Here is a 230,686-nt window from a genome sequence, read left to right as displayed (position 1 = left end):
CATCAAATAACTCGATTACATCTAAAGGCCGAAAACTGTCGTTTCAACTTTTAAATGAAGCAGATGTGGTCTAGCTTAACAAGTCAACTTTAAAGTAAATAAATAAAAATGAAAATTGTGAGACCATTATATATTATTATATTAACAGCAATATTATTGATTAATTGTAAATATGAACATAAAATAGAAATCAATAGGCATTTGCAACCACCAATAAAAGCTTCAATTCAATTAAATAAAGGAGGATATTTGGTTGGTGAAACTATAAAATGTAGGGTTTCCCTTGAAAACCAAAGTAATGCAAATATTTCTATTGAAGATCTAGAACTTGAAATAAAAAACATATCGAATGGTTCAGGTTTAGTAACCAACAGATTGCAAGGAATTAAAACCCAGTGGAAAAGTCACGAAATAAAAGATGTTAATCTTACTATTGCTATTCCTAAAGAATTTCCAGAAGGGGTTTACGGTATTTACTTTACCCAAAAAGAAAAAGGCTATGTGTTAGATAAAACCTATGAGACTTTTTTTAGAATCATAAATAAAAATGAGCTTACCGTTTTTGATATTGAAACGGATACGGTTCAGGGCGTTCCGGTTTTTAAACTCGATGGAGGCATGAGTGCCGAATACGTGGTTGAGAAATCAGCAGAAAACCTTACTTCCGGAATTTCCCACTCTTGGAAAGTCAACGCCCCAGGTTCAGGGCCTAATCATGTGTTGGCAACCCCGGATTTTTTAGAAAAATCGGTTAACAAAACTGTTGGTTTTTACAATAAGGCTTTTGGAGAATATGTGAAAATTGAGACTGTAATTATCTCTCCCGGTTTTCCCTCCATCCCCTATATTTCAAATGCGTTAAAAGCACCAGTCTTGCCCTTGCACTTTTTGGTAAGTGTGAATACAGTCAAAGAAATACAAACTATTTTAAAAACGGCTAATGATAAAGGCATTGCCTCCTATGCTACCTTAAGTCATGATCCATCGGTGCCTTATGCCGTTTCATGGATTAAATTATTGGACCTACCGGAAGCTTATAAAAAGTTTATAGTACAGCATCAAGTAAAACAAGTAGTTGTTCTGGGGGCAACAGGTACGAGCGGTGGGGAAACTAAGGCCAAACAACTGTTTTACGACAATACTATAAACGGTGAGTATGCCAACAGGAGTATCTATATTATGTATCCAGGAACGTCGGAGGACGATGTAAAAACCTTGAACAATAAAATCGTCGATTTAAGAGATTTTAAACAGCAGAATAATTTTATTCAAATTGCCGATTGGGAAAGTGGCATTAATCAAAAACAATTAAGTAACTTTTCAAAAAGTGTCAAATCCATTAATGGTTCTATTGCCTCAAGTTCTATTACTGCTGAAGATTTGGGAAGGCTTTATTATTTAGGCACCTATAGCACATTGGCCTTGATGTATAAGAACAAAGATGCATTTAAAGGGGTAAATGGTGTAGTATTCAATCCGTATTTAATTTCACATCCAGCTATAGAACTTAAAAAAGGATTTGTGCCATTGTTGTATTGGCAATTGGTTGGTGCCAATTATACGGTTTATAATCTGGAGCAAGATGTGTTTAAAGCCATAAAACATTTTTACCCGGTAACCAACGTAAAAAGTTTAAAATTATGGTTAAACTCTACACGTAATTTCGGAGCAAAATGGTCAGCCAATAATTTAAAGGAAGAACTTAACAAAAAGGGCTATTCAAACTTTATTGTAAATAATTATGATATTGATGAAGTTTGGGATGCATCAGATAATGTAGATTCTGTAAGCGAATTACTGTTTAGGGATGTAAATAGTACCTATGGTTTTGAAAACTTAAAAAAATGGAATGATTCCTTAAAGCCATTAACAATAGAAGATATAAAAGTGTTGTCTGAAGTATTTGGAGGCTTTCAAGTTGAAACGAGATAGAAATAAATATTAATAATCAAACTTTAAATATAAATTAATATAAACTCTAAAGCCGTAAAATAGAAATTAAAAAACACTAGTATGGACAACAGCATTGAATCAAAAAATAATTTAGTTCCAATAATCATTATAGCCAGTCTATTTTTCATTTTCGGTTTTGTAACCTGGATTAATGGTGCACTTATTCCGTTTATGAAAACCATAAACGAATTAACCGATGCGCAATCGTATTTCGTGGCATCGGCATCCTACATTTCCTTTGTGGTGATGGCATTGCCGGCCTCTTATATTTTGAATAAAATAGGTTATAGAAAAGGAATGTCTTTGGGACTAATAATAATGTCTGTAGGGGCTTTGGTATTTATTCCCGCAGCCGAAGCAAGAACCTATTGGGTGTTTTTAACCGGTATTTTTATCCAGGGAATAGGAATGACGCTGTTGCAAACGGCAGCCAACCCTTACATCACTATTTTGGGACCTATCGAAAGTGGCGCAAAACGCATCGCCATTATGGGAATCGCCAATAAGACTGCAGGAGCTTTGGGCTCTTTGATTTTCGGAGCATTATTATTGTCGGGAATAGATGCCGTGAAGGAGAAATTGGGAACTGCATCGGTAGCAGAAAAAACAGTGTTATTGGACAACATGGCAGACAGCGTTTTCATGCCTTATCTGATTATGGCTGCGGTATTATTACTCTTGGGATTATTAATCAGGAAAGCACCGCTTCCTCATGTGGAAGCTACCGAAGTTGCAGCAATAAAAGATGGATCTGTAACCAAAACAAGCATCTTTCAATTTCCGCATTTGTGGTTGGGCGTACTTACTTTATTTGTATATGTGGGAGCAGAAGTAATTGCGGGGGACACCATTATCGCCTACGGTATTTCGTTAGGTTTTCCGGCGGCATCGGCCAAATTTTTTACCACTTTAACCTTACTGGCAATGGTTTGTACCTATGCTTTGGGCGTTTTTTTAATACCCAAATATTTAAAACAAGGAACAGCTCTTAGAATAAGTGCAGTGCTGGGAATCATTTTTAGTACATGTATATTGTTAAGCACCGGATTTACATCTATTTTATTTGTGGCCTCATTAGGAATTGCCAATGCCTTGGTTTGGCCTGCAATCTGGCCTTTAACATTGGAAGGCCTAGGGAAATTCACCAAAACAGCTTCTGCTTTATTGATTATGGCAATCTCGGGAGGAGCTATTATTCCACCATTATATGGTAGAATGGTCGATGGTAATAAACATGAACTCATTGCTGGTGGAATAAATAAAACAGAAGCCTTGGCAAGCGCAGCAACAAGCAGTTATTGGATTTTAATTCCATGTTATGCCCTTATTTTGTTTTTTGCTATTTGGGGACATAATTACAAAAGCTGGTTCAGAAAGAGTTAGTCGAAAAAAGAGCATTTATATAATTTGAAGTAATAAAAAATAAAATCATGTTAAAAAGTAGTATTGACAAATCCACAGGATTTGAGAAACGATTTGAGAACATTAATACCGTAGTTTTTGAAAATTCAGTAACGGCTTCAAAAGCTGTTGCACAAGAAATAGCTAGTCTTATTAGATCTAAACAAGAGAACAACGAACCTTGTATTTTGGGATTAGCAACAGGTTCATCGCCAAAAGGATTGTATGTCGAATTGGTTCGCCTGCACAAAGAAGAAGGATTGAGTTTCAAAAACGTGATTTCTTTCAATTTGGACGAATATTACCCGATGGAACCCGATTCCATCAACAGTTACGTGCGATTCATGAAAGAATTGCTGTTTGACCAAGTGGATATCTTGCCTGAAAATACTCATATTCCAGACGGAACTTTATCAAAAGAAGAAATAGCAAAATATTGTGCCAATTACGAAACCAAAATCGAAGCTTTGGGAGGAATCGATTTACAGATTCTTGGAATTGGAGGAAACGGACATATCGGATTCAACGAGTCGGGGTCTTTGCAGAATTCCAAAACCCGTTTGGTGGCTTTGGATCATATCACCAGAGTGGCTGCCAGTGGTGATTTTTCGGGATTGAGCAATACGCCAAGAACGGCCATCACCTTGGGAGTTAAAAAAATCATGGAAGCCAAACAAGTTATCTTGATGGCTTGGGGAGTTGGAAAATCTAATATTATTAAGGCTTCCGCCGAAGGAGAGGTAACCAACTTGGTACCAGCTTCGTTTTTGCAGGAACACAAAAGTGCGGTTTTTGTTTTAGACCAAGAGGCTTCTTCAAAACTAACCAGAATCAACACACCTTGGTTGGTAGAGAAAGTAGTTTGGACAGACAAATTAATCCGCAAAGCGGTTTTAGGTCTTGCACTTCATTTGAAAAAACCAATATTGATGCTTACCGATGCCGATTATATCGAAAACGGAATGAGCGATTTATTGGCCGATTCAGGACCTGCATACAACATCAACATCAAAATATTCAATAAATTACAAAATACCATTACCGGATGGCCGGGAGGAAAATCAAATTCCGATGATGCCAACAGACCCGAAAGAGCGGAACCGGCTAGAAAAAGAGTTCTGTTATTCAGTCCGCACCCCGATGACGACATCATCAGTATGGGAGGAACTTTCATGAGACTGCAGGAACAAGGACATGAAGTGCATGTGGCCTATCAAACCTCCGGAAACATTGCCGTTGCGGATGATGAGGCACTTCGTTTCGCGAATTTTGTTACCGATTACAATGAAAAATTCGGCATTAAAAGTGCCGAGGCGGATGATATTTACAAAAAGGCGAAAACCTTCCTTAAAAACAAAAAAGCCAGCGAAATTGACATTACGGAAGTGAGATATATCAAAGGATTAATCCGTAAAGGAGAAGCCCGCGCCACAAGCCATTTCGTAGGTTTACCGGACAGCCAGATTCACTTTATGGAACTTCCTTTTTACGAAACGGGAGCAATTGAAAAAAATCCTATCGGTGAGGCAGACATACAAATTACGATGAATTTAATTGAAAAAATTAAACCGCACCAGATTTATGCCGCGGGAGATTTGGCCGATCCACACGGAACTCACAAAGTGTGTCTGGATGCTATTTTTGAGGCTGCCAAACGACTCAAACCAAAAGATTATATGAAAGATTGTTGGTTGTGGTTGTACCGCGGTGCTTGGCAAGAATGGGGAATCGACGAGATTGAAATGGCTGTTCCTATGAGTCCGGATCAGGTATTGGCAAAACGACACGGAATTTTCAAACACCAATCCCAAAAAGACGGTGTGGTGTTTCAAGGAACTGACGCAAGAGAGTTCTGGCAAAGAGCCGAAGACAGAAACAAAGAAACTGCAGATTTGTATGTTGAATTAGGATTGTCCCATTATGCCGCTATGGAGGCTTTTGTGAGATGGGATTATTAGAGGGAGGATTGGGGCTGCTTCATAGTGTCTTATTTCATGATTATTTACACGATTGGCAGCATCCAGAATTAGAAAAAGATATTTGGGTCGTCATTTTTGGGCAATTGGTTTTGGATGTTGGAGTACAGGGAATATAACAGATGAAATGGGAAATGAATATTTGGACTATTAAAGAAATCCAAACGATAATAGTAAAGGAAACTTCAGCATTGAAGTTTAAGTCTGCCAACGCTAAGGATTTCCAATCCATAATGGTTAAGTTACTAAGAAGAGTATTTAGTTATGTCGATAAGCTAGACTAACCGATGAAATTTTCTAAATTGTCTGGCAAAAGTTATCCGGTAAATATAGCTCAGGTGCCAACAGAAAAGCTCGAAGGTCTTTGTCGTACCTTGTTTATTGCGGTGCCTTTGTTAAAAGAAGATCCAAATCTGCTTTGAATAATATTAAAGTAATCGATTATTACCGTTACCAAATTAGTAAACTTTTTGATCCTGCCAGTGGAACTTTGCTTAAGCACTTCTATATCTAATATGTTAGAGATACAGGACAGATTTTTGCAAAATATGAAAGGTATTGCGACATTATCTGAAATAGGGTATAAATACAATTCAATTTTAAATTCTAGAGTTCTTAATCAGATCTCGAAATCATTAGCATATCAGTCTCAATTTGAAATTCCACAAGCAGCTATTGATGCAATTGGTTTAATCCAAAGACAAAATGACTATATGGTAGGGAATGTCAAGACTATTGCGGAAGCACTGAAATTCCACTTACCAAACATTCCTGAAATAAACAGTCTCCATTCTGCCTTTACTGGAATTTCAAAACAAATCACGCAACTAGCTCTACAAGCACAAGATTGGGAAATAATAAGTGATTTTGAAGAAATTACCGAGCAAACTCTAGAGTTCACAGAAAATATAGATGAAGAGTTAGATGAAGAACAAAGAATAAAATTTCAGATTTTACTATCTGCAGTTCTTTCTTTTTTTCATAAGAATAAAAAGCATGGAGTGTCAGCTCTGTTGATTGTAGATATTTTTTTGAGATTGGCGGGCATTCATCAATATTGTGATTTTTTGAAAGACAAACCTTTGTTAGCAGAGAAGTCAGAAGTTAAGAAAGTGAATGTTAAACAAGATTCTATCTTATATTTTATAAGGGAAATAAATAAGCAAGTAAAGGAGAAAAATGAGCATAGAAGTATAGCTAGAGTTTGTGAGGTGAAATTAAAGCCGACTAATAAAAACAATCACATTAAGAAAGTTACCTATAAATTTTAAAGTATTAGTTTTACAGATCGATCATAAATGGGTTTTAATAAGTTATCTGGATCCTAAGGATAATCTTCCTGAAACTGAGTGGGTAATGAAAAAATATTTAAATACAACTAAATAGTTTGTTGTAATTTGTAAAAGTTAAAAAAAATGATGGTGGTTTAATAACCCCATCATTTTTTTTTAACTTACACAGTTAGTGAAATACTACCTTTTTTTATTGATGGTAATATATTAGGTGTGGTAAAATTTTCTTTTTTCAATTATGAATTTCGAGACATTCCACAAAATCCTGAAATTCTCAATACCTATTTTCGTTTTCTCGTTTCAATTTTGATAATATTTCAGACCTTAATGCTTCAACCTGTTCTTTACGTTTTTTTGCTTGCTGTTCATATTCTCTCATTCTGCGATCGTGAATAACCTGCTTAAAGTGAAGTTCATGATCTATTCTGTCAAGTTCTTTTTCTAAGGCCAAAGTATGAAGGTGATTATTAATAAATAAAACACATGATCCTGCAGTAATTCCCCAAAGCATAACAATGAGAAATCTGGTGCTTTTCGGATTATCTAATGTTCGAAATTGCATTGTCAGGTCTTTATATATTAAATTATTTGTGTAAAGTGAATTTAGTAAAAACAATGTAAAAAAATGTGTATTGGTACGCAATTACTGATTTTGATGGTATAATAATTTCAGAGCATCAATAATATATAAATCTCATTTTTCTTTGATCATATTAGAAATCCGAATAATTTTTACAGTAATTAATTGGTTAAAAAACCTTATTTTTTCATCAAATAACCAAAAATCTTAATTTCAAACTAAAAAAATCAATATTTTTAATACTGGTGAGAAAAAAAAATTAGATGAATGCCTTTTAAAAAATGCAGGTAAATCTATGCCGATTTTAAAAAATGACAGTATTCCTAAGACGGAAGATATTAGCCCTATTTTCTCTAAGATGTTCATAAAACTAATTTAATAAAAAAAAGAATAGGAATAAGGAAATAACCTAAGAAAAGAAATATAGGTATGGGATATAGTCAGACTGGTGCTAAATACATCAATTTTTGCTTAATTTTTTTTTCTCAAAAATCAAATACATTCTACAAATAAAAAAGAGACTCATGAGTCTCTTTTTTGAATTAATATACCTTATAAAAAGCTTATTTTTCTTTCAGCAATTTTTCCAGATAATCAACTTTGTCTTTTTCGGCTTGAACCAGACGCTCGTAGAGCTTAATCTGCTGTTCGTGGGATTCGATTAACTTATCTAATGGATTAAAAGTACAGTGATAATTCCCAACAGTTCCCTGGCTATTATCATAGAAATTATTAAAATAATTAAACACACCTTCTTCAGAAAAATTCTTGATTGCTTCAACGCTTACTCCTAAGGCTTTCGCCACTTCTTTTAGTTTTTCTTCTTCTATAGTTTCACTGTTTTCCATAATCGAAACAGCCTGCTGGTTTGTTCCCATAGCCTGTGCCAGTGCTTCCTGTTTCATGTCTTTCAGTTCACGGATACGGCTGATTTTGCGCCCCATGTGATTTGGTTTTGTTAATGTACTCATAGCTCAAAGATAATAATTAAGAATAAAAAAGTAAGGTCTGTGTATGATATAGAAATTGTACTGTACGGTACACGATAAATTGATACGGTACTGTACGGACAATCACTTACTTGCCTGCGTGTTTAACAAAAATACAACATTTCATTTTATGTACAACTTCAAATTATCAAATTATGCATTATCAGTTAAAAATCCCAGAGAACCATCCAATGCGGGAGCAGTTGGAGGGAGCTATTACCAGCCTGCTGACCTTTGTGCATGCAGGAACTATCTACATTTCCAATAACGGCCAGAGCGGTCTGCCGATTATAGTAACCTTTATCCTCAAAAAGAACTGCGGACAATGCGGGGATGCAGTTGAGAAAATGGCGAAAAAAATAACGGACTGCTATCCTGATTTTATTTTCAAGTTTATCAATGCATTCAGGGCTTCACAGGGATTTAAAGAGGGATTCCCCTATCTTATCCGCCACTGTACTATCGCTGAGCTTGTTTATTATCAGCCGGACAACAAGGTGTTTTATCCTTTAGATGACGATGCAAAAGAACTTCTGCAATGGACAAAATTGGACTTTAAAGATAAGTTGGGAGATACAGTGTCCCGTTTTCAGAAAGCATCAGCTGATATGAAAGACAATAGCCTTAAAGAAGCAGGCAATTCTATGTGTGTTGCTTTATGGGATCTCTACTGCTGTTACTCATGGCTTCTTATCGGAGAGATTGGCGAGGATATGGGCAGACCGAGCCTGCTGTACGAATACAAAATGGTCGTGAGGTTTGTTCCATACCTGAAAGAAATACTCAATTATGACATTCCTGAAGACAAGGAAATTATTGACCATCTCAGCAGTGCGCATACTTATTACCGCGACAATACTATTAATATTGAGATCAATCCATCAGTGTTAGAGAGGGCAAAGGTAAAGTTTGAGCTTCTGGAAAAGGAATTCCGCAGTCTTTTTTCGGATTATCAAAAAGAGTTCAAATCAAAAATGAAGGGATTCCGCAATCAGTCGTTTTCCGGACAGTCAATCCTGACTGAAATGCCCAGCTCAAATTATTTTATAGGCCATGCGCTGTCAGAGATTAGCAGAGCCATAAACGGTTTTATGAAAACCCGCGCGGTATTCTGCTTCGGGTATAATACCTTCAACATTAATGAAGGAGTAAAAACTAAGAAAGCATTCAATAAACAGTTTCCCTGCTATCATTTTTACCTGCTGATACTGAGCACTGAATACAGGGAAAATGCCCTGCCGTTATTACAGTCTCTGATAAAGGAAAAGTTTGAAAATAGATATACGGCTACCCTTTTAATCCATCGAACACAGAACCTTCGCAGGCAGAGCCATTACCAAAAGTATTTCCTTAATAAGGTTATGGCTAATGGCATTTTGGCTCAGTTTGAAAGCCCGTATAGTATCTATCCGATAAATGCAGATGAAAATAGGGATATCGAATTTACACGAAACTACTGGAAAAACCGCATGCTTGCGTGTGAACAATTTCTGATGACAGCCGAGCAGTGCACCGAACCGGACGAAGCACTGGTAAAAAATGCTTTGGTTCAGCAGGCCGTACAGCAGGTGGCCGTTGCCCAGCTAGACCTTTTCCTCAGCTATCATCCAGCCGTATATTCAATCCCCTACATGTTCAGGCTTTTGGAATGCATCCCTGCAATCAAACTGCCTTTCTCGGATTCTCAGCAGGATAGAAAACTGATAGAACTTCTCTCAGCCAATATAGATATGATAAAGCATAAGGATCTTAACAGGGAAAGCATTGACCAGAGCAATCTGCTCTATACCAAGTGTGAAGCCTTCTATAATGAAATGTACACGCTTGGATACACTGAACTGCAGAGGCTGGATGATTTGAAACAGCAGGACGAAATCCAATAACTATAAATTTTTTAATATGAAAAATAAAAAAAACTTTGAAACCAAGTTCTGGGCTGGGTTTGAGGCAGGCAATCCATTTGAGGCTTCTGATGCCCTTTTTGATTTTGCGCATCTTGACTACTATAAGCGAAATTTGACGCAGGCAGTAATCTACAGCAATAAAAAAGAGATCTGCAGTGATGATAAGCTGAGCGAGATTTTTATATTCTATAAGGCTATATCCTCCTTTCTTAAAATATACTACAGCCTTCAGAAAAAAAGCAGAAAATGGAAAGTGAAAGAGTCAGCCCGCACTGAAAATGTATTCCATCTCACTTCGCTTACAAAGCAGGAATATGACAACCCTTTCACAGTATTTCAAAAAGCATTTGCTGAGCAAACCCTAAGGCAGTTTGATTTTTTTCTTTCTGAAATAGTGAGCCTTTCATTGTCTCCATACGAAAAAGACAGCGACATTGATCTGGCGACTCCCTATATCCATCTGATAAAAATGCTCGATGCGGGAGAGCTTATCCGTGAAAGAGGCCTTGAAAGAATCAAAAAAGATAAGCAGTCTTAAAAGGCAATATTTTCATTGGTGAAATAATGCCCTTTTGAAAATGCTTAAGTGAACTAATCCTAAATTTTTTAAGATGAAAAATTATAAAAGCCATAAGAAAGAAAAAAAGCTTATAAAATCAGCAGAACAGGCAGAGAAAGCACTCAATATGCTACTGCAGAATCCAAAGAAGAATCTCGAAGACGGAATTTCAGAACTTCTGGGCAGATTAAAAAATCCCAAGCTCGATTTAATGCTTGAGAGATATCCCGACCTTCTGCAGGAATACGATCTGAAAGAACTGCTTTCAGGGAATCTTGAAGCCACTGATGACATAGAGGACATTAAAACAGCAGGACTGCTGTCATGCCTGCATCTGCTGATACATTTCTGCTATGAATTAAAGGAGAATCCAAATCCGCATGATAAACATTTTGACAGCCTTAGGTACATTTTAGATTCGATTTCCTGCTCACGTTTCGTGCACGAACTGCTCTCTGCTGTCATATCGGCTGTCGGATCAGAATATTACCAGAAGTTCCAGCAGAGAATCCAAACTTTAGATTTTGATTTAGAAAATGCATTAGAACTGCCGAACGATCCCGAACTGGAACAGCACATTGAACTGCTGGCATGGTTTGCGCTGGCGAGGCTGTTTTTAGAATCGGTTTACGCCTATTGCAAGAGTCCTGATCAGAATCCCAATAACACTACATGATAAAAACGTCAAATTATTCCACTGGATAAATGATAAAAACAATCTAAAATAAAGATTATGGAAAAAGAAACAATCACATTAAACGATTTTATTGATAACCCTGAGCATTTTTTTATTATGCTCAGACCTGCATCAAAAAGAAGAAATGACATACACAGCATCGAGATAAATGTGCAGGGATATTCAGATCTGTTCTGTCTGATAATGGATCTGCTCAAAGCCGGGATGCTTGCTTTAGACGGGATTGAAGGAAGCGGGGAAAACATCAGAGACCCTGAAAGATATGTTAGAAGTCTTTTAAGGATAACAGAAATGCTGATTCCCATGGAAGAAGGAGATCTTCTGGATATGCTTTACCAGAAGTATTTAAATGAAAAAAACATAACTGAATCCCAATAATTTTTTTAATAAACGCCGACTTCGGAGGCGTTTTCCAGCCCCGCAGGGCAAGTTGTTTTGAGATGCTGAATTCATTTCAAGCATCTCAAAACACAACTTGCAGGTTTCCTGCGAAACCAATTTTAGAAATAGATTTAATGAAAGGGCTTGATGCCCTTTTTTTATTGTGATGGTTATAAGGTAATTTACTTTAAAGATATATCTGAATAAAGCGGATCCTTATCGTACAGCAGTGTTATTGGTTATGCCTGCAGACTGCAGGGGAGATATATGATGCAATACTTGAGTTGTATCTTAAAATATTTTCTTAGAAGAAAAGACTCAAGTATGCAGGAGTGTAAGTAAGCAAGCATGAGGAAATGCAGGGATTCAAGTATACAAATATGCAAGTTTGGAGCAATGCAAGCAGACAGGTATGTTGGTCTGCAGGTCTGCAAGCCTACAGGGATTTACCTATTTGTATAAGTGTTTTTAAAACCATAAAACCATAAAAATGCTTTTATGGTTTTTCCGGAAACTTTGCGATTTTATTTCAGGCAAACCTTGAATAGATAATTTAATCTCACAATACCAATAAAAATATCTTTTCCAAAGAAAACAGAAAAACGGAAAAAAGAAAAAGAAAGCAATTTCATAAGACGGGATGCAGACAGGCCAAAAGGAATCGGAATAAGTCCCAAAGGGTGGCTTGTGAGGAACGAGCAAGACATTATGCCGAAGTCTTTTTGCCAGACTGGAACAGCCCGTCATATCTTCGTTTTCTTTTTTATTGTTTCTTAAAAAAAAGAATAAAAATCAGTGCTTATGAAAATAGAACATATTGCTGGAATTTTATAATTACAATCCCAGCAAATATTATAACATTGCAAACTGATCTTAAATTAACATTTTAAGCTCGTAATATCTTATTAAGATAATCGTTTAAAAGCATACGCCATAGTGCGGATAGTAAACATAAAATGGAAGATTATGTTTATGGACATGCCCTCCAGACTGCAGTGAAATGATTAATCATTATGGTCGGAGGGCTTTTATTAAAGGCAGGACTAAATCCAATGGTAGGGTTTGTCTTTGCGGTTGAGGTAGCAGTACATCTCTTCCTTCTTGAGTTCTGGAAAGAATTTAAGGGCATCTTCAATGGCATAGTTAGGCAGAAAGGAAATCTCGTCACGGACAGCCTTAATTACTTTTTCACGACCATAAAAACGCACGATTTCGTTAATTTGATCCTGACCACCACGCTCCACAATACGGGCAATAACCATTTTATATCCCCCGTCCCAATCAATACTGTCGAATCTAAAATCCCAGAAGAATTTAGGGTGAAGATTGGGTATGTCTCTAGTTAATTTATCCATTGTTTTTTTAATAATGGTTAGTATCAAATATAAGCAATTTCTGCTGAATTACCTGCGAAAACCTCTCTTTTTATTGGGGTTAATTGGTAAATCCTGGCTTTCTGATTTAAATTTATATAAAGGATTTTTTACTGCCAGTTCCAGACGTTTTTTAATATTTTTCCAGCTTTGCTCTTTTTCTTTTAATACATCTACGCCATCAAAGGTGGTAATCTTGTCATATGTTTGAAGACCTATTGATGCCCAATATGGGTCTTTATCATATTTTCTCTGATAGGCTTGAAGGTAGAACTTTAAAGGTTCTTGTTCAAGCATAAAGTACATATCGACAAAATCCTTGTATCTGTTACCGCTCTGATGGATTGCGTGGAGTTTCATTGCTCCAATGTCTTCATTGGAAATCATGCGGACTCCTTCCGTTGTTTCTACAGAATTTAGAAGAGGGTAATTGTGTGTAAGAATGTCTACTTTTATATTATCAATGTAGGTAAGAACTGTATTCTCCAAGAGTCTGCTTTCTTCTTTATCTGCACCGTAAGTATCATGCAGATATTTGAGCATCATCTGCGAATGAAAATCTTTTGTTGTGAAAAGATCTATATCTACCGATAAGCGGTGTCCTAATCGTAAGGCTAATGCCGTACCGCCGACCAGTACATGTTCCTTCAGTTTTTCATCTTTCATAAGCCTTTGGAGAAGTTCCCACATCTGCTCAGTAACCGTTTCTTTGTAAAGCATAGTTTTATATTTTCAGAAAATTAATCCTGAAAAAGACCTGCTTTTTAAAAGGGTCTTTTGATGGCTTTACTTGGCATCGGATGTCCGATTTTAAAGGTTTAAGATTGCTTTAGGAGCAAATAAGCCAAATGCTTCAAAACACTGCCATGATCTTCCAAGTTGGAGTGAAATTGCCGATTATAAAATATATTGGGCTTTAAGTAATACCAATTATTAAAGTCATGGAAAATGAAGAAAGAAAGAATCCGCATAAAGGAGGCAGGCCTCCGAAAATAGATCCCGCCCTGCATCGCTATTCCATCAGCCTTACCGCAGAAGAAAATGCACGTTTCCTGTCTCTTTTTGAAGCATCTGGAATGCGTGTAATGGCGCACTTTATTACAGCCTGTGTTTTTCAAAAGGGAGTCAAAATAGTCAAGATCGATAAAGCGACAATGGATTATTATATGCGCCTGACCGCATTTTATAGCCAGTTTAGGGCAATCGGGGTTAATTACAATCAGGTTGTGAAGATTTTATATCAAAAATTTTCCGAAAAGAAAGCCTCGGCATATCTGTATAAACTGGAAAGGCAGACTGCAGAATTTGCCGTTTTGTCCCAAAAGATCATATCACTCACAGAGGAATTTGAAGAAAAGCACATGAAAAAAGAGTCTTGATCTGATAGCGAAAATTCCAAAAGAAGTAAGTCTATAAAAGTGTTTAATTTATTCCCAATGTATGAAACATGATTTTCAGTGTACCATATATAAAGAATTGATAAGATACATCTTATATATTTATTTAATTGCTCTTTATCGAAAAAATCCACCTTTCGGTTATGTTCTGCCAAAGCTTTAATTAATTGCATTGGGTGTCGGTTGGCAATTTTTGTTTTGAATATTATGACTTTAAAAGACAAAGAGTACCAGCGGTTGCTAATATTGTAATGACTTCAAAATGCATTTTTATATTTATTAAAATAAGTGTAATGATGTGTAATCAGTAAAGATCGTGAAAGCGGTCTTTTAAAGTTTAGAGCAGGAGGTGCGAGATGGCAAATGAAGAAAAAGATAAAAGAAATATCAGTGTAGACAGAGCCTTAATAAAGCCAAATACTAAGGGGTTAAATATAACTCTTGAGCAAAGAGAAAATGTATTTAATGATCAGAAAGAAAAAGCGAAAAACAATCAGGTAAAATTAACTATTGAAGAATTACGAAGCTGTAAAGGTTTTGAAACAGTTTCAGAATCGGAGGGGCAGGAGATAATCGATAGCCTGTTTCAATTAGCAGTAATAGTTTATAATTTTTAAAACTAAAAAGATGAGTATAGAAAATTTCAAAAAATTCCAAAAAGAAAAACTAGCTCAAAAGAACGAGGTAAAAGAAATTTGGGGCTACACTAGGGTAAGCTCTAAACTACAGTTAGTAAATAATAGTCTGGAAGAGCAGAGGAGTGAAATAGTTCAGTTTGCATCTAAGAATGGCTACACACTTAAAAATATACTTGGAGGTACTTATGAAAGCGCCTCGGGAGATTTCACAAGAAAAGAGTTTACAAAACTACTGGAAGAAGTTAAAAGCTCAAAACAGAAACCCTTTGCAATTGCCATCAAATTTATCAGCAGGTTCTCCAGAACAGGAGGTAATGCTATTACTATTGTACATGAACTAGTGGATAAACTGGGTGTTCATTTGATTGAGACATCATCAGGACTCTGCACCAATGATGAATACAGTAAACTGGATATTTACAGCAAGCTGTTGGATGCCAGAAGGGAAAACATGGACAGGTTAGAGAAAACAATTCCGGGCATGAAAGCACTGCTTAGATCAGGCAACTGGCTGGGCAAAGCTCCCAGAGGTTATACAATGAGAGGGAGAAAAGTAGGAGACTATGCCTTAATGCAGGACACGCAGTCTATTACAATCAATCAGGAAGGAGAGGTTTTAAAAAAGGCATGGAAATGGAAACTTGCAGGGGAAAGAGATTATGTGATCAGACAGAAACTTGAAAAACTGAATTTGATTATTTCAAAACAAGGGATTAGTTCCATGTGGCGAAACCCATTTTACTGCGGGATCTTAGTTAATGCATTAATTGAAGAACCAGTGAAAGGAAACTGGGCGGGTCTGGTTAGTGAGGAAGATTTCCTGAAAGTTGATAACATGCTTTCGGAAAACAGCGTAATTCCAGTTAAAGAATATTGTAAAACTAAAGTCAATGAGTTTAGACCACTTACAGGATTTTTAAGATGCGAGTGTGGTTGCCTGCTTACAAGTTATGAAGTTCGAAAAAAGAAAGCACACTATTACAAATGTCAGAAGTGTAAAAATGCCAGTTTTAATGCTCTGACTACTCAAAAATCAAAAACGGAGGGGTTGAATGATTCTTTCGAAAGGTTATTGTCAAAATATACATTAGACTCACGATTTGTACAGCCTTTTAAAATGCAGTTGAATAAATTTTTTGAAGATGTAAACACAGAAGCTAAAGAAGAAATGAAAAGCTTACTTGAAAAGAAAAAAGATGTTGAAACTAAAATTGAGAATTTGGATAAACGCTATTTTGAGAACTCAAATTTTGGAGATGAAAAATACAATAGATATGCGCTTCAGTTTGAGACCGAACTGAAGATGATTGAAACCCATATACACTTGAATGCAAAAAAAATATCTAACCACAGCAGGCATATCGATAAGGTAGTAGAAAAAGTCTCGAACATCAGTAAATACTGGAAAGAAGGAAATATCGAAAGTAAAATCAGAATTCAAAACTTGGTATTTCCTGAAGGATTGTTAATTAGGGCTGAAAACAGGCAATATCTAACCGATAAAGTGAACTTAGTTTTTGCGTTAGTCTCAACGTTTTCAAGGGTTGAAGGAGATAATAAAAAACAAAAAACCCATCAAAATTTTGATGGGTTGTTCTCTGTAGCGGGAACAGGACTCGAACCTGTGACCTTCGGGTTATGAGCCCGACGAGCTGCCTACTGCTCTATCCCGCGATGTTTCGGGTGCAAAGATACACACTAAATACGGTTATGCAAATAATTTTAGTACTTTATTTTTTATAATTTTTACAAAAGACGACTTTTCTTAGATTTTATAATCTAATAATTCTTGGTAAACGTTTCCTTTTAAGCCTAATAGCGTGCCAAATGCAGGTTCGGTTTTTATACCGCTTTCTTTTAGTTTTATGATGGCTAATCTAAAGTTTTCGTCTCTAGAACGAAGAATTTGGTCTTCAATAAGCATATGTCTGTAGCCATTTTGAAGTTCGGTCGGAGTATTTTGTCCGAAGATTTCTATTTCGAAGGCCTCAATAAAGAAGTTTGCAACAACCGATTCCTTATTGTCAATCACAATTTCTCGAATCGAAAAACGGTTTTCTTTTTCGAATAAATGTTTAATTCTTTCAATAAAAGCAGATTTGTTTTGCCAATAACAGACAATATCCAAATCACTGTCTTCAATATCAATATTTATAGGAATCGTACCAACCAAAATAGGATCAAACTCAGCAAGTTTTTCTAAAACGTCATGTTTGGTTAAAACATGAAATGCAGCTTGCTGTTTTGAATTTCCAGTTTTTAAATAAGATAAGTCTCTGAAATTAATCATTTATGATCTTGTTTTTTTCTTCGTTGATTTCTTGTTCTAATCTCTTGTTGATATCGATTTTAGCTTTTGTGAAAACAAAAATAGTAGTTCCGTATTCTCTGGCGTATTGATTTTTTATCTGACCGCCAATAACAGCCGTTTCAAAATACGGACTTGTTTCTTTCAGTTCTTCATTGTTTTTGTCATATTCCTTAACACGAATGAGGTTTTTGTACTGAATGCTAAGATCAAACCAATTGAGATAATCGGCATTGAAAGAAACCGCTTTGATTCCTTTTTTAGAATAAAAATTAATAGCGCCCGCTTGTCCGTAATTATCGCAAAGCACAATAGTTTCTTTTTGGTTAGGCAATAATGCGTAAAGCGAATCTGATTTTCTCGCCAATTCTTTCCAACCTAGCATATCGGCAAAATCCTGAGGCAAATGATGGTCTTTTCCGTCTTCCCAGCGCAGCATTCCCATTTTTTTGTATTTCTCGGGATGCGCCACTATATATTCAGGACTTTTGTTTGGAAAAGCAATGTTGTACATCGGAATAAAAAACAATAACGGAATCAGGATAAAAACAGGTTTTAGAAAACGTTTCCATCCATTGTTTAGAATTTCAGATAAAAATACAGCTCCAAAAGCAATATAAATCGGGTATAATCCTATAGCGTAATAGGCCTTTGCTTTGAAATAAATAAAAATCAAAAGCGTGAAAATAAACGCTGCAAAAAACAATTGGTACTTTTTGAAAGGTTGGTAAAACAAAACCGCATAAAGTCCAGCTAAAATCACCAATAATCCTCCAATAAAAAAGAGAATCTGTTCTTTTATAAAGTCGACTCTATCTACATTGACTAATTGTGTTTCAGCTAATTCTTTCATATGATGTACAATCGGAAAATGATTGCTGTACTGCCAGTAAAGATTTGGCAGAATTAGTATTAACCCTAAAATAAGGGCAAAATAAAACTCTTTTTTTGCGAGTATCTTTCGTTGTTTAGAAAGTAAAATAGCGGGAATTAATCCGAGAAATAAAAACACGATATTGTACTTGTTCAGGAAACCAAAGGCGAAAGTTATTCCGGCGAAATAAATCCATTTTGTGTTTTCTGAAGTAATGTATTGTATGAGAAAATAATAAAATGCAGTCCAGCATAAAACGTCGAAAGAATTGGGCTGATATAATGTGTTGAGACGAAGCAAACACGAAAACAAAACGCATAAAGCACCAAGGATTAAAGCATAAAGATTTCCTTTTAAAAGTTCTATAGTTTTCCAGACAATTAAAAGCGTCAATGCGCCAAATAGGGCAGGGAAGAACTTGATCCAGAAAACCGAATTCCCTAGCAGATAAATAATATACGAAAACCAAGAAGTAACAGGCGGAACAGATAAATAGCCCCAAGCCAAATGATGTGCCTGATCAAGATGTAGATATTCGTCACGCTGTAAATCGTATTCTGGACTAATTAAAATATATTGGAGAATGAATTTTAAAACAATAAATCCGAATAAAATTAGGTTTCTTTTGGACATATAGATTTTGGTTTCTTAGGTTTCTTTGGCTTTTGTGTTATAAGTGGTTTCAAATCAACATTTAATTCTGTAGCTAAGATAGGACTTATTTTGATTTTAGAATATTCGGAATGTTTCTGAGTAAAATGGTGTAAAGTGCAGTTGTTTAGATATTTATGGTTTTAAGATGTCAGTTGAATTAACATTTTTATTACCTTTAGTATCAAGCAAATAACTTTAAAAGAAAATACCATGAAAAAGAAATTATTGATTTTAGTTGTCTTTTTAGGGACAATTTCATTTACAAATGCACAAAGTATAGGAGACGTTACAAAAGCGGCGAGTAAGGCGTCGACGGCAGCGGTACCAGGTTTTGATGTTGCTAGTTTAGCGAATCAGGTTATGGGTGTGCTATCTCCAAAATTAAAATTAACAGATGCTCAAAAACCGGTGGTAAATTCATTGGTAAATGAAACTCTAAACAAAAAGAAGAATATTTTACCTACAATGGCTACTGACAAAGCGGGCTATACTTCTAAAATGACTACCACTAGAGAGTCTTTTATATCCAAAATGAAAAAGAATGTAAGTCCAACGCAATTTGATGCACTTACGGCTTTATTGCCAAAATCGGCTTCGGCGGTAACGCCATTGGCAAAAATGCTCTATTAAAATAGCATGAAATAAAAAAAGCAAAATAGAAATCTATTTTGCTTTTTTTATTTTGAGTCTTTTAGAAAAAGTCTTGAATTTAAAGGTCTTATTCTTCGACAGTTTCAAATTCCATGTGATCAATTACTTCTGCTTCTGGCTTTTCTGGTTTAGAAGCTTTCAAAGTATTGAATCTTTCCAACATTTCTGTTTCGCCTTCTTCACCGCTGAAATATGGGAAAACGTCCATAATTGGTGTTTCTGTAATAGCAGGAATAGAATATTCGCCCATTGTATTTTTCATTATGTGAAGTGTGTTGTCATAAGCTTCACGAACGTCATTTGCCTGAACCAGCATGTACATGCTCGTTTTTCTTTCCTTACCGCTTTCTTCATCATAAGCGATTAAAGTGATTTTAGACTTAAACCATCTGTCTGCATTTTCAAAAGGATGAATTTCAGCATAATTTGCCACTTTGATCGCCGTGATTTTAAATTCTTCACTCGTATAAGCGGCCATTTCTTCGGTCATTCTTTTTTCAGCTTCTGTATAAGACAAAGCATCAACCAAATAGGGCTCGGTTAAAACTTTTTGTCCTCCAGTTTCATCTGTCTTTCTATATTTTACTTTGCATTCGTACCAAATTGCGCTCATCTCTTTTTTAATTTTAAGGATGCCAAAGATAAATCTTACTGCAAAATAAATAGTTAAATCTTCAAATAGATATTCACAATTTTAAATGATTTTTGCTAATGTTTTGAGATTCTGAAAGTTGTGTTTTTTAATGGTGAAAATGATTTGTAATCACATTCATTCTTTTCTATTTTTGCTTAAAATTAAAAATATTTTCTTCCTGTTTTTAATTTAAATATTTGTAATTCAATTGTTTATTTTCTTGTTTTAAAAATTAGCAAAAAAATAGGAAAATTTCTAAATCCAAAAAATCAATTTGTTCGTAAGTACCAATAACAATGGCTGGGGATGAGGTTGAATTCAAATGGTATTGGTTTTTGGAGCATATTGAATTCTTGCATTTCCAGCAATTGTTTTTATAAATATTAAAAATAAAGGTTTGGGAAAATTAAACGTTCAAAAGTTAAAAGAGACTTTAAAATATCTGGAAAGCAAACAGCGTGAATTAAAGAGACAAAATCAAGATGATACGCGAAGCCTGGAATCGATGATTAAATATTTAAAAAAAGATATGATGGAGCAGCACGATTTGTCTGATCATCATCAATTGATAAAACAAGAAATAAAAGACACCGAAACTTTTATTGAGAACGTCAAAAATATCATCAAAATCAATTCTTAAAACAGTTTAGTATTGTAGAATTTTACTTTTATTCCAATTTAAATTTTTCGGTTTTGCAATCCAGAATCAGTTTGTGGTTTAGGAATAGTTTGTTGCCAATCATTCCTTGCATTCCCGAACGTTTCATTAAGAATTTTTGCAGGTCTGAAGTACCTTCGATATAAGTAACTTCAGAAAGGTGTATAATGGTTTTTTGAAATTGTATTTTCTTTTTCGCGGAAGCGGAATAAACAATTAACGTATTTCCCCACGAATTTCCTTTTTCGGTTTTTACAACGCTATTTTTATTGCGGTATTCCTGCCAGATTTCTTTTGTAGTAATCAATTCATAACCACTAGTTCCAGAATCGTAAAGCAGTTTTAATTTTTTATTTTCGATGGTAGAAGGAATAAGAATTTTACGTTTTTTAAATTCAAAATCAACAAAATCATCTTCTTGAATTTTTTCGATGAAAGAGCATTGATTGTTTTTAAAATCTAAAACAGTAATTCGTTTTTCTAATAAATCGGTTCCAATTGTACCAATTATATTTACGGCTTTTAAATCGTCAAAATTTATTTTTTCGCCATAATTCAAAACTTTAAACGTATCTGAAATTACATTCATATTTTCGATTGTGAAAGCAGTAGAAATCGACAAGTTTTCATTGTCAATTTTCGGCTGATTTTGAAATTTTTCAGCGATAGATTCTAATGATTTTTTGTAGAAAACAGTAATAGGCGAACCCGAATCAAATTGCATGTAAAATGTCCGACTAATTCCTTTTATTTTAACAGGTAAAAGCAAAGCAGAATGTGAGTTGTCATTGCTTGAAATCCATTTTATTGGAATTTTTTCTGCAATTCCCGAAACCTTCAAATAGTTCTCTGGCGGAGTGAATTTCTTTTGGAAATATAAATATCCTCCCAACAAGAATAAAACGATAATAATTAAAAATACGGATGCAATTTTCTTAAATAATTTCATGGTCTGTTTTTTCTGCAAGATTCGGATTTCGATTCGGATTTTCGCGAAAAAACAATACGACAGTTTTACGTCATTTTTATGACTTGCCTTATAAGAAGTTGTTCTTCAGTTTTATGGCCAATTCTTGTTTTTGGTTTAAACTGATTCCGTTTAGAACAACAATCAGCAGTTTTAAGCTAAGAATAGCAATTAATGGAATAATAAAAAGCGGAAATTTTAAAGTAAACGAATTTTGGATAAACGGACTTGCAATCATTAAAACTGAAAGAATAAGACTTAAAACAATTTGGAGACTTACAATTTGTTTGCCTATTTCTTTGTTTGTTGAATCTTGGGTTTTATACGTTAAAATTAAAGGAAAAATAACGCTTCCAAACGGAATAATAAGTCCAGATAAAACAGAAAGATTGATCAGTTTGGCTCTTTCGATCTGTGTGTTTTCTTTTTTAAAAGCAAGATTTTCTGGATTGGTTTCAAGAGCTTCGGCAAGTGTTTTTAAAGTAAAACCTTTGAGTATATTTCCAGCTTCAATTCTTTGTATAGTTCGCAACGAAAGACCCGATTTTTCGGCAAGTTCATTTTGAGTCATGTTTTTTTCTTCTCTCAAAAATTTAACTTTATTCTTCATTGCTTTAAGTTGCTGGTATAAAAACGAAATTAAGAAAAAACTTTTGAGAAAATCGGTTAAAAGGATCTTAGGATTATAGACCAATTCGAAGTTTTAATAAAAAATTAAGTTTTTTACTTTAACAAAAATCACTAACTTGTTGTGTAATAAAATATTCCTTTAATGTTGCAGTCTTAAAATTTCCCAATTATGCGAGTATCCGTTGTCCGAAAAAATGTAAAGTTTTTGCCCGATTCAAGAAGAGTTGTTGCCCGATATTTTATGAACGGGCAGGAAAGGACCCAGCAAATGATAGTTCGGATAATGATGCTGGATGAGAAACAGGTGCTGCAGACTTTGGAACAGACGCTTCGCGAATTTGCGAGAAGACATCGAAATATTTCGGCTGTATTCTTTAGACACTGCGAAAGAATAAGACCAATTATAGAAGGAATGCAGATTGACTATGAAGCCATGTCTCTAGACCGAAAAATGCTCATTGGGTCTTATTGCACGATGGAATATGCCATAGAATCGGCTGCGATTTTTAATCCTTCTATTGTAGAAGATTTTGATCAGACGGGGTTAGAAATGGGAGAAAAAAGGGTTATAATTTCTTTTCGTGCAACGGGAGAAGGCCATATCTCATCGATTGTTTTTAGAAGAGCCATTTTAGATCGCGACAATAATCTGCATATCATGAAAATAGGAAGTCATATTGATCAGGCAGAAATTGAGCATAAAACATTATTTAATAAAGAGCGATTTTTGACTAAGCTGTATGAAATGCATACAACCGATAAATATATTGCTCAGATTATGCAGGATCTTCCTGATGAATTTGAATTTGCTGTTCTTAAAAATATGCTGATTGAGGCTTTAAAAGATCCTTTGATTCGCGAAGAAAGAAAGGTAGCGTTGGAAGAGATTTTGTGGCTGGCAAATTCTTTTTATGATTTGCAGTTCAAACATGATTCGGATATAACAGAACGTGTTATTTTTCCGATTTCTGATTCTGAAAGCCGCGGAATAGAAGATGCTCGTTTTGTACGTTTTTTTGATGATAACGGCTCAGATCGTGTTATGGCAACTTATACTGCATATAACGGACACACAATCCTTCCCAAATTAATTTCTACTGAAGATTTTTATAGTTTTAGAGTTATGCCACTTCATGGAGAAGGAGCACAGAACAAAAATCTGGCGTTGTTTCCGAGAAAAATAAAAGGCAAATATGCCATGCTGGCGAGAATTGACGGCGTGAACAATTATATTATGTATTCTGATCGTGTCACGCAGTGGAATACGCCAATTCTTTTGCAAAAGCCTAAATTTACTTGGGAATTGACTCAGATAGGAAATTGCGGTTCTCCATTATGGACAGAAGAAGGCTGGCTTGTTATTACGCATGGAGTTGGTACAATGAGACGTTATTGTATTGGTGCTTCGCTATTTGATCTTGATGATCCTTCAAAAGAAATAGGGAGACTTACAGAACCTTTGCTTTCTCCTTTGGAAGATGAGCGAGAAGGATATGTGCCAAACGTAGTGTATTCCTGTGGAGCTATTATTCATAACAATAGTTTAATTCTGCCTTATGCTGTATCAGATTATTGTTCAACTTATGCAGTGGTAGATATGGCAGAATTATTAGAGGCGCTTAAGAAAAGTAAGTGAGACTTGTTTTTATTTAGCATTTATTGAAGATTATATTTGTTTTAGCAAGTTTATAATCTTTAAAAATTAAGGCAGTCTTAAGATGAAAACAGGTATAAATACGCGGTGATAAATTCCCGAAACTTTATACATTCGCCGAAATTGAAAAACTGATTAACCCCTTAATATTGGTTTTTTATATTTAGAAGTATTAGCAGCGATTAAAAACAAACGGCTAAAACAATGAAATTTGTAAAAGGACAAGAGGTATCCTACACTGCAATAAGTGGGAGATCTTACAAGGGAACCATAATCGAAAGAAAAATGGATTTAAAGAAGGGATTTATCATAAAATCGACTTCAAAGGAGAGGGATTTTCATTATCTCATCGAAATACAAAAGTACGGCACGACCGAGAAAATTCTATGTGCCGAAAATCATCTTAAATTATTGGAAAAGAAAAAACGTGCAGTAAAGAAGGTGGCTTAATCTTAGAACATAGTTTTTGATTAAATCTCTCAGAGATCAGATGCCATCTTTTAATCCAATTCTTTTTAAACTGTTGATGATTTTAAAAACAATTTCATCAGAAAACATAAAACTGAAAAGCGTTTCTTTTATTTCTGTCGCAGTTTGTGGCTGTAGTTCTAGAAGGTTGTTTAGATATATTTTTGCTTTTGCGTCTTCACTAAGCAGCGATAAAGAAACGGCTTTTAGTAAAGGATCCCAAATGGTCTCTTCAAAGTCCATTTTTTCTGCCCAGTATAAAGACTTTTGATATTCTTTTTTATGGATGTAATAGTACCAATATCCAACATTAATCCACCACGGATGCGCAGGATTTGCATGTACAGCATTTTCTAATAAATTAAATCCTTTTTCAAAATAGCCTGCAAAAATCAATACACAGCCAATTCCTGCTGTTATACCAGAAGAATTTGGATTTATTTTCAGGCATTGTTCTGCGGTAGAAAGACAGTCGTCCTGATCTTTTTTAAAGCAGTTTATAATAGTCAGCGCATACCAAGCCTGTTGGCAATTAGGGTCAATATTTAAGGCTTTTGTAATGCAGTGGCTACTTTTTTCAATTGTTTTTTTGCAATTGTCTAATCCTAGGGCAATAGAAGCCAAATGCATTTCACCCAGCATTGCCCAAGCAATTGCATGGTTTGGATCCAACTCTACAGCTTCGGTTAAATTGGATAGAGCATTAGCAAAATTTTCAATAGAATAAGAACGCTGATATTCATGATAACTGCAAATTGCCCGTAAAATACCAGAGTTGTTAGATATTTTAGATGGCGCGGTTTTTACCATTTCATTAAAAATAACACCATAATAACCGCCCATAGTAGAAACAATATCCTTTACTATTTCATTTTGAATTCTAATACCATCATCTAGGGTTGCAGGTGTGAACAATTTGGTCATTACAAACTTTCCAGAAGAAGGGTTTATTAGATTAATTCTTATTTGCAGTTTGTTATTAATAATTTGAATATGCCCTGTAATAATAAAATCGGCTCCAATTAAATTGGCGGCTTCTAGAACATTTTCATTAATTTTTGAAATGATATCAGACGGGAAATGACCTATTACAGAGATGTCCTGAAAACGGGAAAGTTCTGCACTGATTTCTTCGGAAAGAATTTGAGAAAAAGCCTCTAAATCTGGTCGTTGATCGATGGTTTTAAAAGGGAAGACTGTAATAACAGGATTGCTTTTATTGGTACTGATAGGAAGCTCGGCAGGTCTCAGTTTATTATTATGAATAAATTCAGGAACGTAACCGCCCTTTGGGACATGAATAATAAGGGGATTATCTTTTCCGTCAGAAGAATAATATTCAGTTAGTAATTTTCTTAATCTTCCTGCATGAATGCGAACCATGGCATCATCATGGGGATTAAAATGGGAAGGTCTACTTAACGCATTTACCGCTATAGAATATTCTTTAATAAACTGCTGCCTTTGATCTATAGTTTCTGTGACAATATAGCGTAGAAAATTACTTAAAAGCGTTGAGTTCTTAAAAGAATAGAATTTTAATACATTTTCCAGCTCATTATAAATTTTATCCGAGGGGATTTTTTTTGTAGACTCCATAATAAATTATTTGAAAATTATTAATGTCAAAAAAAAGTCACTGGGGCGTATAAAATGTTAAAGACCAAATGCTTATGATGTTATAAATTTATGAAAATATTTAACATGTTAGTATTATTTATCTGATATTTTAACGGTTAAATGTAACGGTTAATAACTCTAATAGTGCAATTGTATTAATTATATTTGTTTGATAATCAGGTGAAAACTGGGTTTTGTTTCTTTTTTTAACCAAAAAAGACTGTAATGTATAGGTGTTGAAATTTTTGCATTCCCGTACTAAAAGCTTTTAGGATCAGATGAAAGCTTTTAAGGTGAATAAAAATTCGTACTGAGAAATATCAATTTTTTAAAATAAAAATGACTTTTATTTTAAGCCAGGACTGCAAAAATCAGATTAAAAGTTTATCCCATAATAAACAAACTATAATCATTATGAAAAAAAGATTTTTGCAAATGACAGCTATGAGGCATTATGTCCTCATAATTTGTTTTCTCATTTCTGCTTTTGTTCAGGCTCAAGATGAAGGGAATAAAAGCATGGAAATCTACGGATTTATTATGACTGATATTGGTTATAATTTTAATCAGATACAGTCAGATTGGTATGATGTTGTAAGACCGACAAAACTTCCTGCCTATAAAGACCAATACGGACCAGACGGCAGTTACTACGCTTCTGTGCGCCAAACCAGATTAGGGTTTAAAAATTACTTTGATACAGGAATTGGCGAATTAAAAACTCATTTTGAATTCGAGTTGTTCGGTACAGGTGTCGATGCCGGACAAACTACTTTTCGTTTGCGTCATGCTTATGCTGAATTAGGAAAATTTGGAGCTGGACAAACGTGGAGCCCTTTTATGGATATTGGCGTATTCCCGAATTCGCTCGAATATTGGGGACCTACGGGAATGGTATTTTTTAGAAATATTCAAATACGTTATATGCCAATTCAAGGCGATACTCGATTAACGATTGCATTAGAAAGACCAGGAGCAAGTGCCGATCAGGGAGATTATGCGAATCGTGTGGAACTCCAAGGAGTAAAGGCAAGATTTCCGCTGCCCGATCTTTCGGCAGAGTACCATTATGGTACAAGATGGGGTTATATTGAATTAGCAGGTATTTTGAGAAAAATCGAATGGAAAGATATGAATAACGATCAGTACGATTTGTCTGGAGATGCTATAGGCTGGGGACTTAATTTAAGCACCAATATCAATTTTAGCGAAAATGATGTTTTTAGAGGACAGGTTGTATATGGAGAAGGTATACAAAACTACATGAATGATGCTCCTGTTGACATCGGTATTAAAAACAATTTTGGCAACCCTGTAACTCCCGTAAAAGGTGTTGCGCTTCCTCTGGTTGGTGTTGTCGCTTTTTTAGATCATACTTGGAGTGACAAGTTTAGCACCGCATTAGGATATTCTATGATTGATATTGACAATTCAGACGGACAAACAGATGATGCCTTTAAAAAGGGACAATACGTTCTGGGAAACCTTTTGTTTACTCCTGTAAAGAATTGCATGGTCGGAGTTGAATTTCAGTGGGGTAACCGCGAAAATTTTAATGACGGATGGAGTACTTCAATAAATAAAATTCAGTTTTCTTTTAAATATAATTTTTCACAATCATTTTATAAAAGAATTCAGTAAAAGCCTTTTGTTTTTTAATTAATAAAAAAAAGAAAATATGTGTAAAACTGTACAATACCTGCTATTGTTCGGATTGTCTTTAGGCATTCTTAATGCTCAAACCCGAACTGAAAAAGATCTTCTAGGAGAAAAACAAATCCCTGCAAATGCTTATTACGGTGTGCAGACAGCACGTGCGTTAGAAAATTTTCAGATAAGTAGCTTGACTACGCAATCTTATCCTGATTATGTAAAAGCCTTTGCAATGGTTAAATTAGCAGCGGCACGCGCCAATGCTGATGTCGGTCGACTTAAAAAAGATAGACTTGCTGCGATAGAAAAAGCTTGCCAAGCTGTAATTGACGGCAAATATCATGATCAATTTTTGGTCGATTTGTATCAAGGTGGTGCTGGTACTTCTGCCAATATGAATGTAAACGAAGTTTTAGCCAATATTGCATTAGAACTGAGCGGACATAAAAAAGGAGAATATCAATACATTGAGCCTCACGATGATCTTAATATGGGACAATCAACAAATGATGTGTACCCAACAGCGATAAAAGTGGCGTTGCTGCTTCATAATGACAAATTGCTTAAAGAGGCAGATCTTTTGGCTAAAGCTTTCCATAAAAAAGGTGATGAATTTAAAGACATCCTAAAAATGGGAAGAACCGAAGGGCAAGATGCTGTACCAATGACAGTAGGCCAGGAATTTCATGCCTTCGGGAATCAGCTTGACGCAGAAATTAGTGCTTTAAAAAAGGCAGAAGTTTATTTATGCGAACAAAATATGGGAGCTACAGCAATCGGGACAGGAATTACAGCTTCTCCAGGTTATGCTGAAAAAGTAGCTGAGCATTTGGCAAAAATTACAGGAAAACCAATTGTAATGAGCAAAGATCTTATTGCCGCCACAACTAGCCAACAAGGTTTTGTAATGTATTCTTCTACACTAAAAAGCATGGCAGTTGCTTTGGCAAAAATAAGCAGCGATTTGATCATTTTGGCTTCTGGTCCTCGTACTGGTTTTTTCGAAATCAATTTGCCAGCACTTCAGCCTGGATCTTCAATTATGCCAGGAAAAGTAAATCCGGTTATGCCAGAATTGATGAATCAATTGTGTTTTAAAGTAATGGGGAATGATTTGACCGTAACGGTTGCCGCACAATCTGGTTTATTGCAGTTAAATGCTTTTGAACCTGTTCAGGCCATTGCCATGATGGAATCTCAAGGATTATTTTTTAAAGCAATGCCATTGTTTAGAAAAAACTGTATTGATGGCATTACAGTAAACAAAGACGTTTTGGCGCATTATATGGATAGAAGTGTTGGTGTTGTAACAGCTCTAAATCCTATTCTAGGTTACGAAAAAACAACAGAATTGGCCAAAGAAGCACTAGCAACCAATAAAGGAATCTTAGAACTTATACGTGAAAAGAAATTGCTGACAGAAGATCAAATTAAAAAACTGCTTGATCCAGCAACTTTAACAGGCCAAAAATAATCTTCAATCAAAAACGACAAAATGATGAAATTAAATATCAACTTTTACAAAAAAATACTTTTACTGCTGATATTGTCATTGAATATGAGCATGTTCGCACAGGTTAAACCTAAAGTGCTAATATTGGCAACTGGCGGAACAATTGCCGGTTCTGCTAAAACTGGAGTACAGTCAGGATATACTTCGGGTCAGGTTACTATTGATGCGATGGTAAATGCAATTCCCGATGCTTTAAAAGTGGCAGATATAAAAGGCGAACAAATAGCAAATGTTGGATCTCAGGATATGTCATTTGAAATTATGCTGAAAGTAGCTAATCGAATTAATGAATTGGCTAATAGCAACGATGTAGACGGTTTTGTAATCACGCACGGAACCGATACGATGGAAGAAACGGCCTTTTTTTTAAATCTAACTACAAAAACAGATAAACCAGTTGTGCTTGTAGGATCAATGCGTCCGTCAACAGCGATTAGTGCAGACGGACCTTTAAATCTTTATAATGCGATTGCTGTAGCTGGCGATCCTAAAGCAAAAGGACGCGGAGTGCTTTTGGTGATGAATGATTGGATTCATTCAGCACAATCTTTAACAAAAGTGAGTACAACGGCTGTTCAGACTTTTATGTCTCCGCTTCGTGGACTTATCGGTATTACTTCTTACGGAACAAACGATTTCTTTAATTACCCTAGTCAAAAATTTGGGAAAAACTCAGAATTTGATGTAAAAGGTGTTAGCTCTTTTCCTCGCGTAGATATTATTTATGCCGATGCCGATATGAAGTCAGATTTAATTGATGCTTCGATAGAACGTGGTGCTAAAGGAATTGTAATTGCTGGGGTTGGAAACGGAAATATGAACAAAGCTTCGCTAGATGCTTGTGCAAGAGCCAGTAAAAAAGGAATTATCGTAGTTAGAAGCACACGTGTTGCAACTGGACTTGTAAGCCGTAATGTAGAATGCAATGATGATGAACTTGGACTTATCGCTTCATACGCTTTGAATCCGCAGAAATCTAGAATCTTATTGTCGGTAGCATTATTGAAACAAAGAAGTTTAGCAGAACTCCAAAAGATATTTGAAGAATATTAAAAAGACCTGTGTTTACGAACAAATTTTTGAACCTGTTTGTAAAAGGAAATAATCTTATATCAACTTGAAAATTAAATGTATATGAAAAGTAAAATAATTACAAGAGGGGTTCTTGCAGGATTCTGTGTTTTATTGATTTCCTGCAATACAAAAAAGGACGAAAATACTGTAATTGACTTAAAAGAAGTTAAGAAGCAAATTCAGGCAAAAGAAAATGAATATGCAGCAACATACAATGCTGGCCAGCTGAAAGAGATTGGATATTATGCAGACGATGCAATCACTTTTTATCAGAACAGGCCACCAATTATTGGTAAAGAGGCGAGATATGAATTTTTAAAATCAGATTTAACTAATAATACCAATACAATATCATTTGAAACCAAAGAAGTTTTTGTTTCTAAGGATGGCAATATGGTTGTAGAAATAGGATATTATAAAGTGACTGATTCAACTAAAACGCCAATTAATACCGGAAACTACATGAGCTTTTTCGAAAAAAGAGATGGCAAATATGTGTGCGTAAGAGATATGAGCGCTTCTGATGGATTGGTAGAGTAAATAGCCTTTTTGCACAATAAACTTATAAAATAAAGATATGAAAAAAATACTATTTGTACTGTCGTTAGCTTTTGGATTGAATGCCGTAGCGCAGACTTCTGTTGACGAGATTAATTTAATCCAAGACCTTTATGGGAAATCGAAAGCCGATGTAGTCGAAGAATACTTAAACTTATCTGATACGCAAGCTGCAGCATTTAAACCTATTTATGATAAATATGAAACGGAACGCAAAGCCTTAAGTCAGCAAAAGATTCTGATTTTAGAAGATTACGGAAAGAATTATGCCACCTTGAGTGATGCGAAAGCAACAGAATTAACTTCAAAGAATTTGAAATACAATCAAGAATCTGAAAAACTCCTTGCCAAAACACATTCTAAATTGGTAAAAGTTATTGGTGGAATCAATGCGGCAAAATTTGTACAGCTCGAGCAGTATTTGCAAGTGACTATACGAGCAGAGATTCAAGATGTTATTCCTTTCATTGGAGAATTGGATAAAACCAAAAAACACTAGCCGATTTCTGGGTACAGAGTAGAAAGTATAGAAAGAATCATTTTCTACTCCTCTTATTAATATTTTATACTCTTACTATGATAAAGATATTTACAAAATATTTGACAGTCGCATTAATCATGTCTGCCCAGCTGATTTTTTGTCAAGCTGAAAACGATGGTCCAGAACTTGGACTTCCGGGCGACAATCTTGATTTGTATGCAGTGATGTCCCTGTTTCAGAAATCAAAAACCATTGAGGAATTTGAAAAAAATCTGAATCTGGAGAAAACAGGAATCAATAATCTAGACTTGAATCTGGATAAAAAAGTAGACTTTATAAAAGTAATCACAAAGAAAAACGGTAACTCGTTTACTTTTGTTCTTCAGGTTGCTGTAAATAAAAATGAAAATCAAGACGTTGCCGTTATTTTGGTCGATAAAGACAAAAATGGCAAAGTAAAAATGCAAATTGTAGGCGATGAGCTACTGTACGGAAAAGATTATGTCATTGAGCCAGTTGCTAAATCTTCACCAGCAAAAACAGCAAATCCTGCCTATACAGGAGATGAACCCGTACAAAGCGCACCAGCTGTAACAGCGGTTGTAGTAGAAACGGTGCCCATTGTACAATATGTATATTCGCCTGCTTACGTTCCGTATTACCCACCATATTATTACGGATTTTACCCGCCTTACTTTGCTGCTTTTACCGTAATGGCAGTAGGGATTTATCGTCACAACCATTATTACCACCATCACGGTTATCATGGTGGACATTATCATGGCGGAAACAACGTATATATTAATAATAGAAACAATTTTAATAATTACAATAATAATCGATCAAGATCTAATACAGTACGAGACAATTCGACCAATAATAGATACAATACAAATCGAGGTAATTCACGTCCGTCGGCAAGTACACGTCCATCGGCAGGAAATTCTAATCGTGCAGGAAATACTAGTGCATCTGGAAGAACGAGACAAAGTGCATCGCCAAGTGCAGGGACTTCAAATCTTAATAGAGGAAGTTCTTCAGGATCCAATTTTAATAGAGGCGGAGGTGCTTCGTCAAGACCAAGCGCTGGCCAAATGGGAGGCGGTTCTCGTAGTATGGGAGGCGGTGGCTTCGGAGGCGGAGGCGGCGGAAGAAGAAGATAAACGGCGTTTTTTATAATGTTTCATCAGAAAAAATGCGTAAGCCCTTTTTGGGTTTGCGCATTTTTGGTTTTTATATCTAATGAAGTCATGTTTAAAAATACACACAAGATTTTTGAAGCAACTCATTCCGTAGGAATGTTTCATCGGTAGAAACGAGATTTGAATCAGGAATATACGTTCCGTAGGAACGTCTCATCGGTAGAAACGAAATTTAAATCACGATTACACGTTCCGTAGGAACGTTTGATTGGTAAAATTTTCGCAAATCAGGTGTCCCTACAGGACACAAAGCAAAACGATATTTTTTTTTCTACCGACGAGATATTCCTAACGGAATATTAAGCATTGTTATCATATAAGATAACCGATTAGTGAAAATATATTATGACATTTGAATTATTGAAAATGATATAAAATTGAAAGAATGGAAGTGGCAGAAATAGAGTACCTCAAAAAACAATCAGCTCAATATTTAAATATTTTAAAAACGGCTGATAAAGGTTACAACGCAGAAATCAAGGTTTTAAATTACTCCGAATTAGGCTGTGTAATAACAAATATGCTAAAACTGTGTATTTTGGCATTAGAACAAGATAATGGACAAAAGTTGTCTATAGATGTAGGATTGGTTTTAGAACAAGCGCTCCAATTATTTCCAATCGATGAAATGGAATTGTTGGATATAATTAATGAAATGCAGATTAAACAATCTTATGCTGAGGTTAAATAAAAAAGCTCCAAAAGAAATCTGGAGCAATTCATTCCGTAGGAATGTTTCATCGGTAGAAACGAAATTTAAATCACGATTACACGTTCCGTAGGAACGTCTCGTTGGTAAAAATTAGCATGAACCATGATTATACGTTCCGTAGGAACGTTTGATCGGTAATTGTTTCACAAATCAGGTGTCCTTACAGGACACAATGTAAAACGATATTATTTTTTTTCTACCGATGAGATATTCCTAACGGAATATTAAATAATGTTAATTTAGATTTTCTGTAGCAAAATTTCTGCAATACTCTTTTATCTGTTCTCTCACGGCTCTAAATTGCGCCATGATTTCAGAATCTGTTCCTGTTGCTTTTGCAGGATCAGGAAAGTTGTAATGATATTTAACAGCGTTGGTTGGAAAAAACGGACATCGCTCTTTAGCATTATCACAGACTGTAATCACAAAATCAAAATCGATATGAACATATTCATCAATATTATTTGATGTATGATTTGAAATATCTATTCCATCTTCTTTCATTATCGAAATAGCTTTTGGATTAACGCCATGAGTTTCTACACCCGCACTGTAAACCTCAGCATTATTTCCAGTAAAAAACTTCATGTAACCTTCGGCAATCTGGCTTCTGCAGCTATTGCCGGTGCAAAGTATTAATATTTTCTTTTTCATAATTAAACAAATAACCAGATGATATTTATAATACAGAATTTGGGTTCAAAACCAAAAATAAGCTGTAGTAAAATAACAGATGAGGTTATTACAATTGGTTTTTTGTATTTAAAGATTTGCGATCTCATTTTTAACAGCATCCTGAATTTGGAGTACAGCAAGAAGCAGAGTCATTAGTTAATTGAGTAAGATTGATTTTTTGTTTTTCTGCTGGAATTCCGCAAGCATCTTGTGCTAAACAAGCCGTTGTTTTATTTTTTAGAATAAACGTTTTTCCATTAAATTCTAAATCATATTTGCCAATTGTATTGCTTTGGTATTCTACTTCAATTTCTAAATCTTCGATATTTAATTTATCTTCAGACAGCTGAATGATATTCAATAGTTTATTAGGTTTTAAACGATGTTCAAAATCGTTAGCATCCCAAAGCTGAAAGTTTACTGCTTTTTCATTTCTGATTACGCCGCCACAATCAATAAAATTTTTGGTAACTACTCCAACTTCTGTTACATGAAAATGTTCTGGTACAAAAGTTCCGTTTTCTAATTGAAATTCCACATTATCTAATGTTGGCAAAATCTGTTTTACTTCTGATAATTTCATCTTGTTTTATTTATTTGTTAATTGCAATATTGCGATATACTTGGTCGAAAAAAATGTTTTAGCAACATTTTGATTTTGAAATAGTTTGTGTGATGTTTAAAAAATAGGAGTTTAAAATGTCAATTGTTTTTTCGTCAATACAATAGCAAATGGCATTTCCTGAGATATTTCCTTTTATAATGCCAGCGTTTTTTAACTCTTTTAAATGCTGAGAAACCGTAGGTTGGGCAAGAGGCAATTCGTTTACAATATCACCGCAAATACATTCATTCACTTTTAGTAAATATTCGATTATGGCAATTCTTGCAGGATGCCCTAATGCTTTAGCAATTGTAGCAATTTGATTTTGTGCGTCTGTAAAATGTTCCGTCTTAGTTGCTCCCATAATAATTATTATTAATATTGCAATATTACGATATAGTTTTTAGATGATAAAATTTTTAACAAATTAATTTAAATAAAAAAGCTCCAGATTTCTCTGAAGCCTTAATTTTATTGGTAATACTATTTATTTAACTTCAATCGCTTCAGGAAATTTCCATGAGCCATTAAGTATTTCTTTGTGCGGACGATAAAGTCTAACCCAGTAATTCCAGCCTGCAGCAACAGGAATGCAATTTTGTGTTTTTCCGTCACAACCTCCAAACTGAATAGTGATCGATCCGTCAGCATCTTTTTTTGCTGTAATGTTATTTAAGGTATACATATTGAGGTCGTTTTTCTCAAAATAACCTTCTTTATTGTATACGCTTATAGACCAAAATCCATCAACAGGAACATTTTTAACTTTAAGTTTATAGACCGTTTTTCCGTCATTTTTTTTAGGATAAACAGAAAGATAAAGTGCATCTTTTTCTGGATTTCCGCCCCATCCTGTTGCGCTTCCTAATAAATGGCGTGTTTCATCGACTTTACCTTTTACTCCAAACATTCCTTTTGTATCAGATAATTTTTTAGAAACGTCAATTAAAGAATCTCTAACTTTCTTTTGGCTCACTAGATCCCAATTTGGAACCGAAAAAGTTCCTTTATCTTTTTGGCTAATTTTAATTGCATCTTGCAATGCTGTAACTTTCGGTAAATCATTAGGATCATTAGGATCAATAAAAGTTCTTATTCCTAACATCAGATAGCGTGTTCCGATTTTTTCCTTTGTAAAAGTAAAAGTTCCGGGAGCGTAATACGTTTCAGAATAGTGATCTTCGTCGATAGTCTGCATAGACATAAAACGTTTTCCGGGATCTGGCAGTGTAACGGTTATTGGTCCAGCATCGAGATCATAAACTCCAGAAGAATACAATACATCTCGGTTGGCACGAATTACAGCTTGTTTGTCAATTGGCATTAAAGTTCTATAATGATGTATATTACCAATACTACCAGCATCTTTAACCGAAGTCGTAAAGTAAAGATCTGTTTCTGCGCGGTTAAAATTTGCAGCAGTAACTGGAACACTATTTTTTTGTGCGACTGAATCAGAAGTTACAGCAGTAGAATCTTTTAATGTAGAAGAATCCATTTCTGATTTGCCGTTATTCTGTTTGCAGGAAGAAGTTAGTAACGATATAGCAACTAAAAATAGACCTGATAATAATTTGTAATTTTTCATATTATTTGAAATTAAAATTAGAAAAATGGTTATGATTTTATTTCTGTAGCAATGGTTTTTATTTTACAATTTCTGGAAGAGGCATTTTCCAAATGTTATTAATAACTTTTGGCTGCGGACCGTAAATTCTCATCACAAACATGAATTTTTCATCTTTAGGAGTTGGAAGCCAGTTGCTTTCTTTATCTTTTCCAGGAGAAGTGCTTTGCAGATAAATAACTAAATCTCCGTTTGGCTCATATTTTAAACCTTTGGTTTTATTGCCAATAGAATATCTGTTAATTGGGTTTGGAATCAGAAAACGTTTAGGAAGATTGTACATCGTGATGCTCCAAAAGTATTTGGCTTCAGGCAACTGATCCTTAGTAAATTTTAATACATATTTACTGTTTCCTAAAAGCTGCTGATTGTTTTTATCAACGTTGCTTCCGGTATAAACAGCTTCCTCTTTGGTGTTTCCGTATATTCCGGCAGCTGCAGCAATTGCACGGTTTAGAAAGTTATTTTTAAGTTCTGCACGTGTACCAAAAAGACTTCCAGCATCTTTGACATTGTCTATTTTAGACTCCAGTTCTTGTTTGGCTTCGGCAATTCCTTTTTCAATTGCTTTTATCGTTTCTGGCGAATATTTTGAACTGTCAAAAGGTTGCCCTGGCACAATTCCAATTTTAGCAAAACGCTTTCTCAGTTCTTTTTCGCTACTGTCTTCGTTTGCATATTGTAATAAAGCATTTAACGCACTGATAAATTGAAGCGAACCATAATCGCTTTCTTTCCAGACTGGCAAAGGTAAATTGTATTTTTTTACAGGAGGAGCAGGCTGTTTTGTATATTCATGCAACGGAATTAATTTATATTGAGCCTGTATTTTTTTAAGATTTGATACATCGGCAGGATCGTGTAATTGAGTACGGCCTACAAGATATATTAAATTGGTTTCAGAATGTAAAACCTTATCAATGCCTTTAGGAGTTTCTCCTTTCCAATCTGGTCCTGCAATGAGATATTTACCTGCATTATTGCCAGTTGCTCGCGATCCTACATATTCAAAATTGAAGGTGTAGAGATCTACCAACTGCATTACATAATATCGATCGTTTTCTATTTTTGGCACTTCAAGAATAACAGGCTCGTCTGAAACATTAATTGGTGCCATTGAGTACGGAGTATCGTTATTTATGGTTATTATTAAAGTATCTGCGGGAGTTGCGCTTGCAGCTACACTTTTGAATTTGTTAAATCCTGAATATTCTTTAGCTTCTTTGTTGATTGCACCGGAGTAAATGGCTTTGTAATTATAAAATATTGGATAGCCGTATATCCAGGCTTCTTTTGCAATAGCAGTTATAGAGTCAGTAGACAGTGCATTTGCTGTTTCTTGATTTTCTTTTGCTGTTTCTTTTTTGCAGGCAGTTACTACTAAAAGTGTGACGATAAAAAAAGCGGTTAAATTTTTCATAATCGGGAGGTTTTATTTCATATATGATTTTTTCCTGATTTTTAAAATTAGAGTTTAAAAGAAAAACTATGCTTTTTTGAATGGTAAATATGGTTTCAAATTATAAGTTGCAACCATTTTGAGAAGATCGCATAAAAAAGCCCCAGATTTCTCTGAGGCTTTATAATATTGAAAAATACTTTTTTAGAAATTAGTATTTATTTTTTTCGAACGATCTGCAATGTAAGAGATCAACCAGATTACCTGTCCTTCTTTTACAAAGTAGATTTTCTTTGTAGCATAATCTGGAATACTTTCAAGACAAGTTACAAGAATGTTGTTAGCAGAAATTAAGTATTTTTGATCGTAAGTGCTTAAAACTCTTGCAGCCTCTTTGTTTGTTTTGGCAAGGTTTGTAAACTTACCGAAGTTGTTTTTAAGAACAGCATCATAATCGATAACATCTTGAAGAGTTAAAGAAACATAATGATCTTTATTCACATTTTCATCATAGAAAAGAGTTGAAAACGCCCAAACAGCACCACCAGATAAATATAGTTTATCTTTTTTTGCTAAAGGAGGATTGGCATCAAATAACTCTTTGGTCTTTTTACGTAGAATTACATTATAGTCAAAAGATTTTTCTTGATAAGTCGACATATCGTTCACCTGACTTTTATTTACCACTGTTTTTTCTACAGCATCAGTAAGCGTCATGGTTCCAAAACTAAGTTCTAATGGAACAAATTCTAATTTACCGTCTTTAAGTTCGTCAATATAACCTCCTTTTGTAGTTTGAGCACCAATATCAAGAAGGAAAGCATTAGCAAAATCAACAGGCGGTATAGCCCCTTTTACAAGTGTTTTTGCTTCCTCGTTAACGTCTAATATTTCTAGCTGTTTGCTAGTTAAAAGAGCGATTTTGTTTTTTAATACATCGATGTTACGGGCAGATGCAAAAACAGGAGCAGCTACAACAAAAATGTTTTCTTCAAGAATTTTGTTTTCCGCTTTAATTTTTTGCAATTGGTTGGTAACAATAACACTAGTTTTAGTGATGTCTTCTGCAGTAAGTTCTCCATTAGCAGTAATATGGTCAGCAAATGGAATTCTTTCAGTCCAAAAAGAAAGGATTTTATAATCGGCTTTTCTGATGTTATTTACGTCAATAACCGAGACTTTTATAGCTCTACGACCAATTTCGATTCCTGCATAAATACTTTTTTGTGAAAATGCAGTAACAGAGAAAAATAAAGTTAAAAGAGTAAAAAATAAAAATTTGGGGTTGTGTTTTTTAAGCATTGTGTTGAATTGTAGTTATAATATATTTGTTTTTAAGAGATTATAAAGCTTCTTTTTTGTGGTATTGATGTGAAAATCACAATTTTAGAATGAAAACAAATGGTTTCATTACGGAATTGCGAATTTAAGAAAACATTTAATAATATAAAATCAGTTATTAAGAAAACCTGACATTAAATTATTGTAAAGGAATAACGGGGTTTATATTGATAAAGTATATTTAAAAGAAAAATATCAGGCAAATCTGAAACTTTTTAAGGATATGAATCTTTATGGCTCCTAACAGTTTTATAGGAAATTTTATAAAGGCACTAAAAAATTGAATTCTTTTCTAGGATTGAAAAATCTATATTGATGTACGGAATGCCGTAAAAAACTTACATGCAATTAGGTTATATTGCACATAATAATTTTTTAGCATCATTTTTAAATGAAAATAATACAAAGTTTTTGGTCTGGAAATTTAACTGATTTAACCCGCAATTATGGCTGGATTTCTTATAAATATAATTGGCTCAGCTGGATTTTAAGCTGTCATCAATTAGTGAAATTTCATGAAGAAGTTGAACTTTACACAGATCGTTTTGGATATGAAATTTTAATAGAAAAATTGAATTTGCCTTATACTAAAGTTCATGTAGTTTTAGATGATTTGAATGATTACCCTAAAGATTTATGGGCTGTTTCTAAAATTAAGGTATATCAGATGCAGAACGAACCTTTTTTGCACGTTGACGGAGATGTTTTTGTATGGGAATCTTTAGAAGCTAAATTTAGAAATGCCGCTGTACTTACACAAAATTTAGAAATTACAGGCGATAATTATATTAAGATGTGGGACAAAATTTCGCCAGAACTCTTGTATATGCCGGATGAAATGGAGAAGTATCATATGTCGCCTAACAATTTTGCTTGCAATATGGGAGTTGTAGGAGGAAATGATATTGATTTTTTTAAGCAGTACTCTAAAATTAGCATTGATTTTTTAGATAAAAATATAGCAGTATCATCAAAGATTAACTGTCTTAATTTTAATTTATTTTTTGAGCAGATTTTGTTTTATCAATACGCTCAAAATATCGGAGTAAAACTGGACTTTTTGTTTGATGAAGTATATAATGATGGTTACTATGATGGTTTTGCAGAATTTCAGGACGTGCCCGAAAAGAAGTATTTGCATTTACTAGGAGAATATAAAAGAAACCCTGCCGTATGCAAAGCGATGGAAATTTATGTTATGAGAAACTATCCCGAATGTTATTCAAAAATAACAACTTTAATTAATGAGGCAGAAGGAAATCAAAATGAAATCGAATTTCTTAATAAAGAGAAGGTTGAAGAATTGATTTCAGATTTTGATGATGAGCTAAGAAGTAAAAAGTTTCTTGCTGATAATTATCTCCTGAAAAGAGATCTGTATACTGAAGCTTTACCAAACTATTTTAAAAGTTTAAGAGACAACGAAGATTTTAATATCGTGCTTCTTAACGGTTTTGATATCACGATTGGACAGGATGAGGAAGAAACGTCTTTTTTGGAAATAAAAGAACTTAATGAAATGTCTAAAAAATATGAATTGGATGATTTAGATGAAATCGCTTTATCTGAAATTGAACCGGGAATTCGCTATTCAGATTTTATTTCTGAAATGTTACCTCATTTCGATTATGAGTCAGAAAAGGCAAAAAAAGATATTCTAATTCTTTTAAACAGTAAGCTAACTAATTATATTGTTTTGAAGATAATTGCGATTTATAGGTGATTTTATGATAAAAATAAAAAATAATATTTGTTAAATATTTTAACTATGCCTTGATTTTATTGATGTTTTTAAAGTTTTAATGTGTTATAAAACTATATAAAATGTTAAATTTTTATATAAATGTGGTTTTCCGTAAGAAAATGTCGTTATAAAAAGTAATATTTGTGAATAGAGTTGTGGTTTTATAATTACAAATAGAAATAGGTGATCTATGGCAGATTTAACTCCACGATTTTTTAAAAAATATTTAAGTTCAGCAATATCATAGTCGCTGCTGTAGAGTAGCGAATATTTGAGTAAAGTGATTTTGGTTTCATTCTAAAATAAAAAAAGTCCTGCGCAGGAAGTGACAGAGATTCCAAATGTCTTTAAATTATTGGAAAATTATTAATCAATTTAAATTACTAAGTTATGTTTAAAAAAACCGCAAAAAACACAGAAATTAAAAAATTTACTCCAAGCGATGTGCAAAAATTAACTGAAAAAGAGTTAAAACAAACTATGGGAGGATATCAATACCCTAATCTATGCTTTGATTATGAATCTGGTAAATATTACAAATGCTAATTAACTAGATTGTAATACCATAATAATTAATTAAACTGCTGACATAATTGTCAGCAGTTTTTTTAATTGGAAAGTGTTGTTTCATATTGATGTTCTGCCTTAGGTTTATTTGTTATGAAGGCTATAATGTTATATGGTAAAAGGAAAAAAAATATTAAAAAGTTGGAATCACCAAAATTGTTAAAAGTAATAAGGATTGTATTATTAGTATCCTGTTTACTTTAATGTTTTATTTTTTTTGGAAAAGTTTTTGGTGAAGCACTGTATTTTGCAACTCATTAGAAATAAATAATTAAAGATTCACTATATTAAATGATTTTAAGAATAAAAAATATTGTATTTGGACTTAAGCAGTGGGAACTAATATTGCTTATAATTCTTCTAAATTTTACAAATAATTACCTCTTTTCAGTTATTTCAAATTTTTTTGATATTTCTTTAAATAAAGGTTTTAATGATCATTATACAATTAAAGAAAAAATTGTTTTATTTGTTTTAGTTGCTCCTCTCATCGAAACTTTACTATTTCAGTATGCTGTTATTGAAATTTTAAAAAGTATAAAAATGAAATTAATATATCGCTGCTTTTTATCAGCATTTGTCTTTGCATCATTCCATTTATATAATATTTTTTATTTTTTATATGCCTTTGTAGGAGGGCTTTTGTTTGCTTTTTTATATGTAAGGGGCAAGAATCAAAAAAATGCAATATTATTGCCATTAGTGACGCACATAATCTATAATGGATTAGTTTTTATTAGCAAATATTATTTAGCTTAATTTAATTGTCAAAAGAGTTTTTATTTGAAAAATATTTTGGTAACACTTAAAGAATGCCATAAAGGGGCAAAGAGCATTTAGTTTTATTATTTCTCTGAATTTAAGAAAAAAAAGACACCACTCGAAAGTGGTATCTTTTTTAAGATTATTAATGGTTTAGAAAAAGAAGTAACCAACAGATGCTTGAAATACTCCATTTCTATTATCAGTATCAACCTTAGTTATTCCTAAGTTGTATCTGACACCAAAATTAAGTCCGTTTTCTAGTTTATAGCCTACGCCAAAATTAGCGCCAAAATCAAAAGTAGTAAATGAGTTTGTTACTTTCACTCCTTCATTTTTGGCAGAAAGTAAAAAGCCAATTTGTGGTCCAGCTTCAAGACTCAATCCTTTTGTTACGTAATATTTTCCCATTAATGGAATGTTCAAATAATTCATAGCAATGACATCATTATTGAAGCTATATCCCTGGCGAGAATACATTATTTCAGGTTGGAAAGAAAATTTATCACATATTGGAATTTCTGATACAACGCCAACATGATAAGATGTTACATAGTCAATGTTATTGGTGTTACTTCCATTAACAGTTGAAAAGTTTAAACCTGCTTTAGCTCCAAATTTAATTTCTTGGGCATTAACATTCGCAAATCCTAAAACTGTAAAAACAGCTAGCAATAAAATTTTTTTCATAAAAATTGATTTGAATTATTTGAAGCCAAAATTGATGTAAAAAAAAGTATGAAAGGTTTCAAAAGCTTAAAAGTGGATAAATTGGTACTTATTTACTGATGTTTTTATATCCATTAATGTAATTAAGAAAGTTGTCTTTGGCTAATGTGGTTATAATTTGCAAAATATAGCCTGAGTATATTTCCTGCTATTTCTTAACTTTTTCTTAGCAGCGCGAAACATTGAAATAAAGCTGGTTTATTACAGATTTTACGGAATAATCGAAGAATGTTTTGTAATTCAGGTCGTATTAATTGTCTTTTTATTTGGTTTTAATTGTCTTTCCTTTAACAGTAAATAAAATGATTTAAGTATAGTTTCGTCCTGTAAAATATAGGTAATTACCTAAAAAAAAACAGAAACAGCATCGTAACTAAATAACCACTATATAGATTGATCTTTACTATTTTTTTTAACACGGCAATTTTTCAAGGAATAGTTCTTGGAGCAATTATTCTAAAATCACCATTATTTAAGAGCAATGCCAGTAGATATCTGGCTTACGCAATATTTGCGCTTTCAGTGCTTATTGCTAATCTCATCTTCGAAATAATTGATCTTTACAGCAGTATGCCTGTTCTGCGTTTTCTTGATAATGTCGAATGGGCATTTCTCTTTCCGGTTTTTATTTTCATGTTTGTTATACATCAGGTAAACCATCCTATTCGAAATTCCAAAAAAATTCTATGGCTGTATGCTCCGTTTATATATTCGGCCGTTACAAATGTTTTTTATGATTGTGATGCTGTTGCGCATATTTTTATAATTCCGCACTTTCTTAAAAGCATTTTAGAAACTATAGGGAATTTTGATTTTTATCTTATTCTGATATTTATGCCTTTTATGGCTGTTTATACTTTTGGATTTATTAAATTTTCAAAAGATAAACAGGAAAAGAAATGGATCACTTTTTTATGGTTTTTGGTTTATATATTAATGCTTTCATGGATGGTCGCTATTCTGACAGGAATATTTTTTGAATACGATCTCTCGTACATTATGCAGATTCTAGCTTTGTTTGCCACATTTTTAATTCATTGTACAGCTTATTATGGTGTTTTTAGATACAGACTGGCCGACAATAAAATAGGAATAGAAGAACTGCTAAATAAAAAAACTGTATTAGACGATGAAACGCTTGTTGAAGAAGTGACTCTTAAAAAAGGGAATGATGCAAATGGTTTAGAAATCTTTACAAAAGAAAATCCTTATTTTAAGAGACTGGAAATACTTTGCGAAGAGCATCAGATTTATAGAGACAGCAATCTAAACAGAGAAAAAGTAGCAGAGCAGTTAGGAATAAGTGCGGGATATGTCTCACAGCTCATTAATGTGATTACGGGAGATAACTTTGCCAATTACATAAATAACTATCGGGTTGAAGCCGTGAAAGAAATGATTCTTGACTCGGACTATGAGAACTACAGTCTGCTGTCAATCGGATTAGAATCCGGATTTACTTCAAAGACGACATTTCATAATGCCTTCAAAAAATCTACAGGTATGACACCAAATAGTTTTCGGAATACCAATAAATAAGTTCGGATTTCTCTGAAGCTTTTGTTCTAATTTCGGATGTTTTGAATTAATATATTTTATAAATGATTTATTTGTTGATTAACTTTTTAAGCCTTGCCATCATTTTATCTTTTTATTTGTCAATAGCGTAAGTAATTCCCCCAAGCAAATGCTGTACAAAAAGAGGATCGCTGTAACTTTCAGAGCTGTGTCCTAAAGCAGTGTAAAATGCTCTTCCGCCATCATATTCATGATACCATGCCAAAGGATGATTATCGCCATGTTTACCGCCTGTATATGAAGACTCATCAATTTTTATAAGCACGTTTACGTTTGGATTTAGATATTTAAAATTATACCATTCGTCTTTTCGTTCCCAAATTGTAGGAAGATGTTTTGTAGAAGGATGTTCGTGATCTACAATTATAAGTTTAGCTTTCTGTGGCTCAGGATGACCTTCAAAGATTCCGCCGATCATTTGTGTGTACCAAGACCAATCTGGCTCACAGTTTGTAGCCGAATGAATGCCAACAAAACCATTTCCATTTTCTATGAATTTTTGTAAAGCCAATTTTTGATTTTTGTCTAAAACATGACCTGAGGCACTTAAAAATATAACAGCTTGGTATTGCTCTAAGTTTTTTGAATTAATTGCCAGAGAATCTTCGGTAGCGTCTACAATAAAATGATTTTCCTGTCCCAGTTTTTTTATCGCCGCAATTCCAGCAGGAATGCTTTCATGTCTGAAGCCATTAGTTTTAGAAAAAATCAGTACTTTTTTTGTTTTATATGAAGTAGTCTGTTCTGTGTTTTTTATATGGAAAGAAACTAGAAAATAGCTTGTCAGTACAATGAAGCTGAATAAAAATGATTTTTTTATTGAAAATAGGTGGTTCATTTTGGAAAGTTTTATTTTGGGAAGATAAAAAAAAATATTTTCTGCTGGTTGTATTTTTCATGTTGAAAACTTTTGATTTTAGTGGATTGCCGGTTCGTTCGCACAAGCGGGAAAATATGAGTTCAAATCTTCAAAACCTTTAAGAGAGTTTTTAAAATACTTAAGAATTGTATTATATTTTTTGTTTATTTGTGTTTCTTTAGTAGTTTTTTGTTTTAAATGATATAAGATCTTTTTTGTTAAAAAATTAAAATAAAGAATTAAAGAGTTTTATAGAAAAAATAAATTCAATCTTTTCAATTAAAAAAATAACAATAATAAAATATATTATGAAGGCAAATATCTTATTATACATAGTTTTTACAACTACATTCTGTTTTTCACAGAATACTTTTCCAACAAATGGAAACGTGGGCGTTGGTACTTTAAACCCATCAAAGAATTTAGACATATATGGTGGTAATGCATCAACAATATTAAAGATCTCTAATAGTGCCCCAGCGTTGTACTCTACGGAAATTCATTTAGGAGGAGATACTGATTTTAATAAATCTGCTATAATATCAGCGCCAAATGCTGCAGGATGGTATCGACAAGATTTATATTTTTGTTTAGCAAATGGAAACGATCTTTTATCGACTGGACTTTCAGAGGCAGCAATGGTTATTAAAAGTTATACTCCTACTGGATTTGGTTATGTTGGTATTGGTACCACAACCCCTGACGAAAGATTAACCGTAAAAGGGAGAATCCATACTCAAGAAGTTCGTGTCGACATGGCTGGCCCGCTAGTTCCAGATTACGTTTTTGCAGAAGACTACAAACTTAAATCTTTGAAAGAGGTTGAAGATTATATTAAAGAAAATAAACATTTGCCTGAAATACCATCTAGTCAGGAAATTGAAAAAAACGGTTTAAAATTAGCTGAAATGAATATGAATTTGTTGAAGAAAGTGGAGGAACTGACACTTTATATTATTGAACAACAAAAGAGAATCAATGAACAAACTAGTGAAATTAAGGACTTAAGGAAAGAAAATCAAGAGATAAAAGGGATGTTAGAAAGAATATCAAAATTAGATAGTCAGTTAAAAAAATAATTCCCCGATTTCCAAAGAATTCAACATAAAAGTTGCGTAAATATCTCTGATTTTACGCATTTTTTTTGCTTATTAAAACGTAAATATTTAGGAGTATCCGAATTTTGAAATTCAAAGAAAGTAAAACAAAAAAAGCTCCAGATTTCTCTGAAGCTTTTACTTAGTAGCGGGAAGCATTCAAATATCTAACCAGATTATTTTGGATTATTACAATATTTTATCATGCGCTTCTTAATATTTTTTCTTCTTTTTACTTTTATAACGAATCTTTAAACTGCTAAAAAGCTCAATCAAATTAAAAGTTCATTTTATAGTTTGTTGTGAAATAATTGTGTGAAATTTATCATACATATGTACCCAAATTTTGGTGACTTTGTGTAGTTTTGTTACATTAATTTGGTTGTAATTATAAAAATCTGTAATGAAAAGAAACATTATTTTAATAATTCTAGTCTTCAGTTTTATTTCGTGCAGAAATATTGAAGAAAATAATTTATTGAGATATTCTGAAGAAAATAAATCTTACCAAATAATTAAAAGTGTAAAATATCTAAACGAAAAAGATTCATTAATAAGTGGCGAGCGCAAATTAGTTTGTGTATATGATTCAAAAGACCGATTAATAAATACTAATAATAACAGTTTTAATTTCTATAATTCAAAAAACAAATTATCTGAAACAAAATCGGTTTATAAACGAAAGGGAAATTGCATTATTCTAAATATGAGGGAGAATAAATACTTTTATAATGAAAAAGGCAACTTAATAAAAATTGTTAATCCAGCAGATAATGAAAACGTTATTAAAACCTTTGAATATGACGAATTTGGAAATCTTATTTCAGAAGTTGGTTTTCGTGAAACTATAAAGTATGAATATTCAAATGGAAAAGTTTCAAAAAAAACAATATTTGAAAATAGCCAAATTTCAAAAAAGTCACAATTTAAATGACAAATTGAATAGAATAAAGACAGAGGATTGGGTTTTTAGTGAAACAAACCAAATGAGAAGTTATTATAAATATTATCCAAACAATAAACTATTTAGCAAAAGAGACAGTAGTTATTCAAAAATTACAAATCCAAATCAATATGTAGAGTTTTTAACTGAATATTATTACGACAACAAAGATTCAATTAAAGAGATTAGGAATTTAGGTAGAGTATCTTGCGAAAAAGATTTTAAGTTACGTGGAAAAGCAAAGTTTGAGTATCTAAAGAAATAACAACCGTCAACAGCTACTACAACGGATGTGGGCAATTGGTTTAATGAAAATCTGGTTTTGTATTTGAATGATTTGAAAAATCCGAAGAATAGGCTTAATTTAATCACAAACCCGCTGTAATATCCTAACGTTGGCTTGATTTTATATTTGAAAAAAGATGAAAACGAATTTAAGAATAATATTTACGATAAAATTGATGTAAAAATACCTTGATGGGATTTGAAACAAAATTACTTGTAAATATTGAGATTTTGTAAAAAAAAATAAGAAATCAAACGGATTTTCGAACCATAAAATAGCCTGCAAGATATGCACTTTGCAGGCCTTCTTTTTTGTAGTAAGCCTGCGAGGCATTCAAATATCTGACCAATTTTTTGAAGATTTACTTTTGGTTTTGAGCAATAAAACACTAGGTTTATTTTATTTTCAGTTTTTGCTTGGTTGGCCACAGTGAATTAGCTGGCGTGGTTAGTGTTTTTATTTTTTATTAGATTGTTTTTATTTTTGGATTGGACCATTGAAAGAGAAGCTGGCTGGAGCGGTCTGTAGATTTAATCGAAACGTTATGTAATGGTTATTTCTCCCTAATGATTTAACATGAGGCCATTCATCCAAAGCAGTTTGATTTGATGTATGGTTTTTCTGCTTAGACTTAAAAACTTCTATGATTTTCTATTTAGTAAACTTGCGTATAAAAATTATGTGATTTTAGACTTTAAAAAAAAAAAGCAGTTAATACTTCTGCAATTTCATCAGAAATGATAGTGGTAAAAGGTTCTTAAAATATCAGACCCATTATGAAAAGCTGGATATGAAGCCTTTTTTCTTCGAATCAGGCTTGATTTTACTTTTTTCAGCAAGTATTGCAAAGAGCCGCTATCTATTTAGAGATTACTCCGTTACATTGCTGATTATGTAAAAAAAAAAACAGCCCTTCTCCTTAGTTTTATTAGTACTGTTAAAATTTTTAACCTCAAATGTGGAATCCCGTAATTATTTGATGTGAAATATTTTTACATTGGCTCTTGTAATTTTTTTTAACACTTTTAGTGTGATTATGTATGTTTATTTGTTAATAAACATATGTTTTATTGGTTTAAATTTTAAAAAAACAAACGATTTTATAGTCCAGATCAATTCTAACCTATGCCTAGTATGAACAGAAATTTAATCTTTATCTTTTATTTTTTAATTGCACTATTCACAAGATTTTCTTTAAATGCACAAAGTGCGCCTCAGTTAACACCGCCTGCTCCAAATGCAGCTGCGCTGGCAAAGTACGCAGATATTCCCATCTCAAAATATTCCGGTGTACCCAGCATTTCCGTGCCGATTTATACCATAAATATAGCGGAATTTCAATTGCCAATTAGCATAAGTTATCATGCTTCAGGTATAAAAGCTGCCCAGGAGTCTAGTTCTGTGGGATTGGGCTGGGCATTAAATGCCGGTGGCGTTATTACCAGACAAGTTAAGGGGTTAGATGATTTTAGTGTACGTCCTGAAAAGGCCGGATTTTTAAGATCCCCTAATTTGCCTGCATTTGGTGATGTTTCAGGAATTATGATTGCGGATCCTTATGCTACACTAGGAAATCCAACTGTACTAGATCCTTTTTTGTTTGTAACGAATATGCAAAATCCTCCTTATGGGAGCAAAAACATCTATGAGCTAAAAGCAGATACGGAGTCAGATTTGTATTCCTTTAATTTTGGACAGTATTCCGGGAAATTTGTTATAAATAAAGATGGCAGCACAACATTATACACACCTGAATGTGGCTTAAAAATAAAGGTGATCGATTCATTTTCGTGGGAGGCAGTAGCCAACGACGGTACAGTTTATAAATTTGCTCAAAAAGAATACACAACTCCATATTCTTTTACTGCTGACCATTATAATCCAAATACCCCCTTTATAGAGGGTGGTTCAGCAAGTGAACAATATATTTCGAGTTGGTTTCTTAGTCAGATTGTACTGCCAAATGGAAAAAGCATAAATTTTAATTATTTGAGTCTCAATTCTGGATCTTGGAGCCATGGGGCAATTTCGGTTAGACGAGAAGAAGATTTTATCAATTCCTCGGGAAATGGAGTGCAAGAAATGATGGAGCGTAATAAGCAATATTCAATTAGTTCATCACTAAATAATGTAGAATCTTATTTAAATGCTATTACCTGGAATGGCGGCTCAATAAATTTTTCTTATTTGAATAGAGAGGATATTAAAACTGATATTGCTAAATCTTTAAAAATTGATATGATAACAGTAAAGGATGATAAAAATAGAATCATCAATAATGTAAAGTTTTATCAATCTTATTTTAATGCTCAAGATATTAATAATCTGAATAAACACTACAGCCTTAGATTAAAGCTTGATAAAGTTGTAATAGATGATAAAGAATACAATTTCAACTATAATAACCCTAATGGCCTGCCATGGAAAAACTCAAACAGCGTTGACCATTGGGGATATTACAATGCACAAACGAATTTGTCAAATATTATTGAAGGCACACAGGGAAATACTTATAGGCTGCCCTATTTTATTCCAAGGTTGGTCCAGCAGGACCTTTCAAAATATTATGCCCCTAAATATTATGAAGGCGCAAATAGAGATTGTAATCCAGCGGTACTGGAAACTGGAATGCTAACTTCTATTCAATATCCAACAAAAGGATTAGTGACTTTTCAATATGAACCAAATCGTTTTGATTTGACTTTATCCAGTAATGCAGGATTTATAGCTTATGAAGATGTATTTGATGATATCGAGTACTCAGTAGTAGATTATGCAGATGCCCAAAATTGTACAGGCTGTCCCACTAATCATCCATTTGAATATATTCAAATCGATAAAACGACAAAAATAAGTTTTATGTTTGAATACCATCCGTGGGGCAGTAATCCAACAGGTTATACAGTTCCAGTGGATGGAAGCGGAAATCCACTTGTTTTTGGTAATATTTCAAGGGTAGATGGAGGAGGGAATTTTAGTCAGCAATATAGATTTATTTTAGGCGATTATGCTCATAGCTATAATGAAGAAATTGAGCTCCAGCCAGGGAGATATCGAATAAGCGTTTCCTCTAATGCGCAAAATTTTGAAGTCAGCGCAAAGGCGAAATTTACTGGCATTAAAAATATGCCAATAAAAAAAGAAATTAATGGAGCTGGAGTTCGAATTAAAAAAGTAATATCTGAGAGTACCACCAGAGTTTTTGAATACTTTAAAGATTTTAATAGTTTAGAATCAAGCGGCAAATTACTCGTGCCTCCAACTTATACATACTATTCAACTGCCTTTAAACCTTTTTCTACTGAATTTATTCTTGAATCATCAAGCATTTATCCGCTCGAAGAATCTAATAGCGGTGCGGTCGTTGGATACTCTTGCGTAAAGGAATCAGTTTCAGATACTCTTGGCAATACTTCCTCAATCATAAGTAAGTTCAGAAATATGGATTCGACAAAAAAAACGAATCCCAGAACACCGCTTGAGCCTTTTTTTGGAAATGGTTTGTTAGAAGAAGAGCAAAACTATAATAATGATAAAATCGTTTCTAAAAAGATCAATAGCTATGAAAAAGTTCAGACCTCTGATATTTATTTCCTTAATATATCAACAATAATCCCTTCAATTTTAGAATTGAACTACTATAAAATCAAACCCGAATGGTGGAGGCTTCAATATGACACTAGTTTTGATTATTTCTATGATACAAATAACAGTTCTTCTTCAATTTCAAAAATAACGAATTACGGATATAACTCCAGCAATTTTAAGATCAATAGTATTAGTAGCCAAAACAGTAAAGGAAATGTTGTTCAGCAAAAGATTACTTATCCTGTAGATTATAATACTGCAGTTTACTCTGAAATGAAGTCATTAAACATAATCGATAAACCAGTTGAAACCATTACATTAGAAGGAAATATTGTTACAAGCGCAAATCTAACCACTTACGGATCAATCCAATTGATTGATTTTACAACAGGAACAAGTAAGATAGGTTATTATCCAAAGAGTTCTTATTCTCTAGCATTGAATAATTTTCCAACTGAATCTACTTTTGACAAATTTGGGGGCTCAGCTGTAAGCGGATCTCATTATAAGAAAAATATAAATTTTGATTCTTATGACCTTAATGGGAATTTAACCCAATATTCTACAGAATCAGGTGCTCCCTGTGTTTTTTTGTGGGACTATAAATCGCAGTATCCTGTAGCAAAGATTGAGAATGCTGCTTTAGCACAAGCAGGAGCTCTAATTTCCCAATCTATTTTAGATAATGCTGCTGACGATAATTCTTTGCGAAATGAGCTGCAAAAATTGCGTGATGGCTTACCTAATGCATTGGTGACAACTTATACCTACAAACCTCTTGTTGGAGTAAGCAGTATTACAGATCCTAAAGGCTTGATAACCTATTATGAATATGATAATTTCAATAGGCTTCAGTATATAAAAGACACAGATTACAATGTGCTTCAGCGATTCTGCTATAACTATTTAGGGCAGCAGACGGACTGCAGCATTGGTTCAGGCGAAGTGATATTGTATAAAAATGTTTCTAAAAGTGCTGTTTTTACAAGACAGACATGCGGAGCAGGATCTGTCGGAGGCTCCTGCACCTATTCCGTTCCGGCAGGCATCTATTCTTCAAAGATATCGCAGGCTGATGCAGATGCGCAGGCAGATAGCGAGATAGCCGCTAACGGCCAGATTTTTGCTGATGCCAATGGGATCTGCACAGAGCCTCCAGCTGCTCCTGCAGGATTATCTTTAACAGGGGCTTCAGCCAGTTCAGTGAATTTTTCATGGAACGCTGTCGCAGGTGCCTCAGAATATAAAATTTACAGAAACGGCGGATATGCCACCTCAGTGTATGCTCCCATAACTGCTGGTTCTTTATCTGATCTGGCAGCATCAACATCATATAGTATCCAGATCCGCGCATTTAATGCAGCTGGGGACGGACCATTGAGCGCTCCTGTATCAATGAGCACGCTTCCGGCAGCACCTGGCGCTCCATTTCTTGTAAGTGCCTCGGATGCTTCACTGGATTTTTCATGGGGATCAGTCGGCGATGCTCTGGAATATAGAATTTACCGAAATGGGGCTTATGTGGGCTCTGTAACAGCACCATCAACTTCCGGCTCTTTATCGGGTCTTGCCTCTGGAACTGCCTACACTGTTCAGATACAGGCTGTCAATGCTTCCGGTTACGGGGCATTAAGCGCTTCTGCCATTATGAGCACGCGCCCGGCAGCTCTTGGAGGGCTTTCGTTTTTAAATGCGACGGCTTCAACTGTTAATTTTTCATGGGCACCGGTTACAGGAGCTTCTGAATATTACATCTATAAAGACGGTTTACATGTAAGCTCAGTAGCTGCACCTGCAGTGTCAGGCTTCATAAGCGGACTAACAGCTGCCTCCGCTTTCAGCGTGCAGGTGTGTGCCGCTAATGTTTCAGGCAGCGGAGTGCTGTCGGTTCCTGTGCCTATGGGAACAGTTCCAGATACAGCAGCGGCGCCGGCATTAAGCAGCGTTTCTGATTCTTCATTAAATTTCACTTGGAACGCAGCACCTGGCGCCACGGGCTACAGAATAATCAAAAACGGCGTAGCGGATAATTCTGTGGCGGCTGCGAGCGGTTCTTTATCAGGCCTCTCTCCTGGAACTAGCTATGAGGTGAAAATCCAAGCTTACAATAGCTGGGGTGCTGGGGTTGAATCTGTCCCAGTTTTAATGCTTACCAGACCAGCTGCTCCAGCAGCGCTTGCTTTTTTGAATGCAGATGAATCGAGCATAAATTTTTCTTGGACAGCGGCAGCGGGAGCCGCAGGATATAAAATATATAAAAATGATCAGGAAGCCGCTACGGTTTACAGTACAAACGGTACTTTAACAGGTTTAGGGATTAATACCGGCTACAGCATTAAAATAAGCGCTTTTAATTCATCGGGAGAAAGTTTCGGCCCGAGCACTATAATGTCTACAGTGCTTCCCGCTCCTTCAGGAGTGGTCTTTTCAACTGCAGACACATCTACTATTACTTTGTCCTGGGATGCGGTTCCCGGTGCGTCAGGATACAGGATTTTGAGAGACGGCGCTGTATTAGGCGGCTCAGGGGGACCAGGCATCACTTCAGGCAAACTCTACGGTCTTGTCCCAGGAACATCGTACAATATTCAGGTTCGGGCTTATAATGTATGGGGTGACGGTGTTTTGTCTCCTATAGTTCCAATGTCAACGATATTGCCTGCACCCTCAGGACTTAGTTTTACTGGATCAACTTCCTCGTCGGTAAGTTTTTCATGGACTGCAGTTTCAGGTGCAGTATCTTATAAGATCTACAATAACGGTTCGCATGCTGGCACTGTAGATGCAGCCGCTACTTCAGGTTCTGTTTCAGGCCTGTCTGCGGGGACATCCTATAACATTCAGGTATCAGCTTTTAACGGAGTTATGGATGGAGTACCGTCCGCTTCTGTGAGCATGGCTACTAAAACCCGCCCCAGCGGAGTTTATAAGACATCAGGAACCTATCCTGTAGCTTTAGGATCATCAATTGCAGGAACATTAGAGAATAACCTCGGGGTTCCGATTTATGTGTATGTTGTGATTAATTCGGCAGGGTCGTCTTCTGGCGGTGGCGGTGGCGGTGTAAATATAAATGGCACCACTGTGTCAGTAGGTGCCAGTTTTACACAATATGCTCAGAATGTAATATCGTCCACTTATTATATTATGAGCCCGGGAAGTGTGCCTATTTCGGGAAGTTACGGGGGTAGCGCTGCCACTTCCCGTATGACTTTAGCCTACTCCCTAACCCCTGGGGGTCCATTAACGTACTGGTCCAATTCTAATTAATATGGTTGGGATCGGATATTCGGACGGGTATAGGATTTATAAAACAGATTTAATTTCAAACATAAAATACCAATGCATGAAAAAGCATCTATCGATACTGTTATTATTGGCCGTTTCATTTATGAAGGCCCAGACTTTCAGCAATGAGAATTTCATCTACACTGAGGCTCCTCAGCAGCCTGTGCAGAGCGGCAGCTACAATACGCTTTCCAAAAGCGATATTCAGAAGAGCATAAGCTATTTTGACGGCCTAGGCCGTCTGAAGCAGACCATCGGCATCGGCCAGGGAGCGAAAGCCAATCTTTTGGACTGGCGAAGCAGCTGGACTCTAGGCAGTGGAGGGGCGCCTTTTTTTAATGCAAACGGACAGGCTTCGGAGAATGTCAGGATCAATGGGCTAAATCCTTTCGGGGCCACCGACATATTGTGGCGCTGCGTGAATGATGCGGCCAGCGATGCCGACGGAGGCTGGAATACGGACCTTATCTCCATTGACAGGACTAAGGCCTACCAGTATGCGGTGTGGGTAAAGCGCACCGGCGGCCAGAACGGGACTGCCTACCACGGGACTCAGAATGTTGTCAATTTGGACGGATCGCCCAACGACAACCCCTATTTCTGGTACGGCAGCCTGCCGGCTCTGGACACCTGGTATCTGATGGTTGGCCTGATCCAGCCTTCCTCCTACACAGGCGGTTATTCCGGAGTAAGCGGGGTTTATGACACGACAGGGAATAAAGTATTAGACGGCACGGACTTTAAATGGAGCGGCAGCAGTGTTAATTCTTATTTCAGGAGCTATCTGTACTATTCAACCGATGCAAATGTGAGCCAGTATTTTTACAGTCCGATAGTGCAGAAGGCAGATGGCACCCAGACCAGCATCATGGGGCTGGCTAAAGGATATGAGTTCAATGATGTTGTAACCCATGTGGCATATGATGATTATGGGAGACAGGAGCAGGAGTATCTGCCTTATGCTGCAGCCGGCACTGCAGGGCTTCTTCAGACCGATCCCCTGGCAGCGGTGAAGAGCTATTACAATACGCCAAAATATGAGAACACGCTTAACCCCTTCAGCAAAAAAACATTCGAGGCCTCACCCCTGAACCGTGTGCTGAAACAGGCCGCTCCAGGCAACAGCTGGAAAACGCAGCCAGCTTTGGGGCATGAGATAAAACTGGATTACAAGACCAATGCAGACTCAGAAGTGAAGCAGCTTATAGCGGTAAGCAGCGACCGGCTGTCAGATTTAGGATTCTATGAGCCTTCCATAGCCCAAAACGGCACTTATGGAGCGGGGCAGCTTTACAGGAATGTGACAAAAGATGAAAACTGGACAGCCGCACAGCCTAATCTCTCAGATCATACCGTCGAGGAGTTTAAGGACAAAGAAGGGCGTGCGGTGCTGAAGAGAACCTATAATGAAGGCCTTCCGCATGACACTTATTATGTATATGACCAGTACGGAAATCTGAGCTATGTCATTCCTCCTATGGCAAACGGCGCTTTTGACGAGAGCACTCTCAATGATCTGTGCTACCGTTATAAATATGACCATCGCAACAGGCTGGTGGAGAAGAAGCTTCCGGGCAAAGAATGGGAGCATATTGTCTATGACAAGCTGGACAGGCCGATCCTTACCCAGGATGGCAACCTAAAGGCTGTGAATAAATGGCTGTTCACCAAATACGACGCATTCAGCAGGCCGGTTTATACGGGAGAATATGCCAATGCAGGCTCGCGCAAGACATTGCAGGGTCTGGCAGACGGGAGCCCTGCGGTATCGGAACAGGCTCAGGGGGCTGCGGCAATCGGAGATGTTACAGCCTATTACAGCAACCTGTCTTTTCCCAGCACAAATATTGCCTTAAACACCATCAGCTATTATGACGGCTATAATTTTGACCTCATAGGGCCTGCGCCTTCCGCTGTTCTATCTTATGGCATAACTCCGGTGAGCAGTGCAAAGGGACTGGCAACAGGAACCAAAGTAAGGGTCTTAGGCACCAATAATTGGATCACCAGCGTAATCTACTATGATGCTAAAGGCAGGCCTATCTATAATTACAGCTACAATGACTATCTGCAGATTACAGAGATCTTAAAGAGCCGCCTTGATTTTGTGGGCAGGGCGAAAGAAACTGCCAGCACCCATACAAGAGCGGGAGTAGCTACGGCAGTTGCGGATGCCTTTACATACGATCAGATGGGCAGGCTTCTGGTGCATAAGCAGAAAATAAATTCCCAGCCGGAAGAAATCATTGCATCCAACACCTACGACGATTTAGGGCAGCTTGCCAGCAAAGGGGTAGGGGGCAAAACCAGCCAAAACCGACTGCAGAATGTAGATTATACTTATAACGTAAGAGGCTGGCTCAAAGGGATTAATGACGCTTCGGCAATGGGCAGTGATCTTTTTGCTTTTCAGGTAAGCTATGATAGCCCCACAGCAGGCACGCCACTGTATAACGGCAATATCAGCCAGACTTTTTGGAGGACAGCCAATAATGACGATTCGAGCCTGAAAAACTACAATTACAGCTATGATGCCTTAAACCGATTGACATTTGCGGCAGACAACCTGGGACACTATAATGAGAACCCAACTTATGATAAAAACGGAAATATAAAAACCCTATTCAGAAACGGGAATACGGTTCTGGGGTCTCCGATTTTTGGGGCCATCGACAATCTAAGCTATAATTATGATGCAGGCAACAGGCTTCTGAGCGTGGAAGACGCATCAGGGAACGTGGAAGGCTTTAAAAACGGCAGCAGCACTGCCACCGAATACGGCTATGATGATAATGGCAACATGACAGCCGATGCCAACAAGGGCATCACGGGCATCAGCTACAACTACCTGAACCTGCCGACTCAGGTGATTCTGGCGGGAGGCACTATCAGTTATGTCTATGATGCAGCCGGGGTAAAACAGCGCAAGACTGTAGGGACTAAGGTGACAGACTATTCCAATGGCTACCAGTATGAGAATAATGTGCTGCAGTTTTTTCCGCAGCCGGAAGGCTATGTGGCCCATAATGACGGAATTTTTAGCTATATTTACCAGTACAAAGACCATTTGGGCAATGTGCGCGTGAGCTATGGCGATGCCAATGATGATGGCATTGCAGACAGCTCGGAGATTATAGAGGAGAATAACTATTATCCGTTCGGCTTGAAGCATTTTGGCTACAATGGGGCCTCAGTTTTAGGGAAAGGAAACAGCAGGGCGCAGAAATATAAGTTTAATGGGATGGAAGAATCTCAAGAACTAGGACTTAATTTATTACATCCCACTAAGTTTAGGACATATGATCCAGCAATAGCCAGATTTAATGGAATAGATCCTTTAGCAGATAAATCAAATAATATAACCCCTTATTCTTTTGTTATGAATAATCCTATATTGTACAGTGATTTAACAGGTGCCGATACAACAAAATTACGTGAGATAGTGGTTTATACAAAAAAACAAGTTAATAAAGCCTATAATTGGTTTACAGGTGCAAATGTTGGCTATACTGGATCAGGTTGGGGGCATGGCTTAAGAAGATCTCTGGCTAATCAAATTGGCATAGGTAATAGGGCAAATAATATCTTTGAACTGGGTCTACAATCTCAACTTCAAGCAAAACAAGTGAATTTAGGTGGATCACTACTAGATAAAATTAAAGAAGATGAAGGAATGATAAAGTTCCAGAATGACATTATTAAAACTTTAAAGACAGATCCAAGATTTAAAAATCTGCAATTTGTCATGAAAGGAAAGGGTGTAGTTGAATTTGGAGGTAAAAGATGGAGTAGCTCTAATGAAGATTGGGGGGCTTTAGGCAACAATAATCCGATATTTCATGGGGAAACATGGGCAGTAGGAGGAAACCAACTGACATGGGTAACAAGACATGCTTCCATGAGTTATAGTGCTACCGTAAAATCGGATGGTACTATTGTTATAGATTTTCAGCTTAAAGACACTTTTGATTTAAGCGGACAAAAAGGAAGGTCAGAGGCTTATAATAATATTAGTAATACAGCAGGTTTTATGTATCATGATGTAGTAGGAGGAAATAGTGAAATGCAAATAAATGCAAACTGGCAGATTGAGAATAAAAATTAATTTAGTTATAAAATTATGAAAAAATATTTAATTATTATTTTGACAATACTCTTGTTAATTTCTTGTAACAAGATTGAAACTAACCAAACTCTTGATAAAGAAGATTTAAAATATATTAAAAGTTTAAATCTTCTATCAGACGGGGAGAATATTTATAAATTTTATAGTGAGTATAAAAAAAATGTAGCAGGTAATTTTTTTACAGACAAAAGAATTGCAACATATTGGATAGATGAGAGAAACTCAAAAAAAAATGAAATAAACTATGCTTATTATAACGAGATAGAGAAAATTGATACAATATCTTATGCTGGTGCAAGTTATACTCCTTATATTCTTGTAACCAAAACTAATGGAAAAACTTTTAAAGTTAGTGTTGATGGAGATAAGAAAGATATTAAAGCTTTTTTTGAAGGTGTTATAAAGGAGTGGAAAATAAAAAGATAAAATTTTAGATTATAAGCTTAACTAAGGTTAGTAAGTTTTTTAAAATGTACAGACTATTGAATTAATAATAATTAAGGGTGCAATTTTGCACCCTTAATTATTTTAAATCCCCTTATAAAGCCTCTTTTTCTTTTTTTGTTTAAACTGTTTAGAAACATAATCATTTAGATTTTCTCCTCGAAGCAATATTTCTGCGAGATTTTCTTTCACATACTCTCTTAATTCTGTATCTTGAAAGTTCTCAGAATTTGTTGGAAAAGAATTTTGATGCTTCCTTTCAAGTGCAAGAATATTCATTGCACAGCTTTCCAGAATGCCTTTTACGCTGAATTCTTTTCCAAGACTGCTTCCATTGACAACGGTCTGTGTTTTAAAGTCGATAAAAGTAATTCCATAAAGCTTTCCCTCACTGCTTTTTCTTAAAACAGTATGAATGGCTTGATCTTTGAGTCTTTGAGATAATCTCTCCACAGAAGTCATTCTCTCATCAAAAAAAGCCTGTCTCAAAGCATTTTTAACGTGGCTTTTGCCGTATTGTTTCTTTGTTTCATTGACCCTGAATTTTTCCTCCAGAAATTTTAAAGTGGGTCTGCTGTAGAATTCACAGGCTTTTATCGGCACCCCTATCGGTTTTGAATTCTGGTCAAGTATCTTATAAAGCAGTCCGTTGTTTTTAAAAACTCTCGATTCCTCGCTTCCTCTGTCAGCATGAACATTATAAAGGTTCAAAACGGCATTGAGTTCAGGCAGGCTTGAATACTTGTAATCAAATAAAACCTTGCTTAAAACTGAATTGATCGCCTTTCTGGACTCTACTTTGCCGTATTGGATTTTGCCGACATCTATCGGATTTAGCGAAAACTGTTCTTGCTGTTTTCTTCCTTCAGCTTTTACAAGCCCGAACATTTCTTCAATTTCTTTTCGTGCAGGTTCTGATTTTCTGACTCCCAGTAAATGCAGATCGATTCTCTTTCCGTCCCTCTGGATGTTGTTTGTCACTATATGGCAATGCGGATGCCCCGCATCATAATGCTGATATACCAGATAAGGCTGTCTGCCAAATCCCAGTTTTTCCATATAGGTGTCTGCAATTTCAGCCAGTTTTTCTTTCGAATGATTCTCCGAAGGATCAAAGTTTAGTGAGATATGCACCGTATTCCGCTTCGCATTGGTGTTGAGTTCTGCCAGTTTTAGAAAGCGGTTTAATTTTGAAGTGAAACTCAGTTTTTCCAGTTCCAGCGGATAATTCACAGCACTGATACATTCAGCTATTCCAATCTCAACTTTATTTTCGTTGTAATTCAGAATTCCTCTTATGGACGAGCTTGTTTTTATCACTGCAACCATTTTTCTGCTATTTTCTGGGTGTGGCCTGAGACCTCTTCCATTTTATCAAAAAGCCTTTTTCTCTGGATCTCGAACAGATAAAGATGTCCTTTGAAATCGGGAACTGTTTTGAGCGTGTTTATTTTTCTGGCAATCTGATTGATATTATTGCCGATTGCCCGTAATTCGGAAGTAAGCACGGCTGTCTCTTCCATCAGTTCGTCTAAAGACTGGTTTCTGTAAGTGGCTATAATTGGTTTGTTGAATAAGTGGCTCCTGATGTGGTCGCTTAATTTTCGGCAGGTGCTTGCTCTGAATCTTTTTTCCAGTTCGGCATACTCCAAAGGAGTGAATCGCAGTCCCACGATTCGTGTTCTGTTTGAATTTTCTCTTTTCATCATCTTTCATTTTCATTATTATCAAACTCTTATTTTTTAAGTTCCTCCACCGCCGAGTTCCGAGGCAATGGGTGGCAAGATAGGCGGTTGTTAAACAACCGTTCATCTTGCTGATTGCAGGAACGTGGCAATCTTTGGAGATTTTTAAAAGCAGGCTTCTAATTTAGGAAAAATATTTGAATGTATCATGCGCAAAATATGGTTATGATGGCCGTAGACTGTTATAATAAATAAATGCTAAAAAAAGAAAAAGGGAAAAAAGAAAGCAGTCTGAAATTGGACAGGCAGACAGCTGAAGTGCCATAAGTCCCGGAGGGCGGATTTTTTGAGGGACGAGAAAAATACGTTATGGGCACTTCTCTGGCTGTGTCCAATACCTTGCTTTTCTTTTTTCTTTTGGCTTATTTATAATATGAGACAGTTAAATTATTCGTATTAAGGATAGACACTGCTTAAAAGTTTTATGGACATATTATGTCCATGAGATTGACGCAAAAGCGATTTATCTTTGTGAAAACATGAAAATGGATTGAGTGATGATAGGTAAATTTTACTTATGAATCTCAATGAATTACGTTTTATATTTGTAGTTATTCCCACCAAATTTTGATCAGGGTAAAATGAAAAAAGTGTTTTAACTTTATAGCGGATAGTGATTGTGGAATAAAAAAGACTGAGGTTCGGTCTTTTTTTAATGAAGAGGAATTGTATAATGAAAAACAGAGCAACGGATGAGAGAAGAAGAATCACCCGAGGGAAAACTTTTGTAAATTTACAAATTGAAAAACAAGGGGTTAGATTCTGTGAAGGAGAAAGTGGTATTTGTGATGCAGAAGAAAAAACTAAAACAAATGAAGGAAAATTAACAATTGAAGAATTAAGAAGATGCAGAGGTTTTGAAGGAATTTCAGAATCAGAGGGGAATGAGATAATCGAAAGCTTATTTCAATTGGCAGTGATTGTATATAATTTTAAAATGTAGATTATGGGGATTGAAAGTTTTAAGAAATTTCAGAAAGAAAAATTAGCGCAAAAGGCTGAGGTAAAACAAATCTGGGGATACACAAGGGTAAGCTCCAAATTACAGTTAGTAAACAACAGTCTTGAAGAACAGCGAATAGAAATAATACAGTTTGCTTCTAAGAACGGCTATACTCTCAAAAATATGCTTGGAGGTACTTATGAAAGTGCTTCTGGCGATTTTACCAGAAAAGAGTTTACAAGATTGCTGGAAGAGGTCAAAAACGCAAAACAGAAACCTTTTGCAATCGCCATAAAATTTATCAGCAGGTTTTCCAGAACAGGAGGAAATGCCATTACCATCGTCCATGAGCTTGTGGATAAGCTCGGTGTGCATTTAATTGAAACTTCTTCTGGTCTCTGCACGAATGATGAGTACAGCAAACTTGATATTTACAGCAAGCTTTTAGATGCCAGAAGGGAAAACATGGACAGGCTTGAAAAAACAATTCCTGGAATGAAAGCACTGCTGAGAGCGGGAAACTGGCTAGGCAAAGCTCCCAGAGGCTACACAATGAGAGGAAAGAAGGTAGGGGATTATGCTCTAATGCAGGAGAAGCAGTCTATTACAATAAACTTAGAAGGAGAAATTTTAAAGAAAGCATGGAAGTGGAAGCTTGCGGGTGAGAGGGATTATGTAATCAGGGAGAAACTGGCAAAACTCAATTTAAATATTACAAAACAGTCACTAGGTTCTATGTGGCGCAATCCTTTCTACTGCGGAATATCGGTAAATGCACTGCTTGAAGAGCCAGTGAAAGGAAACTGGACAGGTTTGGTCAGTGAAGAAGATTTTCTGAAGGTTGACAGAATGCTCTCTGAAAGGAAAGTGCCAGTCAAAGAATATTCCAAAAGCAGGATCAATGAGTTCAGACCATTGACAGGTTTTTTAAGATGCGAATGCGGAAGCCTTCTGACAAGCTATGTGGTGAGAAAAAAGAATGTGCATTACTACAAGTGCCAGAAATGCAGAAATGCCAGTTTCAACGCATTGACCACACCATATTCAAAAGCGGAAGGCTTGAACGATTCTTTTGAAAAGCTATTATCAAGATATACTCTAAGTTCCCAATTTGTAGAGCCTTTCAAACTTCAGCTGAATAAGCTTTTTGATATCATGGAAAATGAGGGTAGGGAAGAATTGAATGGTCTTCTTGCGAAGAAAAAAGATTTGGAAACCAAAATTGAAAATCTGGATAAACGCTATTTTGACAATCCGAATTTCGGAGATGAAAAATACAATAGATACTCGCTTCAGTTTGATATGGAATTAAAAGAAGTTGAGCTTCAGATTACGGCAAACAGCAAAAAAATATCTAACCACGGCAGACATATCGATAAAGTAATAGAGAAAGTTACGAACATCAATAAATACTGGAAAGAAGGAGATATTGACAGTAAGATAAGAATCCAGAATCTGGTATTTCCAGAGGGATTGTCAATTAGGTCTGAAAACAGGGAATATCTAACTGGACGAGTAAACTCGATTTTTGGATTAGTCCAAACGTTTACAGGCATTGACAGAGGCAGTAAAAAACAAAAAACCCATCAAAAATTTGATGGGTCATTCTCTGTAGCGGGAACAGGACTCGAACCTGTGACCTTCGGGTTATGAGCCCGACGAGCTGCCTACTGCTCTATCCCGCGATGTTTCGGGTGCAAAGATACGCCGATTTTTGAGAAATCCAACGAAAACTTTAAAAAATGTTTTATTTTCTGTATTGAGTTGATATGACTACCTTTGCAAAATAAATAAAGCAAAAAATGTCACATAAAGCAGGTTTCGTAAATATTATCGGAAATCCAAATGTTGGAAAATCAACATTGATGAACGCTTTCGTTGGAGAACGATTGTCGATCATTACATCAAAAGCACAAACTACACGTCATAGAATTCTTGGAATTGTAAACGGAGAAGACTTTCAATTGGTTTTGTCTGATACTCCTGGAATCATCAAACCAGCGTACGAAATGCAGGAATCGATGATGAACTTCGTAAAATCGGCTTTTGAAGATGCTGACATTTTAATCTACATGGTCGAAATAGGCGAGCAGGACTTGAAAGACGAAGACTTCTTCAAGAAAATCATTCATGCTAAGATTCCGGTTTTATTGCTTTTAAATAAAATTGATAATTCAAACCAAGAACAATTAGAACAGCAGGTTACTTTTTGGAAAGAGAAAGTGCCAAATGCAGAAATTTTTCCAATTTCAGCATTGCAGAACTTCAACGTTCCTGAAGTCTTCGGAAGAATTATCGAATTATTGCCAGAATCACCACCATATTATCCAAAAGACCAATTAACAGACAAACCAGAACGTTTCTTTGTTAACGAAACAATCCGTGAGAAAATCTTATTGAATTACGCTAAAGAAATTCCATACGCAGTAGAAATCGTAACAGAAGAATTTCATGAAACCGATTCTATTATCCGAATCCGTTCAGTAATTATGGTCGAGCGTGATACACAAAAAGGAATCATTATCGGACATAAAGGTGCAGCACTGAAAAAAGTAGGAACAGATGCCCGAGCTGATTTAGAGAAATTCTTTGGAAAACAAATTCACATTGAGCTTTACGTAAAAGTGAACAAAAACTGGAGAAGCAATGCCAATATGCTGAAACGATTTGGTTACAATCAATAGTTTATAATTGTTTCAAGTTTCAGGTTTCAAGTTAAACGTCAGTATAAAACTTGGCACTTGAAACCTGAAACTTGAAGCAAAAAATAATAAAATCTTAGGTACTTAGTCCCGATAGTTATCGGGATAGCAATTAGCAACTTTTTTTAACTACCTTTGCAAAAAATTTAAATAAAGCATTTTTGACTTATAATTTATTGTTATTTAGTCAAAAAGTGAAATCTTAAATCTAATCCCGATAGCTATTGGGACTAAAATTCAATAAAATGAGTAATAACATTGTTGCGATAGTAGGAAGACCTAATGTAGGGAAATCGACCCTTTTTAATAGGCTGATACAAAGAAGAGAAGCTATTGTAGATTCAGTATCTGGGGTTACCCGTGATAGAAACTATGGTAAAAGCGAGTGGAACGGAAAAGAGTTTTCTGTCATTGATACAGGTGGATACGTTCGAGGGTCTGATGACGTTTTCGAAGGTGAAATCCGTAAACAGGTAGAACTTGCTATCGATGAAGCCGATGTTATTATTTTTGTGGTTGATGTTGAAGAAGGAATTACGCCAATGGATGAAACCGTTGCAAAATTACTTCGTAAAGTAACAAAACCAGTTTTATTGGCTGTAAATAAAGTAGATAACGCAATGCGTGAGAAAGATGCAATTGAGTTTTATAATCTTGGTTTAGGAGATTATTTCACATTTGCAAGTATTTCAGGAAGCGGAACAGGAGATTTATTGGATGCTTTAATCGATGCTTTTCCAGAAAAACCAGAAGTTGAAGTTAAAGAAGATTTGCCACGTTTTGCAGTTGTAGGACGTCCGAATGCGGGAAAATCTAGTTTTATCAACGCCTTGATTGGTAAAGACCGTTATATTGTAACAGATATTGCAGGAACGACTCGTGATGCAATTGATACAAAATTTGACCGTTTTGGTTTCGAATTTAATTTGGTTGATACTGCGGGAATTCGTCGTAAAGCAAAAGTAAAAGAAGATTTAGAGTTTTACTCTGTAATGCGTTCTGTTCGTGCAATCGAACATGCTGATATCTGTATCTTGGTTATCGATGCAACACGTGGATTTGAAGGTCAGGATCAAAGTATTTTTTGGTTGGCAGAGAAAAACCGTAAAGGTGTTGTGATTTTGGTAAACAAATGGGACTTAGTAGAAAAAGACACCATGTCTACGCGTGATTACGAAGAGAAAATCAAAAAAGAATTGATGCCTTTTACAGATGTGCCAATTTTATTCGTCTCTGCTTTAACGAAACAGCGTTTATTAAAAGCGCTTGAAGCAACAGTTCAAGTTTATGAAAACAGAAAACAAAGAATTGCAACTTCAAAATTCAACGAGTATATGTTGAAAGTAATTGAAGCGTATCCGCCACCAGCAACAAAAGGAAAATATGTAAAGATTAAATATTGTATGCAATTGCCAACGCAAACACCTCAGTTTGTATTTTTTGCTAATTTGCCTCAATATGTAAAAGAACCTTATAAAAGATATTTAGAAAATAAAATTCGAGAGAAATGGGATTTTGCAGGAGTTCCAATCGATATTTATATAAGAGAAAAATAAAAAAAAATCCCCTCGAATAGGGGATTTTTTTATGTTTGGTGTCTAAATAATTAAAGGATCAATTTTTTATTGGCATTATATTTGAATAAATGTAAAAAATACAATTAAACCTTTTGCGTTTTTTTTAGTCTTACTGATCTAACTAACCTAATTTTATGACCAGAATTTATTCAGTTTTGTTGTTTTTAGCTTTTGTATATTCGGCAAATGCCCAAAACAATATCGTTATTAAAGGAACTGTGGTTGATATCAACTCGCAGCTTCCGTTAGAACTCGCCACCGTTTATTTTACAGCCGTAAAAGATTCAACTATTATTGAATATGCTACAACAGATAAAAACGGAAATTTTATTATCAATACTAAAAAGTATGATAAGCCAGTTTTCTTAAAAGTAAATTATACAGGATACCAAGCTTATTTTGAAGAACAAAAAGGGCTTACAGAAAGTAAAGACTTTGGTAAATTGTACATGCTTGAAAATGCCAATGTTTTAAATGAAGTGGTGATTAAAAGTGAAGCGCCGCCAATTACCATTAAAAAAGATACTTTAGAATTTAATGCCGGCTCATATAAAGTTCGCCCAGATGCAAATGTGGAGACTTTATTGAAGCAATTGCCTGGTTTTGATGTCGATAATACCGGAAAAATTACGGTAAATGGGCGAGAAGTCAATCAGGTTTTAGTCAACGGAAAAGCATTTTTTGATAAAGATGGCGCTATTGCCATTAAAAACCTTCCGGCTGATATTATTAAAAAAGTTCAAGTTTCTGATTTTAAAACCAAAAAAGAAGAGCTGGCTAAGCAAGAATCAACTTCAGATTATTCGAGTATAAATATCACCATTGACGAAAAGAAAAATAAAGGTTATTTCGGTAAAGTTCTTGGCGGATATGGTTCAGATGAGCGTTACGAAAGCAGTTTAATGATGAACTTTTTTAAGAACAAGCAAAAAATAAGTGTATTGGCTTCAGCCAATAATATCAACTCAACTGGATTTGCTATGGATGAGGTTTTTGATAATATGGGTGGCGGACGTAATACCAAAGGTAGCAGCCAAGGTGCTAGCAGTGGAGGAAAAGGAATTACGCAATCGACTCTTGCCGGAATTAACTATTCTGATGATTGGACAAAGGATTTGGAGTTTATGAGCAGCTACAATTTTACAAATGCTGTGACTAAAAACGAAAGTAAATCGAACCAACTTAGCTTCTTACCAACAGGAAATATCTTAACTGAAGCTGATTCTAAAACCAGAAATGAAAACACAGGAAATAAAGCCAATTTTGAATTAGAATACAAAATCAATCCTTCTATGCAGATTGTTTTTGCACCAAAACTGAATGTATCTCAATCCAACAGCAATTCATCTTCTTCGACTTCCTCTGAAAATGAAAATGGTGATGCATTGAACGAAAGTACAGCGACATCGCATACCGAAAGTTCGAATACGAATTTTGCCAACAGTATTAATTTCAACAAAACGTTTGAAAAGAAGTCGAGAAATTTAAGTGTGGTTTTTAATAACAATAACACTAAAAGTGATTCGAACGGAATCAACATTTCTGAGACTATTTTTTATCAGGATAACAAACCAAATGATGAAAGAAATCAGAACGCAAAAAATACTTCTAAAAGCGATGCTTATTCGCTTGATTTAGAATATACAGAGCCTGTTACAGATTCGCTAAGATTACGTTTTGGAACCGATTTTGACTGGCAGAGCTCTATGAACGATCAAAAGACATTTAATTTTGATGATGCTTCACAAGAATATTCAGATTTAAATTTATCGTTGACCAATTATACCACATCTAAGCAAAATTCTATTACACCAAAAGTGGGTATTACTTGGCAGAAAAGTAAATTTACGCTGAATGTGAATTCAAGAACATCAATTGTAGAGTTTGATAATCATTCTTTTTACTTAAATCAAGCTACAGATTTGAATAAGAGATATATGCTGCCTTATGGAACGGCACAGCTTCGATACAAATTCAACCGTTCTAAAAACTTAACGTTCAAATACGATTATTCTAATGCTCTTCCGTCGGCAACACAATTAATGCCGGTTGCAGATTTGAATAATCCATTGAATAGTGTAATAGGAAATCCGAATCTAAATCCGATTGAAAAAAATACTGCAGGCATCGATTTTAAGAATTTTGATTTTAGAACGCGTTCAGGATATAGTTTATTTCTTAAAGGAGATTATTATAATAATGATATTGTTTCTACTTCGATTTATGATGATAGCGGAAAAAGAAATACGACTTATGTAAATATTTCAGGAACTTATTCGGCTTCGCTTGGAGGAAACTGGAATCAACAGATTAAAAAAGATGCACATACTTTAAGATACGGTTTGCGTTTAAGTGGTAATTATAATTTTGATAAAGGGTTTACAAATGCTGTTATGTATTATGCCAAATCGGTTGTAGTAACGCCAAGTGTTTACGCTTCTTATGATTATGGAGAAGTGCTTTCGATTGCGCCGTCTTATAGTTTATCATATAACGAAACTCGATATGAAAATTATTCAAGAGATGCGACTTCAAACGTGATTCATAGAATTAATTTACAGACTACTTCTTATTGGCCAGCTAATTTAATCTTCGGAAATGATTTCGGATACACTTATAATTCGAACATTTCAGACGATTTCAAAAAGGATTTCTTCCTTTGGAATACAAGTCTTTCTTATGGATTTTTAGATAAAAAATTATATGCAAAAGTAAAAGTGTATGATGTTTTAAATCAGAACCAGAGTGCCACAAGAACCATTTCCCCAACTTCGATCCGAGATGAAGAAAATACTGTTTTAAAACGTTATGTAATGTTTTCTTTAGCTTATAAAATTGGAAATTTCGCCGAAAGCAAAAAAGGAGGAAGGAGACAGAGAGGGTCTTAATTTTTAGGTTCTGAGGTGCTAAGAAGCTAAGGTTCAAAGTGGCAAAGGCTCAAAGGGACAAAGATTAAAAAAACCGAAAATCAAATTTTTGATTTTCGGTTTTTTTATTAGAAAATCTAAAATTTCCGATTAATTCTATGATAAACCGTAAATCGGATAATATCACGATCGTAAAAATCTACACCACTGGCGCGTCTTTGAAAGTTCTTTAGATACCCCAATTCTAAACCAATATTTGGATTGAAATGATAACGTAAAGCAACATAGAAACGATTTTGATCGAAAGTATTTCTGCGATTGTCTTTTCCAAAATTGAATAAGACCTCATCAGAAATAGTTCCTTTTATGCTTCTTCCTTCTTTTTCCCAAAGGGTAAACATAGATTGTAATCGGTATCTGAATCTGTAAGCAAATGAGAATTCATCTAAAAGTCCGTTTTTATCTGCTTTTTGAATGAAGCGTTCTTCGAGCTGAAAGCGATTATGAAAAGTTATTTTGGCAATATCATTTATTAAAGTAAGATCTTGCTGTGCACGATATTCGGGAATAGAAAAATCAGGATCAATGTTTGGATTCTGAGTATTTACGCTAAAAAAAGCAAATCCAGCACCCAAATCCATCATCTTAGTTGCTCTATAACGAGCTTGAGATCTTATAACAAAAAGATTTTCGTGAACAGGATTTACAAAGCTTCGATTATCAAATTCAGAATGAAGAGCCCATTTTTCGGATAAGGGAAAAATATTATAGTATCGAATCCAGGTCAAAGTCTGCTGGTCGATATTTCTTTGGCTTTGCCCTGTAATGAATTGGCAAACAAAGAGTATGATGAAAAGTAATTTAAAAGATCTGTTCAAAAACGATAAATTCAGGCTGCGAATTTATACAAATGATCTTATTTCTTTCTATTTTAAAATTTGTTTTGAAGTTTTTTTTTTGATTTTCAAGAAATAAAAAACGAAATGCAAGTATAACAGCATTTCGTTTTTAGTATATCGGCTAATTTTTAGTATTACCAAATTAGAGGCTGACAATCCGCAAGGAAGAAATACCTTTTTTTATCAATTAAAGGTAAGTTACTTATTAAATAAGGATCAGTACATGTGTTGCTATCTTTGTTTAGGTTTTCTGAATCATATTGCAATAGAAATATTTGACCACATTCGTTGCTAACTACAATATGCTTTTTGTCTTGAGATATATCTATTGACATTATGGTACCTCCAATATATGCGTATTTTATCTTCTCATTGTTTAATTTATGCCATAAATAACCATCATTTGCTCCTAAGAAAAAACCATGTTCAGATGGATACATACTAAAAATCCATCTTCTGTCTTCAATTACTGATATAGAATCATCCTCTATGTCATCCGCAGCTGTATTCATACCTTCAATATTCTTTAATGGAACACCAATAGTACCGCTTTCAGAAAAATGGCAAGATCCTAAAGCAAGAAGCGGTTCTTTTATTTTACTATTGAAACAAGCAACATTAGGATAGTATGATATAGGGTCTATATTAGCTGTTTCTTCCCATTTACCATTTTGTTTTTTTAAAACTATATGCTCTGACATTTGTGAACCAACAGCAATATATTGATTATCTGCTGAGAGAACGGCATGTGGATAGTGTATGAATGTATATTCTGAATCTTCATCTTCATCTTCGTTCTTTTCACCGTGTATTAAATCAAAACCATTTTCATTAATTACAAAAATTCCACTATATGTAATTAATAAAGCCTCTCTGCCATTATTAAAAACTTCAATGTTTTCATAGCAAAGCTCATCAATAGAAATATTGTTTGGAAGCTCAAGACTACATATGATATCACCATTCCAGTCTTTATGTATGTCGATTTTGTTATTATAAACTTTGGCAAAATACTTTTTGTCAGAACTGAAGCCAAAACCAATTACATCATCTATAAATGTTATTTCATTGTCCTTGATTTTATAAACCCCTTGCCATTCATGGTAATCACCTAATTTAGCCAATATAATACTGTTTTCTAATATGGCGACTTTTTTAATTGTGTAGGATCTTAGGTTTGGAATAATATCTGAAAGTGGATCATTGTCTGGAGGAAATAATTCCCGAAATTCTTCATATTTCCCAAGATTGTTGTACTCAATTAAATTTTCCAATACATATTCACCCAAATCTTTACGGGTTTCTTTTGGACATTCTGTAGTTGGATTTTGTTTTTCGATGTAGATTTTATCTAACCATTTGTTTATTGATGTCTTAAACTCTTTTCCTTCCTTCTTCCAACGCTCAGAAGCCTGCTTTAATTGTGCATCCATAAATTATCTTGTTTAAAGTTATTCTTGCTAACTTCATCATTAAAAAAATATAAAAGTTCCTCTGAAAGTTTTTATTATATTATTTTAAGCTATATTTTTATGAAATAAAAAAAAAGAGGCACATTTTTGAATGTGCCTCTTTTAATACTAAAACTAACTAACCACCTTACAGCGAATACTTAAATGTAACTCCGTAAGTTCTTTGATCACCAAGGACTCCAGCATATTGACCTGAGTTACCACCTGCAGGCAATAATTGCTCGTAGTAATCTTTATTTAAAAGGTTTCTTCCCCAAAACTGAATAGATAAACCTTGCGAAGCACGGAAACCTAAACGAGCATTAAAGATAGCGTAACCTTGTACGACTAAATATTTTGAAGCCGAAGGGCTTGAAGAAAATTCAGAACGGGCATATCCGTCAGCAGCAAAGAAGATTTTTCCAGCATTACCAAAGAATCTTGCATTGTCTGAAAGTTCACCTCCAAGAGAACCAGCCCATCTTGAAGCACCTGGCAACTCAGTTCCAGAAACATCTTTGAAGGCAACTGGTGCTCCAGTTTCTTCTAATGGAAGTGGTGCATTGGTAAATTTCACATATTTACCATCTGTATAAGTTGCGGCACCATTAATAGTTAAGTGTGAGCTAATCACAAAACTTGCATCCAATTCTGCACCTCTTACGCGCACTTTATCTGCATTAGCAAGATAACCGCGATTTACACCCAATTCAGCTGCCTGAACGTTAGTTTGAAAATCTTTGATATCAGTATTAAAGAACGTTAAGTTGAAAATTGAGTTTTTAAACGGAGAGGTTTTAACTCCAACTTCATAATGATTTACTTTTTCTGGTTTAACTACCGCAAGTTCTGTCATTGGCTGACCAGCTGCATTTGTTGGAAGTCCAGCTACGTTAACCCCAACAGGTTTGTAACTTTTGGCATAAGTTGCATAAACATTGATTTTATCTGAAGCTTTGTACGTAAGCGTTAAGTTTCCAGAAAAATCTGTATTATCTGTATTAGAATCAAATGCTTGATCTGAGTAAACTGATTTTTTTAAAGCCAATAAGGCAGGATCTGTAGTCTGAAGACCTCCATACGTTTTACGAGAATAACTTGCATCTTTTTTGTCAAAATTATATCTCAAACCAGGTAAAACATGGAAACGTTCTGTAATTGCCCAGTCAATTTGACCAAATACTGCAGCACTTGAAGATCTGATTCTTGCATCGGTTTTAATTCCGTAACCTTCAAAAAGACCTGGAGTTTTCCATAACGGGCTAGTTGTACTTTGAGAGAATCTCCATTGTGCATTTCCAGATTCTTCTGTACCATCTGTTTGAGAAGTTTGATCGATAAAGAATACTCCACCAACTCCACTAATTTTTGAAGTTAATTGTCCAGCATAACGAACCTCTTGTGTAATCTGAGTTTGTCTTGTTGGATTCTGAGATTTAGCTAAAACTTGTAATCCTGTAAAATCCCTGTCGTTTGACGGATCCCAGTTCCAAAAACGCCATGCAGTTGTAGACGTAAGTGTTCCGCCTCCAATTTTAGTATCAATATTTAACGAAACTCCTCCTAAATCTTGTCCAGAGCGCCATGGAGTATCATGATCTATTTTACGGTCAAAAGCATTTAAGCTTGGCAATTGATAATTTAAATCTTTAATAATAGCATCAAACTGACGGTATGCAGCTCTCTGAGTAGGAGCAACACCAGCAACAACCTGAGCATATCCGTCAGGACGCTGTGTTGTAAGATCTCCTGCAAAAGTAATATTTGTATTTTCAGTAGGAGTCCATAATAATTGTCCTCTAAAACCTTGATTATTCAAAGTGTTTGTTGGTCTTCCCGTAACAATGTTATCGATTAACCCATCACGTTGTGTTCCTGAGAAAGATAAACGACCAGCAACTTTTTTTCCTAATGCTCCCGTGACAGAGGCTTTAGCTTGTAAAAAAGCATAATTACCATAACTCAATTCAAAATCGGCACCCGTTGTAAAACTTGGTTTACGAGATGTAATATTGAAAGCTCCAGAAGTTGTGTTTTTTCCAAATAAAGAACCTTGCGGACCACGTAATACCTCGATTTGTTCTACATCGATAAAATCTAAAGTAGTTGCTGCGGGGCGAGCATAATAAACACCATCTACATAGAAACCAACTCCAGGATCGATTCCATCATTGGTAAGTCCAAATGGAGAACCTAAACTTCTAATGTTGATTCCGGTATTTCTAGGGTTAGAAGAATACAATTGTACAGAAGGAACCAATTCTTTAATACGGTTTACGTTAAATGCTCCTGCGGCTTCAGCTTGTTTTCCTGTAACAACAGAAACGGCAATGGGCACATCTTGTACTTTTTCGATTCTTCTTCTAGAAGAAACTACTACTTCGACAAGTTTATTTTCTTCACGTAAAGTAACCAATATTGGCGAAGCTGGAATAGCTGTAATTTCAAGTTCGGCAGTATTGTAGCCAATATATTGAACTAAAAGTGTAATAGGTAATTTTCCTTGTGATTCTATTGAAAAGCGCCCTTCAGAATCTGTAATAGCGCTAAAAGTTGTTCCTTTAATTACCACATTGGCTGCTTCTAAAGGAATATTTTGATCTGTAGTTACAACCCCTTCAATTTTTTGGGCAAATGAGATTGAGAACGTTAAAACTGCAAGTATTGTAAGGATATTTTTTATAGATGTTTTCATTTTTATATTAAGTATATGTGATTAGTAGAATTTAAAATTAAATTTTTTTTACCAACACATACACATCATAGATGAAACAGCATTCACAGTTGTGAAATTATAATTATGTTTTTTTTGCAAAAGATTTTGTCCACCTGATTTACTAGAATGTACTTTCATGAGTTAAAATTTTGTAAATGATTAGTTAATTATTTTTGGCAAATATATATAATTAATTCTATCGATTTACTAGACTTTAGAAAATATTTTTTTATTTTTTTACCAATGAAGCGATTGTGATGCCTTCCATAGCCTTCAAAGTTTTGTCTCTAATAAGCATCAAGCCGTGACGCAGACTGCATTCAGACTCGGTTTTGCAATCAGAGCAAGGCTCGTAAAAATTTAAAGAAGCGCATGGTAAAAGTGCAATTGCGCCGTCAAATAATCGGTGGATTTCTGCTAGAGTAATGTCATTTTTAGATTTTATCAGATAATAACCGCCAAATTTTCCTTGCTTACTGCTCACAAAACGGCCACGTTTTAGATCTAAAAGAATCTGTTCTAAAAACTTTTTAGGAATGTTAGCGCCATCAGCAATTTCTACCGTTCTAGAAATGTGATTTTCGTCTTGTTCTGCTAAATAAAGTAAGGCCTTAAGGGCGTATTTTGCTTTATGTGATAACATCTATTAATAAATTGTAAAATGTAAATGTATGATTTTTTAAGATTGAAACCTAAACTTGAAACTTGAAACAAAGAAAATTAGAACCAGAATAAATTACCAGCCTCCGCTAGATCCTCCGCCAGAGAAACCTCCACCGCCAAATCCGCCACCGAAACCTCCGCCTCCGCCGAAACCACCACCAGATGATCCTCCGCCGAAGCCTCCAAATCCACCTCCGCCACTTCTTCCAAGGTTGCTTAGAATAATAGCGTCAAGAAGGCTAGGGCCTCCGCCGCCATTGTTGCCAGAATTTCCTCCACCGCCTCTTTTATTTCGAGAAAGTAAAATTAAAACAATTACAACAATTACGATAAAAGGTAGAATAGGAAAGTCTTGCCCTTTAGCTTGTTTGCGTTCGCCTTTAAATTTTCCTTTAAAAACATCAATAATAGCATCAGTTCCTTTATCAAGACCGTTGTAAAAACTTCCAGCTTTAAATTCAGGTATGATAATATTTCTAATGATTGTTCCTCCAATTCCTGCCGTCAAACGATCTTCAAGTCCGTATCCAGGATTAATTGCAATCTTTTTTTCGTTTTTTGCCAAAAGGATTACCACTCCATTATCATCTTCTTTGGTTCCTCCAATTCCCCAAGTTTGTCCCCATTTAGTTGCTAACTGACTTACATCTTCTCCTTTTAAACTTTCAATTGTAATAATAACAATCTGAGTTGTAGTCGAATCAGAGTAGCGAACCAGTTTTTCTTCTAGTTGCGCTTTTTCTGTAGAGCTTAAAATGTTGGCATAATCGTAAACAGAAGTCTGAAAACTAGGTTTTGGCGGAATCTCAAACTGTGCAAAAATAGCATTGCTAATAAATAATGCGATAAACAAAAAAGTAATCTGAAAAATTCTATTAGAATTTGAGAATTTAATTTGGGAATTTTTCATTGTTTATCCTTTTGAGATTTCGTTAGATAATTCGTTGACATCATCTTCCTGAGAAGGAAAATATTTTTTGAGTTGTTCTCCGGCATTTAAGATACCGTCAACAATTCCTTGTTTAAAATTGCCGGCTTTAAAATGATTGACCATGATGTCTTTAGTGCAGTCCCAAAAATCGTTGGATACTACATCGTTAATTCCTTTATCTCCGCAAATCACGAAGTTTTTGTCTTCAACTGCAAAATAAAGTAATACCCCATTTTTCAATTTAGTTTCATTCATTCGTAATTGATGAAAAACTTCTAAAGCCCTATCAAAATGGACTTTAGAAGTTGTTTTTTCTATATGTACTCTAATTTCGCCAGAAGTGTTATTTTCAGCCATGCGAATAGCTTCAACAATTTCGTGTTCTTCTTCTTTGGTTAAAAAATCTTCTACTTTTGACATGAAAATGATTTTAGAGTTTAGATTGTAGATTTTAGATTATGGTCTAAAACTTCTTAGAATTTTACATCAACTGGTTTATCAGCTCCAGTAGATGCTTCAAAGTATGGTTTTTCTTTGTATTCGCTCAAGAACCATTTGTTAGGAATAGACAAGACATAACCGTTGTAAACTTGTACCGCTTCGTTAAAACGAGTTCTAGCCGTTAAAATCTGGTTTTCAGTACTTGCCAATTCGTCTTGTAATTTCAAGAAGTTTTCATTTGCTTTTAAAGTAGGATATTGCTCAACAGAAACCAATAATCTTGATAATGATGAACTTACTCCGCTTTGAGCTTGATTGAATGCTGCTAATTGTTCTGGAGTTACGTTGCTAGGATCAATTGTTACCGAAGTAGCTTTTGCACGAGCTTCGATTACTGCTGTTAAAGTTCCTTTTTCAAAGTCAGCAGCACCTTTTACAGTGTTTACTAAATTCCCGATAAGATCATTACGTCTTTGGTAAGCCGTTTGAACATTTCCCCATTCTTTATTTACAGCTTGACTGTGTTGTAAAGCAGTATTTTTAATACCAATCGACCAAAATGCGATAATAGCAATAAGTGCTACAATAATTCCTACAGGGATTAACCACTTTTTCATATTTGTTTTGATTTAAGTTTATTTCTATTTTTAATTACAATTCGTTTTTAATGTCGTTCAGTTGCGTTTTTATCGACTCTAATTTACGTATTATTTCGAATTTATCTAACGTTTTCTTCTGACCCTCTTTTAAGTGTATTTTCGCGCCTTCGAGCGTAAAACCTCTTTCTTTTACTAAATGATAGATTAATTGAAGGTTGGTAATATCTTCTGGAGTGAACATCCTGTTTCCCTTTGCATTTTTTTTAGGTTTTAGAATGTCAAATTCGCTGTCCCAAAATCGTATCAAAGAGGCATTGACATTAAAAGCTTTGGCTACTTCGCCAATACTGTAATATCTTTTGTCTTTAGAAAGTTCAATATGCATGGTTCGTTTTTTCTATTTTATTTCAAAAATACTATTTTTTGGAATATTAATCTAATGATTGATTTTCTTGATTTGCCATTTGTGAAATTGCGACGTATTCTACAGCCGAAATATTTCCGTAATAAAAATTAAGCGGATTCACTACTTTCCCGTCTTTATGCACTTCATAATGACAATGTGGACCTTCAGATCTTCCTGTGCTTCCAACATATCCAATCACATCACCACGTTTTACTCTTTGCCCCGGACGACAGTTGTATTTGCTTAAATGTGCATACAGACTTTCGTATCCAAAACCATGCCTGATCACAATATGGTTTCCGTATCCCGAAGCCGTGTTGTCAGCCCTTTCTACAACGCCATCTCCTGTTGCGTAAATTGGAGCTCCTGTATTGGCTGTGAAATCCATTCCGTTATGCATTTTTCTCACTTTCGTGAAAGGATCAATGCGGTATCCAAAACCTGACGCGACACGTTTTAAATTTTCATTTCGAACTGGCTGAATGGCAGGAATAGCTAACAATAAATTTTCTTTAGCCCCAGCTAATTTTAAAATATCATCTAAAGATTTAGACTGAATAGCCAGCTGCTTCGATAGTTTGTCAACTCTTTTTGTGGTATTTAAAACCAATTGAGAATTGTTATACCCTTCTAAGGCTTTGTATTTGTCAGAACTTCTAAAACCAGCTTTTCGAATCGAGTCTGGAATTTCAGCTTTGTTAAAATATACACGATAAATATTATTGTCACGTTCTTCTAATGCGTCTGCAGCATCATCTATTTCATCCAATTTTTTATTTAAAATAGAATACTGAAGTTTTAAATTTTCAATTTCGCGTGCCTGTAAACGATCTTTTGGAGTTTCGAAATAAGGGGTGTTAATTAAAAGAACAAAAACTAAAAAACCAAACAGTGCCGATGCCAGTAAAAACAGTAATGCGTAACCTATTTTTATTCTTTTTCTGGTTTTTATTTTCGTATAAGCCAGATTTTCTGGATCGTAATAATATTTTACTTTCGCCATATTTTAAAATACGCTATTTTTGCACCTTGTAAAATAGGTTAGTCGAATAGAACTGCTAAATGTTTCAGTTATTCGATACTTTTTTTACCAGGATTAATGATTAGATATTGGGGCTATTTTATCATTAGATAATGCGCAAAATAGGCAATTTATTGTTTAAAATATAAGTTTTTTAATTTCATTATAAAAAACTTAACGTATCATCAAATGAATAAATTAGCTAATCATCTAGTTATCAAATTGACACATTAAAACAGACACATTTTTCTAATTTAAATATGAAATCACAAGACGTACGTAAACAATTTTTAGATTTTTTTGAGAGTAAAGGGCATACTATTGTTCCTTCAGCTCCTATTGTTCTTAAAGACGACCCAACCCTAATGTTCAATAACTCGGGGATGGCCCAGTTTAAAGAATTTTTCTTAGGAAACGGAACTCCAAAAAGTCCAAGAATAGCCGATACGCAAAAATGTCTTCGTGTTTCAGGAAAACACAACGATCTTGAAGAAGTAGGTATTGACACGTACCACCACACAATGTTCGAAATGTTAGGAAACTGGTCTTTTGGAGATTACTTTAAAAAAGAAGCGATCAACTGGGCTTGGGAACTATTGACAGAGGTGTACAAAATTCCAAAAGAGAATCTTTATGTTTCTGTTTTTGAAGGAAGTAAAGAAGATAACGTTCCGTTTGATCAAGAAGCTTGGGATATCTGGAAAACATTAATCGATGAGGATAGAATTATTCTTGGAAATAAAAAAGATAATTTCTGGGAAATGGGAGATCAAGGACCATGCGGACCTTGTTCTGAGATTCATGTTGATTTACGTTCTGCAGAAGAAAAAGCTTTAGTTTCAGGGAAAAGTTTAGTGAATAATGATCATCCGCAAGTTGTTGAAATCTGGAATAACGTATTTATGGAATTCAACCGTAAAGCAGATGGTTCTCTAGAAAAACTTCCAGCACAGCACGTAGATACCGGAATGGGATTTGAGCGTTTGTGTATGGCATTGCAAGGAAAAACATCAAACTATGATACTGATGTTTTCATGCCTTTAATTCGAGAAATCGAAACGATTACAGGTGCAAAATATACAACTAATGATGTAACAGGCATTAGTGAAGAACAAAATAAAATGAATATTGCTATTCGTGTAGTGGCAGATCACGTTCGTGCGGTAGCTTTTGCTATTGCTGACGGTCAGTTGCCATCTAACACGGGTGCAGGATATGTAATTCGTAGAATTTTACGTCGTGCTATCCGTTACGGTTTTACTTTCTTAGGAACAAAAGAGCCGTTTATCTATAAATTGGTTGAAACTTTAAGTGAGCAGATGGGAGATTCTTTCCCAGAAATTAGAACACAGAAAGCACTTTGTTCAAATGTAATTCGTGAAGAGGAAAATTCTTTCCTTAAAACATTAGATCAAGGATTAGTTCTTCTAGATGCTGTAATTTCAAATAACAATACAGATACTGTTGATGGTAAAAAAGCATTTGAATTGTATGATACTTACGGATTCCCAATTGATTTAACCGCTTTGATTCTTTCTGAAAGAGGATTGAAATTGGACGAAGAAGGATTTCAAGAACAATTGCAATTGCAAAAAGAAAGATCTCGCGCGGCGTCTAAAGTAACTGCTGGTGACTGGAATGTCCTTGTAGAAGATGATATTCAGGAGTTTGTTGGATATGACAGATTATCTCAGCAAGTAAAAATTACAAAATATCGTAGAGTTGAAAGCGCCAAAGATGGTGAAATTTTCCAATTGGTTTTCAATGCAACTCCATTTTACGGAGAAAGCGGAGGACAAACGGGAGATAAAGGATATTTGGAAGCTCAAAACGGAGATATCGTTTATATTATTGACACTAAAAAAGAGAATAATCAAACAATTCATTTAGCAAAATCGTTACCAGAAAACCTTACGGGAACTTTTAACGCGGTTGTTGATGCAAACCAGAGAGCTAAAACTTCGTCAAACCACTCGGCTACGCATTTGCTGCACCAAGCTTTGCGTAAGATTTTAGGAACTCATATTGAGCAAAAAGGTTCGATGGTAAGAAATGCTTCATTGCGTTTTGACTTTTCTCATTTCGCTAAAGTAACTGATGAAGAATTGGTTGAAGTAGAAAATTTCGTAAACGCAAGGATTCGTGAGAGTTTACCATTAATTGAAAAAAGAGCAATTCCGAAAGAGCAAGCATTAGAAGATGGCGCAATTGCATTATTTGGAGAGAAATATGGAGATTTAGTTCGTACTATTAAATTCGGAGATTCTGTCGAATTATGTGGAGGAACTCACGTTGCCAATACATCTGATATTTGGCACTTTAAAATTGTTTCTGAAGGTGCAGTTGCAGCTGGAATTAGAAGGATTGAGGCAATTACTAGTGAAGCAGCAAAAGAATATTTTGAATCGCAAGCGGTTTCTTTAAGTGAAATTAAAGAAGCGCTTAAAAATGCTCAGGATCCGGTAAAATCGATTTTGGCATTACAAGATGAAAATGCTCAGTTGAAAAAACAATTGGAAGCTTTATTAAAAGATAAAGCAAAAAATATGAAAGCTGATTTGGCAAAAGAATTGCAAGAAATCAATGGCGTTCAATTTTTAGCAAAACAAGTAGATTTAAATCCAGAAGGAGCTAAAGACTTGGCTTACGAATTGGGTGGTTCTTATAACAACTTATTTGTAGTTTTCGCTACAGCTCACGAAGGAAAACCAATGTTAACTTGTTACATTTCTAAAGAAATTGTAGCAGATAAAAACCTAAACGCAGGACAAGTTGTTCGCGAATTAGGTAAATACATCCAAGGTGGAGGAGGAGGTCAGCCTTTCTTCGCAACTGCAGGAGGTAAAAATGTTAATGGAATTGAGGAAGCTTTAGCTAAGGCGGTTGATTTTGTTAAATAAGATGCTAAGGTTCTAAGATACTAAGGGACTAAGTTTTTATAATTCACAACAAACGCGACAGATTTTTAAAACCTGTCGCGTTTTTAAGTATTTTATTATGGAAATTAAAGATGTTTGTTACACTGTCGGTATTTTATTGACATTTGTTATTGGTTTTTTAAATTATCTTGTCTCTTTGAAAAACAGAAGAAATTTTCTTAGAGAATTAATTTATAAAGAACAGCTCAATGTACTGGGAAAGATAAATTCAGAATTTCATATTTTAAATACATTTTTGATTAAATCCTTAAAGGCTAGAAAAAGGATTAGTTATAACGAAGTGGAAATGAAAATACTAGAAATTGATAATTTGCTTTATTCTAATACTCATTTACTGCCAACAAAATTATTTGTTATTTGGAAAGAAATTTTAGTTGTTCTAGATGAATTTTCAGATTGCTTTGATAGTTCCGAGAGTAAACAATTAAGGGAATGTTATGATAAATTCGCCGAAAAATATTATAGTATTATAAAACTAATAGTTAAAGATTTTGGAGTAGATAAATTATATTTAGAAAACAAATCAATATTGATGAATGATTGATTAAAAAAGTTTTCTGAATAAGTTATGAAATAGAAAAGGGCTCTAGCCAAACGTAGTAGTTTGGTTAAAGCCCTTCACTTTAATTTATCATTCATCCAGCTAAAGCTAGACGCTATTCAAAAAAAACTTAGAACCTTAGCATCTCAGAACCTCAGAGCCTAAAAAAACTATTTACGCTCGCCAATTTGCTGGCGCCACATAGCATAATAAAGTCCTTTTTCAACAATCAAATCATCATGTTTACCTTGCTCGATAATTTTACCCTGCTCCAAAACAAAGATTCTGTCAGCGTGCATCACGGTAGATAAACGGTGAGCGATTAAAACTGTAATTCTGTTTTTGTCAGATATATTTCGGATTGTTGCATTAATTTCTTCTTCAGTAATAGAATCTAAAGCAGAAGTAGCTTCATCAAAAATCAATAAATTCGGATTTCTAAGAATAGCTCTCGCAATAGATAAGCGCTGTTTTTCTCCACCTGAAACTTTAATTCCACCTTCACCAATTGTGGTGTTTAAGCCATCTTCTGCTCGTCGGAGTAATTTATCGCAACTTGCGCGTTTTAATGCGTCGTATAAATCTTCATCGGTTGCGTTTGGCTTAACGAATAATAAATTTTCGCGAATTGTTCCGGAGAATAGCTGCGCATCTTGCGTTACAAAACCAAGCTGTTTTCTTAGATCTAATAAATCAATTTCGGTTGAATCGATATCATTATATAAAACCTGACCTTCTGCGGGAGTATATAATCCGACTAATAATTTTACTAAAGTCGTTTTTCCTGAACCAGAAGGGCCTACAAAAGCTACTGTCTGGCCTTGCTTGATTTCGAAATTGATGTTCTCAACCGCCTTAAATTTGGCTGTTTTATGCTGAAAACTTACATTTTCGAAAAGCAGTTTTTGAATTGCACCAATATGTTTTGGAGTTTTCGGACGAAATTCTTTTGGAGCATTCAATAAGGTTTTGAAATTTTCCATTGAAACTTTTGTCTCATTTAAAGCAATAATAAAGTTTCCTAATTCCTGTAAAGGTCCAAAAATAAAGAAAGTGAAAAAGACCATTGTTAATAAATCTCCAACAATAATTTTTCCTCCAAATAAGAAATAATACAAGGCAAAAACCACGCAAGTTCTCAGGAAATGAACTGTTGTCCCTTGAATGAAACTTAAGCTTCTAATGAATCGGATTTTCTGTAGTTCTAATTGAAGAATTTTAAACGTATTTAAGTTTAAACGTTTTTCTTCCTGATACGTCAAACCAAGACTTTTTACCAATTCGATGTTTCGTAAACTTTCCGTTGTAGAACCTGCCAATGCATTGGTTTGATTCACAATTTTTCGAGAAACAATTTTAATTTTCTTTCCTAAATACAAACTCACCAAAGCAATAATTGGAGCCGTGATTAAGAAGATAATCGAAATCCTGAAATCGATTCGGGCAACATAAACGATTACGAATATAAACCCGATAATAGTCTGAAAAATTAAAGAGATAGAAAGCGTAATCAGTTTTTCTGAATCGATTCTAACTTTTGTCAGTTTGCTTAAAGTTTCACCGCTTCGCTGATCTTCAAATTCTGCATAAGGAAGATCTAAAGATTTTTTGATACCATCAGTATACATTTGCGCACCAGTACGCTGAATGACCACATTGGTAAAATAATCTTGGAAGTTTTTGGTAATTCTAGAAATCATAGCTGCCCCAAGAGAAAGACCGAGCCAGAAAGCTAAAGATTTTATAAACCCGATTTCGTTTCCTTTGTATTTTGCCAGACCGACACCACAGTCTTGCATTAGTTTACCTGTAATTACAGAGTCTGACAAACTGAAACAAATGTTGATAGTAGCCATTATCAAAGCAAAAAACAAGAGCATTTTATGTTTGATAATATAAGTATATAATAATTTCATATAAGATTTTAAAAAAATGGAAGATGCAAAAGTAAGGAATTGTTTTAGTTTGTGAAGTTCATTTCTGTTATTAAAAATGTAATTTTTTTACAGGTGAAACTGTCTATGTAATTTTTAAAGTTTTTTGCGTGTTTCAATTTTTTTTTACTGAAAACTAAATAAGTGACAAGAGCGTAATTGTTTTTTGAAATACATGGTTTAAAAAAAATCTCGTTAAATTGGTTTTTTTTATGTTGCTTAATACTAGTGTTTTAAGAGTTGTGTTAATTTGAAAATTTGCTTTGTTGTGGAATCCCGTAAGGTTTTAATGTTTGGTTATACTACGTTTGCGCCATTAAGAATTTTAACCAAATCAAAATGAAAAAAATTTTATGCTTTTTTGGTGCTTTAGCACTAGTTTTAACATCTTGTTCAAGTGATGATAATCAAGAAGGAAATGTTATTTTACCAAAAACAATTAAATATTCTAGTGTAGGATATCCTTCAGAGAATTCTACTCGTATAGCAACTTATAATGGTACTAAAATTGTAAGCATGAAAGATGAAACAGGAAGAACTGACTATACTTACGATGGTAGCCTTGTGGTAAAAGAAACTAATTATGATACGGAAAGCGGTAAAGATATTATTAGCGACGTAACAACGTATAAATATACAAATGGAAAACTTACAGAGTATGTATATGCAGAAGGTTTTTCGACTGCATTTCCTAATGGTGAATATAATAGCAGAATAGTATTTACGCATAACGCAGATGGAACAGTAAAAAGAGAGCGCTACAATATAAATGGTACTATAGAGAAAAAAAGTGTTTATTCTGAAGTGTTAACTTTTGCAAACGGAAATCTAATTAAAAGTGTACAAACAGATTCAGAAACAGGTACTGTATTTACAGCTCAATATGAATATGACAATAAAAACAGTCCATACAAAAACATTGCAGGATTCAATTTGCTAATAGATCATAGTGAAGGTGAAGGTTCTGTGTATAGCTCTGTGAACAATATTGTTAAGTATACAGCGTCTTATTCAAATGAAACACCAAATGTATACAAAAGCGAAATCGTATATGATGCAAATAATTTCCTTTCAAAAGTTACTAATTTCAAAAGAGACGGAATCACACCTGCTGAATCTTTTGAGTTTACTTATTAATTAAAAGCATACTTTAATTATAGAAACCAAATACTTTTTGTATTTGGTTTTTTTATTGGTAAAAATTGATGAAATTCGTGTTTAAATTAGAAATCATGCAATTTAGAACTCAAATACCCATTTCAAAAAGTAAAAATCCGATCAATTACGATTCGAAAATACTTTCTATAGGTTCTTGTTTTGCTGAGAACATATCTGAGAAATTTGACTATTTTAAATTTCAGAATGAGACCAATCCGTTTGGAATTATCTTTAACCCAGTTTCAATTGAAAGTTTATTTAGAAGAGTTTGCCAGCAGAAATTGTTTGAGGAAAAAGATGTTTTCTTTTATAATGAGCGTTGGCATAGTTTTGAAGTTCATTCAGATTTAAGCAACTCTGATCGTCAGGAATTATTAGAAACGCTAAATAAAGCAATAACAGAAACATATAAACAACTTACAGAAGCCACGCATATTATCATCACTTTTGGAACTTCATGGATTTACAGAAATCTTGAAAAAGACGAAATTGTGGCTAATTGCCATAAAGTGCCTCAAAAACAATTTTCTAAAGAATTATTATCAGTCGAAGTAATTCAAAAAAGCATTCAAAATACAATTGATGTTATTCAGACTTTAAATCCCAATATAAATTTCACTTTCACTATTTCCCCAGTTCGCCATATCAAAGATGGCTTTGTAGAAAACCAATTAAGTAAATCGCATTTATTTACAGCTTTACATCAAGTTTTAAAAACTCATAATTCAAAACTCATAACTTATAACTATTTTCCTTCGTACGAAATCATGATGGATGAACTTCGTGATTATCGTTTTTACGGCGAAGATATGCTGCATCCAAATCAAATCGCTATAGATTATATCTGGAAGCTTTTCAGTGAAAATTATTTTTCAGAAGAAAGTGCTTCTGTGATGAAAGAAGTAGACGAAATCCAGAAAAGTTTGCGTCATCGAAGTTTTAATCCACAATCAGAACAACATCAAAAATTCTTAGCTAATCTTCAGATCAAAATGAAAAACGTTGAGAAAAAATGGCCTCATATTGTATTTTAGTATGTGAAATAATGTTTTCTTGAGTTTTTGTTTGAAAAATTGATAAAACAAAAATCAAACAAATTGTTATGTTTTGATCTTAAAATTATGTTTATTTGTAATAAATATCTTTAATATGATGAGAAAAATTACTACCTTATTTTGCATGTCGCTATTGATTTTTACATCTTGTTCAAGCGAAGACAACAGTTCTCAGAATACTGAGACAAGTAGAGTGCCCAAAAAACAAATCATTTCTAGTGTTAATGCTCCTGTGACTATTGATTTCGTTTTTGATGGAAATAAAATCGTCAGTAGTACTCATTCTGGCAATTATGTTGTAAAATATACTTATACAGGAGATCTGATTACAAAGAAAGAGAGTTCAGATTTGACAAACGAGTATAATTATACTAATGGGAAACTGACAACTTATTTGCGAAAACTTACAGGAAGAGACTATTATGACAAGTATTCTTATACCTATGAATCTAATGATGTTGTCTCATTTGTAGTCACCAGAATTACTATTTCAACTGGGGCAGAAGAAGTCATTTCAGCAAAGAATATCTATACATTAAAGAATGGAAATATCATAAAATATGAAACTTCATCATCTGTAATAACGTATAAGTACGATAATAAAAATAACCCAATGAGAAATATTTTAGGGTTTAATAAAATCTTTGAGGAGCAGCCGCAAGTTAGTTCATCGGTTAATAATGTAACAAGTTATACTGTGACTTTGGCAAACAATTCTAGTTACACCAATGAGATAACATATACTTATGATGATAATAATTTCCCTACTGTAATTAATAATAAAGCATTATCCTCTATAAGTACATATTCTTATTAGAAAATATATCTAGTCATTTAGGAAAATCTTAAAGCCAAATAATTTTATTGTTTGGCTTTTTTGTTGGCCTTCACAAATCATTTAGCAATAAAATTTTAGAATAATTCCTTATAATTATGTAAATTGTTAAGGTTTAAATTTTACATTTTTGTAAAATGTGGAACCCTGCTTTTTTCAGAAGCAATTTTAATCTAATTCGATTTTATTGACGTATGAATAAGAAACCTGTTTATTTTCTTAAAAAAACACTTCGTATCCTAATGTGGTGCGTGGTTTCTGTGATTGCGTTATTATTGCTTTTAATAATCTTAATTCAGGTTCCTTCGGTTCAGAATTTCGTTAAAGACAAAGCGATTACTTATCTTGAAGGTAAAATCAAAACCAAAGTTTCTCTCGATAAAATTTTAATTAAATTTCCTAAAGATGTAGTTCTGGAAGGTTTTTATTTTGAAGATCAAAAAAAAGATACTTTGTTGGCAGGTAAACGATTAGAGGTCGATGTGGATCTTTTTAAATTGGTAAGCAGCGAACTCGAAATCAATTCTGTTTCTTTAGAAAATGTAAAAGCTAATATTTCAAGAAACAAAGACGGTGTTTTCAATTTCGATTATATCATTAAGGCATTCGAATCTAAAGAACCAAAAGTAGAAGATCCAAATGCTAAACCTTTTAAAATTTCGATTGTAAAAGTAAATCTGGATCAGGTTAAATTTAATTTTAAAGATGATTTTTCGAAGAATGATGTCAAAGTGAACTTAACACATTTTGACACCAAATTCAAAAAGTTCGATCTCGATAAAATGGATTTTAATATTCCAAATATCAATCTGAACGGTTTAAAAGTCGTTTTAGATCAAGATGTTGTGGAGAAAATTGCAGAGGTTTCGGTTAAAACTGTTGATACGATTTCGAAAAGGCCAGATTTCAAATTAGCATTAGAAAAAATTACTTTATCTAAAATTGATATTTTATACGACAACAAAGATTCTAAACTCAATTCAGGCATTCGTTTGGGGAATTTAAACTTAGCAGTAAACGAAATTGACCTGAACAAACAGCTTTTGGATTTTGATACTTTCGAAGTTAAAAACTTAAGTGGAAATTTAAGATTAGGAGCAAAAGACAAGCAGATTGAAACTCCCAATTTAGACACAACTGCCATAAAACAAGTGGGTTGGAAGGCCAAGCTTAATAAAGTGGATATTGAAAATATCGCATTCAAGTTTGATGATATGCAATCAAAACCAAAAACAAAAGGAATTGATTACGCGCATCTAGATTTGAGCAAATTCAATTTTAAAGCTGAGAAACTGTATTATGGAAATGATACGATTTCAGGAAATATAAAAACACTTACCGTAAACGAAAAAAGTGGTTTGCAGATTCAATCTTTCAAAACCGATTTCTTTTACGGACCAAAAAATGCGTCACTAAATAATTTATATTTAAAAACCCCGCAAACCCTTGTTCAAGATAAAGTTAGAGCCGAATACAAATCGTTAGAATCGCTTCAGAAAGATTTAGGAAATCTGGCTATTGATGCCAATCTGAAACAATCTAAAATTGGTTTTAAAGATATTCTTTTGTTTGTTCCCGATCTTCAAAATACAAATCCGTTTAAGAGTAACCCAAATGCGATTTTGTATGTGGATAGCCGTGTTAGCGGAAAAGTGAAAGAACTGAATATTTCAAAATTTGAAATGAGCGGAATTGGTTCTACAAAAGTTTCCCTTTCGGGGAAAATTGCAGGATTGCCTGATGCTCAAAAAGCGTATTACGATTTGAATATTAAAAAGATTTCGAGCACAGCAAAAGACATTAATATGTTTGTGCCAGCAGGAACAATTCCGAAGAATATTCAAATTCCGTCGCAATTAAGTTTACAAGGAAAATTTAAAGGATCGGTTCAGAGTTTCAAAACCAATCTGTCTTTAAACAGTAGTTTCGGGAACGCAAAAGTCGATGCCTTGTTTGATCAGCGCATTAAAAAAAGAGAAAAATACGATGCAGAAGTCTATCTTTTAGATTTCGATTTAGGCCGTTTAATTAAAAACGATTCTATCGGAAAAATTACGCTTAAAGCGAAAGTTAAAGGAACTGGTTTAGATCCAAAAACGGCAAATGCAGCGATTGATGGTTTGGTGCAGAAAGCAGTCTTTAATCGATATGCTTATAAAGATTTAGCTTTAAAAGGAAATATAGAAAATGGTTCTTTTGCAGTGCAATCTGGAATGAAAGATCCGAATCTTAATTTCGATTTAACGGCAAGCGGAGATACAAAAGATAAATATCCGACTGTAAAATTAAAACTGAATTTAGACATCGCCGATTTAGACAAACTCAATTTGCACGCAGGCCCAATGAAACTTCGAGGAAATGTCGATGCTGATATAACCAACAGCAATCCAGATTTTTTAAATGGAAAAGTGTTTTTGTCGAACATTCAGATTTTGCAAAATGCAGAACCAATAGTTCTAGATTCGATTCGTGTTTTGGCTTTCGCAGATAAAGACAGCAATTCGATTAAAATTTCGTCGCAGTTTTTAAAAGCCGAAGTAATCGGAAAATACAAATTGACAACTTTGGCAAACTCGCTTCAAAAATCATTGTCGAAATATATGGATCTGCAAAATCCGAAAGTAAATGCAGAATCAGATGAGCAGAGATTGGCTTTTATGTTGAAAGTTGATAATGATCCAGTACTTTTTAAATTATTGCCAAAATTAACAGGCTTAGAGCCTTTTACGATAAATGGAAATTATAACAATCAGACAGACTCTTTGACCGTAAAAGGCACAATTCCGAGAATTGTTTATGGAGGAAATACTATTTCTGACGGAAAAATTAATATTGAAGCCAAAGAAAATGCACTGGAATATTTAGTTTCTGTGGCAACAATTGAAAGCGGTTCTTTGAAAATTCCGTTTACAAGTCTGTCTGGAAATGTCCAAAATAATACGCTGACTTATGCTCTCGAGATTAAAGATCCAAAAGAAAAGCAGCAGTATTTTATTGCTGGAAATCTGAATCATGAAAAGGGTAAAAGTATCTTTAAAATCGATCCAGACAGTTTTGTTTTAAATTATGATAGATGGAATGTAGATCCGGAAAACGCGATTGAATTTGGAGAAAATCGTCTTTATATCAATAAGTTTATTCTGGAAAATAGTGGAAATGAATTAAAGGTTCAGTCGCAAGGAACTCAAAATAACGCACCGCTTCAGGTTGATTTTGTCAATTTCAAAATTGAAACCATTATGAATATGGTTAAAAAAGAGGAACTGCTAATGCAAGGTTTGATAAACGGAAATGCGTTGGTTGAAAACGTGATGACAAATCCAACTTTTACTTCAGATCTAAAAATTGATGATTTTACTTTTAAAGGGTCAAAAGTTGGTGATTTAGAAATAAAAGTAGATAATAAAACTGCCAATACACTTGCTGCAAATGTAGCCTTGAGTGACGAAGGAAATGACTTAAAACTTACTGGAGATTATTTGTTAGATACTGGAAATTTTGATTTTGATGTAGTGATTAATAAATTGAATATTAAAAGTATTCAAGGTTTCAGTATGGGGAATATTACTGAAGGGCAAGGGTTTTTATCAGGAAATTTTAAATTGACAGGAAATACTTCAGCTCCAAAAGTTAATGGAGAATTGATTTTTAATGACGCTGGTTTTAGGGTGACACAATTGAATTCGTATTTTAAAACTAAAAACGAAAAAATCACTTTTAATGATGGAACCATTTCATTTGATAAATTCTCTCTTTTTGACGAAAATGACAATGAATTGTTTGTAAATGGAACTATTCAATCTCCAGATTTTGTCAAATATAATTTCAATCTGTTGGTTGAAGCAGATGATTTTAGAGCCATTCATTCTAAAGAAAAAGACAATGATTTATTTTACGGAGATTTATTCTTAGACACAAAACTGAATATAAAAGGAAATTTGGATAGTCCAGTTATTGACGGAACTCTCAAAATTAATAAAGAAACCAAATTTACGGTTGTTATGCCACAATCAGATCCTTCAATTGCCGATCGAGAGGGAATTGTAGAGTTTGTTGATGAAGACAATATGTATTTGAAACAAACGGTTGATATGCAGAACAAACTGAATCAGTCAGAATTGAAAGGAATGGATGTGAATGTGGCCATTTCGATCAATAAAGAAGCAGAATTAACTTTGCTGATTGATAAATCTAATGGCGATTACTTGAATTTAAAAGGTGAAGCAGAATTAGTCGGTGGAATAGATCAGTCTGGAAAAACAACTTTAACAGGGAAATATGAATTTTCGGATGGTGCTTATGAAATGAATTTCAACGGAATCAAAAGAAAATTTGATATTCAGAAAGGAAGTTTTATCACTTGGAATGGCGAACCGACAATGGCAACTTTAAATATTACAGCTATTTATAAAGTAAACACAGCACCAATTGATTTGTTAGGAAATCAATTGAAAAGTGAACCTCAAGCTGTACAAAATACCTACAAACAAAAACTTCCTTTTCAGACTTTACTGAAAATGAATGGAGAACTGATGAAGCCAGAAATCTCATTTGGAATTGTGCTTCCAGAAGGGAATTATAATGTTGCTTCAAATGTTGTAGACATGACACAGACGAAATTGAAACAGCTGGAGCAAGATCCTGCAGAACTTAATAAACAAGTTTTTGCACTTTTATTATTGAACCGATTTGTAGGCGAAAACCCGTTTGCGAGCGAAAGTGGCGGCGTAAATGCAGAATCTTTTGCCAGACAGAGTGTGAGTAAAATACTTTCGCAGCAATTAAATAATCTAGCAGGGGATCTTATTGAAGGATTTGAAGTCAATTTTGATTTAGAATCTACAGAAGATTATACAACAGGAACCATGCAGAACAGAACCGATCTGAATGTTGAAGTTTCTAAAAAACTGTTAGACGATCGATTGAAAATTACTGTTGGAAGCAGTTTTGGTGTTGAAGGACAAGAACGTGCCAATGAAGATAGCACCAATATTGCGGGTGATGTAGCATTAGATTATCAATTAACAAAAGACGGTCGATATATGGTTCGAGCTTATCGTAAAAATCAATATCAGGTTGCGGTTGAAGGGCAGGTTATCGAGACTGGCGTTGCCTTTGTGATTACGATGAGCTACAATAAATTTAGAGAACTATTTCATCGTACCGAAGCAGAAAAACAATTGATTAAAGAAGAGAAAGTCCGTAAAGAAAAAGAGAAGCAAAAAAAGAAAGAGGAGAAAGAAAAAGAAAAACTGCAAGAGAACGAAGACGAAAAAACTATTGAAGGAAATGAGCAAAAGACATAATCATAGAAATATATATTTAAAGTATATCGTGCTGCTTTCCTTGTTTTTTGTTTTAGGATGCAGTAATACGAAATACCTTCCCGAAGGAGAGTTGCTTTATACAGGCGGTTCTGTTACCATAAAAGATTCGATCATGAAAAAGAAAGATCGAAAAGCACTGGAAACAGAATTGGAAGGTTTATTGCGCCCAAAACCAAACAAACAAATCTTCGGGCTGCGACCTAAATTATTGATATATAACCTTGCAGGCCAACCCAAAAAAGATAAAGGAACAAGATATTGGCTTCGTAATAAAGTTGGAGAACCGCCAGTGCTTTTCAGTAAAGTTGATTTGGATTATAATGCTTCAGTTTTACGAAATTTTACAGAAAACAGAGGTTATTTTAAAACCCGTGTCAGTGCCGATTCGACTGTTCGAAATAAAAGAGTGACGGCCGAATATACGGTTACGCCTAGAAAACAATACATTATAAAAAGCGTTACGTTTCCAGATGATTCTTTAAAAATGTCAAAAATTATAGCAAAAAGTCATAGAAGAAGTCTCCTTAAAGTTGGAAAACCATATGATTTGGATGTGATAAAAGCAGAAAGAGAAAGAATCGATGCGAGGTTAAAAGAAAAGGGATATTTCTATTTTAATCCAGATTATATTTTGGCAAAAGTAGACAGCAGTAAAGGCGATCACGAAGTACGAATTAGACTGGTTATAAAAGATGATACGCCTGTAAAAGCTTTGACCGCTTATAAAATTGATAAGATTTTTGTGTATCCGAATTATTCTCTAACGAATGATAGTGCGGTTTATAGAAAAAGGAATATCACGCAATACAAAGATCTCACTATAATTGACACGACAGAAACTTTTAAACCAAGAATTTATGATCGAACAATTTATTTCAAAAAAGGAGATGTTTACAATCGAAAAGATCATAACTTAACCTTAAACCGATTTGTAAATCTTGGAACTTTCAGTTTTGTAAAGAACGAATTTAAGCCGTCAGATTCTATTCCGAATGCTTTAGATTCCTATTATTTCCTGACACTTTTACCTAAAAAGTTTATTCGTGTTGAAGTGATTGGAAAAACCAATTCTGCGAGTTATACCGGTACAGAATTAAATTTAAACTGGAACAACCGTAATTTTTTAAAGGGCGCTGAATTGTTTACGGCTTCTGTTTTTGGCGGCGCCGATTTTCAGTTGGGAGGAACGAACAAAGGAAAGAATATTTATAAACTGGGAGGAGAAGTTAGTTTAACCTGGCCAAGATTTATAACACCTTTTCATATTGAAGGAAATAGCGAATATGTGCCAAGAACCAAAGCGACTTTGCGTTACGAATATCAAAAAAGAACGCAACTGTATGCTTTGAATTCTTTTAATACTTCTTTTGGTTACATGTGGAAAGAAAACATTCGTAAAGAACATCAATTGAATGTAATTGATGTGACTTATGTAAGTCCAAACCATGTGACGCCAGAATATATGGCCGATATAGAGCAAGATGCGGCTTTGGGAAAAGTAATTGAAAAACAGCTGGTTTTTGGACCAACTTACAATTACACCTATACCAATACCATGCAGAAACGTAAAAAGAATACCATCTATTTTAATGGCGAATTGGATTTGGCTGGAAACTTAACAGGTTTGCTCACAGGTGCAGATTATCCGAACAAGGTTAAGACCATATTTGATGTTCCGTTTAGCCAATATGTCAAAATCAGATCCGATTTCAGGCATTATTTAAAATTGGGAAAAGAAAGTGAATTAGCCAGCAGATTGATTGTAGGAGCAGGATTTGCTTACGGAAATTCAAATACGCTCCCCGCATCCAAACAATTTGTGGTAGGGGGAACCAATAGTATTCGAGCATTTAGAGCACGAACTTTGGGCCCCGGAAGTTATGTTATTCCGCCAACAACAAATGATAATTATACGCCTGATCAATCCGCCGATTTAAAGCTAGAATTTAATACCGAATATCGTGCAAAGCTTTTCAGTATTGTAAGAGGCGCGGTTTTTTTGGATGCTGGTAATATTTGGTTGTTACACGCTGATCCGAACAAACCTGGAGCGGAAATTTCAAAAGATTTTATGAAAGAAATAGCTGTTGGAGCAGGAGCAGGTTTACGTTTCGATTTATCCTTCTTGATTTTAAGAACCGATTTAGCTATTCCACTTCGAAATCCTGCTTTACCAGATGGACAACGTTGGGTGATTGATGATATTAATTTAGGAAGCAGTTCTTGGAGAAAAGATAATCTGATTTTGAATATTGCTATTGGATATCCATTTTAAATTTATTTGCTGGGATCGATTAGCTACGAATTCACGAATTATTTTTAATTTGTTGGCTAGCTAGGCCGAATTTTTCGAATTTGATTTGTGAAATACTTCCATATTTTTAACCCAAAGGAATTAGCGAAAATTCGTGAATTCGTGGCGAAAAAAAAGAAAAAAAAGGAGTAAATTGGTCTAAAATATTTTAGAGGAATGCAAAACTTGATCAAAAGAATTATAGGTGTCGGAGTTATCGTTTTAATAATTGTTCTGGGATTTAAATATTGCCAGTTCAAAAAAGAAGACGATTCAGATATTGAATACAATACCAATTTAATTCAGCAGCAGATTCTTAATGTTGGGAAATTGGTTGTTACCGAAGGGCATTTCTCAGAAGTCATCACTTATAAAAATCAGCAGAAGTATTTGATGGACATGATTTCTTTTGAGAAAAAAGCACTTATTGTGGTCAATGCAAACGTAACGGTTGCTTACGATCTGCATCAAATGAAATATGATATTGATGAAAAAAACAAAACGATCACGATTTTAAATATTCCAAAAGAAGAAATTACTATAAATCCAGATATTCAGTTTTATGATGTTGAGCAAAGCAAACTGAATCCGTTTACAGGCGATGATTACAATAAAATCAATAAATCTGTAAAAGCCAATCTGGCTAAGAAAATTGAAAACTCAACCCTAAAAACCAATGCTCAAAATCGGTTGATAAGCGAATTATCTAAGATTTTAATCATGACAAATTCAATGGGATGGAAACTACAATATAATGGAAAAACTATTGAATCTGAAACGGAGCTGACTCAGGATTTGAAATTGTAAGAAGAGGGTAAAAGAGGCAAATGAACATAGTGACAAAGTTTTTTTGTCACGGATTAAAGGGTTAAAATGATTTAATACTGAATTATTCTATCGTTTTTACAAGCTTACTTTTCACAATCTTGTCATTTCGACGAAGGAGAAATCTCCACGAGAAGCTCGACAAAGATTGGTTTTTCGTTGCGGAGTTACTTGCGGAGATTTGCTTCGCCTGTTCGCTATCGCTCGGGTCTCCTTCGTCGAAATTGTAAAAGTCACTTATTTCGGTAACGGATTTATCATTTCGATCGGTTTTTTACCATCAATACCTTGATGCGGTCTTTCATGATTATAATAATATAAGTATTGTAATAATTCTTCTTTTAGTTCTTCTTGAGAATCAAAATCAGTATCTCTTAATAAATCTTCTTCTAGAGTTCTCCAAAAGCGCTCTACTTTACCGTTTGTCTGTGGTCTATATGGCTTTGTATATCTGTGCACTATGCCTAATTCCATAAGCATTCTTTCAAAAGGATGCTGGCTTTTTACTTTGCTTGTTTTAGGTCCAAATTCAGCTCCATTATCAGATAATATCTCTTCAAATTTTATTTCATAATGGCTGCTTAAGATATTTAAACATTTTAATGAAGCAAACATTACTGTTAAACTGGTAATATCTGAAACTAATTCAGCCCAAGCAATCCGGCTGTAATCATCAATTACACAGACTAAATAAAGCTTTTTGTTTTCTCCACGAATTATACTTTTACTTAAATAATGACAATCAATATGACCCAGCTGTCCCATTCTTTCCTTGATTATTTTCTGATGATTCTTTTTAATCTTCGGAGTTAACCTGTTTATTTTATGCCGTTTTAAAATATTATAAACTCCAGAATATGAAGGTGTATGTTTTCCTAATCTGGGATTTAAGATACTAACAATTTCATATTTATTGTTTCCTTTTTCTCTTAATTCAATTACTTTTTGTTCTATAAAAGGTAAAGGACGTCTTGTTTTATATTTTGGACCGCGTTTTTGAGGCAGTAAATCTATTAATTTTCCGCTCTGCTTATAGCGATTATAATATTTTAAAAAACTTTTTCGGCAGGTGTCATTGGCTGTGTAAAAATCCATCGCCTTTTTATGCACTGGATGAGTCTTGCTTTTTACCTGCTCATATTCTTTTATCAAAAAGCGATACTTCTCTAAATAATTTCTCTCTAATGTTGAATCCTGACTGTTATTTCTCATCGCAACAAAATTTATTAAAGTTAAATTTTGTTACCGAATTATATAACATTTACAGAAATGACAAACGGTACGTTTTACTTAGTAAAAAAAAACTTCGCGTCTTAGTGCCTTTGTGGCAAATTATCAAAAATCAAATCCAATCCGCCAGAAATTAAATGTGCAATTTCAGGACGTTTTTCTTTCAATTGATCTAAATAAACCAAAACTTCCTGTAAAAGCTGTTTTTTGTCTGAATCCTTCAAAAGTTCTGCAATTTCAACAGACAACAACCAGTCGTTGGAATGATTATTTTTAAGTTTTTCAAAAACAGATTTTAGTTCGTTTTTAGAAGATTTATTCGTTCTGATTTCACGAACAGAAGCATACAAATGCTCCAATTCATCACGTTCATCAGTATGTTTTGCTTTGATCGTTTTCGTTGACGGAACAATATTAATTAAGTCGAAACTATTTACATCGGCTGGTCCTGAAAATGCCGAAATCACTTTTTTACCAATTGCCATATCATAGTTACCCCACTCAGGCTGAAACAAAACAGTCTCACCGTGAGTAACGGTGCAATTTCTAAAACTGATTAAAATGATTTCTCCGTGAAGATTTCTAGAACCTGTAATAATTTCACCTTCCACAATAATATTACCTTCAAATTCCAGTTTTACAGTTTCATTTTCTACGATACTGTAAGCCTGTAAATCCTTCGGACTCATATCTTCAATTGCGAGATTAAATCCTTTGAGCTTCCCAATCGGACTTCCAAACCCATGTGGATGCGTTAAAGTTCCATGACCAACCAATTCTTTTTCGCGATAAGAAAGAGCTGTTTTTCCTGTTGTTTGAATGTAAACTGGCTTTCCTTCTTCTTCAATAACATTCGTGAAAACTCCTGAAATCTGTAAACCTGTGCTTAATTCGATAGTTCCTAAAGCATTCGATTGAATTAGTTTTTGAATTCCAGAAAGTCCTCCAGTTCGTAGAGCCATTTTATTGGCAAATTCTTCTAGAACCAAACTTAAATAAGAAAAATTTGGAGTCACATATAACTGAGGCTGTAATTGTGTAATGTCAAAATTCTGATTTGCAGCCGAAATGTCATAAGGTATTTTCTTTACATTATCGGTCATACAGTGGGCGCTTTCACCAATAGAAGAAAGCAATCCAGCGCCATATATTTTCGGATTTTCAACAGTTCCAATCAAACCATATTCAACAGTCCACCAATGTAGGTTTCTTATTTGAGCCATTTCAGACAATTCGCCCATATCATTTTGCAAATCGGCAACTGCTTTTTCAGCTTCGTCGATTTTTTCTTGAGGCGTATCTTCGGCTTCTTTTAAAATAGAAAGCAAGCGGATCGCTTCATACATCTGATAATCTTTATGAGAAGAAATTGCTTTGCATCCAATTTCACCAAAACGTCTCAAATATTCCGCATATTCGGGATTTGCAATAATAGGAGCGTGGCCGGCACCTTCGTGAATAATGTCTGGAGCAGGTGTATATTCAATATGTTCTAATTGTCTAATATCAGACGCAATAACTAAAACATTGTAAGCCTGAAATTCCATAAAAGCATTTGGCGGAATAAATCCGTCAACGGCAACCGCTGCCCAGCCAATTTCACTTAGAATTCGGTTCATGCCGTACATGCTCGGAATAGAATCAATTTCGATTCCTGTTTTACGTAAGCCTTCCAAATAAGAATGATGTGCTACTTTAGAAAGATAATCTACATTTTTGCGCATCACATATCGCCAAACCGCTTGATTGATAGGAGTGTAATCACTATAATCTTGAGGTTTAATAAATTGCTGTAAATGTTTAGGCAATCTTTCTAATAACGGATTGGTTTCAATATTTGGATTCATTTCGAAAACGTTGTAGATTAAAATGTAAAATTACGAATTTACGACTCGATTTTTTATCATCCATCACAAAATTTTTATTCGAAATTGATTTTTATTGCATTTTTGTAGATTTTTAAAGAGCTGAAATAAATATGATTTTAGCAGTCGTTATTGTCAAAACTTACTCTTTCCATTGTTTGTTCATAGTTTTCAATCTCTTTTTTGGTCATTGGAGTTTCTTTCACATCTACTTTCAATTGTTTTTTAGCATCAGGACTAATCCATAAACCAGTGAAAGTATTTCCGCTTTTCTGTAAAATTAAAACACCACTGAAATTGTGTTCAACCATAACAAACTCATTTTCTTTCTTTTTGTTTTGAGTAGGATAAATTTGAATCCAATTTTTTGATTTATTGTAGCGATACATCGCTGCATAGCTTAAATCGGCATTACATTGATTTTCTGATGTCTGAATATAAAGCGTAATCGGAGTTTTTCCGTCGACAGTACCTTTGTATAAATTAGAAGCTTTTGTTTGTGCTGATAATTGGTTTAAAAATGAGAAACAGATTGCAATAAAGAAAATAACTTTTTTCATAAATAAAAGAGTATAGATTTGGGATTAATTCATTTTATCAAATATAAAGTTCTACTTCTTATTTGAAAGAAATTTTTTAGGAATTTTTTATTGCATTTCTCATTTCATTTTCTGCATTTCTAAAATATTCAATTTTATGGCTAAACATAAAAGCCATGTTAGTAGCACGCATTTTTGCCTCTTCGGTTATTGGGCCTGCAAATTGCGAATCTATCGTCGAATTAAAAATGGCAATCCAGCGATCAAAGTGTGTCTTATCTACTGGTAATTGTTTGTGCGGAGGAAAAGGTGTTCCAGAATAAGCGCGAACATCAAATAGAATAGTCTGCCAGAAATTGTACATTTTTTGTAAATGTGGTTCCCAGCGGTCTTGCAATTTATCATTAAATATCGGCCCGATTAAATCGTCCTTTCTAACATTTGCATAAAAGCTGTTAACCATTTGCTGAATGTCTTCTATTGTCGAAATATCTTTTAAAGCTGTCATTTTAGTGTATTTTAAGTAAACCGCAAAAATACAATATATCTTTCTTTTACTTCCCTGATAATTGTCATATGCCCTTTAATTGCTAGATAAAGTCACATTTTGTAAGGATTTGTATAGATTTTTTATTTTATGATAAGTTATTTCAGTTTTGATAGGTAAGTTTTTTATGATTTTTTATTTTTTAAATTATTGTTTTTTAGTGGTTTGAAAAACAATAAGATTAGTTTTTGTTATATCGATTTTTTTAATTTGATGTGTATTTGTAAAGTTAAAAAAAATAAGGATATTGTAAAAACACTCATAATATTGTGCTGTTTTAGTAAAATAAAACTGAATAAATAATGAAAAACTAATTATCAAACCAAAACCACAAAAGAATGCACAAAACTACTCAAACACCTACAGATCGGGTAAGTAAAGCGCTGAAACTATTATGTTGCGGATCGCTTTTATTCATGAACAGCTTAAATGCTCAGACAGTAACTCCTTTTATGACTACAGGAGATCAAAGTAAATTATTACAGCAACAGGCAACCGTAAGTTTCGGAACCAATTCTGGAACTAATCCTTCTACTGTAACAGTAACTGCAGGAACAACTTATCAAACAATGGACGGGTTTGGTTATACTCTTACCGAAGGAAGCTGTGAAGTTATTTCTGGAATGGCAGCCACTCAACAAAACCAATTGTTAAATGATTTGTACAATCCGTCAACAGGCCTAAATGCAAGTGTAGTTCGCATTAGTATTGGCGCTTCAGATTTAAGCAGTTCTTCTTACAGTTATAACGAAACTTCGGGAGACACCAACATGAACAATTTTAGTTTGAACGGACCAGATTTGACTTATTTAGTTCCAATCATTAAAAAAATCTTACTGATTAATCCCAACATCAAAATCTTGGCAACACCTTGGTCTGCGCCACGTTGGATGAAAACAAACGGATCTTGGGTTGGAGGTTCTCTGCAAACGCAATATTATGCAGCGTATGCAAAATACTTCGTAAAATATTTTGATGCAATGAAAGCACAAGGTATTAATATTTGGGGAATTACACCGCAAAACGAACCAGAAAATCCGAACAACGAACCAAGTATGTTGATGAATTCTACAGAACAAAAGAATTTTATCAATCAACAGCTTGGGCCTCAAATGGCAGCTGCTGGTTATGGAAACATAAAAATTATTGCTTTTGACCACAATTGCGATAATACAGCATATCCGATTGATGTTTTAAACAATAGTTCTTATGTTGACGGAGCGGCGTTCCACCTGTATTTAGGTAATATCTCAGCTATGTCAACAGTAAAAACTCAAACCAACAAAAACGTTTATTTTACAGAACAATACACTGGTTCGGGCGGAAGCTTTAGCGGAGATTTTGGCTGGCATATGCAAAACGTTGTTATCGGTAGTACAAATAACTGGTCTAAAACAGTTTTAGAATGGAATGCTGCAAACAATTCAAGTTTAGGGCCTCGTACTCCTGGCGGATGCAGTACTTGTTTAGGTGCTATTACAGTTAATAATAGTACAAGTTATACTAAAAATGTAGCGTATTATATTATTGGCCAGATTTCTAAATATGTAAAACCAGGTGCAGTAAGAATTGGTTCTTCAAGCACAAGCGGAAGTATTTCTTCAGTTGCATTTAAAAACCCTGATGGCTCAACTGCACTTGTAATTTATAATTCAGGCGGATCATCAAATACAATAAAAGTAGTTTCTGGGTCATCAGCATTTAATTATGCAGTTCCAGCATCTTCTGCAGTTACTTTTACTTGGGGAGCATCAAATCCAGTTGCAGTTACGGGAGTTAGCGTAAGCCCAACTTCAGCTACGCTTACAGCAGGTCAGTCACAACAATTAACAGCGACAGTTTCTCCTAGCAATGCTACAAATACTGCAGTAAACTGGAGTTCAAGCAATACATCTGTTGCTACTGTAAATTCAAACGGATTGGTTTCTGCAATTGCTGCAGGAAATGCGACAATTACTGCAACTACTGTTGATGGTGCTAAAACAGCAACAAGCGCAATTACTGTAACGGCTGGTTCAACAGGATTTCCTGGATATTACAATATTATTTCGAGAAATAGCAACAAAGGTTTAGATGTTGCAGATAATGCGACAACAAGCGGAAGCAGAATTCAGCAGTATGACATTACAAATGGAGGAGGAAGTAATCAAAGATGGAAATTTGTTTCTGACGGAAGCGGTAATTATTACATTATTGTAAAATCGACGGGAATGTATTTGGCGGTTGAGAATAATGGAACAGCTGACGGACTGAAAGTACAGCAGAAAACTTTTTCATCTTCAAACGAATTCAAATGGACAGTAACAAGTTTAGGAACTGGTTATTATAAAATTATAAACGTAAACAGCGGTAAATCGCTTGATGTTGAAAATGTCTCAACAGCAAATGGCGCCAATATTCAGGTTTGGGCTTATACAGCAGGTTTGAATCAGCAATGGCAATTGGTGCAAGTAGAATCTTCAGCAGCAAAAAGTGCTTTAGCAGTAGAGCAAACTATTGCCGAAAGTACAAGTTCAAACGATATGATGATTTTTGCAGATGAAGTAGATAATACTTTAAAAATAGATACCAATCACGAAGGAAGTGCCGATGTACAGATTTTCAATGTAACTGGACAGCCAGTTTTAAAGAAGAATGTAAACTTTGCAAAAGGAAATCAGACTGAAGTAGAAATTTCTCGACTGCCAAAAGGTGTTTACATTGTAAAAGTTACTGATAGCAAAGGTTCCTATTCGAAAAAAATATTAAAGCAATAATTAAATCCAAACATTCAATTAGTAATTTGATTTGATTTTAAAAGGCTGTCGTCCCATCTGACAGCCTTTTTTTATTTTATCCAATTAATTGAGTAAACAAATCCTGATTGTCATTTAAGTATTGAAATTCAAAACCATTTTCGGTCATTTTCAGCTTGATAGGCATAATATCGTTTTTGTTTTTCAATTCTAAACCAACAACTACAGAACCTACTTCGCGACTGTTTTTCTTAGCAAACTGAAAATAAGTGATATCATCATCTGGACCTAAAATATTATTAACAAATTCTTTCAAAGCTCCAGGACGCTGTGGAAACTGAATCATGAAATAATGCATTAAACCTTCATATAATAAAGAGCGTTCTTTTATTTCAGCTGTTCTTTCAATGTCATTATTGCTTCCGCTAACAATACAAACTACATTTTTTCCTTTAATTTTATCTTTATAAAAATCCAAAGCGGCAATTGTCAATGCGCCTGCAGGTTCCACAACCATTGCTTCTTCATTATACAATCTTAAAATTGTGGTGCAGACTTTTCCTTCTGGAACTAAAATAATATCTTCTAGATTATATCGGCAGATTTCAAAAGTTTTGTCACCAACTTGTTTTACAGCTGCACCATCCACAAATTTGTCTATAGTTTTTAGTGGTGTATTTTTATTTTCTTCGATGGAAGTTTTCATTGAAGGAGCACCTTTTGGTTCAACACCAATGATTTTTGTATGCGGACTTAAATGTTTAAAAACTTCAGACAATCCCGATGCCAATCCGCCGCCGCCAATTGGAACAAAAACATAATCGATTGGTTCTTTAAAGCTTTCAAGAATTTCTAATCCAACAGTTCCTTGTCCAGAGATTACTTTTTCGTCATCAAAAGGATGAATAAATGTTTTATGATTTTTGATGGCATCAGCAGTTGCAGAAGCATAAGCGTCATCAAAAGTATCTCCAGTTAAAACAATTTCAACAAACGATTTTCCGAATAACTGTACTTGTTTTACTTTTTGTTTTGGAGTTGTTTTGGGCATATAAATTTTGCCTTTTATGTGCAGTAAATTACACGAATAAGCAACACCTTGCGCATGATTTCCTGCACTGGCGCATACGATTCCATTTGCTTTTTCTTTTTCGTTTAACGAAGAAATCTTATTATACGCGCCCCGAATTTTATATGAACGGACAATTTGCAAATCTTCTCTTTTTAGTAAAATAGTCGATTCAAATTCGTCTGAAAGATTTAAATTTTGGGTCAATGGCGTTGCAGCAACTACATTTTCGAGCTGCTTTTTTGCGTTAAGTACTTCGTTAAATAGACTCATGAGATTTTTTTTTCGCCACGAATTCACGAATTATTTTTTGATAATCTTCGAATATATAAATTCGTGAATTCGTGGCTGTTTAAAATTATTTTAAAAATAAAAAACCTCCCAATTGGGAGGTTCTTATAAATTATATTTTACAAACTTATATAGCACCTCGCCATTATTGCTGAATTGCAATAATGCTAATAATAGCGATAATAATGTTGTTAAAATTTGTCATTTTCTTTACTGATTGAAGCGCAAATGTATTAATTATTTCTGAAAAGTTCGCAACTATTTAACGTTTTACAAAAACTGAAAACTGCAACTTCGACTGAAAACTATTTTTTAACTGGCGGATATTGAGCTAAAATTTTGCCTACAAACTCAGCAATTTTTTCATCTTTTTTATCGATGTTTCTTGTCAGAGTTCCAACACCTTCACCTTGCCAGATCATTTCTTTCTTTTTAGCATCGATTAAATCAATGTATAAAGTTCCTTCAGTAGAAGTAGAAACTGTAGTCTGTCCTCCGTACATCATGTAAGGATTCCAACCCCAGCCCCAGCCATAACCCCAGCCAGCGGTAAATTGGTTTACATCTACTTGCTCTCTTGATTTTGTAAAAATGTTTACCAGCAAGTCAGGATTTTCGCTTTTTGTAAAGCCTTTAGCTTGCATTTGATCATCAATAGCGCGTAAGATTCTTCTTTTATCTAAATCTGATATTTCAACCTTGTCAATTCCTGGCTTAAAGTAGGCGTACGTTTTATAAGGCGTAAAATCGACAGTTTTGTCATAATCAGAATAAACGGTCACAGTACTGCAAGAAGTAAGTATCAGCAGTAGCAAAAACGGAATTAACTTAAGTGTTTTCATATTTCTAAGAATTAATGTTCTCAATTTTAATTAAAGCAAACTTTCATCGACTAGATTAGGTAAAGTTACTTTCAATAATGGCTCAACTTCCATTGCTCTTTTTATAGCAAAAACAGCACCTTCATTTCGTGCCCAGCTTCTTCTTGAAATTCCGTTGTTAACATCCCAGAAAAGCATTGAAGCTAAACGCTTTGAGGCCTCTGTAGAGCCATCAAGAACCATACCAAATCCGCCATTTATAACCTCTCCCCAGCCAACTCCGCCACCATTATGGATAGAAACCCAAGTTGCTCCTCTAAAGCTGTCTCCAATCACATTATGAATGGCCATATCGGCAGTAAAACGAGATCCATCGTAGATGTTTGATGTTTCTCTATAAGGCGAATCAGTTCCAGAAACGTCATGATGATCGCGTCCTAAAACAACTGCGCCAATTTCGCCTTTTGCAATGGCCTGGTTAAAGGCTTCGGCAATTTTAATTCGTCCTTCAGCATCGGCATATAAAATTCGAGCTTGAGAACCTACAACTAATTTGTTTTCTTGCGCGCCTTTAATCCATTTGATGTTATCCTGCATTTGCTGCTGAATTTCATTTGGAGCAGTTTCGGCCATTTTTTCTAAGACTTCACAAGCGATGGCATCAGTTTTTAGTAAATCTTCTGGTTTTCCTGAAGTACAAACCCATCTGAAAGGACCAAATCCGTAATCAAAACACATTGGACCCATGATATCCTGAACGTAACTAGGGTATTTAAAATCGATATTGTTTTCGGCCATTACATCGGCGCCTGCACGAGAAGCTTCTAGTAAAAAAGCATTTCCGTAATCAAAAAAGTAAGTTCCTTTTGCAGTATGTTTGTTAATAGCATTTGCATGACGACGTAACGTTTCCTGAACTTTTTCTTTGAATAATTCTGGATTATTAGCCATCATTTTATTAGCATCTTCAAATGAAATTCCAACCGGATAATAACCTCCAGCCCAAGGATTATGAAGCGAAGTCTGGTCTGAACCTAAATCAATTTTAATATTTTCTTGATCAAAACGTTCCCAAACGTCAACTACATTCCCTAAATAAGCAATAGAAACGGTTTCTTTATTGGCTTTAGCCAAAGCTACTCTGGCAACCAATTCGTCAGTTGAAGTTACCACTTCGTTAATCCAGCCTTGTTCATGACGGATTTTTGTAATTTTCGGATTTACCTCAGCACAAACTGTAATACATCCAGCAATATTTCCTGCCTTTGGTTGTGCGCCTGACATTCCTCCAAGACCAGAAGTTACAAATAAACTTCCTTCTGGATTTTGTTTTATTTTTCTGAAACCGTTTAAAACTGTAATAGTTGTTCCGTGTACAATTCCCTGTGGGCCAATGTACATATAACTTCCCGCTGTCATTTGCCCGTATTGCGAAACTCCTAAAGCATTCATTTTTTCCCAATCATCAGGTTTAGAATAATTCGGGATAACCATTCCATTGGTAACCACAACTCTTGGCGCTTCTTTATGCGAAGGGAATAAGCCCATTGGATGACCTGAATACATCGTTAAAGTCTGCTCATCTGTCATTTCAGACAAATATTGCATCGTTAATAAATATTGAGCCCAGTTTTGAAAAACAGCACCGTTTCCGCCATAGGTAATCAATTCATGTGGATGTTGTGCCACAGCATAATCCAAATTGTTTTGAATCATGTGCATAATCGCTTTTGCCTGCAATGATTTCCCAGGATATTCGTCAATCGGTCTTGCGTACATTCTGTAATCTGGACGAAGACGATACATATAAATACGTCCGTAAGTTTCTAATTCTTCTGAAAATTCAGGAATCAATTCGGCGTGATGTTTTGGATCAAAATAACGCAAGGCATTTTTAAGCGCCAGTTTTTTCTCTTCTGCCGAAAGAATTTCTTTTCGTTTCGGAGCATGATTAATTGCTGGATCGTAGTCCTTTTTTTGAGGTAGTATAGAAGGTATTCCTTGTTGTATTTGTTCTTGAAAAGTCATTTTTTTTAGAGATGCTAAGTTGCTAAGGTTCTAAGACGCTAAGGTATTTTACTTAGATTAACAACAGATTAATTTTTTGTTTTTTTAATTATGCCGCCCCGCTGGGGCTTAAATGTAACGGCTAAAATGATTTCTATAAATATGCCGCTCCTAAAGGAGCTTTATGGAATATAAAAATTACAAATGTAAAGCCTTGGAAAGGCGTAATATTTATAGAAAACAATAATCACCCAATATAAAAGCTCCAGCGGAGCGAAATATCAGCCGACGAAATTGGAATTTAAAATTTGAAATTTATTTTAATTATCCCATTTTCAAATTAACTCATTTTCAAATTGCCACATTTTCTAATTAAAAAAAACTAAGGATAACGGATATCCGACCTGTGATAGGACTTGTGGATTTTAATCCTGAATTTTCTTGAATGGATATCCATATTAATATTTTAGATTGTTGATTTTAGATTTTAGAATTATCTAATTGACTTATTTTCAAATTATCTAATTCGTTTTTCTTCTTATTTCGCCCGTTCTTTTATCGAACCCATAAGGACAATGACGGCAGCCGCTTTTGCAGCAGTAACCACGTTTTAAATGATGTTTTTCAGTAAAGCATTTATAACCTTCAGGCGTATAGTAAAAATCTTCGCCTTCGATTAATTTATTTTCATTACTTTGCTCTTTCATAAATCTGCTTCGCGTTCCTTTTCAAATAATTAAAATCAAAAATAAAAATATTTGATTATGATTTTATTGAAATCGAACAATTTTATAGCTACAAATTTATAAATTTTACAGCCAATGTTTCTGATTGTTGCCAAATATTTAATTCCGAAAGGTTATCGAGGAATGGCTGTATTTCCGTTTGTAATTGCAAAATATGATTTTGATAAAACAAATAAAGTTTTTGTTAATCATGAAAAGATTCATTTAAGACAGCAATTAGAACTTTTAGTAATTCCGTTTTTTATCTGGTATTTTTTAGAATATCTAATTCGTCTGATTCAATATAAAAATGGGGCATTAGCGTATCGAAATATCAGTTTTGAAAGAGAAGCCTATAACAAAGAAGCCGACTTGAATTATCTTAAAAATCGATCTTTTTTTCGGTTTCTAGATTACATAAAAAGCAACAAGCAATAGGCTTAAAAAAAACTATGAATTGTCACTTTTGACTTTCAACTTTAAATAATGAATTCAGTTTTCAATCAAAATATAAATATTCAGTTTCCGAATGATATTTCGTTGACAATTAAACGAGAAGATCTAATTCATCCGTTTGTTTCAGGAAATAAATTCAGAAAACTGAAATACAATTTGCTTCAGGCGAAAGTCGAAAATAAAGACACTTTATTGACTTTTGGGGGAGCTTTTTCCAATCATATTGCTGCAGTAGCTTATGCAGGTAAAGAACAAGGTTTTAAAACTATCGGAATCATTCGCGGAGATGAGCTTTTGGACAAAATAGAGGAAAATCCAACCTTGAAATTTGCTCAAGAAAACGGAATGCAGTTTGAGTTTGTTTCGAGAGAAGAGTATCGTTTAAAAAACGAAGAATCTTTTATAGAAAAGCTGCAAGATAAATTTGGCGATTTTTATCTCGTTCCAGAAGGCGGAACAAACGAACTTGCTGTAAAAGGCTGTGAGGAGATTTTAACTGATGAAGATGCGGTTTTTGATTACGTTTGCTGTGCTGTTGGAACGGGTGGCACGATTTCGGGATTGATTAATAGTTCACTGCCAAATCAGAAAATTTTGGGGTTTCCAGCGTTAAAAGGTGACTTTTTAACCGATGAAATTCGTATTTTTGCAAATAAAGATAACTGGAATTTAGTTTCTGACTATCATTTTGGAGGTTATGGCAAGATAAATTTAGAATTAATTGAATTTATTAATGCTTTTTTTGAAAAAACAAAAGTGCCCTTAGATCCAATTTATACAGGAAAGATGGTTTTTGGCGTTATAGATTTAATCGGCAAAAATTATTTTCCTGCACATTCAAAAATTTTACTCATTCACACAGGCGGATTGCAGGGAATTGACGGAATGAATATAAAGTTGAAGCAGAAGAAATTACCAATACTCAAAACCAATGATTAAAAAAATTGTATTACTTCTCGTAATATTAGCTTTAGCAAGCTGCTCTTCTAGTAAGCCTGCCATAGCGACGACTAAAAAAGCGGCAGCAGTTCAAACTCGAACGGCAGCTACAAAAAGAAGTACTCCTACTAAACCAATCGGTAAAAATTACCCTTCTACAAATAATACAACTGAGGTTATTCAATCTACATCTAAAACAGTTGTTACCAGTGATCTTATTAATAATTATGTGTTGCAGTACAAAGAAATTGCAATGGGAAACATGAAGACTTATGGAATTCCGGCGAGTATTATTTTGGCTCAAGGAATTTTAGAATCTGGTGCAGGAAGAGGAGATTTGGCTGTAGATGCTAATAATCATTTTGGAATAAAATGTCATAATGATTGGTTAGGAGAAAGTGTTCGCCATGACGATGACTCGGCTCAGGAATGTTTTAGAAAATATCCTCAGGCATCAGAATCATATAGAGATCATGCCTTGTTTTTGGTTGGAAAAAAACGATATGCCAGTTTATTCACTTACGAAAAAGATGATTACAAAGCTTGGGCAAAAGGACTTAGAGCTTGCGGTTACGCAACAGATCCTAAATATCCCGATAAATTGATCAGTTATATTGAGCGATACAATCTGCATCAATATGATTGTCAGGTTACAGGAAGAAACTATGTTCCGATTAATACTTCGGCTCCACCAAAAAAATCATCTTATGATGTAGCTTCTGACCCAAAAATCAATATGAATCAATACGATCCGAATTTGTATGAGGTTCAAAAAGGAGATACGCTTTATTCGATTTCAAAGAAATTTAATTTATTGGTTGAAGATTTAAAAAAGAAGAATAATCTAACCGATAATGCGATTTCGATCGGGCAGAGGTTGAAAGTTAAGTAAGTTTTCAGTCGCAGTCTCTCCCGATAGCTATCGGGATCAGTTCTGATGAAATTAATCTAAAAATCAAAATAAGTTTTCAGTTTGCAATCTAAAATCTGAATTCTAAAATCTAAAATAAAAAATGTTATACAAAAGAAGTAGTCAGCTTTTTGCTGAAGCAGAAAAAGTAATTCCAGGAGGAGTAAATTCACCAGTAAGAGCGTTTAAAGCAGTTGGCGGAACTCCGATTTTTGTAAAAAGTGCTAAAGGTGCTTATTTATATGATGAAGACGGAAACAAATTAATAGATTATATCAACTCTTGGGGACCAATGGTTTTAGGTCATGCATATCAGCCAGTTGTTGATGCTGTAATCGAAAAAGCAAAATTGGGTACTTCATTTGGAATGCCAACAGAATTGGAAACAGAAATTGCAGCTTTGGCTGTTTCTATGGTTCCAAATATTGATAAAATACGTTTTGTAAATTCAGGTACAGAAGCTTGTATGAGCGCAATTCGTCTGGCTCGCGGATTTACAAAAAGAGATAAAATTGTAAAATTTGCAGGCTGTTACCACGGACATTCTGATTCATTTTTGATTCAAGCAGGAAGTGGAGCCGTAACTTTTGGATCTCCAAACAGTCCTGGAGTTACAGAAGGGACTGCAAAAGATACTTTGTTAGCGAAATACAATGATTTAGAAAATGTAAAAACATTAGTTGAAGCAAATAAAGGAGAAATTGCAGCAATTATTATTGAAGCAGTTGCAGGAAATATGGGATGTATTCCGCCAGCAAAAGGATTCTTGCAAGGTTTAAGAGATTTGTGTACAGCAAACGGAATCTTATTGATTTTTGATGAGGTAATGACTGGTTTCCGTTTAGCACGCGGAGGAGTTCAGGAATTATACGGAATTGATGCTGATATTGTGACTTTCGGGAAAGTTATCGGTGGTGGACTTCCAGTTGGAGCTTTTGCTGCGCGTGAAGAAATCATGAATTATTTAGCGCCTCTTGGACCCGTTTACCAAGCAGGAACATTATCTGGAAATCCATTGGCAATGGCTGCTGGATTGGCAATGTTAAAAGCTCTTGATTCAGATAGAGAAATTTTTACACGTTTAGAAGAAAAAACAGCTTATTTGGAAGCAGGAATCGATAGAGTTTTAAAAGCCAATAATGTTGTATTTACGATCAATAGAGTAGGTTCTATGATCTCGGTTCACTTTGATGCAAATCCAGTTACCGATTTCCAGACTGCTGCAAAAGGAGATAACGAAACATTCAAAAAATTCTTCCACGGATTATTGCAGGAAGGTGTTTATATCGCGCCATCTGCATATGAAACATGGTTTATTACAGATGCATTGACTTACGAAGATTTAGATTTTACAATCAATGCGATCGATAAAGTTTCGAAAACATTTTAAATAACAAAAAAGAGGCTTTATAGCCTCTTTTTTTTATGCATAAAATTACATTTTATCTTTTTTGTGCTCTTTCATTTTCTCCTTCATTTTGTCTTTTTTCTCTTCTTGAAGAGCTTTCCATTTTGTGTATTGGTCAGGTTTTAAGATTGATTTCATTTTAGCGTCATTTGCTGCAATTTCGTCTTCCATTTCTTTTTTGAAAGCGGCTTTTTCTTCAGCAGTTGGTTTTGTGTTGCTATCTTTTTTTTCTTTTCTAGCTTCTCTAAATTTTTCGGCTTTTGCGCTTCTATCTGCTAAAAGCTGCTTTACCTGTGCTTGCTGACTAGCATCTAAATTTAATTCTGTAGTCAGTTTTTGAAGCTGTTTCTCATTACGCTGTTCCGGAGTCATTCTTTCTCTTTGCTCGCGCGCTGGTTTTTGATCCATGTCTTGTGCAAAACTTGCTATTCCAACAAATAACATAGCTGCGATAAATAATTTTTTCATATTCAAGTTTTTTAATTGTTTATAGATTAGACTTTATTATTTAAAACTGGTTTAATCAGTCTTTTAAAATTGTGTTTTATTTAACAGATTGATTTACAGTTTTTTTGAAGAATGAATTTAAATAAGATTATTATAACGCTAAATATTTGATAGTAAGTATCTTGCTTCGAATATTTTTTTTAACTTTAGTAAACTATTGTTTTTCTGTTGTTTATGAAAAGCAATCCCCATGATTCCCATATTTCAGTAATAGATTTTCAAAAACACAATTTAATACTTTATTCTATGGCAGATCTTTCCCAAGCCCACCGCATCCTTTTTTTAAACACTTTGGCATTTGCAATCTGTTTCGCGTGCTGGACACTCAACGGAGTATTAGTTACATTTTTAGTTGATAAAGAAATTTTTAACTGGAGCGTTGTACAAATTGGCTGGCTTTTGGGGATTCCTGTTCTTACGGGATCAATTATGAGATTGCCAATGGGAATTTTAACTGATAAGTTTGGTGGAAAAATTGTGCATTCTGCTTTATTGATTTTGGCTTCTATCCCTTTATTTTTATTGCCATTTGCAACTTCCTTTACGGTTTTCGCTATTTTAAGTTTTCTATTTGGAATGGTCGGAACCAGTTTTGCTGTAGGGGTTGCATCAACCTCTGTATGGTATCCTAAAGAATGGCAGGGAAGAGCTTTGGGAATTTTCGGAATGGGGACTGCAGGAGCTTCTATAACACCTTTTTTGGCACCTTCACTTTTGAGTACATTTTCAGAAAACGATCCTGAAAATGGATGGAAATGGCTTCCCGTACTTTACGGTTCTGCTTTGTTATTAATGGGAATTGTGTTTCTGATTTTTGCTAAAAACAAAAAAAGCGAAGCACAATCAAAAACGGTAAAACAATTATTGCAACCTTTAAAGAGAGTGCGTGTTTGGCGTTTCGGAACTTATTATTTCTTAGTATTTGGATCGTTTGTGACTTTCTCACAATGGCTTCTGCCAAATTTTATGAATGTCTATCACACAACTTTAGTTTTAGGCGGAATTTTTACTTCTTGTTTTAGTTTGCCTGCTGGTGTCGTACGCGCTTTTGGAGGTTTTTTGTCGGATAAATTCGGAGCTAGAAAAGTAATGTACTGGGTTTTGAGCTCTTCGGTTGTATTAAGCTTCTTATTATTGTTTCCAAAAATGGATATAACGACTTCAGGAAGCGGTCTTTTAGCGAGTAAAGCAGGAACTGTTACAGCAGTTTCGCCTGATAAAATAGTGGTTGATGGTAAAGAATATGATATAAGTCAGAAAGATGAAAGTCAGCCACATTCTAAATTTTTTCCATCCAAAAAAACATGGCAGGAAGTGGTTGTAGAGCAAAACCAAAAAGTGCAAAAGAAGGATTTATTGGCAGAAGGAATTACACAAATTCATTTTGAAGCCAATATGTGGGTGTATTTAGTTTTGGTTATTCTAATCGGAATTTCGTGGGGAATTGGTTCTGCAGCTGTTTACAAACACATACCAGATTATTTTCCTAATGAAGTAGGTGTAATTGGCGGAATGGTTGGACTCTTAGGTGGTTTAGGCGGATTCTTCGGGCCAATTATTTTCGGGTATTTATTATCATTTACCGGATTTTGGACGAGCTCTTGGCTTTTTATTCTGGCATTATCATTAACCTGTCTGATTTGGATGCACCGTGTAATTGTAAAAATGACAAAAGAAAGATTGCCTGAAATGGCTAAAGATATTGATCGAAAATAATCTGTCATGAAAGAAAAAACATTTAATACGAAAGCTTTATTAATTGCAACGGCAGCTTCGGTTTTTATGGTCGTATTGGTTTTCTATGGGTCAAGAAAACTTCAAAATTTTGATGCGGCCTTAGTTACCTATCTGTTCGGAACTCTGTTTGCATTTTTCGGAGTTGTGTATCGCTATACAGTTTGGCTGCAAAGACCGCCAACGTGGATGTATTTCAAACGCGGAATTCATTTTCTCTTTACAGGAAAAGTATTTTCGCATTTGTGGTTTTTAGGAAAAGAATCTGTTCAGAATATTGCTTTTCAGAAATTCATTTATCCAAGAGGTAAATACAGATGGTTAGCTCATTTCTGTATTGCAATTGGCTGTTTTTCGGCTTTTGCAATTACTTTTCCGCTCACATTTGGATGGATTTATTTTACGTTGGCACCAAATTCAATTACTGTTTACGAAGCTCATTTTTTTGGTTTTAAAGTAATGGATTTCAGATTGGATTCGATCATGGCATTTTTGACTTTCCATGCCTTAAATTGGTCTTCTTATCTGGTTATTTTTGGTTCGCTTTATTATTTAAGAAGACGTTTAACCAATCCGGGATTAATTGCCACACAGACTTTTGAAGGCGATTTACTGCCACTTCTTTTATTAATTGCCATTTCTGTTACGGGTTTGTGCCTGACTTATTCTTACCAATTCATGAAAGGATTTGCGTATGATTTTCTCGCAGTAGTTCATGCCGTAACGGTTATTATGTTTTTGATATGGATTCCGTTTGGAAAATTCTTCCACATCATTCAACGACCGGCTCAGATTGGTGCGCACATTTACAAAAAAGAAGGAATGAAAAAAGGAATGGCAATCTGCAAAGAAACAGGAAAACCATTTACGACACAACTTCATATCGATGATTTAAAAATAGTAACTAAACAATTAGGTTTTGACTTTAGTGATGATGAAGGAAATTCACACTTGGATTTAAGTCCCGAAGGAAAACGAGATCGTTTGGCGAAAGCGCATTTAAAAGCAAGAATCGAAGGCGGAAATTTATTTGGATAAAATTATAGTTTCAAGTTTAAGGTTTCAAGTTTCGTTGCAGAACGTGAAACATGAAACATGAAACCAAAAAATAACAAAAAAATCATGGCAAAACTACCTGTATCAACTGAAAAAATAATTGAAGCATTTGGTCCACATCTGAATTATACACCAAAAGAAGGGTATGCAGGACGTGATGAACCAGATAAAATGGTCAAAACACATTGCTGTTTCTGCGGCATGCAATGCGGAATTCAATTATCTGTAAAAGACAATAAAGTGGTTGGTTTTGAACCTTGGATGGAATTTCCGTTCAATGAAGGTCGTTTGTGTCCAAAAGGAGTGCAACGTTATATGCAGAACAATCATCCAGATCGTTTATTGCATCCGATAAAAAGAGTAGAGGGCAAAGGTTTTGAACAAACTACTTGGGATGAAGCAATGGATAAAACCGTTTCTGAAATCAAAAGAATTCAGGAGAAATACGGTAAACATGCTTTTTCTATGCTTTCAGGAGTTTCGTTGACCAATGAAAAAAGTTATTTGGTCGGAAAGTTTGCCCGAGTAGCTTTAAAAACTAGAAATTTAGATTATAACGGTCGCCTTTGCATGGTAAGTGCTGGTGCAGGAAATAAAAAAGCATTTGGTTTAGATCGTGCTTCAAACAATTATTCGGATTTAGAATATGCTGAAGTTATTATTGTTGCGGGAGCGAATATTAGTGAGACGTTTCCAACTTTAACCCATTGGATTTGGAAAGCCCGAGATCGCGGCGCAAAATTAATTGTTGTTGATCCGCGAGTTATTCCATTAGCTAGAACCGCAGATGTTCATCTGGATGTAAGACCAGGAACTGATTCTGCGTTATACGGTGCAATGCTTAAATATCTCGTAGATCACGATATGCTGGATCACGATTTTATTGATAACCATACTTCAGGATTTCAAGAAACCATAGATGCTGTAAAAGATTATACGTTAGAATGGGCTGAAGAAATTACAGGAATTTCTAAAGAAAAAATTAAAGAAGCAGCTGAATTATGGGGAAAAGCAAAAACAAGCTTTTTACTCCACGCAAGAGGGATTGAACATCACTCAAAAGGTGTTGATAATGTATTAGGATGCATTAATCTGGTTTTGGCAACAGGAAGAATTGGAAGGCCGTATTGCGGTTACGGAACTATTACCGGACAAGGAAATGGTCAGGGCGGAAGAGAACACGGTCATAAATGCGATCAATTGCCTGGAAATCGTGATATCGAAAATATGGATCATCGAAAATACATTGCCGATGTCTGGAAGATTAAAGAAGAAGATATGCCTCACAAAGGCATTACAGCTTATGAAATTATAGAAGCGATTCATAGCGGTGAAATAAAAGGATTGATTTCGATTTGCTTTAATCCGTTAGTTTCGTTGCCGAATAATAATTATGTGCGTTCTGCCCTTGAAAAATTAGAGTTTTATGTGGCAATAGATTTCTTTTTAAATGAAACTGCCCGTCATGCCGATATTGTTTTAGCAGGTTCATTGCAGGAAGAAGAGGAGGGAACAACAACCTCAGCTGAAGGACGTGTAATTAGAATCAGACAAGCGGTTACGCCTCCAGGCGATGCGAGAACAGACACTTCAATATTATTAGAATTAGCAAAGAGATTAGGTGAAGAAGAAAGATTTACCTACGCTGACAGTGAAGCTATTTTTAATGAACTTAGAGTTGCATCAAAAGGAGGAACTGCCGACTACAATGGAATCACCTATAAAAAAGTAGAAGACAATATGGGCGTTTTTTGGCCATGTCCGACAGAAGATCATCCTGGAACGCCAAGATTATGGGAAGATAAAAAATTTGCCACACCAGACGGAAAAGCGCATTTTAATCCAGCTCCTTACAAATTGCCCGGTGAGGTTACAGATGAAGAATATCCAATAACATTAACAACTGGCCGTGTCGTTTCTCAATATTTAAGCGGAACGCAAACAAGAAGAATTGGAAAACTAGTAGATCAATTTCCTGAACCTTTGTTGGAAATTCATCCTGAAATGGCGCAGAAATATAATATTCAGCAACGGGAATTAGTAAAAGTTTCAACCCGAAGAGGAGAAGGAATTTTCCCTGCTAATATTGTAGAAACCATTAGAAAAGATACCGTTTTTATTCCGTATCACTGGCCAGGGAAAAAATCAGCCAATCAATTAACGCCTGGAACATTAGATCCTATTTCAAAAATTCCTGAGTTCAAAGTTTGTGCTTGCAAGCTGGAACCTTTGGGAGAAATAGAAAATTCATCAGACAAATCAAATGCTTATGCAAGTGTTTAATCTATAAAAAGCAACAATTATGAATTTAACCAATTATAATAAAAACGAAGAGTTTTTTGTAGACTTACAAAGATGCATAGGTTGTAAAGCCTGTGAAATGGCTTGTGCAGAATGTGAAACAAATGGTCAAGAATCTATGATTCATGTTAATTATGTAGAACGTGAAGTTACCATTCAGACCACTGTTCAGGTTTGCATGCATTGCGAAGATCCTGTTTGTGCCAATGTCTGTCCGGCTGACGCGATTTCGCAAGACGAATTCGGAGTAGTTCATACCGCAAATACAGAACGCTGCATTGGTTGCTCTAATTGCGTTATGGCTTGTCCGTTTGGAGTTCCAAAGAAAATGGAAGAATACGATTTGATGATGAAATGTACAATGTGTTACGACAGAACCAGTGTTGGCAAAAAGCCAATGTGTGCAACAGTTTGTCCGAGTGGCGCCTTGTTTTACGGAACTCGCGAACAAATCGAAGAAATGCGTCCAAATAGTACTCCAGTAAATTCATTTATTTTTGGAAAAGAACGTGTAAACACAAAAGTGAATATCATGATGCCAAAAGGAAGCAACGAATTACGAATATTCTAAATCCAAAATCCATGTCTAAAGAAGATAATTTAAAAGAAAACTGGAAGAAAGATTTTCCATATAAAAAACAAGAATCAACGCAGGTAAGCCGACGTGATTTTGCCAAATTCCTTACGTTGGTTTCAGGAGGCTTAATGGTAGGAAGTGGTTTGGTTGCAGCGAAAGCGTATTTGTTGCCTGGCGAAGAAGTTGTTGGAGAACATTTTGTGTGTGAAATAAAAGATATTCCGTTGGGCGGAACAAGAGGTTTTGTAATTGAGGGAAGTACTATTCCGTATATTTTGGTGCATTTAGAAAGCGGTATGTTTCGAGCTTATGAACAAAAATGCACGCATCTTTCTTGTGCCGTTTATTACAAGCCCGGAACAGGAATTATTCATTGTCCATGCCATGAAGGTTCTTTTGATGCTTTGACGGGAGACGTAATTGCAGGACCTCCGCCAAGGGCTTTGCCTCAGTTGGAAGTGGTTTTGAAAGGAGAAAAGATTTTTGTAAAAGCTTTTGAAAATAAAGCGAGTTAATTGTTTAAGAAATATATTATGAGTACATTTAGAAAAAGCCAAAATCAGGCAAATCCAAATAAGTTGAATGTTATTCTGTCTACTTTAATATTTGTTTTAATCTTAAATGTAAGCATCCAGATTTGGTTATTGTATGCTGCTTTAAACAATGCGTTAGATAACAATAAAGAAATTTTAATTCCTGCTTTTATAGGTTCGCTTATTTTATTTTTGATTGGTTTTGGGTGGTTATATTATCTGCCGAAAGGAAATTTTAAAAACAATACATAAAAAAATAGAATATTATGAACCCAAATCCAAATGCAAGCAAAATTGGCTTTTTCTCTACTCAGCCTTACGATAAAACATTTTTCAATAAATACAATGAAGATTTTGGTTTTCAGTTGAATTTCTTTGAAACACAATTAAATCCTCAGACTGTAGCTTTAATTGAAGAATGCGAGATTGTCTGTGTTTTTGTAAATGACATTGTAAACGAAATAGTTATCAATCAATTAGCAGAGAAAAAGGTACGAATAATTGCTTTACGTTGTGCAGGATTTAACAATGTCGATTTAGAAGCGGCAAAAAAGCATAATATAAAAGTCTGCCGTGTTCCTGCATATTCTCCACAAGCAGTTGCAGAACATGCGATGGCGATGATTTTGACTTTAAACAGAAAAACACACAAAGCTTATAATAGAGTTCGTGAGCAGAATTTTTCGTTAAATGGTTTATTAGGTTTCGATTTATTCGGAAAAACAATCGGAATTATTGGGACTGGAAATATCGGAAAAGCATTCTCCAAGATAGCATTAGGTTTTGGCTGTAAAGTCTTAGCTTATGATATTGTAGAAAATGAAGAAATGAAAAAAGATGGTGTTTCTTTTGTCGGCTTGGAAGAAATTTTTAAATCTAGTGATATTATTTCGCTTCATTGTCCGCTGAATGAGCAAACAAAACATGTAATCAATGCTACTTCTATTTCTTTTATGAAAAACAGCGTTATGATTATTAATACAAGCCGCGGTGGATTAATAGAAACTTCATCTGTTATTGAAGGTTTAAAAGAAGGAAAAATAGGTTATTTAGGAATTGACGTTTACGAACAAGAAGAAAAATTGTTCTTTAGAGATTTATCGGCAGACATTATTCAAGATGACGCGATTCAGCGTTTAATGAGTTTTCCGAATGTATTGGTAACAGCGCATCAAGCATTTTTTACCAACGAAGCTTTGACTCAAATTGCATTGGTGACTTTCAATAATATAAAATCATTATTGACGCAGAATGATATTGAAAATAAAGCAGCATTATTAGTATAATCGATCGCGAATTTAAAACATCTGATTATGAAAAATAGATTTCTGATTTTAATTGCAATTTTGGCATTATCATCTTGCCAAAACAAAGACAATTCAAAAAATATTGTAAAAACAATTGTTCAAGATACCTTGTCTAAAACTCTTGGCGGAACGGCTGATTTAAGTGAAGTTTCCGAAAAAAATGATAAAGAAGTAGCATTAATCCGAAAACAATTGCTGGTTTTATTGAAGAAAGATTTACCTGCAATGACAAAAGAAGACAGATCTTTCTATTATGAAGCTTTCGATTTAAATAACGATAAGAAAGAGGAATATTTTGTTGGTTTCTCTAATTCTTATTTCTGCGGAAGCGGAGGTTGTTCAGGTTATATTTTGAAGAATGACGGTACGGTAATCAATCGTTTCACTGTGACCGATTTTCCAATTTATGTAACCTCTTCATCAAGTGAAAAGTTTTATGATTTGATATTTGAAAGCGGAGGAAAATTTCATCTTCTGAAAATGAAAGGCGGAAAATATCCATCCAATCCTTCAGTTCAAGAAGTTATAAAAGGTAATGTTCCAAAAGAAAGCACAAAGGTTTTGGATATTCAAGGAAAGAAATTAGAGAAGTATTCGTTTTAAAAAATAAAAAACCCGACAGGTTTTAAAACCTGTCGGGTTTGAATATTAGTAAGCTTTATAATTCCTAAAATTCAAATTCTCCAATTAGAATTTTACTATCACTTTCGCGTTTGTTTTCTTTTTGACTTTGGAAAACAGCAATTTTACGTTCCTGTCTGCCATCAGAATAGTAAAGGTAAACTTCTGCCATTACAGTTGTTGGTCCAGAAAGAATATTCTGTCTCTCACCGAAGAAATTCGTTTTGATTTTATATTTCCCTTTAATCGCTTTTTTCAATAAAAATTGCTCAGGACCAAAACCTTGAGTGAAATCGTTACTTAATCTTCCTCCAATTTCTGTAGATCTATGCGAGTACGAACAATCTTCACCTCTAGGATCTGTAACCCAAAGATCTATATCTGTATTGTCTTTATTCCAGTTAATAACAATACGAATGTCGACTGGAAGATTTGCTTTTAAACGATCATCTACTTTACTTGCATCAACATTTTTGTTTTGGCTCAAAATGTTATTGATTTCCATAATCAAAATCTCTTCAATACCATTATCTCTAATAGAAATCTCATCGGTATATTCCTGATAAAGCATGCCTTTATAGATGTTAAGAGCTTCTTGAGGTTTTTTATTGTCAACTAAAGCTAATGCATAATCTCTGTGGCTTTGAGGATCAAAAGGTCTCCACTCAAGAATTTTTTGGGTAATCCACAATTCTTTTTCATAATTACCTCTTTGTTTCAATAGATACGATATTGTCTTATATAACTCTTCATTTTCTAAATCAAGTTCTGCTAATGTGCTTAAAACCTTTAGAGAAAGTGCTTTGTCTCCTTTTTTGAATAAGAGTTTAGAAACATCAAAATAATAGGTTACCTGTTTCTCATATTTCGGACGATTTTCAAGATATTTCTGGTAGATCAATTCAGGCGATTGTAAGGACTGAAAATCTTTCATATACTCTTGAGTACTTTCTACATCTATTAAGGTTATTTTACCTGTAGCTGTTTTTTTGTCGCCTGCTCTACTTTCTGCAGAATATACAGCATTATCGCTAACAACACTTTCTTCTGCCGACGACAATTTTTGTGACTGTTTAGAAATGGTAGGATACTGTTTTTTTTCTGTAGGTTTAAATTCGCTATTCCACCAAGTTGTCAATTCTCGTGTTTTATCAAAAGCTTTAGATAGAAGATTTCTTCTTTTTTCTAAGATTTGTTTTTTGTTTTGCGAAACGATTCTGTTGTATTCAGGTAATAATTCCTGTGGAGGAGTAATGCCAAAACGCACATAATCATTAACATCTTCCAATACGATAAGACTCGTGTTCTTGCTTACAACCCCAAACTGTTCGCTCAGATTTCTAATTTCATCGCTGTTTTGTGTTGAGTTAAGTTCAAGATCATTAATTTTTCTTTGCGCCCAAAATTGTGCAAGAGGCCAATTGTCTACTTGTACAGCGTTAGTAAAATCTACAGGCACTTCAAATTTCTTGTCTCCGACTGAAAAAACAGCAATAAGTTTACTCAAGTTTGAAGATGAAATTCCGAATATATTCACTGGTTCGTTTACGGCAGTTCCAACATTTGGAAACAATTCCTGAAGCGTATTTGTTTCTTTAAAGCCTAAAAATACAATCGGAAGTCTTTTATACGTTTTTAGAGCAGATTGCGTATCTAATTCGTTAAGATTGATAAAATTTCCTCCAGATTGTGATGCTAAAAGTTTCAGCAAATTAAAATCAGAAGTCGGTGTGCTCGTTATAGTGTTGACCGGTTTTTTGAATTTTAAAGTTAAATCTCCAAAATTTGAAATTCCGTCAGAAAATAAAAGATATTCGTCTATTGGCGAAATTTCTTTTAAAGCACTAAAGTCGGTTCCGCCATCATATTTCAGATTAAGAATTCTGTCTTTTAAGGCATTCCAGTTTCCTCCAGAAACGGTGAATTCTTCTGTTTTTTCAAGGATATTGTTTAAAAGGACAAAAGAGACTGCAACATTCTTGTTGTCTGAAAAATACGCATTAAGAAAGTCCAGTTCTTTTTGACGATCTCTCTTTGATCCGCTGAATGAATTATCCCAAATAATAGCAATTTTTTGAGATTTTGCTTTTTCCTTTACAGGGAAATTCATCGCAACACTTGCTGCAAAATAAGATTTGTCGTCAGAAGCTTTTTGAAGCATCACATTCGACGATTCGTTTACTTTTGGAATAGCTATTTTAAGGCTTTCATTTGGTGTAAAATTAACTTTATTAATTTCAGCAATCCATTGATTTCCTTTCTTCTGAAAAGTAAAACTTCCATCTGGATTTTCTGTAATTTTAGGAGTGCTCAGACTTTCATTAACTATTACTTTCAGATTGAATTTTGGAATGCTAATAGCGTTGGCAAAACTTAAAAAATATTGATAATCAGTAGTCGAATTTTTCAATTCCTGATTGTACGTAATTCTAATAAATCGGCTGCCTCTAGCTGTAATTGGATAAATTCTAGTTCTGAAATTGTTTCCAGCTACTTTTTCAATAATACCTGGATCTACATTTCTTTTTTCAATACTTTCAAATACTTCTTTAGCTCGTTCTTTTGGAACAGGAACGGCATCTCTTAAGCTTCCGTTAATGTCCAAAGCATAACCGCTTACGCTAACTCCTTCTGGCAATGGAAGTGTAAAATTCCCTTCTAAAATTCTGTCTCCAGGATTGTAAAAAGTATAAGTAGCTGTAGTGGAAGCAAGATTTCCTAAAATTTTGGTTTCAATTTTTACCTCCTGTAAGATTACCGAATTTTTTTTCTGATTTTCGATATCCAGAGTTGGAATCTGTGAAAAAGCGACACCACAGAATAGTAGTGCACATAAACTAAAAAATTTATTCATAATTAATTAAGTCGATTTTTTGTTTGGTTGGAAAAGTGAAAACCTGATTAGATTTTTTTTTTTTGGATTTTTTCAAATTAGAGTGCTTGAATATGTTTAGCCACAATTCCAAAGTTGAAACCCTGAACCTGATCGAATCCACTGAAATTAACTGCAATCAATTGTCCACATTCATTAAAAACAGGCGAACCACTAGCACCATGTGTAGAAGTTATACTGTATTGAATTTTGTTGCCATCAGATTCTTTACTTATTTGACCATTGTAAAGCTGCACTTTTATACCAGAATTGGTCTGTGCCAAATCTATTCCCATCGGATAGCCCACCATTATCGCTTTTTGCCCTGGAGCAAGAGAGCTGTCATTGTCAACAATATTGTCAAGACTTATAATATTGGTAACGGTTTTAGGAGTTTTATGATCAGCTACTTGCAAAATACCTAAATCAATATTGCTGTCATCTGAAACTTTTTTCATTTCACAATTAATCCATTCGCTATCAGAATTATGAAGTGCAACTTGAATGTCTACCGTTTTTACATATACTTCAATGTTTTCTGCAGAAACATATTCTTTTACAGGAATAGATGCTGCGATATCAGTTGATACTTGCGATGTATCTGTTTCTGTTTCATTAGAACTAACAAATTCTTCACCCGCTGACTCAGTAGTCTCTTCACTCGATTCTTCATACTCTCCCTCTCCTTCGCCTTCATCATAAGAGACTGAAGCATGTGACCAATTGTTACTAATAAAACTTTCATAGTCATCTTCAGAAACATCGGTAGTAAGGATAGAAGCAATCTTCATTCGCAGATTTCGAATATTAGTATTTACTTTTTCACTTTCTTCTTCAGTTGAATTCCAAGGCTGTAAAACATGTCTATTGGTAATCATGTCTCCTTCTGTATCTACAAAAAAGCCTGTTCCGTAAATGGTTTCTTCCTTGGCATCTTCAACATTAAGAGGAATTTCTTTTCCATTAATTTTAGCAAAATAGCCATATTTATGCTTTACAAGTACAACGGCATTTTTGTAAGTATCATAGATTTTGGTATCTGTGCCTAAACAAACAGCTTCTTTTTTGGGAGTAAAATATTTAAATCCTAAAAAGCCGGCGGCCGAGATAAAGATAACAGCGATGATAGCAATTTTGTAACGATTTCTCTTTTTGTTGACTGTTGTTTCTAAGTCTTCGTTTGGGGCGATTTTTCTAATTTTCATTTAAAGGATTGGTTGAAAAAATGTTAATTGAATGGGTTTGGGTTAAAAAAAAATAGACTTTATACAAAGTCTATTTTTTCTTCAAATGTAGTAATTTGTTTGCTAAAAAAAAGCAAAAACAAAATCAATTGTATATTCAATGCCAGCCGAATTTTGTTTTGTTTTTTAATGTTATAGCAAGGCTTCTGAAAGTATTTTCTTGGAAAACAATTTAGAAAAAGTAAAGTATTGTTTTTCAGTTTTTTAAAAATGAGTTTTGATTTTTGTTTTAAATAGAGGTAGGAAGAAATATTCGTTTTAAAAAAGAAATCCGAAAGGTTTTTTAAAGCTGTCGGGTTTGTTGCATAAATTAAGAAAGTCACTCTAGGTCTTCTCTGTCTAAATCTTCTTGAGAAATGACCCTGCCATGTTTTATATCTTCTTCACTTTGTCTAATGATGTCTATTTCGTCTTGATCAAATTGATGAATTTCTTGATTATTCATGGTTAAGGTGTTTTTTGTTTAGACAATTTAAATAAAAAAGCCCAGCAGATTTAAACCTGCTGGGCTGTATTTATAATAAAATAAGACAAAATTTACCCCACCAATTCCACAAATTTAAACTCGCCGTCAACGACAACTTTGGTCAAACCGTGTTTAGATAAGTTTTTCATAGAAGCATCCCATTTTTTACCGCTTAAGTTAGCTGTAATTTTTAGTTGCGTTAAATCCATTCTATTTTCATTTTTAGTAAGCAAGTCAATGATGAATTTTTCTTCGTCAGAAAGTTCGATTTGAGCTTGTTTTTTCTCAGGACGCATTTGTGGGAACAATAAAACTTCTTGAATCGAAGCATTGTTTGTTAAATACATAATCAAACGATCCATTCCAATTCCCATTCCAGAAGTAGGAGGCATACCGTACTCAAGAGCTCTTAAGAAATCTTCGTCGATAATTCCGTTTGCTTCGTCATCACCTTTTGCAGCCAAACGCATTTGATCTTCAAAACGCTCTCTTTGATCAATTGGGTCATTCAATTCAGAATAAGCATTTGCGATTTCTTTTCCGCAAACCATTAATTCAAAACGCTCAGTCAAATCTGGATTATCGCGGTGCTCTTTACAAAGCGGAGACATTTCTTTTGGATAATCTGTAATGAAAGTTGGCTGAATATAATTTCCTTCACATTTTGCTCCAAAAATCTCATCAATCAATTTTCCTTTACCCATTGTTTCGTCAACCTCGATTCCCATTCCGCGTGCTGCTTCAAACAATTCTTGTTCTGTTTTTCCAGAGATATCAAAACCAGTAAAATGTTTGATAGAATCTGTCATTGTAACACGAGCGTAAGGCGCTTTAAAGTTGATTTTGTGGTCGCCAAAAGTCACTTCACTTGTGCCATTTACAGCAATTGCACAATGCTCCAATAAACCTTCAGCAAATTCCATCATCCAGTTGTAGTCTTTGTAAGCTACATATATTTCCATTGCAGTAAACTCAGGATTATGCGTTCTGTCCATACCTTCGTTACGGAAGTTTCTAGAAAACTCATAAACACCTTCAAATCCACCAACAATTAATCTTTTTAAGTATAACTCATTCGCAATACGCATGTAAAGCGGAATATCAAGCGAGTTGTGGTGCGTAATAAATGGTCTTGCCGAAGCTCCACCAGGAATAGATTGTAAAACTGGAGTGTCAACCTCTAAATATCCTGCATCGTTAAAATACCCACGCATTGCAGTAAATAACTTAGTACGTTTAATAAAAGTTTCTTTTACCTGTGGATTTACAGTTAAATCTACATAACGCATTCTGTAACGCAATTCAGCATCGTTGAAAGCATCGTGCACATTTCCTTCTTCGTCAACTTTTGGTAAAGGTAACGGACGTAATGTTTTGCTTAAGAAAGTAAAACCAGTTACACGAATACATTTTGCGCCAACTTGTGTAGTAAACAATTCACCTTCAATACCAATAAAATCACCTAAATCGGTTAATTTTTTAAATACTTGGTTGTATAAAGTTTTATCATCACCTTCGCATAAAACATCACGGTTTACGTATAATTGAATACGCCCTTCGCTGTCTTGTAATTCAGCAAAACAAGCCTTACCCTGATCACGAACACTCATCAAACGTCCCGCAACGATAACCTTCTTACCTTCCTCAAAAGTTTCCTTTATCTGCTTCGAAGTATGATTTACAGGAAAAAGATTAGCTGGATAAGGATTGATTCCCAGATTGCGTAAATTTTGAAGTTTTTCTCTTCTGATGATTTCTTGTTCTGATAATGCCATTTTTATGCTATTTTTTTAAGTGTGCAAAGATAAAGAAAAGAATGCAGATTTTAGAATGCAGTTTTTAGATTTTTTGTGACATCAATTTATTGGGTTTCAATCACCTTTAACAACATTGGTCGCTGTTAGAATAAATTCATTTTTAACAAATATAAAATCGATTACAATGCCAAAAGTTTGATTTATAGCTTTTTGATAAACCTTGAAATATCAAATTGGAAGTTGCTTTAAAATGAAACTCAAAAAAATCTTAAAAGAAAGTATCTTCGCTCGAATAACTTAAACCTCAATTATGAAAAGAATTCTACTTTGCTTTTTTATTGTATTTTGTATTACAAGCTGTACCCTTAAGGAAAAAATGGTCATGAATGAAGATGGATCTGGAACTTTTTCTTATGGTTTTGATATGTCTCCGATGTACAAACTGGGAATGCAAAAAAGTGATTCGACTAAAGTCAATAAAGTCGTAGACACTACTTTTACCTTCAAAGATGTTCTTGCTAAAATAAAAGACAGTCTTTCTAAATTGCCAAATGCAGATAAGGAAAAAATTGCGATGTTAGAGAAAGAAAAAGAGAAGCTTAAGATTCTAGAGAATTTTAAGGTAAGCATCAAGGTAAACGACGAAAAAAAGCAATTCGAATATAGTATGGCATTCGATTTTCCTAGCGGAACAGATTTTAAATCTATTGCAACACCGGCCGAAAGTTTGGAAGCTCTTGCTGCTGCAGACAAAAAAAGATTGGGAGCTTTAAGTGCTGCTCCAAAGCCGGAAGAAAAGTCTAATACTACTATTTTTTATGATGGTAAGGTCTTTATTAAGTCGGTAACACCTTCTAAAGACGATAAAAAAACTAAAAAGAAAAAAGAAGTTAAGAAAGAAAAAAGCGATGATCCCTTCTCAAAAAAGATGGAAGAAATGCTTAAAGAGTGTAAGTACATTGCCGAATATCAGTTTCCTAAAAAGATTAAAACTGTTTCGATAAAGAATGCTGTAATAGCGTCAGATCGTAAAAGTTTTACTGTAGAAATCCCCTTAGATAATATGCAGGAAAGCAGTGTAGATTTTGGTTTCAAAGTCGAATTTGAGCAATAATTGGAAGCTTTCAATAAAATGCATTTTTAAAAATAGTCTTTGTATCTTTGATAAAAATATACTGCGATGAAATTATATAAATTACTTAGTTTTTCTTTTTTAATAGCCACGTTAACCAGCTGTACTTTTACTGAAAATATTTACATCAATGATAACGGAAGTGGAAAATTTTCGGTTGACATGGACGGTTCAGCCTTAATGGAAATGGCTGGAGATCAAATTGCTGGTCAGATGGGAGAAAGTGCTAAGAAAGATATAGATACTACTTTTACTTTCAAACAAGTATTTGAAGAGAAAAAAGACAGTATTGCTAAGTTGTCTCCAGAAACACAGAAAGAACTTAAAAAGCTCGAAAATTTCGTTGTATCAACAAAAATGAGCTCAGAAAAAAAGCAATTTTTAATGACTTTAGGAACTGATTTTAAAAATGTAAATGAACTTCAGGACGTTTTACAGACTTTAAGCACACTTCAGAAAATAGAAGGTGGAGCCAGTACGCCTCTTGGAAGTGGTTTAGGAGATAACGGCAGTAAATTAAGCTATACTTACGACGGAAAGAAATTTACAAGAAAAGCAGTAATCGATCAGCAAAAATTGGCAGCAAAGGCAAAAGATACAGCAGCAGATATGTCTAAAATGATGTTTGCTTCTTCTAGTTACATCGTGAAATATCATTTTCCGAAAAAAATTAAGAAAGTCTCTAATCCAAGTGCTTTGTTTAGCGACGATCGAAAATCAATTACAATTCAATACTCTTTTACGGATTATATGGAGAATCCCGACAAACTAAACTTTGATGTTGAGTTTGAAAAATAATTAAAATGAACAAAAAAATCCAACTTCAGGATCTGGGCAAGAAAGACTATAAATCGACTTGGGAATATCAGGAAGAACTTTTCAAAGATGTGGTCGATTTAAAAATCAAAAACAGAAGAGAAGAATTAGATCTGCCAACACCAAATTATTTACTTTTTGTTGAGCATCCTCATGTTTATACTTTAGGAAAAAGCGGTGATCTCGAAAATTTATTATTAAACGAAAAACAGTTAGAAGCCAAAGGAGCTACTTTTTATAAAATCAATCGTGGCGGCGATATTACGTATCATGGACCTGGACAGATTGTCGGTTATCCGATTTTGGATTTAGAGAATTTCTTTACTGACATTCATAAATACCTTCGTTTGCTAGAAGAATCAATTATTTTGACTTTGGCCGAATATGGTTTAGAATCGGGAAGAAGTGAAGGAGAAACAGGTGTTTGGCTTGGTGTAGGAACTCCGTTTGCTCGTAAGATTTGCGCAATGGGTGTTCGAGCTTCACGCTGGGTGACTATGCACGGATTTGCCTTAAATGCAAATGTCGATTTAGGCTATTTTGATAATATTATTCCGTGCGGTATTCGAGGAAAAGGAGTTACTTCGTTAAACGTTGAGCTTGGCGTAGAAAAAGTAGATGAAGAAGAAGTAAAATCTAAAATCATCAAACATTTAACTGAGCTGTTCGAAGCTGAATTTGTTTAAAAATTGCTAATAATATAAAAACCCGTTTCAGACATTCTGTTTGAAACGGGTTTTTATTTTGAGGGATAAATTAGTCTGTATTTGTGCATCATTATAGAGGTCTTGACTCGGGATTTGAAGCTTGTTTTTTAAATAGAAACCTTTTTTTTCTTAAATTTATATTCAAAAAACTGAAAAACCATTTCTCAAAAGTTAAGATTTTGAAGGGATGGCAAATTCTAGACTTCTTGTAATTCTCTTAGCTATTTATGCTAAATTTGGTTTTATACTATTAAATTTAAATTTCATTTTATTCCTGATTGCTTATGAGAAAAATTTACTTATTCTGTTTACTTTTTGTACTTAATGGTCTTTTTGCCCAAAAGAAAGATAAATTATATCCAGTTGCAGTTTACGAAAAGGTGTGGCAGGAAAAAAACAGCGATACCAGATTAAAGATGATTAAATCGATTTGGTTGGAAGATAGTACTTTTGAAGACCCTTCGGCCTCTATAAAAGGAATCGCAGCATTCAATAATGTTATCAACGAATTTTACAAGAAAAATCCAGATGCCATATTAACATCGGGACCAAAAATTGTAAAAGACAATTATGTAACATGGGAATGGAAAATTCTGGATTCTAAAAACAATCTTATAATGGCTGGACGTGATTTTGCACGTTTAAACGGTAAAGGTCAGGTTAGTAAAATTATTGGTTTCTGGGATAAAGGAGCGACCTTGTCTGAAGCAGATATTTTAAAAAATCTAGAAGCTGATAATCTAAAAGTTGTAGCAAAATATTACGAAAGTCTTTTTAAAACAAGAGATTTTGATGCGTTGGCTACTGTTGTGGCAGATGGAGCGGTTTACAATCAGGCTATAGGTTTGCCTTACGGAGGAACTTATACAGGTTTTAGTGAATGGGCAAAAATGTTTGCAAAATCGACAGAATTTTTTGATTTACAGATAGAAAAAGAACCGACTTATTTTAGCGATGCTTCTAAAAACGAAGTAATTATTTATTTCACAATAAGTTGTAAATCTAAAAAGTCAGGCAAAACGATGTCTGTTCCGATTTCAGAACATTTCGACTTAAAGGATAGTAAAATTACTTCTGTTAGACCTTTTTACTATGACACAAAAACATTTGCTGAGTTTTTAAAAAGCAAAAAGTAATAAAAAAAACGACCTATTTCTAGGTCGTTTTTTTTATTAAAATAAATCGAGTTCTAATTGCTCAGGCAAAAGCCTAAAACTCATTCTATGATATTTTGTAGTTCCAAATTCCTTAATTGCCTCTCGATGTTCTTTGGTTGGATATCCTTTATTTTTTTTCCAGTTGTACATCGGAAATTCTTCGTGAATTTTATCCATATATTCGTCACGATACGTTTTTGCCAAAACAGATGCAGCGGCAATACTTAGGTATTTTCCATCTCCCTTTATAATACTTTGATTAGGAATCGATTTTAGAAGCGCAATTTCATCTTGAGTAAACTGTTTTCCAAAAGTGTTTTTAAGCCCTAGTTTAGCGTTTAAAGAGCGATTTCCGTCAACAATAATATATTCAGGAACATGTTTTAATTTTAAAATACATTCTTGCATTCCTTTCATTGATGCATTTAGAATGTTTATTTCATCTATTTCATCCGGAAATAGATGTGTAACGGCAAAACAAACTGCCTGTTCTTCGATAATAGGTCTTAAAAGCGCTCTAGTTTTTTCAGACAATTGCTTACTGTCATTTAGAAGTTTATTTTCAAAATGTTTGGGTAAGATTATAGCGGCAGCAGTAACTGGTCCAGCCAGACATCCTCTGCCGGCTTCATCAGTTCCAGTTTCTAAAATAAATCCTGAGAAATTTTTTTCGAGCATTTTTTAGGTTTTTTAAAAAGCAAATATGGTTCTTTTTTTCCTAAAAATCGTTAATGGATTCAAATCAGAACCTATGAAAATTTGTGTTTTTTGGAATGGTTATAAAGCAAGTTAAAATTGATCAAATTTGGTGATTTTTCAAATTGACTAAAAAGTGGAGTCTTTAATAAAAACAGGAGAAAACGCTTGAGTTTTATGATTTTTTTTGCAAAGTATATAATTATGAATTTTTAGAAAATTGATTTCAAAAGAGTTTTGCGAAACTTAGAAGAATTGATTTACAATTTATTACAAATCTATAAGTAAGTATAAAGTGAAAATTTGTCAAATAAAACATTTTCAATGCAGAATGTTTTATTTTTTTACTAAATAAGTAAGATATTACTTAGTTACTTTTTGCTTTTTTTTGCCCTTTTCTTGAGGTTATTCCTGCTTTAAATGTTAAATAAATGTTAATATTGTGATTAATAAAATTACAGTAATTTATGAATAAAATTATGTATAGTATTAGTTTTGTGATAATTAAATGTTTTTAAATAACCAGATGTTAAAAAAATATTAAAAAATAGTTATACGTTACCCAAAAATCGGGTTGTTGCTTTAAGAAAATATTAAGATGTTTGCGACTTACTAATTCAAAATTTTTAAAAATGAAACTAAAGTTAAATGGATTCTTAGTGCTTCTGGTGGCGCTGATTACGCAACTAACCTTTGCGCAAGAAAGAACTGTTTCGGGTGTGGTTTCCGATAATGCAGGAATGCCTCTTCCAGGTGTGAGTGTATTAGTTAAAGGAACTAAAAGCGGAACGCAAACAGATTTTGATGGAAAATTCTCTATCAAAGCATCGTCAAGCGAAGTCTTGATTTTTACTTACATTGGAATGAAAACGCAAGAAGTTGTAGCTAGTTCTACATCATTAAGTGTAAAATTAACTAGTAATACTACAGAGTTAGAAAGTGTTGTGGTTACAGCCCTTGGTATTAAGAGAGAGAAAAAAGCTCTTGGATACGCTACTCAGGAAATAAAAGGAGAGGATTTAGTTGGAGGGACTGCAAGCGCAAACTTTCTTAACGATCTTTCTGGGAAATCTGCTGGGGTATATATTAGAAAAAATACAAACTTTGGAGGATCTACAAGCGTAGTTTCAAGAGGTGTTAAAAGTCTTACAGGAAACAACCAGATGCTTATTGTTATAGATGGTATGCCTATTAATAATAGCAACGTAAACTCAAGCCAAGGTTCGCAAACACAAGGAGCTCGTAATACTTATGATTACGGTAATGCTGGTATGGATATTAATTCTGATGATATCGAATCATTAAACATATTGAAAGGTGCTGCGGCATCTGCATTATATGGGTTTCAAGCTGGTAATGGTGTAATTATGATTACTACTAAAAAAGGAAAAGCTCAAAAAGGTATGGGAGTTACTGTTTCTAGTGAGTTTGGTGTTGGTTCTGTTGATAAAAAAACTTTCCCTGTTTACCAAAACAAATACGGACAGGGTTATGGACCAACTTATGATGCAGCAGGAAATCCAAAAGGTACTCCAGTTGGGCCAACAGGAGCATTTTTTGTTATAGATAAAAGTGGTAACCAAGTGGTAAGTACTACAGATGATGCTTCTTACGGTGTTGCGTTTGATCCAAATCTTTCTGTTTATACTTGGGAATCTTATACTCCATTTTCTTCAAAATTTGGACAAAAATCTCCATGGGTAGCGGCTAAAAATGGTCCAATTACATTTTTTCAAACTGCTCAAACCTTCAATAACACAATCTCTTTTGAAGGTAGTACGGATAAAAACAATTTTGTTGTCAATTACAATAACTATAAAGAGACTGGTATTTTGCCAAATAGTGAATTGAAGAAAAATAACGCAAGTATTAAATTCAACCACAAAATGACAGATAAATTATCTGTAAGTATTTTTGCAAATTATTTAGCACAAACTACAATGGGTAGAAATACTACTGGTTACGGTGGTGATAACGTTGCAGGTTTATTCCGTCAATGGTGGGGAACTAACGTAGATATTCAATCTCAGAAAGAAGCTTTTAATAATTCAGGAGGGCAAAATATTTCATGGAACATGGCTGATCCTGCGAATGGAAATACAAGTCCTAAATATTGGGACAACCCATATTTTACAAGATATAGAAATTACCAAAATGACGAAAGAAACCGTTTCATCGGTTATGGTCAGTTCGATTATAAATTCACAGATTGGTTAAACGCTACAGGGAAAGTAAGTACTGATTCTTATTCAGAATTACGTGAAGAGAGAAAAGCGGTAGGATCTTTGGCTGGAACATTTGGAATTAACCGTTTAGCTGTTGGTTCGGGGTACCAAAAATATAGTGGTATGTTTTCTGAGCAAAACTATCAGTTTACCTTAAACTTCAATAAAAAACTTACTGAAGATTTTTCATTGACAGGTTTAGTTGGATACAATGCTTTAAGAACTAGACGTAGCTCTACATTGGCTTCTACAGATGGAGGATTAATTATCCCAGGAATCTATGCATTATCAAATTCGGTAAATCCTTCTCCATTCCCGGTTGAGACTGAAGATAATTCAGCGGTAAACAGTGTTTATGCATCTGCTTCAGTAGGATTTAGAGATTTTCTTTATGTGGAAGGAACTGTACGTAATGATGCATTCTCGATGTTGCCAAAAGGTAATAATGATGTTAATACATACTCAGCTTCTGCGAGTTATGTTTTTACAAAACATATTAATGCGCCATGGTTAACTTTTGGTAAATTTAGAGCGAGTTATGCTGAGAATCCACAAGGAGGTATTGATCTTTATGCATTACAAGATGTATTTACTAAATTTAACCCATTTGGTTCAAACCAACTTTATTCAAGACCAAACATTGGTAATAACTTAAATTTGCACCCTGTAAAAACTACATCTAAAGAACTTGGTTTAGAGATGCAATTCCTTGACAGAAGAGTAGGTTTTGAGGCAAGTGTTTATAAAAGTTTAAGTGCAGATCAAATTTTTCCAGTAGATTATTCTACTGCAACAGGGTACTCTTCTAAATATGTAAATGCAGGATCGGTAGAAAATAAAGGTATTGAGGTGATATTCAATGCAGTTCCTGTTAAAACAAAAGATTTTCAATGGGATTTAGGTGTAAACTGGTCTAAAAATGAGAATACGGTTGTAGCTTTAGCTCCGGGTGTTGATGTTTTAACAATTGGTACATTCCAAGGTGGTGTTAGTATCGTTGGTACAAAAGGGCATGCTTATGGAGATATCCTAGGAAAAGATTATATCTACAAAGACGGACAAAGAGTAACTAAAAATGGAGTGTATTTACAAACTGCCACTACTAATAATGTAATTGGTAATGTTACTCCAGATTGGATTGGTGGCTTCCGTAACAAATTTACATACAAACAAGTGTCTCTAGGTTTCTTAATTGATGTTCAAAAAGGAGGAGATATTTTCTCTCTTGATCAATATTACGGACAAAGCTCTGGTTTATATACTTCAACAGCAGGAAACAACGAGCTTGGAAACCCTGTAAGAAATACATTGGCAAATGGTGGAGGTGTTATTTTGCCAGGAGTAAATGAAGACGGAACTCCAAATACTACAAGAACACCAAGCCCTGAAGTAGCTGGAAGTATCTATGGTTACAATAATAATCCACAAAAAGCATTTGTTTACGATGCAAGTTATGTGAAATTAAGAGAAGTAAATATTACTTACAGTTTCCCTAAACAATTTATAGCTAAAGCAGGTTTGAATGATTTACGTCTTTCTTTAGTAGGTTCTAACTTATGGATCATCAGTAAAAATCTTCCAGATGCAGATCCAGAAAGTGGTCTAAGTTCAGGTAACTTATCATCAGGTTATTCAGGAGGTTCACTTCCGACAACAAGAAACATTGGTTGTAACCTAACATTAAAATTTTAAATCATGAAAAAAGTACTTTTATTAATGTCTGTGGTAGGTATGATGGTTTCGTGCAGCCAGGACATTACAGATATGAATGTTGATCCGAAAAGACCAACAACCACCAAAGCGGAATATTTGTTTACAAATGCTGAGAAAAAATTAGTAGATCAAATGGTTAGTACTAGTGTGAATAATAACGTTTTTAGATTATTTGCACAACAATGGACAGAGACCACTTATCCAGATGAAAGCCAGTATAACATAACAAACAGAAAAATTCCTGATACGCACTTTTTAGTTATGTACAGAGATGTTCTAGCTGATTTTCACGATTCAAGAGTTATGATTGCAGCAACAACTACTGCAACTCCTGCTGACGAAGCAGTTAAGCAAAATAAATTAGCGCTTATTGATATTTTGGAAGCTTACACTTATAGTGTATTGGTAGATACTTTTGGAAATATCCCTTATTCGCAAGCAATTGATATTGAGAAATATCCTTTGCCAGCTTATGATGATGCAAAAACTATCTATCAGGATCTTATTAAAAGATTAACTGCAGATGTTGCGATTTTAAAAACAAATAATGCAGCAGCTAATTTTGGTGCGGCAGATATTATCTATTCAGGTAATGCTGCAAGTACTGCAAAATGGGCTAAATTTGCTAATTCATTGATCATTAGAATGGCTGTTAATATGTCTGATATTGATCCGGCTTATGCTACTGCTCAAGTTCAGGCAGCTCTTGCTTCTGGTGCTTTGGCTAATAATAATGATAATACAAAATTGACTTATTTAACTACATCAGGAAATCAAAATCCATTGTATGCTGATTTAGTAACTAGCCAGAGATTTGATTTTATTCCTGCTGAGCCTTTCGTTTCTGCTATGGACGCTATTATTGCTGGCGGTGACCCAAGGATGCCTAAATATTTTACTAACCTAACTGCTCCAGCTCCAGTTATTCCTGCAGGAAGAACATTTGTTGGTGGAACGTATGGCGCAGGAAATGTTTATACATCTTACTCACAAATATCATCTACATTAAATAATCCTGCTTTTCCTGGAACTATCTTTGATTTCGCTGAGTTGAATTTCTTATTAGCAGAAGCTGCTGAGAAAAGTTTAATTCCAGGTGGTTCTGCTCAAGCAAAAGTATACTACGACGCTGGTATTAGAGCTTCTATGGCTGACTGGGGAGTAACTAATACTGCTGCTATTGATGCTTATATTGCGAGCCCAAAAGTAGATTATAATAATCCGTTAAGTGGAGCTACGTATAAAGAAAAAATTGGTAATCAAGCATGGTTTGCTCTTTATAATAGAGGATACGAAGCTTGGACATCTTACAGAAGATTAGATTTCCCAGTTTTAAAAGCGCCTCAAGCAGCTATAAACAAACTTATTTTCACTGTACCAGTTAGATATACTTATCCAGGTGTAGAAGCAAGTATCAATAAAACAAATTATACTAAAGCAGCTTCTGATATTGGTGGAGATTTATTAAATACTAAATTGTTCTGGGATAAATTCTAATCTTTAGAATATACCCTATATCAATTAAGTTGATGATTCAAAGTAAATTATACCCAGTTTTGGGATAAGAAAAATAAATATTTTGATTTTTTTTTGAAAGCCCCGTATACTTTTGTATACGGGGTTTTCGTTTGCAAAAGACCGAAATGATTCTACTCCTATATTATATATTATGTTTTTTCGTTTATACGTTTTTATCTTACCTTTGCCTAGCAAATTTTGTCAAAATAAATTTATATAAAGCCATCAAATGAGAATATTCATTTTTCTATATCTATTAGTTGTTCCAACTTTATTGTTTTCGCAAGAAAAAAAAACTGCTCCAAAAAATAATTTAGATATGAATACGGAATATTCAAGCATTAATGATTCCGTAAAAAAGAAAAAGCAAAAAATAGCTACAATAGATCAGTATAAAATTGTGACCCTAGAACACGATACCATTTATGCTGATACTTCGCTTACTATTAAAAGTGCTTACAGACAGAATCATCTTAGAAAAGATCTTTTTGGACTTCAGGAGTTTTCTAATATTGGACAGCCATTAAATACGCTTCAATATAGTTTGAATAGCTTTTCGCCTTATCCTGAAATTGGTTTTAAAGGAAAGCACTCTATTTATATGCAGGCAGATCAAATTAGATATTATTCTGTTGCAACACCTTTTACAGAGTTGTTTTTTAATACAACTATAAAAAAAGGACAAAATGTAGATTCTTTTATCACATTAAATGCTTCTAAAAATCTTAATTTCTCTATCGCTTATAAAGGATTAAGATCGGAAGGGGATTATAATAATCAATTGGTTAGTGCAGGAAATTTAAGAATTACAACCAGTTATGCGACAACCGACAAACGTTATGCGATAAACGCACATTTTACGAATCAGGATATAATGAATGAAGAAAATGGCGGTATTACAAATGATGCTGATTTTGAAAGTGATAATAAAGATTATAAAAATAGACAGAGACTACAAGTTTATTTGACCGATGCGGAATCCTTTTTAAAAGGAAGAAGATTATTTTTCGATCACGCGTTTAGAGTAAACCCAACCGATGGAAGCAATAATTTATACATAACGCATCAGTTTAACTACGAATATAAAGATTATGAATATAAGCAGCCAACTGTAATCTCAACCATAACTGCAAACGATGGTTCTACCACACGTATACAAAGATTTGGAGACTCATATGCAGCAAGTAATATTAATGATCAGACTAAATATGAAAGACTGTATAATAAGGTAGGAGCAGCTTATGAGAATTCGCTTTTAGGTAAATTTATATTTTTTATAGACGATTACAGATCCAATTATAAATACAACCGAATTATTGTTGATGCTGCAGGAAATGCGGTTCCAGATAATTTGTTTTTGCAGTTTAATAATTTCGGTGCTCAGTATGAATATCAGAAAAACAAATGGAATGGTCGATTTTTATATTCAAGATCAATAACCAATGAATCGCTTTCAGATTTAGATGCTAAGTTGCGATATGATATGAGCGAAAAAATCAAATTTGATTTTAGATACCGTAACATCAATAAACTGCCAAACAACAATTATAATTTGTACCAAAGCAGCTGGGTTTCTTACAATTGGTCGAATAATTTTAAAAACGAAAAAATTAATTCGTTAAGCGCAGAGATTACAACGCCTTGGTTAACAGGACAGGTTCAATATACGGTTTTAAATGATCATTTGTATTTTACGGATATGGCCACAACTGCAGAAAAAGCGGCAAGTGAGCAGATTGTTAAACCAATGCAGTATGGAAATGCGATTAATTATTTAGAAATAAAAGCAAGCCGAGAGTTTAAATTTGGGCCTTTTGCACTAGATAATACACTTTTGTATCAGAAAGTAGACCAGTCAGATTTAATTTTAAATGTGCCTGATTTTGTAACTAGAAATACATTTTATTATTCAAATCATTTCTTTAAAAAAGCATTGTTTATGCAAACAGGGCTTGTATTTAATTATATGACAAAATACTACGGAGATGATTATAACCCTGTAATTGCAGAATTTTTTGTACAGCAGGAGAAGAAAATTGGAGGTTTTGCAACATTCGATTTCTTTGTAAATGCCAGAATACGTCAGACTCGTTTTTACTTAAAAGCGGAACATTTTAATGCTTTATTTACACAAAGCAACTATTATGCGGCGCCTCATAATCCGTATCGTGATTTTGTGTTGCGTTTTGGTCTGGTTTGGAATTTCTTCCAATAAAACTGGCTTGTTTTTTATTTAGAACCACTTAATAAAACTTAAATAAAAATGGACTTTTCAAATAATATTTTAGAAACAATTGGTAATACGCCATTGGTAAAACTCAACAAAATTGTTGCTGAAATTGATGCGTTAGTATTGGCAAAAGTCGAAACCTTTAATCCTGGTAATTCTGTAAAAGACAGAATGGCGGTAAAAATGATTGAAGATGCAGAGGCAGATGGCCGACTTAAACCTGGAGGAACTATTATTGAAGGAACTTCTGGAAATACAGGAATGGGACTTGCACTTGTTGCAATCGTAAAAGGATACAAATTAATTTGTGTAATCTCAGACAAACAGTCAAAAGAGAAAATGGATATTCTTCGCGCTGTTGGAGCAAAAGTTGTTGTTTGCCCTACAGATGTTGAACCTACAGACCCGCGTTCTTATTATTCGGTTTCAAAGCGTTTGGCAGATGAAACACCAAATTCTTGGTATGTAAATCAATATGATAACATGTCAAATTCGTTGGCACATTACGAACAGACTGGACCTGAAATCTGGAAACAGACAGAAGGAAAAATCACGCATTTTGTTGTTGGTGTTGGAACAGGAGGAACTATTTCTGGAGTTGGAAAATACTTGAAAGAGCAAAACCCAAATATCAAAATCTGGGGAATCGATACTTATGGTTCAGTTTTTAAAAAATACCATGAAACAGGAATCTTCGACGAGAACGAAATCTACTCTTATATTACTGAAGGTATCGGAGAAGATATTTTGCCAAAAAATGTTGATTTTTCTTTAATTGATGGTTTTACAAAAGTTACTGATAAAGATGCAGCTGTCTATACCAGAAAGATTGCCCTTGAAGAAGGTATTTTTGTTGGAAATTCGGCAGGAGCTTGTATAAAAGGATTGTTACAGTTGAAAGAACACTTTAAGCCAGAAGATGTTGTTGTGGTATTATTTCACGATTCTGGAAGCCGATATGTAGGTAAAATGTTCAACGATGACTGGATGCGCGAACGTGGATTCTTAGAAGAAAACATAACAAAAGCAGAAGATGTTATTAAGGATCATATCGATAAAGAACTAATTGTTGTACGTACAGAAGAATTGGTTTCTCATGCAATTGAGCGTATGCGTAAATATAAAATTTCGCAGATTCCGGTGGTTGATATCAATGGATTTGTGGGTTCTGTAGATGAAACCGATTTATTTAGAAGTTATGTCGCTGATAAAAACGTTGCCGAAAAACCAATTAAAGAGGTAATGGGTAAACCTTTCCCAATCGTAAAATTAGGAACGCCAATCGAAGAAGTTTCGAAACTTTTCAGCAAAGAAAATGATGCTGTTTTGGTAGATTTAGGAAACGGACATCACCATATTATTACTAAATATGATATTATTGGTTCAATAAAATAAACCATTGCAAATAAAAATAATCCATAAATCTTATTGTAAAACAATTGGATTTATGGATTTGTCTTTTAAAAATAAAATATGAATTTTACTGCTATTGATTTTGAAACCGCAACAGGATATCATCCGTGTTCAGTGGGTATTGTAACAGTCGAAAACGGAATTATAGTTGACGAGTATGTAACTTTAATTAAGCCACCAAATAATGAGTATAATCCGTTTACAATTCGCGTTCACGGAATTTATCCCAAAGATACTGTTAATGCCAAATCGTTCTTTCAGATATATCCCGAGATTGAAAAAAGACTAAAAAACAGGGTTGTGGTAGCACATAATGAAAGCTTTGATCGTAATGTTTTAATGAAAACAATGTTGCTTCATGGCTTAAACTATGAGGATTTGAATATCGCTACAAAATGGGAATGCACGGTGAAGATTTACAAAGCAAAAGGCATAAAACCAACCAAATTAAGTGATTGCTGTCGTGAAATGGATATTCACCTCAATCACCATGAAGCATTGTCAGATGCCAGAGCTTGTGCTAAATTGTATTTGCTTCGTTAAATAATTTTATTTTTTTTGTAAGAATAATAGTAAAATTTTCTATTTTTAGATTTTGTAATTCATTATAAAATCTAAAATGAAAGAAGACTTCCTTCATTATATATGGAGATTCAAGAAATTTGATAGCTTGAATTTAAAATCTGCTCAAGGTGAGCCAATTACTATTCTTAAAACTGGCGATTATTTAGAACTCGCTGGGCCAGACTTTTTTAATGCACATATAGAAATCGGAAACCAAAAATGGGCAGGTAATGTAGAAATCCATTTAAAATCTTCAGATTGGTATTTGCATAACCATGAAAAAGACCCGGCTTATAAAAATGTCATTCTTCATGTAGTATGGGAGAATGATACAGCTATTTTTAGAGAGAATAATACCGAGATTCCTGTTTTGGTTCTTAAAGATTATATCTCAAAAGAAATAATCGAAAATTATAATGCATTATTTGCTCCAAAAACATGGATTTCCTGCGAAAGGCAATTGAGAGAAATTGATGGATTTGTTTTTAAAAATTGGCAGGAAAGACTGTTTTTTGAGCGTTTAGAGCGCAAATCTACGTTTATTTATCAATTATTGGAAGAAACCAATCAGGATTGGGAAGCAGTTTTATTTTGTCTTCTGGCAAGAAATTTTGGTTTAAATACTAATGGCAATTCCTTTCTGCAGATTTCAAAAGCAATTCCATTTTCAGTAATAAGAAAAGAAAGTTTTGAAGCCGAAAATCTAGAAGCGTTGCTTTTTGGGACTTCAGGATTGTTAGAAGCAGAGAAAGAGGATGTTTATTATAAAGATTTACAATTTCGCTATTTCTATTTACGGCATAAATATCAAATAGAAAAGACTTATACGGATCCTCTTCAATTTTTTAAGCTCCGTCCAGATAATTTTCCAACAATTAGGCTTTCTCAATTAGCATCTTTATATCATAAACATCAAAACCTATTTTCAAAAATAATTGATTTGAAATCTGTTGAAGAAGTGTATCGTCTATTGACTGTTTCTGCAAGTCCTTATTGGCAGAATCATTATCAGTTTGATAAAGAAAGTCCGAAGAAATCTAAAATGCTTTCAAAACCATTTATAGATTTATTGATTATCAATACTATAATTCCGCTTCAATTTGCTTATTCCAATATCAGAGGAGAATTAATCACCGAAGATTTGATTGATTTTATGAACGAAATGGCTTCTGAGAAAAATGCTATTATTGATAAGTTTAATTCGTTTGGGATAAAGCCTCAATCAGCATTTGAAAGTCAAGCATTGTTAGAGCTTAAAAATGAATATTGTGAACATAAAGCATGTCTTAAGTGTGCTATCGGATTAGAGTTGCTTAAAAATAATTAGAGAATTAGAAAATGGGGTAATGAGATAATTTGTATTTTTGTCATCCTAGGCGAAGTCGAAGGAAATCTAAAATCAGAAAATGTCAGCAATTTTAAAACTTAAATTCTTTTTTGAAAAATATGGTTTTCATGTTTCTTCAAGACTAGCAGATAAACTTGGAATGCGTGTTACAAGCGTTCGTTTGTTTTTTATATACATTTCTTTTGTTACAGCAGGATTAGGATTTGGAGTCTACTTGACTCTCGCTTTCTGGATTCGCCTAAAAGATTTAATTCGATCAAAAAGAACATCAGTATTTGATTTATAAAAAAAAGCTCCAAATTTTAATTTGGAGCTTTTTTTTTATAAAGTTGTATTTACTATTCTTCAGTAGGATTGTTAAGTTTAGATCTTTTCTTGCTGTATCCAAAGTATACAATTATACCAACAATAAGCCATCCAAAAGATAATAACTGTGCATCCTTACTTAAATTAAAAATTAAATAAGAATTGATTGCAATTCCTAATACCGCGATAATTGGTAAAGCAGGAACTTTAAATGTTCTGGTTAATCCTGGTTGTTTTACTCTTAAAATCCAAACGGCAATACAAACCATTGTAAAGGCAAACAAAGTACCAAAACTTGTCATGTCAGCCAATTTGTTGATTGGTGTAAAAGCAGCAACAGTTGCGATAATAGCTCCAAGAATCATTAAGTTCGTTTTTGGAGTTCCAGAAATAGGGTTTACTTTAGAGAAAACAGAAGGAATTAAACCATCTTTAGACATTCCAAGGAAAATTCTAGATTGTCCCATGATCATTACCATTAATACTGAAACCAAACCAATAGTTGCGGCAACAGTAATAATAGAACCAGCCCAGCCTTGTCCTGCAATATCAAATGCATAAGCAACAGGAGCTTTGATAGCTTCAGGATATTTTCCTAGTGGATTAAAGTCTTGGTAATTCATCATTCCTGTTAATACTAAAGAAACAAGAATATATAAAGTAGTACAAATTAATAAAGAAGCAATAATTGCAAAAGGAACATCTTTTTTAGGATTAATAGCTTCTCCGGCTTGTGTAGAAACAGCATCGAAACCAACATAAGCAAAGAAAATAGCTGCAGCTCCAGAGATAATACCTCCAATTCCGTAAGCGTTGTGTGTAGTTTCTTTTTCAATGATCTGAGTTGCTTCAGGAATAAACGGACTCCAGTTTGCTGTATTAATAAAGAAAAGACCAGCAATAATTACAAAGATTACAGCAGATACTTTAAGGATAACAATTGCATTATTGGCTTTAGCAGCACTTTTTGTTCCTTTAATAAGTAATGAAATAACCAAGATAACGATCAAGAAAGCTGGAAGATTCATAGAAAAACCTTCTCCTGTATAACTTGCAGGATCTGTAGTTAACCAATCAGGAAGGTGAATGTGAAATATTTTGAGCAATTTATTAAAATATCCTGACCAGGAAACCGCTACAGTCATTGATCCCATTGCATATTCAAGGATTAGTCCCCAACCAATGATCCAGGCAAAAACTTCTCCAATAGTACCGTAAGCATAAGCATAAGCAGATCCCTCGACAGGTAAAATAGAAGCGAATTCAGAATAGCAAAGAGCCGCAAAAACACAAGCAATACCTGCTATGATAAACGAAATAGCTAATGCTGGTCCTGCATGATAATAAGCCCCAGTACCTGTAAGTACAAAAATTCCCCCACCGATAATGGCACCAACACCAATGGCAGTAAGACTCCATTTTCCTAGGACTCTCTTTAAATCACTTTTTTTCATATCGGCCTCAAAGGCAGATATAGGTTTTACTCTCCAAATTGACATATTATTTTATTGGTTTATTTGTTATTAAGTGCCAAATGTATTGTTTTTTGCAAAAAATAAAAACAATTATCATCTTTTAAGTTATAAAATCTTTGATTTTTTTACAGTAGTCGTAAGAAACTTTCTCTAAGTATTGATATTCATTAAATTAATAGGTCTTTTATAAGAGATTCGATAATTTTTTAAAAACTACTTTTCTTACTTATTTTCTTGATAAATTTGAAAGATTTTTCTTGTTTTATTTTTTAAAAACACTTTTTGCGATGAATTTTAAGTTTTTAAATAGTTGTTTTCATTTTACAAAACAGCAACGAATAGGCATTTTTATGCTTTTCATTATAATGATAGGTTTGCAGCTATTTTATTTTTTATCTGATTTTAATATTTCTGAAACTAAAAGCCAAGAAAAAGAAGAATGGCTTGCTTTACAATCAGAAATTGATCAGGAGAAATTAACGAATAATAATGTGAAGCCAATTAATTATCTTTTTAATCCTAATTTTATTTCTGATTATAAAGGATACAAGCTAGGAATGTCGGTACAAGAAATCGATCGTTTAATGGCATTTCGAAAAGAGAATAAATATGTAAACTCAGCAGAGGAGTTTCAAAAAGTGACTGGTATTTCAGATTCACTATTAAATGTAATTTCTCCTTTATTTAAATTTCCAGATTGGAAACAGAGTAAAAATAATTATAGCATTGAGAAAAAAGATTTTGGTATAAAAAGTTTTCCAAAAAAAGAAAGAGTTGAAATATTAGATATCAATCAAGCTACTAAAGAAGATTTAATGAAAATCTATGGAATAGGAGAAGGGCTTTCAACAAGAATATTAAACCAAAAAGAAATTTTAGGCTCTTTTGTGTCAATGGAGCAGTTGAAAGATGTTTGGGGACTTTCGCCAGAAGTTATAAATGAATTAAATAGTCACTTTAAAGTTGTGATTCCTTCAACCTTGAAGAAAATAAATGTAAATGATGCGTCATTAAAGGAGTTGGCTCAGTTTTCGTACTTTAAATATGGTCTTGCAAAACAAATAGTAACTTATCGAAGTATGAATGGGAATTTTAATAATATTGAGGATTTAGCAAAAATTAAAGATTTTCCTGTTGAAAAAGCAAAAATAATTAGTTTATATTTGGAGTTCTAAAAAGAAACTAACTCATGAACTTTGATTACAACGAAACACAACTAATGATTGCGCAGTCTATAAAAGATTTTGCAGAAAAGAATATTAGACCTTATATAATGGAATGGGATGAAGCGCAAATTTTTCCAATTAAGTTATTTAAACAACTTGGCGAGATGGGCTTCATGGGAGTTTTGGTTCCAGAGGAATATGGCGGTTCGGGTTTAGGTTATTATGAATATGTTACAATAATCGAAGAAATTTCTAAAGTAGATCCGTCAATAGGATTGTCGGTTGCGGCGCATAACTCTTTATGCACCAATCATATCTTAACTTTTGGAAATGAAGAACAAAAGAAAAAATGGCTTCCGAAATTGGCTACAGCCGAACATATAGGAGCGTGGGGTCTAACCGAACATAATACAGGTTCTGATGCAGGAGGAATGAATACAACTGCGGTTAAAGATGGTGATCATTGGATTGTAAATGGAGCAAAAAACTTTATTACGCATGGTATATCTGGAGATATCGCTGTTGTAATAGTTCGTACTGGTGAAAAAGGTGATTCTAAAGGAATGACAGCTTTTGTATTTGAAAAAGGTATGAAAGGTTTTTCGTCAGGTAAGAAAGAAAATAAATTAGGAATGAGAGCAAGTGAAACTGCTGAGTTGGTTTTTGACAGCTGCCGTGTTCCCGATGCGAATAGATTAGGAGAAGTAGGAGAGGGTTTTGTTCAGGCTATGAAAATTCTTGATGGAGGAAGAATCTCCATTGGAGCTCTGTCTTTAGGAATTGCTAAAGGAGCTTATGAAGCGGCTTTGAAATATTCAAAAGAAAGACATCAGTTTGGTCAACCTATTAGTAATTTTCAGGGAATCTCTTTTAAATTGGCTGATATGGCAACAGAAATTGAGGCTTCGGAATTATTGCTTCATAAAGCTGCGTTTTTAAAACAACAGCATAAACAAGTAGCAACTGCTGGTGCAATGGCTAAAATGTATGCTTCTGAAGCATGTGTAAAAATTGCAAATGATGCCGTTCAGATCCATGGAGGTTATGGTTACACTAAAGATTTTCCGGTAGAAAAGTTCTACAGAGATTCTAAATTATGTACTATAGGAGAAGGAACAACTGAAATTCAAAAGTTGGTTATTTCTAGAAATCTATTGAAATAATAGCGTTTAAAAGGTAAATGCAGTGCATGAGGAATGGTTTTCTTTCCGGTTTTAAGCCGTAAATGAAAAATAATTCAAAATTTATAACTCATAATTAATAATTAATACATACATTTGCAGCCTTAACGAGAGGAGGTGTCTATATTATGTTAATTATACCAATTAAAGACGGAGAAAATATCGATAGAGCATTAAAGCGCTATAAAAGAAAATTTGATAAAACAGGAACTGTTCGTCAATTAAGAGCACGTACTGCTTTTATTAAGCCTTCTGTTATCAAAAGAGCTCAAATTCAAAAAGCGGCTTACATTCAAGGCTTGAAAGATAGTTTAGAAAGTTAATATCAGCTTTTAGAAAATAATTACCGTTAGTGGTCAAAATGTTTTAATTTTGATGCTAACGGTTTTTTTTATGCTTAATTTTTAGATTTTATGAAAACGAATAAAGAGGCTTTTTCGGATTATCTTTTGCTGGAAAAAAAATATTCTTCGCATACGGTTGGGGCTTACTTAAATGATATAATGTCTTTTGAGTCTTTTGTGAAGGAGTCTTTTGATCAGGAAAGTATTGATTTGGTAAATTATGGTCAGGTGAGAAGCTGGATTGTTTTTTTAGTTGATCAGGATGTTTCAAATGTTTCTATTAATAGAAAAATGGCTTCTTTGAAGGCTTTTTATAAGTTTCTTTTAAAATCAAAACAAATAGAGGTTAGTCCTATGATGAAGCATAAATCATTGAAAACTCCAAAAGTGATCCAGGTTCCTTTTTCGGAAAAAGAGCTTAAAGATCTGCTTGAGGTGATAGATGTTCCTGTTGGTTTTGAAGAGATTCGTGATAGGCTTATTGTGGAGATGTTTTATGTTACAGGAATGCGTCGTGCGGAATTAATTCATTTGATGGTTAAAAATGTTGATCGTTCAGGTAATACAATTAAGGTTTTAGGGAAAAGAAATAAGGAGCGCATTATTCCGATTTTGCCGATTATTGCTGATCAAATTGATTCCTATATAAAGGAAAGGAGTGATTTGGAGAGGTTGGTGGATTTAGATTATTTTTTTGTTTCGAAAAAAGGGTTAAAATTGAGCGAATCTTTTGTTTATCGTTTAATAAATTCATACTTTAGTAGGGTCTCAGAAAAGGTGAAAAAAAGTCCGCATGTGCTTCGTCATACCTTTGCAACTCACCTCTTGAATAATGGGGCAGATTTGAATTCAGTTAAAGAATTGCTAGGGCATTCTAGTTTGGCGTCTACACAAGTTTATACTCATAATAGTCTTGCGGAGCTTAAAAAAGTATATAAGGGGGCGCATCCGAGAAGTAAATAGCGGTTCTAAATGTTAATCCTAAAATTTTTATTATGAAGGTAGATGTTCATGCAGTTAATTTTACTGTCGACAGAAAATTGGTCGATTTTATTCAGGAAAGAATGGGTAAGCTAGAGAAATACTACGATCGAGTGGTTTCATCAGATGTTTTTTTAAAAGTAGAAAGAACTAGTGATAAAGAAAATAAGATGGTGGAGATAAAGATTAATGTTCCTGGTGATGATTTTTTGGTAAAAAAACAGTGTAAAACATTTGAAGAGGCGGTTGAGCTTTCTGCAGAGTCGTTAGAACGTTTGCTTGTAAAAAGGAAGGAAAAAATAAGAGCGCATATTTAATTGAAATTTTTTTGAAAAAATGTTTTGATTAAAAGATAAAATAGCTACATTTGCAGTCCGTTAGAAATAGCGGACTTTTTTAATGCATTCGCCGATGTAGCTCAGCTGGCTAGAGCAGCTGATTTGTAATCAGCAGGTCGTGGGTTCGAGTCCCTCTATCGGCTCAGAAAATTTCAAATGCGATTTGAAATTTGGTTCTTTAAAATGATGGAATTTTAAAATTAGGGGAGATACTCAAGCGGCCAACGAGGGCAGACTGTAAATCTGCTGTGTGAACTTCGCAGGTTCGAATCCTGCTCTCCCCACAACAAAAAAGAGGTTAAGATTTTGGGTCTTGGATTTTAGATTGTTGAAAATCTGAGGTTTGGATTCGGAAATCTCAAATCGGAACTCTCTGCCGGTGTAGCTCAGGGGTAGAGTGCTTCCTTGGTAAGGAAGAGGTCTCGGGTTCAAATCCCGACATTGGCTCAAGTAAGTAGGAAATTGAAAATTAATATATAACTAAGATTAAAAATTAAGTAAAATGGCAAAGGAGAATTTTAATCGTTCCAAACCGCACTTAAACATAGGTACAATTGGACACGTAGATCACGGAAAAACTACATTAACTGCTGCAATTACAAAAGTATTATCAGATGCTGGTTACTGTCAAGCAAAATCGTTTGATCAAATCGATAACGCTCCAGAGGAGAAAGAAAGAGGTATTACTATTAATACATCACACGTAGAGTACGAAACTGCTAACCGTCACTACGCTCACGTTGACTGTCCAGGTCACGCGGATTACGTAAAGAACATGGTTACTGGTGCTGCTCAAATGGACGGAGCTATCTTAGTAGTTGCTGCTACAGATGGTCCAATGCCACAAACTCGTGAGCACATCCTTTTAGGTCGTCAGGTTGGTATTCCAAGAATCGTTGTTTTCATGAACAAAGTGGATATGGTTGATGATGCTGAGTTATTAGAGCTTGTTGAAATGGAAATTAGAGATTTATTATCTTTCTACGAATATGATGGAGATAATGGTCCTGTAGTTCAAGGTTCTGCTTTAGGAGGATTAAACAATGATCCAAACTGGGTACCTAAAATTATCGAATTAATGGAAGCTGTTGACAACTGGATCGAAGAGCCAGTACGTGACGTTGCTAAGCCATTCTTGATGCCAGTTGAGGACGTATTTACAATTACAGGTCGTGGAACTGTTGCTACAGGTCGTATCGAAACTGGAGTTGCTAACACTGGAGATCCTGTTGAAATCATTGGTATGGGAGCTGAAAAATTAACTTCTACTATTACAGGAGTTGAGATGTTCCGTAAAATCCTTGATAGAGGTGAAGCTGGAGATAACGTAGGTTTATTGTTAAGAGGTATTGATAAAGCTGATATCAAAAGAGGTATGGTTATTATTAAGCCAGGTTCAGTAAAACCACACGCTAAATTCAAAGCTGAGGTTTATATCTTGAAAAAAGAAGAAGGTGGACGTCACACTCCATTCCACAATAACTACCGTCCACAGTTCTACGTACGTACAACTGACGTAACAGGAGTTATTACTTTACCAGCAGGTGTAGAGATGGTAATGCCAGGTGATAACTTAACTATTGAGGTTGCTTTATTAAGCCCAATCGCTATGAACGTAGGTTTACGTTTCGCTATCCGTGAAGGTGGTAGAACAGTTGGTGCTGGTCAGGTTACTGAAATCGTAGAGTAATTCTATAAATAAATAAAAGCCAGTGATTTCTTAATTTGAAATCACTGGCTTTAATTACGGGCGTAGTTCAAGGGTAGAATAGCGGTCTCCAAAACCGTTGATGGGGGTTCGAATCCCTCCGCCCGTGCAATAAAAAATATATCAAATGACAAAAGTTACTAATTATTTATCAGAGGCTTTCGAAGAGTTAAAGTCAAATGTTACTTGGCCAGCTTGGGCTGAAGTTCAAAAATTGACAATTGTTGTGGCTGTATTTTCGATTTTATTCGCTTTGGCAACATGGGGAGTAGACGAATTTTTTGCAAAAGCTTTGGCTGGATTTTTTAACTGGTTAAAAGGATAATTTTTTTGTGATGGCAGATAATAATGTGAAAAAATGGTACGTAGTTAGAGCAGTTAGTGGTCAAGAAAATAAAGTGAAAGCTTATATCGAGACTGAGATTGCGAGATTAGGTATGGAGGATTATGTTTCTCAGGTTTTAGTTCCTACTGAAAAAGTAGTTACTGTAAAAGATGGGAAAAAATCATCTAAGGATAAAGTTTACTTTCCTGGATATGTTATGATTGAAGCTAACTTAGTTGGTGAAATCCCTCATATTATTAAGTCAATTACTAGTGTTATTGGATTTTTGGGAGAAACTAAGGGTGGAGAACCTGTTCCTTTAAGACTTTCTGAAGTAAACCGTATGTTAGGTAAGGTAGATGAGTTAGCTGTAAATACGGATACTCGTTCTATTCCATTTAGTGTTGGGGAAACGGTTAAGGTTATTGATGGACCTTTCAATGGATTTAACGGATCTGTTGAGAAGATCAATGAAGAAAAGCGTAAGCTTGAGGTAATGGTTAAGATTTTCGGAAGAAAAACTCCATTAGAATTAAGTTTTATGCAAGTAGAAAAAGTATAATTTTTTGTTACACTATAATAAACCATTGTAATCGCTTCCATTGATTACAGTGTTAAATTTTTTAAAAATGGCTAAAGAAATTAGTAAGGTAGTTAAACTACAAGTTAAGGGAGGTGCTGCGAACCCGTCGCCACCGGTTGGACCTGCTTTAGGAGCTGCTGGGGTTAATATCATGGAGTTTTGTAAGCAATTTAATGCTAGAACTCAAGATAAACCTGGCAAAATTTGTCCAGTGCAAATCACTGTGTACAAAGACAAATCATTTGATTTTGTTGTTAAGACTCCTCCAGCAGCAGTTCAGTTAATGGAAGCTGCAAAGCTAAAATCTGGTTCTGGTGAGCCTAATCGTAAAAAAGTAGCTAGCGTTACTTGGGAACAAATTAGAACTATTGCTGAAGACAAAATGCCGGACTTAAATGCTTTCACAATTGAGAAAGCTATGAGTATGGTTGCTGGAACAGCTAGATCTATGGGTATAACTGTATCAGGAGATGCTCCTTTTTAATTAAGAAGAAGAAATGGCAAAATTAACAAAAAAGCAAAAAGAGGCTGCTTCAAAAATTGAAAAGAACAAATTATACTCTTTAAAAGATGCTGCTGCATTAATTAAAGTTGTTGCTTCTGCAAAATTTGATGAGTCTGTTGATATCGCAGTTCGTTTGGGTGTTGATCCAAGAAAAGCGAATCAAATGGTAAGAGGTGTGGTAACTTTACCTCACGGAACAGGAAAAGACGTTAAAGTATTAGCGTTGGTTACTCCAGATAAAGAGGCTGAAGCAAGAGAGGCTGGAGCAGATCACGTTGGTCTTGATGATTACTTACAAAAAATTAAAGACGGTTGGACAGATGTTGATGTTATCATCACTATGCCTGCTGTAATGGGTAAATTAGGTCCATTAGGTCGTATTTTAGGACCTAGAGGTTTAATGCCAAACCCTAAAACAGGTACTGTAACTATGGATGTTGCAAAAGCTGTTCAAGAGGTTAAAGCTGGTAAAATTGACTTTAAAGTTGATAAAACTGGTATCGTACACGCAGGAATCGGTAAAGTTTCTTTTGGAGCTGAGCAGATTGTTGACAACGCACACGAAATTATTCAAACATTAATAAAACTTAAACCAACTGCTGCTAAAGGTACATACATTAAAGGTATTCACCTTACAAGCACAATGAGTCCTGCTATCGCATTAGACCCAAAAGCAGTATAATTGGTAGTTAAAAATTTTTAGTATGACTAGAGAAGAAAAATCAATCGCGATTGAAAATTTAACTGCGCAGTTAGCTGGTACAAATATCATTTATGTATCTGATATTTCTGGTTTAAACGCAGAGACAACTTCAAACTTACGTAGAGCTTGTTTTAAAGCAGGTATCAAATTAGAGGTTGTAAAGAACACTTTGCTTGCAAAAGCAATGGAAGCTTCTTCTAATGATTATGGTGATTTACCTACAGTTTTAAGTGGTAACAGTGCTATCTTTATTTCTGATGTTGCTAACGCACCTGGAAAAATTATCAAAGATTTCCGTAAGAAATCTGATAAACCAGTTTTAAAAGGAGCTTACATCAATTCTGAAGTATATATTGGGGACAACCAATTAGATGCATTAGCTACAATTAAATCTAAAGAAGAGCTTATTGGAGAAATCATTGGATTATTACAATCTCCAGCTCAAAGAATTATTTCTGCTTTACAAAACAAATTCGCTGGAAGCGAAGAAGAAGGAGCAGAGTAATTATCGTAAGGGAGTTTGCTTCCTTACTGCTTAATTAGCGCACAATAATTAAATTATATTTTTTACACAAATCAATTTAAACGATAGAAAAAATGGCAGATTTGAAACAATTCGCAGAACAATTAGTTAACTTAACAGTTAAAGAAGTTAACGAATTAGCAACAATATTAAAAGATGAGTACGGAATCGAGCCTGCTGCTGCTGCTGTAGTAGTTGCTGCTGGTGGAGGAGACGGTGCTGCTGAAGAAGCACAAACTGAATTTACAGTTGTATTGAAAGATGCAGGAGCTTCTAAATTAGCTGTTGTAAAATTAGTTAAAGAATTAACTGGTTTAGGTCTTAAAGAAGCTAAAGATGTAGTTGACGGTGCACCAAGCAACGTTAAAGAAGGTGTTTCTAAAGAAGAGGCTGAAGGTCTTAAAAAATCTTTAGAAGAGGCTGGAGCTACTGTTGAGCTTAAATAATTAAACTCAGTTTAAGAACTAGGTTTAGGTCTTGAGTTAACACTCAAAGGCCTAAACCATTTTTCGTATAATAAAATATATTAAGTTTTATTATCCCATAGTTTAAAATACGAAAAAGTTTTAGATCAATACGAAGAAAGAAAATCGGCTTATTTTTATAGTTTATTTTTAAAGATGTATTGATTATAATAAGAAAGTATAGATTAAACAGTGTGTTTTTACACAAACAAAAATTACTTTTTTTTAATCAAAATTTTGTCCATTGATGATAACAAATCAGACTGAAAGATTGAATTTTGCCTCTACAAAAAATATCCCTGACTATCCAGATTTCTTAGATGTTCAGGTTAAATCTTTTAAAGATTTCTTTCAATTAGAAACGAAATCTGACGAAAGAGGCAACGAAGGGTTATACAACACCTTCATGGAAAACTTCCCAATTACAGATACAAGAAACAACTTTGTATTGGAATTCCTAGATTATTTTGTTGATCCTCCACGTTATACAATTCAAGAATGTATAGAGAGAGGTCTTACTTATAGTGTGCCTTTAAAAGCTAGGTTAAAACTATACTGTACAGATCCAGAACACGAAGATTTTGAAACAATTGTACAAGATGTTTATCTTGGAACAATACCTTACATGACTCCTAGTGGTACTTTTGTTATTAATGGTGCCGAGCGTGTTGTAGTATCTCAATTACACCGTTCTCCAGGGGTTTTCTTTGGACAGTCATTCCACGCAAATGGAACTAAACTTTATTCTGCAAGAGTAATTCCTTTTAAAGGATCTTGGATAGAATTCTCTACAGATATCAACAGCGTAATGTACGCGTATATCGATAGAAAGAAAAAATTACCTGTAACAACTTTATTCCGTGCTATCGGTTTCGAAAGAGATAAGGATATCCTTGAAATTTTCGACTTAGCTGAAGAAATTAAAGTTTCTAAAACAGGTATTAAGAAATATATTGGAAGAAGACTTGCTGCGCGTGTATTGAATACATGGCATGAGGATTTCGTAGATGAGGATACTGGAGAGGTAGTTTCTATCGAACGTAACGAAATCATCCTTGATCGTGATACAATTATCGACAAAGATAATGTTGAGGAGATCATCGATTCTAACGTAAAATCTATTTTGTTACACAAAGAGGATAATAACCAAGCAGATTATGCTATTATCCACAACACGTTACAAAAAGATCCAACGAACTCTGAAAAAGAAGCTGTAGAGCACATTTACCGTCAGTTGCGTAACGCTGAACCGCCTGATGAGGAAACTGCTCGTGGTATTATAGATAAATTGTTCTTCTCTGATCAACGTTATAACTTAGGTGAAGTTGGTCGTTACAGAATGAACAAAAAATTAGATTTAGATATCCCTATGGATAAGCAAGTGCTTACTAAAGAAGATATCATTACAATCGTAAAATATTTGATCGAATTGATCAACTCTAAAGCAGAGATTGATGATATTGATCACTTATCAAACCGTCGTGTTAGAACAGTTGGAGAACAATTGTCTCAACAATTCGGTGTTGGTTTAGCACGTATGGCTAGAACTATTCGTGAGAGAATGAACGTTAGAGATAACGAAGTGTTTACACCAATTGATTTGATTAATGCTAAAACATTATCATCAGTTATCAACTCTTTCTTTGGTACTAACCAGTTATCTCAATTTATGGATCAAACGAATCCATTAGCTGAGATTACACACAAAAGAAGACTTTCTGCACTTGGACCAGGTGGACTTTCGAGAGAGAGAGCTGGTTTTGAGGTTCGTGACGTTCACTATACTCACTATGGTCGTTTATGTCCGATTGAAACTCCAGAGGGACCAAACATTGGTTTGATTTCATCTCTTGGTGTTTATGCAAAAGTTAACGGAATGGGATTCATCGAAACTCCATACCGTAAAGTAACAAATGGTGTAGTTGATTTAGAAAGTACTCCAGTTTACTTAAGTGCTGAAGAAGAAGAAGGTAAGATGATTGCTCAGGCAAACATTGAAATGGATGAAACTGGTAAAATTACAGCTAGCAATGTAATTGCTCGTGAGGAAGGTGACTTCCCAGTTGTTGAACCATCTGTAGTTCATTATACAGACGTTGCTCCTAACCAGATCGCTTCGATTTCTGCATCTTTGATTCCTTTCTTGGAGCATGATGATGCGAACCGTGCGTTGATGGGATCAAACATGATGCGTCAGGCAGTTCCTTTGATCCGTCCTGAAGCACCAATTGTAGGTACAGGTTTAGAGCGTCAGGTAGCTTCAGATTCAAGAGTATTAATCAATGCTGAAGGGCATGGTACTGTTGAATACGTAGATGCTAACATCATTACTATTAAATACGATCGTACAGAAGACGAGAGAATGGTTAGTTTTGATGCTGATGAGAAAACGTACAACCTTATTAAATTTAGAAAAACCAATCAAGGTACAAGTATCAACTTGAAACCAATCGTAAGAAGAGGTGATAGAGTTGTTCCTGGTCAAGTATTGTCTGAAGGATATGCTACTCAAAATGGAGAATTAGCTTTAGGTAGAAACTTAAAAGTTGCGTTCATGCCATGGAAAGGGTACAACTTCGAGGATGCGATTGTAATTTCTGAAAAAGTAGTTCGCGATGATATTTTTACTTCTATCCACGTTGATGATTATTCATTAGAGGTTAGAGATACTAAGTTAGGAAACGAAGAGTTAACAAATGATATTCCTAACGTTTCTGAAGAAGCTACTAAAGATTTAGATGAAAACGGTATGATTAGAATTGGAGCAGAGGTTAAACCTGGCGACATTTTGATCGGAAAAATTACACCAAAAGGGGAATCAGATCCTACTCCAGAGGAGAAATTGCTTCGTGCAATCTTCGGGGATAAAGCAGGTGATGTAAAAGATGCTTCATTAAAAGCTTCTCCATCTTTACATGGTGTAGTTCTTGACAAAAAATTATTTGCAAGAGCCGTAAAAGATAAACGTAAACGTACTCAGGATAAAGATGCTTTAGGTGCTTTAGAAATGGAGTTCGAAACTAAATTTGTTGAATTAAAAGACAGATTAGTTGAGAAATTATTCCTGATTGTTAACGGAAAAACATCTCAAGGTGTGATGAATGATTTGGGTGAAGAAGTTTTACCAAAAGGTAAAAAATATACTCAAAAAATGCTTTACGCAGTAGAAGATTTCGCTCACTTAAGCAAAGGACAATGGGTTGCTGATGATGCTACAAATAAAATGGTTAATGATTTAATTCATAACTATAAAATTAAGCTGAACGACTTACAAGGAGCTTTAAGAAGAGAGAAATTCACTATTACAGTTGGAGATGAATTACCATCTGGAATCTTGAAATTGGCTAAAATCTATATCGCTAAAAAACGTAAGTTAAAAGTTGGTGATAAAATGGCAGGACGTCACGGTAACAAAGGTATTGTTGCTAGAATCGTTCGTCACGAAGATATGCCTTTCTTAGAAGACGGAACACCAGTAGATATCGTATTGAATCCACTTGGTGTACCTTCACGTATGAACATTGGTCAGATTTATGAGACTGTTCTTGGATGGGCTGGTATGAACTTGGGTAGAAAATTTGCTACTCCAATTTTCGACGGTGCTTCTCTAGACGAGATCAACGCTTTGACTGATGAGGCTAACGTACCACGTTTCGGACATACCTATCTTTATGATGGTGGAACTGGAGAGCGTTTTGCACAAAAAGCAACTGTGGGTGTAATTTATATGCTTAAATTAGGACACATGGTTGATGATAAGATGCACGCACGTTCTATTGGACCATACTCATTGATTACGCAACAGCCACTTGGAGGTAAAGCTCAATTTGGAGGTCAGCGTTTTGGAGAGATGGAGGTTTGGGCACTTGAGGCTTATGGAGCTTCTAGTACACTACGTGAAATCTTAACTGTTAAGTCTGATGACGTTATTGGTAGAGCTAAAACTTACGAAGCTATCGTTAAGGGTGAAACTATGCCAGAACCAGGTTTGCCAGAATCATTCAATGTATTAATGCACGAATTGAAAGGTCTAGGTTTAGATCTTCGTTTGGAAGAATAAATAAAAAGTTTTCAGTCACAGTCTCAGTATTCAGTTTAGCACTGACCACTGGGACTGAGACTGTTTACTAAATGTTAGAAGTTTTTAAAGATTTATACCCGTAAACCGTTCCGATTTTTTATAACAATGCAAGGCATTTTATAACTAGCACTTCAAATAAGAATTTGAGGTTTAGAGAAGTAACCCGAGGTAGTAGCTGAATGATTAACTCTTATCTTTTTAAGAGTAGATTATAAATCTAAATTCAATTTTTTAATTGCAAATAAATCAATAGTAAAAACTATGATGAATAACAGAAACAATAATAAAGATAAGAATCCAGTAAAAAGATTTAACAAAATTTCTATTGGATTGGCTTCACCAGAATCTATCTTGAAAGAATCAAGAGGAGAGGTTTTAAAGCCAGAAACTATTAACTATAGAACTCACAAACCAGAGCGTGACGGACTTTTCTGCGAAAGAATCTTCGGACCGGTAAAAGATTTCGAATGTGCTTGCGGTAAGTATAAAAGAATTCGTTACAAAGGTATCATCTGTGACCGTTGTGGTGTTGAAGTTACTGAGAAAAAAGTACGTCGTGATAGAGTAGGACACATCAACCTTGTTGTGCCAATTGCTCATATCTGGTATTTCCGTTCTCTTCCAAACAAAATTGGTTATATCCTTGGTCTACCATCTAAGAAATTAGATATGATCATTTACTACGAAAGATACGTGGTAATCCAAGCAGGTATTGCTAAAAATGCAGATGGAGAATCTTTACAAAGACTTGATTTCTTAACTGAAGAAGAATATTTGAATATTTTAGATACTCTTCCACAAGAAAATCAATATTTAGATGATTTAGATCCAAATAAATTTGTTGCCAAAATGGGAGCAGAATGTATTATGGATTTATTAGCTCGTATTGACTTAGATGCTTTATCTTATGAACTAAGACACAGCGCTAACAATGAGACTTCTAAACAAAGAAAAACTGAAGCTTTAAAAAGATTACAAGTTGTTGAATCTTTCCGTGAGTCTAATGAAAACCGCGAGAACCGTCCAGAATGGATGATCATGAAAGTGGTTCCAGTTATCCCACCAGAATTACGTCCGCTTGTGCCACTTGATGGAGGTCGTTTTGCAACTTCAGATTTGAACGACTTATACCGTCGTGTAATCATCCGTAACAACCGTTTGAAAAGATTAATGGAGATTAAAGCTCCAGAAGTTATCTTAAGAAACGAGAAACGTATGTTGCAAGAATCTGTAGATTCATTATTCGATAACACACGTAAAGCTTCTGCTGTTAAGACAGAATCTAACAGACCATTAAAATCATTATCTGACTCATTAAAAGGTAAGCAAGGACGTTTCCGTCAAAACTTACTTGGAAAACGTGTGGATTATTCTGCTCGTTCGGTAATTGTCGTTGGTCCAGAGTTAAAATTATATGAGTGCGGATTGCCAAAAGATATGGCTTCTGAGTTATACAAACCTTTCGTTATCCGTAAATTGATTGAAAGAGGTATTGTAAAAACAGTAAAATCTGCTAAGAAAATCATTGACAAAAAAGAGCCAGTAGTTTGGGATATTTTAGAAAACGTAATTAAAGGACACCCAGTATTACTGAACCGTGCTCCTACTTTGCACAGACTTGGTATTCAGGCTTTCCAGCCAAAATTAATTGAAGGAAAAGCGATCCAGTTACACCCATTAGTATGTACGGCTTTCAACGCCGATTTCGATGGTGACCAGATGGCGGTTCACTTACCATTAGGACCAGAAGCTATTTTAGAGGCACAATTATTAATGTTGGCTTCTCACAATATCTTGAACCCTGCAAATGGTGCTCCAATTACTGTACCTTCTCAGGATATGGTCTTGGGTCTATACTATATGACCAAAGAGCGTATTTCTACAGAAGATCACATTATTTTAGGTCAAGATTTGACTTTCTATTCTGCTGAAGAAGTAAACATTGCATTGAACGAAGGAAGATTAGAATTAAATGCTCGTGTGAAAATTAGAGCAAAAGATTTTAATGACGCTGGAGAATTAGTGTACAAAATCATTCAAACAACTGCAGGACGTGTATTATTTAACGAAGTAGTACCTGAAGCAGCTGGATATATCAATGACGTATTGACTAAGAAAAACCTTAGAGATATTATTGGACACATTTTAAGTGTGACTGATGTACCTACAACGGCAGCTTTCTTGGATAATATGAAAGATATGGGGTATAAATTTGCATTTAGAGGAGGTTTATCATTCTCTTTAGGTGATATTAGAATCCCAGAACAAAAAACGAAGTTAATTGCAGATGCTAGAGAGCAAGTTGAAGGTATTTCAACTAACTATAACATGGGTCTTATCACAAATAACGAGCGTTACAACCAAGTTATTGACGTATGGACTTCAGCAAATGCTCAGTTAACAGAATTAGCAATGAAAAATATTAGAGAAGACCAGCAAGGTTTCAACTCTGTATATATGATGCTTGACTCTGGGGCGAGGGGTTCTAAGGAGCAGATTCGTCAGTTAACTGGTATGCGTGGTTTGATGGCTAAGCCTAAAAAATCTACTGCTGGTGGTGGTGAGATCATTGAAAACCCGATTCTTTCTAACTTTAAGGAAGGTCTTTCGATCCTTGAGTACTTCATTTCTACTCACGGTGCTCGTAAAGGTCTTGCGGATACGGCTCTTAAAACGGCCGATGCTGGTTACTTGACAAGAAGACTTCATGACGTTTCTCAAGATGTTATTGTTAACATCGAAGATTGTGGAACTTTAAGAGGTGTTGAAGTTGCTGCATTGAAGAAAAATGAGGAAATCGTTGAATCTTTAGGAGAGAGAATTCTTGGACGTGTTGCATTACAAGACGTTATCAATCCTCTTACTAACGAAGTAATGGTTAAATCTGGAGAGCAAATTACTGAAGCAATTATGAGAACTATCGAAGCTTCTCCAATTGAAAAAGTAGAAGTTCGATCTCCATTAACTTGTGAAGCTTTAAAAGGTATTTGTGCTAAATGTTACGGTAGAAACTTAGCTACTGGTAAGATGACACAAAGAGGTGAAGCTGTCGGAGTTATTGCAGCTCAGTCTATTGGAGAGCCAGGTACACAGTTAACACTTCGTACGTTCCACGTTGGAGGGGTTGCTGGAGGTATCTCTGAAGAGTCTAGTATTGTTACAAGATTCGCAGGTAGACTTGAAATTGAAGATTTAAAAACAGTTAAAGGAGAAGACGGAGAAGGTAACTCTGTTGATATCGTAGTTTCACGTTCAACTGAGTTAAAATTAGTTGACGAGAAAACTGGAATTGTTTTAAATACGCATAACATTCCTTACGGTTCTAGTATCTTCGTTGGAGATGGAGAAACTGTAGCTAAAGGAACTGTAATCTGTAAATGGGATCCATATAACGGTGTAATTGTTTCTGAGTTTACTGGTAAGATTGCTTACGAAGATTTAGAGCAAGGACAATCGTTCATGGTTGAGATCGATGAGCAGACTGGTTTCCAGGAAAAAGTAATTTCTGAGGCTAGAAACAAAAAATTAATCCCAACTTTATTAGTTTATGGTAAAGAAGGTGAATTGATTCGTTCTTACAACTTACCAGTAGGTGCACACTTAATGGTTGAAAATGGCGAGAAAATTAAAGCAGGTAAAGTATTAGTAAAAATCCCACGTCGTTCTTCTAAAGCAGGCGATATCACGGGAGGTTTACCAAGAATTACTGAGCTTCTTGAGGCTCGTAACCCTTCTAACCCAGCAGTTGTATCTGAAATTGATGGAGTTGTATCTTTCGGTAAAATCAAAAGAGGTAACCGTGAGATTGTTATTGAGTCTAAATTTGGTGAGATTAAAAAGTATTTAGTTAAACTTTCAAGCCAAATCTTAGTACAAGAAAATGACTTCGTAAGAGCGGGAGTTCCATTGTCTGACGGTGCAATTACACCAGATGATATCTTAAGAATTCAAGGTCCAGCTGCTGTTCAACAGTACTTGGTAAATGAAATTCAAGAGGTTTACCGTTTACAAGGGGTAAAAATTAATGATAAGCACTTTGAGGTTGTAATTCGTCAAATGATGCGTAAAGTAAGAGTTGAGGATCCAGGAGATACTTTATTCTTAGAAGATCAATTAATTCATACTAAAGACTTTATTGTTCAAAACGATAAATTATATGGTATGAAAGTGGTTGAAGATGCAGGAGATTCTTCTGTATTGAAACCTGGTCAGATCATTACACCTCGTGAATTACGTGATGAAAATTCATTATTGAAACGTACAGATAAAAATCTTGTTGTAGCAAGAGACGTAATTACTGCAACTGCAACGCCAGTTCTACAAGGTATTACAAGAGCTTCGTTACAAACTAAATCATTCATTTCTGCGGCTTCATTCCAGGAGACAACGAAAGTACTTAACGAAGCTGCAGTAGCTGGTAAAGTAGATGATCTAGAAGGATTAAAAGAAAATGTAATTGTTGGACACAGAATTCCTGCGGGAACTGGTATGAGAGAGTACGATAACACTATCGTAGGATCTAAAGATGATTACAACGAAATGATGGCTAATAAAGAAGAATACATTTATTAATTAGGAAACTATGAGTAATCCGAAACAACAGCAAGAGCAAATTAATATTGAGTTGGACGAAACTATTGCAGAAGGAATTTATTCTAATCTTGCAATTATCAATCACTCATCATCAGAGTTTGTTTTAGATTTTGTAAGCATTATGCCAGGTATTCCTAAAGCCAAGGTAAAGTCAAGAATTGTCTTGACACCACAACATGCTAAAAGATTATTAAAAGCAATTGGTGAAAATATCCATAGATTTGAGGCAGCTCATGGCGAAATCAAAGAAACGGAACAAGCACCAATTCCGCTTAATTTTGGTCCAACTGGACAAGCATAAATTTTTAAAAGCCCCTTTTTTAAGGGGCTTTTTTTATGACTTATGGAAAAAGAGCATTTTATCGGATTTAATTTACTTTAGTCGGGTAATTTTCTTTTCAAGAAAGTATTTATTTAACTTGCTATAGCCTAAAAAAGATTAAATTTTGAAATATAATGACTTAGTAAGGTTGATTAATTCAAATTATAAAAAAGCGCTAATTTAAGTATTAGCGCTTTTTTTATGTTTGAAAAAGTGGTCGTTATACTGAGCATTAATTTTTTTTTTTTTGTTCTCCCAACCTTTTTATAAAATCAATACTCTATATAAATAATAAGCTTCTCGAAAGTTTTTAACTTATATATAATAGAGTATGAAAAAGAAATTCACCCTAGAAATTGCAACTCCTTGTTCTGAAAATTTTGATAAAATGATTCCAAACTCACAGGGTTCATTCTGTAATTCATGTATGAAGAATGTAATTGATTTGAGTAAAAGAACGAATTCTGAAGTTGCGAAGTTTATTTATGAAAACAAGGATGCAACTATTTGTGCAAGATTGAAAACGACGCAATTGGAAGAAGAATTTGTATATAATGAAACTTCTAAAATTAATACTTTAAAGTATGCTACAATTGCTGCATCTGTTTTGTTGGCATCAAATCTTGCGGCGCAAGAAAAAGAACCTATTAAAACAGAAATTAGCTGTTCGAAACCAAATGTGTATACAGTAGTAGGTAAAGTGGCTTACAATCAAATTCAAAATGAAGAAGTTTTAATAATAATTACAGGGAAATTATTAGAAGCAAAAACCAACAAACCTTTTGACAGAAAGACTTATTCTAATTTAATGATTGCTTTTAATGGCTCACAAAATCCTGCAAAAGTAAATTATAAAACAGGAGAGTTTTCTATAGAATCCAAGGTTCTAAAGAAGAGTAAAACGTTAATGGTTACAATCACGGCTAATGATTATTACCTTTCAAAAGAGATATCTTTTGACATGAAATCAGCTAAAAATAATATTTTAATGAAAAATATAATTATTGGTTCAGAAGAACTTAACAGAATATATATTGCCGGCGGATTAGGAATTAATTATACTAGGTAATATTCAAATTTACATATTGGGGGATGTAAATGAAAAAAGGCTGTCTAAATAAAATTTGACAGCCTTTTTGTTTTTTTATCTAAAGAAAGTTCATTTAATCAAACTCGGATGTAAAATACAATTTCACAGTTGGATATTTGCTTTGTGTCATTTGAATCGTAAAATCTGAATCAGCTAGGAAAACCAATTGTCCGTATTTATCGTGAGCCAAGAATTTTTGCTTGATACGTTTAAATTCTTTGAATTCTTCATTTTTAGCATCATCAGGTTTTACCCAGCAAGCTTTATGTACAGGGAAGTTTTCGTATGTACATTTTGCACCATATTCGTGCTCCAAACGGTATTGAATTACCTCATACTGAAGTGCACCAACAGTTCCGATAACTTTACGGTTGTTCATTTCTAAAGTAAACAACTGAGCGACTCCTTCATCCATTAACTGGTCAACTCCTTTTTCCAATTGTTTCGCTTTCATTGGATCAGCATTATTGATGTATCTAAAGTGTTCTGGAGAGAAACTAGGAATACCTTTAAAGCTCATGATTTCGCCTTCAGTTAAAGTGTCTCCAATTTTAAAGTTTCCTGTATCGTGCAAACCTACAATATCACCTGGATAAGAAATATCAACGATTTCTTTTTTCTCAGCGAAAAAGGCATTCGGGCTTGAGAATTTTAAATTTTTCTTTTGGCGAACGTGGTAATATGGTTTGTTTCTTTCGAAAGTTCCAGAAACGATTTTGATGAAGGCTAAACGGTCACGGTGTTTTGGATCCATGTTTGCGTGGATTTTGAAAACAAATCCAGTCATTTTCTCTTCAGTAGGTTCAACTGTACGAGTTTCAGAATCTTTTGGTCTTGGAGATGGTGCAATTGTAATGAAACAATCTAACAATTCACGAACACCAAAATTATTCAAAGCAGAACCAAAGAATACGGGCTGAATTTTTCCATCTAAATAATCTTGACGTTCAAATTTTGGATAAACCTCATCAATCAATTCTAACTCTTCACGAAGTTTATTAGCTGCTTTTTCACCAACAATTTTATCCAATTCTGGATTGTTCTGAACATCAGAAAAAGCAATTGTTTCTTCAATGTTTTTACGGCTGTCTCCACTGAAAAGGTTAATGTTTTCTTCCCATAAATTGTAGATTCCTTGGAAATCATAACCCATTCCGATTGGGAAACTTAGAGGCGTTACTTTTAAACCTAATTTTTGTTCTACTTCATCCATTAGATCAAAAGCATCTTTACCTTCACGATCTAATTTATTGATGAAAACAATCATCGGAATGTTACGCATTCTACAAACAGCAACCAACTTTTCAGTTTGTTCCTCAACCCCCTTTGCAACGTCAATCACGACAATTACACTATCGACAGCGGTTAAAGTTCTAAAAGTATCTTCTGCAAAATCCTTGTGTCCAGGAGTATCAAGAATGTTGATTTTTTTATCTTTATAATTAAAAGCAAGTACAGAAGTAGAAACCGAGATACCTCTTTGGCGTTCGATTTCCATAAAGTCACTCGTTGCTCCTTTTTTAATTTTATTATTTTTTACCGCTCCAGCTTCCTGAATAGCCCCTCCAAATAACAGTAATTTTTCCGTTAATGTAGTTTTACCAGCATCGGGATGCGAGATAATTCCAAATGTTCTTCTGCGTTGTATTTCTTTTAAAAAGCTCATATTTCGTATAAATAGGTTGCAAAAGTACTATTAAATACGGCTTTATAAAAATATTCACTTCTTAAATTTGGGAAGTCTTTATCATTAGGTGGCTTTTTAGAAAAAAATAAGGCTGTTTTACAACAGCCTTAAATAGTCATTTTTAAAATTACTGATTAATTGACCAAATTGAATATCCTTTTGGGGGACATTGTATTTTTACCCATTTATCTGCTTGAGTAGTTGGGTACCAAGTTGAGTTTCCTGTAAAATCTTTAATTTGAGTATTGGTCCAGTTGGTCTGAATCCATCTTTCTTGCCAAACATCTGAGTTGTTGATGTAAACAACTAATCCTGGATTTCCGTTGTAACCGTTTCTTCTTGCAACATATTCATCATTGTCAGAATATAAAATAGAAGTTGTTCCGGTTGCTTTATTATTGTGAATCCAGATTAGATTATTCAGTTTGTTTTTGTCTAGCCATTCTTCATAATCTCTGTAGAAAATGGTTGGATAGCCTTCGTGTGTTAAGATGTAGGAGTAAGCTAACATTTTGCTCCAAATTTCATCAGTATCATGATTGGTTACAAAAGTTACTGCTTTGTACGGATTTCGTTTCCACATCATATCATCATTCAATAATGCCAAATTATTCCCGTCAAAAGCGTCATTCATTTTGTAATAGCATGCAAAGTCAAATACAGAACTATTTGCGGCGTTTGCCCAATCATTCAAGACGTTTACATTTGAATCCCACAATTCTCCAACAGAAAACCCGCCAACATTGGCATTCCATGCATTTACTACCCAAGCGCCAAAACCTTTTACGTAGTCGAATCTCCAGCCATCAAATTTCATAGTGTTTTTATAATATTTACCAACTCCGTCAGTACGTAACCATAGCCAGTTCTGAACATTTGGTGCAGCATGGCATAAATCAGGAAACCCTCCAAAAGAACCTTCGTCATTATTTCCGTAACTGTTTTTATAAAAATCATTATAGTTACGAGGAAATTTACCGGAAGCAACTCCTGTAAAATTAGTCCAAGTATTTGTTCCTGTGAATGGATTTGCTTCAGATTGCCCGCCGCTATTATGATTGATTACAATATCTGCATAAACTTTTATGTTCTCGTTGTGAGCTGCGGTAATTAAATTTACTAATTCGGTTTTAGACCCGAAACGAGTTTCAATACTTCCATTCTGATTGTAATCACCAAAATCAAAGTAATCTGTTGGATCATATCCCATAGAAAATGCTCCATTCTGTGCTTTAGAAGCTGGCGGAAGCCAAATTGAGCCAATTCCGGCATTACCCCAAGCGGTAACTTTACTGCTTACGGTATTCCACCAATTTCCACCAGAAGGGACGTCCCAATAAAAAGCTTGCATCATAACACCGCCGCCTGGGTTATCAACATATTTTCCAGTCGAAGATGAATTAGAAGTCCCTGTGCTAAATGGTTTTCCATCGTGATGTGTAACATCAATAACTTTAAATTTTTGGCTTTCGGCTTTTGAGTCAGATTCGTTTGTTTCATTTTGTGAACACGAATACAATAGTCCCATAAATGCCGCAATAAGGCATAATTTTAAAATAGGTTTTTTCATAATAGATTCGGTTTAGTTAAATAGTAAGTTTTGTAATTGATAAAATTCAGGTCTAAAAAGGCGAATATTATTGTTTTTTAATACTGTAAATTATTAATTACGCATCTAAAGTAATTTTTTTTTGATATAACTTTATTTTGTAAGAAAATTATTTGCAACGAAAACGTTGTAGTGTTGAGAACTTTTTTTAGAGTGCTAATAATTAAGAGTTTATTTAGCGCTTAAATTTGAAAAATGAAACCAACTTAAAAATTTGTCTTTCATTAAATTACGATAATGAAAATGGTTCATTTTGCTTGAGTGTAAAGAACTATCCTATAATTTTTTGTTAATAGTATATCGGATAGTTGGATTATGTAATTGAATTGTTATTTTTGTTCGTTATAAGTTACGAAAGAACTATACTTTAATTATTTATGTTTAAGTTGAACATACATAATTTCAGAGGGATTATCTAAAACAGGCTTACATTCAAATAAAAATTAAAATAATGTTATTAAAAAAATTACAGCTAAAAACAATTGATTTCAAGTTTGCACTAACAATTTGTTTTTTTCTTTTTTTTACTCCAATTATCACAGCGCAAGAAGTTATTCCTGATGTTGTAGCTCAAAAACCAGTTGAAACTCCTTCTGGCGGGAAATTGAAAATCGATGGAATTATTGCGACAGTAGGAGATTATATTGTTTTAGATTCTGATATCGATAAAGGATTTTTAGAAATTACTGCTCAAGGCGGATCTATAAAAGATATTACAAGATGCCAGATGCTTGGTAAACTGTTAGAAGATAAATTATATGCTCACCAGGCTATTCAAGATAGTATTATTGTGAGTGATGCCGAAGTTAGAAGTATGATGGACGAGCGTCTAAATTATATGACGCAGCAAGTTGGTGATATCAATAAAGTAGTTGAGTACTATAAAAAAAGTTCTGTAGAAGAGTTTAAAACTTATTTTGCAGATATCTTGAAGGAGCAAAAACTTGCTCAAGAAATGAGAGATAAGATCGTAAAAGATGTTGAGATTACTCCAGAGGAGGTTCGTAATTTCTTTAAGAAAATTCCAAAAGATGAATTGCCAACTTTTGGAGCTGAAATGGAGGTAGCACAAATTGTGGTAGAGCCTAAAATTTCTAAAGAAGATAAACAGAAAGTTATCGATAGATTAAATTCAATAAGAAAAGATGTTCTTGAGGGATCTAGTTTTGCTACAAAGGCAGTTTTATATTCTCAAGATCCAGGATCTGCTCCAAATGGAGGATACTACAAAATGACAAGAAAAACTCCTTTTGTCAAAGAATTTAAAGATGTAGCTTTTAGTTTGCAGGCAGGAGAAATTTCAGAGCCATTTGAAACGACCTTTGGATACCACATTATCATGGTAGAAAAAATTAAAGGGCAGGAAGTTGAACTTCGTCATATCTTAATTGCTCCAACGGTGTCAGAAGCAGCTCTAAAAGAAGCGAAAGAAAGAATTACCAATATTAGAAATAAAATCGTTAATAAAGAATTGACTTTTGCAGAAGCAGCAAGAACAGAATCTGACGAAAAGGAAACTAGAACAAATGGTGGAACATTGGTGAACCCAACAACGCAAGATACTCGTTTTGAGTTGACTAAAATGGATCCGACTTTATATAGCCAAGTTTCAAATTTAAAAGGAGATGAAGTTTCTCAGCCGCTTTTAAATACAGATGATAAAGGTAAAAAAACGTATAAGTTAATTACGGTTACAAACAGAATTGATGAGCATACAGCTGATTATGCTAAGGATTATACTAAGATCAAAGAATTGGCATTAAAGGAAAAACAGATTAACGCAATTGCAAAATGGTTTGATACTAAAATTAAAGATACTTACATCAAGATCATTGGAGAATATAAAGATTGTTCTTTTGCGAACAACTGGCTAAAAAAATAAGTTTTAATAAATAAATAAAAAGAGTTAGTTTTATGATTTCATAGAATTAACTCTTTTTAATTTTAAATACATTCATAAATGTCTGACGTAGCAGCAATTCACAATTTAGTTCAAAAAAGAAACGAATTAAAAAAAGAAATAGCGAAAATCATTGTAGGGCAAGATGCCGTTGTAGATCAAATTTTACTTTGTATATTTTCTGGGGGACATGCACTTTTAATTGGAGTTCCAGGTTTGGCAAAAACCTTAATGATAAATACTCTGTCTCAGGCTTTAGGTCTGGATTTTAAGAGAATTCAGTTTACGCCAGATTTAATGCCTTCGGATATTTTAGGAAGCGAAATATTGGATGAAAATAGAAATTTCAAGTTCATTAAAGGTCCAATTTTCTCTAATATTATTTTGGCTGACGAGATCAACAGAACGCCACCAAAAACGCAAGCGGCTTTGTTAGAAGCTATGCAGGAGAGATCGGTAACTATTGCAGGACAGCATCATAAGTTAGATTTGCCTTATTTTGTTTTGGCAACTCAAAATCCTATTGAGCAGGAAGGAACTTATCCTTTGCCTGAAGCGCAGTTGGACCGCTTTATGTTTGCTATCAAATTAGAATACCCGACTTTTGAAGAAGAAGTTCAAGTTGTGAAACGAACAACTTCTGATGTTAAAACAGAAATTAACCCGTTATTTACTGCGCAGGAAATTATCGATTTTCAGCATTTAATCCGTAGAATCCCAGTTGCAGATAACGTTATTGAATATGCCGTAACTTTGGTGAGTAAAACGCGTCCAGATAATAGTTTGACTAATGATTTTGTAAAGAATTATTTAGACTGGGGAGCAGGACCAAGGGCTTCGCAAAATTTAATTCTTGCTGCAAAAGCACACGCAGCTTTTAATGGAAAGTTTTCGCCAGATATTGAAGATGTTCAGGCTGTGGCAACGGGTATTTTAAGACATAGAATTATTAAAAATTATAAAGCTGATGCCGAAGGTATAACAGAAGAGGTAATTATTAAAAAACTAATGTAAAATCTAAAATTTGCATTTATAGAAATCCTGACAATTTATTGTCAGGATTTTTTGTTTTCAGAGACTCGAAAAAGCTCTTCAAGATGACGTTTTAGATCCCAACTATAACGTTATAATTGCTTATTTAGAAAGATTCTTTGCGAAATTAGATGTAAAAACTTACTTGCTTTATAACATTGAATTTCGACTTTGTTAAAGAAAAGATTTTTAAATATTAATAATTCATTATTTTAATATAAAATTGATTTTTTGGCAAAAACAAACACTGAAAATCGTTTTTTAACAATAATAATTTTTGAAAAGGCTTGTTCTATTAAATTTTTTTTAATTATCGTCTTTAATGCTTAAATTTGCCTCAAAAAAATAAATCCGCTTTTATTATGAATATTTATCAGGATTACATTCAAGAAATTGAAGAAAGAAAAAATCAAGGGTTACACCCTAAACCAATCGATGGAGCTGAATTATTAAGCGAAATCATTTCCCAAATTAAAGATGCAGATAACGCACATCGCGAAGACTCTCTTAAGTTTTTTATTTACAATACATTACCTGGAACTACAAGTGCCGCAGGTGAAAAAGCAAAGTTTTTAAAAGAAATTATTCTTGGTCAATCAGTAGTAAAAGAAATCACTCCAGCTTTTGCTTTTGAGTTGCTTTCACACATGAAAGGTGGACCGTCTATCGAAGTATTACTTGATTTAGCTTTAGGTAATGACGCTGCAATTGCAAAAGAAGCGGCGAAAGTACTAAAAACACAAGTTTTCCTTTACGAAGCAGATACAGATCGTTTGGTAGAGGCATTCAAAAATGATAATGCAATTGCAAAAGAAATCCTTGAAAGTTATGCTCAAGCTGAGTTTTTTACAAAACTTCCAGAAGTAGCCGACGAAATTAAAGTGGTTACTTTTATTGCTGGTGAAGGTGATATTTCAACAGATTTACTTTCTCCAGGAAATCAAGCGCACTCTCGTTCAGATCGTGAACTCCATGGTCAGTGTATGATCACTCCTCAAGCGCAACAAGAAATTAAAGCGTTACAAGCACAACATCCTGATAAAAGCGTAATGTTAATCGCTGAAAAAGGAACAATGGGAGTTGGTTCTTCTAGAATGTCAGGTGTAAACAACGTGGCGCTTTGGACAGGAAAACAAGCAAGTCCTTATATTCCATTCGTAAATATTGCTCCAATTGTTGGTGGAACAAACGGAATTTCTCCAATTTTCCTAACAACTGTAGATGTTACTGGTGGTATTGGTTTAGACCTTAAAAACTGGGTTAAAAAAGTTGATGCGGAAGGAAATGTTATTCGTAACGAAAACGACGAGCCAATTCTTGAGCAAACTTATTCTGTTGCTACAGGAACTGTTTTAACTATCAATATTAAAGAGAAAAAACTTTATAATGGAGATCAGGAATTGATCGATATTTCTAAAGCATTTACTCCTCAAAAAATGGAATTTATCAAAGCGGGTGGTTCTTACGCTATCGTATTTGGTAAAAAACTTCAAACATTAGCAGCTAAAGTTTTAGATATTGAGGCTCCGCTTGTATACGCTCCTTCAAAAGAAGTTTCTCACGAAGGACAAGGTCTTACAGCAGTTGAAAAAATCTTCAACAAAAATGCTGTTGGTATTGCTCCAGGTAAAGTATTGCACGCTGGTTCTGACGTTCGTGTAGAAGTTAACATTGTAGGTTCGCAAGATACTACAGGTTTAATGACTGCTCAGGAATTAGAATCTATGGCAGCTACTGTGATTTCGCCAATTGTTGACGGTGCTTACCAATCAGGTTGTCATACTGCTTCAGTTTGGGATAAAAAAGCACAAGCTAATATTCCTAAATTGATGAAATTTATGAACGATTTTGGTTTGATCACAGCTCGTGACCCAAAAGGCGTTTATCATGCAATGACTGACGTTATCCACAAAGTACTTAACGATATTACTATTGACGAGTGGGCAATCATTATTGGTGGTGACTCTCATACAAGAATGTCAAAAGGTGTTGCTTTTGGTGCTGACTCAGGAACTGTTGCTCTTGCATTGGCTACTGGTGAGGCTTCAATGCCAATTCCGGAGTCTGTAAAAGTTACTTTCAAAGGAGATATGAAAGGGTATATGGACTTCCGTGATGTTGTTCATGCTACTCAAGCTCAAATGCTTCATCAATTTGGAGGAGAAAATGTATTCCAAGGAAGAATCATTGAGGTTCACATTGGAACATTAACTGCTGACCAAGCCTTTACATTTACAGACTGGACTGCAGAGATGAAAGCTAAAGCTTCTATTTGTATTTCTGAAGATGATACTTTAATCGAATCATTGGAAATTGCTAAAGGCAGAATCCAAATTATGATCGACAAAGGAATGGATAACGAGAAACACGTTCTTCAAGGATTGATCAATAAAGCTGATAAGAGAATTGCTGAAATTAAATCGGCAGAGAAACCAGCTTTAACTCCAGATGCAAATGCTAAATATTATGCTGAAGTTGTAGTTGATCTTGATCAAATTGCTGAGCCAATGATCGCCGATCCAGACGTAAATAATGCTGATGTTTCTAAACGTTATACTCACGATACAATTAGACCATTATCTTTTTACGGTGGAGAGAAAAAAGTGGATCTTGGATTTATTGGTTCTTGTATGGTTCACAAAGGAGATATGAAAATCCTTGCTCAAATGTTGAAAAATGTAGAGGCACAAACAGGAAAAGTAGAATTTAATGCTCCTCTTGTAGTTGCTCCTCCAACTTATAACATTGTTGATGAGTTGAAAGCAGAAGGTGACTGGGAAGTTCTACAAAGATATTCTGGTTTCGAGTTTGACGATAATGCTCCAAAAGGTGCAGCACGTACAGAATACGAAAATATGTTGTATTTAGAGCGTCCAGGATGTAACCTTTGTATGGGTAATCAAGAAAAAGCAGCAAAAGGAGATACTGTAATGGCAACTTCAACTCGTCTTTTCCAAGGTAGAGTTGTAGAAGATAAAGAAGGTAAAAAAGGAGAATCATTGCTTTCTTCTACGCCAGTTGTAGTTTTGTCTACAATTTTAGGAAGAACTCCAACATTAGCAGAATATACAACTGCGGTTGAAGGTATTAACTTGACTAAGTTTGCACCTTCTAATAAATCGTTAGTAATGTAATCTTACGATTATTAATATATCAAAAGCCCGAGCGATAAACTCGGGCTTTTTCTTTTTTAACTCTCCTATTTTTTGTAACTTGTCATGTTCAAAATAAAATAAAAAAACAAAAAATAATATAGAACTTATGGCTTTTGATATCGAAATGATTAAAAAAGTGTACGAAAACATGCCAAATCGTGTTGATAAAGCACGAGAGATTGTTGGACGTCCACTTACGTTGACAGAGAAAATTTTATACAACCACCTATGGGATGGAAATCCGACAAAGGCGTTTGGCAGAGGAGTTGATTATGTTGATTTCGCACCAGATCGTGTTGCGTGTCAAGATGCAACGGCACAAATGGCATTATTGCAGTTTATGCATGCAGGAAAATCTAAAGTGGCAGTACCGACAACGGTTCACTGTGATCACTTGATTCAGGCAAAAGTAGATGCTGCAACCGATTTGGCTAGAGCAAAAACACAAAGTAATGAGGTTTTTGATTTCTTATCGTCTGTTTCTAATAAATACGGAATAGGTTTTTGGAAGCCAGGAGCTGGAATTATCCACCAAGTAGTACTTGAAAATTATGCTTTCCCAGGAGGAATGATGATTGGTACCGATTCTCATACTGTAAATGCAGGTGGTTTAGGAATGGTGGCTATTGGTGTTGGTGGAGCAGATGCTGTAGATGTTATGTCTGGAATGGCTTGGGAGCTTAAATTTCCTAAATTGATTGGAGTTAAGTTAACGGGTAAATTATCAGGATGGACAGCGCCAAAAGACGTTATTCTTAAGGTGGCTGGTATTTTGACTGTAAAAGGAGGAACTGGTGCTATAGTTGAGTATTTTGGAGAAGGTGCAACTTCTATGTCTTGTACAGGTAAAGGGACTATTTGTAATATGGGAGCCGAAATTGGAGCTACAACTTCTACTTTTGGATATGATGCTTCTATGGGGCGTTACCTGCGTTCTACAAATAGAGCCGATGTTGCCGATGCAGCAGATAAAATTGCTCCATATTTAACAGGAGATCCAGAAGTTTACGCAAACCCTGAAAAATATTTCGATCAGGTTATCGAAATTGATTTGTCTAAATTAGAGCCACACTTAAATGGACCTTTTACGCCAGATTTGGCTACTCCAATTTCTAAAATGAAAGAAGAAGCAATCAAAAATAACTGGCCATTACAAATTCAAGTTGGTTTAATAGGGTCTTGTACAAACTCTTCTTATGAAGATATTTCGCGTGCAGCTTCTTTGGCAAGACAGGTTGCAGATAAAAACTTAAAGACAAAAGCCGAGTTTACTATTACTCCAGGTTCTGAAGTAGTTCGTTCAACTATAGAAAGAGACGGATTTATCGATACTTTCCATAAAATTGGTGCAACTGTTTTTGCTAATGCCTGCGGACCATGTATTGGTATGTGGGATAGAGAAGGGGCAGAAAAAGAAGAAAGAAATACAATTGTTCACTCTTTCAATCGTAACTTCTCAAAGCGTGCAGATGGTAATCCAAATACGTTAGCTTTTGTAGGTTCTCCAGAGTTGGTAACAGCGATGGCGATTGCTGGTGATTTAGGCTTTAACCCATTAACAGATACATTAATCAACGAAGATGGCGAAGAAGTTATGCTTGATGCTCCAACAGGAGACGAGCTTCCTTCTAAAGGTTTCTACGCCGAAGATCCAGGATTTCAGGCTCCAGCAGCAGATGGTTCAAATGTACAAGTTGTGGTCAATCCAACATCTGAGCGATTGCAACTATTAGCTCCGTTTGATGCTTGGGATGGTAAAAATATTACAGGTGCTAAATTGTTGATCAAAGCATTCGGTAAATGTACAACCGACCACATTTCTATGGCGGGTCCATGGTTGCGTTTCCGCGGACATTTGGATAATATTTCTAATAATATGCTAATTGGTGCGGTAAATGCTTATAATCAAAAAACAAACTCAGTTAAAAATCAATTAACTGGACAATATGATGCTGTTCCTGCTGTAGCTCGTGCATACAAGGCAGCTGGAGTTCCGTCTATCGTAGTTGGAGATCATAACTACGGAGAAGGTTCTTCTCGTGAGCATGCTGCGATGGAGCCTCGTTTCTTAGGTGTTAAAGCGGTATTGGTAAAATCTTTTGCTCGTATCCACGAAACAAACCTTAAAAAGCAAGGTCTTTTAGGTTTGACATTTGCAAATGAAGCAGACTATGATAAAATCCAAGAGGATGATACTATTAACTTCTTAGATTTAACAGAATTTGCTCCAGGAAAACCATTGACATTAGAATTTGTTCATGCAGATGGCACCAAAGATATTATTTTGGCTAACCATACGTATAATGAAGGACAAATTGGATGGTTTGTTGCAGGTTCTGCATTAAACTTAATTGCGGCTGGAAAAGCTTAATTTTTAGATTTATATATTTTAAAATGCCCTGTTTTTACAGGGCATTTTTTATTATAATTAATTTGGCTTGCTAGTTTGCGGTAGATAAGCTCAAGCCAGATGATAAAACTTTGATGTGATTGAGTTGTGTTTTGTCAAATTCTTCTATGTCAATGCTGTAAATGTTTTGAGAAGGAGTGTTTGAGAAGTCATCTTGAAGAGTTCCGCCAAGTATGTATAATTTGTTGTTGTAATAATGCATGCTAGAACCTTTTAATTGAATATCAACCAGATATTCCTTTAATTGTTTTGTTTTAATATCATAAAGATATACCTGATTGTTTTCAAAGAAATAAATTATATTTTCATGAAAGGTTACAGCTGGTCTTTCTAATCCTGCAAATAATTCTCCTTCAGTCTGCCATTTTTCAGTTTTTAGATCAAAGGTTTCAATTTGAGATAAAGGGGTGTCATTGTTTCCGCCAATTAAATAAATTTTATCAGCTATTAGAACGCCCGAAGTTTCTTTGGCTACTGGCATACTTGCAAGTTCATACCAATAGCCAGAAGTGATGTTGTATAGGTGTACTTTATTTGTAAATGTCTTTTTGTCTTTATCATTCATTTTTATTGAGCCTCCAATTACAATTATATTGTCATTGTAGGTAAATGAAGCAGCATTAGATGCTTGATGTGGATTTGTTTTATCAATTGTAATGCTTTGTTTTTTAGTATCAAACACCTCGATCTCATTTTGTAAGTATTCGAAAATTCCATTGTCAGAGATTTTTTTTCCTCCTAAAATATAGATTTTACCGTCGTAATAATTGAGGTTGTGATAAGCTCTTTTTTTGAATTTTAGATTTGACTCTTCCCAGGAATTATTTTGTATGTCGTATACCAGTAATTTTTCTTTATAAGAGAAATAATTTGGATTATTGCGAATTTCTCGAAGGTAATCTTTTAAAGTAAAATCCGGTCGTTCTCGTTTGACTTTTTCCCAAGGATCTGTCTTATAGCTTGCATCTCCGCCTATAATATAGATTTTACTGTCTTGTAAAATTGATCCAAAAGAGGTAATTCTATATTGTAAAGGAGCTAATTTGGTTGTGTTCAGTTTAGATTTTAATCTTAATTTGTGATTTTTAGTAATAACTAAGCCTTCTAAATTTTCTATAGTTTCTTGCAGAAAAATTTTGAAGTCTGCTTTTTTTAAATCGCTTAAAGCAATTTTTATAGTGATAAATCCAATATGCGAAAATTGTAAACTATCTTGGTCTTTGAAATTAGAGGGGAGTTTTAAAGTGAATTCGCCATCGCTATTCGTTAAAGTTCCAAAACTTCCTGATATGCTAGTAATGTTAGTGTCTTCTAAAGCTGTTTTGTTTTTTTTAGAAAGAACCATTCCTTTTATAATTTGCGCATTTGTAATAAAAGGAAAGAAAATAATGAGATAGAATAGCTTTTTCAAAATATCTAGGTTTTTTATTAGGTTAAATTTAATAAAAAAATATATGTTTTGTAAAAAACTGCCTTTCAAAAAGTTGAATTAATTTCTATGCCGAGACTGTTAATTCGAGGTAAAATAATTGTTAAAAACACAGGTTTTTTTACATTAAAAAGTTAAATTCGCTTTTTAGGCAATATATTTGTCTTTTTTGAGTTCAGATTATGATATAACATTAAAAAAAGGGTAAAAACTTTTAAATAGGGAGTATGGTTTACAGGTTAATAATAGTATTGTTTTTTTTCAGTGTAGGAGCTTTGGCGCAGGATAATTTTATTAAGCACAAAATTTCACAAGGAGATAATCTTTCTGTTATTGCTAAAAAATATGGAGTAAAAGTAAAAGACATTGCAGACGCAAACCCAAATGCTCCTAAAATATTAAAACTAAATTCAACCCTTTTAATCCCGAATAAAAATAAAACCACTGCAAAAGTAAAGGCTAAAAATGTTGAGGTTGCAGTAAATAATAACACTTCTAATACTTCTGGTACTCATGAAGTAGCTTCTAAAGAAACGCTTTGGGGAATTTCTAAAAAATATAATGTCTCTGTTGATGATTTAAAGAAAGCAAATCCACTTTTGGAAACAGAAGGGCTGAAAATTGGACAGCAGATTATTATTCCTTCGGATGTAGCTTTAGTAAATGAAAAACCAATCGAAACTAATGCTGAGGTGGTATCGACAGATGTAGAGCTTATTAGGGAAGTGAAGTCGAAAGAAACAAAATATGGCATCTCAAAAGAATATGGTATTACAGTTGCAGAGTTAGAACGCCAGAATCCTTCAATTAAAGGGAAAGTTCCTGTTGGATATTTACTGAAAATTCGTGTTCCAAAAGAAAAAGCAGATGCAATCCAAGCAGCAAAAACATCGCAAGATACCAACGTCCAAACCGATATTTCTTCTAGTCAAATAGCAGAAGCAACTCAGGAAATAAAAAGAGATTCAACTCTTGTAAGAACGGGGAATTATTCTGTATTAATTGATCAGCTTATCGCAAGCGCGACAGAGAATATAGGCACGAGATATAGATCAGGGGGAACAACAAAAGCAGGTTTTGACTGTTCAGGATTAATGTTTTGTACTTTTGGCAATTTTGATATTAAACTTCCTAGAAGTTCAATAGAGCAATCTCGAATAGGGACAAAAGTAGCTTCAGACGAGGCGCAAAAAGGTGATTTAATTTTCTTTAGAACCAATGGTAGACGCCATATCAATCACGTGGGTATGGTTGTTGAAAATGTTGATGGTGAAATTAAATTTGTACATTCTTCCACTCACGGCGGCGTGATGATTTCTTCAACAAAAGAACCATATTACACAAGGGCTTTTTCTCAAGTAAACCGTGTTTTGAATTAAGCTTCAAGAAATACACTTTTCAATATCTCTAATCTAAAAGGTTTATTCCAGAAATCAGAGACATACTTGTTTTCTTTTACTTTCTTGATTTCATCGCTATCTAAAGTAGAAGAAAGAACAAAAATTTCAATATTTTGTTTTATATCTTCTGGCAGCTGATCAAATTCTTTCAAAAATTCAAATCCATCCATAATGGGCATCTGAATGTCTAAAAGAATAATCAATGGATTTTGGTTCTGATTTTTTAGTAACCAATTCATTCCTTCTTTTCCATTATTGGCTATATAAACAGGATTAATGTCGAGCCCTTTTTTAAGCAGTTTTTTAGTGACAAATTGATCAATCAGATTGTCTTCTATAATTACAAATTGAGATCTATACGGCATATGAATTTGGTATTGTTACTATAAATTTACTTCCAACTCTGTTTTCAGAAAAAACGGAAATATCTCCTCTAATATTTTCAACTGCTTCTTTTACGATATACAAACCTAATCCAGAGCCTTTGTTTTTGTTTGTTCCAAAATACATGTCAAAAATATTAGCTTTATGATCGTCATGAATCCCGATTCCATTATCGGATACTTCAATTTTATTTAAGCCTTCGCTAAAATAAGTTCTTATGGTTATAAACATTTCTTGTTTGTTGCAATCTGCATACTTTATGGCATTTGAAAGCAAGTTGTTGATAATGATTTTCAAACGAAGACCGTCGCTTTCAATTTGATCAACTAAAAGTTCTTGTGTAAATTTAATTCTGTTAGCATTTTCGATATGCATTAATTGTAAAATAGCTTCGTTACACAATTCTTTCAGGCTTACCGGTTCCATTATTACTTCTTTTCTTTTATTTTTAGAATAATCAATAATATCACTAATGAACTGATCTTGTCTGGCAAGACTTTGATGCATCATTTGTAAATAGTCTCGAACTTGTTCTACATCATCTTCCAATGCTGTTATTTCAATAAGACCTTTTAATGAAGTAATGGGAGATCTCAAGTCATGTGAGGCGCTGTAAACAAATCGGTCTAATTCGCGATTTACTATAATTAGGTTTTCATTTTTTACCTCAGTTTCTTTTTTTGAAATCAATAACCTTTTGACCATTATTGAATAATACAAACAAACACTGCAGATTATTATCAGAATGAAAAAGATGTTTGTAATAATGAGTAGATCCTTTATTTTTCGAGTTCCTTCGCCAAGTGTATTTGAGAAATTACGCTGATTAATGGTTAATTGGTCACTTATTGTACTAATTTCGTTTAAATATTTTTTTTCATCTTCTGGGCTTAATAAATTGCGCTCTATTTTGGCATTGATCTGCTGTCCGACAACAAATAAGTCAAAAATTAATTTATCTCCTTTTCCCCATTCTTTGATCGCTTTAGATAGAAAACTTACATCTTTAAAGTTGTCAAATAACCAGATAATATCATCAAGGTCATCTTCGTTATTTCTCCCAATCAGAAATCCCTTTCTTGCAATCTTATTATCTCCAGCTTTCAAAAGTGTAATTCTTGCAATGCCATCTCCTTGAGGCACTTTTAATTCTTCAAGATACAATTTCCATTGCATTGGGTTTTTGGTAAATAAATAAGTAATTAAATGTCTTGATGCATCTTTTTGTCCTTTTGAATAATGTGATTCTCCGTTGACATATGCTCTGTTGGCCGATAAGATTTTAATCGTGAAAAAATTGATGCAGATTAATAATGCACAGGAAATAAAAACAATTAAAATAAGGATGAAAACATTTGGGAAACGAAAGTTTTTTAAAGCTTGCAGTTTAGACATAATCTTAAAATTAGTAGGTTGATAAAAAAGTTTCCTTTTCGTGTTTTTTACAGATTTAATCAAAGAAAAACGGGGAAATTGGTCTTTGTAAACATTAAACACTTGTTAAGATATTTTGCTATTTTTAATTGCTGTTAAAATGATTCTCTCAAATATAATAAAAATTATCTTATAGTTTTACTAAAAATTATGACGTTTAAATGGAAATATTTCTATTTAGAATGTTTTTGTTTAAGTATTTGGGGTTTAGTTTGTTATTTTTTTTAATTATATTATTGTATTCGTTTTGAGATTAAAAAATGAATTTTTAATCTAATTTGAAGGAAGGAAAAAGAGTAAATAGGCGTGTTAAAATAACACATGAAAAAACTTGCTTTTTGTTTAAATATTGAAACTGTATAATTTGAATCGTTTCATTAAAATGTAGCATAAATAATTAATCGTCTAAAAGCATAAATGGACGGAACAATAGGAAAGTAATTATCTATTCTTTTCTTAAATTCAGCTGTTAAGATTGCAAATTCGTGTTCTTTTAGCCTTTCTTGATAAACAGTTAAGGCTGAGCCTGAAATAAAGTCAAAAAAAGCATCCTTTTGATTCGAAATTATCGGATATACTTTTTCATAAAGGACTAAATCTTTGCCGCCATTTTCAAAAAGAATTCTAGCGTATTTATCTAAAGTTAAAACAGGAGAAGGACGTGTCCAATTTTTGAGATTGGAGGCAAAAGGCTCTTCCTGTACCAATTGCAAAAGAATTTTATTGAGAATGTTTTCATTTTGTTGCGGCATCTGAACGGCCAATTGTCCGCCTGGATTTATTCGGGAGATAATTTTCGGAAAAAGTTCGTTGTGATTATCAATCCATTGTAAAGCCGCATTCGAAAAGATCAAATCCCATTTGGTTTCGTCGTTGATTTGTTCTAAGATCGTTTTTTCTTTAAATTCAAGATTTTCTTGCACTGGAGCTTTTGCCAACATTTCGGCAGAATTGTCAATGCCAAGAACAAACGGATTTGTTAGTTTTTGATGCAGTTTTTGGGTAAGTTCACCCGTTCCGCATCCGAGATCTATAACTTTCAAATTGGGTTTGTCAACAATATGACTTGTAAGATCGTCAAAAGGTTTAGAACGTTCTTCTTTAAACTCATTGTATTTTTTCGGATCCCAAGTCATGATATTGTTTTTATTTTAAAAATAAGGAAAAATTTCTTTAATCCTTTGTGTAAAGGATAGAAAGATAGAGTGAAAAGGCTCTTCAAAAGGATACGCCCAAAAGATTTTAATAAAGATTTGGGGCAAATATTGATAAATATGGTCTTTTTTAAGAATTTATGGAATTAAGAATTTAAAGATTAAGATTTCAGAAAAAAGTATATCTTTAGCCAACCTAAACCAATAAAAATGCAAGAAAACGACCAAGAACATTTTAAAAGAGAACTCGGACTTTTAGACGGAACCATGCTTGTGGTTGGCTCTATGATTGGATCCGGGATATTCATTGTAAGCGCCGATATTGCCCGACAAGTAGGCTCGGCAGGATGGCTTACACTAATCTGGCTTTTGTCCGGATTTATTACAGTTGTCGCAGCAGTTAGCTATGGCGAATTGAGTGCGATGTTTCCAAAAGCTGGTGGACAATACGTTTACTTGAAAGAAGCTTATAACAAACTAATTGCCTTTTTGTACGGATGGAGTTTTTTTGCAGTTATTCAGACTGGAACTATTGCGGCTGTAGGAGTAGCTTTTTCTAAATTCGCAGCTTATTTGTATGAACCGCTTAGCGATGAAAATATTCTTTACGAATTGGGAGCTTTTAAACTGAATGCAGCTCAGCTTGTCTCAATTTTGACTATTATAATTCTGACTTTCATTAATAGCCGTGGTGTAAAAAATGGAAAAATTCTACAAACTGTTTTAACGATAATTAAAATTTTATCGCTTCTTGGATTAGTTGTTTTCGGATTAACACTTGCTGCGAAAGCTTCTGTTTGGGATGCAAACTGGGCAGACGGATGGAGCACAAGAACATTTGACAAAGAAAGCGGATCATGGCTGCCAATTAGTGGAACAGCTTTAATTTCTGGAATTTCGGCTGCAATGGTTGGATCTTTATTCTCTAGTGATGCTTGGAACGGTGTGACTTTTATCGCTGGTGAAATTAAAAATCCTAAACGAAATGTAGGTCTTAGTCTTTTTCTAGGAACTTTTATTGTAACCTCTCTATATGTCGTAACAAATCTTATGTATTTGGCTGTAGTTCCGTTTGATGAAATAGCAACAGCAAAGTTCGATCGTGTTGCAGTTGTGGCTTCAGATTATATTTTTGGAAATATCGGAGCCTTGATTATCGCAATTATGATTATGATTTCGACTTTTGCTTGCAACAACGGATTAATTATGGCGGGTGCGAGAGTATATTATACAATGGCAAAAGACGGTTTGTTTTTCAAAAAAGCAGCTGTTTTAAATAGTTCGAGCGTTCCTGCTTGGGCACTTTGGGCGCAGTGTATTTGGGCTTCGGCTTTGTGCTTGACAGGCAAATATGGAGATTTGCTTGATTTTGTAATTATCATCGTATTGATTTTTTATATTCTGACCATCTACGGAATTTTCATTTTAAGAAAAAAGATGCCAGATGCAGAAAGACCTTATAAAGCATTTGGATATCCATTTTTACCAATGCTATATATTGTTGTAGCGTCGGCAATTTGTATTTCGTTACTAATTACAAAATTCTCTACATGTGGTTGGGGAGTGTTGATTATGTTAACTGGAATTCCAGTTTATTACTTAACGAAACCGAAAGAAGAATAGATTCAAAAATTTCAAATTTTATCTATAAAAAAGTGCCTTTTATTGCAAGGCACTTTTTGTTTTTTTAATTGTTTGTATTCGATAAATCATTGTCAATTCTCTCTGTGGTAGGTCTGAGAAATATCAGATAAACTAAGATCAGAATTCCAAATAATATAAAATCGGGTTTTAAAATTAAAATCAAAAAAGCGGCGCCTTCAAGAACCGCCCATCGCATAATAGAGGCAGCTTGATATATTGGCATTTTATATTCGAGTTTTAACTTTGGATCAATCTGCTTTAATTGTGTTTTAAATAATATATTGCTTAAAACAATTGCTAGAATCGGAATAGCAAGATATATTATTGAAGCTGTATCAATGACAGGTACATGTAGCGTTTCAAGTGAAAGATCTCCAATAATGTAATAAGCGATGATGGTTCCTGCACAAATGGCGAGATGGATAATTTGTAAAGTTTTGATTTTTTCATTCATGGTTTGGTTTAGATTTGAGGTTAACTTTATGCAAGTTAAGATTAATTACTTTTAAATAAACAGTTTATGATATTGGTTTTAGTGAATAGTATAGCCATAAACAAAAAAAAGACACTATAATTAGTGTCTTTTAAATGTAAATAATCGTTGTAAACTCAGGTTATATTTCAACCGGCTCATCAACAGATTTTATAGTTGAATTAATAATAGACAAAGTAAGCGGATCGGTTTCTCCAGAGAAGAAAGCCTCCAAAATTTCCTGAAATATAGGATTTGCATTTTCTACCAATGAAAATAAAGTCATGCAAGAACGTAATTTTCGTGCATCTAAGTCACCAAAAATTCCATCAGCCGATTTCATCTTAAAGGTTAATAATAACTCTGAAATTTCAATCAAATGTTTTCCTAAAATAGGATGCTCCAAATAATCTGTAGCTTCTTTTAAATCATTAATGGCATAAAGATTTGCAGTATCACTTTTACCCAATCCTTTAATTTGAGGAAAAATAAACCACATCCAATGCGTCTCTTTTTTCCCCTTTCCGATTTCAGAAAGAGCAGTAAGATAAAGTTTGTTTTGCGCATCTAAGAAGCGCGCTAAATCGTTGTTTGAATAAGCCATTACGGTATTATATTTTTTTAAAAGGTTGCAAAAATAGTAAAAAAGGAAGGTTCAGCCTAATAAAACGTTCATACAATCAGTATTTTAACTTTTTTCGACAGAATTTTCCTCATAGGGATTAAGCTAATAAATCAGCTAGTTTTTAGTTCTGAATGTATTACGTATTACGTTGCGTTTGTCTGAATGTTAAATTTATTCTGGGTAAAACTTTACGTGCCGTTTTCGGAACATGATGCTGCCAAAAACTATTCGTAGTTCCCGCCATCAGTAGAAAAGAACCATGATGAAGCGGAATTTCAACTAACGGAATATCCTTTCTAAATTTATGGCGAAGTTTAAACATTCGGGTTTCTCCAAAAGTGACCGAGGCTATAATAGGATCTTTACCAGATTTGTCTTCTCGGTCGCTATGCCAGCCTACACCGTCTTTTCCGTTTCGATATAAATTTAACAGAAGACTGTTAAAATCAAGCTGAGTTTCTTTCTCCACGCGGCCTCTGATTTTTAACAATTCATACGTCCAGTCAGGTCCGTTTGGATCTGCCCCTTCGTTGTCTTTATCTTCATACCATGCAATCATTCTGGGAACAGTATAGGTTTTATCATAAATTTCCATTTCATATTCTCTCCATTTCGTTTTGCGCAGTATTCTTTCATAAAAAGAATCTGATTCTTCTTTACTGAAGAAATTTTCAATCAGAATTAGTTCGCAATCTGGAAGATCAAATATTTTTTTACCTCCGTGTCCAGTGGTAAATAATTCGGTGTCGGTAAATAGTGTCATAATTTTGATTTTTACAGCTCTATTTTTCTCTAATTTGATTTTAGACTAAGAAATGCTTTTTAAAGAATACTTTTCTAGGATGCTTTTCTGCATAAGAAAAAATCAGTTGCTCAATGTATTGATTGCTTTTATAAGGCGTAACATAATTTTTTACGTCTGAAGGCTCATGAATTGAAACATCTGAAGGAAGATATCCCATACCATAAAAATGTCCATTTTCAATCCAAATGCAACTGCGTTCTTCTTTTGATTTTCCTTTGTCGATAATGGCAAAAGAAGGTCTGTTATTCAATAGATAATCAATGGCATTATCGACTTGTGCATTATGCATTATAGCTTCGGGCAGACTTTGCACATTATTATTGTAGAAAAACTCTCCGTCCTCAGATTTTGAATATTTGCAGAAACGATGATCGATTTCAAAACGTTCAGCAAGGTTTCGAAGTAAATTAATGCCTTCATGCAAACTACTGAATTCGTGAATGCAAACCTGAAATTTACTCACTTTTCCAATGGCAAGATATTTATAGCCATTTCTAGCTTCGTATTGATAAATCCCAAATTTGGCTTCAAAACGTTTTAAAGCCCTGTTATAAGTTGGCCAGAGTTTTTTGATTTCGGTACATTCTAAAAGAAGCGCCATTAATTCGGTAGCGCAGATTTCAAAAGAAATTCCGTGAATATCTCGTAAAAAGTGCTGTCTTTGCGGATTTATATTGTTACCAGTAAAATGAGATGCTACACGTTTCTTTACATTGATGGCTTTTCCAACATAAATCACTTTTTTTTGCTGATTATAAAAGTAATAGACACCTGGTTTTTCAGGCAAATTATTAAAGTCATCAGGTGGAAGATTAGGAGGCAAACGCTGATCTTGTGCTGTTTTTTTGATCATTTTCTCGATTTCTCCGGCGTCATCCCATTCTAATAAAAGTGAAAAAAGCAAAGCAGTTGCATCGGCATCTCCGCCGGCGCGGTGTCTATTTTCTAAATTGATATTTAAAGAATTGCAAAGATTCCCTAAGCTATAAGAACCCAATCCCGGTTTGATTTTTCGTGCGGCACGAACGGTGCAAAGTTTTTTAGCAGACCATTTGAAACCTGACTGTTCCAACTGATGATGAACGAATGAATAATCGAAATTGACATTATGTGCAACGAAAATACGATCAGTAAGCATTTCCAAAACTTTCTCTGAAATATCATCAAAGATTGGCGCATTGGCTACCATTTCGTTATTAATACCCGTTAATCCAAAAATAGAAGGAGGTATGTCCTGTTCAGGATTTACAAGTGTTTCATAACGATCTAGCACATTTTTACCATCATGAATAATGATCGCAATTTCTGTAATGCGGCTGCCACTGGCATTTCCTCCTGTGGTTTCAATATCGACTATAGCATATTCCGTATTTTTCATCTTTATATAACGTAAGTTGTTCTTTAGTTATTTAAAATTTAACACATAGATTTAAAATTAAAATTGGCATCTCTACAAGCTAATAAACTATTTTTCTATGTGTTAAATCATTGTACTTATTTAAAATTTCATTCGGTGTCTCGGCAGATTAATTTCATGTCCTTGCGGATAAGGCGCACGATGCGTCAAACTCACATCTTCTTTTATCTGATTTTGTGTTCTGTATTGATCTTTAGAATCCATATAACGAGGATCTGGAATAAAAGGCATCTTAGCCATTTTTAGAATCGTAATGGTAGGAAAATGGTAATCAACCTCAACATTTCCTAACAAAAGATAACAGCCTCCTCCCTGAAACGGATGTTTAGCAAGACTATCTGGAAAATGTGCTGTATCAAAATAAGTGCCTTCATGATCGATCCAAGTTCCAAAATACATGATGCCTTTTTTTGTTGGTACGTGTTTTCTGGAAATGAGATACGCCAGCATTCTGACTTGTTTTTTATGATATTGAACCAAATCTTTCGCCATGACATCTCCACGGTGTTTGGTTTGTAAAAGATCAAAAACAGTACACGAAACGGGGAAACTTAAAAGCTCAATTTCATCAAAAGCATCTTCAAAAATGGAGCGTTCCAATTTTGGAAGCTTGTATTCTTTAACGGGTTCTTGCAGTAATTTTAAATCTCTATTTTCAGGTTTAAAATTATTCAACAGCAGACTGGCAGTTACCAAAAGCTGATTTTTTGTTTTTCCTGTAAAACGAAAAGCATCAATAAAAATGAGAGTTTTAACGCCTTCAATTCCAATTGGAATTCGATTGATAAAATCTTCCAGAGAACTAAAATCTCCTTTTTTATTTCGGTCTTCTTCAATCAAATGAGTGATTTTAGATTCCAGACTTTGAATGTGCATAAAACCTAAATAAATATCGGTACCATATAAAGTCGTTTGATATTCGCTTTTATTCACACACGGATTATGAATCGTTCCGCCAGACATTCGCGCTTCATGTACATATACTTCGGTTCTGTAAAATCCGCCTTGATTGTTGATTACCGCTGTCATAAATTCCACAGGATAATTGACTTTCAAGTATAAACTCTGATAACTTTCAACTGCATAAGAAGCTGAGTGTGCCTTGCAAAAAGAATATCCTGCGAAAGATTCAATTTGGCGATAAATTTCCTGACTCAAAGTTTCAGGATGCCCTTTTTGAGCACAGCTCGCAAAGAAATTATCTTTTACTTTTTGCAACGCTTCCAAAGATCTTCCTTTTCCCGACATGGCACGACGAAGAATATCGCCGTCAGGAGCGGGAAGTCCGCCGTAATGCTGGGCAATTTTAATGACATCTTCCTGATAAACCATAATGCCGTACGTTTCACCGAGATGTTCCCTGAAAACTTCATGAAAATACTCAAATTGAGTTGGGTTATTATGACGGAAAATATACTCTTTCATCATTCCCGATTGTGCTACTCCAGGACGAATGATAGATGAAGCGGCGACAAGAATTTTATAATTATCGCAATTTAAACGGCGCAGTAAACCACGCATAGCAGGGCTTTCGATATAAAAGCAGCCAATCGTATGGCCTTTTGCTAAATAAGTATTGCAAACCGCTTCGTCTTTAGAAATCGAAGTATCTCGAATATTAACTTTTATGCCTCGGTTTTTGGCAATCAGTTTTACGCTGTCATCAATATGTCCTATGCCTCGCTGACTTAGAATATCAAATTTGTCGAAACCAATTTCTTCGGCAATGTGCATATCAAAAAGTACGATTGGAAAACCTTTTGGAGGCATTTCCAGAGGTGTATAATTCGTAATTGGTTCTTCAGAAATCAGAATTCCACACGCATGCATACTTCGTTGGTTGGGATATTTCTGCATCATTTTTCCGTATTCCTGAACCAGTTTTACAATTTTGTTTGTTGGATGAAGTTCTTCCGGATTTTTTGCCAAAAGATCTAATTCTTCTTTAGGAAGTCCGAAAACTTTTCCAACTTCTCTAAAAATAGAACGGTATTTAAACTCGACATTTGTGCCGCAAAACGCTACATGATCTTTGCCATATTTTTTGAAGATATATTCCAGAATTGTGTTACGTTCCTGCCAGCTCCAATCAATATCAAAATCAGGTGGTGTTTTACGGTTGAGGTTTAAAAAACGTTCAAAATACAAATCGAGTTCTATGGGACAGATATCGGTAATTCCGAGACAATAGGCAATGATGCTGTTGGCACCGCTTCCGCGACCAATGTGCATAAAACCTTGGCTATTGCTATATTGAATAATATCCCAAGTGATTAAAAAATAACCGCTGAATTCTAATTCATCAATAACTTTTAATTCTTTTTCGACGCGAGCTTTTGCTTCAATATTTTCGTTTCCGTAACGTTTGTAGAATCCTTCCCAAGCCAATTCGGTTAGTTTTTCTAAATCTTTTTGACGGTTTTCAGTATAAAACTTTTTATTTCTTTTTGCTGAAAAATCATATTGAAAATTACAATCGTCAATGATACGTTGTGTATTCAAAATGATTTCAGGATATTTTTCATAAAATGGCAGAATCGATTCTACAGGTTTCATTACATCAGAAACTTTGCAATAATCAGCTTCTGTAAGTTTCGATAAAATAATATTCGTATCAATAGCACGAAGTACTTTATGCAGATTGTATTCTTTTTTATTTCTAAAAGTTACAGGTTGTAAAATCACCATTTTGGAGATTTTATTTTTATGTTTTGAAGTCAGAAGACTCGAAACTTCTTCAGGACGAACTCCGATAAATTCATTTTCAAAAAGTGTTTCAGGAGCATTTTCTAAAGTATAGATCACAAAAACCGATTCGAATTTTGGAGCACGCAAAGGCAAAGTTTCTCCGCTGAAATTATATTCAGTTAAAAAGCGATTCATTTCAGCTAAACCTTCAGCATTTTTAGCGAGGCCAATATATCGGAATTCATGATTGTATCGAAATTCCATTCCAATCAAAGGTTTAATTCCTTTTTCCTGACACGCTTTTATAAAATCGTAAATTCCGGTAACAGTATTAATATCGGTCAATGCCATTGCTTTTATACCATGTAAAACGGCTTCGGCAATCAAATCCTTAAGCGGAATCGTGCCGTAACGTAATGAATGATAAGAATGGCAATTGAGATACATTATTTCTTGCGTTTTAAAATTTCGTCTTTAGTATTTGGTTTAAAATGAGCTCCAGCACAGCGCATTACGGCATCAAAACCATAACGGCTTTTCATTTTATCCATCGCTTCATAAAGTGATAACATTTCCTGAGTATCTTCAAAAAGATCAATTTGATAAGTGCCTCGAACCAATCCGCTAAAGCGAACGCCAATCAAACGCAGGCGCATACGACGCTGATAAACTTTCTCAAAAAGTTCTATTACGTTTTTAGTCAAAATATGATCGGCTGAAGTATAAGCTACTCGGCATTGTTTGGTTTCAGTATCAAAATTGGCGTAACGTATTTTAACGGTAACAGTCGAAGTCAGCCATTGTTCTGCACGCAGCTGAAAAGCCAGTTTTTCGACCATTCCTAATAATATTCTTCTGAGTTTTGCAAGATCGATAGTATCTTGCGAAAAAGTCGTTTCAGTAGAAATGGATTTTCTTTCGGTATAAGGTTCAACAGGAGTATGATCGATTCCGTGCGCTTTTTTCCAAAGTTCGAGACCATTTTTACCAATCATTTGCTGTAAAACCTCAGCAGGCATTTCTGCCAAAGTCTGAATTTTACGAACGCCAATTCGAGATAAAAGCTGAAAAGTCACAGAGCCCACCATTGGGATTTTCTGAATCGAAAGCGGATTTAAAAAGTCCTGAACTTTTTGTTCCGGAATTTCAAGATTCCCAACAGGTTTGCCCTCTCCTGTTGCAATTTTAGAAACGGTTTTGTTGATGGATAATGAAAAACTGATTGGAAGTCCGGTTTCCTTAATGACTTTTTGAGCCAGTTCATTTGTCCATTTATAACTGCCATGAAATTTGTCCATTCCGGTAATGTCCATATAAAATTCATCGATGCTCGCTTTTTCTAAAACAGGCGCTTTTTCCTGAAGAATTTCGGTAACATCATGAGAAAGTTGCGAATATAATTCCATGTCGCCTTTCATCACTTTTGCGTCAGGACAAAGTTTTAATGCCATACGAATTGGCATCGCAGAACGCACTCCATATTTACGGGCTTCATACGAACAAGAGGCCACAACACCGCGGTCTCCGCCACCTATAATAAGCGGAATTCCATTGAGTTCAGAGTTGGTGCGTCTTTCGCAGGATACAAAAAAGGTATCCAAATCCATATGTACAATTGCCCGTGCCATTTTTTCCTTTTGTTTTTGTATGGAACAAAATTAGCACAGGTGATAACATTTTTTTGTATATTTGCTGTTCCAAATTATAACAAATTAATTATGTCCTTATTTTCAGACAACATCAGAGCACTAAGGGTTAAGCATAAAATATCACAAGAAAAATTAGCTGAAAACCTAAGTATTACAAGAGGAAGATACGTGAAATACGAAGACGGAACTTCGGAAGCACCGTATGACATTTTAAAGAAGATTGCATTATATTTTCATATGAGTATCGACTTGATATTATCTGTCGATATCCGTAAAATTGATGTGCAAAATTTGATAAAACTGGAAGGCAACCGACTTATTTTACCCATTCAAGTGGATAGTTTTGGAGAAAATTTTATTGAAATTGTATCTCAAAAAGCAAAAGCAGGTTATCTAAACGGATATGCTGATCCAGAATATATTGAAAGCTTACAGCAGATTACTCTTCCGTTTTTAGGTCCTGGAAAACACCGCGGATTTCCCGTTGAAGGCGATTCAATGCCTCCACACGAAGATGGTTCGATTATTATTGGCCGTTATGTAGAAAAGCTGGGAGAGGTGATGGACGGCAAAACCTATATTCTGATTACTAAAAATGAAGGAATGGTTTATAAGCGTCTCAATAAAAACAAAAAGAATAGTTTGGTTTTAGAATCTGACAACAGCTTTTATCCGAATTATGAAGTGAAAGCTTCTGATATTTTGGAAATATGGGAATACGAATGCAATATCGGCCGTTCAGACAAAAAACAAGAAACGACAGAAACTGGAGAAATGAAAGATTTACTTTTAGAATTGAAAAGGGAAGTTCGAGAGATTAAGAATAATACTTCGAATACTTAGAGGGGCATTAACTATAAAAATTAAAAATTAATGATATTTATTGTTTATACAGGCACAGTAAGTTTTATAACAAGAACAGAATTAACACTTGCAGAGTGGGATAAACGATTTTATAATTTTTTAAGAGTTGTTGGTTTTATTAGTGATGAAGAATTTCTGGATGAACTACGATTTTCATATCGTGTTGATGAAAAAACTGTTGAAGAGATTAATGAAATAATAAATAAAAAGAATTTTATCAGTATTAGAATTACAAGCAAAGCTTTTGAAGGCTTTCGATATGCTGAAAACTATTTAGATTTTACTACTATAGAAGGGCAGATTTTATATTTTGAAGATTGGAATTTTATATTTCGAGTGTTTGATGAAGAATATTTTCTTTGGTGTTTTTTAGGCGGAATAGCAGATGTTCAAAGAGAAATTAAATTAAGCGAAGAGGATATCAAAAGATATAAAGAAATAGGTTTAGCGCAGATAGATTATTTGATTGATAATTTACAGAAAATGGATTCAATCGAATATGAAAAAGCAATTGCCGAAAATAGGAAATTACTTTAAATAGATACTTTAATGAACATCCAAAAAGCTAAAACAGAAGATCATATTCGTTTAACGGAAATTACCAAAAAATCAAAAGCGTATTGGGGATATTCGGATGAGCAAATGGAGAAGTGGAATAATAATCTAACAATCACAACAATAGATTATATCGAAACAAATCCTGTTTTTAATTTGGTTCATGAAAATCAGATTATTGGATACTATTCTTATTTAAAATTAGAAAACAATCAGGTAAAATTGGACAACTTATTTATTTTACCTGAATATATAGGGAAAGGATTTGGTTCTTTTTTAATGAATGATTTTTTGGAAAGAATGCGAAATGAAAAATGTCAAAAAATCATTTTAGATTCAGAACCAAATGCCGAACAATTTTACCAGAAAATCGGATTTATAAAAATCGGAGAATTTGAAACTTCAATAAAAAATAGATTCATGCCGATTATGGAAATGAAGCTATAATTCGGGAGTTTATTTTAAATCAATTTTCAATTGCATTTCATTTTTCATATGCAATAACGCTTCAGCATTTCCCATGGCATCATCAACGGGATTATGCGTATGTTCCGTTTTTCGAAGATGTTTCCATTGAGCAAAAGTATCATTTACTAAACCACAGTATAAATCGCCTATTCTTCTTGATGAATATCCAAAAGGATTTCTATTTAAAAAATGATGGAAATACCAGCAGATAAACATCCAGTCAAAACCATTATTATCGCTAATAAATATTGGCCTTCCTTTTGAATTTTCTTTTATCCATTCTTCAAAATTTAGCATCACCGTTTTAGGATCATCAAACTCTAAAGTTGTTTCTCTGTCGAAACCTGAAATTGCTAAAGCTTGCGGATCAAACTTATCGGAAATAGGTTTCAGTTTGCCATAAAATGTTTTGTCTAATTTGTCATTTACAATGACGGCACCAAAGGATATCATAGAATAATCTCCCGGAATCGGCCCATCTGATTCGATATCTACAACTATATAACTCATTTAATTTTTGATTTGTTTTTCTAACAAACTTAAAATATTAAATAAAGAATAATAGCATTTTAGAACAAATTATAAATTAAAAAACCTTCGCAAATCCTAATCCATATTGCTGTCCATTATAAAAAGGCATTATCATAGAAGTAGATTTATTTTCGGCTGATGATTTGAATAGCTTTTTAGTAATATATGGATTAATCCAATATGCAATTTTGGTACTTAAAATCCCGATTCCAGCTCCAGCAGCAACATCAGTTAACCAATGGCGGTTGTTGTAAATTCTAAATAATCCCGTTCCTGTTGCAACGGCATAACCAGCAATTCCGTACCAAATCGATTTATCTTTATATTCTTGATATAAAAATTCGGCACCCATAAACGCAGTTGCAGTATGTCCGGAAGGGAAGGAGTTATTCGAACTTCCGTCTGGTCTTTCTTCGTGTACAATCGATTTTAAACTCAAAACCGTTGTAGCCATAATTGCATACGAAGTTATAAGTATTACAGAACGGTCGCGCATATTGTTCTTACCCTTTACACCAAAAGCATTTAAAGCATAAACCGATACTGCAGGCGCATATTGCGAAAAGTCATCAATGGTAATTTTGTTATCAATATCTTCCGTGACCTCATTTTTGATTTGTGAATTAAAACTCAGCAATTGATCACTTTCAAGTCCAATAACACCATATCCAATTAATACACCCGGAATGATCAATTGTTTGTAATTGAATTTTAGCTGATGTGAAGTACTGTCAATTTTTGTAATCGAATCGTTTTGCTGTGCATTTGCAGAAAAAAATCCGAGTAGAAATACCAAAAAAATAGCTTTGAAGGACATCTTTATTTTTGTTTTTGTTGCAATAATAACGAATCTCTAAATGAACTATTTTTCGCTTAATTGAACCTTAAGCGAATATTAATTTCTTGGTTTTAAATGGGGTATTTGAATTAAGATTGACTAAACACTTAGATAGTCAATTACTATTTTATTTTTCTTTTTTCAGGATTTTGACGATTGTCCCAAAAAGATATTATTTCTATTTGATCGTTATTAATCTCATAAAAAATCAAATAGATTTTCATTGGAATAACACGAGTAATTTTATTAGAAGTAAGCCTTCCTATGAACTCATTATTAAAAAGAGCTTCTAATAAATCTTCAACTTCTTCAAGAATTTTTAAGCTGTAATCAGAATTTCCATTCCTTAAAACATAAAACTCAAGAACATTAGAAAATTCAAGTTTAGCAAGATCAGACCAGATTATTTCTTTTTTAGCCATTCTCTCATCTCTGAAATTACATCTTCATTTTTATGAAATTCGCCATTTTTTATTTGATTCCGACTTGTTTCAATAGAAGATTGCTGCTCAGGATTTAATTCATATAAAGACTGTTCTGAAGAATCAAAAATAGTTTGAAGCGCTTTTAAAAAATTCATGTCTTTAGAATCTCTAATTCTAGAGATTAAATTTTCTTTTATTTGCGCTGTCATGTCCATGTCAAATTCTTTTAATACTCAAAATTAAAGATTTATTTTCAAAATACTGTTAAATAATTTATACTTTCAACGAAAACCAAAACGTACTTCCTAATCCCAAATTACTTTCAACCCCAACACTGCCATTTTGAGCTTCAATAAATTCTTTACTGATTGCTAAACCTAATCCTGTTCCAGATTTCTGACTTCCTGGAACTTGAAAATATTTGTCGAAAACTCTGTCTTTATATCTTGTGTCAATTCCTTTTCCGGTGTCGATAACCTGAAAAACCATTTGATTATTTTCTTCTTTTAATTTAATGAGAATCGTACTCTTTTCAGACGAATATCTGATGGCATTAGATAAATAATTAATCAAAACCCAGCCCGTTTTTTCGGCATCGGCTTTTACGTTTTTGAGGTTTTCATCGGCATCAACAACTAACTGAATTTGTTTTTGATCTGCCTGAACTTTTACAGCTTCTACAGCATATTTTATAATTTCATGCGGATTGCTTTTACCAATATTCAGCTGAATATTTCCAGTTTCCAATTGTGATAAATTGAGTAATTCACCCGTGATTTTCAACAATCGTTGACTATCATCTTTTATACTTTCAACCAATTGTTTCTGATCGTCGTTCATATCGCCCGTTTTTCCATTTTCAAGCAATTGAAGACTTAATTTTATAGAGGCAATTGGCGTTTTTAATTCGTGCGAAACGGTGGCAATAAAATTCGTTTTAGCAAAATCCAATTCTTTAAAAAGCGTAATATTTCGCAGAATAATTACATCACCAATATTAATTTCTTTTTCTTCGCCAGTTGGCGTTATGGTTATGTTGTGAATCTCTTTTTCGAAATAACTCTCTTTTCCGTGCGCATAAATTTTAAGAGGCTGTTTTTTAGGAGTTTCAGTTTCTTTCAGAATTAAAGAACGAATCAAATCATTAGAAACGGCTAATTGAGAAGTAGGTTTTCCAATAATGTCTTCAGATTTTAGACCAATAATTTTCAGTGCTTCATCATTCGCAAACAAAACAATTCCTTCGTTATCCAAACCAATAATAGGATCGTTCATATTATTGATCAGAGTTTCTAGTCTTTTTTTCTCAAAAAGAAGTTTATAAACATTGCTGTCATGATATTCTTCAAGCTTTTGTGCCATCGTATTGAATGATTTTGCAAGATCACCAAATTCGCTATGGCTCGTAAAATGAACTCTTTCAGAATAGTTTTTATTCGCAATTTCTTTAATACTCAGCGTTAATTCTCTAATCGGATTGGCAATGTTATTAGGTAGATTAACCAATAAATTAAAAGCAATCAGAAAGCATAAAGTTCCCACAATGGCGATCGATAAATTAGCTGTTTCAGCCGAATGTTTGGCAATGTCACTTTTCTGTTTTATAGCGTCAAGATTCAGCTTCATAATTGCAAAAATGTCTTGACGAATCTGCACTTTTATAGTTTCGTTAGAATTGTTTTTGGACAAAAGAGCAAAACTCGCTTTAAGTTTTTCAGTAGCTTGTTTTTCGCCTGGTTCAGTGATATTTTGAGTCTGCTTTTCGAGATTCTCCTCAAAACTCTGAATCGTTTCTGTTGAGCCCGATTTCATTCCATCTAAAGCAAAAATCATGTTTCTAGAATATTCCAACGTATTGTAATTGGATTTCAGAATATTCTCGGTGTCTTGCTTAATCAAAAAAACAGAATAAGCACTCACTAAAGAGAGAATGATGATCATCAAAAATAACAATCCAACACCCAGATTCAATTTGGTTTTAATTCTCATATTTTATTTTTTGTGTAAAATGTTGTTTGTAAGATGTGAAACGTAAAATGTAAAAGAAAATCACATTTTACAAAAAACATCTCACATTTTACGAGAGTATTACAAGATCAACATTTGACAAAGACAGTTTGTTTAGCAAACGTCTAAAAATTGTTGTAGACAAAATTACTTTAAACAAATTAAAATGTGGTTTCCCAATACACACAGTTGTAATTTGTTTTTCTTCTACCGTTGTTAAAATAGCATCTGTAATATTTGAATTTTCCAGTTTAATAACTTCCGCACCTAATTGCACAGCGAGTTTAAAGTTATTAATTAAATGTCTTTGTTTATCAAGTGCAATCCTATTGCTGCTTTCTTGTGGAGTTTCTACATACAAAACATACCAAGAACCATTATAATAACTGGCTAATCTTGCTGCTTTTCTAATTATAATTTTGGCTGTTTTATCATTGCTGCTTATGCACGCCAGTAATTTTTCATGTCGTAAAGCATGCAGATTAGGAACTTCATTTTCAACTTTTCGAACCACCTGACTTGCGACTTCTTTTAAAGCCAATTCACGCAATTGCAGAATTTGTTCCGATTTGAAAAAGTTCGCTAACGCGGTCGGAATTTTATCTGCCGTATAAATTTTTCCTTCTTTCAGACGTGCAATCAAATCTTCTGATGTCAAATCGATATTTACAACCTCATCAGCCAATCGCAAAACATTGTCGGGAATGCGTTCCTGAACATCAATGTTAGTAATTCTTTTTACGTCTTCATTTAAACTTTCAATATGCTGAATATTAACCGCCGAAATTACATTTATTCCAGCTTCTAGAATTTCTAAAACATCTTGCCAGCGTTTTTCGTTTTTGCTTCCTTCAACGTTCGTATGCGCCAATTCATCAACAATAACCACTTCCGGTCTAAGGTTGATGATCGCCTGAACATCGAGTTCTTCGAGTTCTTTTCCTTTATAAAAAATGGTCCGTCTCGGAATTATCGGCAAACCCGCTAATAATTCATGCGTTTCCTTTCGCATGTGTGTTTCGATGTAGCCAATTTTTACATCGATTCCGTTTTTCAATAACGAATGCGCTTCCTGAAGCATACGAAAAGTTTTGCCCACACCGGCGCTCATACCAATGTAGATTTTAAACTTCCCCTTTCGTGATTTCTGAATTAAATCGAGAAAGTGCTGTGCGTTATTATTTTCGTTTTCCATATTTTTTGCCATGAAGGCGCTAAGTCACAAAGTTTTTTTTTAGCCACGAATTCACGAATTTTATTTAAAATAATTCGTGAATTCGTGGCGAATAAATTAGCACAAAAAAATCCTTTTAATCTGTGGCAAGAAATATTCTTCTAAAAACTAATCGCCAGCGAAGTTGTCACGAACGTATTCGTATCCGTTGGAAGATTGTCTTTATTGGTGAAGATTTCATCTTTACTTGAAAGATTTCTTGCTTCAATTCTAAACATAACATTATCAGTAACTAAGTAATCAAAGTTAGCTGAAAATCCGTAAGTTTTAAAACCGTTTGGCGTTTCAGTCGCGATAATTACACCCTTTTCATCACTATAATATTCACCGCGTACTGCAAGCTGAATCTTGTCAACTGGTTTGTATTGCAGAATCAAAACTGGCGAAAACCAAGTATCATATTTATCACTTCCTTTAGCCGACTGCTGAGATCCAACATCAAAACCAGCCGTAATATTTGTCTTTTCCGTTACTTTAAATTGTCCGTAAAAGTTATTTAAATAACGCCATTTCTTATCAATATCCGGCTGTTCATTTCCAACATAAGTACTCCAGTTTAAAACAACTTTATCAGATGGTTTGTAAGTAAGTTGCGTTCCAAAAGCAGGCGTTTGATTTCCTTCTACTTTCTCAATTCTCTGCCAGCCATTCAAGTACATTCCTGCCAAATACCATTCTCCAGATTCAGATGTATAACCAATTTTAACACCCGTTTCATAATAAGGAGAATTTTCAGCCATAATACTTCTCGTTAAAGTCTGGCAATCTTTTCCAATTGCGCTTTCAAAGCCAAGATGCGAAGGCATGATTCCCGCATCAACCCATAAATTATGGTTTTTCGAAATCTTTACACCAACATTTGCCTCGTAAACATTTTTCAACAAACCTTGCTCGGCAGACATATTATATTCGGCATAAGTTCCCGCCATCAAGGCAAAATTCCCTCGAATATTTTCTTTCGAATAATTCACTTTTGCCATACCTAAATTCAAGTTTACCTCGTTGCTTTTATTATAACTATAAAAAAAGCTTGGCCGAGTATGATTTTCAGGTTTTCCAAAATCATAGCTATAATAGGTTTCTACATATCCAGAAAACGTAAACGGACTTTTTGATTCTTCTTGTGCGTGTAAATTGCTAAAACCAAAAGTGATTAAAGCAGTAAGTATTATTTTTTTCATTTTTGTGGTATTCTATTATTTATTAGTAGATTTTTTAGGAGCTAATCCCGCTATCCGTTTCAATCTTTTCCTGGCTAAAGAAGCCAGAAAAAGGATTTCCACTACTATCGGGGCTAGGGCATTTGGGGTAAAAAGGCGTTTTGTATTATAATAGGTTTTATATCCTAACAGGTTTCCGAAACCTATTAGGTATTATTGTAAGTTTAGTTTTTCGATTCCAATTCTCGCCCTTTTTTTGTCATCCTGAGGAACGAAGGATCACACTAGGAGCTCGACAAAGATTGACGATCATGCGGACGGAGTTTTTTGTGTGATCCTTCATTCCTCAGGATGACAAACTAAGCGGTTACTTCATGATAATACTTGATGGAGACTTCTCATATCCACAAGGTTTTTAAAACCTTGCAGGAGAAAAACCTTAGAACCTCAGTATCTTAGAACCTTAGCATCTTAGCGAAGCGCATCAAGCGCCACATTCAACTCCAAAACATTAACCGTTTTAGGACCAACAACAGCAGTATTAATTTTAGATTCAACCAAAGCTTTTACTTTAGCTTCGTCCAGTTTTCTTTCTTTAGCAATTCGTTTAACCTGAATCAACGCCCCTTGCGGAGAAACATTCGGATCTAAACCGCTTCCAGAAGCTGTAACCATATCAACCGGAATTTCAGACTTTTTCAAGTACGGATGAACCAATAAAAGCGTATCAATTCTTTTTTGAACTAAAGCCAAATAATCAGGGTTGCTTGGGCCTTTGTTACTTCCAGCACTTCCTGCTGCGTTATAGTCAACAGCCGAAGGTCTTCCCCAGAAATAATTCGATTTATCGAATTTCTGACCAATTTTTTGGTAACCAACCACTTTTCCGTTAACCGAAATAGTTTCTCCTTTTCCTTGATTTGGAGCAATTTGTGCGATTCCATAAATCGCAAGAGGATAAATAACTGCGAACAAAATTAAAGTCGCCACAGTAAGTTTTATTATAGAAAATAGATTTTTCATTTCTTTAAAGTTTCTAAGAGACTAAGTCTCTAAGTTTCTAAGTTTTTTTAATTGTGATAAATAAGTTTTAAAGATTCTAAGAAAAAAAACTTAGAATCTTAGCAACTTAGCGCCTTAGCATCTTACATAAATAGTGCTACTAACAAATCAATAACTTTAATTCCAATAAAAGGGACAATCAATCCGCCAAGACCATAAATCAAAAGGTTTCTTTTTAAGATGGCACTTGCTCCAATTGGACGGTAATCAACACCTTTCAGCGCAAGCGGAATCAATATCGGAATGATAATCGCGTTGAAAATTACAGCCGATAAAATTGCACTTTCAGGGCTGTGTAGATGCATAATGTTTAAACCTTGAAGTGCTGGAATCGCAGTAATAAAAAGAGCAGGAACAATAGCAAAATATTTCGCAACGTCATTTGCAATAGAAAAAGTAGTTAAAGTACCTCGAGTCATTAAAAGCTGTTTTCCAATTTCAACAATCTCAATTAGTTTCGTTGGGTCATTGTCAAGATCGACCATGTTTCCAGCTTCTTTTGCTGCTTGAGTTCCGCTGTTCATCGCAACACCAACATTCGCTTGAGCAAGGGCAGGAGCATCATTTGTTCCGTCACCCATCATGGCAACCAATCTTCCTTCAGCCTGTTCTTTTCTAATGTAATTCATTTTATCCTCAGGTTTAGCCTCGGCAATAAAATCATCAACACCGGCAGCTTCGGCAATAAATTTGGCTGTAAGCGGATTATCACCTGTAACCATTACCGTTTTGATTCCCATTCGGCGTAAGCGCTCAAAACGCTCTTTCATTCCGGTTTTAATGATATCCTGAAGTTCGATAACACCTTGAATTACATTGTCTTTAATAACAACCAGTGGCGTTCCTCCGTTAGACGAAATGGTGATTACTTGTTGTGCAGTATCTTCTGGGAAAGAATTTCCGGCTTGCTGTGCAATGTTTTTTGCAGCGTCTTGTGCACCTTTTCGAATGTTAGTTCCGTCTTTTAATACTACTCCAGAAGTTCTGGTTTCAGCAGTAAATTTTATACTGTGTGAGATGTTTTCTGTAAAAAGTGAAATGTCTGACTGCATCTTACTATTTACATCTAACATTTTACCGAGTTCCAGAATGCTTTTTCCTTCTGGAGTATCATCTGCAAGCGAACTCAAAACAGCCGATTTTACAAAGTCATCAAAAGAAATTCCTTTTGTGGGATAAAAATTGGTTGCTTTTCGGTTTCCAATGGTAATAGTTCCGGTTTTATCCAAAAGTAAAACATCAATATCTCCAGCAGTTTCAACCGCTTTCCCCGATTTTGTAATTACGTTAGCTCGTAAAGCTCTGTCCATTCCCGCAATACCAATCGCAGAAAGCAGACCTCCAATGGTAGTTGGAATCAAACAAACGAACAAAGCAATGAAAGCCGCGATCGTGATGGGTGCGTTGGCATAGTCGGCAAACGGTTTTAGCGTGACGCACACAATCACGAAGATCAAAGTAAATGCGGCTAATAAAATGGTTAAGGCGATTTCGTTTGGTGTTTTCTGACGGCTCGCACCTTCAACCAAAGCAATCATTTTGTCTAAAAAGCTTTCGCCAGGTTCAGAAGTTACTTTTACTTTAATTTTATCAGATAATACTTTTGTTCCTCCGGTTACTGAAGATTTATCTCCGCCAGCTTCCCGAATAACAGGAGCACTTTCTCCGGTAATAGCACTTTCGTCGATTGTAGCCAGACCTTCGATAATTTCACCATCGGCAGCAATTAAATCGCCGGCTTCACAAACGAAAATATCGTCTTTTTTTAATGCCGAAGAACTAATGTTTTTAATTTCTCCGTTAGGTAAAATTTGTTTAGCAGGAGTTTCTTCTCTTGTTTTTCTTAAACTATCGGCTTGTGCTTTTCCTCTTGCTTCGGCAATAGCTTCGGCAAAATTGGCAAATAAAAGCGTTGCCAGTAAAATTAAAAATACAATTAGGTTATAAGTAAAACTTCCTTGGTCATTTGCGCCCATTAAGATCGAAACGCAAACAGCAAACATAATGGCTGTTCCAATTTCTACGGTAAACATTACCGGATTTTTGATCATCATTTTTGGGTTCAACTTCACAAAAGACTGCACTAAGGCTTCTTTTACCTGTTTACTTTCAAACAATGATGTGGATTTATTAGTTGTCATTTTTTGTTGTGTAAAATGTTAAATGTAAAATGTGAAATTTCCTACTTTTGTAAATAATTATTTTAAATATGAAACCACACAAGAAATTGAATTCATGGATTAAAAGTTTTGAATTCGTTAAAGAAATTTATTTAGCTACAAGACAATTCCCTTCTGAGGAAAAGTTTGGAATTACTTCCCAAATCCGCAGAGCTTCCGTTTCTGTACCTGTTAATATTGCAGAAGGAGCAGCCAGAAAAGGAACAAAAGAGTTTATCCATTTTTTACATATTTCGTTAGGTTCTTTATCAGAACTCGATACTTTAATTTTATTAAGCAAAGAGTTAGATTTTTTCAATGAAAAAGAATGTGAACAATTGATTGAAAAATTAGACATCATAGGAAAACTTATTTATGGATTAATCAAGAATCTTGAAGCACGTTTATGATTTGTTATTTGTGAAAAGGTAAAATGTGAGTTGTAAGATGTTGTTTGACTTTAGGCATCACTTTTTTACATCTCACATTTTACTTTTTCACATTTTACATCCCAAAATATTCTGCCAATGGACCTAAAGCCAATGCTGGAAAGAATGATAAAGCAGCGATAATTGCGATTACGGCAAAAGTCATGATTCCGAAAATTGAGGTGTCGGTTTTTAAAGTTCCTGCACTTTCTGGAATATATTTTTTACCTGCCAGTAAACCCGCAATTGCTAGCGGACCAATGATTGGAATAAAACGGCTTAGTAGCAATACAATTCCTGTAGTGATATTCCAGAACGGATTATTATCTCCCAAACCTTCAAAACCAGAACCATTATTGGCAGCACTTGAAGTATATTCGTATAACATTTCAGAGAATCCGTGATTTCCAGGATTATTTAACCAGCCTGTTGCATTTCCGTTAAACCAATATCCCATTGCAGTATCATGTGCAGCAAAATAAGAAGCTAAGGCTGTTCCGGATAATATTAATAAAGGGTGAAGAATGGCGATAAAAGCTGCAATTTTTACTTCTCGCGCTTCGATTTTCTTGCCCAAAAATTCTGGTGTTCGACCAACCATTAAACCGGAGATAAATACAGCCAGAATAATAAAAATGTAATAGTTCAAAATACCAACACCACATCCGCCGTAAAAGGCATTTACCATCATAGATAATAATTGCATAGCACCAGAAATTGGCATAGAACTATCGTGCATGCTATTTACAGAACCTGTAGAAATTACGGTTGTAGCAATACTCCAGAATCCTGAAATTGCTGGGCCAAACCGAACTTCTTTTCCTTCCATTGCTCCAGTTGTCTGTGCAATACCCATTTTTTCGATGGCAGGATTTCCGTTGATTTCACTCATAACGGTTGGAACAACCAGAAGTAAAAATCCAACCGTCATGACGCCAAAAATAATATTTGAAAGTTTTCTTTTGTTGAGGTAAAATCCAAGAGCAAAAATCATTGCAAACGGAATAATCATTTGTGCCCAAAGTTCAACTCCGTTAGTAAAATAAGTTGGGTTTTCTAATGGATGTGAGGAGTTGGCACCAAAGAAACCACCACCATTTGTACCAATATGTTTAATAGCAATAAAAGCGGCAGCGGGTCCGCGAGAAACTTCTACATGATCCCCTTGTAGCGTTGTAATAGCATCTTTACCTTCAAAAGTCATTGGAGTTCCGCTAAAAACTAGTGCTACAGCTACAATTGCTGAAAGCGGTAATAAAATACGAGTACAGCTTTTGATGAAATAATTATAAAAATTACCCAGTTTTTCTGTTGTTCTTTCTTTCATTGCTGTAAAAATCATAGCTGCAGCAGCCATTCCGATACCGGCAGAAACAAATTGAAGGAACATCAAGACGATTTGCGAAAGGTAAGAAACCCCGCTTTCGCCTGAATAATGCTGTAAGTTACAATTGACTAAAAACGAAATAGCGGTGTTAAATGCCAAATCAGGCGTCATAGACGGGTTGTTATCTGGATTTAATGGTAAAGATCCTTGAAACAATAAAACGAAAAAGCAAAGAAAGAACCAAACCATGTTGATACTTAAAAGTGCTTTTAAGTGTTGTTTCCAGTTCATTTCTTCAGCCGAATTAATGCCGCTGATTTTAAAAATAAATTTTTCAATTGGATTGAAAATTGGGTCAAAAAGTGTTTTATCTCCTAAATAAACTTTAGCAATATATTTTCCTAAAGGAATCGCTAAAACAATGGTTAGGATAAAAATACCAATGACGCCTAATAATTCTGTGTTCATAATATGTGAGTTTTTGTAAAACGTAAAATGTGAAGCTGTAAAAAGTGAGAGGTGATTTGTGAAATAAAAGACATCTAACATTTCACTTTTGACATTTCACACTTATTAAAATTTTTCGGGTTTGATTAGTACATAAATCAAATACACGAAAACGGCGATTGAAATAATAAATAGTGCAGTCATGATTTAGATTTTTTCAAAGAATTCAACTGACAGAAAACAAATGGCAAACAGTAAAACTGCTAAAGCGAGAAGGAGGAATGTGACCATGATTATTTTAGAATTTAGATTTGTAAAATGTAAAATGTGAGCAGTAAAATGTTTTATGTGAAAAGTGATAAGTACATCTTACATTTCACATAAAACATCTTACATTATACTCCCGAAGCATTAACCTGCTTGATATATTCCGCTTTAAGGGTTTGAGGAAAAAGGTGTGAAATATTGCAATGACGCATTTCCATAAATGACGAAACTGAAAAAACATACACATTAGAAATGGCATTTTTAGTTTCGATGCTTCCGGTTATAAATAAACGTTCAGCAAGAGCTAAACATCTTTTCGCTCTGACGATATTTCCAGAAATAATAGATTTTTTGGTTATCTCAGCAAACCGTTCGGCTTGTTTGTAGATTGAGGTTACTTGATTTTTCATTTGGAATGAATTTTTAATGTTCTCTCTGCTTATGCCAAAATATGTTCCGAAAATGTCAAGTTGAGTTTAAAGTGTTGTGAATAAAAGGAATGGAGTTGTGTGCCAAAAATTAGGCATAAAAAAAGCCTATCATTTTGATAAGCTTTTCTCGTTTTGATATGTTATTTTGAAGCTTCGGAGAAGCGACAAATTTATAGAAAATGATGTATTCACATTTACAAGAGCTCCAACGGGGTGACATGTTTTTTAGATTGTGTCGATGTCGCTCAACTGGAGCATTTTATCATTGGCAATAAATCATCTATAAATATGATGCTTCTCCGAAGCTTTTAAAAATTGAATTTGAAATTTGTTATTGATGTTGATATTGCCATTGTAATTTGGAATTGCTTTTCTCGTTTTGATATGTTATTTTGAAGCTTCGGAGAAGCGACATATTTATAGAAAATGATGTATTCACATTTACAAGAGCTCCAGCGGGGTGACATGTTTTTTAGATTGTGTCGGTGTCGCTCCGCTGGAGCTTTTTATTATTGGCAATAAAATAATCTATAAATATGATGCTTCTCCGAAGCTTTGAGAATTGTAATTGATATTGAAATTGAATTTTGATATTGTTATTGAATTTTGATATTGATATTGTTATTGAATTTGGTATTCTTCCAGCTTTCTATACAAAGTCGCAATTCCAATTTCTAATAATCTAGCCGTTTCAGCTTTATTTCCTTTCGTATAATTTAAAACCTTTTGAATATGAAGTTTTTCAATGCTTTGCATGGAGAAAGCCGACATAGGTTTTGAATTATTTTCAGTCTGATGCTGCATTTCATAAGGTAAAACATCCGAAGTCAAAATATCTCCATTGCTTAAAATAACCGATCTTTCGATTACATTTTTAAGTTCACGAATATTTCCCGGCCAAGAATAGTTTTCCAGTTTTTGTAAAAAGTCATCTGCAATCTGCAATGACTTTTTATTTGTTTTTTCAGAAAATTGCTTCACATAATAATTGGCCAATAGAGGAATATCTTTAATTCTTTCTCTTAAGGAAGGCAATTTGATTTCGAAAATATTCAAACGGAAATACAAATCAGAACGAAAACGATGTTCGTCGCTTTCTGTTTTTAAATCTCGGTTCGTAGCTGCAATTAATCTGAAATTTGATTTTTTTGGAGTTGTGTCTCCAATGGGAATATATTCGCTGGTTTCTAAAACACGCAATAATTTCGCTTGGAGGTCAATAGGCATTTCACCAATTTCATCCAAAAATAAAGTTCCGCCATTGGCTTCCTCTATAAAACCTTTTTTATCTTTTACAGCTCCGGTAAAAGCGCCTTGTTTATGACCGAAAAGTTCGCTTTCTAAAATTTCTTTACTGAAAGTGCTGCAATTCAACGCCACAAAAGATTTTCCTGCACGATTGCTGTTTTCGTGAATCGCCTGTGCAAAAACCTCTTTTCCGGTTCCCGTTTCGCCCATAAGTAAAACAGTCGAATCGGTTTTGGCTACTTTTTGTGCAAGATCAATGACTTGTTCTATTCCTTTCGATTTTCCAATTATGGTATTGAAAGAATATTTATCATTGATTCGTTTTTCAAGCTGTTGGACTTTTTTCTGCAATTGTACTTTCTCTACCGCTTTATAAAGAAGCGGAATAATTTTATCATTATCATCGCCTTTTACAATATAATCGAAAGCACCATTTTTCATTGCTTGAACGCCGTCTGGAATATTTCCAAAAGCAGTCAGTAGAATAACTTCTGTAAGCGGAAAGCTTCCTTTTATATTCTGAAGAAAATCAACGCCGTTTCCGTCGGGAAGTTTTACGTCACACAAAACGACATCAATTTCGGTTTGTTCCAATTTTTTGAAACCTGACTTTAAATCTTTTGCTTCAAAAACTTCAAATCCTTCTGATTTTATAATACGCGCCAACAGACTTCTTAGTTTTTCTTCGTCGTCTATAATTAAAATTTTGTGTGTCATTTTGCAGATAAGCTAAAACCGAATTGGTGTTTTGATGTACAAATTTAGGTTTAAAATCTGTTCTCTTTTTTGATTCAGAACAAATTATTTTTAAGGACAGAATCAGTTTTAAAATATTTTTTCAAAAAGAAATGTACTTTTAGATCGCAAAAGAACCACTAAAATTTATGTCAAAACGAATTCTACTTATAATCGCTGCCACAATCTTCGGAAGCTTTAATGGCTTTTCAAACGGAATTATTCAAAAAGATTCTTCAAAACCGAAAACTATTTCATTCAAAATAAAACTGAAATCGGCTGATAAGGTAAAAATTGCCGTTTCTCCTTTAAAATATAACAAACATTTAGCGTATAGTTTTACGCTTGACGATGGCTACAGATCGGCTTATTTAACTGCGTTCCCATTATTGAATGGAGGAAAAATCAGTAATTCATCAATTAACGAATGGAAAATCGATCAAGGCGGAGACGGAACAGTTTCAGAAGGACTTTTTTATTCGGACGGAATGGGAAATAAAATTCCGTTTAAATTGGCTTTAGCGATAAATGGAGGTTCAATTCGTGATTTGCCTGAAAATCGTGGACATCTTTCGTGGGCTGAGGTAAAAGAAATGTACAATGCTGGTTGGGATATTTTGAATCATGGTTTTCATCATGCCACAAAACATGGAACGAATTATTTAACAGAAGTAACGGAAAATACGAATTCAATTAAGCAAAATCTTGATTTTACAATGTCTCATTTTGTAGTTCCTGGCGGAGAAGGTGATGAAAAATATTATTTAGAATACGAAAAAGAAGCACTTAAAAACGGATATTTTTCTGTAGCGTCTTATTATGGTGTTGGGCCCGTTTTTAAAGTTGATTCAAAAGTAGATTTAGATAAAATGATTTCTGCCCGAACTTTTGTCCAGAGTTCAAAAGATACTACAAGTTTTAAAACGATGGATAAATATTTAAAAACGATAGATTCTATTGTAAAACAAAAAGATCCAGTTTGGTTTAACGAATTCACACACGGAACTGGAAGTACAAATTTGTGGAATTTAAGCATGCGTTTTCCTGATTTCAAATACTATATGACAACGCTTGCCAACAAATACGGTTTAAAAGGAAATGATTCAATCTGGATGGCACCATGGCAGGAAGTTTACGAATACATTTGGTTGAGAGACCGAATAAAAGTCGATTTCCAACAGAAAAATAAAGAAGTAACTGTTACAATTCAGCTTCCAGAAATTCCAGAAAGTTTTAGAAATCGCGATATTTCATTAAATGTAAAAACTCCATCAAAATTTGAAATCGAATCCAATAAAGATTTGAGAATAAAAGATGACGGTAAAACAACTCACAAGCAGATTTTCATTCAATTAAAATAAAAAAAAATATAGCCACAGATTAAAAAAGTTATTTGGATTTTTAATTTTAGCGAAAGAAAAAAAATCATTTTAATTTTTTTAATCTGTGGCAAAAAAAATAATTAGTGGAAATTCGTGTAATTAGTGGCAAAAAAACTAATCAATTTCCTTTTCGTTGTCCTTTATAAAAGTATCGATATTCATTAAAAGAGGATCAATAACAATTCGTTGAGGTTTGTTTTTGATTTTAATTTCCCCTTCAATTCTATTGTTTTTGATTGGAAATGTGTAGCGAAATAACTTTCCGTTTTCATCATAAATTCCAATATCAATTGTTTTATCATTGTCAATTTGCTTTCGAACTCCTGTAGCATTTTCAATATATTTTTTAGAATCTGCTTTAAAGGAGATTTCATAAAAATTATTCTTTTTCACGCTTTCAACTTTAGAAATCTTAGAAGAATAAGTAATAATCTTTTTAAACATTTCATCCAATTTTGGATAGAGTTTAGAATCTGTAACCAAATAAATCTCTTTCAATAAATCTTCAGAATCTGGAATTGGATTAGGATATTTGTAATGATTCAAGAAATTTTTCAAAGCCAGATTTACTTTTTCTTCACCGATTAAAATTCGAAGCTGATGCATCACCAGCATTCCTTTATCATAAGGTAAATGCGGAGTTTCATAATTTGTTTTATATAATGCAGTTTCGGGCTCATAACTTCGGCTACTCAAATACAAATCCAAATGAATTTTTAAAGTTTCGAGCGCCTTTTCCAAACCATGTTCTTTTTCATACAACATCAATTCGGTGTATTGCGCCAGCGTTTCGGTCAAAATCCAGCTTCCTTCTTTTTGTTGGGGACTGATTTGCGAATTTCCCCACCATTCGTGCGACAATTCATGAGCAGTCAATTGATTGATAATATCTTCTTTATCGCGATTATTCAAGTTGCTGTAAAACCCGAAATTCTCTTTCATAAAAACCGTTGAAGGATAAGAAGTCGCAGCAAATCCATCCGCGAAAGCAGAAACTTCAGCATAACGAATCGTTTGGTATGGATATTTTCCAAAATTGTTTTGGCAATAATCTAAAGTATTTTTTACATCTTGAATCAGTTTTGCAACGTTTCTCGAATGTCTTTTATCATAAAAAACTTCAATAGAAATGCCTTTATAATTTGTTTTTTGAATTTGATATTCAGCAGAAGAAAAAGCAAAGCGAAACGGAATCTTTCCATTAGATTTATAGTGAAAATAATTTCGGTCGTCTTTTTTCCAATTTTCAATTAAATCCCCAACGCCAATTGCTGTTTGATTTTTAGACGTCGAAACCACAACATCATAATCAATAAAATCATTTGTTGTTTTCGATTTGTCTTCAAGCTTTTTAAGAGGTGTTTGCGGTTTTAAATGTCTCTTTGCCCGTTCTTTTTCACTGCTGATTTCGTTAGAATCTTGATAACCAAAAGTTGGAAAATAACGGCTTATTCGCATAAACGAACCATTTTCGATGATAGAATTAAATGCAGTATGACCTTTAAATGGCGACCAAGTTGAGGTAAAAGAAAAACTCATTTTTATTTTCTGATGAGGTTCTAAAGGTTTTTCTAGTCGATACCAATAATGCTGAAATTCAGAGACATCATCTAAATTTTTCGCATTCTCAATTTCAACAGAAGTCAGTTTTGAATTTCGATCTATATATAGGAGTAAACTATCAATAGGTTTTTCAGTATTATTGATCAATTCATAAGTGCCTTTTACTTCATAACGATTTTCTTCGGGAAATAAATCCACTTTGCTATTTACAGAAATAATTGTTGGTTGCGTTAGATTGACATATTTTTTAAACTGCTTTTCATAATGTTCACTCCAATTGTTAACGTCATCTTTGGTCAAATACAGATATTCAATATTAGTTTTATAAAAAAGATAACTTCCAAAACCGATGAAAAGAATACTTCCAAAAGCAAAAGTTGTTTTTTGAATAGTATTAAATGAATTTCTACGAATAGTTTTTAGAATAGTAGAATTTCGTTTCCATAAAATTCCTGTCAAAGTAAGAAGCATTAAAGCCAATCCAAAATTGTAAAGCATTGAAATATGAAACGGAAAAGTATAACTTCCGAAACCATTCAAATCAAAATATTCTCTTTTAAATGAATCTCCGAATCGAAATAATGGATGTGAAATTCCTAACTGTTCTCCAATTCCAGTACAAAATAAGAGAACAATAAATGCAGAAATTCCCAATCCTAAAAAATTGTTTTTAATGAAAGTCTGAATGGCGATTATCAAAATCGAAATCAAAAACAATGGAAATCCGATATAATAAAACATCGAAAAGTAAAGTCCAGCTTTAATTGGCGCATTTGCATGTATGACTTGAAAACCAATTCCAATCAAAATGCTAATTTCAATCAAAATCAATGGAATCATAAAAAGTGCTGTCAATTTCGAAAGCAAAATCACGAACTGAGAATACGGCGCTGTATTTTCAAGCATTTCAAATCTCGAATTTTCGCTTCGATTCAATAATTCACTGCTATAAAAAAGAGTAACCAGAATTAATATGAAAGGCAAACGATCCATTATGGTTGAAATCATCAAAGCTGTATCGGTAATTTTTTCTGCCAATCTGATTCCGCCGTCAATTTCATCTGAAATCTCAATCATTAATAATCCCGAAAACAGAAGAACAATCAGTAAAAATGGTATTCCTTTTAAAACCAAATAAATATCCATTTTCAAATTGCTTTTAAAAACAGCCAAATTATGCTTTGAAGTTTTAAATTCAAGCTGTCTTGGAATTGCGACAGAATATGTTTTTGTCTCTTTCGCGTTGGTTTTAATCGTTTTTACCTTTTTAGTTTTTGTTTTTCGAAAAGAAAACAATTTATACGAAACAAAAATTAGAAGGAAAGAAATGCAAATCCAAATAATTCGATTGAATGAAAAATTGCCTGAAAGAGAAACCAATTGGGTGTTTTTTTCAATTGATGTCCAATATCTCGTTTGTTCCAAAAACGCTGCCAAACCAAACGGATCTATTTTTGCTGCCAAAGACATCGCTTTCGCGGAAGACGGAGAAGCATTTGCAAATAAAGGCGAATTAGAAAAAATAGAACCCGCTATATATAATATGTAGATCAATAAGCCGCCAACATAAACAAAAAGTTTACTTCTTGTAAGCCAAGCCATCGTTGCAAGAATTGAAAGGCACAAAAGAATATTAGGAATTACAATTACAAAATAAGGCCAAACGTAATTTAGGATTTCAAAAGGACCAATCTCGCTTTTGGGAATCCATGACATTTGATGCCCGATAATCATTCCGATAATAAACATTCCAAAAGAAGAAACGGCAATTATAAAGGCCGTGATAAATTTACTTCCTAAAAAATAAAACTTAGAAATAGGAGTGGAGAAGATGATTGCATCAAATTTGGTTTCATATTCTTTTAAGAAATGCTGTGCAACTTGAAGTGTGATAGAGAAAATTGTCATTAACGATATCAAACCAATCGCATAAGTCAGCACAAACGGACTGTTTTTATAAGCACCCGAAAACGAAAAGTTCGCAAAAGCACTCACAAAAAATCCTAGAATAAGATAAATAATAAATGTGGCATAAAATGTCCTGCTTCTGGTATTGTTATGCCATTCAAATTGAATTAATTTAGAAAGCATAACACTAATTTTTAAGTTGATTTTGAGCTAAAACACTAAAATAAACATCGCTTAAATCTGGCGAGATCAATTCGAAACCAGAATCTGGGCGTTGATGGGAGAAAACGTGAATATTGATTTTCCCTGAATTTAAATGAGACGAAATAATATTAAAATGTTCTTGATGTTCTTTCAGTTCATTTTTATGAATCGCTTTCGCCCAGATTTTTTCTTTCAAAGAATCGATGGCTTCATTTGGATTTCCTTCTAAAATTAATTTGCCATTAGAAATAATCGCCATTTTGGTGCACAGATCACGAACATCTTCGACAATATGCGTTGATAGAACTACAATAATGCTTTCACCAATTTCACTCAATAGATTATTGAAACGGTTTCTTTCCTCGGGATCAAGCCCTGCGGTGGGTTCATCTACAATAATAATCTTCGGATTTCCCAATAAAGCCTGTGCAATTCCAAAGCGCTGGCGCATTCCGCCAGAAAAAGAATGAACCGCTTTGTCTTTATGCTGTAATAAATTAGTTTGCTGCAGCAAATACAAAATCTGATCGTGACGTTCTTTCTTATTGACGATTCCTTTCAAAACTGCCAAATGATCCAATAGACGACAAGCAGAAATTTTTGGATAAACGCCAAATTCCTGCGGAAGATATCCGAGATTTTCTCTTATAAACATTGGGTTTTCGAGAATATTAATTCCGTTAAACTCGATAATTCCCGAAGTAGGTTCCTGCAAAGCAGCAATGGTTCGCATTAAAGTCGATTTTCCTGCGCCATTTGGTCCTAGAAGGCCAAACATTCCGTTTGAAATTTCAAGCGATAAATTGTCAATCGCTTTTGTACCGTTCTCATACGTTTTGCTGAGATTTTTGATTGATAAACTGTTCATTTTTTGATTGATTTTTGATGATTATATAAATGATGATTTGAAATTTTTAGGCAATAGAATTCCTGTCGGCCTCAAAAAGCCGATTTTTAGATTCATAAAATTTGATTTAAAAGAAAGCTACTCGCTTACATATTCTAAAATATCACCAGGCTGGCAGTCTAGGATTTTACAAATAGCTTCAAGAGTATCAAATCGAATACCTTTAGCTTTTCCAGTTTTTAGAATCGATAAATTAGCAGGTGTTATATCTAATTTCTCTGCCAATTCTTTACTCTGCATCTTGCGTTTAGCAAGCATTACATCAACATTTACAATTATTGGCATAGCTATATAAATAAGTCTTGTTCGTTTTGAAGGTTTAAACCTTGTTTAAAAATGGCAGCTAAAAAATAAGCAAAAGCACCGAGCATTCCGTGCAATATGATAAAAAGAGCGACTTCATTATCTAGAGGAACAAAGAAGAACGCAAAAAATATCACGATGCTCGGAATTAATAGATTTGATATATAAAAACGTTTTAAGTGTACAACTCCATTTTGAGTGAATAATTTTGGCTGAAAGAAAACCTTAAAGACATTACTGCTCAATAAAAAGAAAAGCCCATAAAGACTCAGCGGAACCAAAAAATCAAAAAGAATATATGGCAGATTATAGTCACCCAACATTATAGGATGAGTAGTAAACGGATAACAAACCTGAAAATATTTTCCGTTATCTTTAAATGTTAGAAATAATCCAGTGACTAAAGTAAAAACCGAATAAGCAGCCAAGAAAAAATAAACAAAAGCCAAGAATCTGGTGAAATAAAATAATATTCTAGAAACAATATGAGTAGTCTTCATACAAAGATAAATTAAATTGATATTGCAAATGTATAATTAATTATCGTAAAACAATAATTAATTATTGAAAAATAGATATATTGAATAACTTAGTAATATTATAATTCTATTAACATTAGAAAACAAAAGGCATTCGCATAAATGAGTTAATTTTGTATTTTACCCTTAATTTATATGAAAAACCCAATTTCAGTCTCAATATTAGAGCTTGCGATTATCACCCAAGATAGTAACGCAACAGAAACATTCCAAAAAACAAAAGACATAGCGCAATTAGCCGATAAGTTAGGATACAAAAGGATTTGGCTAGCGGAACACCATAATATGGCACATGTTGCAAGTACAGCAACCGTGGTTTTAATTGGTTATGTAGCAAGTCAAACCGAAAATATCCGTGTAGGTTCTGGCGGAATCATGCTTCCAAATCATTCGCCTTTAGTAGTGGCAGAGCAATTCGGAACTTTAGAGACTCTTTATCCGAACCGAATCGATTTAGGTTTAGGAAGAGCGCCAGGAACAGATCAGCCAACTGCCGAAGCGATTCGAAAAGATTTTTTCGAACAAGCACAGCGATTTCCACAAAATGTAAGCAAGCTTCAAGAATACTTTTCATCCGAAAATGCCACAGGAAAAGTTCGTGCATTTCCAGCCGAAGGACTAAATGTGCCAATCTGGATTTTAGGATCAAGTATGGACAGTGCTGCTTTAGCAGCGGCTTATGGGTTGCCTTATGCTTTTGCTGGACACTTTGCGCCAAAACTAATGATCCAGGCATTTGAGTTTTACAGAGAAAATTTCCAACCATCGGAGTATTTAGACAAACCCAAAACAATGGCGTGTGTAAATATCATCGCAGCAGACACAAACGAAGAAGCAGAATTGTTGTCTACAAGTTTGTATCAAATGTTCTTGAACCTAATTAGAAACGACCGCAAAGGTTTACAACCGCCAGTTCCATCATTAGATGACATCATGAACGAACAGGAACGTTTCCATGTCAATCAAATGACAGCAGGAACCTTTACAGGAAACAAAGAACAGCTAGTAGCGGATTTGAGAAAGTTTATTGACTACGCCCGAATTGACGAACTAATGGTGACAAGTCCAATCTTTGATCATCAGGCCAAGTTAAAAAGCATTCAAATTACCAAAGAGGTAATAGATGCTTTGAATGAATAAATACATATTATATATAGTGTAGATTTTTTCTCTCTATTATATATAAGAATAATTCTTATTTCGAACCCGACAGTTTTTTAAAATCTGTCGGGTTTATTTTTTATAGATATATATAAGGAGAAAAACTCGATTGTTCTGCTGAGTGCGGCTGGAGCGTTTTTGAATTGTCATATGTTTTACTAAGGAGCTATTTCCCGCTATACGCTTCAATCTTTTGCTTTTTAAAGAAAAAAGCAAAAGGATTTCCGCTTCTATCGGGGCTAGGGCATCGGTTTTCAGAAGAAATGATGTCAAAATAGAGCCCAAAAAGGGAAAACTTGGCGTTTTTGCGGCTTTGCGGGATCAGAAAGTGCATTTTAAGGAAGCCTTTAACCCTGTCTCCTTTCCAAAAAAGAGGGGTAGAGCCTAAAAATCCGATAAAAACTGCGGATGAAAACGTCCTGAAATCATGAAAACCGCGGCGCAGTTCAGAAAAAGGCTACGGAAGGGCAAAAAACTTTGAGATGTAAACCATCCGTTATCAGAGTGTTAAGAAAAAAGGCGAAAAAAGATGGAAAAAAGCTGGGCAAAAGTGTTGGAAAAGCGGAAAAAGGTTCTACTTTTGCACCCGCAACAGCGAAAGGCGCTCTTCGAAATACTGGCAGGAAGGAAGGATCTGAAGGAAAGAAATTTTCAGAAAAAAAGATTCGGAAAAGCTTGCGAGATTAGAAAATGCTTTTTACATTTGCACCCCGCAAAACACGGAAAGTTCATTGAAAGATTGGAAGAGGAATTGAGAGAATGAGGCGAAAAAAAAAGCTTCAAATTTTTTTTAAGTTTTTCTTGCAGGAAACAAAAAGAAGTTTTAGTTTTGCACCCGCTTTGAGAGATAAGCGAAAGACAAAGAAATTACGTTCGTAGACATATTGAATTGACAGCCGTCTCGTTTAAAGCGAGACAGAAGAATAAGAGCAGTAGAATCGTGAGATTCGAAAAAGAACCGATAGGAATAGCATCGAATAATAATATTAAAATATACGATGAAGAGTTTGATCCTGGCTCAGGATGAACGCTAGCGGCAGGCTTAACACATGCAAGTCGAGGGGTAGAGCACTTCGGTGCTTGAGACCGGCGCACGGGTGCGTAACGCGTATGCAATCTGCCTTTCACAGAGGGATAGCCCAGAGAAATTTGGATTAATACCTCATAGTATTATAGAGTGGCATCACTTTATAATTAAAGTCACAACGGTGAAAGATGAGCATGCGTCCCATTAGCTAGTTGGTAAGGTAACGGCTTACCAAGGCAACGATGGGTAGGGGTCCTGAGAGGGAGATCCCCCACACTGGTACTGAGACACGGACCAGACTCCTACGGGAGGCAGCAGTGAGGAATATTGGTCAATGGGCGCAAGCCTGAACCAGCCATGCCGCGTGCAGGATGACGGTCCTATGGATTGTAAACTGCTTTTGTACGGGAAGAAACACTCCGACGTGTCGGAGCTTGACGGTACCGTAAGAATAAGGATCGGCTAACTCCGTGCCAGCAGCCGCGGTAATACGGAGGATCCAAGCGTTATCCGGAATCATTGGGTTTAAAGGGTCCGTAGGCGGTCTGGTAAGTCAGTGGTGAAAGCCCATCGCTCAACGGTGGAACGGCCATTGATACTGCTGGACTTGAATTACTGGGAAGCAACTAGAATATGTAGTGTAGCGGTGAAATGCTTAGAGATTACATGGAATACCAATTGCGAAGGCAGGTTGCTACCAGTGGATTGACGCTGATGGACGAAAGCGTGGGTAGCGAACAGGATTAGATACCCTGGTAGTCCACGCCGTAAACGATGGATACTAGCTGTTGGGAGTAATCTCAGTGGCTAAGCGAAAGTGATAAGTATCCCACCTGGGGAGTACGTTCGCAAGAATGAAACTCAAAGGAATTGACGGGGGCCCGCACAAGCGGTGGAGCATGTGGTTTAATTCGATGATACGCGAGGAACCTTACCAAGGCTTAAATGCAGACTGACCGATTTGGAAACAGATCTTTCGCAAGACAGTTTACAAGGTGCTGCATGGTTGTCGTCAGCTCGTGCCGTGAGGTGTCAGGTTAAGTCCTATAACGAGCGCAACCCCTGTTGTTAGTTGCCAGCGAGTAGTGTCGGGAACTCTAACAAGACTGCCAGTGCAAACTGTGAGGAAGGTGGGGATGACGTCAAATCATCACGGCCCTTACGCCTTGGGCTACACACGTGCTACAATGGCCGGTACAGAGAGCAGCCACCTCGCGAGGGGGAGCGAATCTATAAAGCCGGTCACAGTTCGGATCGGAGTCTGCAACTCGACTCCGTGAAGCTGGAATCGCTAGTAATCGGATATCAGCCATGATCCGGTGAATACGTTCCCGGGCCTTGTACACACCGCCCGTCAAGCCATGGAAGCTGGGGGTGCCTGAAGTCGGTGACCGCAAGGAGCTGCCTAGGGTAAAACTGGTAACTAGGGCTAAGTCGTAACAAGGTAGCCGTACCGGAAGGTGCGGCTGGAACACCTCCTTTCTAGAGCCCAAAGTGTTAGCTGAAAAGCACGCTTGGGAAATAAGATGCCTGACTAAAGGTTTGGGATTGAAGATTGTATTGCTCTTGCTGTTAATTTAAAAAAATGATAAAACTTAAGTAAAACAGAGTCTCGTAGCTCAGCTGGTTAGAGTACTACACTGATAATGTAGGGGTCGGCAGTTCGAGTCTGCCCGGGACTACTATTTGACTTGAGAAAGGAAATTCTGGAAGTTGGAATTCACCAAAAGAAATTAGAGAAGAATTAAGAAATCTAAAATCTGAATTCTACAATCTAAGATTGAAAAATGGGGGATTAGCTCAGCTGGCTAGAGCGCCTGCCTTGCACGCAGGAGGTCAACGGTTCGACTCCGTTATTCTCCACGAAAGCGAAAGCTTAAAAGTTCATTGACATATTGAGATAAGAAAATAATAAGAAAGTAGAAAGCGTTTTTTACAATTCTATTGTAAAAAACAAAACAAAACGGTCTTGTTTTAAGTAACAAGATTGGTACAATAAGCAAAATAAGGGCGTATGGGGAATGCCTAGGCTCTCAGAGGCGATGAAGGACGTGATAAGCTGCGAAAAGCTGCGGGGACTGGCACACACAGATTGATCCGCAGATATCCGAATGGGGCAACCCGCTATATTGAAGATATAGCACACCGATAGGTGGGCAAACCCGCTGAACTGAAACATCTAAGTAGGCGGAGGAGAAGAAAACAAAAGTGATTCCGTAAGTAGTGGCGAGCGAACGCGGATTAGCCCAAACCAGGATTGTTACGGCATTGCTGGGGTTGTAGGACCGCGAGATTTCTTGCATGAAGAATTAGAATCTGCTGGAAAGCAGGGCCATAGAGAGTGATAGCCTCGTATAAGTAATGAATGTAAAGGATAGCGGTATCCTGAGTAGGGCGGGGCACGTGAAACCCTGTCTGAATTCGGCGGGACCATCCGCTAAGGCTAAATACTCCTGAGAGACCGATAGTGAACCAGTACCGTGAGGGAAAGGTGAAAAGAACCGTGAATAACGGAGTGAAATAGATCCTGAAACCATACGCCTACAAGCGGTCGGAGCCCTTTAGTGGGGTGACGGCGTGCCTTTTGCATAATGAGCCTACGAGTTAACGCTGCTGGCAAGGATAAGTGGTTAAGCCATGGATCCGCAGCGAAAGCGAGTCTGAATAGGGCGCTTTAGTCAGTAGTGTTAGACGCGAAACCGTGTGATCTACCCATGGGCAGGTTGAAGCTGTGGTAACACACAGTGGAGGACCGAACCGGTTGACGTTGAAAAGTCTTCGGATGACCTGTGGGTAGGGGTGAAAGGCCAATCAAACTCGGAAATAGCTCGTACTCCCCGAAATGCATTTAGGTGCAGCGTTATTTTAGTTATACAGAGGTAGAGCTACTGATTGGATGCGGGGGCTTCACCGCCTACCAATTCCTGACAAACTCCGAATGCTGTATAATGATTGATAACAGTGAGGGCTTGGGTGCTAAGGTCCAAGTCCGAGAGGGAAAGAACCCAGACCATCAGCTAAGGTCCCCAAATATATGCTAAGTTGAAAGAACGAGGTTTGTCTGCCCAGACAGCTAGGATGTTGGCTTGGAAGCAGCCATTCATTTAAAGAGTGCGTAACAGCTCACTAGTCGAGCGGACGAGCATGGATAATAATCGGGCATAAGCATATTACCGAAGCTATGGATTTGCAGGCAACTGCAAGTGGTAGGGGAGCATTCTGACAGGGCTGAAGGTATCTCGTAAGGGGTGCTGGACCGGTCAGAAAAGAAAATGTAGGCATAAGTAACGATAATGCGGGCGAGAAACCCGCACACCGAAAAACTAAGGTTTCCACAGCTATGCTAATCAGCTGTGGGTTAGTCTGGACCTAAGGCGAACCCGAAAGGGACAGTCGATGGCCAACGGGTTAATATTCCCGTACTTCTTATTGCTGTGATGGGGTGACGGAGTGATGAAAGCGCCGCGAACTGACGGAATAGTTCGTTAAAGCACCTAGCTATAGGCTCTATAGGCAAATCCGTAGAGACTGGTGAAATGCGATAGTACTCGGAGTCTTCGGACAAAGAGATAGTGCGCCTAAGGGCTTCCAAGAAAAACCTCTAAACTTCAGGCAATAAGAACCAGTACCGTAAACCGACACAGGTAGTTGAGGAGAGAATCCTAAGGTGCTCGAGAGATTCATGGCTAAGGAATTAGGCAAAATAGACCTGTAACTTCGGGAGAAAGGTCGCCCCGAGCAATCGGGGCCGCAGTGAAGAGGTCCAGGCGACTGTTTATCAAAAACACAGGGCTCTGCAAAATCGTAAGATGAAGTATAGGGCCTGACACCTGCCCGGTGCTGGAAGGTTAAGAGGAGATGTTATCTTCGGAGAAGCATTGAATTGAAGCCCCAGTAAACGGCGGCCGTAACTATAACGGTCCTAAGGTAGCGAAATTCCTTGTCGGGTAAGTTCCGACCTGCACGAATGGTGTAACGATCTGGACACTGTCTCAGCCATGAGCTCGGTGAAATTGTAGTAACGGTGAAGATGCCGTTTACCCGCAGTGGGACGAAAAGACCCTGTGCACCTTTACTATAGCTTAGTATTGACCTTGGATAAATGATGTGTAGGATAGGTTGGAGACTGTGAAGTGGCGTCGCCAGGCGCTGTGGAGTCATTGTTGAAATACAACCCTTTGTTTATCTGAGGCCTAACCCCGCAATGTGGGGGACAGTGCTTGGTGGGTAGTTTGACTGGGGTGGTCGCCTCCAAAAGAGTAACGGAGGCTTCTAAAGGTTCCCTCAGTACGCTTGGTAACCGTGCGTAGAGTGCAATGGCATAAGGGAGCTTGACTGAGAGACATACAGGTCGATCAGGTACGAAAGTAGAGCATAGTGATCCGGTGGTTCCGCATGGAAGGGCCATCGCTCAAAGGATAAAAGGTACGCCGGGGATAACAGGCTGATCTCCCCCAAGAGCTCATATCGACGGGGGGGTTTGGCACCTCGATGTCGGCTCGTCACATCCTGGGGCTGGAGAAGGTCCCAAGGGTTGGGCTGTTCGCCCATTAAAGTGGCACGCGAGCTGGGTTCAGAACGTCGTGAGACAGTTCGGTCTCTATCTACTGCGGGCGTTAGAAATTTGAGTGGATCTGATTCTAGTACGAGAGGACCGAATTGGACTAACCTCTAGTGTATCTGTTGTCCCGCCAGGGGCACCGCAGAGTAGCTACGTTGGGAAGGGATAAGCGCTGAAAGCATATAAGCGCGAAACCCACCACAAGATGAGATTTCTTTTAAGGATCGTGGAAGATGACCACGTTGATAGGCTACAGATGTAAAGGCAGTAATGTCATAGTCGAGTAGTACTAATAATCCGTAAGCTTATGTACGCCCTTTTCCCCCGATGAAAATCGGGGGAGGAAACTTTCTAAAATATTCTTCTTTTCTTTATCTCAGTATGTTAAAATATTATTTTAATTATTAATTGTAAATTGTCAATTATTAATTGAAAAGATTGCCCAAAGCAATTGTAACTTCTTAAGGTGGTTATTGCGGCGGGGCTCACCTCTTCCCATCCCGAACAGAGAAGTTAAGCCCGCCTGCGCAGATGGTACTGCATTATTGTGGGAGAGTATGTCGTCGCCTTTCTTTTGAAAACCCTATCCAAATCGGATAGGGTTTTCTGTTTTTACTTTTTTCTTAGAAATTACTAAAACCTAGCTTTTAAAGCTATTAAAAGCATTTCTTGGGAAAAGCTTCAAAATGGCTCTGAAGGCCGTAAACATTAAAATCTTTATTAAATTAAAGCAGCTAAAAAATGTAAAATCACTATTTATAGTGATGTGAAAGATAAAATAGAATAGTAGCTTTGGATTAAAGTTAAGATGTAATTATATCATCGAAACTTTATGTTAATAAGATTAACACTTTTTAAAAGGCAATATAATGGTCTTATTACCTGCTCGAATAATTAGTAAAGCATTGGGGAGCTTTACTCTTTTATTCGAGCTAGTAATAAATTTTACGGGAATTAGTCTACTAGACCATTTTCGACTGCATATTTCACTAAACCAGCTGTATTTTTAGCATTTAATTTTGACAATAAATTACGTCTGTGTGTATTTACTGTATTTAGACTTATAAAAGTTTTTTCTGCGATTTCAGCTGTATTGTATTCTTGGGCAATTAGTACTAATATTTCTTTTTCTCTTGAACTTAGTTCAGTTAGGGTAGAAACTTGTTTTTCAATTTTTTTACTATTAATAAGATGTTTTTCTTCTAATTCTTCGGTAAAATAATTTTCTCCAGAAGCAATTACGTTGAGGGCTTTTAATAGCTCTTCTTTTTCGGCATTTTTCAATAAGTAGCCATTTACACCTATTCTAATTAATCTCGAAACAATCATAACGTTGCTGTGTGTGCTTACAATTAGAATTTTGACATGAGGATATTGTATTTTGAGAATCTTACTCAATTCAATTCCATCCATTTTGGGCATACTAATATCAAGAATTATAAAATCAACAACTCCCCTTTTAATAATTTCCAATGCTTCAATTCCGTTTATGGCTTTATCAATAACATTAATATTTGGTTCTTGTTCCAACAAAGAAATAATTCCTTGAAGAAACATCGTATGATCATCGGCAATAAGTAGTTTAATTTTATTCATTCAATAAATATTAGTTGCTTTTCAGTTCGTCAAGCTGATTTTTCAAGTCAATTCCTTTTATTTTCGTTTTGTGTTTCGTTTCCAATATTGGAATTTCAATATTAATAATGGTGCCTCGTTTTAGTTTTGAATCAATTATAAATGAGCCGTTTAGTTTGTTAATTCGATTTTCGATATTAGCTAAACCAATTCCTTTTATATCATTTTGGGTTTCAAAACCAATTCCATTATCTTCAAATAATAGATTTAATATATTTTCGATATAATTCAGCTGAATCTCTATTTCAGAAGCTTTAGCATGTTTAATTGTGTTTGTCAAAAGTTCTTGTATAATTTTGAAAATTTCTACCTGAATATTTTCATCCAATTCATTAATTTCTTTTTTCGGATATGGAATGCAAGAAATCTTAATTTTACTTGCATCGCTTATATTGCTTAAATACGATTCTAAAACTTCTAGAAATTTGTTTTGGTTGAATTTTTTCGGAAGTAATGTATGAGATAAATTTCTTACCTGCTGATACGTTTCGTCCAGTTGATAGCTAATGTTTTGAATATTAGAAAAATTTGAAGGATTTAAATGATTTACTTGCAATTTAATGGCGGCCAAATTTCCGCCGATACTGTCATGAAGTTCTTGTGAAATACGCTGTCTTTCTTTGTCTTGACCACTGATTGAGGCTTTGATTAATTCTAATTCCTGTTCTTTCAAAATACTGTTTATTTTTTGAGAACTAATTTCGGCTTGCTTAATATTTAATAAATGTTGTACTTTAAATCGTTTGTAAAACTGAAATAAAAGTGCAATTATTGGAATCAATAAAATGAGGAAAGCATTAATGGTAAATAATTTAATTCTTTTTTGCTGATTGATTTCTAGTGTTTTTAATTGCTGATCTTTTTTTAGAAGTGATATTTCATTTCGTTTTTTGCTTGATGAATTCTGATATGCCAGAATGGTGTTTTCGTTGTTTTTTTTCGATATTTCCTCCTTAAGAAGCATGTTCTTAATTGCTTCTTCCTGACTTGCTAGGGCTAGTTTTTTTGCTTCATTTTCAAATTTTAAAGATTCAATTTCTTTTTGTTTTTGAGCCGTTTTATATTTGATTTCCAATTCATTGATTTCTTTAATTCGTTCCATTTTTGAAATAGAATCTTTTAGATGTGTTGATTTTTCAAAAAACAAATAAGCATTTTTAAAATCATCTTGCTTGATAGCAATTTTTCGCAACTCATCATAGATATCTATTTGATTTTGAAGTAATCCGAAGCTGGCTGATTTTTGTAATGCTTCAGAAAGAATTAATTTTGCCTCATTATATTTTTTCTCAGAAATATAACAGTTGGCAATGGTGCATCTTGAAATAATGGCCAATTGGTTTAGTTCGTTTTCATCAGCAATAACAACTGCTTTTTGATACATTTTTAATGCTCGATCATATTTGTTTTGCAATTGATAGTTTTCGCCTATACCAAGTAGAATAATGGCTTTTCCTTGAAAGTTATTTGTTTTTTCGCAGAGTATTTTTCCTTTTTTATAATAGATAATTGCGTTATCATAATCTTTCAGTCTCGAATAAAGGTCGCCAATATTGATGTAACTTCCGAGAATTATTTCTGAATCATCTTTATATTCCAAACACTGCTTAAATAATTTTAAAGCATTTTGATAATCGCCTAGCTCTGTATACGTTTGTGCTAAACCATGTGTATGAGTATAAAAAAGATTTTTTTCATTGTATTTTTGAGAAGCCTCGATACCTTTAAGATGCCATTTTTTACTTTCATTAAACAATCCTTTTTTATTGTAATTAATAGCCAAAAGATTAAAACCTAATGAAAAAAGTCGGCTTTTTAAAGAGTCATTTGGAGTTGTATTGTATTTAAAAGCTTGATTGGTATAATAAATAGAAGAATCGATTATTGCTCTTTTATTGAAGTAATAAGCAAGAAGAAGATTTGTACTCGCAATTGATCGGTTATCTATTTTCGAATTTAAAAGCAAATGCGCTTTTCTGAATGCTTCTTTTTCCTCGCCGTTATTGTACAAATCATAAAGACTCAGAATTTGAGAATTCTGCTTAGTATTTAATGATTTTTTGACATCAAAAGTCTTCTTTTTATTTTCAATCTGTGCTTGGAGACTGAAAGATAAAAAGACGAATATCATTAAATAAAACCTTTCCGACCAGATTGCCATACGTTTTTGGTTTATACTCTAAATGGTATTAGAATAAATTTTAAAGTTTTGTAAACTTGGGGTTTAAGGACTGCTTCTCTTGATTGGTAGGTAAAAGTACTACAAAACAATCGAAAAAAACTTCTAAAAAAATAAAATTTTTAAAGGAAGTTGTGAAACGAAAAATTGTATAAAATGATTTAAAATATTTGTAAATCAGTTTGTTATGATTTTTTAAATAAACTAAATGTTTCTTAAATAAATTTGAATGTAAATTTTCTTACAGTAAATTAGTGAGGCTATATTTAAACGAATGAATCATGAAAAAGAGAATATTTTTAGTCATAGGATTGTTAATATTATCAATCTCGGCTAGCGCACAAAAGAAAATAGAAGTGACAGAACTGCCAAAACCAGCACAAGATTTTTTAAAGAAGTATTTTAGTCATACAACTGTTGAAATTGCAAAAAAAGATGCAGAGCATGGAGAAAAGGGTTACGAAGTGAAACTGAAAGACGGTACGGAAGTAGAGTTCTGGAAAGATGGATCATATCGAGAAGTGGACGGCGGAGACAATCCAATTCCGACCGCTTTTATTCCGGAAAATATAAAAGCTTACGTAGCCAAAAATCACCCGAATGAAAAAATAACGCACATCGACTATGGGCATAAAGATTTGGATGTCGATTTGACTAATAATATTGATTTGGAATTTACTAAGGATGGTAAGATTTTAAAAGACAAGAAGAATGATTAATTTTTTTAATTTATTCTAAAATACTCTGGTTTGTTTTCACTTTCATGTTTGAATCAAGACATCTTAATTTGTAGCTGATTTTTTTGTAAATAGTAACGTGAAAGAAAATAGTTTATATTTACATTTCTATTTTTTATTTCATGGAAGAAAATAAACATGTAACGATTTACGATATTGCCGAGAGACTTAATCTGGCAACATCTACTATTTCACGAGCTTTAAAAGACCATCATACTATAAGTGATAAGACGATAAAAAAAGTGAAAAAAACTGCTGAAGAAATGGGATTTGTGCCAAATACTTTAGCAGCAGGTTTGCGTGGAAATAAAACAAGAACCATCGGTGTTTTAATTCCCACTGTTACACAGCCCTTTTTATCTTCTTTAATTAGCGGAATCGAGATCACAGCTCAAAAATCTGATTATACAGTAATCATTATGCAATCTCATGATTCGTATGAAGAAGAAGTAAATATGGCTAAATCTTTGTATTCCAATCGTGTGAGTGGTGTAATCTGTTCTCTAGCAATGGAAACCAGAGATACAGCGCATTTTCAACAGTTTTCAAACAATAATATTCCATTGGTTTTTGTTGACAGGGTTCCGAAAGATTACAATACTTTTAGGGTTGTAATTGACAATTATACAGCAGGTTACAAAGCAACAAAACACCTTATTGAACAAGGTTGCATTCGTATTGCCCATTTAACGGCTGGTTCGGAATTAGGTAATTTATATAACGAAAGAAAAAGAGGTTACATAGAAGCCTTAAAAGATCATAACATCGAGGTAGAAGAAGAATTGATCATTAGTTTAAATTCTGTTACTTACGAAGATGGTGTAAAAGCCAGCAACGCTTTGTTTGATTTAGATCCAATTCCAGACGGTTTATTTGCACCTGGAGATATTCTAGCCGTGAGTGCCATTCAGACTGCTAAAAAACGTGGCATTAAAGTGCCGGAGGAATTTAAAGTAATTGGTTTTAACAACGACCCGATTTCGCAGATAATAGACCCGAATTTATCGACTATTACGCATCCTGCTGAAAAGATGGGAAAAGCAGCAGCAGATATTATTATAAAAAATTTGAAATCATCTAAAAATGATGATGATGCTAAAGAAATTACTTTTTTAAATACAGAAGTATTGGCAAGAGAGTCTTCGCAGAAATAGAGTCAAAAAGAAAGGATTTAAATAGTAAATCCACCCCGTTAAAGCAGGATAGTTTTTATAATTATCCTGCTTTTATTTGTTATATAAATTATTTTTTTGAAAAAAAGACGACTAAAATTTTTTTCTTAAACAACAATCTTATATTTTTACGCAACCGATTGCAATTGTTGTTTTATTTAGAATAATGTATTTTTTGAATTAAATTTTTATCAAATACTTTTAAACAGAAATAAAATATTGATTCTTTCGGAAAGATGTTTTGAAGAATTAAATTTAAGCCAATGACCTTATTAAGATTTGTTGTATTGTTTTTTCTGGTTTCCTTTTCGGCTTTAGCACAAAAGGATTATAAATTGTGGCTTCAGTATAATACAGTAGCTAATTCTACAATAGCTGCAGAATATAAAAACACCTTTAAAGGAATTGTTCTTTTAGGAAATTCCGAAACCCTAAAAATTGCAGGAAAGGAACTCAAAACAGGATTTTCGGATATGTTAGGAAATATTCCTCAAATCAATCCAGATATAAAAGGAGAAAATAATCTTATTGTTGGTTCAGAACCGAATTTAAATACCGAAATCAAAAACGAATTAAAGTCTGATTTTGATAAAATAAATAGTGAAGGATTTATCATTAAATCTATTTCGATTAAAAACAAAAAACAAATTATTATCACAGGAAAAAATGATGTTGCGGTTTTATATGGAGTGTTTAATTTTCTGAGAATATTGCAAACCAATAAATCGGTTAAGAATTTAAATAATGCTGATTCTCCGAAAACCAATATTAGAATCCTGAACCATTGGGATAATTTGGACCGAACAGTTGAAAGAGGTTACGCTGGATTTTCTCTATGGAATTGGCAAAAGTTGCCTGATTTTATTGATCAGCGTTATATTGATTACGCTAGAGCGAATGCCTCAATCGGAATCAACGGAACGGTTTTAACCAACGTAAACGCAAATGCTTTAATTCTGACTCCGCAATATTTAGAAAAAGTTGAAGCCTTAGCCAATGTTTTTAGACCTTACGGTATAAAAGTTTATTTAACTGCAAGATTTTCGGCTCCTATTGAAATTGGAAAACTAAAAACTGCCGATCCAAAAGATCCTGAAGTGATTACTTGGTGGAAAAATAAAGCTGCTGAAATTTATAAACGAATTCCCGATTTTGGAGGATTTTTAGTAAAAGCCAATTCAGAGGGGCAGCCTGGCCCACAAAATTATGGTAGAGATCATGTCGATGGTGCTAATATGCTGGCAGATGCCGTTGCTCCTTTTGGCGGAGTAATTATGTGGAGAGCTTTTGTCTATTCAGAACATGATGCGAATGATCGTGCCAAACAAGCTTACACCGAATTCCAACCGTATGATGGAAAATTCAAAGAGAATGTAATCGTTCAGGTTAAAAATGGTGCTATCGATTTTCAACCAAGAGAACCTTTTCATCCTTTATTTGGAGCGATGCCGAAAACGCCTTTAATGATGGAATTTCAAATCACACAAGAATATTTAGGTTTCAGCACACATTTGGTTTTTCTGCCAAAATTATTTCAGGAAGTTTTAGAATCTGATACATATCAAAAAGGAAAGGGTTCAACCGTTGCTAAAGTTATTGACGGCACTTTATATCAAAATAAATTAACAGGAATTGCAGGCGTTGCCAATATTGGAAATGATTTAAATTGGACAGGCCATCCTTTTGCACAGGCAAATTGGTATGGTTTCGGACGATTGGCTTGGAATCCGTATTTAGATTCGGAAACTATTGCTGATGAATGGTTAAGAAGTACTTTTTCAAATGATGAAAATTTCATTAAACCTGTAAAAGATATGATGATCGAATCGCGTGAAGCAGTTGTTAATTATATGACACCACTTGGTTTACATCATATTATGGATACGGGACATCATTATGGACCTGGGCCTTGGGTTTCTAATTTATCAAGGCCAGAATGGAATCCAACTTATTATCATAAAGCAGATAAAAACGGAATTGGTTTTGATCGCTCAAAATCTGGGACAAATGCTGTTTCGCAATATGCACCAGAAGTTGCAAATGTTTTTGATAATTTAGAAACCTGCCCAGAGAAAGATTTATTATGGTTTCATCATGTTTCGTGGGATTATAAATTGAAAAACGGTCAGACGCTTTGGAACGGTATGGCATTAAAATATCAGGAAGGTGTAAATCAGGTTGCAGCAATGCAAAATGTTTGGAATAAGGCAGAAAAATATGTTGACAGCGAACGTTTTAACGAAGTGAAAATGTTGTTAGAAATTCAGCATAAAGAAGCAGAATGGTGGCGTGATGCCTGCTTATTATATTTTCAGCAATTTTCAGGAAAAGAACTTCCGGCTGGAGTTGAAAAACCAACAAAAACTTTAGAGTATTTTAAATCATTAAAATTTCCATTTGCCCCTGGAAATGGATAGTATATAGTAAAAATTATGAGTAAAAAAACGGCAATTGTAACTGGAGGAAATTCAGGTTTAGGATTTGCAACAGCAAAGAAATTATGTGATAACGGAATCACAACTTATATCATTGGTAGATCAAAAGAAAAAACAGAAGATGCGTGCAAAGGGATCGGCGAAAATGCCATTCCGGTAATTTTTGATTTAAATGATCTAAAAGGAATTCCGGCGATGATTGAAAGTATCACAAAAGAAAACCCAATCGATATTTTGGTAAACAATGCAGGAATCAATATGAAAAAAGAGTTTGCAGATGTGACTGATGAAGAATTTTTATCAATTATTCACACGAATCTTTTGAGTGTTTTTGCGGTGAGTAGAGAAGTGGTAAAAAACATGAAAGAAAACGGAGGCGGAAGTATTGTCAATATAAGTTCAATGGCATCACAATACGGAATTCCAAAAGTAATTGCGTATTCGTCAAGCAAAGGCGCAATCGAAGCTATGACTCGTGCTATGGCGGTTGAATTGGCTCAGTTTGGCATTCGTGCCAATTGTATTGCTCCGGGATTCATCAAAACCAAAATGTCATCGACAGCTTTAGACAATGATCCTGAAAGAAAAAATAAAGTCTTAGGCAGAACGCCAATGGGATATTTAGGAGAACCGTCTGATATTGCAGATGCAGTTTATTATTTCGCTTTAAGCGAATCAAAATATACTACTGGTACAGTTTTGCCTGTTGATGGCGGAAATAGTATAGGATTTTAAGTCTAGATGAAATAGCTCGCAAAGACGCGAAGCCGCAAAGTATTTTTCTTTTAAGTTTTTTTAAATAAAACTTTGTGACTTAGCGCCTTCGTGGCATAAAAAGAGAAGTATGATAAAAATGCAACAAACCATGAGATGGTTCGGTCCAAACGACAATGTCAGGCTAATTGATATTCGACAAGCTGGCGCAACAGGAATTGTAACCGCATTGCACCAAATTCCCGTTGGTGATGTTTGGACAATGGAAGCGATAAAAGAAAGACAGGAAATCATTCGCAATTATGGTTTGGAATGGACTGTGGTTGAAAGTCTTCCTGTTCACGAAGAAATCAAACGTGCTTCGGGAAATTATCTGCAATACATTGAAAATTATAAAATCAGTTTGCAAAATCTGGCCGAATGCGGAATCAAAATCATTACCTACAATTTCATGCCGATTTTGGATTGGGTAAGAACCAATCATAATTTTATAAATGAAGATGGAAGCAGAGCTTTACTGTACAATCAGGATGCATTTACTTATTTTGACGTTTTTCTTTTAAAAAGGCCAAATTCAGAAAATGATTATTCAGAAACTGAAAAAGAGAAAGCTTTGCAGTTTGGAAATCAATTGGCTGAAGATGAAGAAGCACTTTTGTTTAAAAATGTTTTATTAGGACTTCCTGGAAGTAAAATCAATTTTACAGCAGAACAGATTTTGTCTCTTTTAGAAAACTATGCTCAAATCGACAATCAAAAGTTACGAGAAAATCTGATTTATTTTTTATCTGAAGTGACTCCGATTGCAGAGAAAAATGGACAAAAATTAGCGATTCATCCAGACGATCCGCCGTTTTCGGTTTTAGGACTTCCAAGAATTGTTTCGACAGAAGCTGACTTGAAAGCTATTTTTAGCGCCGTTCCTTCAACAGCAAATGGATTGTGTTATTGTACAGGTTCTTTAAGTGCTGATCCAAAAAATAATCTTGAAAAAATAATAGACGATTTTGGAGACCGAATCCACTTTTTACATCTAAGAAATACTATCCGCGAAAGCGAAACTATTTTCAGGGAATCAGAACATTTAAATGGAGATGTTAAAATGGAAATAATTGTAGAGAAATTATTGTTGTTGATGAACAAAACTAAAATAAGTCTTCCAATGCGCCCTGATCATGGTTTTCTTCATCGAGTAGATGAAGCAACAGAAACTTATCCAGGTTATTCTTTAACTGGAAGATTAAAAGGTCTCGCTGAATTGAGAGGTTTGGAAATGGGAATTGGTTACAAATTGGGTTTATAAATAAAGTTAAGTATCCTAACATTTTTTTAAACCTGTTAGGTTTAAGATTATAAACGTACTGTTTTGTCACTTCGACGTAAGGAGAAATCTTCATTAGTAGCTCCGCAACGTAACCCCAATCTTTGTAGAGTTTCTTGCGAAGATTTCTCCTTACGTCGAAATGACAAAACTAATGCAGACAAAGAAAATCTATTATTCTATGTGTTTAAAAATTAAAACTTCATATCTAATTCTATTACTTCTCTTAATCGGATTAAGTACAAAATCGTACGCTATAAATCCAGAGAAATATGTAGTCAATCAAGCTTCTAATGAAAACTTTCCTCTGATAAGTAAAGGAAAAACGACTTCGATTTTAGTTGATGATAAAGATTATTCGGGAGTTTTAAAAGTAACTGGACATTTAGAAAATGACATTTTTCAGGTCTCCGATTTACATCCGAAAAGAATTAAAAAGGTTTCTGAAGCAAAAGATTTTGTTGTCATTATTGGGACATTAGGGAAAAGTAAAATTATCGATCAATTAGCAAAAGAAGGAAAAATAGATGCTAGAGAACTTCAGGGGAAATGGGAGAAATTTACAACCCAAATTGTCGAAAATCCGTTTAAAGGAATCAAAAGAGCGTTGATAATTGCAGGTTCAGATAAACGAGGAACGATTTACGGAATCTACGATTTATCCAACCAGATTGGCATTTCGCCTTGGTATTATTGGGCAGATGTTCCAGTTAAAAAACAATCAGAACTACATGTTTTACCTGGAGTTCATTCGCAAGGAGAACCAAAAGTAAAATACAGAGGGATTTTTATAAATGATGAAGCGCCTGCTTTAACTGGCTGGGCATTTGAGAAATTTGGCGGATTCCATTCAAAATTCTACGATAAAGTTTTTGAATTGATTCTGCGAATGAAAGGCAACTATTTATGGCCAGCAATGTGGGGCAGAATGTTTTATGTGGAAGATCCGCAGAATGCTGTTTTGGCGGATGAATATGGAATTGTAATGGGAACTTCGCATCACGAGCCATTAACAAGAGCACACGCCGAATGGGGAAAATCAAACGGAAAATGGGATTTTAATTCCAATTCGGAGGCTTTAATTCAATTTTGGAAAGACGGAATTAAACGAATGGGAGATAAAGAAACTATCGTTACAATCGGAATGCGTGGCGATGGCGATGAGCCTATGACGGAAGGAACTGCGATTGAATTATTGGAAAATATCGTAAAAACTCAAAGAAACATTATTGCAGAAGTTACTAAAAAACCTGCCGAAGAAACGCCACAAATGTGGGCACTTTACAAAGAAGTTCAAGATTATTACGACAAAGGAATGACTGTTCCAGACGATGTAACACTTTTATTGTGTGATGATAATTGGGGAAATATTCGAAAACTTCCTGAACTCGATGCAAAACCAAGAAAAGGCGGTTACGGTATTTACTATCATTACGATTATGTTGGAGGGCCAAGAAATTATAAATGGATCAACACCAATCAAATCGAGCGAACTTGGGAACAAATGGATTTAGCATATCAATATGGTGTCGATAAAATCTGGATTCTAAATGTTGGCGATATCAAACCAATGGAATTTCCGATTGAGTTTTTCCTAGATATGGCCTGGAATCCAGAAAATTTCAATGCTGGAAATTTAGAGCAATATTATGTCAATTGGGCTAAAGAGAATTTTGACAATCAGTTTACAGGAGAAATTGCTGAAATTTTAAAGTTATACACTAAATATAATTCACGAAGAAAACCAGAATTGCTAGATGCTAAAACGTACAGCATAACTAATTATAACGAAGCAGATCGAGTTGTAGCAGATTACCAAAAATTGGTTGAAAAAGCCAATTCAATAAATGAAAAATTAAAACCAGAATATAAAGACGCTTTTTACCAGCTGGTTTTATTTCCTGTTTTGGCAAGTGCCAATTTAAATGAAATGTATATGGCACAGGCTAAAAATCATTTGTATGCAGAACAGGGAGATGTCATTGCAAATGATTATGCTAAAAAAGTTAAGAAGTTATTTGAAAAAGATGCCGAGCTCACAAATTATTATCATACCCAAATAGCAAATGGGAAGTGGAATCACATGATGTCGCAGACGCATATTGGTTATGATAATTGGCAGCAGCCGGATAAAAATGTGATTCCGAAAACAAAGAAA

The 230,686-nt window shown here is 34.5% G+C and carries 181 protein-coding genes, 8 tRNA genes and 3 rRNA genes (1 of these 192 only partly in view); 114 read left to right on the top strand and 78 right to left on the bottom strand.

Going from position 1 to position 230,686, the window contains the following annotated elements; genetic code table 11:
• Positions 1 to 108: 108 nt before the first annotated feature.
• The 5 genes from LPB248_RS06655 to LPB248_RS06635 all read left to right on the top strand — a co-directional run bounded on the left by LPB248_RS06655 (position 109) and on the right by LPB248_RS06635 (position 6,601).
• Complete coding sequence (locus tag LPB248_RS06655; protein ID WP_177210741.1) at positions 109 to 1,932, top strand: hypothetical protein; 1,824 nt, start codon at positions 109 to 111, stop codon at positions 1,930 to 1,932.
• An 81-nt stretch (positions 1,933 to 2,013) separates the two neighbouring features.
• A complete protein-coding gene (locus LPB248_RS06650) occupies positions 2,014 to 3,336 on the top strand; it encodes a sugar MFS transporter (RefSeq protein WP_177210740.1) in 1,323 nt (440 codons plus the stop codon).
• 47 nt (positions 3,337 to 3,383) lie between these two features.
• Positions 3,384 to 5,312 (top strand): glucosamine-6-phosphate deaminase, encoded by a 1,929-nt coding sequence (gene nagB / locus LPB248_RS06645; RefSeq protein ID WP_177210739.1) that lies wholly within the window; start codon positions 3,384 to 3,386, stop codon positions 5,310 to 5,312.
• Positions 5,300 to 5,449, top strand: coding sequence for a hypothetical protein (locus tag LPB248_RS06640; protein WP_177210738.1), 150 nt, complete (start codon positions 5,300 to 5,302; stop codon positions 5,447 to 5,449). Before nagB ends, LPB248_RS06640 begins: the two co-directional genes overlap by 13 nt.
• A gap of 429 nt (positions 5,450 to 5,878) precedes the next feature.
• Positions 5,879 to 6,601 carry a hypothetical protein gene (locus tag LPB248_RS06635; protein ID WP_177210737.1) on the top strand — a complete coding sequence of 241 codons (723 nt, stop codon included), beginning with the start codon at positions 5,879 to 5,881 and terminating at the stop codon, positions 6,599 to 6,601.
• A gap of 295 nt (positions 6,602 to 6,896) precedes the next feature.
• On the opposite strand, the gene LPB248_RS06630 is transcribed toward LPB248_RS06635, so the two are convergent.
• The gene (locus LPB248_RS06630) at positions 6,897 to 7,184 is read right to left on the bottom strand and encodes a hypothetical protein (protein ID WP_177210736.1); all 288 of its coding nucleotides are present in this window, start codon (positions 7,182 to 7,184) and stop codon (positions 6,897 to 6,899) included.
• Positions 7,185 to 7,765: 581 nt separating this feature from the next.
• Positions 7,766 to 8,173 carry a helix-turn-helix domain-containing protein gene (locus LPB248_RS06625; RefSeq protein ID WP_177210735.1) on the bottom strand — a complete coding sequence of 136 codons (408 nt, stop codon included), beginning with the start codon at positions 8,171 to 8,173 and terminating at the stop codon, positions 7,766 to 7,768.
• Between the two features lie 173 nt (positions 8,174 to 8,346).
• Here LPB248_RS06625 and LPB248_RS06620 point away from each other — a divergent pair, with 173 nt between their 5' ends.
• From LPB248_RS06620 to LPB248_RS06605, 4 genes are all read left to right on the top strand, one after another.
• A complete protein-coding gene (locus LPB248_RS06620; protein ID WP_177210734.1) occupies positions 8,347 to 10,074 on the top strand; it encodes a hypothetical protein in 1,728 nt (575 codons plus the stop codon).
• A gap of 16 nt (positions 10,075 to 10,090) precedes the next feature.
• Complete coding sequence (locus tag LPB248_RS06615; RefSeq protein WP_177210733.1) at positions 10,091 to 10,633, top strand: hypothetical protein; 543 nt, start codon at positions 10,091 to 10,093, stop codon at positions 10,631 to 10,633.
• Positions 10,634 to 10,706: 73 nt separating this feature from the next.
• On the top strand, positions 10,707 to 11,330 hold the full coding sequence (locus LPB248_RS06610; RefSeq protein WP_177210732.1) for a hypothetical protein: 624 nt from the start codon (positions 10,707 to 10,709) through the stop codon (positions 11,328 to 11,330).
• Between the two features lie 57 nt (positions 11,331 to 11,387).
• A complete protein-coding gene (locus tag LPB248_RS06605) occupies positions 11,388 to 11,729 on the top strand; it encodes a hypothetical protein (protein WP_177210731.1) in 342 nt (113 codons plus the stop codon).
• A gap of 1,046 nt (positions 11,730 to 12,775) precedes the next feature.
• On the opposite strand, the gene LPB248_RS06600 is transcribed toward LPB248_RS06605, so the two are convergent.
• A complete protein-coding gene (locus LPB248_RS06600) occupies positions 12,776 to 13,087 on the bottom strand; it encodes a DUF6922 domain-containing protein (protein ID WP_177210730.1) in 312 nt (103 codons plus the stop codon).
• Positions 13,088 to 13,135: 48 nt separating this feature from the next.
• On the bottom strand, positions 13,136 to 13,825 hold the full coding sequence (locus LPB248_RS06595; RefSeq protein WP_177210729.1) for a nucleotidyl transferase AbiEii/AbiGii toxin family protein: 690 nt from the start codon (positions 13,823 to 13,825) through the stop codon (positions 13,136 to 13,138).
• Positions 13,826 to 14,046: 221 nt separating this feature from the next.
• Here LPB248_RS06595 and mobA point away from each other — a divergent pair, with 221 nt between their 5' ends.
• The 3 genes from mobA (at position 14,047) to LPB248_RS17145 (ending at position 16,782) form a co-directional block, all read left to right on the top strand.
• Positions 14,047 to 14,484: a conjugal transfer protein MobA gene (gene mobA / locus LPB248_RS06590; protein WP_177210728.1), complete on the top strand. Its 438-nt coding sequence runs from the start codon at positions 14,047 to 14,049 to the stop codon at positions 14,482 to 14,484.
• 374 nt (positions 14,485 to 14,858) lie between these two features.
• Positions 14,859 to 15,119, top strand: coding sequence for a hypothetical protein (locus LPB248_RS06585; protein ID WP_177210727.1), 261 nt, complete (start codon positions 14,859 to 14,861; stop codon positions 15,117 to 15,119).
• Between the two features lie 10 nt (positions 15,120 to 15,129).
• Positions 15,130 to 16,782: a recombinase family protein gene (locus LPB248_RS17145; RefSeq protein WP_410504091.1), complete on the top strand. Its 1,653-nt coding sequence runs from the start codon at positions 15,130 to 15,132 to the stop codon at positions 16,780 to 16,782.
• Here the strand turns inward: LPB248_RS17145 and LPB248_RS06570 are convergent.
• The 3 genes from LPB248_RS06570 to LPB248_RS06560 form a co-directional block, all read right to left on the bottom strand.
• Positions 16,742 to 16,814 (bottom strand) — tRNA-Met (locus LPB248_RS06570). The two genes, LPB248_RS17145 and LPB248_RS06570, sit on opposite strands and share 41 nt — an antisense overlap.
• A gap of 91 nt (positions 16,815 to 16,905) precedes the next feature.
• Complete coding sequence (locus LPB248_RS06565; protein ID WP_177210726.1) at positions 16,906 to 17,430, bottom strand: DUF4269 domain-containing protein; 525 nt, start codon at positions 17,428 to 17,430, stop codon at positions 16,906 to 16,908.
• Entirely contained in the window at positions 17,423 to 18,955 is a 1,533-nt protein-coding gene (locus LPB248_RS06560; protein WP_177210725.1) for a glycosyltransferase family 39 protein, read from the bottom strand. Before LPB248_RS06560 ends, LPB248_RS06565 begins: the two co-directional genes overlap by 8 nt.
• A 231-nt stretch (positions 18,956 to 19,186) precedes the next feature.
• On the opposite strand from LPB248_RS06560, the gene LPB248_RS06555 reads away from it, so the two are divergent.
• On the top strand, positions 19,187 to 19,606 hold the full coding sequence (locus tag LPB248_RS06555; RefSeq protein WP_177210724.1) for a hypothetical protein: 420 nt from the start codon (positions 19,187 to 19,189) through the stop codon (positions 19,604 to 19,606).
• Between the two features lie 88 nt (positions 19,607 to 19,694).
• Here the strand turns inward: LPB248_RS06555 and LPB248_RS06550 are convergent, their stop codons facing one another.
• Entirely contained in the window at positions 19,695 to 20,240 is a 546-nt protein-coding gene (locus tag LPB248_RS06550; protein ID WP_177210723.1) for a DUF4494 domain-containing protein, read from the bottom strand.
• A gap of 418 nt (positions 20,241 to 20,658) precedes the next feature.
• On the opposite strand from LPB248_RS06550, the gene LPB248_RS06545 reads away from it, so the two are divergent.
• Positions 20,659 to 20,901: a hypothetical protein gene (locus LPB248_RS06545; protein ID WP_177210722.1), complete on the top strand. Its 243-nt coding sequence runs from the start codon at positions 20,659 to 20,661 to the stop codon at positions 20,899 to 20,901.
• Between the two features lie 28 nt (positions 20,902 to 20,929).
• On the opposite strand, the gene LPB248_RS06540 is transcribed toward LPB248_RS06545, so the two are convergent.
• Together LPB248_RS06540 and LPB248_RS06535 are read right to left on the bottom strand one after the other, a co-directional pair.
• Positions 20,930 to 21,868, bottom strand: coding sequence for a hypothetical protein (locus tag LPB248_RS06540; RefSeq protein WP_177210721.1), 939 nt, complete (start codon positions 21,866 to 21,868; stop codon positions 20,930 to 20,932).
• A gap of 88 nt (positions 21,869 to 21,956) precedes the next feature.
• Positions 21,957 to 22,496, bottom strand: coding sequence for a helix-turn-helix domain-containing protein (locus tag LPB248_RS06535; RefSeq protein WP_177210720.1), 540 nt, complete (start codon positions 22,494 to 22,496; stop codon positions 21,957 to 21,959).
• A 288-nt stretch (positions 22,497 to 22,784) separates the two neighbouring features.
• Here LPB248_RS06535 and LPB248_RS06530 point away from each other — a divergent pair, with 288 nt between their 5' ends.
• Both LPB248_RS06530 and LPB248_RS06525 read left to right on the top strand, forming a co-directional pair.
• Positions 22,785 to 24,152 (top strand): glycoside hydrolase family 130 protein, encoded by a 1,368-nt coding sequence (locus LPB248_RS06530; RefSeq protein ID WP_255463033.1) that lies wholly within the window; start codon positions 22,785 to 22,787, stop codon positions 24,150 to 24,152.
• 222 nt (positions 24,153 to 24,374) lie between these two features.
• Positions 24,375 to 24,620, top strand: a complete 246-nt coding sequence (locus tag LPB248_RS06525; RefSeq protein WP_177210718.1) for a hypothetical protein — start codon at positions 24,375 to 24,377, stop codon at positions 24,618 to 24,620.
• 36 nt (positions 24,621 to 24,656) lie between these two features.
• Here LPB248_RS06525 and LPB248_RS06520 read toward each other — a convergent pair whose 3' ends face one another.
• Positions 24,657 to 26,237 (bottom strand): tetratricopeptide repeat protein, encoded by a 1,581-nt coding sequence (locus tag LPB248_RS06520; protein WP_177210717.1) that lies wholly within the window; start codon positions 26,235 to 26,237, stop codon positions 24,657 to 24,659.
• 435 nt (positions 26,238 to 26,672) lie between these two features.
• On the opposite strand from LPB248_RS06520, the gene LPB248_RS06515 reads away from it, so the two are divergent.
• The 7 genes from LPB248_RS06515 (at position 26,673) to LPB248_RS06485 (ending at position 33,430) form a co-directional block, all read left to right on the top strand.
• Positions 26,673 to 27,899: a DcaP family trimeric outer membrane transporter gene (locus tag LPB248_RS06515; RefSeq protein WP_255463032.1), complete on the top strand. Its 1,227-nt coding sequence runs from the start codon at positions 26,673 to 26,675 to the stop codon at positions 27,897 to 27,899.
• 37 nt (positions 27,900 to 27,936) lie between these two features.
• Positions 27,937 to 29,385, top strand: coding sequence for an aspartate ammonia-lyase (locus tag LPB248_RS06510; RefSeq protein ID WP_177210716.1), 1,449 nt, complete (start codon positions 27,937 to 27,939; stop codon positions 29,383 to 29,385).
• A 21-nt stretch (positions 29,386 to 29,406) separates the two neighbouring features.
• A complete protein-coding gene (locus LPB248_RS06505) occupies positions 29,407 to 30,477 on the top strand; it encodes a type II asparaginase (RefSeq protein WP_255463031.1) in 1,071 nt (356 codons plus the stop codon).
• 81 nt (positions 30,478 to 30,558) lie between these two features.
• Positions 30,559 to 31,038, top strand: coding sequence for a YybH family protein (locus LPB248_RS06500; protein ID WP_177210715.1), 480 nt, complete (start codon positions 30,559 to 30,561; stop codon positions 31,036 to 31,038).
• Between the two features lie 37 nt (positions 31,039 to 31,075).
• On the top strand, positions 31,076 to 31,555 hold the full coding sequence (locus LPB248_RS06495) for a hypothetical protein (protein WP_177210714.1): 480 nt from the start codon (positions 31,076 to 31,078) through the stop codon (positions 31,553 to 31,555).
• 77 nt (positions 31,556 to 31,632) lie between these two features.
• A complete protein-coding gene (locus LPB248_RS06490; RefSeq protein ID WP_255463030.1) occupies positions 31,633 to 32,700 on the top strand; it encodes a hypothetical protein in 1,068 nt (355 codons plus the stop codon).
• A 424-nt stretch (positions 32,701 to 33,124) separates the two neighbouring features.
• A complete protein-coding gene (locus LPB248_RS06485) occupies positions 33,125 to 33,430 on the top strand; it encodes a hypothetical protein (RefSeq protein ID WP_317168853.1) in 306 nt (101 codons plus the stop codon).
• A 255-nt stretch (positions 33,431 to 33,685) separates the two neighbouring features.
• Here the strand turns inward: LPB248_RS06485 and LPB248_RS06480 are convergent, their stop codons facing one another.
• The 6 genes from LPB248_RS06480 to LPB248_RS06455 all read right to left on the bottom strand — a co-directional run bounded on the left by LPB248_RS06480 (position 33,686) and on the right by LPB248_RS06455 (position 39,058).
• A complete protein-coding gene (locus LPB248_RS06480; protein WP_177210713.1) occupies positions 33,686 to 34,105 on the bottom strand; it encodes an arsenate reductase ArsC in 420 nt (139 codons plus the stop codon).
• Between the two features lie 130 nt (positions 34,106 to 34,235).
• On the bottom strand, positions 34,236 to 34,709 hold the full coding sequence (locus tag LPB248_RS06475) for a DUF6428 family protein (protein WP_177210712.1): 474 nt from the start codon (positions 34,707 to 34,709) through the stop codon (positions 34,236 to 34,238).
• Between the two features lie 58 nt (positions 34,710 to 34,767).
• On the bottom strand, positions 34,768 to 35,094 hold the full coding sequence (locus LPB248_RS06470; protein ID WP_111362835.1) for an ArsR/SmtB family transcription factor: 327 nt from the start codon (positions 35,092 to 35,094) through the stop codon (positions 34,768 to 34,770).
• Positions 35,095 to 35,217: 123 nt separating this feature from the next.
• On the bottom strand, positions 35,218 to 36,318 hold the full coding sequence (locus LPB248_RS06465) for a DUF1214 domain-containing protein (protein ID WP_177210711.1): 1,101 nt from the start codon (positions 36,316 to 36,318) through the stop codon (positions 35,218 to 35,220).
• A gap of 58 nt (positions 36,319 to 36,376) precedes the next feature.
• A complete protein-coding gene (locus LPB248_RS06460) occupies positions 36,377 to 37,777 on the bottom strand; it encodes a DUF1254 domain-containing protein (protein WP_177210710.1) in 1,401 nt (466 codons plus the stop codon).
• Between the two features lie 183 nt (positions 37,778 to 37,960).
• Positions 37,961 to 39,058 (bottom strand): exopolyphosphatase, encoded by a 1,098-nt coding sequence (locus LPB248_RS06455; protein WP_177210709.1) that lies wholly within the window; start codon positions 39,056 to 39,058, stop codon positions 37,961 to 37,963.
• A gap of 430 nt (positions 39,059 to 39,488) precedes the next feature.
• Between LPB248_RS06455 and LPB248_RS06450 the strand changes: the two genes are divergently transcribed.
• From LPB248_RS06450 to LPB248_RS06440, 3 genes are all read left to right on the top strand, one after another.
• On the top strand, positions 39,489 to 40,820 hold the full coding sequence (locus LPB248_RS06450; RefSeq protein WP_177210708.1) for a DUF6734 family protein: 1,332 nt from the start codon (positions 39,489 to 39,491) through the stop codon (positions 40,818 to 40,820).
• Between the two features lie 411 nt (positions 40,821 to 41,231).
• On the top strand, positions 41,232 to 41,387 hold the full coding sequence (locus LPB248_RS06445; protein WP_157957641.1) for a hypothetical protein: 156 nt from the start codon (positions 41,232 to 41,234) through the stop codon (positions 41,385 to 41,387).
• Between the two features lie 312 nt (positions 41,388 to 41,699).
• Positions 41,700 to 42,167 carry a CPBP family intramembrane glutamic endopeptidase gene (locus LPB248_RS06440; RefSeq protein WP_177210707.1) on the top strand — a complete coding sequence of 156 codons (468 nt, stop codon included), beginning with the start codon at positions 41,700 to 41,702 and terminating at the stop codon, positions 42,165 to 42,167.
• A 156-nt stretch (positions 42,168 to 42,323) separates the two neighbouring features.
• Here LPB248_RS06440 and LPB248_RS06435 read toward each other — a convergent pair whose 3' ends face one another.
• Positions 42,324 to 42,860, bottom strand: coding sequence for a porin family protein (locus LPB248_RS06435; protein ID WP_177210706.1), 537 nt, complete (start codon positions 42,858 to 42,860; stop codon positions 42,324 to 42,326).
• A 432-nt stretch (positions 42,861 to 43,292) separates the two neighbouring features.
• Between LPB248_RS06435 and LPB248_RS06430 the strand changes: the two genes are divergently transcribed.
• Positions 43,293 to 44,438 (top strand): helix-turn-helix domain-containing protein, encoded by a 1,146-nt coding sequence (locus LPB248_RS06430; RefSeq protein WP_177210705.1) that lies wholly within the window; start codon positions 43,293 to 43,295, stop codon positions 44,436 to 44,438.
• Positions 44,439 to 44,550: 112 nt separating this feature from the next.
• Here LPB248_RS06430 and LPB248_RS06425 read toward each other — a convergent pair whose 3' ends face one another.
• Positions 44,551 to 45,315, bottom strand: coding sequence for a ThuA domain-containing protein (locus tag LPB248_RS06425; protein WP_177210704.1), 765 nt, complete (start codon positions 45,313 to 45,315; stop codon positions 44,551 to 44,553).
• A gap of 329 nt (positions 45,316 to 45,644) precedes the next feature.
• Here LPB248_RS06425 and LPB248_RS06420 point away from each other — a divergent pair, with 329 nt between their 5' ends.
• The 6 genes from LPB248_RS06420 to LPB248_RS06395 all read left to right on the top strand — a co-directional run bounded on the left by LPB248_RS06420 (position 45,645) and on the right by LPB248_RS06395 (position 59,090).
• Positions 45,645 to 46,415, top strand: a complete 771-nt coding sequence (locus LPB248_RS06420; RefSeq protein ID WP_177210703.1) for a tail fiber protein — start codon at positions 45,645 to 45,647, stop codon at positions 46,413 to 46,415.
• A 421-nt stretch (positions 46,416 to 46,836) separates the two neighbouring features.
• Positions 46,837 to 47,367: an RHS repeat domain-containing protein gene (locus LPB248_RS06415; RefSeq protein WP_177210702.1), complete on the top strand. Its 531-nt coding sequence runs from the start codon at positions 46,837 to 46,839 to the stop codon at positions 47,365 to 47,367.
• 4 nt (positions 47,368 to 47,371) lie between these two features.
• Positions 47,372 to 47,641 carry a hypothetical protein gene (locus tag LPB248_RS06410; protein WP_218279849.1) on the top strand — a complete coding sequence of 90 codons (270 nt, stop codon included), beginning with the start codon at positions 47,372 to 47,374 and terminating at the stop codon, positions 47,639 to 47,641.
• Positions 47,642 to 48,796: 1,155 nt separating this feature from the next.
• Positions 48,797 to 54,520 carry a fibronectin type III domain-containing protein gene (locus tag LPB248_RS06405; RefSeq protein WP_177210700.1) on the top strand — a complete coding sequence of 1,908 codons (5,724 nt, stop codon included), beginning with the start codon at positions 48,797 to 48,799 and terminating at the stop codon, positions 54,518 to 54,520.
• Positions 54,521 to 54,596: 76 nt separating this feature from the next.
• Positions 54,597 to 58,643 carry an RHS repeat domain-containing protein gene (locus tag LPB248_RS06400; protein ID WP_177210699.1) on the top strand — a complete coding sequence of 1,349 codons (4,047 nt, stop codon included), beginning with the start codon at positions 54,597 to 54,599 and terminating at the stop codon, positions 58,641 to 58,643.
• Between the two features lie 15 nt (positions 58,644 to 58,658).
• The gene (locus LPB248_RS06395) at positions 58,659 to 59,090 is read left to right on the top strand and encodes a hypothetical protein (protein ID WP_177210698.1); all 432 of its coding nucleotides are present in this window, start codon (positions 58,659 to 58,661) and stop codon (positions 59,088 to 59,090) included.
• 102 nt (positions 59,091 to 59,192) lie between these two features.
• Here the strand turns inward: LPB248_RS06395 and LPB248_RS06390 are convergent, their stop codons facing one another.
• On the bottom strand, positions 59,193 to 60,437 hold the full coding sequence (locus LPB248_RS06390; protein WP_177210697.1) for a relaxase/mobilization nuclease domain-containing protein: 1,245 nt from the start codon (positions 60,435 to 60,437) through the stop codon (positions 59,193 to 59,195).
• Entirely contained in the window at positions 60,425 to 60,817 is a 393-nt protein-coding gene (locus tag LPB248_RS06385) for a plasmid mobilization protein (RefSeq protein ID WP_177210696.1), read from the bottom strand. Before LPB248_RS06385 ends, LPB248_RS06390 begins: the two co-directional genes overlap by 13 nt.
• Before the next feature lie 709 nt (positions 60,818 to 61,526).
• Between LPB248_RS06385 and LPB248_RS06380 the strand changes: the two genes are divergently transcribed.
• Both LPB248_RS06380 and LPB248_RS17140 read left to right on the top strand, forming a co-directional pair.
• A complete protein-coding gene (locus tag LPB248_RS06380; protein WP_177210695.1) occupies positions 61,527 to 61,796 on the top strand; it encodes a hypothetical protein in 270 nt (89 codons plus the stop codon).
• A 3-nt stretch (positions 61,797 to 61,799) separates the two neighbouring features.
• On the top strand, positions 61,800 to 63,449 hold the full coding sequence (locus LPB248_RS17140) for a recombinase family protein (protein WP_177212516.1): 1,650 nt from the start codon (positions 61,800 to 61,802) through the stop codon (positions 63,447 to 63,449).
• Here the strand turns inward: LPB248_RS17140 and LPB248_RS06370 are convergent.
• Positions 63,409 to 63,481, bottom strand: a tRNA-Met gene (locus LPB248_RS06370). The genes LPB248_RS17140 and LPB248_RS06370 overlap by 41 nt on opposite strands.
• A 117-nt stretch (positions 63,482 to 63,598) precedes the next feature.
• Here LPB248_RS06370 and era point away from each other — a divergent pair.
• The 3 genes from era to LPB248_RS06355 all read left to right on the top strand — a co-directional run bounded on the left by era (position 63,599) and on the right by LPB248_RS06355 (position 68,963).
• The gene (gene era, locus LPB248_RS06365; RefSeq protein WP_177210694.1) at positions 63,599 to 64,480 is read left to right on the top strand and encodes a GTPase Era; all 882 of its coding nucleotides are present in this window, start codon (positions 63,599 to 63,601) and stop codon (positions 64,478 to 64,480) included.
• A 263-nt stretch (positions 64,481 to 64,743) separates the two neighbouring features.
• Positions 64,744 to 66,054 carry a ribosome biogenesis GTPase Der gene (gene der / locus LPB248_RS06360; RefSeq protein ID WP_177210693.1) on the top strand — a complete coding sequence of 437 codons (1,311 nt, stop codon included), beginning with the start codon at positions 64,744 to 64,746 and terminating at the stop codon, positions 66,052 to 66,054.
• Positions 66,055 to 66,209: 155 nt separating this feature from the next.
• Positions 66,210 to 68,963, top strand: a complete 2,754-nt coding sequence (locus LPB248_RS06355) for an outer membrane beta-barrel protein (RefSeq protein WP_177210692.1) — start codon at positions 66,210 to 66,212, stop codon at positions 68,961 to 68,963.
• Positions 68,964 to 69,079: 116 nt separating this feature from the next.
• Here the strand turns inward: LPB248_RS06355 and LPB248_RS06350 are convergent, their stop codons facing one another.
• The 9 genes from LPB248_RS06350 to LPB248_RS06310 form a co-directional block, all read right to left on the bottom strand.
• Entirely contained in the window at positions 69,080 to 69,820 is a 741-nt protein-coding gene (locus LPB248_RS06350) for a DUF2490 domain-containing protein (protein WP_255463029.1), read from the bottom strand.
• A 155-nt stretch (positions 69,821 to 69,975) separates the two neighbouring features.
• Positions 69,976 to 71,274: a hypothetical protein gene (locus LPB248_RS06345; protein ID WP_177210691.1), complete on the bottom strand. Its 1,299-nt coding sequence runs from the start codon at positions 71,272 to 71,274 to the stop codon at positions 69,976 to 69,978.
• Positions 71,275 to 71,440: 166 nt separating this feature from the next.
• On the bottom strand, positions 71,441 to 73,987 hold the full coding sequence (locus tag LPB248_RS06340; protein ID WP_177210690.1) for a TonB-dependent receptor: 2,547 nt from the start codon (positions 73,985 to 73,987) through the stop codon (positions 71,441 to 71,443).
• A 250-nt stretch (positions 73,988 to 74,237) separates the two neighbouring features.
• Entirely contained in the window at positions 74,238 to 74,651 is a 414-nt protein-coding gene (locus LPB248_RS06335) for an RrF2 family transcriptional regulator (protein ID WP_012023964.1), read from the bottom strand.
• Positions 74,652 to 74,744: 93 nt separating this feature from the next.
• Positions 74,745 to 75,581, bottom strand: a complete 837-nt coding sequence (locus LPB248_RS06330; protein ID WP_177210689.1) for a TPM domain-containing protein — start codon at positions 75,579 to 75,581, stop codon at positions 74,745 to 74,747.
• 3 nt (positions 75,582 to 75,584) lie between these two features.
• Positions 75,585 to 76,022, bottom strand: coding sequence for a TPM domain-containing protein (locus tag LPB248_RS06325; protein ID WP_177210688.1), 438 nt, complete (start codon positions 76,020 to 76,022; stop codon positions 75,585 to 75,587).
• Positions 76,023 to 76,075: 53 nt separating this feature from the next.
• The gene (locus LPB248_RS06320; protein ID WP_177210687.1) at positions 76,076 to 76,660 is read right to left on the bottom strand and encodes a LemA family protein; all 585 of its coding nucleotides are present in this window, start codon (positions 76,658 to 76,660) and stop codon (positions 76,076 to 76,078) included.
• A gap of 34 nt (positions 76,661 to 76,694) precedes the next feature.
• Positions 76,695 to 77,027 (bottom strand): MerR family transcriptional regulator, encoded by a 333-nt coding sequence (locus tag LPB248_RS06315; RefSeq protein ID WP_091492704.1) that lies wholly within the window; start codon positions 77,025 to 77,027, stop codon positions 76,695 to 76,697.
• Between the two features lie 46 nt (positions 77,028 to 77,073).
• Positions 77,074 to 78,051 carry a M23 family metallopeptidase gene (locus tag LPB248_RS06310; RefSeq protein WP_177210686.1) on the bottom strand — a complete coding sequence of 326 codons (978 nt, stop codon included), beginning with the start codon at positions 78,049 to 78,051 and terminating at the stop codon, positions 77,074 to 77,076.
• Between the two features lie 278 nt (positions 78,052 to 78,329).
• On the opposite strand from LPB248_RS06310, the gene alaS reads away from it, so the two are divergent.
• A complete protein-coding gene (gene alaS / locus LPB248_RS06305; RefSeq protein ID WP_177210685.1) occupies positions 78,330 to 80,969 on the top strand; it encodes an alanine--tRNA ligase in 2,640 nt (879 codons plus the stop codon).
• Between the two features lie 97 nt (positions 80,970 to 81,066).
• Positions 81,067 to 81,552: a hypothetical protein gene (locus LPB248_RS06300; RefSeq protein WP_177210684.1), complete on the top strand. Its 486-nt coding sequence runs from the start codon at positions 81,067 to 81,069 to the stop codon at positions 81,550 to 81,552.
• A 167-nt stretch (positions 81,553 to 81,719) separates the two neighbouring features.
• On the opposite strand, the gene LPB248_RS06295 is transcribed toward LPB248_RS06300, so the two are convergent.
• Positions 81,720 to 83,465, bottom strand: a complete 1,746-nt coding sequence (locus LPB248_RS06295) for an ABC transporter ATP-binding protein (RefSeq protein WP_177210683.1) — start codon at positions 83,463 to 83,465, stop codon at positions 81,720 to 81,722.
• 357 nt (positions 83,466 to 83,822) lie between these two features.
• On the opposite strand from LPB248_RS06295, the gene LPB248_RS06290 reads away from it, so the two are divergent.
• The 6 genes from LPB248_RS06290 (at position 83,823) to LPB248_RS06265 (ending at position 94,958) form a co-directional block, all read left to right on the top strand.
• Complete coding sequence (locus tag LPB248_RS06290) at positions 83,823 to 84,620, top strand: membrane lipoprotein lipid attachment site-containing protein (protein ID WP_177210682.1); 798 nt, start codon at positions 83,823 to 83,825, stop codon at positions 84,618 to 84,620.
• A gap of 95 nt (positions 84,621 to 84,715) precedes the next feature.
• Positions 84,716 to 85,675 (top strand): GSCFA domain-containing protein, encoded by a 960-nt coding sequence (locus tag LPB248_RS06285; RefSeq protein ID WP_177212514.1) that lies wholly within the window; start codon positions 84,716 to 84,718, stop codon positions 85,673 to 85,675.
• Between the two features lie 115 nt (positions 85,676 to 85,790).
• Positions 85,791 to 86,513 (top strand): hypothetical protein, encoded by a 723-nt coding sequence (locus LPB248_RS06280; protein ID WP_177210681.1) that lies wholly within the window; start codon positions 85,791 to 85,793, stop codon positions 86,511 to 86,513.
• Positions 86,514 to 86,725: 212 nt separating this feature from the next.
• Positions 86,726 to 91,837 carry a translocation/assembly module TamB gene (locus LPB248_RS06275; protein ID WP_177210680.1) on the top strand — a complete coding sequence of 1,704 codons (5,112 nt, stop codon included), beginning with the start codon at positions 86,726 to 86,728 and terminating at the stop codon, positions 91,835 to 91,837.
• Positions 91,821 to 94,133 carry a BamA/TamA family outer membrane protein gene (locus LPB248_RS06270; RefSeq protein WP_177210679.1) on the top strand — a complete coding sequence of 771 codons (2,313 nt, stop codon included), beginning with the start codon at positions 91,821 to 91,823 and terminating at the stop codon, positions 94,131 to 94,133. The genes LPB248_RS06275 and LPB248_RS06270 overlap by 17 nt, the downstream gene beginning before the upstream one ends.
• A 195-nt stretch (positions 94,134 to 94,328) precedes the next feature.
• Complete coding sequence (locus LPB248_RS06265) at positions 94,329 to 94,958, top strand: DUF4230 domain-containing protein (protein WP_177210678.1); 630 nt, start codon at positions 94,329 to 94,331, stop codon at positions 94,956 to 94,958.
• Positions 94,959 to 95,213: 255 nt separating this feature from the next.
• Here the strand turns inward: LPB248_RS06265 and LPB248_RS06260 are convergent, their stop codons facing one another.
• The 4 genes from LPB248_RS06260 to LPB248_RS06245 all read right to left on the bottom strand — a co-directional run bounded on the left by LPB248_RS06260 (position 95,214) and on the right by LPB248_RS06245 (position 99,118).
• The gene (locus LPB248_RS06260; RefSeq protein ID WP_177210677.1) at positions 95,214 to 96,188 is read right to left on the bottom strand and encodes an integrase core domain-containing protein; all 975 of its coding nucleotides are present in this window, start codon (positions 96,186 to 96,188) and stop codon (positions 95,214 to 95,216) included.
• Between the two features lie 101 nt (positions 96,189 to 96,289).
• Positions 96,290 to 98,053 (bottom strand): aromatic amino acid hydroxylase, encoded by a 1,764-nt coding sequence (locus tag LPB248_RS06255; protein ID WP_177210676.1) that lies wholly within the window; start codon positions 98,051 to 98,053, stop codon positions 96,290 to 96,292.
• A 137-nt stretch (positions 98,054 to 98,190) separates the two neighbouring features.
• Positions 98,191 to 98,631, bottom strand: a complete 441-nt coding sequence (locus LPB248_RS06250; RefSeq protein WP_177210675.1) for a hypothetical protein — start codon at positions 98,629 to 98,631, stop codon at positions 98,191 to 98,193.
• 76 nt (positions 98,632 to 98,707) lie between these two features.
• Positions 98,708 to 99,118 carry a group III truncated hemoglobin gene (locus LPB248_RS06245; protein ID WP_177210674.1) on the bottom strand — a complete coding sequence of 137 codons (411 nt, stop codon included), beginning with the start codon at positions 99,116 to 99,118 and terminating at the stop codon, positions 98,708 to 98,710.
• Positions 99,119 to 99,495: 377 nt separating this feature from the next.
• Between LPB248_RS06245 and LPB248_RS06240 the strand changes: the two genes are divergently transcribed.
• Positions 99,496 to 101,913 carry an RICIN domain-containing protein gene (locus LPB248_RS06240; protein WP_177210673.1) on the top strand — a complete coding sequence of 806 codons (2,418 nt, stop codon included), beginning with the start codon at positions 99,496 to 99,498 and terminating at the stop codon, positions 101,911 to 101,913.
• A gap of 76 nt (positions 101,914 to 101,989) precedes the next feature.
• On the opposite strand, the gene ilvA is transcribed toward LPB248_RS06240, so the two are convergent.
• From ilvA to LPB248_RS06220, 4 genes are all read right to left on the bottom strand, one after another.
• The gene (ilvA, locus tag LPB248_RS06235; protein ID WP_177210672.1) at positions 101,990 to 103,234 is read right to left on the bottom strand and encodes a threonine ammonia-lyase IlvA; all 1,245 of its coding nucleotides are present in this window, start codon (positions 103,232 to 103,234) and stop codon (positions 101,990 to 101,992) included.
• A 323-nt stretch (positions 103,235 to 103,557) separates the two neighbouring features.
• Positions 103,558 to 104,094, bottom strand: a complete 537-nt coding sequence (locus LPB248_RS06230; protein WP_111422611.1) for a DUF4136 domain-containing protein — start codon at positions 104,092 to 104,094, stop codon at positions 103,558 to 103,560.
• A gap of 30 nt (positions 104,095 to 104,124) precedes the next feature.
• On the bottom strand, positions 104,125 to 106,101 hold the full coding sequence (locus LPB248_RS06225) for a urocanate hydratase (RefSeq protein WP_177210671.1): 1,977 nt from the start codon (positions 106,099 to 106,101) through the stop codon (positions 104,125 to 104,127).
• A gap of 500 nt (positions 106,102 to 106,601) precedes the next feature.
• Entirely contained in the window at positions 106,602 to 106,787 is a 186-nt protein-coding gene (locus tag LPB248_RS06220; protein WP_111377387.1) for a DUF5522 domain-containing protein, read from the bottom strand.
• Between the two features lie 114 nt (positions 106,788 to 106,901).
• On the opposite strand from LPB248_RS06220, the gene LPB248_RS06215 reads away from it, so the two are divergent.
• From LPB248_RS06215 to hemL, 4 genes are all read left to right on the top strand, one after another.
• Positions 106,902 to 107,243 carry a hypothetical protein gene (locus LPB248_RS06215; protein WP_177210670.1) on the top strand — a complete coding sequence of 114 codons (342 nt, stop codon included), beginning with the start codon at positions 106,902 to 106,904 and terminating at the stop codon, positions 107,241 to 107,243.
• A gap of 48 nt (positions 107,244 to 107,291) precedes the next feature.
• A complete protein-coding gene (locus LPB248_RS06210; RefSeq protein ID WP_177210669.1) occupies positions 107,292 to 108,200 on the top strand; it encodes a 1-aminocyclopropane-1-carboxylate deaminase/D-cysteine desulfhydrase in 909 nt (302 codons plus the stop codon).
• The gene (locus tag LPB248_RS06205; protein ID WP_177210668.1) at positions 108,193 to 109,092 is read left to right on the top strand and encodes a glucosaminidase domain-containing protein; all 900 of its coding nucleotides are present in this window, start codon (positions 108,193 to 108,195) and stop codon (positions 109,090 to 109,092) included. The genes LPB248_RS06210 and LPB248_RS06205 overlap by 8 nt, the downstream gene beginning before the upstream one ends.
• 121 nt (positions 109,093 to 109,213) lie before the next feature.
• A complete protein-coding gene (gene hemL / locus LPB248_RS06200; protein WP_177210667.1) occupies positions 109,214 to 110,500 on the top strand; it encodes a glutamate-1-semialdehyde 2,1-aminomutase in 1,287 nt (428 codons plus the stop codon).
• Between the two features lie 45 nt (positions 110,501 to 110,545).
• On the opposite strand, the gene LPB248_RS06195 is transcribed toward hemL, so the two are convergent.
• Positions 110,546 to 110,986, bottom strand: a complete 441-nt coding sequence (locus tag LPB248_RS06195) for a hypothetical protein (protein ID WP_177210666.1) — start codon at positions 110,984 to 110,986, stop codon at positions 110,546 to 110,548.
• 285 nt (positions 110,987 to 111,271) lie between these two features.
• Between LPB248_RS06195 and LPB248_RS06190 the strand changes: the two genes are divergently transcribed.
• The 8 genes from LPB248_RS06190 (at position 111,272) to LPB248_RS06155 (ending at position 119,136) form a co-directional block, all read left to right on the top strand.
• Positions 111,272 to 112,741: an MFS transporter gene (locus LPB248_RS06190; protein WP_177210665.1), complete on the top strand. Its 1,470-nt coding sequence runs from the start codon at positions 111,272 to 111,274 to the stop codon at positions 112,739 to 112,741.
• Between the two features lie 6 nt (positions 112,742 to 112,747).
• Positions 112,748 to 113,797, top strand: a complete 1,050-nt coding sequence (locus LPB248_RS06185; protein WP_177210664.1) for an MFS transporter — start codon at positions 112,748 to 112,750, stop codon at positions 113,795 to 113,797.
• A gap of 84 nt (positions 113,798 to 113,881) precedes the next feature.
• Complete coding sequence (locus tag LPB248_RS06180; RefSeq protein WP_177210663.1) at positions 113,882 to 116,098, top strand: molybdopterin oxidoreductase family protein; 2,217 nt, start codon at positions 113,882 to 113,884, stop codon at positions 116,096 to 116,098.
• A gap of 19 nt (positions 116,099 to 116,117) precedes the next feature.
• Positions 116,118 to 116,687: a 4Fe-4S dicluster domain-containing protein gene (locus tag LPB248_RS06175; RefSeq protein WP_177210662.1), complete on the top strand. Its 570-nt coding sequence runs from the start codon at positions 116,118 to 116,120 to the stop codon at positions 116,685 to 116,687.
• Positions 116,688 to 116,698: 11 nt separating this feature from the next.
• Positions 116,699 to 117,208, top strand: coding sequence for a ubiquinol-cytochrome c reductase iron-sulfur subunit (locus LPB248_RS06170; protein WP_177210661.1), 510 nt, complete (start codon positions 116,699 to 116,701; stop codon positions 117,206 to 117,208).
• 18 nt (positions 117,209 to 117,226) lie between these two features.
• Positions 117,227 to 117,478 carry a DUF6755 family protein gene (locus LPB248_RS06165; RefSeq protein ID WP_177210660.1) on the top strand — a complete coding sequence of 84 codons (252 nt, stop codon included), beginning with the start codon at positions 117,227 to 117,229 and terminating at the stop codon, positions 117,476 to 117,478.
• A gap of 14 nt (positions 117,479 to 117,492) precedes the next feature.
• Positions 117,493 to 118,512 (top strand): 2-hydroxyacid dehydrogenase, encoded by a 1,020-nt coding sequence (locus LPB248_RS06160; RefSeq protein WP_177210659.1) that lies wholly within the window; start codon positions 117,493 to 117,495, stop codon positions 118,510 to 118,512.
• A 27-nt stretch (positions 118,513 to 118,539) separates the two neighbouring features.
• Positions 118,540 to 119,136, top strand: a complete 597-nt coding sequence (locus LPB248_RS06155; RefSeq protein ID WP_177210658.1) for a hypothetical protein — start codon at positions 118,540 to 118,542, stop codon at positions 119,134 to 119,136.
• A 64-nt stretch (positions 119,137 to 119,200) separates the two neighbouring features.
• On the opposite strand, the gene LPB248_RS06150 is transcribed toward LPB248_RS06155, so the two are convergent.
• The 4 genes from LPB248_RS06150 to lysS form a co-directional block, all read right to left on the bottom strand.
• Positions 119,201 to 122,008, bottom strand: coding sequence for a VIT domain-containing protein (locus LPB248_RS06150; protein ID WP_177210657.1), 2,808 nt, complete (start codon positions 122,006 to 122,008; stop codon positions 119,201 to 119,203).
• A gap of 77 nt (positions 122,009 to 122,085) precedes the next feature.
• Positions 122,086 to 123,231: a serine protease gene (locus tag LPB248_RS06145; RefSeq protein WP_177210656.1), complete on the bottom strand. Its 1,146-nt coding sequence runs from the start codon at positions 123,229 to 123,231 to the stop codon at positions 122,086 to 122,088.
• 358 nt (positions 123,232 to 123,589) lie between these two features.
• Positions 123,590 to 123,715, bottom strand: a complete 126-nt coding sequence (locus tag LPB248_RS17050; protein ID WP_255463028.1) for a hypothetical protein — start codon at positions 123,713 to 123,715, stop codon at positions 123,590 to 123,592.
• 92 nt (positions 123,716 to 123,807) lie between these two features.
• Positions 123,808 to 125,511 (bottom strand): lysine--tRNA ligase, encoded by a 1,704-nt coding sequence (gene lysS, locus LPB248_RS06140; protein ID WP_177210655.1) that lies wholly within the window; start codon positions 125,509 to 125,511, stop codon positions 123,808 to 123,810.
• A 292-nt stretch (positions 125,512 to 125,803) separates the two neighbouring features.
• Between lysS and LPB248_RS06135 the strand changes: the two genes are divergently transcribed.
• The 4 genes from LPB248_RS06135 (at position 125,804) to LPB248_RS06120 (ending at position 129,284) form a co-directional block, all read left to right on the top strand.
• On the top strand, positions 125,804 to 126,607 hold the full coding sequence (locus tag LPB248_RS06135) for a hypothetical protein (RefSeq protein ID WP_177210654.1): 804 nt from the start codon (positions 125,804 to 125,806) through the stop codon (positions 126,605 to 126,607).
• A gap of 66 nt (positions 126,608 to 126,673) precedes the next feature.
• Entirely contained in the window at positions 126,674 to 127,423 is a 750-nt protein-coding gene (locus LPB248_RS06130) for a hypothetical protein (protein ID WP_177210653.1), read from the top strand.
• A 5-nt stretch (positions 127,424 to 127,428) separates the two neighbouring features.
• Positions 127,429 to 128,127, top strand: coding sequence for a lipoyl(octanoyl) transferase LipB (lipB, locus tag LPB248_RS06125; protein WP_177210652.1), 699 nt, complete (start codon positions 127,429 to 127,431; stop codon positions 128,125 to 128,127).
• Positions 128,128 to 128,432: 305 nt separating this feature from the next.
• Complete coding sequence (locus LPB248_RS06120) at positions 128,433 to 129,284, top strand: nuclear transport factor 2 family protein (RefSeq protein ID WP_177210651.1); 852 nt, start codon at positions 128,433 to 128,435, stop codon at positions 129,282 to 129,284.
• Positions 129,285 to 129,320: 36 nt separating this feature from the next.
• Here LPB248_RS06120 and LPB248_RS06115 read toward each other — a convergent pair whose 3' ends face one another.
• The gene (locus LPB248_RS06115) at positions 129,321 to 129,983 is read right to left on the bottom strand and encodes a ribonuclease HII (RefSeq protein ID WP_177210650.1); all 663 of its coding nucleotides are present in this window, start codon (positions 129,981 to 129,983) and stop codon (positions 129,321 to 129,323) included.
• A 650-nt stretch (positions 129,984 to 130,633) separates the two neighbouring features.
• On the opposite strand from LPB248_RS06115, the gene LPB248_RS06110 reads away from it, so the two are divergent.
• From LPB248_RS06110 to LPB248_RS06080, 7 genes are all read left to right on the top strand, one after another.
• Complete coding sequence (locus LPB248_RS06110; RefSeq protein ID WP_177210649.1) at positions 130,634 to 133,918, top strand: SusC/RagA family TonB-linked outer membrane protein; 3,285 nt, start codon at positions 130,634 to 130,636, stop codon at positions 133,916 to 133,918.
• Between the two features lie 3 nt (positions 133,919 to 133,921).
• Positions 133,922 to 135,436, top strand: a complete 1,515-nt coding sequence (locus LPB248_RS06105) for a SusD/RagB family nutrient-binding outer membrane lipoprotein (RefSeq protein WP_255463027.1) — start codon at positions 133,922 to 133,924, stop codon at positions 135,434 to 135,436.
• Positions 135,437 to 135,686: 250 nt separating this feature from the next.
• Positions 135,687 to 137,672, top strand: a complete 1,986-nt coding sequence (locus tag LPB248_RS06100) for a putative porin (RefSeq protein WP_177210648.1) — start codon at positions 135,687 to 135,689, stop codon at positions 137,670 to 137,672.
• A 48-nt stretch (positions 137,673 to 137,720) separates the two neighbouring features.
• Positions 137,721 to 139,082 (top strand): pyridoxal-phosphate dependent enzyme, encoded by a 1,362-nt coding sequence (locus tag LPB248_RS06095; RefSeq protein ID WP_177210647.1) that lies wholly within the window; start codon positions 137,721 to 137,723, stop codon positions 139,080 to 139,082.
• A gap of 78 nt (positions 139,083 to 139,160) precedes the next feature.
• Positions 139,161 to 139,643, top strand: a complete 483-nt coding sequence (locus LPB248_RS06090; RefSeq protein ID WP_177210646.1) for a 3'-5' exonuclease — start codon at positions 139,161 to 139,163, stop codon at positions 139,641 to 139,643.
• A 76-nt stretch (positions 139,644 to 139,719) separates the two neighbouring features.
• Positions 139,720 to 140,991 (top strand): DUF2851 family protein, encoded by a 1,272-nt coding sequence (locus LPB248_RS06085; protein ID WP_177210645.1) that lies wholly within the window; start codon positions 139,720 to 139,722, stop codon positions 140,989 to 140,991.
• A gap of 79 nt (positions 140,992 to 141,070) precedes the next feature.
• Complete coding sequence (locus LPB248_RS06080) at positions 141,071 to 141,298, top strand: PspC family transcriptional regulator (protein WP_008466940.1); 228 nt, start codon at positions 141,071 to 141,073, stop codon at positions 141,296 to 141,298.
• A gap of 52 nt (positions 141,299 to 141,350) precedes the next feature.
• On the opposite strand, the gene LPB248_RS06075 is transcribed toward LPB248_RS06080, so the two are convergent.
• Positions 141,351 to 142,817, bottom strand: a complete 1,467-nt coding sequence (locus LPB248_RS06075; RefSeq protein WP_177210644.1) for an APC family permease — start codon at positions 142,815 to 142,817, stop codon at positions 141,351 to 141,353.
• 263 nt (positions 142,818 to 143,080) lie between these two features.
• Here LPB248_RS06075 and LPB248_RS06070 point away from each other — a divergent pair, with 263 nt between their 5' ends.
• The 20 genes from LPB248_RS06070 to LPB248_RS05975 all read left to right on the top strand — a co-directional run bounded on the left by LPB248_RS06070 (position 143,081) and on the right by LPB248_RS05975 (position 161,679).
• Positions 143,081 to 143,968 (top strand): ComEA family DNA-binding protein, encoded by an 888-nt coding sequence (locus LPB248_RS06070; RefSeq protein WP_177210643.1) that lies wholly within the window; start codon positions 143,081 to 143,083, stop codon positions 143,966 to 143,968.
• Positions 143,969 to 143,982: 14 nt separating this feature from the next.
• On the top strand, positions 143,983 to 145,122 hold the full coding sequence (locus LPB248_RS06065) for an acyl-CoA dehydrogenase family protein (RefSeq protein WP_177210642.1): 1,140 nt from the start codon (positions 143,983 to 143,985) through the stop codon (positions 145,120 to 145,122).
• 146 nt (positions 145,123 to 145,268) lie between these two features.
• Entirely contained in the window at positions 145,269 to 145,463 is a 195-nt protein-coding gene (rpsU, locus tag LPB248_RS06060; protein WP_026730435.1) for a 30S ribosomal protein S21, read from the top strand.
• A gap of 90 nt (positions 145,464 to 145,553) precedes the next feature.
• Positions 145,554 to 146,447 carry a tyrosine-type recombinase/integrase gene (locus LPB248_RS06055; protein ID WP_177210641.1) on the top strand — a complete coding sequence of 298 codons (894 nt, stop codon included), beginning with the start codon at positions 145,554 to 145,556 and terminating at the stop codon, positions 146,445 to 146,447.
• A gap of 32 nt (positions 146,448 to 146,479) precedes the next feature.
• Positions 146,480 to 146,782, top strand: coding sequence for a ribosome hibernation-promoting factor, HPF/YfiA family (hpf, locus tag LPB248_RS06050; protein ID WP_125722466.1), 303 nt, complete (start codon positions 146,480 to 146,482; stop codon positions 146,780 to 146,782).
• Between the two features lie 90 nt (positions 146,783 to 146,872).
• Positions 146,873 to 146,946: transfer RNA gene (locus LPB248_RS06045), tRNA-Thr, on the top strand.
• Between the two features lie 60 nt (positions 146,947 to 147,006).
• Positions 147,007 to 147,087 (top strand) — tRNA-Tyr (locus tag LPB248_RS06040).
• A 91-nt stretch (positions 147,088 to 147,178) separates the two neighbouring features.
• Positions 147,179 to 147,250: transfer RNA gene (locus LPB248_RS06035), tRNA-Thr, on the top strand.
• Positions 147,251 to 147,305: 55 nt separating this feature from the next.
• Entirely contained in the window at positions 147,306 to 148,493 is a 1,188-nt protein-coding gene (gene tuf / locus LPB248_RS06030; protein WP_109192121.1) for an elongation factor Tu, read from the top strand.
• Positions 148,494 to 148,549: 56 nt separating this feature from the next.
• A tRNA-Trp gene (locus tag LPB248_RS06025) sits at positions 148,550 to 148,620 on the top strand.
• A gap of 18 nt (positions 148,621 to 148,638) precedes the next feature.
• Positions 148,639 to 148,836 (top strand): preprotein translocase subunit SecE, encoded by a 198-nt coding sequence (gene secE / locus LPB248_RS06020; protein WP_008466927.1) that lies wholly within the window; start codon positions 148,639 to 148,641, stop codon positions 148,834 to 148,836.
• 10 nt (positions 148,837 to 148,846) lie between these two features.
• On the top strand, positions 148,847 to 149,398 hold the full coding sequence (nusG, locus tag LPB248_RS06015) for a transcription termination/antitermination protein NusG (protein WP_008466925.1): 552 nt from the start codon (positions 148,847 to 148,849) through the stop codon (positions 149,396 to 149,398).
• A 67-nt stretch (positions 149,399 to 149,465) separates the two neighbouring features.
• Complete coding sequence (rplK, locus tag LPB248_RS06010) at positions 149,466 to 149,903, top strand: 50S ribosomal protein L11 (RefSeq protein WP_008466923.1); 438 nt, start codon at positions 149,466 to 149,468, stop codon at positions 149,901 to 149,903.
• Positions 149,904 to 149,916: 13 nt separating this feature from the next.
• Positions 149,917 to 150,606 carry a 50S ribosomal protein L1 gene (gene rplA / locus LPB248_RS06005; protein ID WP_025572415.1) on the top strand — a complete coding sequence of 230 codons (690 nt, stop codon included), beginning with the start codon at positions 149,917 to 149,919 and terminating at the stop codon, positions 150,604 to 150,606.
• 22 nt (positions 150,607 to 150,628) lie between these two features.
• Positions 150,629 to 151,132, top strand: coding sequence for a 50S ribosomal protein L10 (gene rplJ, locus LPB248_RS06000; RefSeq protein WP_111422296.1), 504 nt, complete (start codon positions 150,629 to 150,631; stop codon positions 151,130 to 151,132).
• Positions 151,133 to 151,224: 92 nt separating this feature from the next.
• On the top strand, positions 151,225 to 151,596 hold the full coding sequence (rplL, locus tag LPB248_RS05995) for a 50S ribosomal protein L7/L12 (protein ID WP_008466917.1): 372 nt from the start codon (positions 151,225 to 151,227) through the stop codon (positions 151,594 to 151,596).
• Between the two features lie 265 nt (positions 151,597 to 151,861).
• Complete coding sequence (rpoB, locus tag LPB248_RS05990) at positions 151,862 to 155,674, top strand: DNA-directed RNA polymerase subunit beta (RefSeq protein ID WP_177210640.1); 3,813 nt, start codon at positions 151,862 to 151,864, stop codon at positions 155,672 to 155,674.
• Positions 155,675 to 155,956: 282 nt separating this feature from the next.
• Entirely contained in the window at positions 155,957 to 160,267 is a 4,311-nt protein-coding gene (gene rpoC / locus LPB248_RS05985; protein WP_177210639.1) for a DNA-directed RNA polymerase subunit beta', read from the top strand.
• Between the two features lie 10 nt (positions 160,268 to 160,277).
• Positions 160,278 to 160,589, top strand: a complete 312-nt coding sequence (locus LPB248_RS05980) for a DUF3467 domain-containing protein (RefSeq protein ID WP_055094614.1) — start codon at positions 160,278 to 160,280, stop codon at positions 160,587 to 160,589.
• 352 nt (positions 160,590 to 160,941) lie between these two features.
• Positions 160,942 to 161,679, top strand: a complete 738-nt coding sequence (locus LPB248_RS05975; RefSeq protein WP_177210638.1) for a hypothetical protein — start codon at positions 160,942 to 160,944, stop codon at positions 161,677 to 161,679.
• A gap of 94 nt (positions 161,680 to 161,773) precedes the next feature.
• Here LPB248_RS05975 and LPB248_RS05970 read toward each other — a convergent pair whose 3' ends face one another.
• Both LPB248_RS05970 and LPB248_RS05965 read right to left on the bottom strand, forming a co-directional pair.
• Complete coding sequence (locus tag LPB248_RS05970) at positions 161,774 to 163,366, bottom strand: peptide chain release factor 3 (protein ID WP_177210637.1); 1,593 nt, start codon at positions 163,364 to 163,366, stop codon at positions 161,774 to 161,776.
• 148 nt (positions 163,367 to 163,514) lie between these two features.
• A complete protein-coding gene (locus LPB248_RS05965) occupies positions 163,515 to 164,957 on the bottom strand; it encodes an alpha-amylase (protein ID WP_177210636.1) in 1,443 nt (480 codons plus the stop codon).
• Positions 164,958 to 165,447: 490 nt separating this feature from the next.
• On the opposite strand from LPB248_RS05965, the gene LPB248_RS05960 reads away from it, so the two are divergent.
• The 4 genes from LPB248_RS05960 to LPB248_RS05945 all read left to right on the top strand — a co-directional run bounded on the left by LPB248_RS05960 (position 165,448) and on the right by LPB248_RS05945 (position 173,454).
• Complete coding sequence (locus tag LPB248_RS05960) at positions 165,448 to 166,878, top strand: peptidylprolyl isomerase (protein WP_177210635.1); 1,431 nt, start codon at positions 165,448 to 165,450, stop codon at positions 166,876 to 166,878.
• A gap of 78 nt (positions 166,879 to 166,956) precedes the next feature.
• Positions 166,957 to 167,910 (top strand): AAA family ATPase, encoded by a 954-nt coding sequence (locus tag LPB248_RS05955; RefSeq protein ID WP_177210634.1) that lies wholly within the window; start codon positions 166,957 to 166,959, stop codon positions 167,908 to 167,910.
• A 380-nt stretch (positions 167,911 to 168,290) separates the two neighbouring features.
• On the top strand, positions 168,291 to 171,062 hold the full coding sequence (locus tag LPB248_RS05950; protein WP_177210633.1) for a bifunctional aconitate hydratase 2/2-methylisocitrate dehydratase: 2,772 nt from the start codon (positions 168,291 to 168,293) through the stop codon (positions 171,060 to 171,062).
• 127 nt (positions 171,063 to 171,189) lie between these two features.
• Positions 171,190 to 173,454: an aconitate hydratase gene (locus tag LPB248_RS05945; protein WP_177210632.1), complete on the top strand. Its 2,265-nt coding sequence runs from the start codon at positions 171,190 to 171,192 to the stop codon at positions 173,452 to 173,454.
• A 70-nt stretch (positions 173,455 to 173,524) separates the two neighbouring features.
• On the opposite strand, the gene LPB248_RS05940 is transcribed toward LPB248_RS05945, so the two are convergent.
• Complete coding sequence (locus LPB248_RS05940) at positions 173,525 to 174,904, bottom strand: carboxypeptidase-like regulatory domain-containing protein (protein ID WP_255463026.1); 1,380 nt, start codon at positions 174,902 to 174,904, stop codon at positions 173,525 to 173,527.
• A 245-nt stretch (positions 174,905 to 175,149) separates the two neighbouring features.
• On the opposite strand from LPB248_RS05940, the gene LPB248_RS05935 reads away from it, so the two are divergent.
• A complete protein-coding gene (locus LPB248_RS05935; protein ID WP_177210631.1) occupies positions 175,150 to 176,301 on the top strand; it encodes a peptidoglycan endopeptidase in 1,152 nt (383 codons plus the stop codon).
• Here LPB248_RS05935 and LPB248_RS05930 read toward each other — a convergent pair.
• From LPB248_RS05930 to LPB248_RS05920, 3 genes are all read right to left on the bottom strand, one after another.
• On the bottom strand, positions 176,298 to 176,687 hold the full coding sequence (locus LPB248_RS05930) for a response regulator (protein ID WP_177210630.1): 390 nt from the start codon (positions 176,685 to 176,687) through the stop codon (positions 176,298 to 176,300). The genes LPB248_RS05935 and LPB248_RS05930 overlap by 4 nt on opposite strands.
• Positions 176,677 to 178,101 carry a sensor histidine kinase gene (locus LPB248_RS05925; protein ID WP_177210629.1) on the bottom strand — a complete coding sequence of 475 codons (1,425 nt, stop codon included), beginning with the start codon at positions 178,099 to 178,101 and terminating at the stop codon, positions 176,677 to 176,679. The genes LPB248_RS05930 and LPB248_RS05925 overlap by 11 nt, the downstream gene beginning before the upstream one ends.
• Before the next feature lie 416 nt (positions 178,102 to 178,517).
• A complete protein-coding gene (locus tag LPB248_RS05920) occupies positions 178,518 to 179,276 on the bottom strand; it encodes a methyltransferase domain-containing protein (RefSeq protein WP_177210628.1) in 759 nt (252 codons plus the stop codon).
• Between the two features lie 228 nt (positions 179,277 to 179,504).
• Between LPB248_RS05920 and LPB248_RS05915 the strand changes: the two genes are divergently transcribed.
• Positions 179,505 to 180,917, top strand: coding sequence for an APC family permease (locus tag LPB248_RS05915; RefSeq protein WP_177210627.1), 1,413 nt, complete (start codon positions 179,505 to 179,507; stop codon positions 180,915 to 180,917).
• A 64-nt stretch (positions 180,918 to 180,981) separates the two neighbouring features.
• On the opposite strand, the gene LPB248_RS05910 is transcribed toward LPB248_RS05915, so the two are convergent.
• The 6 genes from LPB248_RS05910 to dinB form a co-directional block, all read right to left on the bottom strand.
• Positions 180,982 to 181,392, bottom strand: a complete 411-nt coding sequence (locus LPB248_RS05910) for an MFS transporter (protein WP_177210626.1) — start codon at positions 181,390 to 181,392, stop codon at positions 180,982 to 180,984.
• Positions 181,393 to 181,552: 160 nt separating this feature from the next.
• On the bottom strand, positions 181,553 to 182,014 hold the full coding sequence (locus tag LPB248_RS05905; protein WP_177210625.1) for a DUF1810 domain-containing protein: 462 nt from the start codon (positions 182,012 to 182,014) through the stop codon (positions 181,553 to 181,555).
• A gap of 157 nt (positions 182,015 to 182,171) precedes the next feature.
• Positions 182,172 to 182,798 carry an alpha-ketoglutarate-dependent dioxygenase AlkB family protein gene (locus tag LPB248_RS05900; protein ID WP_177210624.1) on the bottom strand — a complete coding sequence of 209 codons (627 nt, stop codon included), beginning with the start codon at positions 182,796 to 182,798 and terminating at the stop codon, positions 182,172 to 182,174.
• Positions 182,799 to 182,838: 40 nt separating this feature from the next.
• Positions 182,839 to 184,218 (bottom strand): exonuclease domain-containing protein, encoded by a 1,380-nt coding sequence (locus LPB248_RS05895; protein WP_177210623.1) that lies wholly within the window; start codon positions 184,216 to 184,218, stop codon positions 182,839 to 182,841.
• Positions 184,219 to 184,338: 120 nt separating this feature from the next.
• Positions 184,339 to 187,392 carry a DNA polymerase III subunit alpha gene (locus LPB248_RS05890; protein WP_177210622.1) on the bottom strand — a complete coding sequence of 1,018 codons (3,054 nt, stop codon included), beginning with the start codon at positions 187,390 to 187,392 and terminating at the stop codon, positions 184,339 to 184,341.
• The gene (gene dinB / locus LPB248_RS05885; RefSeq protein WP_177210621.1) at positions 187,392 to 188,573 is read right to left on the bottom strand and encodes a DNA polymerase IV; all 1,182 of its coding nucleotides are present in this window, start codon (positions 188,571 to 188,573) and stop codon (positions 187,392 to 187,394) included. Before dinB ends, LPB248_RS05890 begins: the two co-directional genes overlap by 1 nt.
• A 90-nt stretch (positions 188,574 to 188,663) precedes the next feature.
• Here dinB and LPB248_RS05880 point away from each other — a divergent pair, with 90 nt between their 5' ends.
• The 3 genes from LPB248_RS05880 to LPB248_RS05870 are packed head-to-tail and all read left to right on the top strand — an operon-like array spanning position 188,664 to position 190,460.
• Positions 188,664 to 189,437, top strand: a complete 774-nt coding sequence (locus LPB248_RS05880) for an XRE family transcriptional regulator (protein WP_177210620.1) — start codon at positions 188,664 to 188,666, stop codon at positions 189,435 to 189,437.
• Between the two features lie 30 nt (positions 189,438 to 189,467).
• Entirely contained in the window at positions 189,468 to 189,995 is a 528-nt protein-coding gene (locus LPB248_RS05875) for a hypothetical protein (RefSeq protein ID WP_177210619.1), read from the top strand.
• A gap of 12 nt (positions 189,996 to 190,007) precedes the next feature.
• Positions 190,008 to 190,460, top strand: a complete 453-nt coding sequence (locus LPB248_RS05870) for a GNAT family N-acetyltransferase (RefSeq protein WP_177210618.1) — start codon at positions 190,008 to 190,010, stop codon at positions 190,458 to 190,460.
• Positions 190,461 to 190,469: 9 nt separating this feature from the next.
• On the opposite strand, the gene LPB248_RS05865 is transcribed toward LPB248_RS05870, so the two are convergent.
• The 9 genes from LPB248_RS05865 to kdpB all read right to left on the bottom strand — a co-directional run bounded on the left by LPB248_RS05865 (position 190,470) and on the right by kdpB (position 199,879).
• Positions 190,470 to 190,991 (bottom strand): exonuclease domain-containing protein, encoded by a 522-nt coding sequence (locus tag LPB248_RS05865; protein ID WP_111283388.1) that lies wholly within the window; start codon positions 190,989 to 190,991, stop codon positions 190,470 to 190,472.
• 76 nt (positions 190,992 to 191,067) lie between these two features.
• Positions 191,068 to 191,829: a phosphatase PAP2 family protein gene (locus LPB248_RS05860; protein WP_177210617.1), complete on the bottom strand. Its 762-nt coding sequence runs from the start codon at positions 191,827 to 191,829 to the stop codon at positions 191,068 to 191,070.
• Positions 191,830 to 191,972: 143 nt separating this feature from the next.
• Positions 191,973 to 192,272, bottom strand: a complete 300-nt coding sequence (locus LPB248_RS05855) for a type II toxin-antitoxin system RelE/ParE family toxin (RefSeq protein ID WP_177210616.1) — start codon at positions 192,270 to 192,272, stop codon at positions 191,973 to 191,975.
• Positions 192,254 to 192,490 (bottom strand): hypothetical protein, encoded by a 237-nt coding sequence (locus tag LPB248_RS05850; RefSeq protein WP_177210615.1) that lies wholly within the window; start codon positions 192,488 to 192,490, stop codon positions 192,254 to 192,256. Before LPB248_RS05850 ends, LPB248_RS05855 begins: the two co-directional genes overlap by 19 nt.
• Before the next feature lie 58 nt (positions 192,491 to 192,548).
• Positions 192,549 to 194,264 carry a sensor histidine kinase gene (locus tag LPB248_RS05845; RefSeq protein WP_177210614.1) on the bottom strand — a complete coding sequence of 572 codons (1,716 nt, stop codon included), beginning with the start codon at positions 194,262 to 194,264 and terminating at the stop codon, positions 192,549 to 192,551.
• A gap of 88 nt (positions 194,265 to 194,352) precedes the next feature.
• Positions 194,353 to 195,477 (bottom strand): sensor protein KdpD, encoded by a 1,125-nt coding sequence (locus LPB248_RS05840; RefSeq protein ID WP_177210613.1) that lies wholly within the window; start codon positions 195,475 to 195,477, stop codon positions 194,353 to 194,355.
• Positions 195,478 to 195,617: 140 nt separating this feature from the next.
• A complete protein-coding gene (locus LPB248_RS05835; RefSeq protein WP_177210612.1) occupies positions 195,618 to 196,697 on the bottom strand; it encodes a porin in 1,080 nt (359 codons plus the stop codon).
• 450 nt (positions 196,698 to 197,147) lie between these two features.
• Positions 197,148 to 197,699 carry a K(+)-transporting ATPase subunit C gene (locus LPB248_RS05830; protein ID WP_177210611.1) on the bottom strand — a complete coding sequence of 184 codons (552 nt, stop codon included), beginning with the start codon at positions 197,697 to 197,699 and terminating at the stop codon, positions 197,148 to 197,150.
• Between the two features lie 122 nt (positions 197,700 to 197,821).
• Positions 197,822 to 199,879, bottom strand: coding sequence for a potassium-transporting ATPase subunit KdpB (gene kdpB / locus LPB248_RS05825; protein WP_177210610.1), 2,058 nt, complete (start codon positions 199,877 to 199,879; stop codon positions 197,822 to 197,824).
• A gap of 86 nt (positions 199,880 to 199,965) precedes the next feature.
• Between kdpB and LPB248_RS05820 the strand changes: the two genes are divergently transcribed.
• Entirely contained in the window at positions 199,966 to 200,307 is a 342-nt protein-coding gene (locus LPB248_RS05820) for a four helix bundle protein (protein WP_255463025.1), read from the top strand.
• 94 nt (positions 200,308 to 200,401) lie between these two features.
• Here LPB248_RS05820 and kdpA read toward each other — a convergent pair whose 3' ends face one another.
• The 4 genes from kdpA to LPB248_RS05800 all read right to left on the bottom strand — a co-directional run bounded on the left by kdpA (position 200,402) and on the right by LPB248_RS05800 (position 204,762).
• On the bottom strand, positions 200,402 to 202,120 hold the full coding sequence (gene kdpA / locus LPB248_RS05815; protein WP_177210609.1) for a potassium-transporting ATPase subunit KdpA: 1,719 nt from the start codon (positions 202,118 to 202,120) through the stop codon (positions 200,402 to 200,404).
• Positions 202,121 to 202,225: 105 nt separating this feature from the next.
• On the bottom strand, positions 202,226 to 202,303 hold the full coding sequence (gene kdpF / locus LPB248_RS05810; RefSeq protein ID WP_073099479.1) for a K(+)-transporting ATPase subunit F: 78 nt from the start codon (positions 202,301 to 202,303) through the stop codon (positions 202,226 to 202,228).
• 191 nt (positions 202,304 to 202,494) lie between these two features.
• The gene (locus LPB248_RS05805; RefSeq protein ID WP_177210608.1) at positions 202,495 to 202,776 is read right to left on the bottom strand and encodes a hypothetical protein; all 282 of its coding nucleotides are present in this window, start codon (positions 202,774 to 202,776) and stop codon (positions 202,495 to 202,497) included.
• A gap of 642 nt (positions 202,777 to 203,418) precedes the next feature.
• Positions 203,419 to 204,762 (bottom strand): sigma-54-dependent transcriptional regulator, encoded by a 1,344-nt coding sequence (locus LPB248_RS05800; protein ID WP_177210607.1) that lies wholly within the window; start codon positions 204,760 to 204,762, stop codon positions 203,419 to 203,421.
• 167 nt (positions 204,763 to 204,929) lie between these two features.
• On the opposite strand from LPB248_RS05800, the gene LPB248_RS05795 reads away from it, so the two are divergent.
• A complete protein-coding gene (locus LPB248_RS05795) occupies positions 204,930 to 206,141 on the top strand; it encodes a polysaccharide deacetylase family protein (RefSeq protein ID WP_177210606.1) in 1,212 nt (403 codons plus the stop codon).
• Between the two features lie 135 nt (positions 206,142 to 206,276).
• On the opposite strand, the gene LPB248_RS05790 is transcribed toward LPB248_RS05795, so the two are convergent.
• From LPB248_RS05790 to LPB248_RS05775, 4 genes are all read right to left on the bottom strand, one after another.
• Positions 206,277 to 209,816 (bottom strand): ABC transporter permease/M1 family aminopeptidase, encoded by a 3,540-nt coding sequence (locus LPB248_RS05790; RefSeq protein ID WP_177210605.1) that lies wholly within the window; start codon positions 209,814 to 209,816, stop codon positions 206,277 to 206,279.
• A 4-nt stretch (positions 209,817 to 209,820) separates the two neighbouring features.
• Positions 209,821 to 210,705, bottom strand: a complete 885-nt coding sequence (locus tag LPB248_RS05785) for an ABC transporter ATP-binding protein (RefSeq protein ID WP_177210604.1) — start codon at positions 210,703 to 210,705, stop codon at positions 209,821 to 209,823.
• A gap of 117 nt (positions 210,706 to 210,822) precedes the next feature.
• The gene (locus tag LPB248_RS05780) at positions 210,823 to 211,029 is read right to left on the bottom strand and encodes a helix-turn-helix domain-containing protein (protein WP_008466864.1); all 207 of its coding nucleotides are present in this window, start codon (positions 211,027 to 211,029) and stop codon (positions 210,823 to 210,825) included.
• 2 nt (positions 211,030 to 211,031) lie between these two features.
• On the bottom strand, positions 211,032 to 211,547 hold the full coding sequence (locus LPB248_RS05775) for a DUF2975 domain-containing protein (RefSeq protein WP_177210603.1): 516 nt from the start codon (positions 211,545 to 211,547) through the stop codon (positions 211,032 to 211,034).
• A 174-nt stretch (positions 211,548 to 211,721) separates the two neighbouring features.
• Here LPB248_RS05775 and LPB248_RS05770 point away from each other — a divergent pair, with 174 nt between their 5' ends.
• The 7 genes from LPB248_RS05770 (at position 211,722) to rrf (ending at position 218,907) form a co-directional block, all read left to right on the top strand.
• Positions 211,722 to 212,726 (top strand): LLM class flavin-dependent oxidoreductase, encoded by a 1,005-nt coding sequence (locus LPB248_RS05770; RefSeq protein WP_177210602.1) that lies wholly within the window; start codon positions 211,722 to 211,724, stop codon positions 212,724 to 212,726.
• 550 nt (positions 212,727 to 213,276) lie between these two features.
• A complete protein-coding gene (locus tag LPB248_RS05765; protein ID WP_177210601.1) occupies positions 213,277 to 213,510 on the top strand; it encodes a hypothetical protein in 234 nt (77 codons plus the stop codon).
• A 232-nt stretch (positions 213,511 to 213,742) separates the two neighbouring features.
• Positions 213,743 to 215,256 (top strand): 16S ribosomal RNA (locus tag LPB248_RS05760).
• Positions 215,257 to 215,382: 126 nt separating this feature from the next.
• Positions 215,383 to 215,456 (top strand) — tRNA-Ile (locus LPB248_RS05755).
• A 107-nt stretch (positions 215,457 to 215,563) separates the two neighbouring features.
• Positions 215,564 to 215,637 (top strand) — tRNA-Ala (locus LPB248_RS05750).
• A 130-nt stretch (positions 215,638 to 215,767) separates the two neighbouring features.
• Positions 215,768 to 218,648 (top strand): 23S ribosomal RNA (locus tag LPB248_RS05745).
• A gap of 149 nt (positions 218,649 to 218,797) precedes the next feature.
• Positions 218,798 to 218,907: ribosomal RNA gene (gene rrf, locus LPB248_RS05740) — 5S ribosomal RNA — on the top strand.
• Together the 16S, 23S and 5S rRNA genes with 2 tRNA genes alongside form the textbook arrangement of a ribosomal RNA operon.
• 382 nt (positions 218,908 to 219,289) lie before the next feature.
• Here the strand turns inward: rrf and LPB248_RS05735 are convergent.
• Positions 219,290 to 219,931: a response regulator gene (locus LPB248_RS05735; RefSeq protein ID WP_177210600.1), complete on the bottom strand. Its 642-nt coding sequence runs from the start codon at positions 219,929 to 219,931 to the stop codon at positions 219,290 to 219,292.
• Between the two features lie 10 nt (positions 219,932 to 219,941).
• A complete protein-coding gene (locus LPB248_RS05730) occupies positions 219,942 to 222,131 on the bottom strand; it encodes a sensor histidine kinase (protein ID WP_177210599.1) in 2,190 nt (729 codons plus the stop codon).
• A gap of 299 nt (positions 222,132 to 222,430) precedes the next feature.
• On the opposite strand from LPB248_RS05730, the gene LPB248_RS05725 reads away from it, so the two are divergent.
• From LPB248_RS05725 to LPB248_RS05700, 6 genes are all read left to right on the top strand, one after another.
• A complete protein-coding gene (locus tag LPB248_RS05725) occupies positions 222,431 to 222,868 on the top strand; it encodes a PepSY-like domain-containing protein (RefSeq protein WP_177210598.1) in 438 nt (145 codons plus the stop codon).
• A gap of 140 nt (positions 222,869 to 223,008) precedes the next feature.
• Positions 223,009 to 224,040 (top strand): LacI family DNA-binding transcriptional regulator, encoded by a 1,032-nt coding sequence (locus LPB248_RS05720; protein WP_177210597.1) that lies wholly within the window; start codon positions 223,009 to 223,011, stop codon positions 224,038 to 224,040.
• Positions 224,041 to 224,321: 281 nt separating this feature from the next.
• Positions 224,322 to 226,475 (top strand): alpha-glucuronidase family glycosyl hydrolase, encoded by a 2,154-nt coding sequence (locus LPB248_RS05715; protein WP_177210596.1) that lies wholly within the window; start codon positions 224,322 to 224,324, stop codon positions 226,473 to 226,475.
• A gap of 15 nt (positions 226,476 to 226,490) precedes the next feature.
• The gene (locus tag LPB248_RS05710; RefSeq protein WP_177210595.1) at positions 226,491 to 227,228 is read left to right on the top strand and encodes an SDR family NAD(P)-dependent oxidoreductase; all 738 of its coding nucleotides are present in this window, start codon (positions 226,491 to 226,493) and stop codon (positions 227,226 to 227,228) included.
• Positions 227,229 to 227,346: 118 nt separating this feature from the next.
• Entirely contained in the window at positions 227,347 to 228,510 is a 1,164-nt protein-coding gene (gene uxuA, locus LPB248_RS05705) for a mannonate dehydratase (RefSeq protein ID WP_177212511.1), read from the top strand.
• 172 nt (positions 228,511 to 228,682) lie between these two features.
• Positions 228,683 to 230,686, top strand: the 5' portion of a protein-coding gene (locus LPB248_RS05700; RefSeq protein WP_255463024.1) for a glycosyl hydrolase 115 family protein. Its footprint extends 630 nt past the window's final position; the window shows 2,004 of its 2,634 coding nt (coding positions 1–2,004); it begins with the start codon at positions 228,683 to 228,685; the stop codon falls past the right edge of the window.

It is taken from the genome of Flavobacterium sp. LPB0248, assembly GCF_013388355.1.
Classification (GTDB): domain Bacteria; phylum Bacteroidota; class Bacteroidia; order Flavobacteriales; family Flavobacteriaceae; genus Flavobacterium.
The sequence above is the reverse complement of the archived record's forward strand: the minus strand, read 5'-3'. Positions and strand labels throughout refer to the sequence as shown.

What these genes read in the sequence shown, in the direction of transcription:
- LPB248_RS05945 (WP_177210632.1), top strand. Translation starts at nt 171,190, where the DNA reads ATGGCTTTTGATATCGAAATGATTAAAAAAGTGTACGAAAACATGCCA.
- LPB248_RS06610 (WP_177210732.1), top strand. Translation starts at nt 10,707, where the DNA reads ATGAAAAATTATAAAAGCCATAAGAAAGAAAAAAAGCTTATAAAATCA.
- LPB248_RS06615 (WP_177210733.1), top strand. Translation starts at nt 10,091, where the DNA reads ATGAAAAATAAAAAAAACTTTGAAACCAAGTTCTGGGCTGGGTTTGAG.
- LPB248_RS06080 (WP_008466940.1), top strand. Translation starts at nt 141,071, where the DNA reads ATGTCAGCAATTTTAAAACTTAAATTCTTTTTTGAAAAATATGGTTTT.
- LPB248_RS05865 (WP_111283388.1), bottom strand. Translation starts at nt 190,991, where the DNA reads ATGAGTTATATAGTTGTAGATATCGAATCAGATGGGCCGATTCCGGGA.
- LPB248_RS06335 (WP_012023964.1), bottom strand. Translation starts at nt 74,651, where the DNA reads ATGTTATCACATAAAGCAAAATACGCCCTTAAGGCCTTACTTTATTTA.
- rpsU (WP_026730435.1), top strand. Translation starts at nt 145,269, where the DNA reads ATGTTAATTATACCAATTAAAGACGGAGAAAATATCGATAGAGCATTA.
- LPB248_RS06195 (WP_177210666.1), bottom strand. Translation starts at nt 110,986, where the DNA reads ATGAAAAAATTATTTATCGCAGCTATGTTATTTGTTGGAATAGCAAGT.
- LPB248_RS06085 (WP_177210645.1), top strand. Translation starts at nt 139,720, where the DNA reads ATGAAAGAAGACTTCCTTCATTATATATGGAGATTCAAGAAATTTGAT.
- LPB248_RS05845 (WP_177210614.1), bottom strand. Translation starts at nt 194,264, where the DNA reads ATGAGAATTAAAACCAAATTGAATCTGGGTGTTGGATTGTTATTTTTG.
- LPB248_RS06210 (WP_177210669.1), top strand. Translation starts at nt 107,292, where the DNA reads ATGAATTCAGTTTTCAATCAAAATATAAATATTCAGTTTCCGAATGAT.
- LPB248_RS06510 (WP_177210716.1), top strand. Translation starts at nt 27,937, where the DNA reads ATGTGTAAAACTGTACAATACCTGCTATTGTTCGGATTGTCTTTAGGC.
- LPB248_RS06275 (WP_177210680.1), top strand. Translation starts at nt 86,726, where the DNA reads ATGAATAAGAAACCTGTTTATTTTCTTAAAAAAACACTTCGTATCCTA.
- tuf (WP_109192121.1), top strand. Translation starts at nt 147,306, where the DNA reads ATGGCAAAGGAGAATTTTAATCGTTCCAAACCGCACTTAAACATAGGT.
- LPB248_RS06245 (WP_177210674.1), bottom strand. Translation starts at nt 99,118, where the DNA reads ATGACAGCTTTAAAAGATATTTCGACAATAGAAGACATTCAGCAAATG.
- LPB248_RS06145 (WP_177210656.1), bottom strand. Translation starts at nt 123,231, where the DNA reads ATGAAAATTAGAAAAATCGCCCCAAACGAAGACTTAGAAACAACAGTC.
- LPB248_RS06170 (WP_177210661.1), top strand. Translation starts at nt 116,699, where the DNA reads ATGTCTAAAGAAGATAATTTAAAAGAAAACTGGAAGAAAGATTTTCCA.
- LPB248_RS06155 (WP_177210658.1), top strand. Translation starts at nt 118,540, where the DNA reads ATGAAAAATAGATTTCTGATTTTAATTGCAATTTTGGCATTATCATCT.
- LPB248_RS06320 (WP_177210687.1), bottom strand. Translation starts at nt 76,660, where the DNA reads ATGAAAAAGTGGTTAATCCCTGTAGGAATTATTGTAGCACTTATTGCT.
- LPB248_RS06480 (WP_177210713.1), bottom strand. Translation starts at nt 34,105, where the DNA reads ATGAAAAAGAAAATATTAATACTTTGCACCGGCAATAGCTGCAGAAGC.
- LPB248_RS06175 (WP_177210662.1), top strand. Translation starts at nt 116,118, where the DNA reads ATGAATTTAACCAATTATAATAAAAACGAAGAGTTTTTTGTAGACTTA.
- LPB248_RS06380 (WP_177210695.1), top strand. Translation starts at nt 61,527, where the DNA reads ATGAAAAACAGAGCAACGGATGAGAGAAGAAGAATCACCCGAGGGAAA.
- hemL (WP_177210667.1), top strand. Translation starts at nt 109,214, where the DNA reads ATGTTATACAAAAGAAGTAGTCAGCTTTTTGCTGAAGCAGAAAAAGTA.
- LPB248_RS06070 (WP_177210643.1), top strand. Translation starts at nt 143,081, where the DNA reads ATGAATTTTAAGTTTTTAAATAGTTGTTTTCATTTTACAAAACAGCAA.
- LPB248_RS06465 (WP_177210711.1), bottom strand. Translation starts at nt 36,318, where the DNA reads ATGAAAAATTACAAATTATTATCAGGTCTATTTTTAGTTGCTATATCG.
- dinB (WP_177210621.1), bottom strand. Translation starts at nt 188,573, where the DNA reads ATGGCACGGGCAATTGTACATATGGATTTGGATACCTTTTTTGTATCC.
- LPB248_RS05980 (WP_055094614.1), top strand. Translation starts at nt 160,278, where the DNA reads ATGAGTAATCCGAAACAACAGCAAGAGCAAATTAATATTGAGTTGGAC.
- LPB248_RS05730 (WP_177210599.1), bottom strand. Translation starts at nt 222,131, where the DNA reads ATGGCAATCTGGTCGGAAAGGTTTTATTTAATGATATTCGTCTTTTTA.
- LPB248_RS06425 (WP_177210704.1), bottom strand. Translation starts at nt 45,315, where the DNA reads ATGAACCACCTATTTTCAATAAAAAAATCATTTTTATTCAGCTTCATT.
- LPB248_RS05720 (WP_177210597.1), top strand. Translation starts at nt 223,009, where the DNA reads ATGGAAGAAAATAAACATGTAACGATTTACGATATTGCCGAGAGACTT.
- LPB248_RS06650 (WP_177210740.1), top strand. Translation starts at nt 2,014, where the DNA reads ATGGACAACAGCATTGAATCAAAAAATAATTTAGTTCCAATAATCATT.
- LPB248_RS05920 (WP_177210628.1), bottom strand. Translation starts at nt 179,276, where the DNA reads ATGACTTGGGATCCGAAAAAATACAATGAGTTTAAAGAAGAACGTTCT.
- LPB248_RS06450 (WP_177210708.1), top strand. Translation starts at nt 39,489, where the DNA reads ATGAAAATAATACAAAGTTTTTGGTCTGGAAATTTAACTGATTTAACC.
- LPB248_RS06485 (WP_317168853.1), top strand. Translation starts at nt 33,125, where the DNA reads ATGGAAGTGGCAGAAATAGAGTACCTCAAAAAACAATCAGCTCAATAT.
- LPB248_RS06110 (WP_177210649.1), top strand. Translation starts at nt 130,634, where the DNA reads ATGAAACTAAAGTTAAATGGATTCTTAGTGCTTCTGGTGGCGCTGATT.
- LPB248_RS17050 (WP_255463028.1), bottom strand. Translation starts at nt 123,715, where the DNA reads ATGAATAATCAAGAAATTCATCAATTTGATCAAGACGAAATAGACATC.
- LPB248_RS06555 (WP_177210724.1), top strand. Translation starts at nt 19,187, where the DNA reads ATGAAAAAGAAATTATTGATTTTAGTTGTCTTTTTAGGGACAATTTCA.
- LPB248_RS06420 (WP_177210703.1), top strand. Translation starts at nt 45,645, where the DNA reads ATGAAGGCAAATATCTTATTATACATAGTTTTTACAACTACATTCTGT.
- lipB (WP_177210652.1), top strand. Translation starts at nt 127,429, where the DNA reads ATGAACAAAAAAATCCAACTTCAGGATCTGGGCAAGAAAGACTATAAA.
- LPB248_RS06600 (WP_177210730.1), bottom strand. Translation starts at nt 13,087, where the DNA reads ATGGATAAATTAACTAGAGACATACCCAATCTTCACCCTAAATTCTTC.
- LPB248_RS05835 (WP_177210612.1), bottom strand. Translation starts at nt 196,697, where the DNA reads ATGAAAAAAATAATACTTACTGCTTTAATCACTTTTGGTTTTAGCAAT.
- LPB248_RS06065 (WP_177210642.1), top strand. Translation starts at nt 143,983, where the DNA reads ATGAACTTTGATTACAACGAAACACAACTAATGATTGCGCAGTCTATA.
- kdpF (WP_073099479.1), bottom strand. Translation starts at nt 202,303, where the DNA reads ATGACTGCACTATTTATTATTTCAATCGCCGTTTTCGTGTATTTGATT.
- LPB248_RS06285 (WP_177212514.1), top strand. Translation starts at nt 84,716, where the DNA reads ATGCAATTTAGAACTCAAATACCCATTTCAAAAAGTAAAAATCCGATC.
- LPB248_RS06255 (WP_177210676.1), bottom strand. Translation starts at nt 98,053, where the DNA reads ATGAATCCAAATATTGAAACCAATCCGTTATTAGAAAGATTGCCTAAA.
- LPB248_RS06530 (WP_255463033.1), top strand. Translation starts at nt 22,785, where the DNA reads ATGATAGTTCGGATAATGATGCTGGATGAGAAACAGGTGCTGCAGACT.
- LPB248_RS06230 (WP_111422611.1), bottom strand. Translation starts at nt 104,094, where the DNA reads ATGAAAACACTTAAGTTAATTCCGTTTTTGCTACTGCTGATACTTACT.
- LPB248_RS06405 (WP_177210700.1), top strand. Translation starts at nt 48,797, where the DNA reads ATGAACAGAAATTTAATCTTTATCTTTTATTTTTTAATTGCACTATTC.
- LPB248_RS05905 (WP_177210625.1), bottom strand. Translation starts at nt 182,014, where the DNA reads ATGGCTTATTCAAACAACGATTTAGCGCGCTTCTTAGATGCGCAAAAC.
- LPB248_RS06095 (WP_177210647.1), top strand. Translation starts at nt 137,721, where the DNA reads ATGGACTTTTCAAATAATATTTTAGAAACAATTGGTAATACGCCATTG.
- LPB248_RS06315 (WP_091492704.1), bottom strand. Translation starts at nt 77,027, where the DNA reads ATGCATATTGAACTTTCTAAAGACAAAAGATATTACAGTATTGGCGAA.
- LPB248_RS06565 (WP_177210726.1), bottom strand. Translation starts at nt 17,430, where the DNA reads ATGATTAATTTCAGAGACTTATCTTATTTAAAAACTGGAAATTCAAAA.
- nagB (WP_177210739.1), top strand. Translation starts at nt 3,384, where the DNA reads ATGTTAAAAAGTAGTATTGACAAATCCACAGGATTTGAGAAACGATTT.
- LPB248_RS05830 (WP_177210611.1), bottom strand. Translation starts at nt 197,699, where the DNA reads ATGAAAAATCTATTTTCTATAATAAAACTTACTGTGGCGACTTTAATT.
- LPB248_RS06635 (WP_177210737.1), top strand. Translation starts at nt 5,879, where the DNA reads ATGAAAGGTATTGCGACATTATCTGAAATAGGGTATAAATACAATTCA.
- kdpB (WP_177210610.1), bottom strand. Translation starts at nt 199,879, where the DNA reads ATGACAACTAATAAATCCACATCATTGTTTGAAAGTAAACAGGTAAAA.
- LPB248_RS06620 (WP_177210734.1), top strand. Translation starts at nt 8,347, where the DNA reads ATGCATTATCAGTTAAAAATCCCAGAGAACCATCCAATGCGGGAGCAG.
- LPB248_RS06130 (WP_177210653.1), top strand. Translation starts at nt 126,674, where the DNA reads ATGAAATTATATAAATTACTTAGTTTTTCTTTTTTAATAGCCACGTTA.
- LPB248_RS06525 (WP_177210718.1), top strand. Translation starts at nt 24,375, where the DNA reads ATGAAATTTGTAAAAGGACAAGAGGTATCCTACACTGCAATAAGTGGG.
- LPB248_RS06585 (WP_177210727.1), top strand. Translation starts at nt 14,859, where the DNA reads ATGGCAAATGAAGAAAAAGATAAAAGAAATATCAGTGTAGACAGAGCC.
- LPB248_RS06265 (WP_177210678.1), top strand. Translation starts at nt 94,329, where the DNA reads ATGCAAAACTTGATCAAAAGAATTATAGGTGTCGGAGTTATCGTTTTA.
- LPB248_RS06490 (WP_255463030.1), top strand. Translation starts at nt 31,633, where the DNA reads ATGATAAAGATATTTACAAAATATTTGACAGTCGCATTAATCATGTCT.
- LPB248_RS06260 (WP_177210677.1), bottom strand. Translation starts at nt 96,188, where the DNA reads ATGAGAAATAACAGTCAGGATTCAACATTAGAGAGAAATTATTTAGAG.
- LPB248_RS17140 (WP_177212516.1), top strand. Translation starts at nt 61,800, where the DNA reads ATGGGGATTGAAAGTTTTAAGAAATTTCAGAAAGAAAAATTAGCGCAA.
- LPB248_RS05770 (WP_177210602.1), top strand. Translation starts at nt 211,722, where the DNA reads ATGAAAAACCCAATTTCAGTCTCAATATTAGAGCTTGCGATTATCACC.
- ilvA (WP_177210672.1), bottom strand. Translation starts at nt 103,234, where the DNA reads ATGAGTCTATTTAACGAAGTACTTAACGCAAAAAAGCAGCTCGAAAAT.
- rpoB (WP_177210640.1), top strand. Translation starts at nt 151,862, where the DNA reads ATGATAACAAATCAGACTGAAAGATTGAATTTTGCCTCTACAAAAAAT.
- LPB248_RS06300 (WP_177210684.1), top strand. Translation starts at nt 81,067, where the DNA reads ATGGAAATTAAAGATGTTTGTTACACTGTCGGTATTTTATTGACATTT.
- LPB248_RS06330 (WP_177210689.1), bottom strand. Translation starts at nt 75,581, where the DNA reads ATGAAAAATTCCCAAATTAAATTCTCAAATTCTAATAGAATTTTTCAG.
- LPB248_RS05780 (WP_008466864.1), bottom strand. Translation starts at nt 211,029, where the DNA reads ATGCCAATAATTGTAAATGTTGATGTAATGCTTGCTAAACGCAAGATG.
- LPB248_RS06515 (WP_255463032.1), top strand. Translation starts at nt 26,673, where the DNA reads ATGAAAAAAAGATTTTTGCAAATGACAGCTATGAGGCATTATGTCCTC.
- LPB248_RS06250 (WP_177210675.1), bottom strand. Translation starts at nt 98,631, where the DNA reads ATGAAAAAAGTTATTTTCTTTATTGCAATCTGTTTCTCATTTTTAAAC.
- LPB248_RS06160 (WP_177210659.1), top strand. Translation starts at nt 117,493, where the DNA reads ATGAACCCAAATCCAAATGCAAGCAAAATTGGCTTTTTCTCTACTCAG.
- LPB248_RS05955 (WP_177210634.1), top strand. Translation starts at nt 166,957, where the DNA reads ATGTCTGACGTAGCAGCAATTCACAATTTAGTTCAAAAAAGAAACGAA.
- LPB248_RS06280 (WP_177210681.1), top strand. Translation starts at nt 85,791, where the DNA reads ATGATGAGAAAAATTACTACCTTATTTTGCATGTCGCTATTGATTTTT.
- LPB248_RS05855 (WP_177210616.1), bottom strand. Translation starts at nt 192,272, where the DNA reads ATGGCTAAAAAAGAAATAATCTGGTCTGATCTTGCTAAACTTGAATTT.
- LPB248_RS05875 (WP_177210619.1), top strand. Translation starts at nt 189,468, where the DNA reads ATGATATTTATTGTTTATACAGGCACAGTAAGTTTTATAACAAGAACA.
- LPB248_RS06165 (WP_177210660.1), top strand. Translation starts at nt 117,227, where the DNA reads ATGAGTACATTTAGAAAAAGCCAAAATCAGGCAAATCCAAATAAGTTG.
- uxuA (WP_177212511.1), top strand. Translation starts at nt 227,347, where the DNA reads ATGCAACAAACCATGAGATGGTTCGGTCCAAACGACAATGTCAGGCTA.
- LPB248_RS17145 (WP_410504091.1), top strand. Translation starts at nt 15,130, where the DNA reads ATGAGTATAGAAAATTTCAAAAAATTCCAAAAAGAAAAACTAGCTCAA.
- LPB248_RS06075 (WP_177210644.1), bottom strand. Translation starts at nt 142,817, where the DNA reads ATGTCAATTTGGAGAGTAAAACCTATATCTGCCTTTGAGGCCGATATG.
- rplA (WP_025572415.1), top strand. Translation starts at nt 149,917, where the DNA reads ATGGCAAAATTAACAAAAAAGCAAAAAGAGGCTGCTTCAAAAATTGAA.
- LPB248_RS05890 (WP_177210622.1), bottom strand. Translation starts at nt 187,392, where the DNA reads ATGTATCTCAATTGCCATTCTTATCATTCATTACGTTACGGCACGATT.
- LPB248_RS06550 (WP_177210723.1), bottom strand. Translation starts at nt 20,240, where the DNA reads ATGAGCGCAATTTGGTACGAATGCAAAGTAAAATATAGAAAGACAGAT.
- LPB248_RS06205 (WP_177210668.1), top strand. Translation starts at nt 108,193, where the DNA reads ATGATTAAAAAAATTGTATTACTTCTCGTAATATTAGCTTTAGCAAGC.
- LPB248_RS05925 (WP_177210629.1), bottom strand. Translation starts at nt 178,101, where the DNA reads ATGTCTAAACTGCAAGCTTTAAAAAACTTTCGTTTCCCAAATGTTTTC.
- LPB248_RS06625 (WP_177210735.1), bottom strand. Translation starts at nt 8,173, where the DNA reads ATGAGTACATTAACAAAACCAAATCACATGGGGCGCAAAATCAGCCGT.
- LPB248_RS05900 (WP_177210624.1), bottom strand. Translation starts at nt 182,798, where the DNA reads ATGACACTATTTACCGACACCGAATTATTTACCACTGGACACGGAGGT.
- LPB248_RS05930 (WP_177210630.1), bottom strand. Translation starts at nt 176,687, where the DNA reads ATGCCGTATAGATCTCAATTTGTAATTATAGAAGACAATCTGATTGAT.
- LPB248_RS06505 (WP_255463031.1), top strand. Translation starts at nt 29,407, where the DNA reads ATGATGAAATTAAATATCAACTTTTACAAAAAAATACTTTTACTGCTG.
- hpf (WP_125722466.1), top strand. Translation starts at nt 146,480, where the DNA reads ATGAAGGTAGATGTTCATGCAGTTAATTTTACTGTCGACAGAAAATTG.
- LPB248_RS05950 (WP_177210633.1), top strand. Translation starts at nt 168,291, where the DNA reads ATGAATATTTATCAGGATTACATTCAAGAAATTGAAGAAAGAAAAAAT.
- LPB248_RS06400 (WP_177210699.1), top strand. Translation starts at nt 54,597, where the DNA reads ATGAAAAAGCATCTATCGATACTGTTATTATTGGCCGTTTCATTTATG.
- LPB248_RS06500 (WP_177210715.1), top strand. Translation starts at nt 30,559, where the DNA reads ATGAAAAGTAAAATAATTACAAGAGGGGTTCTTGCAGGATTCTGTGTT.
- secE (WP_008466927.1), top strand. Translation starts at nt 148,639, where the DNA reads ATGACAAAAGTTACTAATTATTTATCAGAGGCTTTCGAAGAGTTAAAG.
- LPB248_RS06385 (WP_177210696.1), bottom strand. Translation starts at nt 60,817, where the DNA reads ATGATGAAAAGAGAAAATTCAAACAGAACACGAATCGTGGGACTGCGA.
- LPB248_RS06445 (WP_157957641.1), top strand. Translation starts at nt 41,232, where the DNA reads ATGTTTAAAAAAACCGCAAAAAACACAGAAATTAAAAAATTTACTCCA.
- LPB248_RS06310 (WP_177210686.1), bottom strand. Translation starts at nt 78,051, where the DNA reads ATGGCGAAAGTAAAATATTATTACGATCCAGAAAATCTGGCTTATACG.
- LPB248_RS06455 (WP_177210709.1), bottom strand. Translation starts at nt 39,058, where the DNA reads ATGCTTAAAAAACACAACCCCAAATTTTTATTTTTTACTCTTTTAACT.
- der (WP_177210693.1), top strand. Translation starts at nt 64,744, where the DNA reads ATGAGTAATAACATTGTTGCGATAGTAGGAAGACCTAATGTAGGGAAA.
- LPB248_RS06215 (WP_177210670.1), top strand. Translation starts at nt 106,902, where the DNA reads ATGTTTCTGATTGTTGCCAAATATTTAATTCCGAAAGGTTATCGAGGA.
- LPB248_RS06535 (WP_177210720.1), bottom strand. Translation starts at nt 22,496, where the DNA reads ATGAAGAATAAAGTTAAATTTTTGAGAGAAGAAAAAAACATGACTCAA.
- LPB248_RS05805 (WP_177210608.1), bottom strand. Translation starts at nt 202,776, where the DNA reads ATGAAAAATCAAGTAACCTCAATCTACAAACAAGCCGAACGGTTTGCT.
- LPB248_RS06395 (WP_177210698.1), top strand. Translation starts at nt 58,659, where the DNA reads ATGAAAAAATATTTAATTATTATTTTGACAATACTCTTGTTAATTTCT.
- LPB248_RS06390 (WP_177210697.1), bottom strand. Translation starts at nt 60,437, where the DNA reads ATGGTTGCAGTGATAAAAACAAGCTCGTCCATAAGAGGAATTCTGAAT.
- LPB248_RS05790 (WP_177210605.1), bottom strand. Translation starts at nt 209,816, where the DNA reads ATGCTTTCTAAATTAATTCAATTTGAATGGCATAACAATACCAGAAGC.
- LPB248_RS06560 (WP_177210725.1), bottom strand. Translation starts at nt 18,955, where the DNA reads ATGTCCAAAAGAAACCTAATTTTATTCGGATTTATTGTTTTAAAATTC.
- LPB248_RS06520 (WP_177210717.1), bottom strand. Translation starts at nt 26,237, where the DNA reads ATGGAGTCTACAAAAAAAATCCCCTCGGATAAAATTTATAATGAGCTG.
- LPB248_RS06295 (WP_177210683.1), bottom strand. Translation starts at nt 83,465, where the DNA reads ATGAAATTATTATATACTTATATTATCAAACATAAAATGCTCTTGTTT.
- LPB248_RS06435 (WP_177210706.1), bottom strand. Translation starts at nt 42,860, where the DNA reads ATGAAAAAAATTTTATTGCTAGCTGTTTTTACAGTTTTAGGATTTGCG.
- LPB248_RS06240 (WP_177210673.1), top strand. Translation starts at nt 99,496, where the DNA reads ATGCACAAAACTACTCAAACACCTACAGATCGGGTAAGTAAAGCGCTG.
- LPB248_RS05710 (WP_177210595.1), top strand. Translation starts at nt 226,491, where the DNA reads ATGAGTAAAAAAACGGCAATTGTAACTGGAGGAAATTCAGGTTTAGGA.
- LPB248_RS06135 (WP_177210654.1), top strand. Translation starts at nt 125,804, where the DNA reads ATGAAAAGAATTCTACTTTGCTTTTTTATTGTATTTTGTATTACAAGC.
- LPB248_RS06630 (WP_177210736.1), bottom strand. Translation starts at nt 7,184, where the DNA reads ATGCAATTTCGAACATTAGATAATCCGAAAAGCACCAGATTTCTCATT.
- alaS (WP_177210685.1), top strand. Translation starts at nt 78,330, where the DNA reads ATGAAATCACAAGACGTACGTAAACAATTTTTAGATTTTTTTGAGAGT.
- nusG (WP_008466925.1), top strand. Translation starts at nt 148,847, where the DNA reads ATGGCAGATAATAATGTGAAAAAATGGTACGTAGTTAGAGCAGTTAGT.
- LPB248_RS06340 (WP_177210690.1), bottom strand. Translation starts at nt 73,987, where the DNA reads ATGAAAACATCTATAAAAAATATCCTTACAATACTTGCAGTTTTAACG.
- LPB248_RS05860 (WP_177210617.1), bottom strand. Translation starts at nt 191,829, where the DNA reads ATGTCCTTCAAAGCTATTTTTTTGGTATTTCTACTCGGATTTTTTTCT.
- LPB248_RS05715 (WP_177210596.1), top strand. Translation starts at nt 224,322, where the DNA reads ATGACCTTATTAAGATTTGTTGTATTGTTTTTTCTGGTTTCCTTTTCG.
- LPB248_RS05870 (WP_177210618.1), top strand. Translation starts at nt 190,008, where the DNA reads ATGAACATCCAAAAAGCTAAAACAGAAGATCATATTCGTTTAACGGAA.
- LPB248_RS05910 (WP_177210626.1), bottom strand. Translation starts at nt 181,392, where the DNA reads ATGAATGAAAAAATCAAAACTTTACAAATTATCCATCTCGCCATTTGT.
- LPB248_RS06100 (WP_177210648.1), top strand. Translation starts at nt 135,687, where the DNA reads ATGAGAATATTCATTTTTCTATATCTATTAGTTGTTCCAACTTTATTG.
- LPB248_RS05915 (WP_177210627.1), top strand. Translation starts at nt 179,505, where the DNA reads ATGCAAGAAAACGACCAAGAACATTTTAAAAGAGAACTCGGACTTTTA.
- era (WP_177210694.1), top strand. Translation starts at nt 63,599, where the DNA reads ATGTCACATAAAGCAGGTTTCGTAAATATTATCGGAAATCCAAATGTT.
- LPB248_RS05935 (WP_177210631.1), top strand. Translation starts at nt 175,150, where the DNA reads ATGGTTTACAGGTTAATAATAGTATTGTTTTTTTTCAGTGTAGGAGCT.
- LPB248_RS06605 (WP_177210731.1), top strand. Translation starts at nt 11,388, where the DNA reads ATGGAAAAAGAAACAATCACATTAAACGATTTTATTGATAACCCTGAG.
- LPB248_RS06090 (WP_177210646.1), top strand. Translation starts at nt 139,161, where the DNA reads ATGAATTTTACTGCTATTGATTTTGAAACCGCAACAGGATATCATCCG.
- LPB248_RS06345 (WP_177210691.1), bottom strand. Translation starts at nt 71,274, where the DNA reads ATGGATGCACAATTAAAGCAGGCTTCTGAGCGTTGGAAGAAGGAAGGA.
- LPB248_RS05880 (WP_177210620.1), top strand. Translation starts at nt 188,664, where the DNA reads ATGTCCTTATTTTCAGACAACATCAGAGCACTAAGGGTTAAGCATAAA.
- LPB248_RS06055 (WP_177210641.1), top strand. Translation starts at nt 145,554, where the DNA reads ATGAAAACGAATAAAGAGGCTTTTTCGGATTATCTTTTGCTGGAAAAA.
- LPB248_RS06440 (WP_177210707.1), top strand. Translation starts at nt 41,700, where the DNA reads ATGATTTTAAGAATAAAAAATATTGTATTTGGACTTAAGCAGTGGGAA.
- LPB248_RS06190 (WP_177210665.1), top strand. Translation starts at nt 111,272, where the DNA reads ATGGCAGATCTTTCCCAAGCCCACCGCATCCTTTTTTTAAACACTTTG.
- LPB248_RS05840 (WP_177210613.1), bottom strand. Translation starts at nt 195,477, where the DNA reads ATGGAAAACGAAAATAATAACGCACAGCACTTTCTCGATTTAATTCAG.
- LPB248_RS06290 (WP_177210682.1), top strand. Translation starts at nt 83,823, where the DNA reads ATGAAAAAAATTTTATGCTTTTTTGGTGCTTTAGCACTAGTTTTAACA.
- LPB248_RS06655 (WP_177210741.1), top strand. Translation starts at nt 109, where the DNA reads ATGAAAATTGTGAGACCATTATATATTATTATATTAACAGCAATATTA.
- LPB248_RS06355 (WP_177210692.1), top strand. Translation starts at nt 66,210, where the DNA reads ATGACCAGAATTTATTCAGTTTTGTTGTTTTTAGCTTTTGTATATTCG.
- rplK (WP_008466923.1), top strand. Translation starts at nt 149,466, where the DNA reads ATGGCTAAAGAAATTAGTAAGGTAGTTAAACTACAAGTTAAGGGAGGT.
- kdpA (WP_177210609.1), bottom strand. Translation starts at nt 202,120, where the DNA reads ATGAACACAGAATTATTAGGCGTCATTGGTATTTTTATCCTAACCATT.
- LPB248_RS05795 (WP_177210606.1), top strand. Translation starts at nt 204,930, where the DNA reads ATGTCAAAACGAATTCTACTTATAATCGCTGCCACAATCTTCGGAAGC.
- LPB248_RS05975 (WP_177210638.1), top strand. Translation starts at nt 160,942, where the DNA reads ATGAAAAAGAAATTCACCCTAGAAATTGCAACTCCTTGTTCTGAAAAT.
- LPB248_RS06150 (WP_177210657.1), bottom strand. Translation starts at nt 122,008, where the DNA reads ATGAATAAATTTTTTAGTTTATGTGCACTACTATTCTGTGGTGTCGCT.
- LPB248_RS05775 (WP_177210603.1), bottom strand. Translation starts at nt 211,547, where the DNA reads ATGAAGACTACTCATATTGTTTCTAGAATATTATTTTATTTCACCAGA.
- rplL (WP_008466917.1), top strand. Translation starts at nt 151,225, where the DNA reads ATGGCAGATTTGAAACAATTCGCAGAACAATTAGTTAACTTAACAGTT.
- LPB248_RS06115 (WP_177210650.1), bottom strand. Translation starts at nt 129,983, where the DNA reads ATGCTCGAAAAAAATTTCTCAGGATTTATTTTAGAAACTGGAACTGAT.
- LPB248_RS06475 (WP_177210712.1), bottom strand. Translation starts at nt 34,709, where the DNA reads ATGAAATTATCAGAAGTAAAACAGATTTTGCCAACATTAGATAATGTG.
- LPB248_RS05895 (WP_177210623.1), bottom strand. Translation starts at nt 184,218, where the DNA reads ATGAAAAATACGGAATATGCTATAGTCGATATTGAAACCACAGGAGGA.
- LPB248_RS05785 (WP_177210604.1), bottom strand. Translation starts at nt 210,705, where the DNA reads ATGAACAGTTTATCAATCAAAAATCTCAGCAAAACGTATGAGAACGGT.
- LPB248_RS05960 (WP_177210635.1), top strand. Translation starts at nt 165,448, where the DNA reads ATGTTATTAAAAAAATTACAGCTAAAAACAATTGATTTCAAGTTTGCA.
- LPB248_RS06495 (WP_177210714.1), top strand. Translation starts at nt 31,076, where the DNA reads ATGAAAAAAATACTATTTGTACTGTCGTTAGCTTTTGGATTGAATGCC.
- LPB248_RS06460 (WP_177210710.1), bottom strand. Translation starts at nt 37,777, where the DNA reads ATGAAAAATTTAACCGCTTTTTTTATCGTCACACTTTTAGTAGTAACT.
- rplJ (WP_111422296.1), top strand. Translation starts at nt 150,629, where the DNA reads ATGACTAGAGAAGAAAAATCAATCGCGATTGAAAATTTAACTGCGCAG.
- LPB248_RS06185 (WP_177210664.1), top strand. Translation starts at nt 112,748, where the DNA reads ATGAAAGAAAAAACATTTAATACGAAAGCTTTATTAATTGCAACGGCA.
- LPB248_RS06595 (WP_177210729.1), bottom strand. Translation starts at nt 13,825, where the DNA reads ATGCTTTACAAAGAAACGGTTACTGAGCAGATGTGGGAACTTCTCCAA.
- LPB248_RS05735 (WP_177210600.1), bottom strand. Translation starts at nt 219,931, where the DNA reads ATGAATAAAATTAAACTACTTATTGCCGATGATCATACGATGTTTCTT.
- LPB248_RS05965 (WP_177210636.1), bottom strand. Translation starts at nt 164,957, where the DNA reads ATGAAAAAACCTATTTTAAAATTATGCCTTATTGCGGCATTTATGGGA.
- LPB248_RS06470 (WP_111362835.1), bottom strand. Translation starts at nt 35,094, where the DNA reads ATGGGAGCAACTAAGACGGAACATTTTACAGACGCACAAAATCAAATT.
- LPB248_RS05725 (WP_177210598.1), top strand. Translation starts at nt 222,431, where the DNA reads ATGAAAAAGAGAATATTTTTAGTCATAGGATTGTTAATATTATCAATC.
- LPB248_RS06325 (WP_177210688.1), bottom strand. Translation starts at nt 76,022, where the DNA reads ATGTCAAAAGTAGAAGATTTTTTAACCAAAGAAGAAGAACACGAAATT.
- LPB248_RS05970 (WP_177210637.1), bottom strand. Translation starts at nt 163,366, where the DNA reads ATGAGCTTTTTAAAAGAAATACAACGCAGAAGAACATTTGGAATTATC.
- rpoC (WP_177210639.1), top strand. Translation starts at nt 155,957, where the DNA reads ATGATGAATAACAGAAACAATAATAAAGATAAGAATCCAGTAAAAAGA.
- LPB248_RS05800 (WP_177210607.1), bottom strand. Translation starts at nt 204,762, where the DNA reads ATGACACACAAAATTTTAATTATAGACGACGAAGAAAAACTAAGAAGT.
- mobA (WP_177210728.1), top strand. Translation starts at nt 14,047, where the DNA reads ATGGAAAATGAAGAAAGAAAGAATCCGCATAAAGGAGGCAGGCCTCCG.
- LPB248_RS06270 (WP_177210679.1), top strand. Translation starts at nt 91,821, where the DNA reads ATGAGCAAAAGACATAATCATAGAAATATATATTTAAAGTATATCGTG.
- LPB248_RS06640 (WP_177210738.1), top strand. Translation starts at nt 5,300, where the DNA reads ATGGGATTATTAGAGGGAGGATTGGGGCTGCTTCATAGTGTCTTATTT.
- LPB248_RS06540 (WP_177210721.1), bottom strand. Translation starts at nt 21,868, where the DNA reads ATGAAATTATTTAAGAAAATTGCATCCGTATTTTTAATTATTATCGTT.
- LPB248_RS06220 (WP_111377387.1), bottom strand. Translation starts at nt 106,787, where the DNA reads ATGAAAGAGCAAAGTAATGAAAATAAATTAATCGAAGGCGAAGATTTT.
- LPB248_RS06225 (WP_177210671.1), bottom strand. Translation starts at nt 106,101, where the DNA reads ATGACTTTTCAAGAACAAATACAACAAGGAATACCTTCTATACTACCT.
- LPB248_RS05850 (WP_177210615.1), bottom strand. Translation starts at nt 192,490, where the DNA reads ATGGACATGACAGCGCAAATAAAAGAAAATTTAATCTCTAGAATTAGA.
- lysS (WP_177210655.1), bottom strand. Translation starts at nt 125,511, where the DNA reads ATGGCATTATCAGAACAAGAAATCATCAGAAGAGAAAAACTTCAAAAT.
- LPB248_RS06120 (WP_177210651.1), top strand. Translation starts at nt 128,433, where the DNA reads ATGAGAAAAATTTACTTATTCTGTTTACTTTTTGTACTTAATGGTCTT.
- LPB248_RS06415 (WP_177210702.1), top strand. Translation starts at nt 46,837, where the DNA reads ATGAAAAGAAACATTATTTTAATAATTCTAGTCTTCAGTTTTATTTCG.
- LPB248_RS05765 (WP_177210601.1), top strand. Translation starts at nt 213,277, where the DNA reads ATGGAAAAAAGCTGGGCAAAAGTGTTGGAAAAGCGGAAAAAGGTTCTA.
- LPB248_RS06180 (WP_177210663.1), top strand. Translation starts at nt 113,882, where the DNA reads ATGGCAAAACTACCTGTATCAACTGAAAAAATAATTGAAGCATTTGGT.
- LPB248_RS06105 (WP_255463027.1), top strand. Translation starts at nt 133,922, where the DNA reads ATGAAAAAAGTACTTTTATTAATGTCTGTGGTAGGTATGATGGTTTCG.